211 protein-coding genes, 2 tRNA genes, 4 pseudogenes and 2 riboswitches (1 of these 219 cut by a window edge) are annotated in these 230686 nt (G+C 59.0%); of the genes and pseudogenes, 120 read left to right on the top strand and 97 right to left on the bottom strand.

Annotation, left to right across the window (positions count from 1 at the left end):
- The 7 genes from cydB to ASC96_RS01065 all read right to left on the bottom strand — a co-directional run.
- A protein-coding gene (gene cydB, locus ASC96_RS01095) for a cytochrome d ubiquinol oxidase subunit II (RefSeq protein ID WP_060500528.1) crosses the window boundary here: on the bottom strand, positions 1–625 show its 5' portion. It extends 380 nt beyond the left edge of the window; 625 of the gene's 1005 nt are visible here — the first part of the coding sequence; it begins with the start codon at positions 623–625; the stop codon falls past the left edge of the window.
- Positions 615–2033: a cytochrome ubiquinol oxidase subunit I gene (locus tag ASC96_RS01090; protein WP_060500523.1), complete on the bottom strand. Its 1419-nt coding sequence runs from the start codon at positions 2031–2033 to the stop codon at positions 615–617. Before ASC96_RS01090 ends, cydB begins: the two co-directional genes overlap by 11 nt.
- Before the next feature lie 540 nt (positions 2034–2573).
- A complete protein-coding gene (locus ASC96_RS01085) occupies positions 2574–3743 on the bottom strand; it encodes a M20 aminoacylase family protein (protein ID WP_060500521.1) in 1170 nt (389 codons plus the stop codon).
- 1 nt (position 3744) lies between these two features.
- The gene (locus ASC96_RS01080) at positions 3745–4584 is read right to left on the bottom strand and encodes an ABC transporter permease (protein ID WP_112834483.1); all 840 of its coding nucleotides are present in this window, start codon (positions 4582–4584) and stop codon (positions 3745–3747) included.
- A complete protein-coding gene (locus tag ASC96_RS01075; protein ID WP_060500520.1) occupies positions 4581–5309 on the bottom strand; it encodes an ABC transporter permease in 729 nt (242 codons plus the stop codon). Before ASC96_RS01075 ends, ASC96_RS01080 begins: the two co-directional genes overlap by 4 nt.
- Before the next feature lie 163 nt (positions 5310–5472).
- Entirely contained in the window at positions 5473–6255 is a 783-nt protein-coding gene (locus ASC96_RS01070; RefSeq protein WP_060500518.1) for a transporter substrate-binding domain-containing protein, read from the bottom strand.
- Between the two features lie 28 nt (positions 6256–6283).
- Positions 6284–7057 carry an ATP-binding cassette domain-containing protein gene (locus tag ASC96_RS01065; protein WP_060500517.1) on the bottom strand — a complete coding sequence of 258 codons (774 nt, stop codon included), beginning with the start codon at positions 7055–7057 and terminating at the stop codon, positions 6284–6286.
- A gap of 210 nt (positions 7058–7267) precedes the next feature.
- Here ASC96_RS01065 and ASC96_RS01060 point away from each other — a divergent pair, with 210 nt between their 5' ends.
- The 10 genes from ASC96_RS01060 to ASC96_RS01015 all read left to right on the top strand — a co-directional run bounded on the left by ASC96_RS01060 (position 7268) and on the right by ASC96_RS01015 (position 18747).
- Complete coding sequence (locus tag ASC96_RS01060; RefSeq protein ID WP_060500515.1) at positions 7268–8146, top strand: arginine deiminase family protein; 879 nt, start codon at positions 7268–7270, stop codon at positions 8144–8146.
- The gene (locus ASC96_RS01055) at positions 8143–8772 is read left to right on the top strand and encodes a TetR family transcriptional regulator C-terminal domain-containing protein (protein ID WP_060500513.1); all 630 of its coding nucleotides are present in this window, start codon (positions 8143–8145) and stop codon (positions 8770–8772) included. Before ASC96_RS01060 ends, ASC96_RS01055 begins: the two co-directional genes overlap by 4 nt.
- Before the next feature lie 19 nt (positions 8773–8791).
- Positions 8792–9982 carry a pyridoxal phosphate-dependent aminotransferase gene (locus tag ASC96_RS01050; protein WP_060500511.1) on the top strand — a complete coding sequence of 397 codons (1191 nt, stop codon included), beginning with the start codon at positions 8792–8794 and terminating at the stop codon, positions 9980–9982.
- Complete coding sequence (locus tag ASC96_RS01045) at positions 9979–11589, top strand: 5-guanidino-2-oxopentanoate decarboxylase (protein WP_060500509.1); 1611 nt, start codon at positions 9979–9981, stop codon at positions 11587–11589. The genes ASC96_RS01050 and ASC96_RS01045 overlap by 4 nt, the downstream gene beginning before the upstream one ends.
- 149 nt (positions 11590–11738) lie before the next feature.
- The gene (locus ASC96_RS01040) at positions 11739–12167 is read left to right on the top strand and encodes a hypothetical protein (RefSeq protein WP_060508760.1); all 429 of its coding nucleotides are present in this window, start codon (positions 11739–11741) and stop codon (positions 12165–12167) included.
- 110 nt (positions 12168–12277) lie between these two features.
- A complete protein-coding gene (gene secD / locus ASC96_RS01035; RefSeq protein WP_060500505.1) occupies positions 12278–14809 on the top strand; it encodes a protein translocase subunit SecD in 2532 nt (843 codons plus the stop codon).
- Positions 14810–15308: 499 nt separating this feature from the next.
- Complete coding sequence (locus ASC96_RS01030; RefSeq protein WP_060501359.1) at positions 15309–15539, top strand: hypothetical protein; 231 nt, start codon at positions 15309–15311, stop codon at positions 15537–15539.
- A 151-nt stretch (positions 15540–15690) separates the two neighbouring features.
- A complete protein-coding gene (locus ASC96_RS01025) occupies positions 15691–16155 on the top strand; it encodes an Rrf2 family transcriptional regulator (RefSeq protein WP_060500504.1) in 465 nt (154 codons plus the stop codon).
- Between the two features lie 162 nt (positions 16156–16317).
- Positions 16318–17307 carry a KpsF/GutQ family sugar-phosphate isomerase gene (locus tag ASC96_RS01020; RefSeq protein ID WP_060500500.1) on the top strand — a complete coding sequence of 330 codons (990 nt, stop codon included), beginning with the start codon at positions 16318–16320 and terminating at the stop codon, positions 17305–17307.
- A gap of 195 nt (positions 17308–17502) precedes the next feature.
- Positions 17503–18747 (top strand): capsular polysaccharide biosynthesis protein, encoded by a 1245-nt coding sequence (locus ASC96_RS01015; RefSeq protein ID WP_244481809.1) that lies wholly within the window; start codon positions 17503–17505, stop codon positions 18745–18747.
- Between the two features lie 134 nt (positions 18748–18881).
- Here the strand turns inward: ASC96_RS01015 and ASC96_RS01010 are convergent, their stop codons facing one another.
- The 5 genes from ASC96_RS01010 to ASC96_RS00990 all read right to left on the bottom strand — a co-directional run bounded on the left by ASC96_RS01010 (position 18882) and on the right by ASC96_RS00990 (position 24606).
- Positions 18882–19673: an ABC transporter permease gene (locus tag ASC96_RS01010; RefSeq protein ID WP_060500498.1), complete on the bottom strand. Its 792-nt coding sequence runs from the start codon at positions 19671–19673 to the stop codon at positions 18882–18884.
- A 30-nt stretch (positions 19674–19703) separates the two neighbouring features.
- Positions 19704–20999, bottom strand: a complete 1296-nt coding sequence (locus ASC96_RS01005; RefSeq protein WP_060500496.1) for a hypothetical protein — start codon at positions 20997–20999, stop codon at positions 19704–19706.
- A 160-nt stretch (positions 21000–21159) separates the two neighbouring features.
- Positions 21160–22356: a polysaccharide biosynthesis/export family protein gene (locus ASC96_RS01000; RefSeq protein WP_082511887.1), complete on the bottom strand. Its 1197-nt coding sequence runs from the start codon at positions 22354–22356 to the stop codon at positions 21160–21162.
- Positions 22357–22470: 114 nt separating this feature from the next.
- On the bottom strand, positions 22471–23514 hold the full coding sequence (locus tag ASC96_RS00995; protein WP_082511886.1) for a polysaccharide pyruvyl transferase family protein: 1044 nt from the start codon (positions 23512–23514) through the stop codon (positions 22471–22473).
- A gap of 15 nt (positions 23515–23529) precedes the next feature.
- Positions 23530–24606 carry a polysaccharide pyruvyl transferase family protein gene (locus tag ASC96_RS00990; RefSeq protein ID WP_060500489.1) on the bottom strand — a complete coding sequence of 359 codons (1077 nt, stop codon included), beginning with the start codon at positions 24604–24606 and terminating at the stop codon, positions 23530–23532.
- A gap of 194 nt (positions 24607–24800) precedes the next feature.
- Here ASC96_RS00990 and ASC96_RS00985 point away from each other — a divergent pair, with 194 nt between their 5' ends.
- The 4 genes from ASC96_RS00985 to ASC96_RS00970 all read left to right on the top strand — a co-directional run bounded on the left by ASC96_RS00985 (position 24801) and on the right by ASC96_RS00970 (position 29252).
- Positions 24801–25970, top strand: a complete 1170-nt coding sequence (locus ASC96_RS00985; RefSeq protein ID WP_060500487.1) for a glycosyltransferase family 1 protein — start codon at positions 24801–24803, stop codon at positions 25968–25970.
- A gap of 12 nt (positions 25971–25982) precedes the next feature.
- Positions 25983–26699: a hypothetical protein gene (locus tag ASC96_RS00980; RefSeq protein WP_060500486.1), complete on the top strand. Its 717-nt coding sequence runs from the start codon at positions 25983–25985 to the stop codon at positions 26697–26699.
- A 498-nt stretch (positions 26700–27197) separates the two neighbouring features.
- A complete protein-coding gene (locus ASC96_RS00975) occupies positions 27198–28526 on the top strand; it encodes a glycosyltransferase family 1 protein (protein WP_244481787.1) in 1329 nt (442 codons plus the stop codon).
- Between the two features lie 102 nt (positions 28527–28628).
- Positions 28629–29252, top strand: a complete 624-nt coding sequence (locus tag ASC96_RS00970) for a hypothetical protein (protein ID WP_156393804.1) — start codon at positions 28629–28631, stop codon at positions 29250–29252.
- Positions 29253–29282: 30 nt separating this feature from the next.
- On the opposite strand, the gene ASC96_RS00965 is transcribed toward ASC96_RS00970, so the two are convergent.
- The 12 genes from ASC96_RS00965 to ASC96_RS00910 form a co-directional block, all read right to left on the bottom strand.
- The gene (locus ASC96_RS00965; protein ID WP_060501354.1) at positions 29283–30581 is read right to left on the bottom strand and encodes a capsular biosynthesis protein; all 1299 of its coding nucleotides are present in this window, start codon (positions 30579–30581) and stop codon (positions 29283–29285) included.
- A gap of 31 nt (positions 30582–30612) precedes the next feature.
- Positions 30613–32193, bottom strand: coding sequence for an LTA synthase family protein (locus ASC96_RS00960; protein WP_060501352.1), 1581 nt, complete (start codon positions 32191–32193; stop codon positions 30613–30615).
- Between the two features lie 124 nt (positions 32194–32317).
- Positions 32318–33118, bottom strand: coding sequence for an SDR family oxidoreductase (locus tag ASC96_RS00955; RefSeq protein WP_060500482.1), 801 nt, complete (start codon positions 33116–33118; stop codon positions 32318–32320).
- Positions 33119–33171: 53 nt separating this feature from the next.
- Positions 33172–34587 (bottom strand): aminotransferase class I/II-fold pyridoxal phosphate-dependent enzyme, encoded by a 1416-nt coding sequence (locus ASC96_RS00950; protein ID WP_060500480.1) that lies wholly within the window; start codon positions 34585–34587, stop codon positions 33172–33174.
- Positions 34584–42167, bottom strand: coding sequence for a type I polyketide synthase (locus ASC96_RS00945; RefSeq protein ID WP_060500478.1), 7584 nt, complete (start codon positions 42165–42167; stop codon positions 34584–34586). The genes ASC96_RS00950 and ASC96_RS00945 overlap by 4 nt, the downstream gene beginning before the upstream one ends.
- 491 nt (positions 42168–42658) lie before the next feature.
- Positions 42659–43417: a FadR/GntR family transcriptional regulator gene (locus ASC96_RS00940; protein WP_060501350.1), complete on the bottom strand. Its 759-nt coding sequence runs from the start codon at positions 43415–43417 to the stop codon at positions 42659–42661.
- 8 nt (positions 43418–43425) lie between these two features.
- Positions 43426–44526, bottom strand: a complete 1101-nt coding sequence (locus ASC96_RS00935; RefSeq protein ID WP_060500476.1) for a four-carbon acid sugar kinase family protein — start codon at positions 44524–44526, stop codon at positions 43426–43428.
- On the bottom strand, positions 44523–45515 hold the full coding sequence (locus ASC96_RS00930) for an oligopeptide/dipeptide ABC transporter ATP-binding protein (RefSeq protein WP_060500474.1): 993 nt from the start codon (positions 45513–45515) through the stop codon (positions 44523–44525). The genes ASC96_RS00935 and ASC96_RS00930 overlap by 4 nt, the downstream gene beginning before the upstream one ends.
- Positions 45515–46549, bottom strand: a complete 1035-nt coding sequence (locus ASC96_RS00925; RefSeq protein ID WP_200954868.1) for an ABC transporter ATP-binding protein — start codon at positions 46547–46549, stop codon at positions 45515–45517. The genes ASC96_RS00930 and ASC96_RS00925 overlap by 1 nt, the downstream gene beginning before the upstream one ends.
- The gene (locus ASC96_RS00920) at positions 46549–47508 is read right to left on the bottom strand and encodes an ABC transporter permease (RefSeq protein WP_060500472.1); all 960 of its coding nucleotides are present in this window, start codon (positions 47506–47508) and stop codon (positions 46549–46551) included. The genes ASC96_RS00925 and ASC96_RS00920 overlap by 1 nt, the downstream gene beginning before the upstream one ends.
- A 2-nt stretch (positions 47509–47510) precedes the next feature.
- Positions 47511–48467 (bottom strand): ABC transporter permease, encoded by a 957-nt coding sequence (locus ASC96_RS00915; RefSeq protein WP_060500471.1) that lies wholly within the window; start codon positions 48465–48467, stop codon positions 47511–47513.
- 143 nt (positions 48468–48610) lie between these two features.
- Positions 48611–50266 (bottom strand): ABC transporter substrate-binding protein, encoded by a 1656-nt coding sequence (locus ASC96_RS00910; RefSeq protein ID WP_060500468.1) that lies wholly within the window; start codon positions 50264–50266, stop codon positions 48611–48613.
- 291 nt (positions 50267–50557) lie between these two features.
- Between ASC96_RS00910 and ASC96_RS00905 the strand changes: the two genes are divergently transcribed.
- The 4 genes from ASC96_RS00905 to pdxA all read left to right on the top strand — a co-directional run bounded on the left by ASC96_RS00905 (position 50558) and on the right by pdxA (position 55304).
- A complete protein-coding gene (locus tag ASC96_RS00905) occupies positions 50558–51463 on the top strand; it encodes a dihydrodipicolinate synthase family protein (protein WP_060500466.1) in 906 nt (301 codons plus the stop codon).
- A gap of 13 nt (positions 51464–51476) precedes the next feature.
- Positions 51477–52679 (top strand): exo-alpha-sialidase, encoded by a 1203-nt coding sequence (locus tag ASC96_RS00900; RefSeq protein ID WP_060500464.1) that lies wholly within the window; start codon positions 51477–51479, stop codon positions 52677–52679.
- A 439-nt stretch (positions 52680–53118) separates the two neighbouring features.
- Entirely contained in the window at positions 53119–54252 is a 1134-nt protein-coding gene (locus ASC96_RS00895) for an iron-containing alcohol dehydrogenase (protein WP_060501346.1), read from the top strand.
- 68 nt (positions 54253–54320) lie between these two features.
- The gene (gene pdxA, locus ASC96_RS00890; protein ID WP_060500462.1) at positions 54321–55304 is read left to right on the top strand and encodes a 4-hydroxythreonine-4-phosphate dehydrogenase PdxA; all 984 of its coding nucleotides are present in this window, start codon (positions 54321–54323) and stop codon (positions 55302–55304) included.
- 14 nt (positions 55305–55318) lie between these two features.
- Here pdxA and ASC96_RS00885 read toward each other — a convergent pair whose 3' ends face one another.
- Both ASC96_RS00885 and ASC96_RS00880 read right to left on the bottom strand, forming a co-directional pair.
- Positions 55319–55579 (bottom strand): hypothetical protein, encoded by a 261-nt coding sequence (locus tag ASC96_RS00885; protein ID WP_060500460.1) that lies wholly within the window; start codon positions 55577–55579, stop codon positions 55319–55321.
- Positions 55580–55682: 103 nt separating this feature from the next.
- Entirely contained in the window at positions 55683–55865 is a 183-nt protein-coding gene (locus ASC96_RS00880) for a hypothetical protein (protein ID WP_060500458.1), read from the bottom strand.
- Positions 55866–56128: 263 nt separating this feature from the next.
- Positions 56129–56362: riboswitch (cobalamin riboswitch) on the top strand.
- A 222-nt stretch (positions 56363–56584) separates the two neighbouring features.
- On the opposite strand from ASC96_RS00880, the gene ASC96_RS00875 reads away from it, so the two are divergent.
- The 5 genes from ASC96_RS00875 to ASC96_RS00855 all read left to right on the top strand — a co-directional run bounded on the left by ASC96_RS00875 (position 56585) and on the right by ASC96_RS00855 (position 62104).
- Positions 56585–57631, top strand: a complete 1047-nt coding sequence (locus ASC96_RS00875; RefSeq protein ID WP_082511884.1) for an ABC transporter substrate-binding protein — start codon at positions 56585–56587, stop codon at positions 57629–57631.
- A complete protein-coding gene (locus ASC96_RS00870) occupies positions 57628–58656 on the top strand; it encodes an iron ABC transporter permease (RefSeq protein ID WP_060500456.1) in 1029 nt (342 codons plus the stop codon). The genes ASC96_RS00875 and ASC96_RS00870 overlap by 4 nt, the downstream gene beginning before the upstream one ends.
- Complete coding sequence (locus tag ASC96_RS00865) at positions 58653–59456, top strand: ABC transporter ATP-binding protein (protein ID WP_060500454.1); 804 nt, start codon at positions 58653–58655, stop codon at positions 59454–59456. The genes ASC96_RS00870 and ASC96_RS00865 overlap by 4 nt, the downstream gene beginning before the upstream one ends.
- Positions 59453–59908, top strand: coding sequence for a pseudoazurin (locus ASC96_RS00860; RefSeq protein WP_060500452.1), 456 nt, complete (start codon positions 59453–59455; stop codon positions 59906–59908). Before ASC96_RS00865 ends, ASC96_RS00860 begins: the two co-directional genes overlap by 4 nt.
- A 642-nt stretch (positions 59909–60550) precedes the next feature.
- Positions 60551–62104: a hypothetical protein gene (locus ASC96_RS00855; RefSeq protein ID WP_060500450.1), complete on the top strand. Its 1554-nt coding sequence runs from the start codon at positions 60551–60553 to the stop codon at positions 62102–62104.
- 29 nt (positions 62105–62133) lie between these two features.
- On the opposite strand, the gene ASC96_RS00850 is transcribed toward ASC96_RS00855, so the two are convergent.
- The 8 genes from ASC96_RS00850 to ASC96_RS00820 form a co-directional block, all read right to left on the bottom strand.
- Positions 62134–62646 (bottom strand): hypothetical protein, encoded by a 513-nt coding sequence (locus ASC96_RS00850; RefSeq protein ID WP_156397342.1) that lies wholly within the window; start codon positions 62644–62646, stop codon positions 62134–62136.
- A gap of 29 nt (positions 62647–62675) precedes the next feature.
- Complete coding sequence (locus tag ASC96_RS00845; protein ID WP_060500447.1) at positions 62676–63953, bottom strand: hypothetical protein; 1278 nt, start codon at positions 63951–63953, stop codon at positions 62676–62678.
- On the bottom strand, positions 63953–64453 hold the full coding sequence (locus ASC96_RS00840) for a hypothetical protein (RefSeq protein ID WP_060500445.1): 501 nt from the start codon (positions 64451–64453) through the stop codon (positions 63953–63955). The genes ASC96_RS00845 and ASC96_RS00840 overlap by 1 nt, the downstream gene beginning before the upstream one ends.
- Positions 64450–64935, bottom strand: coding sequence for a hypothetical protein (locus ASC96_RS00835; protein WP_060500443.1), 486 nt, complete (start codon positions 64933–64935; stop codon positions 64450–64452). The genes ASC96_RS00840 and ASC96_RS00835 overlap by 4 nt, the downstream gene beginning before the upstream one ends.
- Positions 64928–65233, bottom strand: coding sequence for a hypothetical protein (locus tag ASC96_RS32385; protein ID WP_156397340.1), 306 nt, complete (start codon positions 65231–65233; stop codon positions 64928–64930). Before ASC96_RS32385 ends, ASC96_RS00835 begins: the two co-directional genes overlap by 8 nt.
- Entirely contained in the window at positions 65226–65669 is a 444-nt protein-coding gene (locus ASC96_RS00830) for a hypothetical protein (protein WP_060500441.1), read from the bottom strand. Before ASC96_RS00830 ends, ASC96_RS32385 begins: the two co-directional genes overlap by 8 nt.
- Positions 65662–66204, bottom strand: a complete 543-nt coding sequence (locus ASC96_RS00825) for a hypothetical protein (RefSeq protein ID WP_060500439.1) — start codon at positions 66202–66204, stop codon at positions 65662–65664. The genes ASC96_RS00830 and ASC96_RS00825 overlap by 8 nt, the downstream gene beginning before the upstream one ends.
- Positions 66205–66416: 212 nt before the next feature.
- Positions 66417–67742 (bottom strand): replication initiation protein, encoded by a 1326-nt coding sequence (locus ASC96_RS00820; RefSeq protein WP_060500437.1) that lies wholly within the window; start codon positions 67740–67742, stop codon positions 66417–66419.
- A 224-nt stretch (positions 67743–67966) separates the two neighbouring features.
- Between ASC96_RS00820 and ASC96_RS00815 the strand changes: the two genes are divergently transcribed.
- The 4 genes from ASC96_RS00815 to ASC96_RS00805 are packed head-to-tail and all read left to right on the top strand — an operon-like array spanning position 67967 to position 71480.
- Positions 67967–69184 (top strand): dsDNA nuclease domain-containing protein, encoded by a 1218-nt coding sequence (locus tag ASC96_RS00815; protein ID WP_162246308.1) that lies wholly within the window; start codon positions 67967–67969, stop codon positions 69182–69184.
- Positions 69181–69414: a hypothetical protein gene (locus tag ASC96_RS33150; protein WP_162246307.1), complete on the top strand. Its 234-nt coding sequence runs from the start codon at positions 69181–69183 to the stop codon at positions 69412–69414. The genes ASC96_RS00815 and ASC96_RS33150 overlap by 4 nt, the downstream gene beginning before the upstream one ends.
- Complete coding sequence (locus ASC96_RS00810) at positions 69368–70936, top strand: hypothetical protein (RefSeq protein WP_060500433.1); 1569 nt, start codon at positions 69368–69370, stop codon at positions 70934–70936. The genes ASC96_RS33150 and ASC96_RS00810 overlap by 47 nt, the downstream gene beginning before the upstream one ends.
- A gap of 4 nt (positions 70937–70940) precedes the next feature.
- Complete coding sequence (locus ASC96_RS00805; protein ID WP_244481785.1) at positions 70941–71480, top strand: hypothetical protein; 540 nt, start codon at positions 70941–70943, stop codon at positions 71478–71480.
- 1045 nt (positions 71481–72525) lie between these two features.
- Here the strand turns inward: ASC96_RS00805 and ASC96_RS31435 are convergent.
- Positions 72526–72983: pseudogene (locus ASC96_RS31435) on the bottom strand (molybdopterin cofactor-binding domain-containing protein); the annotation flags it as partial.
- A 251-nt stretch (positions 72984–73234) separates the two neighbouring features.
- Between ASC96_RS31435 and ASC96_RS00790 the strand changes: the two are divergent.
- The 8 genes from ASC96_RS00790 to ASC96_RS00755 all read left to right on the top strand — a co-directional run bounded on the left by ASC96_RS00790 (position 73235) and on the right by ASC96_RS00755 (position 79727).
- Entirely contained in the window at positions 73235–74098 is an 864-nt protein-coding gene (locus tag ASC96_RS00790) for a hypothetical protein (RefSeq protein ID WP_060500428.1), read from the top strand.
- Positions 74095–74610, top strand: a complete 516-nt coding sequence (locus ASC96_RS00785; RefSeq protein WP_060500426.1) for a hypothetical protein — start codon at positions 74095–74097, stop codon at positions 74608–74610. The genes ASC96_RS00790 and ASC96_RS00785 overlap by 4 nt, the downstream gene beginning before the upstream one ends.
- Before the next feature lie 283 nt (positions 74611–74893).
- Positions 74894–75805: a hypothetical protein gene (locus ASC96_RS00780; RefSeq protein WP_060500424.1), complete on the top strand. Its 912-nt coding sequence runs from the start codon at positions 74894–74896 to the stop codon at positions 75803–75805.
- A 150-nt stretch (positions 75806–75955) separates the two neighbouring features.
- Complete coding sequence (locus ASC96_RS33145) at positions 75956–76123, top strand: hypothetical protein (RefSeq protein ID WP_162246306.1); 168 nt, start codon at positions 75956–75958, stop codon at positions 76121–76123.
- Positions 76120–76524, top strand: a complete 405-nt coding sequence (locus tag ASC96_RS00775; RefSeq protein WP_060500422.1) for a hypothetical protein — start codon at positions 76120–76122, stop codon at positions 76522–76524. Before ASC96_RS33145 ends, ASC96_RS00775 begins: the two co-directional genes overlap by 4 nt.
- Complete coding sequence (locus tag ASC96_RS00770; RefSeq protein ID WP_060500421.1) at positions 76521–77609, top strand: hypothetical protein; 1089 nt, start codon at positions 76521–76523, stop codon at positions 77607–77609. Before ASC96_RS00775 ends, ASC96_RS00770 begins: the two co-directional genes overlap by 4 nt.
- A gap of 209 nt (positions 77610–77818) precedes the next feature.
- Positions 77819–78817, top strand: coding sequence for a hypothetical protein (locus ASC96_RS32380; protein ID WP_156397338.1), 999 nt, complete (start codon positions 77819–77821; stop codon positions 78815–78817).
- A 256-nt stretch (positions 78818–79073) separates the two neighbouring features.
- Positions 79074–79727, top strand: a complete 654-nt coding sequence (locus ASC96_RS00755) for a hypothetical protein (RefSeq protein WP_060500414.1) — start codon at positions 79074–79076, stop codon at positions 79725–79727.
- A gap of 165 nt (positions 79728–79892) precedes the next feature.
- Here ASC96_RS00755 and ASC96_RS00750 read toward each other — a convergent pair whose 3' ends face one another.
- Entirely contained in the window at positions 79893–80294 is a 402-nt protein-coding gene (locus ASC96_RS00750) for a retroviral-like aspartic protease family protein (RefSeq protein WP_060500412.1), read from the bottom strand.
- A gap of 149 nt (positions 80295–80443) precedes the next feature.
- Here ASC96_RS00750 and ASC96_RS00745 point away from each other — a divergent pair, with 149 nt between their 5' ends.
- The 4 genes from ASC96_RS00745 (at position 80444) to ASC96_RS00730 (ending at position 90655) form a co-directional block, all read left to right on the top strand.
- The gene (locus ASC96_RS00745) at positions 80444–83839 is read left to right on the top strand and encodes a TM0106 family RecB-like putative nuclease (RefSeq protein WP_060500410.1); all 3396 of its coding nucleotides are present in this window, start codon (positions 80444–80446) and stop codon (positions 83837–83839) included.
- Between the two features lie 679 nt (positions 83840–84518).
- Complete coding sequence (locus ASC96_RS00740) at positions 84519–85694, top strand: DUF6361 family protein (protein ID WP_060500408.1); 1176 nt, start codon at positions 84519–84521, stop codon at positions 85692–85694.
- Positions 85687–87537, top strand: coding sequence for a phospholipase D family protein (locus ASC96_RS00735; RefSeq protein ID WP_060500406.1), 1851 nt, complete (start codon positions 85687–85689; stop codon positions 87535–87537). The genes ASC96_RS00740 and ASC96_RS00735 overlap by 8 nt, the downstream gene beginning before the upstream one ends.
- Positions 87527–90655, top strand: coding sequence for a helicase-related protein (locus ASC96_RS00730; RefSeq protein ID WP_060500404.1), 3129 nt, complete (start codon positions 87527–87529; stop codon positions 90653–90655). Before ASC96_RS00735 ends, ASC96_RS00730 begins: the two co-directional genes overlap by 11 nt.
- Before the next feature lie 471 nt (positions 90656–91126).
- Here ASC96_RS00730 and ASC96_RS00725 read toward each other — a convergent pair whose 3' ends face one another.
- From ASC96_RS00725 to ASC96_RS00705, 5 genes are read right to left on the bottom strand one after another with little or no spacing between them, the layout of a single operon-like run.
- The gene (locus ASC96_RS00725; RefSeq protein WP_060500402.1) at positions 91127–92173 is read right to left on the bottom strand and encodes an OmpA family protein; all 1047 of its coding nucleotides are present in this window, start codon (positions 92171–92173) and stop codon (positions 91127–91129) included.
- Positions 92170–93702 (bottom strand): methyl-accepting chemotaxis protein, encoded by a 1533-nt coding sequence (locus ASC96_RS00720; RefSeq protein ID WP_244481783.1) that lies wholly within the window; start codon positions 93700–93702, stop codon positions 92170–92172. Before ASC96_RS00720 ends, ASC96_RS00725 begins: the two co-directional genes overlap by 4 nt.
- An 11-nt stretch (positions 93703–93713) precedes the next feature.
- Complete coding sequence (locus tag ASC96_RS00715; RefSeq protein WP_060500399.1) at positions 93714–94529, bottom strand: hypothetical protein; 816 nt, start codon at positions 94527–94529, stop codon at positions 93714–93716.
- Positions 94510–95961 carry a hypothetical protein gene (locus tag ASC96_RS00710; protein ID WP_060500397.1) on the bottom strand — a complete coding sequence of 484 codons (1452 nt, stop codon included), beginning with the start codon at positions 95959–95961 and terminating at the stop codon, positions 94510–94512. Before ASC96_RS00710 ends, ASC96_RS00715 begins: the two co-directional genes overlap by 20 nt.
- Positions 95962–96015: 54 nt before the next feature.
- Positions 96016–96684, bottom strand: coding sequence for a thermonuclease family protein (locus ASC96_RS00705; RefSeq protein ID WP_156397336.1), 669 nt, complete (start codon positions 96682–96684; stop codon positions 96016–96018).
- Positions 96685–97054: 370 nt separating this feature from the next.
- Between ASC96_RS00705 and ASC96_RS34330 the strand changes: the two are divergent.
- The 3 genes and pseudogenes from ASC96_RS34330 to ASC96_RS00685 form a co-directional block, all read left to right on the top strand.
- Positions 97055–97547 (top strand): annotated as a pseudogene (locus ASC96_RS34330) (tyrosine-type recombinase/integrase); the annotation flags it as partial.
- A gap of 406 nt (positions 97548–97953) precedes the next feature.
- Entirely contained in the window at positions 97954–98727 is a 774-nt protein-coding gene (locus ASC96_RS00690) for an RES family NAD+ phosphorylase (protein WP_156397334.1), read from the top strand.
- Between the two features lie 800 nt (positions 98728–99527).
- Complete coding sequence (locus ASC96_RS00685) at positions 99528–100028, top strand: hypothetical protein (protein WP_060500391.1); 501 nt, start codon at positions 99528–99530, stop codon at positions 100026–100028.
- A gap of 276 nt (positions 100029–100304) precedes the next feature.
- On the opposite strand, the pseudogene ASC96_RS00680 reads toward ASC96_RS00685, so the two are convergent.
- Positions 100305–100730 (bottom strand): annotated as a pseudogene (locus tag ASC96_RS00680) (substrate binding domain-containing protein); the annotation flags it as partial.
- A 76-nt stretch (positions 100731–100806) separates the two neighbouring features.
- On the opposite strand from ASC96_RS00680, the gene ASC96_RS00675 reads away from it, so the two are divergent.
- On the top strand, positions 100807–101109 hold the full coding sequence (locus ASC96_RS00675) for an antibiotic biosynthesis monooxygenase (RefSeq protein WP_060500389.1): 303 nt from the start codon (positions 100807–100809) through the stop codon (positions 101107–101109).
- A gap of 340 nt (positions 101110–101449) precedes the next feature.
- On the opposite strand, the gene ASC96_RS00670 is transcribed toward ASC96_RS00675, so the two are convergent.
- From ASC96_RS00670 to ASC96_RS00660, 3 genes are read right to left on the bottom strand one after another with little or no spacing between them, the layout of a single operon-like run.
- Positions 101450–101830 carry a DUF6883 domain-containing protein gene (locus tag ASC96_RS00670; RefSeq protein WP_060500387.1) on the bottom strand — a complete coding sequence of 127 codons (381 nt, stop codon included), beginning with the start codon at positions 101828–101830 and terminating at the stop codon, positions 101450–101452.
- Positions 101823–104789 carry a DEAD/DEAH box helicase family protein gene (locus ASC96_RS00665; protein WP_060500385.1) on the bottom strand — a complete coding sequence of 989 codons (2967 nt, stop codon included), beginning with the start codon at positions 104787–104789 and terminating at the stop codon, positions 101823–101825. The genes ASC96_RS00670 and ASC96_RS00665 overlap by 8 nt, the downstream gene beginning before the upstream one ends.
- A 4-nt stretch (positions 104790–104793) precedes the next feature.
- Entirely contained in the window at positions 104794–108033 is a 3240-nt protein-coding gene (locus tag ASC96_RS00660) for a site-specific DNA-methyltransferase (protein ID WP_060500383.1), read from the bottom strand.
- A 408-nt stretch (positions 108034–108441) separates the two neighbouring features.
- Here ASC96_RS00660 and ASC96_RS00655 point away from each other — a divergent pair, with 408 nt between their 5' ends.
- A complete protein-coding gene (locus ASC96_RS00655) occupies positions 108442–109020 on the top strand; it encodes a hypothetical protein (RefSeq protein WP_060500381.1) in 579 nt (192 codons plus the stop codon).
- 160 nt (positions 109021–109180) lie between these two features.
- Here the strand turns inward: ASC96_RS00655 and ASC96_RS00650 are convergent, their stop codons facing one another.
- From ASC96_RS00650 to ASC96_RS00575, 14 genes are all read right to left on the bottom strand, one after another.
- Complete coding sequence (locus tag ASC96_RS00650) at positions 109181–109501, bottom strand: hypothetical protein (protein ID WP_060500379.1); 321 nt, start codon at positions 109499–109501, stop codon at positions 109181–109183.
- Positions 109502–109917: 416 nt separating this feature from the next.
- On the bottom strand, positions 109918–110151 hold the full coding sequence (locus ASC96_RS00640) for a hypothetical protein (RefSeq protein WP_060500375.1): 234 nt from the start codon (positions 110149–110151) through the stop codon (positions 109918–109920).
- Positions 110152–110220: 69 nt separating this feature from the next.
- Positions 110221–110508, bottom strand: a complete 288-nt coding sequence (locus tag ASC96_RS00635) for a hypothetical protein (protein WP_060500373.1) — start codon at positions 110506–110508, stop codon at positions 110221–110223.
- Positions 110509–110762: 254 nt separating this feature from the next.
- Positions 110763–110978, bottom strand: coding sequence for a hypothetical protein (locus tag ASC96_RS00625; protein WP_060500371.1), 216 nt, complete (start codon positions 110976–110978; stop codon positions 110763–110765).
- Between the two features lie 259 nt (positions 110979–111237).
- Positions 111238–111313, bottom strand: a tRNA-Phe gene (locus ASC96_RS00620).
- A gap of 188 nt (positions 111314–111501) precedes the next feature.
- Positions 111502–111708, bottom strand: a complete 207-nt coding sequence (gene yacG, locus ASC96_RS00615; protein ID WP_060500369.1) for a DNA gyrase inhibitor YacG — start codon at positions 111706–111708, stop codon at positions 111502–111504.
- A gap of 4 nt (positions 111709–111712) precedes the next feature.
- The gene (locus ASC96_RS00610; protein ID WP_060500367.1) at positions 111713–112333 is read right to left on the bottom strand and encodes a Maf-like protein; all 621 of its coding nucleotides are present in this window, start codon (positions 112331–112333) and stop codon (positions 111713–111715) included.
- Positions 112334–112381: 48 nt separating this feature from the next.
- Positions 112382–112600, bottom strand: a complete 219-nt coding sequence (infA, locus tag ASC96_RS00605; protein WP_037105236.1) for a translation initiation factor IF-1 — start codon at positions 112598–112600, stop codon at positions 112382–112384.
- Positions 112601–112726: 126 nt separating this feature from the next.
- Positions 112727–113215 (bottom strand): low molecular weight phosphatase family protein, encoded by a 489-nt coding sequence (locus ASC96_RS00600; RefSeq protein ID WP_060500366.1) that lies wholly within the window; start codon positions 113213–113215, stop codon positions 112727–112729.
- Positions 113212–113682, bottom strand: coding sequence for a UPF0262 family protein (locus ASC96_RS00595; RefSeq protein WP_060500364.1), 471 nt, complete (start codon positions 113680–113682; stop codon positions 113212–113214). Before ASC96_RS00595 ends, ASC96_RS00600 begins: the two co-directional genes overlap by 4 nt.
- On the bottom strand, positions 113679–114983 hold the full coding sequence (gene hisD / locus ASC96_RS00590) for a histidinol dehydrogenase (RefSeq protein WP_060500362.1): 1305 nt from the start codon (positions 114981–114983) through the stop codon (positions 113679–113681). The genes ASC96_RS00595 and hisD overlap by 4 nt, the downstream gene beginning before the upstream one ends.
- A gap of 63 nt (positions 114984–115046) precedes the next feature.
- Positions 115047–115487 carry a DUF2948 family protein gene (locus tag ASC96_RS00585; RefSeq protein ID WP_060500360.1) on the bottom strand — a complete coding sequence of 147 codons (441 nt, stop codon included), beginning with the start codon at positions 115485–115487 and terminating at the stop codon, positions 115047–115049.
- A gap of 107 nt (positions 115488–115594) precedes the next feature.
- Positions 115595–116887 carry a UDP-N-acetylglucosamine 1-carboxyvinyltransferase gene (gene murA / locus ASC96_RS00580; protein WP_060500358.1) on the bottom strand — a complete coding sequence of 431 codons (1293 nt, stop codon included), beginning with the start codon at positions 116885–116887 and terminating at the stop codon, positions 115595–115597.
- Between the two features lie 267 nt (positions 116888–117154).
- Positions 117155–117403 (bottom strand): hypothetical protein, encoded by a 249-nt coding sequence (locus ASC96_RS00575; RefSeq protein ID WP_060500356.1) that lies wholly within the window; start codon positions 117401–117403, stop codon positions 117155–117157.
- A gap of 157 nt (positions 117404–117560) precedes the next feature.
- On the opposite strand from ASC96_RS00575, the gene ASC96_RS00570 reads away from it, so the two are divergent.
- Positions 117561–117635 (top strand) — tRNA-Thr (locus ASC96_RS00570).
- A 126-nt stretch (positions 117636–117761) separates the two neighbouring features.
- Here the strand turns inward: ASC96_RS00570 and ASC96_RS00565 are convergent.
- A complete protein-coding gene (locus ASC96_RS00565; RefSeq protein WP_112834482.1) occupies positions 117762–119054 on the bottom strand; it encodes a GSCFA domain-containing protein in 1293 nt (430 codons plus the stop codon).
- A gap of 187 nt (positions 119055–119241) precedes the next feature.
- Here ASC96_RS00565 and ASC96_RS00560 point away from each other — a divergent pair, with 187 nt between their 5' ends.
- The 3 genes from ASC96_RS00560 to ASC96_RS00550 all read left to right on the top strand — a co-directional run bounded on the left by ASC96_RS00560 (position 119242) and on the right by ASC96_RS00550 (position 122194).
- Positions 119242–120348, top strand: coding sequence for a polysaccharide pyruvyl transferase family protein (locus ASC96_RS00560; RefSeq protein ID WP_244481781.1), 1107 nt, complete (start codon positions 119242–119244; stop codon positions 120346–120348).
- 537 nt (positions 120349–120885) lie between these two features.
- Positions 120886–121215: a hypothetical protein gene (locus tag ASC96_RS00555; RefSeq protein WP_112834481.1), complete on the top strand. Its 330-nt coding sequence runs from the start codon at positions 120886–120888 to the stop codon at positions 121213–121215.
- Positions 121216–121660: 445 nt separating this feature from the next.
- Positions 121661–122194, top strand: coding sequence for a DUF992 domain-containing protein (locus tag ASC96_RS00550; protein WP_060501338.1), 534 nt, complete (start codon positions 121661–121663; stop codon positions 122192–122194).
- A gap of 77 nt (positions 122195–122271) precedes the next feature.
- On the opposite strand, the gene ASC96_RS00545 is transcribed toward ASC96_RS00550, so the two are convergent.
- From ASC96_RS00545 to thiC, 7 genes are all read right to left on the bottom strand, one after another.
- The gene (locus tag ASC96_RS00545) at positions 122272–124101 is read right to left on the bottom strand and encodes an ABC transporter ATP-binding protein/permease (RefSeq protein WP_244481780.1); all 1830 of its coding nucleotides are present in this window, start codon (positions 124099–124101) and stop codon (positions 122272–122274) included.
- 131 nt (positions 124102–124232) lie between these two features.
- Positions 124233–124976: a hydroxymethylpyrimidine/phosphomethylpyrimidine kinase gene (locus ASC96_RS00540; protein WP_060500351.1), complete on the bottom strand. Its 744-nt coding sequence runs from the start codon at positions 124974–124976 to the stop codon at positions 124233–124235.
- Between the two features lie 10 nt (positions 124977–124986).
- Positions 124987–125592 carry a thiamine phosphate synthase gene (locus tag ASC96_RS00535; RefSeq protein WP_060500349.1) on the bottom strand — a complete coding sequence of 202 codons (606 nt, stop codon included), beginning with the start codon at positions 125590–125592 and terminating at the stop codon, positions 124987–124989.
- Positions 125589–126362 (bottom strand): thiazole synthase, encoded by a 774-nt coding sequence (locus tag ASC96_RS00530; protein WP_060501334.1) that lies wholly within the window; start codon positions 126360–126362, stop codon positions 125589–125591. The genes ASC96_RS00535 and ASC96_RS00530 overlap by 4 nt, the downstream gene beginning before the upstream one ends.
- Positions 126363–126364: 2 nt before the next feature.
- Positions 126365–126562, bottom strand: a complete 198-nt coding sequence (gene thiS, locus ASC96_RS00525; protein WP_060500347.1) for a sulfur carrier protein ThiS — start codon at positions 126560–126562, stop codon at positions 126365–126367.
- Complete coding sequence (thiO, locus tag ASC96_RS00520) at positions 126559–127539, bottom strand: glycine oxidase ThiO (RefSeq protein WP_060500345.1); 981 nt, start codon at positions 127537–127539, stop codon at positions 126559–126561. The genes thiS and thiO overlap by 4 nt, the downstream gene beginning before the upstream one ends.
- 2 nt (positions 127540–127541) lie before the next feature.
- The gene (gene thiC, locus ASC96_RS00515; RefSeq protein ID WP_060500342.1) at positions 127542–129377 is read right to left on the bottom strand and encodes a phosphomethylpyrimidine synthase ThiC; all 1836 of its coding nucleotides are present in this window, start codon (positions 129375–129377) and stop codon (positions 127542–127544) included.
- 87 nt (positions 129378–129464) lie between these two features.
- Positions 129465–129604: riboswitch (TPP riboswitch) on the bottom strand.
- A gap of 152 nt (positions 129605–129756) precedes the next feature.
- On the opposite strand from thiC, the gene ASC96_RS00510 reads away from it, so the two are divergent.
- From ASC96_RS00510 to ASC96_RS00475, 8 genes are all read left to right on the top strand, one after another.
- Positions 129757–130425, top strand: coding sequence for a GntR family transcriptional regulator (locus ASC96_RS00510; RefSeq protein ID WP_060500341.1), 669 nt, complete (start codon positions 129757–129759; stop codon positions 130423–130425).
- A 217-nt stretch (positions 130426–130642) separates the two neighbouring features.
- Positions 130643–131635, top strand: a complete 993-nt coding sequence (bioB, locus tag ASC96_RS00505) for a biotin synthase BioB (protein ID WP_060501332.1) — start codon at positions 130643–130645, stop codon at positions 131633–131635.
- Positions 131632–132777 carry an 8-amino-7-oxononanoate synthase gene (locus tag ASC96_RS00500; RefSeq protein ID WP_060500338.1) on the top strand — a complete coding sequence of 382 codons (1146 nt, stop codon included), beginning with the start codon at positions 131632–131634 and terminating at the stop codon, positions 132775–132777. The genes bioB and ASC96_RS00500 overlap by 4 nt, the downstream gene beginning before the upstream one ends.
- Positions 132774–133409, top strand: a complete 636-nt coding sequence (gene bioD, locus ASC96_RS00495) for a dethiobiotin synthase (protein ID WP_060500336.1) — start codon at positions 132774–132776, stop codon at positions 133407–133409. The genes ASC96_RS00500 and bioD overlap by 4 nt, the downstream gene beginning before the upstream one ends.
- On the top strand, positions 133406–134671 hold the full coding sequence (locus ASC96_RS00490) for an adenosylmethionine--8-amino-7-oxononanoate transaminase (protein ID WP_060500334.1): 1266 nt from the start codon (positions 133406–133408) through the stop codon (positions 134669–134671). The genes bioD and ASC96_RS00490 overlap by 4 nt, the downstream gene beginning before the upstream one ends.
- A complete protein-coding gene (locus ASC96_RS00485; protein WP_060500333.1) occupies positions 134647–135657 on the top strand; it encodes a beta-ketoacyl-ACP synthase III in 1011 nt (336 codons plus the stop codon). Before ASC96_RS00490 ends, ASC96_RS00485 begins: the two co-directional genes overlap by 25 nt.
- A gap of 123 nt (positions 135658–135780) precedes the next feature.
- Positions 135781–136527 carry a 2OG-Fe(II) oxygenase gene (locus ASC96_RS00480; protein ID WP_060500331.1) on the top strand — a complete coding sequence of 249 codons (747 nt, stop codon included), beginning with the start codon at positions 135781–135783 and terminating at the stop codon, positions 136525–136527.
- A gap of 122 nt (positions 136528–136649) precedes the next feature.
- Positions 136650–136874 carry a hypothetical protein gene (locus tag ASC96_RS00475; protein WP_060500329.1) on the top strand — a complete coding sequence of 75 codons (225 nt, stop codon included), beginning with the start codon at positions 136650–136652 and terminating at the stop codon, positions 136872–136874.
- A 10-nt stretch (positions 136875–136884) separates the two neighbouring features.
- On the opposite strand, the gene ASC96_RS00470 is transcribed toward ASC96_RS00475, so the two are convergent.
- From ASC96_RS00470 to ASC96_RS00435, 8 genes are all read right to left on the bottom strand, one after another.
- Complete coding sequence (locus tag ASC96_RS00470; protein ID WP_060500327.1) at positions 136885–139227, bottom strand: polysaccharide biosynthesis tyrosine autokinase; 2343 nt, start codon at positions 139225–139227, stop codon at positions 136885–136887.
- A gap of 109 nt (positions 139228–139336) precedes the next feature.
- The gene (locus ASC96_RS00465) at positions 139337–140242 is read right to left on the bottom strand and encodes a UTP--glucose-1-phosphate uridylyltransferase (RefSeq protein WP_060500325.1); all 906 of its coding nucleotides are present in this window, start codon (positions 140240–140242) and stop codon (positions 139337–139339) included.
- A 4-nt stretch (positions 140243–140246) separates the two neighbouring features.
- A complete protein-coding gene (locus ASC96_RS00460; RefSeq protein ID WP_060500323.1) occupies positions 140247–141263 on the bottom strand; it encodes a glycosyltransferase family 2 protein in 1017 nt (338 codons plus the stop codon).
- Positions 141263–142198 carry a glycosyltransferase family 2 protein gene (locus ASC96_RS00455; protein ID WP_060500322.1) on the bottom strand — a complete coding sequence of 312 codons (936 nt, stop codon included), beginning with the start codon at positions 142196–142198 and terminating at the stop codon, positions 141263–141265. The genes ASC96_RS00460 and ASC96_RS00455 overlap by 1 nt, the downstream gene beginning before the upstream one ends.
- A complete protein-coding gene (locus ASC96_RS00450) occupies positions 142195–143193 on the bottom strand; it encodes a glycosyltransferase family 2 protein (RefSeq protein WP_060500320.1) in 999 nt (332 codons plus the stop codon). Before ASC96_RS00450 ends, ASC96_RS00455 begins: the two co-directional genes overlap by 4 nt.
- Positions 143190–144389 (bottom strand): hypothetical protein, encoded by a 1200-nt coding sequence (locus ASC96_RS00445; protein WP_060500318.1) that lies wholly within the window; start codon positions 144387–144389, stop codon positions 143190–143192. The genes ASC96_RS00450 and ASC96_RS00445 overlap by 4 nt, the downstream gene beginning before the upstream one ends.
- A gap of 89 nt (positions 144390–144478) precedes the next feature.
- Entirely contained in the window at positions 144479–145240 is a 762-nt protein-coding gene (locus ASC96_RS00440) for a glycoside hydrolase family 16 protein (protein WP_244481807.1), read from the bottom strand.
- Between the two features lie 17 nt (positions 145241–145257).
- Positions 145258–146370: an acyltransferase gene (locus tag ASC96_RS00435; protein ID WP_112834487.1), complete on the bottom strand. Its 1113-nt coding sequence runs from the start codon at positions 146368–146370 to the stop codon at positions 145258–145260.
- A 95-nt stretch (positions 146371–146465) separates the two neighbouring features.
- Here ASC96_RS00435 and ASC96_RS32375 point away from each other — a divergent pair, with 95 nt between their 5' ends.
- On the top strand, positions 146466–146735 hold the full coding sequence (locus tag ASC96_RS32375) for a hypothetical protein (RefSeq protein ID WP_156393803.1): 270 nt from the start codon (positions 146466–146468) through the stop codon (positions 146733–146735).
- A 48-nt stretch (positions 146736–146783) separates the two neighbouring features.
- Here ASC96_RS32375 and ASC96_RS00430 read toward each other — a convergent pair whose 3' ends face one another.
- The gene (locus ASC96_RS00430) at positions 146784–148241 is read right to left on the bottom strand and encodes a lipopolysaccharide biosynthesis protein (protein WP_060500312.1); all 1458 of its coding nucleotides are present in this window, start codon (positions 148239–148241) and stop codon (positions 146784–146786) included.
- A 121-nt stretch (positions 148242–148362) separates the two neighbouring features.
- Between ASC96_RS00430 and ASC96_RS00425 the strand changes: the two genes are divergently transcribed.
- A complete protein-coding gene (locus ASC96_RS00425) occupies positions 148363–149322 on the top strand; it encodes a glycosyltransferase family 2 protein (protein WP_060500310.1) in 960 nt (319 codons plus the stop codon).
- A gap of 103 nt (positions 149323–149425) precedes the next feature.
- The gene (locus tag ASC96_RS00420) at positions 149426–150376 is read left to right on the top strand and encodes a polysaccharide pyruvyl transferase family protein (protein ID WP_060500309.1); all 951 of its coding nucleotides are present in this window, start codon (positions 149426–149428) and stop codon (positions 150374–150376) included.
- A 34-nt stretch (positions 150377–150410) separates the two neighbouring features.
- On the opposite strand, the gene ASC96_RS00415 is transcribed toward ASC96_RS00420, so the two are convergent.
- Complete coding sequence (locus ASC96_RS00415; protein ID WP_060500307.1) at positions 150411–151424, bottom strand: glycosyltransferase family 2 protein; 1014 nt, start codon at positions 151422–151424, stop codon at positions 150411–150413.
- Between the two features lie 150 nt (positions 151425–151574).
- Positions 151575–151862: an exopolysaccharide production repressor protein gene (locus ASC96_RS00410; RefSeq protein ID WP_060500305.1), complete on the bottom strand. Its 288-nt coding sequence runs from the start codon at positions 151860–151862 to the stop codon at positions 151575–151577.
- Positions 151863–152668: 806 nt separating this feature from the next.
- On the opposite strand from ASC96_RS00410, the gene ASC96_RS00400 reads away from it, so the two are divergent.
- The 3 genes from ASC96_RS00400 (at position 152669) to ASC96_RS00390 (ending at position 156015) form a co-directional block, all read left to right on the top strand.
- Positions 152669–153349, top strand: coding sequence for a sugar transferase (locus ASC96_RS00400; RefSeq protein ID WP_060500302.1), 681 nt, complete (start codon positions 152669–152671; stop codon positions 153347–153349).
- 76 nt (positions 153350–153425) lie between these two features.
- The gene (locus ASC96_RS00395) at positions 153426–154700 is read left to right on the top strand and encodes a polysaccharide biosynthesis/export family protein (RefSeq protein ID WP_060500300.1); all 1275 of its coding nucleotides are present in this window, start codon (positions 153426–153428) and stop codon (positions 154698–154700) included.
- Positions 154701–154710: 10 nt separating this feature from the next.
- A complete protein-coding gene (locus ASC96_RS00390) occupies positions 154711–156015 on the top strand; it encodes an O-antigen ligase (RefSeq protein ID WP_082511880.1) in 1305 nt (434 codons plus the stop codon).
- An 11-nt stretch (positions 156016–156026) separates the two neighbouring features.
- Here the strand turns inward: ASC96_RS00390 and ASC96_RS00385 are convergent, their stop codons facing one another.
- Together ASC96_RS00385 and ASC96_RS00380 are read right to left on the bottom strand one after the other, a co-directional pair.
- Entirely contained in the window at positions 156027–157247 is a 1221-nt protein-coding gene (locus ASC96_RS00385) for an adenylate/guanylate cyclase domain-containing protein (protein ID WP_060500298.1), read from the bottom strand.
- A 220-nt stretch (positions 157248–157467) separates the two neighbouring features.
- The gene (locus ASC96_RS00380) at positions 157468–158508 is read right to left on the bottom strand and encodes a glutamine synthetase beta-grasp domain-containing protein (RefSeq protein ID WP_060500296.1); all 1041 of its coding nucleotides are present in this window, start codon (positions 158506–158508) and stop codon (positions 157468–157470) included.
- A 497-nt stretch (positions 158509–159005) separates the two neighbouring features.
- Here ASC96_RS00380 and ASC96_RS00375 point away from each other — a divergent pair, with 497 nt between their 5' ends.
- Positions 159006–159197 carry a DUF2735 domain-containing protein gene (locus ASC96_RS00375; protein ID WP_060500294.1) on the top strand — a complete coding sequence of 64 codons (192 nt, stop codon included), beginning with the start codon at positions 159006–159008 and terminating at the stop codon, positions 159195–159197.
- A gap of 552 nt (positions 159198–159749) precedes the next feature.
- Here ASC96_RS00375 and ASC96_RS00370 read toward each other — a convergent pair.
- From ASC96_RS00370 to ASC96_RS00345, 6 genes are all read right to left on the bottom strand, one after another.
- Entirely contained in the window at positions 159750–160139 is a 390-nt protein-coding gene (locus tag ASC96_RS00370; RefSeq protein WP_060500293.1) for a DUF930 domain-containing protein, read from the bottom strand.
- Positions 160140–160283: 144 nt separating this feature from the next.
- The gene (locus tag ASC96_RS00365; protein ID WP_060500290.1) at positions 160284–160745 is read right to left on the bottom strand and encodes a YbaK/EbsC family protein; all 462 of its coding nucleotides are present in this window, start codon (positions 160743–160745) and stop codon (positions 160284–160286) included.
- A 66-nt stretch (positions 160746–160811) separates the two neighbouring features.
- Positions 160812–161000, bottom strand: a complete 189-nt coding sequence (locus tag ASC96_RS00360) for a hypothetical protein (RefSeq protein WP_060500289.1) — start codon at positions 160998–161000, stop codon at positions 160812–160814.
- A gap of 63 nt (positions 161001–161063) precedes the next feature.
- Positions 161064–161318, bottom strand: a complete 255-nt coding sequence (locus tag ASC96_RS00355) for a GlsB/YeaQ/YmgE family stress response membrane protein (RefSeq protein WP_060500287.1) — start codon at positions 161316–161318, stop codon at positions 161064–161066.
- A 255-nt stretch (positions 161319–161573) separates the two neighbouring features.
- On the bottom strand, positions 161574–162866 hold the full coding sequence (gene rhaI / locus ASC96_RS00350; protein ID WP_060500285.1) for an L-rhamnose catabolism isomerase: 1293 nt from the start codon (positions 162864–162866) through the stop codon (positions 161574–161576).
- Positions 162867–162880: 14 nt separating this feature from the next.
- Positions 162881–164980 carry a bifunctional rhamnulose-1-phosphate aldolase/short-chain dehydrogenase gene (locus ASC96_RS00345; RefSeq protein ID WP_060500283.1) on the bottom strand — a complete coding sequence of 700 codons (2100 nt, stop codon included), beginning with the start codon at positions 164978–164980 and terminating at the stop codon, positions 162881–162883.
- A gap of 213 nt (positions 164981–165193) precedes the next feature.
- On the opposite strand from ASC96_RS00345, the gene ASC96_RS00340 reads away from it, so the two are divergent.
- The 7 genes from ASC96_RS00340 to ASC96_RS00310 all read left to right on the top strand — a co-directional run bounded on the left by ASC96_RS00340 (position 165194) and on the right by ASC96_RS00310 (position 172519).
- Complete coding sequence (locus tag ASC96_RS00340; RefSeq protein WP_037105479.1) at positions 165194–166006, top strand: DeoR/GlpR family DNA-binding transcription regulator; 813 nt, start codon at positions 165194–165196, stop codon at positions 166004–166006.
- Positions 166007–166128: 122 nt separating this feature from the next.
- A complete protein-coding gene (gene rhaS / locus ASC96_RS00335) occupies positions 166129–167118 on the top strand; it encodes a rhamnose ABC transporter substrate-binding protein (protein WP_060500282.1) in 990 nt (329 codons plus the stop codon).
- Positions 167119–167347: 229 nt separating this feature from the next.
- Positions 167348–168844 carry a sugar ABC transporter ATP-binding protein gene (locus ASC96_RS00330; RefSeq protein WP_060500280.1) on the top strand — a complete coding sequence of 499 codons (1497 nt, stop codon included), beginning with the start codon at positions 167348–167350 and terminating at the stop codon, positions 168842–168844.
- Positions 168841–169821, top strand: a complete 981-nt coding sequence (locus ASC96_RS00325; protein ID WP_060500278.1) for an ABC transporter permease — start codon at positions 168841–168843, stop codon at positions 169819–169821. The genes ASC96_RS00330 and ASC96_RS00325 overlap by 4 nt, the downstream gene beginning before the upstream one ends.
- Positions 169821–170825 (top strand): ABC transporter permease, encoded by a 1005-nt coding sequence (locus ASC96_RS00320; protein WP_060500276.1) that lies wholly within the window; start codon positions 169821–169823, stop codon positions 170823–170825. The genes ASC96_RS00325 and ASC96_RS00320 overlap by 1 nt, the downstream gene beginning before the upstream one ends.
- Before the next feature lie 7 nt (positions 170826–170832).
- Complete coding sequence (rhaM, locus tag ASC96_RS00315; RefSeq protein ID WP_060500274.1) at positions 170833–171147, top strand: L-rhamnose mutarotase; 315 nt, start codon at positions 170833–170835, stop codon at positions 171145–171147.
- A 4-nt stretch (positions 171148–171151) separates the two neighbouring features.
- A complete protein-coding gene (locus ASC96_RS00310; protein WP_060500272.1) occupies positions 171152–172519 on the top strand; it encodes an FGGY-family carbohydrate kinase in 1368 nt (455 codons plus the stop codon).
- Positions 172520–172544: 25 nt separating this feature from the next.
- On the opposite strand, the gene ASC96_RS00305 is transcribed toward ASC96_RS00310, so the two are convergent.
- Positions 172545–172859, bottom strand: coding sequence for a helix-turn-helix domain-containing protein (locus ASC96_RS00305; protein WP_200954867.1), 315 nt, complete (start codon positions 172857–172859; stop codon positions 172545–172547).
- A gap of 132 nt (positions 172860–172991) precedes the next feature.
- On the opposite strand from ASC96_RS00305, the gene ASC96_RS00300 reads away from it, so the two are divergent.
- The 13 genes from ASC96_RS00300 to ASC96_RS32370 all read left to right on the top strand — a co-directional run bounded on the left by ASC96_RS00300 (position 172992) and on the right by ASC96_RS32370 (position 186025).
- The gene (locus tag ASC96_RS00300; RefSeq protein ID WP_060501328.1) at positions 172992–174428 is read left to right on the top strand and encodes an MFS transporter; all 1437 of its coding nucleotides are present in this window, start codon (positions 172992–172994) and stop codon (positions 174426–174428) included.
- A gap of 918 nt (positions 174429–175346) precedes the next feature.
- Positions 175347–176981 (top strand): globin-coupled sensor protein, encoded by a 1635-nt coding sequence (locus ASC96_RS00295; protein WP_082511878.1) that lies wholly within the window; start codon positions 175347–175349, stop codon positions 176979–176981.
- Between the two features lie 133 nt (positions 176982–177114).
- Positions 177115–177408, top strand: a complete 294-nt coding sequence (locus tag ASC96_RS00290; RefSeq protein ID WP_037105515.1) for an STAS domain-containing protein — start codon at positions 177115–177117, stop codon at positions 177406–177408.
- Positions 177409–177411: 3 nt separating this feature from the next.
- Positions 177412–177777, top strand: coding sequence for a chemotaxis response regulator CheY1 (cheY1, locus tag ASC96_RS00285; RefSeq protein ID WP_037105517.1), 366 nt, complete (start codon positions 177412–177414; stop codon positions 177775–177777).
- A 16-nt stretch (positions 177778–177793) separates the two neighbouring features.
- Positions 177794–180070, top strand: a complete 2277-nt coding sequence (locus ASC96_RS00280) for a chemotaxis protein CheA (protein ID WP_060500270.1) — start codon at positions 177794–177796, stop codon at positions 180068–180070.
- A gap of 4 nt (positions 180071–180074) precedes the next feature.
- The gene (locus tag ASC96_RS00275) at positions 180075–180542 is read left to right on the top strand and encodes a chemotaxis protein CheW (protein ID WP_060500267.1); all 468 of its coding nucleotides are present in this window, start codon (positions 180075–180077) and stop codon (positions 180540–180542) included.
- A complete protein-coding gene (gene cheR, locus ASC96_RS00270; RefSeq protein WP_060500265.1) occupies positions 180539–181447 on the top strand; it encodes a protein-glutamate O-methyltransferase CheR in 909 nt (302 codons plus the stop codon). The genes ASC96_RS00275 and cheR overlap by 4 nt, the downstream gene beginning before the upstream one ends.
- Positions 181444–182499, top strand: a complete 1056-nt coding sequence (locus ASC96_RS00265; protein ID WP_060500263.1) for a chemotaxis response regulator protein-glutamate methylesterase — start codon at positions 181444–181446, stop codon at positions 182497–182499. The genes cheR and ASC96_RS00265 overlap by 4 nt, the downstream gene beginning before the upstream one ends.
- A complete protein-coding gene (locus ASC96_RS00260) occupies positions 182499–182888 on the top strand; it encodes a response regulator (protein WP_037105534.1) in 390 nt (129 codons plus the stop codon). The genes ASC96_RS00265 and ASC96_RS00260 overlap by 1 nt, the downstream gene beginning before the upstream one ends.
- On the top strand, positions 182885–183439 hold the full coding sequence (cheD, locus tag ASC96_RS00255) for a chemoreceptor glutamine deamidase CheD (protein WP_037105537.1): 555 nt from the start codon (positions 182885–182887) through the stop codon (positions 183437–183439). The genes ASC96_RS00260 and cheD overlap by 4 nt, the downstream gene beginning before the upstream one ends.
- Positions 183440–183549: 110 nt before the next feature.
- Positions 183550–183942, top strand: coding sequence for a hypothetical protein (locus tag ASC96_RS00250; protein WP_060500261.1), 393 nt, complete (start codon positions 183550–183552; stop codon positions 183940–183942).
- A 442-nt stretch (positions 183943–184384) separates the two neighbouring features.
- On the top strand, positions 184385–185800 hold the full coding sequence (locus ASC96_RS00245; RefSeq protein ID WP_060500258.1) for an LLM class flavin-dependent oxidoreductase: 1416 nt from the start codon (positions 184385–184387) through the stop codon (positions 185798–185800).
- A gap of 30 nt (positions 185801–185830) precedes the next feature.
- Positions 185831–186025: a hypothetical protein gene (locus ASC96_RS32370; RefSeq protein WP_156397332.1), complete on the top strand. Its 195-nt coding sequence runs from the start codon at positions 185831–185833 to the stop codon at positions 186023–186025.
- 34 nt (positions 186026–186059) lie between these two features.
- On the opposite strand, the gene ASC96_RS00240 is transcribed toward ASC96_RS32370, so the two are convergent.
- Entirely contained in the window at positions 186060–187082 is a 1023-nt protein-coding gene (locus ASC96_RS00240) for a LacI family DNA-binding transcriptional regulator (protein WP_060501324.1), read from the bottom strand.
- 277 nt (positions 187083–187359) lie between these two features.
- On the opposite strand from ASC96_RS00240, the gene ASC96_RS00235 reads away from it, so the two are divergent.
- The 8 genes from ASC96_RS00235 (at position 187360) to ASC96_RS00195 (ending at position 195635) form a co-directional block, all read left to right on the top strand.
- Positions 187360–188697: an extracellular solute-binding protein gene (locus tag ASC96_RS00235; protein WP_162246305.1), complete on the top strand. Its 1338-nt coding sequence runs from the start codon at positions 187360–187362 to the stop codon at positions 188695–188697.
- Between the two features lie 103 nt (positions 188698–188800).
- A complete protein-coding gene (locus tag ASC96_RS00230; protein ID WP_060500256.1) occupies positions 188801–189748 on the top strand; it encodes a sugar ABC transporter permease in 948 nt (315 codons plus the stop codon).
- Positions 189745–190686, top strand: coding sequence for a carbohydrate ABC transporter permease (locus ASC96_RS00225; RefSeq protein WP_060500254.1), 942 nt, complete (start codon positions 189745–189747; stop codon positions 190684–190686). Before ASC96_RS00230 ends, ASC96_RS00225 begins: the two co-directional genes overlap by 4 nt.
- Complete coding sequence (locus tag ASC96_RS00220) at positions 190683–190871, top strand: hypothetical protein (protein ID WP_060500252.1); 189 nt, start codon at positions 190683–190685, stop codon at positions 190869–190871. Before ASC96_RS00225 ends, ASC96_RS00220 begins: the two co-directional genes overlap by 4 nt.
- A gap of 2 nt (positions 190872–190873) precedes the next feature.
- Entirely contained in the window at positions 190874–191971 is a 1098-nt protein-coding gene (locus ASC96_RS00215; protein WP_060500249.1) for an ABC transporter ATP-binding protein, read from the top strand.
- Positions 191964–192959 (top strand): ABC transporter ATP-binding protein, encoded by a 996-nt coding sequence (locus tag ASC96_RS00210; RefSeq protein ID WP_060500247.1) that lies wholly within the window; start codon positions 191964–191966, stop codon positions 192957–192959. The genes ASC96_RS00215 and ASC96_RS00210 overlap by 8 nt, the downstream gene beginning before the upstream one ends.
- Positions 192960–192969: 10 nt before the next feature.
- Positions 192970–194589 (top strand): dihydroxyacetone kinase subunit DhaK, encoded by a 1620-nt coding sequence (locus ASC96_RS00205; RefSeq protein WP_060500245.1) that lies wholly within the window; start codon positions 192970–192972, stop codon positions 194587–194589.
- A gap of 731 nt (positions 194590–195320) precedes the next feature.
- Positions 195321–195635, top strand: coding sequence for an EthD family reductase (locus ASC96_RS00195; RefSeq protein WP_060500242.1), 315 nt, complete (start codon positions 195321–195323; stop codon positions 195633–195635).
- Between the two features lie 264 nt (positions 195636–195899).
- Here ASC96_RS00195 and ASC96_RS00190 read toward each other — a convergent pair whose 3' ends face one another.
- On the bottom strand, positions 195900–196931 hold the full coding sequence (locus tag ASC96_RS00190) for a proline racemase family protein (protein ID WP_060500239.1): 1032 nt from the start codon (positions 196929–196931) through the stop codon (positions 195900–195902).
- Positions 196932–197158: 227 nt separating this feature from the next.
- On the opposite strand from ASC96_RS00190, the gene ASC96_RS00185 reads away from it, so the two are divergent.
- The 3 genes from ASC96_RS00185 to ASC96_RS00175 all read left to right on the top strand — a co-directional run bounded on the left by ASC96_RS00185 (position 197159) and on the right by ASC96_RS00175 (position 199788).
- Positions 197159–197824, top strand: coding sequence for a GntR family transcriptional regulator (locus ASC96_RS00185; protein ID WP_060501320.1), 666 nt, complete (start codon positions 197159–197161; stop codon positions 197822–197824).
- Between the two features lie 177 nt (positions 197825–198001).
- On the top strand, positions 198002–198706 hold the full coding sequence (locus tag ASC96_RS00180; RefSeq protein ID WP_060500237.1) for a GntR family transcriptional regulator: 705 nt from the start codon (positions 198002–198004) through the stop codon (positions 198704–198706).
- 122 nt (positions 198707–198828) lie between these two features.
- On the top strand, positions 198829–199788 hold the full coding sequence (locus ASC96_RS00175; RefSeq protein ID WP_060500235.1) for a dihydrodipicolinate synthase family protein: 960 nt from the start codon (positions 198829–198831) through the stop codon (positions 199786–199788).
- Positions 199789–199888: 100 nt separating this feature from the next.
- On the opposite strand, the gene ASC96_RS00170 is transcribed toward ASC96_RS00175, so the two are convergent.
- On the bottom strand, positions 199889–200923 hold the full coding sequence (locus ASC96_RS00170; RefSeq protein ID WP_060500233.1) for an Ldh family oxidoreductase: 1035 nt from the start codon (positions 200921–200923) through the stop codon (positions 199889–199891).
- Between the two features lie 140 nt (positions 200924–201063).
- Here ASC96_RS00170 and ASC96_RS00165 point away from each other — a divergent pair, with 140 nt between their 5' ends.
- The 8 genes from ASC96_RS00165 to ASC96_RS00130 all read left to right on the top strand — a co-directional run bounded on the left by ASC96_RS00165 (position 201064) and on the right by ASC96_RS00130 (position 209616).
- A complete protein-coding gene (locus ASC96_RS00165) occupies positions 201064–202581 on the top strand; it encodes an aldehyde dehydrogenase (NADP(+)) (protein ID WP_060500232.1) in 1518 nt (505 codons plus the stop codon).
- Between the two features lie 171 nt (positions 202582–202752).
- Positions 202753–203559, top strand: coding sequence for a transporter substrate-binding domain-containing protein (locus ASC96_RS00160; RefSeq protein WP_060500230.1), 807 nt, complete (start codon positions 202753–202755; stop codon positions 203557–203559).
- Positions 203560–203627: 68 nt separating this feature from the next.
- Entirely contained in the window at positions 203628–204293 is a 666-nt protein-coding gene (locus ASC96_RS00155; protein WP_037109417.1) for an amino acid ABC transporter permease, read from the top strand.
- Between the two features lie 12 nt (positions 204294–204305).
- A complete protein-coding gene (locus ASC96_RS00150; RefSeq protein ID WP_060500229.1) occupies positions 204306–204959 on the top strand; it encodes an amino acid ABC transporter permease in 654 nt (217 codons plus the stop codon).
- Positions 204952–205674: an amino acid ABC transporter ATP-binding protein gene (locus ASC96_RS00145; protein ID WP_060500227.1), complete on the top strand. Its 723-nt coding sequence runs from the start codon at positions 204952–204954 to the stop codon at positions 205672–205674. The genes ASC96_RS00150 and ASC96_RS00145 overlap by 8 nt, the downstream gene beginning before the upstream one ends.
- Positions 205674–206915, top strand: coding sequence for an FAD-binding oxidoreductase (locus ASC96_RS00140; protein WP_060500225.1), 1242 nt, complete (start codon positions 205674–205676; stop codon positions 206913–206915). Before ASC96_RS00145 ends, ASC96_RS00140 begins: the two co-directional genes overlap by 1 nt.
- A 14-nt stretch (positions 206916–206929) precedes the next feature.
- Positions 206930–207931 (top strand): 4-hydroxyproline epimerase, encoded by a 1002-nt coding sequence (locus tag ASC96_RS00135; RefSeq protein ID WP_060500223.1) that lies wholly within the window; start codon positions 206930–206932, stop codon positions 207929–207931.
- A complete protein-coding gene (locus ASC96_RS00130) occupies positions 207928–209616 on the top strand; it encodes an aconitase X (RefSeq protein ID WP_060500221.1) in 1689 nt (562 codons plus the stop codon). The genes ASC96_RS00135 and ASC96_RS00130 overlap by 4 nt, the downstream gene beginning before the upstream one ends.
- 130 nt (positions 209617–209746) lie before the next feature.
- Here ASC96_RS00130 and ASC96_RS00125 read toward each other — a convergent pair whose 3' ends face one another.
- The gene (locus ASC96_RS00125) at positions 209747–210055 is read right to left on the bottom strand and encodes a hypothetical protein (protein WP_060500219.1); all 309 of its coding nucleotides are present in this window, start codon (positions 210053–210055) and stop codon (positions 209747–209749) included.
- Between the two features lie 198 nt (positions 210056–210253).
- Between ASC96_RS00125 and fliF the strand changes: the two genes are divergently transcribed.
- The 3 genes from fliF to ASC96_RS00110 all read left to right on the top strand — a co-directional run bounded on the left by fliF (position 210254) and on the right by ASC96_RS00110 (position 214364).
- On the top strand, positions 210254–211942 hold the full coding sequence (fliF, locus tag ASC96_RS00120) for a flagellar basal-body MS-ring/collar protein FliF (RefSeq protein ID WP_060500216.1): 1689 nt from the start codon (positions 210254–210256) through the stop codon (positions 211940–211942).
- A 925-nt stretch (positions 211943–212867) separates the two neighbouring features.
- Positions 212868–213608 carry a helix-turn-helix transcriptional regulator gene (locus ASC96_RS00115; protein WP_060501318.1) on the top strand — a complete coding sequence of 247 codons (741 nt, stop codon included), beginning with the start codon at positions 212868–212870 and terminating at the stop codon, positions 213606–213608.
- Between the two features lie 9 nt (positions 213609–213617).
- Positions 213618–214364: a helix-turn-helix transcriptional regulator gene (locus ASC96_RS00110; RefSeq protein ID WP_244481777.1), complete on the top strand. Its 747-nt coding sequence runs from the start codon at positions 213618–213620 to the stop codon at positions 214362–214364.
- A gap of 37 nt (positions 214365–214401) precedes the next feature.
- On the opposite strand, the gene ASC96_RS00105 is transcribed toward ASC96_RS00110, so the two are convergent.
- The 6 genes from ASC96_RS00105 to motA form a co-directional block, all read right to left on the bottom strand.
- Positions 214402–214842: a hypothetical protein gene (locus tag ASC96_RS00105; RefSeq protein WP_060500214.1), complete on the bottom strand. Its 441-nt coding sequence runs from the start codon at positions 214840–214842 to the stop codon at positions 214402–214404.
- A gap of 5 nt (positions 214843–214847) precedes the next feature.
- A complete protein-coding gene (gene flhB, locus ASC96_RS00100) occupies positions 214848–215924 on the bottom strand; it encodes a flagellar biosynthesis protein FlhB (protein WP_060500212.1) in 1077 nt (358 codons plus the stop codon).
- 207 nt (positions 215925–216131) lie between these two features.
- Positions 216132–217163 (bottom strand): flagellar motor switch protein FliG, encoded by a 1032-nt coding sequence (gene fliG, locus ASC96_RS00095; protein WP_060500211.1) that lies wholly within the window; start codon positions 217161–217163, stop codon positions 216132–216134.
- 28 nt (positions 217164–217191) lie between these two features.
- Entirely contained in the window at positions 217192–217815 is a 624-nt protein-coding gene (gene fliN / locus ASC96_RS00090) for a flagellar motor switch protein FliN (protein WP_060500208.1), read from the bottom strand.
- A gap of 60 nt (positions 217816–217875) precedes the next feature.
- Positions 217876–218823, bottom strand: coding sequence for a FliM/FliN family flagellar motor switch protein (locus ASC96_RS00085; RefSeq protein WP_060501314.1), 948 nt, complete (start codon positions 218821–218823; stop codon positions 217876–217878).
- Between the two features lie 4 nt (positions 218824–218827).
- Positions 218828–219706, bottom strand: a complete 879-nt coding sequence (gene motA / locus ASC96_RS00080) for a flagellar motor stator protein MotA (RefSeq protein ID WP_060500206.1) — start codon at positions 219704–219706, stop codon at positions 218828–218830.
- A 184-nt stretch (positions 219707–219890) separates the two neighbouring features.
- Here motA and ASC96_RS00075 point away from each other — a divergent pair, with 184 nt between their 5' ends.
- The 15 genes and pseudogenes from ASC96_RS00075 to ASC96_RS00005 all read left to right on the top strand — a co-directional run.
- A complete protein-coding gene (locus tag ASC96_RS00075) occupies positions 219891–220670 on the top strand; it encodes a DUF1217 domain-containing protein (RefSeq protein WP_060501312.1) in 780 nt (259 codons plus the stop codon).
- A 1-nt stretch (position 220671) separates the two neighbouring features.
- Entirely contained in the window at positions 220672–221397 is a 726-nt protein-coding gene (flgF, locus tag ASC96_RS00070; RefSeq protein WP_060500205.1) for a flagellar basal-body rod protein FlgF, read from the top strand.
- 75 nt (positions 221398–221472) lie between these two features.
- Positions 221473–222867: a flagellar protein export ATPase FliI gene (gene fliI, locus ASC96_RS00065; RefSeq protein ID WP_060500203.1), complete on the top strand. Its 1395-nt coding sequence runs from the start codon at positions 221473–221475 to the stop codon at positions 222865–222867.
- Positions 222868–222870: 3 nt separating this feature from the next.
- Complete coding sequence (locus ASC96_RS00060; protein ID WP_060500201.1) at positions 222871–223410, top strand: hypothetical protein; 540 nt, start codon at positions 222871–222873, stop codon at positions 223408–223410.
- 253 nt (positions 223411–223663) lie between these two features.
- Positions 223664–224044 carry a flagellar basal body rod protein FlgB gene (gene flgB, locus ASC96_RS00055; protein WP_060501310.1) on the top strand — a complete coding sequence of 127 codons (381 nt, stop codon included), beginning with the start codon at positions 223664–223666 and terminating at the stop codon, positions 224042–224044.
- A 5-nt stretch (positions 224045–224049) separates the two neighbouring features.
- Entirely contained in the window at positions 224050–224469 is a 420-nt protein-coding gene (gene flgC / locus ASC96_RS00050; RefSeq protein WP_060500199.1) for a flagellar basal body rod protein FlgC, read from the top strand.
- A complete protein-coding gene (locus ASC96_RS00045) occupies positions 224469–224804 on the top strand; it encodes a flagellar hook-basal body complex protein FliE (RefSeq protein ID WP_060500197.1) in 336 nt (111 codons plus the stop codon). Before flgC ends, ASC96_RS00045 begins: the two co-directional genes overlap by 1 nt.
- Before the next feature lie 12 nt (positions 224805–224816).
- Positions 224817–225605, top strand: coding sequence for a flagellar basal-body rod protein FlgG (gene flgG / locus ASC96_RS00040; protein WP_060500195.1), 789 nt, complete (start codon positions 224817–224819; stop codon positions 225603–225605).
- A gap of 110 nt (positions 225606–225715) precedes the next feature.
- Entirely contained in the window at positions 225716–226144 is a 429-nt protein-coding gene (gene flgA / locus ASC96_RS00035) for a flagellar basal body P-ring formation chaperone FlgA (protein WP_244481805.1), read from the top strand.
- 47 nt (positions 226145–226191) lie between these two features.
- The gene (locus ASC96_RS00030) at positions 226192–227256 is read left to right on the top strand and encodes a flagellar basal body P-ring protein FlgI (protein ID WP_244481803.1); all 1065 of its coding nucleotides are present in this window, start codon (positions 226192–226194) and stop codon (positions 227254–227256) included.
- 47 nt (positions 227257–227303) lie between these two features.
- Positions 227304–227798, top strand: a complete 495-nt coding sequence (locus ASC96_RS00025) for a MotE family protein (RefSeq protein WP_244481802.1) — start codon at positions 227304–227306, stop codon at positions 227796–227798.
- The gene (gene flgH / locus ASC96_RS00020) at positions 227795–228505 is read left to right on the top strand and encodes a flagellar basal body L-ring protein FlgH (protein ID WP_060500189.1); all 711 of its coding nucleotides are present in this window, start codon (positions 227795–227797) and stop codon (positions 228503–228505) included. The genes ASC96_RS00025 and flgH overlap by 4 nt, the downstream gene beginning before the upstream one ends.
- Before the next feature lie 46 nt (positions 228506–228551).
- A complete protein-coding gene (locus ASC96_RS00015; protein WP_060500187.1) occupies positions 228552–229097 on the top strand; it encodes a flagellar basal body-associated FliL family protein in 546 nt (181 codons plus the stop codon).
- A gap of 7 nt (positions 229098–229104) precedes the next feature.
- Positions 229105–229842: a flagellar type III secretion system pore protein FliP gene (gene fliP / locus ASC96_RS00010; RefSeq protein ID WP_060500185.1), complete on the top strand. Its 738-nt coding sequence runs from the start codon at positions 229105–229107 to the stop codon at positions 229840–229842.
- Positions 229843–230161: 319 nt separating this feature from the next.
- A pseudogene (locus ASC96_RS00005) lies at positions 230162–230686 on the top strand (flagellin); the annotation flags it as partial.

Raw genomic sequence — 230686 nt, 5'->3', positions numbered from 1 at the left:
TGACGATACCCATGGCGGCGACGGTGGCAAAGCATGTGCGCAACGCGATCCTGCGGGCTTTCTCGGCCAACTCGCCGGTGGTCTTCATCACCAGCCAGGTCGAGCCGAGAAGCGCGTAGCCAATCAGGATGGCAAAACCGGTGGCGATGGAAAACGGCGTCAGCCAATCCCACCAGGCGCCGGTATAGGCACGGTCGGCCACCGGGATACCCTGCACCAAGGCGCCGAGTGCCACGCCTTGCGCGAAGGCTGCAACCATCGACCCGCCGGCAAAGGCCCAGTTCCACAGGAACTCGCCGCGTTTGGTGCGCCAGCGATATTCGAAGGCGACACCGCGGAAGACGAGGCCCAGCACCATGGCGATGATCGGCGCGTAGAGAGCAGACAGGATGACGGAATAGGCCAGCGGAAACACCGCCATCAGCCCGCCGCCGCCGAGCACCAGCCAGGTCTCGTTGCCGTCCCAGACCGGGGCGACGGAATTCATCATCACGTCACGGTCGCGTTTTTCCGGAAAGAACGGGAAGAGGATGCCGATACCGAGGTCGAAGCCGTCGAGGATGACGTAGGCGAGCACCGCAAAGGCGATGATGGCAGCCCAGATGAAGGGAAGATCAATGGCCATGATGTGTGCTCCCATGGGTATGTCCGGTCGCGGGTCCTGGCATGATGCCCGAGGTCCTGATCGGCCCGTCGTCAAGATCGGGCATCGGATCGCGTGGCAGGCGCTTCATCAGCCGCAGGATATAGAAGGTGCCGGAGCCGAAGACGAAGAAATAGACGACGATGAAGGCGATCAGCGAGGCGGCGACGGCAGGCGCTGCGACCGGCGAGATCGAGTCCGCCGTCAGGAGCTGGCCATAGATCGTATAGGGCTGGCGGCCAACCTCGGTGGTGATCCAGCCGGCGAGCACGGCGACAAAACCGGCAGGCCCCATCAGGACGGCCGCCCGATGCAGCCAGTCGGCGCTGTCGAGCGTACCTCTGAACCGACACCACAGGCTCCACAGCCCGATGCCGAGCATGGCGAAACCGATGCCGACCATGACGCGGAAGGACCAGAAGACGACAGCGACCGGCGGCTCGAGATTGTCCGGGATAGTATCGAGACCGGCAAGCGGCGCGTTGAGGTCATGCTTGAGGATGAGGCTCGAAAATTTCGGGATCTCGATCGCGTAATCGATGCGCTTCTCCGCCGTGTTCGGGATACCGAACAGGATCAGCGGCGCGCCGTTGGGATGGCTGTCGAAATGCCCTTCCATCGCCATGACCTTGACCGGCTGGTGTTCCAGCGTGTTGAGGCCGTGGAAGTCGCCGGCCATGATCTGGATCGGTGCGACGATGGTCGCCATCCACATGGCCATCGAGAACATGGTGCGCGAGCGGCGCGGCGCGGTGTTCTTCAGGAGGTGCCAAGCGCCGACGCCGCCGACGACGAAGGCGGTGGTGAGGTAGGCGGCCAGCACCATGTGCACGAGCCGGTAGGGGAAGGATGGGTTGAAGACCACTTTCCACCAGTCGAGCGGAATGAACTGCCCCGCCTCGTTCATGCCGAAACCGGCTGGCGTCTGCATCCAGGAATTGACGGCAAGGATCCAGGTGGCCGAGATCAGCGTGCCGAAGGCGACCATGAAGGTGGCGAGGAAATGCAGCTTCGGTCCGACCCGGTGCAGGCCGAACAGCATGACGCCGAGGAAGCCAGCTTCGAGGAAGAACGCGGTCAGTACCTCATAACCCATCAACGGCCCGATGATCGGCCCGGCCTTGTCCGAAAAGACGCTCCAGTTGGTCCCGAACTGGTAGGACATGACGATACCCGAAACAACACCCATGCCGAAGGCGACGGCGAAGATCGTCTTCCAGAAGTTGAACAGGTCCATGTAGACCTGATCCTTTTTCCACAGCCACAGCGCCTCGAGCACGCAGAGGAAACTCGCAAGGCCGATGGAGAAGGCTGGGAAGATGATGTGAAACGACACCGTAAAGGCAAACTGGATACGGGCGAGCAATGTCGCGTCAAAACTCTCGAACACGGTACAATCCTTTCGAGGGTCTGGCCGCCGTCTCTTGGCCTGTCCGTTCGCCACGGTTTGTCCCCGGCCGTGGCGGATGAGCATGGCGCCGAACCCTTGCGATCATAGTCTGGCTCAATGCCGCAAAAAATCAATGACATCGTTGCAACCATGATGTCACACTGCGACAATCGCCCACCTGCGGCATAGTTGCATCGGCCAGATTCAGGCCGCAGATTCTTCATCCGTTGTCGGGGAGCTTGAGGGTGGTCGTCCTGAAATGCGACATCCGTAAAATTTTAACAGTCGTTTTAAGCGGCCTGAAAATCCTGGCGGCTATGGTCGGTGTATCGAAGAACGAAGCCTGCCGAACGGTCCCGTTGCACGATGCCAACTGTGTCTTTGCCGGGTTTCGATCCTGATGGCCTGCACCACCCGTCAAATCTTTGCGGTCGCGTGCAGGCCCGATCTTTCGACTGATCGTTTTTGGCGATCGACTGCTTACACTGTCCCGACTTGCCGCAGGAATGTCCCTTCCTGCGGCTTTTTCTTTTGGACCGGTTAGGGCCGGGCGAGATAGGCTTCCGCCAGCTCGGTCCAGAAGGCGGCGCCGATCGGAAGGAGATCGTCGTTGAAATTGTAGCCGGGGTGATGCAGCGATTTTTCAGTTCCGGTGACGCTGGAGCCGAGGAAAAAATAGGTGCCCGGCCGGTCCTTGATCATATAGGCGAAGTCTTCGCTGCCCATGAAGGCCCGTTCGAGATCGACAACCTTGTCTGCTCCGGCAAAGCGTATGGCGAGATCGCGGACGAAATCGGTTTCAGCCTTGTGGTTGATCGTGGCATCGTAGCTGCGGTTGTAGTCGACCGTTGCCGTCATCCCATAGCTTGCCGCCTGATTTTCGGCGATCAGCCGGATGCGGCGTTCCAGTTCGTCGCGCACCTTCGGATCGAACGAGCGGATACCGACGACGATTTCGGCTCGTTCCGGAATGATGTTGCTGGCCGAGCCGCTATGGAACGACCCGACGGTGATAACGGTCGGGTCCATCGGGTGGATGTTGCGCGACACGATCGATTGCAGCGCCATGACGATCGATGCGCCGCAGACGATCGGATCGGCGGTTTCCTGCGGTTCGGCACCGTGTCCGCCAAGGCCGTGAACGGTGATCTTCGCTTCATCGACGGCAGCCATGATCGGGCCTTCCCGCAAAGCGAACTGGCCGAAGGGCAGGCCGGGCTCGTTGTGGAGCGCAAAGACGGCGTCACAGGGGAATTTGTCGAACAGGCCTTCGTCGATCATGATCTTGGCGCCGCCGAAATTCTCTTCCGCCGGTTGGAAGATGAGGTGCACGGTGCCGTCGAAATTCTTGCGCTCGGCGATGGCGCGGGCAGCGCCCAGCAGCATGGTCGTGTGGCCGTCATGGCCGCAGGCATGCATCAGGCCGGGTGTCTTCGACGCGTAGTCGAGCCCGGTTTCCTCAAGGATCGGCAGCGCGTCCATGTCAGCGCGAATACCGATCGAACGGTTGCTGGTGCCGTTCTTCAGCGTTGCCACAAGGCCAGTCTTTGCGAGGCCCCGCGTCACGGTATAGCCAAGGCCTTCAAGGCACGTAGCGACGAAATTGGAGGTGCGGACCTCCTCGAGCCCCAGTTCGGGATGGGCATGCAGATCGTGGCGGATGGCCACCAGTTCCGGCATCGCGTTGGTCAGGTTCACATTCAAGGTCATGTCAGGCACCACGGGTTGGTATGCGATTTTCAAGATAACGGAAGGCGAAGACAAGAATGCCCGTCAGGCACATGTAGATCAATGCCAGCAGCAGAAGCGGTTCGTAGGTGATATAAGTATCCTGCCGCACCTTGGAAATGACGGCATAGACGTCGATGACGGTGATGGTCGCAACCAGCGGCGTTGCCTTCAACTGTAGCACCGTTTCACCGTTGAGTGTCGGCAGCGCCCGGTGGATGGCGCGCGGTAGCCAGATGCGGCGAAACAGTGTCCAGCGGCTCATGCCATAGGCGCGCGCCGCCTCGATTTCGCCCGCGGGAACCCCGGCAAAGGCACCGCGCATGACTTCACCTTCATAAGCCGCAAACGAGATCGTCAGTGCCGCGACACCGTAGGGCCAGGATTCGCGCAGGTATGGCCACAGGAACGACTGGCGGATCGCCGGAAACTGCGGAAACAGCGAACCAAGCCCGTAGTACAGAAGCCAGAGCTGCAGCAACAGCGGCGTGCCGCGAATGATCGTGCAGAAACCCTTCGCCAGTGCCTTCAGCGGCCAGGGGCCGGTGACCTGCACAAGGCCGAGCGGGACGGCGAGAAGAAAGCCGAGGATCGCCGTGCTGAACAGCATGGCAAGCGTCACCAGAATTCCGTTGGCGAGCCGCGGCAGATATTGCGGGATCCAGTCCCAGCGCATGAACCAGACGATACAGAAGACCAACCCGGCCGCGATAGCGAGCAGGACGATGCGATGCGGCTTGAAGAAGCTGTCTGCCGCCGGCAGGTCTTCCGGCGTGATCGCCATGGCATGGGTGGTGACGTCGGTGGTGGGCGTCTCGGTCATGACTGCTCCACGAAGCCGCGCCGTGCCCGGCGCTCGATGATCTTGATGAAGAAGTCGGAGACAAGCGTCAGGATCAGGTAGAGCACACCGGCCGCGCAGAAGAACAGCAGATAGGCCTTGGTCGACCCGGCCGCCTGACGGGTGACCAGCGTCAGTTCGGAGAAACCGACGACGGCAAGAAGAGCCGTATCCTTGGTGGCGATCAGCCAGAGGTTGGAAAGCCCTGGAATGGCGTAGGGCAGCATGGCAGGCAGGGTCACCCGCGTCATCACCTTGGTGGGTGACATGCCGTAGGCGCGCGCCGCCTCGATCTGGCCTGCTGGCACGGCCTTGATCGCGCCGCGCAACACCTCGGTCGTATAGGCGCCTTGCACCACACCGATGACGAAAATGCCGGCGACCAGCCCGCTGATATCGACCTCACCGATTCCGACGAGGCTCAACACATAATTGAGGGCGTCGGTGCCTGCGTAATAGAGAAGCAAGATCAGCACCAGTTCCGGCACGGCGCGCACGATCGTCGTGTAACATTCCATCAGGTCGCGGGTGATCGGGCCGCCATAAAGCTTGCCGCATGCACCGCCGATGCCGAGCAGCAGCCCGAACGCGTATCCGCCGATGGCGATCTGGATGGAATTCAGTAGGCCGCGCAACAGCACGCCACCCCAGCCGGGCGGTTCCAGTGCCAGAAGGCTCCAGTTTATGAAGGATACAGGATCGGCCATGAAACTTGGTCTTTGCCTCGGTGGTTGCCCCTCACCCTAACCCTCTCCCCGCAGGCGGGGAGAGGGGATGACGGAGTTGCCGCAAGTTCCTTCTCCCCGTACAAACGGGGAGAAGGTGGCCGATAGGCCGGATGAGGGGCGTTGAGCCGCTCTGTCGGCCGCATCACTGCCCGTAAACGTCGAAGTCGAAATACTTCTTGGAGAACGTGTCGTAGGTGCCGTTGGCGCGGATTGCCTTGATGGCGGCGTTCAGCTTGGCCTTCAGCTCGTCCTCACCCTTGCGGATGCCGATGCCGACACCGGCACCGAGAATGGCCGGATCATCCTTGACCATGCCCTTCAGGTCGCAGCATTCCTTGCCCTGATCGCTTTTCAGGAATGCGCCGAGCGCGATGCTGTCGGCCTGGACGGCGTCGAGACGGCCGGCGGCGAGGTCGTTGTTGGCTTCGTCCTGCGTCTGATATTCCTTCACGGTCGCGCCGTTTTCACCGAAATACTTGTTGGCATAGACCTGGTGGATGGTCGAAACCTGAACGCCGATCGTCTTGCCTTTCAGACCTTCAGGTGTGGCTTCGAAGCTCTCGCTCTTCGGGCCGATGACGCCGGTCGGAGTGTTGTAGTACTTGTCGGAGAAATCGATGGTCTTCAGGCGTTCCTCGGTGATCGACATCGAACCGATGATCATGTCGATCTTCTTCGAGGTCAGCGCCGGAATGATGCCATCCCAGGCGACCGGCGTGATCACGCATTCAAGCTTGGCTTCCGCGCAGATGGCCTTCTCGAATTCAACTTCCCAGCCTTCCCAGTTGCCCGAGGCATCCGGCGAGGTGAAGGGCGGGTAGGGCTCGGCCGCGAAGCCGACCTTGAGGGGTTCGGCGGCGACGGCGCCGGCGGCAACAATGCCCAGGGCGAGCGACAAGGCGATGGTTTTGAGCGTCTTTTTCATGCTGTTCCCTTTTTTGGTTTTCGTGGTTTCAGTGGATGGAGCTGATGAATTTCTTCAGGCGTTCGGACCTCGGATTTCCAAAGATTTCGTCCGGCGTTCCCTGTTCGTCGATGACGCCATCGGCGAGGAAGACGATGTGGTTGGCAACGTTGCGGGCAAACTTCATCTCGTGGGTGACCAGGATCATCGTGCGCTTTTCCTTGGCAAGATCACCGATGACCGTCAGCACCTCACCAACGAGCTGCGGATCAAGCGCTGAAGTCGGCTCGTCGAACAGCATAACCAGCGGCTGGATCGCCAAGGCCCGGGCGATCGCCGCCCGCTGCTGCTGGCCGCCGGAAAGGAAGGCCGGATAGGCATCGCGTTTCTCGAACAGGCCGACGCGCCGCAAAAGCGCTTCGCCGGTGGCCGTGGCCTCGTCCTTGGATTTGCCGAGCACATGGATCGGAACTTCGATGACGTTCTGGAGGATGGTCATGTGCTGCCAGAGATTGAAACTCTGGAACACCATGCCGAGCTGGGTGCGCAGGCGCTGCACCTGTTTGCGGTCCGCGGGCATCAGGCCGCCGTGACCGTCTTTCTTCATGGCGATGGTTTCGCCATGCACCGTGACCGAACCGGATGTCGGCAGTTCCAGCATGTTGATACAGCGCAGGAAGGTCGATTTGCCCGAACCGCTGCCGCCGATGATGGCGATGACGTCGCCTTCATTTGCAGTCAGTGAAACGCCCTTGAGCACTTCGAGCGGCCCGAAACGTTTGTGGAGGTTTGTGACCGCAATCGCCTGGGCTGGTTTCGTCATGAAAAGTCTGTCCTGTCGAGACAGGTCGCCAAATCTGAACGCATGAAAACAGTTCCCCTGTTTAGTCTGTCGTGCGGCATTTTTGCCTGTCACGCTGTTCCATGAAGCGCATCGTGGCACTTGTGCAGAAATTATTCAACCGTATAATAATTTCGACGCTGCTTTTTTGGCAGCCCCGCCAGATGAATGATTTTCCAACAGGAGTAGACGATGACGGCTTATGGTTCGCAGGAAATGTCGGCCAATCTGACACGCGTGCTGATGCGCCGGCCAGGCGCCAGCCTTGCCGCTGCCGATCCTGCGAAATGGCACTATGGCCCCACCTTTAACGGCGAGAAGGCCGTGCACCAGTATACGGAATTTGCGCGGCTGGTGGAAAAGTCCGGTGCAGAAATCCTCTGGCTGGAGGACAAGGGCGATGGTCTCGCCGATGCCATGTTCACACATGATCCGTCGCTGATGTCCGATCATGGCGCTATCCTCCTGCGCATGGGAAAGCCGCTGCGCGAAAAGGAAACAGCGCTGCACGAAGCGGCCTACAAGGCGGCCGGCATCCCGATCCTCGGCCGCATCGTTTCACCGGGAACCGTGGAGGGCGGCGACTGCATCTGGCTCGATGCCGAAACGCTTGTTGTCGGCCGCGGCGTACGCACCAACGAGGAGGGCATCTCCCAGCTGACGGAAATGCTCGCTCCGCACGGCATCACCGTGCTGGGTTACGACCTGCCGCTCTGGCATGGCGAGGAAGCCTGCCTGCACCTGATGTCGGTGATGAGCCCGCTGTCGCGCGATCTGGCGCTGGTGTTCGCGCCGCTGTTGCCGGCGTCGTTCTACCAACTCCTGAAAGAATGGGGCATCACCCTGATCGAGGCGCCGGCCGACGAGTTTCATGCCAGCAACGGTTTGAGCCTCAACGTGCTGCCGGTCCGGCCGAACGAAGTCATCATGGTCGCCGGTTTCCCCAAGACCAAGGCGGCGATGGAAGCGGCGGGCTGCAAGGTCGAGACCTTCGAGGCTGACGCGCTGTGTATCGCCTGCGAAGGCGGCCCGACCTGCCTGACCCGGCCGGTCCTGCGGCGAGCCGCATGAGCCGCCGGACGTTCCATCGCGCACCGGAGGGAGAGCGGCGGCAGGAGTTGATCGAGGCAACCCTCGATACGATTGCCGAGCTTGGCCTGCGCGGTGCGACCGTCCGCCAGATCGCCATCCGGGCCGGCGTCACCGCCGGTCTCGTACGGCATTATTTCGCGTCCAAGGACCAGATGGTGGAGGAGGCCTATCGCTCGGTGCTCGCCACATTTGCGGCCAAGGCATCCGATGTTTCGGGCGATCCGGGAACACGGCTGAAGCGTTTCATCACGCTCAACCTGACGGCGCCGGTTGCCAATGACCGCAGCCTGTCGCTCTGGGCGTCGTTCATCAGCCAGGTCCGGCTGGATCCGGAGCTTGCCGCCATCCACCGCGAAGGCTATCTCGGTTTCCGCAATGATTTGCAGGGCTTGATCGGCGATTTCCTGAAGGCGAAAGGTCGGCCGTCGGAGGAGGCAGATTGCCGCCGCCATGCGATTGCCATCAATGGCATGATAGACGGGTTGTGGCTGGAAGCCTGCCTTGCCGGCGAGCTTTTCGAAGAGGCCGAGCTTGTGGCAATCGCATTGTCGTCGAGCGAGGCCCTGTTGGGATTGCCGTTTGGCAGGGATGCCGCAATATTTTGACTGAGGGCAGGAGGCTCCTATGCGCTATTCATCGATCACCGACCGTCTGGCCGATCTCGGATCGGAAAAATGGGCGCTGCACATCCGCGCACGGCAGATGCAGGCAAGCGGCACGGAGGTCATCCAGCTGACGATTGGTGAACCCGACATGCCGCCGGATGCCTCGTTGCTGGCTGAAGCACAGCGGGCGATGAATGCTGGACGTTACCGCTATTCCAATGGTCGTGGAGAGCCCTCGGTGGTCAATGCGCTGACCGCCCGCTACGGCAAGCGCCGCGCGGATGTGACGGCGGAAAACGTGCTTTGCTTCCCGGGCACGCAGACCGCGTTGTTTGCGGTCATGCTCGGCCTGGTCGAGGCGGGTGACGGTGTGCTGGTCGGCGATCCGCTCTATGCCACCTATGACGGGGTCATCCAGTCGACCGGCGCTCATCGCGTCACCGTGCCATTGAAGCCCGAGCATGGCTTTCACATGCAGGCCGCCGACCTTGAAAAGGCGATCACCTCGAAATGCCGGGTGTTGCTGCTCAACACGCCGCACAATCCGACTGGTGCCGTGCTGACCGCGGATGAGATCAAGGCGATCGGCGATATCTGCCGCAAGCATGATCTCTGGATCGTCTGCGACGAGGTCTATGAGGAGCTGATCTTCAACGGCCCGTTCGCCTCACCCTTTGACGATCCGGACCTTGCCGAACGCACCATCGTCGTATCGTCGATTTCCAAGTCGCACGCCGCGCCCGGTTTCCGCAGCGGCTGGGCGATCGGCCCCGTTGAATTCGCCAGCCGTTTGCTCCCGGTATCCGAAACCATGCTTTTCGGCGTTCAGCCCTTCATCGCCGACATGACGGCCTATGCGCTGACCCATGAAATCGGCACGTCCGCTGCTATGCGCGCGTCCTACAAGACGCGGGCGGACCTGATCGTCGAGGGGCTGTCGAATGTGCCCGGTATCGTGCCGCTGCCGCCGGAAGCCGGTATGTTCACCCTGATCGACGTGGCAGGCACTGGCCTGACGGGTGAAGCCTTTGCCTGGATGCTTCTGGAGCAGGAGCATGTCGCAGTGATGCCGGGTGCTTCGTTCGGCAATGAGGCGACCTCATTCGTGCGCGTTAGCTTGACGGTGCCGGATACCGTCATTCAGGAAGCCTGCCAGCGCATCACCAAGCTGGCGATCCGGCTGCAGATGCCTAAGGAGCGCCGGGCATGAGCGAGGCACTGAAAACCGTCGGTGAAGTGCTGGTCGATCTGCTTGAGGCCAATGGCGTCGAAGTCGTGTTCGGCATTCCGGGTGTGCATACGGTCGAGCTCTATCGCGGCCTTGCGGCTTCAAAAATCCGCCATGTGACGCCGCGCCACGAACAGGGCGCTGGCTTCATGGCCGATGGTTACGCCCGGGTCAGCGGCAAGCCAGGTGTGGCGCTGGTCATCACCGGGCCGGGACTGACGAATACCATCACAGCGATGGCGCAGGCGCGGCAGGACTCGATCCCGATGCTGGTGATATCAGGCGTCAACCGCCGCGATTCCCTCGGCCATGGCCGTGGACTGCTGCATGAACTGCCTGACCAGCACGGCATGATCAAGACGCTGGCGCTCTATTCGCAGACCTTGCTCAACCCCGCTGATCTTGGTCCCGTGGTCGAGCGCGCCTTTGCCATCCTCACCTCCGGTAGGCCGGGGCCGGTGCATATCGAAATCCCGACCGACGTGATGACGGCGCGCATCAGCACGCCGCCACTCCGCAAAGCGGCGGCGACCCGTCCGCGAGCTGATGCTGAAACACTGCAGAAAGCCGCCATTTTCTGTGGCGATGCGCAACGCCCGGTCATTCTCTGTGGCGGCGGCGCAATCACGGCCGAAGCTGAAATTCGAGAGCTGGCTGAGCGCATCGGCGCGCCTGTTGTCATGACCGTCAATGCGCGTGGCATGCTCGCTGGTCATCCGCTCCGGGTTCCGGCAAGCCCCAGCCTTAAGGCCGTCCGCTCGCTGATTTCCGATGCCGACCTGGTGATCGCACTCGGAACCGAGATGGGACAGACCGACTACGATATGTATGCGGATGGCGGCTTCCCGATCCTCGGAAATCTGATCCGCACCGATATCGACGCAGCACAGCTCGCGCGCGGGCCACATGCAGCGCTTTCCATTTTGTCGGGCGCCAAGGCGGCGATATCCGGCATCCTTGTATTCCTTACCGCAAAACCCGCGGCACGGGCTGCAGAGCGTGCAGCGGCAACCCGCAAGGCAGCGATGGCCGAGCTGACCGCAAAGATGCGGGCGGAAATTGCCGTGATCGACACTATCTATCAAGCCTTGCCGGATGCGGTGATCGTTGGGGATAGCACTCAGGCCGTTTACGCCGGCAATCTCTATTGCGACGCGCCGCGGGCAAAGAGCTGGTTCAACTCAGCAACCGGTTTCGGTGCGCTGGGTTATGCGCCACCAGCAGCTGTCGGTGCGGCTGTGGCTGATCCGGAAAGCCCGGTCATCTGCCTTGTCGGCGATGGGGGAATCCAGTTCTCGCTGGCCGAACTTGGGTCGGCGGCAGATATCAACGCAAATGTGATCTTCACCGTCTGGAACAATGACGGATACCAGGAGATCGAGAGCTTCATGGTTGAATCCGGGATCACGCCGGAAGGCGTAAAGCCATCCGCCCCGGATTTCCTGCTCGCCGCCAGCGCCTATGGCGTACCGGCGGTGCGGCTGTCGAAGGCGGGCGATCTGGGCGCGGCACTGATGGACGCACGCAAACGCGGCGGTCCTTCGCTGATTGAAATCCACCAGACGCGAACCGCTGGGGTCACGGCCTGAGAGCGGCAGCCTCAAGGATGTTCAACGGACGTGACTGATGGTAAGATTTGACTTTGGCGCCGGGCGATGGTTTTTAGGCCCGCTTGCACGGTGAATCGGCGTGCAATTCGGCGACCTGCTGTGAAAATGGCACGCCAACGGGAAGGACAATGTCCTCGATGGGCATGAACGGCAACAGCATCGACAGGAGCCAGGCAGGCAAGCTTTTTGCCGTGCTGTGGATTCTGGCAGCTGCCATTGCCATGCAGTTCGTTGCTTCGGCGCAAGGTTTTTCGTCGCGGTTTGCCACGCAGCAAGGCGCCGGGAATTTCTCCATTCCGGAAAGCGGCACGTCCGATACCGCCCTTTCGCGTCACATCGTACGGGCTTTTCCCGTTGCAGATCTGCGCTTTACCGCTGACAGGGCCGATGGCAAAGCCTCGCCGGGTGGGCCGGGGCCATTGCTGCTTCCGGCACCGGTTTTGGTTGCTACTGTCCTTTACGGCAGCATGTCCCTTGCAGCTTTTTCGGAAGCTGTTCTCACCGCCGCGCCTGGCGGTATTGTTCGTGTACGTGGACCACCTGCGTCCAACGTCTGATAACTGTCCTTGCGGGCAGTCCTAGCGCGTCAGCGCAACATTTCCTTTACGCATCACATCCGCTGTCCTGGGCATTGCCTGAGGAACGCGGACTATAATGGAACCTCAACATGCGCACTTCGAAATGGGCCATTCTGGCCTATGTCGCGGTTACCCTTTTTGGGATACTCGCGGCGCTGCCCAACGTACTGCCGGCCTCGGTCCAGCAGCAATATGCTTCTTTCCTGCCGGTCAAGCCGGTTACGCTCGGCCTTGACCTGAAGGGCGGCTCCCATCTGGTTCTGGAGGTCGATGCGGCCGGCCTGCGGCAAGCGCGTCTTAACACGCTGCTCGACGATATCCGCGGTGCGCTTCGCACCGAACGGCTTCCAACATCCTCGGCTCGCATTGCCGGTGATTCCATCGCCGTCAAGATCCCCGATCAGGCCGATCGCGACAAGATCATGCCGAAGATCCAGGAACTTGCCGTTCCGGCGGGTACGCTCGGCTTCGGTACGGCAACCTCCGATATCGACGTCACGACGGCTGACGATACGATCACCATCAAGCTGACAGAGGCCGGTCTCAGCGAGCGTATGACGGCGGCTGTAGATCAGAGCCTTGAAATCATCCGCCGCCGCGTCGACCAAGTCGGCGTTGCCGAACCGCTGATCCAGCGTGTTGGTTCCGACCGTATTCTCGTCCAGTTGCCGGGCCTGCAGGACCCGACACGCTTGCGCCAGCTGCTTGGCTCGACCGCGCAGATGAGCTTCCATATGGTCGACACGTCGGTCGACCCGAACACCACGACACCGCCGCGCGGCGTTGACATCCTGCCGGGCACCAATGATGGCGCGAAATACGCTGTCGAAAGCCGGGTTGCGATTTCCGGCGAACGTCTCGCAGACGCCAAGGCCGGCTTTAACCAGCAGACCAACGAACCAATCGTTTCCTTCACGTTTGACAGCCAGGGTGCACGTCAGTTTGCCGAAATCACCCGCGATAATGTCGGCTTGCCTTTCGCCATCGTTCTCGACGGCAAGGTTCTGACAGCGCCGCGCATCAACGAACCGATCCCTGGCGGCCAGGGCCAGATCAGCGGTAACTTCACCGCACAGGAAGCAACTGTCCTTTCGGCACTGCTGCGCTCCGGCGCCCTGCCGGCCCCGTTGACCATCATCGAAGAACGCTCCGTCGGTCCAAATCTCGGTTCCGACTCCATCCGCATGGGTGTCTATACCGGTCTTGCCGGCTTTGCCGCCGTCGTCGTTATGATGCTGGTGCTCTACACATCCTGGGGTGTGATCGCCAATATCGGCCTCGTCCTGCACACCGTATTGACGATCGCCGTGCTCGGCATGCTGGGTTCGACGCTGACGCTTCCCGGTATTGCCGGTATCATTCTGGGTATCGGGATGGCCGTCGATGCCAATATTCTCATCAACGCCCGTATCCGTGAGGAGACGGCGGCTGGCGCGGGTGCGATGAAGGCCCTCGATGTCGGTTTCAACAAGGCATTTGCCACAATCGTTGACGGCAACGTGACGACGCTGGTTGGCACCATCCTGCTCTTCATGTTCGGCACTGGCCCGGTCCGCGGCTTCGCCATCACCATGATGATCGGTATCGTCATCTCGATGTTCACCTCGATCACCGTCGTACGCCTGATGATGTACCAGATGGTTGTGCGTCAGAAGCTAAAGAAGATCGAGATCCATTCGATCTTCGGCAAGGTTCCTGCGATCCCGACTTTCTCGTTCATGCGCGGCCGTTACGTTGCGATCGGCATGTCGGCGTTCCTGTCGACCAGCTCTGTCGTGCTGTTCTTCACGCCTGGCCTCAACTACGGCATCGACTTCGTCGGTGGTATTCAAGTCGAGGCAACCTCGCAGACGCAGCTCGACCTTGGCGCATTGCGGCCCAAGCTCGAGGAATTGAACATTGGTGAAGTGGCGCTGCAGGATTTCGATCAGGGCAAGTCGGTTCTGATCCGCGTCCAGCGTCAGCCGGGCGGTGAGGCGGAGCAGACGGTTGCTCTGAACGCCATCAAGGGTGCCGTCGCTGAGGCCATCCCGGGTGCTGCTTTCGAGCGTACCGAAGTGGTCGGGCCGACCATCAGTGCGGAATTGGCGCGTTCGGGCTTCCTCGCCGTCGGCCTCGCGATGGTGGCGATCCTGTTCTATATCTGGTGGCGCTTCGAGTGGCATTTCGCGGTGGGTGCAATCGTTACCCTTATCCTCGACATTACGAAGATGATCGGTTTCTTTGCGCTGACGCAGATCGACTTCAACCTGACGGCTATTGCGGCGGTGCTGACGCTGATTGGTTACTCGGTCAACGACAAGGTCGTCGTCTATGACCGTATGCGTGAGAACCTGCGTAAGTACAAGACGATGCCGTTTACCGACCTGATCGACCTGTCTATCAACCAGGTGGTGATGCGATGCATCTTTACCTCTGTCGCTATTCTCGCGTCGCTGTTGCCGATGGCGATCTGGGGTGGCGATCCGGTGAAGCCTTTCGCCTGGCCGATGGTGTTCGGCGTCGTCGTTGCGACAACTTCGTCGATCTATATCGGTGGCCCGATCCTTCTGTTCCTCAGCCGTTGGTGGAAGGACCGCGAGGCGACCCGCGCACCGGGAACCGAGCTCGCCAAGAGCTGATCGGTCTCTCAATGGAAAAAATCAAAAGGGCAGCTTCGGCTGCCCTTTTTTCGTCTCATGGAGAGCCTACATAATGGCGGTGAACGCGATTCGGATTTCTACGAAAACTAGATTTTCATTCTACGATGTCCCGGATCATGAACAAGCCTTGCTTCGTTTGGCTGGAATGACGAATGAAGTAGTATTATTTTTCGCAGGTAGACAAATTTAATTGACTAAATTTGTGGTCTACCATATTTTGTGGTTATTCGCTGATGGCAGGAGCCAGAGCGGAGACCTGTAACACGCCCGGGAGCATCCCGCCGGGCCTTTGCCGAAGGAGAGAGCCATGTCTGACAATGCCCGCATAGCCACTTTCCGCGGCAAACATTCCCATTGTCGCACAACGAAAGACCTTTGCATTCGCACCTTCTGGCGAATGTGAATTCTACGCAGTCTTTTCCTTGAATGTTGCACGATTTGAATGATCCGCGCCAAGGCGCGGCAGGAGCATTATCCCATGAGCAAGCAGGTTATAGAATTCGGCGGGGAAGCTGTCGGTGTCGTGGTTCCGGATGCGGGCCGGTTGAAGTTCGTCGCTGTCAAATACCATGTCTGGGATCTCGACTCACGGCATTTTCGTTCGGCCGACGAGGCGAGGGCAGCCGTTCGCCAGTTGATGGTTTCGCAGCGTTCTCCGCTGCCGGTATCGGCATCTTTGGTCACACCCGCCGCCTACGCGGCGGCGTGAGGCATAAATATTCCGCAGAAACCGCAGTTTGGCCATTTTTTCACTAAATCGGTATATTGGCACGGCTTCCCATGTGGTATGCCGGGTCATGTGATGGCAATCTGCAGACAGGCGCGGTTTCAGTGCCTGTTTGTTCAAAGAGCGAACTGCGATGCTGACCAAAAAGGGAAAATACGGATTGAAGGCGCTGGTCGATCTGGCGCGGCTTGATCCGGGCGAGACAGCCTTCATTACCGAGATCGCAAGCCGGAACAATATCCCGAAGAAGTTTCTCGATACTATTCTGTTGGAACTGCGAAACGCCGGCATCCTGCGCTCGAAAAAGGGGCCTGGTGGCGGTTATTCGCTGTCGCGGCCGGCATCCGAAATCCGCATCGGGCAGGTTGTGCGAACGCTGGACGGCCCACTGGCGCCGATCCGCTGTGCCAGCCGTACGGCTTACGAAGTTTGTGACGATTGCAACGATCCGGATACTTGTGAAGTTCGCCGGTCGATGACAACGGTGCGCGATGCCATCGCTGATATTCTCGATACGATGACGCTGGAAGCGTTTATCAGCAATCCGGGCCAGATGATCCTCGGGGAAGACGAAATCATAGCGCAGCGCGCAAGCTGATCCGCAGGTACCCTTCCACGCTTCCCAGGGTTGGTGGTTTTTCCTGTTTTGTCAATAACGAACGCAAATTGGCCGTTTTGGTTTGATCTGAGAGCGCTCTGGTTATAACCGGATGCCTCGTTGTGGTTTGGAGCGGTACTTATGGGTCTCAGGCAAGTCGATATGAACACTCCTCTGGAAGGTATTGTCATTGAATCGCTGAAGCGATCGATCGCGACGGCGGTTGACGGCATCAGCGCCTTTGCAACCCAGTTTTCCGCCGATCCGGCACTTTCGCGCAGTCTGGTTGATGCTGTTGAACTGATCGCAGGGGGCCGTGGCCGCGTGGTCGTTTCCGGGGTTGGCAAGAGTGGCCATATCGGCCGCAAGATCGCTGCAACCATGGCATCGACCGGGACATCCGCCTATTTCGTGCATCCGACAGAGGCCAGCCACGGCGACCTCGGCATGATCACGTCCGAGGATCTGCTTATCCTCTTGTCTTGGTCTGGCGAAACCGTCGAGCTTGGCAACATGCTGGCCTATGCCAAGCGTTTCAATGTTCCCGTCGTCTCGGTCACATCCAATGCCGAAAGCCTGCTGGCGCGCAACTCCAGCGTCGCCATCACGCTGCCGAAGGTGCAGGAAGCGTGTCCGCACGGACTGGCGCCAACCACTTCGGCGATGCTGCAGTTGGCCGTGGGCGACGCTCTGGCAATTGCTCTTCTTGAGCGGCGCGGGTTCTCCGCGCAGGACTTCAAGACATTCCACCCTGGTGGCAAGCTCGGTTCGCAGCTTCTTCTCGTTCAGGAGTTGGCGCATGATGGCGATGCGATCCCGCTGTTGCCGCTTGGCAGCGCGATGGGCGACGCGGTTATCCAGATGTCGTCGAAAGGTTTTGGGGTCGTTGGAATCACCGACGACACAGGTAAGCTCGTTGGCGTGATCACCGATGGTGACCTGCGCCGCCATATGTCACACGATCTGCTGCTTGAGACCGTTGATACGGTCATGTCACATAGTCCACGGGTTATCAAAGGTAGCTCGTTAGCAAGCGCTGCCATGGAAATCATGCAGGCACAGAAGGTAACCGTACTCTTCCTTGTGGACGATGCCGGGCTGCCGAGTGGAATACTCCATATCCACGATCTGTTGCGCGCTGGTGTCGCCTGAATTGAAGACGCAGGCTTGGTGAGCAGGGTTTCCAGCCGTTGGCTTTCGATGGTATTGATTCTGCTCCTTTGAAGAGATGGGTTCGGAAAATGGCCTTGCGAGCAGATGCCCTTGTCTGAGCAACACCAACCCGCGAATTTGCATTCTGAGCAACCGTTCGCTGGCGAGGTGCCTGCTGTGTCTCAACCGCCCAAGATGATTACGACCTATGCGTTTCATATCCACGGTTGGAAACAGGAGCTTTTCAAGCGCTATTTTCCCGATCGGGCATTTGTTTTCGTTCCGATGTATGCGCGTGAGTCCGATTTTGAGGGCTGGGCGGCTCGAATTCTTCGTGAGGCCGATCCTCAGATTTTCGTCTGGAGCTTGCGGGCGCCAAAGAGGCTCAAGTCCTTCGCGCTAGAGCATGATATCCCGGTCTTCTACATTGAAGACGGCTTCATCCGTTCGGTCGTGGCCAATGCCAGCCGCACCCCGCCTTTGTCCCTCGCACTTGACCAGGGTACGGCCTATTTCGATTGCCGCGAACCATCCGATCTGGAGCGGTTGCTTTGCTGCTATGATTTCGATGGCGCGCCGGAGCTTCTGGCGCGTGCATCGGCGGGCATCCGGTTCCTGCTCGACACCGGCGTCAGTAAATACAACAGCGGCGCCAGGGCCGATCTTGATCGCCTCTATGGTCCGAAATCTGGAAAGCGCGTCCTGGTGATTGGTCAGGTCGAGGACGACGCATCCATTCAATTTGGCTGCCTCTCCCCCGTGACGAACAACGATCTGGTGCGCTTGGCGGCCAGGGAGAACCCGGGCGCGCAGATTATCTACAAGCCGCATCCGGATATTCTCAACCGCGTTCGTCTTGCCCAATCCGATCCTCAGGATGTTCAGCATCTTTGCCAGATAATTAAGCAACCTCTCTCGCTAAGTCAGGCATTCGAAACAGTCGATCACGTCTATACAATCACCTCGCTCGCCGGCTTCGAGGCCCTGCTGCGAGGTTTGAAGGTGACCGTCTATGGCTGCCCGTTCTACGCTGGCTGGGGACTGACCGACGATCGCCAGCCAAATGATCGCCGCGGGCGCGCCCTTAGCATCGAAGCGTTGTTTGCCGGTGCCTACCTTCTCTATCCACGATACTTTGATCCTCAGAGCGGAAAGAGCCTCTCATTTGAGGAAACGGTGGAGGGGATATCTCGGTACTTCGCAACAAGAAGAGAGCCCGATCTGCCGCGGCACTCCCCTGGTCCCAAGTGGCGGGCGTGGGGCCCCTATGGCGTTCTTGGCTGGAGGCATTTGATAACACCGCTCTTGGCAATGATCGTCTCCAAAATTGGCAACAGTCATGACGCGGCGATATTCCGCCAGGATCCGATCCTGTTCTTCCGGGAGTTGTCCAATCCAAGGTTTCGGTTGATCGGCCGCATCATCTATCCGTTTGGATAGGTATCTCATCCGCGATATGAAGCCGGAACGGAGCGGGCTTCCTGAACCGCTTCAACGCAACGGGATGCCGGTCATGTTAATCGCATGTCGCTCTCGTGGAGGAGTCGCTGGATCATCTCAGTTTGGTTGAGCGTTCAATGGCCATGGGCTCGATGGTTTCGAAGCGTTCTCTCAAGTGCCAGACCCAGTATCATCACGACACAGGTCCAACCGAGCATGTAGTTCATCGATATCATATGCGTTGGGTATGTCGGGTAAAAAGCCGTACGGAACAAAGCCACAAAGTGCATGATCGGGTTGTAGGACAATATATTCTTAATCTGCGGTGGCATGTATTCCGGGATGTAAAATACCGCACTGAAGAAAATCTGAACGCGCGAAAACATGCCCCAAATGAATTTCCACAAAGGAAACAGGAAAATCAAAAACGAATTGATCAGGCCGATCCCGAAGGCAAAAAACGAAATCAGAACTATAAACTGAACGAGGGGTACCGGGTTGAAGGGTACTGCATAGCGCGACATGTCGAAGGCGGCGATCAGCGCGAAAAAGCCGATGAAAGCCAGCGTAAAGGACAAGAACTCCACAAATCCACGTGCAATTGCGTAATCGATGGCTTCAATAAACGGGATGCTAGTGACCGCTTTTGCCGACTCCAGCGCGGAAGATGTTCGTATACTTATGCTTCGGAAGAACAGAACGGGAAGAATGCCGGTGGTGATGAACAGCAGGAGGCTGTCTCCAATAAGGAGATGCCGTCCCAGAAACTTAAAAATGATAAAATGCGCGACGATGAAGACGACGGCCTCAAGCAGGTCGAACAACTGCGAGAAAGCGTGCTTGCTGTTACGCAGCCTGACCTCTCGGATCGTCAGCGCGCTGACAATCCGCATCTGCCGGGAAAGGCCGAGCGCGAGTGAATTCATGGATGCAATCCCAACTCAAGTCCACCCTGCTCAAGCATGGTCGCGGATGCTGTAATAGATCAGCGTCGATACTACCCAGATGCCGATGGCTGACAGGAACACAAGCAACGTATCGACAAAAACGCGGGGGTAAGACGCAATCTGCGCCAGGCTCGGCTGGACATAGGTTGCCAGATAGGTCTGGTTGTTGTTGGCGCGCATGCGCGCTTGTTCGTAATTCGTGAGAGACGATTCATACAGTTTCGTGGCGATTTCCACATCGGTCTGCAGCTGGTCATACTTTGTGACGCGCTGGGCATCGTCCAGGTTGCCGGATGTCGAGCCATCGCCACTTGATATCTGTGTCTTCAGATTTCCGATCTGCTCGCGGGCGGCTGCAATCTGGTTCTTGAGGACCGTCAGGCGCGGCGACGTCGGATCCATATAGCTCGACAGTGCCGAATACTGCCCTTCCAGATCGGCGAGGTCGCCGCGCAGTTTGTTGTTCAAAAGGATTTTTCCTTCAGCCTCTTTTCTGATGTCGATGCTTTTCTGACCGGAGCGCAACTCCGTTTCGCTTTGGCGAACCTCCTTCAGACGCGCTTCAGCGCGATCGAGCTCACCCTTGGAAAAGGCCATCTGGCTCTGTCGCGCCTTCTCGGAGATATCATTCACCAGCTGCTCACAGAGTGCTTGCAAAGCGGCGGAAATCTTATGAGCGTCCTCTGGCGAAAAAGCCGTGACTTCGATCACGTTGATGCCTGTCATGATATCGTAGCTCGTCGATACGCGTTTGCGCCAATAATCCACGAGCCGTTCGAGAGACGCTCCTTCGGAGAGGCGGGAAAAGCCATCAATGCTGGCTTTCGAATAAATTTCCTGCAGGCCGATTTTTTTCTCCAGGGCGTCGACTGCATCGCGGCTCAACGCGTAATCGGAGACGATATAACTGTTCGACATGGCAAGCGCCGCGTCTGCCGCGATCGTGGAAGAGGCGGCGGCTCCGTCGGTCGGGCGAACAGAGAAACGGAACTCGGACATATATTGGGGAGACGCGACAAAGGCAAAATAAAGAGCGCCGATGATCGTCGGCAGGACGACCATCAGGAAAAAGGAAATCGCGGTGGCGGAGAGGCCACCCTTGGCCTTGGCGACCATCCCGGTTATGCGCGCCGACTTGTACGTTACGGTCGTCTTGCGTGGAAATTGCTTCGGAAGAACAACGGGCGCTGCGCCGGGTTGCTGACGCATTGGCCTCACTTCGTCGAGCCTTAAAACCAACGCGCCGGTATCCTCCGAGCGTGCTTTCGATTTATCGAGCTTTGCCGCCCCGGACATGTCCTTCAAACTTCATCTCCTGAATTGAGCGCCTAGCCTGCTCCGAGCAGGCCTCATACCACGGATTCATAATTCGAAAAAGTGCATCAGACGAGGAGCCCCATCGGCACAGCCGATGGGGCTCTAAACACAACAACTAGGCAGCTTTAAGATGACGCCTTTTCAGGCGTTAGTCCCTCAGATCGGATAGCGTATTCGAGACAGATGCTGCCTGCGCAATCGGTGCCGCCGTCGAACTGACCAGAGTGGCAAATTTGCGCACTTCGGCAAGCGACGAATTCGCAATGTAAATCAGATCGCGGTTACGTAGGGTAAACCCTTTTAACAGGAAGAAACCGCTCGGATCGGTCAAATCGACCTGGTAGATAACGTTCGCTGTCGGGCCGTATGACGAAAAGTCCTTTCCCGGCATGAGGCGACGAAGCAGCTTTGTCGATTCCGTGCGATAGATAAAGATACCCTTTGCATTCGCCCGTTCGTCGTTCAGGCCGCCAACCTTTGCAAGTGCCTGGTTCAGGTAAAGCTGCGATTCGTCGAATTGCACCGAGGCATTGGCGGTCGAAGCTCCAAAGACCGTAAAGCTGCGAGGCTGGCGGATGAGTGCCACGACGTCGTCCGATTGGACATAGATATTCTCGCTGGGATCGGAAATGAGGCGTTCCATCGGAATGGTTTCTGTCCGTCTGCCTCGTGTGATCTGTACGGAAAGCTGATGGGATTCCATACGCGGCCCGCCAGCTATGGCGATGACGTCCAGTAGTTTCTCGCCGCGCGGGGAGAGGGGGACTCGCCCGCTGTTTGCGACTTCCCCAGTTACGGTGACCGTGTTGGAAACGTTCTTTATAACGCTGACGAGAACCTGCGGCTGAACGGCCATGCGAACGAGGGCCTGCTCGACCAGTTCCTTTACTTGGTCCGGCGTCTTGTTTGCTGCTTGGATGACACCTGCATATGGGACACTGATCGTCCCGGCTTCCGAGACCGGCTGCTCCGGAATCTGCGTTCCGCCGCCGCGACCTGCGCCGCTTGAGAACAGACCGTCAGGCGATGCTTCCCATATGGAAATCGCCACCGTGTCGCCAACGCCAATCAGCGCCGAGCTCCGCTTCTTGTTATTTCCCAGTGACGCCGCGAGTTGCTGGTCGGAGTTCTGATCCAGAGCCGCAACGACGTTGGAGTTCACATTGATTAGCGTGTATGGCGCATACTGTTCCTTGGCTTCCGCCGCGATCTTGTTCGCGCTCGGACCCGAACTTGGCATCGTACAGGACGACAATGCAATACAGAGCGCAATCAACGAAATTTTGGTGAATTTGTCCAAATGCCCCATGGTAACCCTGCACTGCCGGCTCTTATCCAAGCCCATTTTCAAACTCGATTTGCGTCTTGGATATCGCACCGTCAGCGTCCAGACAATGACATTGCCTGACGAAAGAACAGGTTTGAGTTAAAGGCGACACACAACATCAACGAAGACCGATCAATAACGGTTTTTTTGCAACACTTCTGATGGACACCGCCACACCTTGTCCTCGAAGCGGACCGCGCGAGGCAGGGGAAACGCATTGAAAAGTGCCTCTCCGGAGTAATCCAGTGGCTGCCAATGTGTATCGATGAATGCCATTGCCTTTTCCCAGTCCGTTTCCTCATGAAGCGGATGTAGATAGCTCAACACCGAATCCCGCTCTGCGCCGCCGTAGAAATCGATCATGCGATGATCGATTGCCCGTGATCCGTCGATCGGCAGAGAGCCGGACTCGCCCCGGTTGGTTGAGAACCAAGCGCACGGGATGTTGTACGTCTCAGCAATGACCAAACCATGAAGACTGGTGGAAAGAATGCGGCGGCAGGAGACTATTTCCTCAATCTTGTCGCGCATGCCGGTCAGGTTGGCGTCGGTATAAGTATTGATTATCCTAATATTTTCCGCGAGTTCGGGCGGGATATTATAACGCGTGAGATTTTTGCGAACAGTGGCTCGCGCTGTGGGTTCGTCCAGTTCGGAAATATGGACGATGACGCCCAGTTCATATTTTTTCTTGAGATCGGTAAAAGGAAAGAGACGTGGCAGGAACCAGACGGGGTCGCCGAAAATGTCGGGCACTTCCACGCCAAGCCTGCGCAATCCCATCGCCGTCTGCTTTCCCCGCACAGCGTGAACGACCAATGTGGTGTCTTCCGGTACCTGATACGCCCCAACGGCGCCGGTCGGCCCGCGGTTCAAATCAAAGCCAGTACCCCAGATATGCACTTTTCCACCGCTCTGTGCATGGCCTATGGTGCCGACTGCAGCCATTCTCTCTTCAGAATGATTGAAGGCTGCGGGCTTGATTTCCAACCCCGACATGGCGGACACCATCACGGCGCTCAGGGCGTCGCCGAGGTTCGCATCCGGATGCTGTTTGGTGGACCAGACCCAGGACAACCGGATCCTTTTTTGTCGACCTGATCGTTCCTTGGAGAACACTCCTGCCGCCGGAGGAATTTCCAAGCGCAACAAGCGTTTGACAGTTTTTAATCCCATGGAGACAAACACCCTCTATCGCAGCCGCCGGAAAAGCCGTGCAAGCGGGCCGCGTTTGGCGCGTTCGGCAAGGCTGGGTTCCCGGCCAACTGGTACGGCACGAATCAAGGGGTGATCAAATGCGCTGCCCGTCGGACCCTTTTCCAACATGGACGATGAAGGAAGTGGGAAGGATTCAATGAGCGGATCTTCGTCGAGGTATTTCTGTTCCCAGACGCGGTCAATTGTCCGGATCAGTGTCTCCCAGTCCGTTTGCTCATTGCGCGGCTGATACCATACATCAAGCTGGTTCAGCCCGAGGCCACGGTAGAGATCCACGAATCTGAGGTCAAGTCCTTCCTCAAGCGTCAGGTCGATCCGCCCCAATCCCGGTGTTCTGGACCTCGGGGAGAAATAAAGGCAGGGAATGCCATAGGATTCGGCGAACACCATGCCATGGAGGCTTGTCGAGACGATCCGCTTGCAAGCCAGAATCTCGTCGAGCCGTTCTCTCAGGCCCTCTATTGAGACGGGCGTTACCGTATTGATCAGCTTCACTGTTTGCCGGTCGGCGCTGTCAATGCCGTGACGAAGCGTATCCGCCTTCGGATGCGCTTCATGCTCCCGGTCCGCCAGTTCCGACAGGTGCAGAATCACACCCAGTTCGTAGGTCTTTTCCTTAGGAGCCTCGTGAAAGCGCGGCAGAAGCCACAAAGGGTCGCCATAAACTGCGGGGCCGGTTGCATCAGGCGTCAGAATCCGCCGGCTGAACGGCCCGCGTGTTGCATAGGTGTGAAACCGGGTATCGGCGGGCCGGGTGTAAGGAATCTTCGGTTGTTCCGACTGATTGGGATTGGCGCTTGGAGACGTTCCCGTTCCCCAGAAGGATACATTACCACCCGCAAACATATGGCCGATCGTGCCGACTGCCGCCAGTCTCACGGTGTTCGACTTCGTGGCTGTATGAGTGACCGGTAAACCCGACATCATGGAGACGATGACGGGAGAAAGGGCGTCGCCCAGGTTGAGGTAGTTCTGATCTTTGCGGGTGGTAACCCACGACAGGGGGATCGCTTTTTCGGAGCGAATGATATCAAGGAGTTCTTGCGACAAATTTCACCATACTGGCTTACGATAAAGGCTTCAGATACATTCCCCTGAAGATGCCATCGCCGTTTCAGTTACGGCGGCCTATACCACACGGCTTTAATGTGCGAAAGTGGCGCAGGTGCAACCCGATATAAAGTCCTGTTCGCCCATGAACAGCATTTGGCGCGGGTGAGAATAGTCGGGACCTGTAGGCATAAATGTATCGTCTTTCTATGCGGCCTCTTTCGATTGAAACGCCGCGTGTTCTTTTTGATATTTCGCGGCTTGTCCGCAGTTACGGAAAATCCTTCGGCACAGGCGTGGATCGTATCGACCTGGCAATCGGTCTGGACCTTTTCGAGCGATTTGGCGCCAAATGTCATTTTGTTTATGCCGGCCCCCATGGCGTCTGCATTCTGCCGCAGGATTTCGGAGAGGCCGTTCTTGAACACCTTCGGTATGGCTGGAACGATGATGCCGTGCTCAAAGAAAAAGAGAGCCCCCTTAGCAAGTTCCGGCTGAAGAACGAGCCTTTCGTTCGGAATTTCCTGCCCCTGAGTGGAAAGATAATATCCGAACAAACGACCTATGTGGTGGCTTCGCATTCGGGTGTTGGGAAGATCAAAGGAGCGATGCGGCGTCTCGATCCGCATCGCAAGATGCAACGCCTTATTTATATTCACGACCTCATTCCCATCGAATATCCGGAATACCAGCGGCCTGAAACGAAGCAGCAATTCCTCGATTTTCTGAAAGAACTGACGGATGCTCCGGTGATCGCCGTCAGCAATTCGTGGGATACGCATCGACGTGTCTTGGCATTCGCGTCGGCGAACGGCTGGACTTTGAAAGCGACGGACGTCGTCGTGCCGACACTGGATTTCCAGCGTGCACTAGAAAGACCCTTAGCGCCGCACGTGAAAGCGTTTCTGGAGAATAGGGGGCCGTTCTTCATTGTGCTCGGCACGATCGAGCCCAGAAAAAACCACCTTCTTCTGCTGCAGGTGTGGCGTGAATTGGCGCAGCGGGAAGGTTCGCCACGTCTGTGCATTATCGGAAAACTCGGCTGGGAAAATGAGAATGTAGTAGACATGCTGGAGCGCTGCGAGGCGATTAGGGACTCGGTCTTCGTGTTTTACGGCCTTTCGGATTTTGACGTTCAGACGATGTTGCAACAGGCAAGTGCTCTTCTGTTTCCGTCCTTTGCTGAGGGGCTCGGCATTCCCATGTTGGAGGCAGCGGCTCTTGGTGTCCCCTGCATAGCGTCCGATATTCCTGTGTTTCGGGAGGTTGGTCCACCTGGTACGACTTTTCTGAATCCCCTGGACGGGATCGGTTGGCTCGCAGAGATTGCCGCAAGAGCAGGCGGGCATAGAGATAGCCGATGAGAGGCGGATGCGATGATCGAGTTTATTAATGTTCACAAGACGCTGAGGCAGAAGTCCCACCGGACCAAGGTGCTGGAAGGGGCGAATGCTGAATTCAGACCGGATCGTCTGACCGGCATCCTTGCGCCGCCGCGCAGTGGAAAGACTGTTGTCGCTAATCTGATGACGGGAAAGCTGCGGCCCGATATTGGCAGAGTGCGGCGATCGTCGCTTGTCTCGTTTCCAGTGGCTTCTGGCGGCGTTTTCAACGGGGCACTGACCGGCCGCGAAAATCTGGCCTTTCTATGCCGTGTCTTCGGTTTCGACCCGGTTCCCATTATCCGGTTCGTGCTGGATTTCACGGGAATAGGGAAATCGATCGACAAGCCATTCAAGCATCTTAATCGGGATGAACGCACAAAGCTTCTGTTCACCTCCTGTTATGCCATCCCTTTTGAGACCTATATTGTCGATGAGAGCATCATCGGTGGACGTGGGGCATTCAGAGCCCAATGCGAACAACTTGTTTTGGACCGCATGCAGTCGGCGGGCTTTCTTATGGTGACTTCCTCACCGAGCTTGTTGAAGAAATATTGCAGTGATTTTTTTATCATTGACGATTTCATGCTTCGAGAAGTCGATTCTGCCGAAGAGGCGGAAAACTGGTTCGGAAAGGATAAACTCAAGGACGGTGCCGGAGAACTCGAGCATGTCGCGGATGGCGAAGACAACGATGTGATTCCGGTATAACTGCAAATGGCTGTCTTCAGCCGCCTTGCTGCTTGTATTTTTTTGTCAGAAAACCGAGAGACCGATCGGGTTGTTTCCGCCGGAACATCGCATTGCGCTTGAAGGTACAGGGCGATGTACGTCGCTTTGATGTAATCGCTGCCGATCCTTATGGGCGATGGAAATCCGGAGGTATTGCCAATTTTGGAGGTGGCTGGCTAAACCGAGTAGCCACTTGCGGCGTTCAGTGAACAATCACTCGGTCTCGGCCAAATCAAGAGCTTTTTTCAGCGTGCCGCCATTCTCTGGCGGTTCGGAACGACCGTCGAGAATGGCGCTGCATGCGGATTAGGAATGCATGAGGTTGCGTCCCATATGGCAATCCCCTAGATAGCAATCGACTGCTTAATCACACCCGGTGCCCGGCTTCCCCTGTCAAGCGCTTGCGCAAGGATCCAGGCTTGACGGAATGCATCATCCAGATCTGGTATAGCCAGCAACAACTAGGATTATTAATTCATGTCCAATGCCCGCATCATGGTTGATGGCTATAATCTTGCCCTGGAAAAGGGAACGGGGGTTGCGACCTATGCCCGGAATCTGAGCGAGCAACTGACGGCGCTTGGTCATCAGGTGGACTTGATGTACGGGGTCCGGTCATCGGCCGGAAAAAACGAACTTCTGGCAGAAGTCAGCTTTTTTGATCCCTCGATAAAGCGGATGAAGACCCAGGACATCGTCAAGCGCCTCATCACTTCGCCGCTGGGCGCTACGGCAAGGCAGGTTCCGATAACCGGTAAAGTTATCGCAAGAACCGCTGCGGGCGGGCTTCCTGTGCATGATAGAATCTTCAATGCGCGTGATCTCTACACGATCTCCCGCTGGCACTTCCGGACCTATGGCCAATTTTTGAACGTCGATTATCCCGGTGCGGCTGACATCGCGCATTGGACCTATCCGCTGCCCGTAACACTGAAGAACGCTGCTAATCTCTATACGATCCACGATCTCGTGCCACTGAGGTTGCCCTATACGACACTCGACAACAAGAGAGAGTTCTTGAAGAAGGTCCGGCGTATCAGCGAGAAAGCGGATCACATCGTTACGGTTTCGGAAGTTTCCAAGAGAGATATTATCGACTTGCTCGGCGTTGATGAAAGCCGCGTGACCAACACCTATCAGGCGGCCAGTCTGCCGAGCTATATTCTCAACCGTCCCGAGGATGAAGTTCGTCAAGAGGTCCAATCCATTTTCGGCCTCGAACACAAGGAGTATTTCCTGTTTTTCGGCGCGATCGAACCGAAAAAGAATGTCGCCCGTATCATCGAGGCCTATCTTGCGAGCCAGACGAATCGCCCGCTTGTTATCGTTGGCCAGCTGGTCTGGAAGAACGCAAATGAACTTCGTCTCCTCGGCGTTCCTCAGGACACGGACAAATCAGCGAAGAAACAGTTTAGCGATCCGACAGTCGGCCATGTCTCGAAAACGTCCTCTGTCATCCGGCTGGAGTATCTCCCTCTCAATTTGCTGACGTCCCTGATCCGCTGTGCGAGAGCCGTCGTGTTTCCCTCGTTGTACGAGGGTTTCGGGCTGCCAATCCTGGAGGCGATGCAATTGGGTACTGCCGTCATCACCGGCAGTGAAGGTGCTAACCCGGAGGTGGCGGGGGACAGTGCGTTGATCGTCGATCCCTACAATGTTAATGCAATCTCGCAGGCCATAAGAGATATGGCAAATGACGATGGACTGGTGGAGCACTATCAGGCCGTTGGTATGGAACGGGCGAAGCTGTTTTCCCCGGAGAAATACCGCGAGCGCCTGCAAGATCTTTATGCAAAGTTCAAATAAGATACTTTAATCGTCAGGCATAAATTTTATGACGCAGAAATCAGGCCGTCGATGACCGATCAAATATCGTCTCTGAATGACCTTCTCGCAAAGGCGAGAGAAGTGGCGTTGGCATCCCCGGATCAAAATGCATCGACGCTTCTTCTCGAAGTCTGTTCCGCCACTTCGGCGCTGATTGCGAAGCAGGACGAAATGCGTAAAGAGGCTTTTCGCGATGGTATCCGGGGCGCTGCAAAGGTTATTCGCAATCGCCAGGCAGCCCCGGGCTCCGCGCTTTCTGAGCTGTTTACGGAGGATGGCAGCAACCCGGATGTCTTTGCCGAGGAGCTGAACGGTATAGCGGACACCCTGACCGTCACTGTCGCCGACCTGCGCAAGCTCAGGCAGAAGATCAATACTGCATCTGAAGGCACCGACGACATCGATGACGATATCCGGCGTGTCTATTATTCGGTGATGAATGAGCGTAATCCGACGTCAGCTGACGTCCTGCCGCCAGGTTCACCCTCGCGCTCGCTTGACGTTGCAACCTTCGTGATCGAAAAGATTTTGCGCAACGGATGGTGGACGCTCGGCAATAGCGGCGTGGATGCTGATGATAAACCCGTTGGCAAGGTGGGCCTCAGCCCGAACGAAAGTTCCAAGCCCCAGAGCGCCGCGACCCCGCCTCTTACGTTACTTTCTACGCTTGTGCTCGCCCTGATCGAAAGCAGCAAGTCCCGCTGAGACGGCGTAAACACGTCGAGGCCGGGCCGGTCAATGAGAACGAGAGCCTCTTTTGTGCGGTTTCTTGCGCGGAGGCGGGTCGATGAAGGCGCCGGGTTGATTGATCGATCGGGCGTGTAGCCTTTCGGCGATCGCCTCTGCGCCGGCATCCGTGCCGGTGGCCGAGTAGAAATTGCCCCGAACCTGAATTGCCGCCGCAAGCAAGCGAAAAAAGGCTGATTGGACCGGCTCCTGCGGGATTGTTGGCGCCGCCCAGAATTGATCGAGCTCTTGCTGATCGCTAAGCTTGGCAATGTCGAAGACGGCCGTTCCCAGCACTTTAACGGGTGTACCCAGTTGCAAGGCATGAAGCCCGACTGTGGAGTTGATGGTGACAACGCCAGCGGTTTTTGCCAGCAGCGCATTCAGGTCGCCCCCATCCAGGAACTGCACTCGCCCGCCAACGCCAAGCCTGGTTGCCAGTTCTCCAGCATAGGCCCGCCAGTCGATAAGCCCGTTGTCGAGGGGATGTACTTTGACCACGAGCTGGGATGCGCGCGGGGCGTGAGCGGCAAAGGACGTGATCACCTCGGTGATTGCTTCGCGTTGATCATTATAGGGTGAATGCGCCCGTAACTGGAAATCAGTTTGCAATTGCAACGGGAAAACGAAAAACGAAATGTCGCCGGCAAGCATGTTCTCAACAAGCATTGTTGCGGCTACGGCTCTTTTTCTGCCGCTCGTCAGCCGTATTATCCAGCCGGCATATTCCGCCAGGGGATGAAACAGGGCGTGGCGGCGATAGTGCGGAAACAGAAACCACAGGAAAACATTCGGCAGATTGTATAGGAGGTCATAGGCGGCCTCGACTGTAAAGCTCTGGCTGTAACGTCTCGTCCAATCCGGTTCCGGAAGGGTATGGGCCGCTTCGACGATCTGCTGCGGATCGTTGGGGAAATGCGAATTGGATGACATCCCGTTGCGTTCAAGTGTCAGCCAGTCCGGCCGAAGGTAGCCCATCTCGACGACCGATACCGTTATGTCACGGTCCTTGGCTGCATCAATTGCAGTGAGATGGTAGGGACGTTCCTCTCCAAGGAGGACGAGGTCCGTGACCGCATGCCGGTCCATGAAAGAGGCAACATAGGTGCGCCAGTCGTTTCCGGCACGGCCACGGTAATTGTACCCGCCCTTGCGCCGCCAGAAAATCTGGTCACCCGGATTTAGATTGATCCGCAGGCAGGGATGGCCCTTGGCTTCCAGCCGGTCGGCGGTCTTGGCAAAGATCGGCGAGGATGGTCCTTGCAGAAACAGGAAGACACGCTGTTGCGGCGCATTTTGCAAAGTCATTGTCCCTGCACCTTCGAAAATAATGCCGGCACTATTGCAGATCATCCCTGTGCAGATTGGCATGTTTCAACATGGCTTCCAGCAGCTTCCAAGGTTCTACGCTACGCGGAGACGACGGAGCATTCTGCGATGTGCGCGCGGCGGCCAGTGGCACGATGAAGTAATCGGTGCGGGGATCGGGGAAGGGGTCGGCAAAGGATTTTAGCAGCGGCGCGTGGTCACCGTAGAAAACCAGCCAGACGGGGCGATCGAGCGTGTCTAGGTGATCGACGAGTTCACCCAGCGCCTTGTCGGATTGCTGCAGGATATCGAGATAGATCCCGACAGGATCGACGATTCCTTCAACGCGGTTGGGCTCCCAAGGTCCATGGTTGGCCATCGATGCGACGAAGAGAAAACTACCCTTGTCATCGGTCTGGCTTTCCACGTCAGCGATGACTTTGCGGGTCAGGGCACTATCCGAAACATAGGGGCCGTCGCGGAGGGGATCATGGTCGAAGTCGTCGAGCATGGTCATCTTTTCAAAGCCGAGTTGCGGCATGGCTTTGTGGCGAAGGAAGAACGTCCGGTCATAGGGGTGCATGAAATGCGTGCTCCAGCCCGCATTCTTCAGCTTCGTCGGCCAGACCACATTGGTATAGTGGCCCGCCCGCAGGTAGGGATAACTTGCATCAATATGCAGGTCGTCGGGAACAAGGCCGCTCAACACCGCGAATTCCGTGCGCAGCGTGTACCCGCCCTCAAACACCGTTGCGAGGCGCCCCCACTGCACGGCAAGTTTCTGCAGCCTGTCGATGGTCGGCAGCTTGATGCTGTCTACACCGCAATGGCGCATGTCGATGAAGGATTCTGACTGCCAGACAATGACCAGCGGTGCCTTGTTGTCGGCATCGTGACCGATCAGATCATGGACGGCTGCGAAGAAGCGTTCTTGCAATTCGGCCACGATCTTTTCACGGCGGCGGCCCAGCCAGAGGATGAAATGGAAAATAACGGATGCGAAGGTTCCGAAACGGATGGTGCTGACCTTGACGTTCGGCTTGCCGACAAGGTGTTGCACGAAATCGGCCACCGGCCTGTTCACCGGACCATAGAACAGCAGAATCCAGGGTAGATCGGCGATCAGGATCATCAGGATAATCCAGAGCAGCTTGTGGCTGGCAGGCAGGATGCTGGGCTCGAAATACATGTACAGCGCCGAGACGCCGAAGACATACAGGAAGGCGACAACCCAGAAAACGATGTTGAGCGAGTGGGCGTAGAAGATCGTCTTGTACTTGAAGACGTCGGCGACCAGGGCGATATCTGAAAAGACCAGCGGTTCGCGAATGAACCTGTATTTGGCCCGGGATATTCCGGTGAAGATGACGAAGAAGCTCATCGTTCCGGCGCTCGCATAGAGAGGGCGCCAGGAGATCGAGAAGAAGCCCGCAAACACGAGAGCAATGATTGGCAGCCGTGACAGGATATCGACGGTGGCGCGGCGGCGGCTGGATGGCGGCCGGTGTCTCCGGCGCTCGCGTGCGGGCAAGGCAAACTTGTCTGTATACAGGATGACAGCACAGGCCAGCGCGTAGCAGAGAAAGGTCAGCGTTACCGGATGGTAGTGCATATGGAGCGACGTGAACGCCAAACGAATACCTTTGATCTTTCATCGCCTACCGATGCGTCATGCACCGCCGCGGCTGAGCGACACTTAAAACCTATTCACGGCGGATACAAGCAGGCTCTACTGTTCAGCGCTGGTCGCTTATCCGTTGAATACCCCTGTCGAACCACCAGTTGAGAACCGGCTTCACCGTCGAGCCAAAACGTCCCAGCGCCCACAGCGTCCAGCCGAAAAACACCTCGAATTGGCCTCTGTCGATGGCCCGCACGATCTGCAGCGCAACGGTAGCGGAGGACCAGGGAGCAACCCGTCCCATGATAACCGTTGCTTCAAGCGGCCGATGTTCCAATTCGCGGGAAAACTGCGGCGTTTCTGTATCGGGCGGGAAACAGACAGAAACCTTGACCCCGTGCGGCTTTGCTTCCGAACGAAGAGCGTCGGCGAAACCATGCAGGGCAAATTTCGAGGCACAATAGGCCGTGTAGCCATAGATACCGATCAAACCCGCGCCGGACGATACCAGCATGATCCGGCCGGAGCGCCTTTGCTTCATGGTCGCATAAACCGCGCGCACCGCGTGGACGCTGCCGAACAGGTTTGTCTGAATCTGCCGATGGAAGGCAGCCGGAGATAGCGTATCGAAGCGTCCGGGTTCGACAATTCCGGCAGATGTGATCAGGATGTCACAGGGGCCGAAGGCATCTTCGCATTTGTGTATTGCCGCCAATGCCTGATCTTCGTCGGCAACGTCGGCACTTTCAATGCGGATCGATGCTTCGCCGTGATCTTTGATAAGTTCGGTTCTGGCCGCCTCAAGCGTGGGCAGGGAGCGTGCGAGCAGCGATATGCGTACGCCGCGGGCAGCATAGATACGCGCCAGTGCCAGTCCGATCCCGCTTGATCCGCCGGTAATGATCACATGAGTCATGCCGCAAGACCGGTTCGGTTCATGGACGTTCGCCTGGCTGTTTCGGGAGCGCGTTATCGGGTGGCGAGCATCTTCATCATCTGCTGGACATCGATCGATGCGAGACCGAAATTCCGCTCAGTCAGATCCTTGAGCTTTTCAGCCGTCATCGCCACAGTCTGGCGGATCTGTTCTTCCGTATGTTCGCTGGTGATGAAGAACCGCAGACGCGCCATTCCTTCCGGGACTGCCGGATGGATGATTGGCAATGCGTTGATGCCGGCGGCCAGAAGATCGTTTGACAGTTGCACTGCACGCAGAGAATCACCAACCAGAACCGGAACTACGGAGAAGCCGGCACTCAGACCCGTGTCCAGACCGGCTTCCTGGGCAAGCTTCAGGAAGAGTGTGCCGTTGCGCCTCAAGGCGGCGACACGTTCCGGCTCGCCTTCCAGAATATCCAGGCTGGCGATGGCCGATGCAGTCAGAACCGGTGCGAGGCCGACACTGTAGACGAACCCTCCAGCGGTTGCCTTCAGTACGGCTGCCAGAGCACCGCTGCCGGCGATATACCCGCCGCAGCTCGATGTCGTCTTGGAAAGTGTTCCCATCCAGATATCGACCTGGCGCGGATCGATGCCGAAATGTTCGAACGTACCTTTGCCACGTTTGCCGAGAATGCCGAGCGAATGGGCCTCATCGACCATCAGCCAGAAGCCGTACTCGGCCTTCAGTTTCATGATCGCGGGCAGATTGGCGATATCACCGTCCATGGAATAGACGCCTTCGACGATCACCAGAATGCGGCGATAATCGCCGGCAACCGTCCGCAGTACATGTTCCAGGTCGTTCGCATCATTGTGCTTGAACAGGCGGCGCGTAGCGCCAGATAGCTTGATGCCGGCGAGTGCACTGTTGTGAATGAACTCGTCGTGCACGACGAGATCCTTCGGACCCATCAGGCAGCTGATTGCCGCGACATTGGTCAGGTAGCCGCTGACAAAGCAGACGGCCGCTTCGACGCCGTAGAAAGCGGCGATACGCTCTTCGAGTTCGGCGTGCGCCGGGCGTTCGCCGGCCACAAGCCGGCTGGCTGATGCCGAGATACCGAAGGTGCTGATGGTGTCGCGGGCCTGTGCCAGAACATGTGCATGCCTGTTGAGGCCGAGATAATCGTAAGACGCGAAGTTGATCAGCTTGCGTCCGTCGATCACTGTCGTGGCACCGGCTGCCGTCTGATGCGCGCGGTAGAACGGATTGTCGATACCCAGCTGTTCGCTGGCGACTTTCTGGGTCTGGACCTGCTTGTACTCCGGCAAATCCTCGAATCGCGTCTGTTTGCGCCTGACGGGCGGAGGAACGTCGCGCTCTGAACGGGCCATACGATTGCGCTCTGAGGACTGATGCGCATTGCGCATCTGGTCCAGAAGGTTCTCTTTCAGGCTGCTGTTCATCTTCGCAGCGCTGTTGCGTTCCTCACTCTCGCTCATTGGCTCACTGCCTTTTCCGTACCGGTGCCGGTATGGCGCTGGGCGAGCTCGTTGACGATCTTGTTGTCCGTTGGCTCGCTGTCTTCGTCGCTGCCGTGATCCCGCTTGCTCACCTTGTCGTAGAGCTTACGTGCAACATCGCCAACGGTCGTATTGTCGGCAACGCCGCTCAACGGCATGTCAAAGCCGGTATTCTGCTGGAAGCTGATCCCCAATTCAACGGCCATCAAACTATCGAGACCGATTTCCTTCAGGATCTTGCTGCGCGAAATCGTATCCTTTGATACGCGCAGGATAGCTGCGATTTCGCTGGCAACCAGATCATAGAGGATATCTTCGGCCTCTTGCGCCGATTTTCCGTCGATCATTGCCACAAGATCCATGGTCTTACCGTCGCTGCCTGCAGTGTGCTGGTCGGCGGTTCGCAGGATGACCTCGAAGAGGGCATTGCGGACCACCGGCAGGTTACGCGCCGCGGCCCAATCGAGTTCGGAAACCATTGCAACGGCGGCATCGACGGTACCCGGATCGGACCGGATATAGCTCTCGACCTGATTGAGGGCGGTTTGCGCCTTCAGAGCCGTTTTGCCGATACGCTTGGAAAGCAGATCGTTGACGTCGGTATTCTGTGCCAGATAGCCCTTGTCGGCGATCGCACCGAAGCCGATGGCGAGCCCCGGCAGACCTTCAAGCCGGCGAGCGCGGGCAAGACCCTCAAGATAGCCGTTGGCAGCCACATAGTTGGCCTGGCCTGGATTGCCGACCAATGTGGTTGCCGACGAGAACATGATGAAATGTTCGAGCGTATCGGCGCGGGTCAACCGGTCAAGAACGGCTGCGCCCTGCGCCTTCACGTCGATGACCGGACGGTTACGCTCGCGGCTGAGATTGTTGATCAGCGCGTCGTCGAGGACCATTGCGGCGTGAACGACGGTCTTCAGGGGGGCGATCTGCCGAAGTGTTTTCAGCAGAGCGTCTGCAGCAGCTTCGTCCGTCACGTCGCAGGCGTGGATGGTCGCCGAGACGCCCATGTTTTCCCATCGCTTGATCGCTTCCAGGGTCTCGATATCGGCGATACCCCGGCGGGTGGCGAGCGCGATGTTGCGCGCACCCTTTTCAACCAGCCAGTTGGCAGCAGCAAGACCGAACCCGCCGATACCACCAACGACCAAATGCACGCCAAGACTATCGACAGACATGCGGCCGGCCGGCCGGTTGGCAACTTCATCGCGTCCGGCAACGGGTGGCAAAACGACGATCTTGCCGATATGGCCGGCATTCTGCATCAGGCGGAAAGCGTTGCCGATTTCGTCGAAACCGAAGGCGCGGTAGGGGAGAGGCACAAGTTTGCCTTCTTCGAACAGCGCGCCGATTTCTGTGAAAATCCGCTTCGTCAGGTCCGGCGCGTTGACCAGCAACTGGTCGGCATCGATACCAAAATAGCTGATATTGCGGCGGAAAGGCCGAAGGCCGATCTTGCTGTCACCGTAGTAGTCACGTTTGCCAAGTTCGAGGAAGCGGCCAAACGGCTTCACCAGCGACAGGCTCTGTTCCATGGCTTCGGCAAACAGCGAGTTCAGTACCAGATCGACACCTTCGCCGCCGGTAACGCCGAGGATCTCGTTGACGAAGGCCAGCGAACGCGAATCGAAGACGTGATCAGCACCGAGCATCTTCAGGAAACGGCGCTTTTCGCGCGTTCCCGCTGTGGCGATCACCTTGGCACCGGCAAGCTTGGCAACCTGCAGGGCTGCAAGGCCGACACCGCCGGCAGCGCCGTGGATCAGGATCGTTTCGCCAGGCCGAATACGGCCAAGCTCGATCATCGCGTAATAGGCGGTAAGGAAGGCAACTGGCACGGTTGCTGCTGCGACGGGGCTGACGGTTTCCGGCAGTCTGGCAACGCCGGACCGCGAAACGACCACATGGGTGGAAAAGGCTGCGGGCGCGATCGCCATTACGGCGTCGCCGACCGACAGGTCCTTGATGCCGCTGCCGATGGCAACGACATGGCCGGAAAGCTCCATGCCGATCGTCGCTCCGGCAAAACCGTCCTCCAGCGCTTCTTCCGGCAAAAGTCCCATCGCCCACATGACGTCGCGGAAGTTCAGGCCGGTTGCAGCGACCGCAACGACGACGTCGTCCGGGCCAGCCTGCGGGATGTCTGACTGTTCCCAGGCAATGCTGCCGACCTGCGAGCTGACACGCTGGCGGATGGTCGCGGCCTTGAAGCCCGTCGTCTTGCGCAAGCTTTGATCGACCGGGCCGGGTACGGCGCGGATTTCCGAAAGGATACCGTTCTGTCCGTCAAGCAGCCATTCGCGGTTTCCGCTTGTATCGCTCAGTAGCGAGATCGCCGCAGCGAGCTGGTTACCAGGTCCGGCCTTGGGTCCAGTGAAATCGAGCGAATGGATATCGAGGATATCATACTCGTTTTGAAGCACGCGGGCGAATGCCCACAGGCCACTGTTGACGCTTGATCCGGACACATCCTTGCCGCGCCCGTTCGATGTGACCGGCGCGCCACCGGGAGCAGCAATCACGAGACGCGGACGCTGATCGGCTGCAGGTTCCGCATGCGCATAATACTGTCGAAGCGACTCGGCAAAGGCACTGAGCGACAGGACGCGATTTTGCAGAGCAGCCGAATCCTGGCTGCGATCCGCCGCAGTGGTTGCCGACAGGTAGACGGCGCGGATCGGTTTTTCGTTCAATCCGGCGACGGCCTCAGTGATCTTGTCCTTGTCGATTTCGAAATCGCCAGTCAACTGAACCTGGATAAGAGGAGCCTGAATGGCATCCTTGCCTGAAGGAAGTGTGTTCTGCAGGCTAGAAACATTACCTTCGTGCAGCACAAGCACCGGCCTTGCGACCTCTGCGGGCTGGGCGTCGGCAGTTGGGGCGATCTCGGTAAACAGGCCGCCCTGCGCCTCGACCGTGATGATGTTTCCGTATGGCAATTCGCGATCTGCAACGGAGATGTTACGAAGGCCGAGATCGGTCAGGTCCTTTTGCCATTGCGTGATCGTAGCCAGCTTGCCGATCGGAAACTCGACGGCCTGGGTGCGGGCAAACCAGCTTTCGGTCAATCCGAAGGCGAAGTCGCTGAACACTGTCGGCGCATTGGTCGCAGCGACAAGAGCCCCATTTTCCCGCAGGCAGACACGCAGCGCATTGCGAATGGCGCCGTCTTCATCGATCAGGGTGAAAATCGTATCCGAAGCGCTGACAACGAGATCGAAAGCCGGAAGCGACGCGAATGCGTCCTTTTTCAGAACGCGGACATGTGCGTCTTCCTCGAAGGCGATCTCCAGATTGCGCTGGGCATTTTCGCGTGGTTCGACAACGATCAGGCTGGCGCCATATTTTGCCGCCAACGTCGCGAGCTTGCGGGTGAAGCCGGCAGAGACGGTGCCTGCTTCAACAATCCGCAGGTTGGTTTTGCCCTCTTTGCTGGTGAGCGCTTTTTCGGCCGCCGCCAGAATGAGATCCATGCGTTGACGGGTGGACTCGGAATGCACGGTCTGGTGATCGAGCGTTGCATCGCTGATGAAGCCCTGCGGCTTTATTGCTTCAACTTCGTTACCCGATAGCTCGGCGGCAAAGAGACTGTCGATGCGATCCAGCGCTTCAGCGTAGGAATTGTTGATCAACACAGCTTCCACGGCGCGCTCGGAGCGTTCGCCATAGAGTTCCTTGAGAATGTCGCCAACGGGAGGAAGCGAAAACTCGGCGGCGATCTTCCAGCTACCACCCTTGTGTTCGCACAAGCCGGCGTCTTCCAGGACATAGAGGCAATTGGCGAGGAAGCAGCGGAAGGCAAAATCGCCGGGAAGCGACCGCGTATCGACCTTGGCCGTGCCCTTGCCGAGCTTGAGCGCGATTTCGTGGCAGGCGCGGTAGATCGCTGCGTTGAACAGAAGCGTCGTATTGTCGATGCCACTCTCTTCCGTTGCGGCAAGCAACGGCAGCGGAAGCGCATGCGATTGCCCCAGCGTTGCAAGCGGTAGGGACCGATCGGAAGGGACAGCCTCATAGTGGAAGGACAGCATGTCCAGCGTCTTGTGCTGGCGCAAATAGGTCCGGCGGAAACGGCAATCGTCGAATGCCGCAATGACTTCGCCACCCTTGCCGAAGAAACGGAATTTTGCCTTGATCGAGTTGGCGCTAATGCGCTCGATCTCCACCACGGCGCGTTTCACCGTGAGGCCGGAGTTTGTCAGGCGCACGGAGCCGAAGCGCACCGGGATATAAGGCGCACCGCCGGCATCACCGGTAAAGCGATCAAACAGCGCTACCAGTCCATGGAAGGTTGCATCCACGGAAATCGGATTGAGGCTGTAGGAAACAAAGGGATTGCCCGTTTTCTCGGGCTCTTTCAATTCGACATCGATGAACCGGTCGCCATAGCAGACCGCCCTTGCCATCAGCTGGAAGCGAGGACCGTAATCCAGGCCGAACTGACGCGCAGTTTCATAGGCCTTCGCCGGTGTCACGGTCGCGGTCTTTTCCACACCGGCAAAGATGTTGCCGGAGGTGACCGGATCGGCGGGGATCGGTTTGCGGCTTCTTGCCACCGCATGTACAGCCCAGTCATCTTCCGAAAGGCGCTCGCGGGAGCGAATCTCGATATCGCCGGTTTCTGGAGACAGGATGGTCGAAAGTTCCATCATCCGATTGTCGGCAAGCTCCAGCGGCCGCACAATCTCCAGATTGGTGATATCGACCTCTGTGGTACCATAGTATTGCTGCGCGGCGGAAATGGCGATCTCGATGAAACCGCTGCCTGGCAGGATAGCCTTGCCGTCGACGATGTGTTCCGCCAGATCAGGGAACAGATGCGCGTCGACGTGGTTCTTCCAGCTGCCGCTATTGAGGTCGCTCCGCCAGCCAGCCAGCGTATAAGGTGTTTTTGCACCACGGCCGAACACGTCGGTGGCGTCGCTTGTCGATGCCGGACGCAGTTCGGCCAGTTCAAACGGCAGGCTTGGTAGGCTCACGAACGCATTGCGCTTGCCAAACAGGCGCGCTTCATCGAAGGCGGCACCATGCGCAATCGCACGCGCCATTGCACGCGAAATGGGATCCTGACCTTTTTCGCCGGCGTCACGCAACAGGGTCGCAACGACCGTGCCGGGGATCGACGCCTGCTTGACCGTTTCCTTGAGATAGGACGATAGAATCGGCCGCGGGGAGATTTCAATGAACAGGCTGCAGCCGAGTTCGATGGCAGCTTCGGTCGCTGCCTGGAAACGGACCGGTTCGCGGACGTTCTTCCACCAGTAATCCGGATCCAGTTGCGTACCATCCATCCGCTCGCCGGTGACGGTCGACAGATAGGCAAGTTCCGATTTGCGCGGCGCGATGTCCGGAATATCGGCGAGGAAGGCCTTCTTGGCGCGATCGATGATCGGGTGGTGGAACGGATAGTTGATATCGAGAATTTGAACGGGAATCTTCGCCTTGCGTGCGGCATCGCGGAAGGCGGAAACTTCGTGTGCCGGGCCGGAGATCGTTACCGAGTTGTGCGCGTTGATCGCAGCCACACAGATCTGCTCAAGTCCGCGGGACTTGGCGAAGGCATTTGCGGCCTCTTCGCCGAGCATGGCGGCGGCCATGGTGCCTTGGCCAGCCAGAAGGTCCTGGTGCAGCGAGCGCTTGGCAACGATCGAAACGGCGTCAACGAGCGAGAGAGCGCCGGCCGCGTAAGCTGCAGCGATTTCACCGACGGAATGACCAAATACCGCAGTCGGCTTGATGCCCATGGCAACAAGCGAATCCGACAATGCTGCCTGGACGGCGAACAATAGCGGCTGGGCGAATTTCGTGTCGGAAAGCTTCTTGTCCAGATCCGGGTCTGTCAGCAGGTCGGTTAGAACGATGTCCGAATGGAACTTGAACAGCGCGCTGACCGAGGTGAAACACTGGCGGAAATGCAGGTTTTCGCGGAAGGCCTCAACCCCCATGCCGGCCCACTGGGAACCGTTGCCGGAGAATACGAACGCAACCTTCGCATCCTTCGTTACGGCTTCACCGGTTTCACCGATATCGGAGGCTGGCTTTTCGAGATGGCTGGCAATGGCGCGGATGATGTCTTCCGGATGATCGCTGCGCGCCGCAAAACGGTGGCGCATCTGCGTGCGGTTGACACCGGACGCGGCGATTACAGTCCGAGCTTCATCCTTTGAGGTTTTGGCGAACGTCGACTTGTACGACTTCAGCAACTCCTCGAGGCTATGGGCGGTATGGGCGCTTGCCATGAAGACATGGCCAGCCGCGTTGTTGCGGCTGCGTTCTTCCTGGACGGGATCCGGATCGCTGATGACGACGTGAGCATTGGCGCCGCCAAAACCGAAGGAGTTGATCCCGGCAAGACGGGCGCGCTTGCCGCGCAGCAGTTCGATCGGGTTTGCGGTAACGCGCACGTTCAACCCGTCGAAATCGATGTTCTCGTTGGGGGTTTCGAAATGCAGCGATGCCGGCAGGTAGTTGTTCTCAAGTGCCATGACGGCCTTAAGCATGCCGAACAGGCCGGACGCCGGTTCCGTGTGGCCAATGTTTGACTTGATCGAACCGATCGGTACCGGCGCACGCCGGTTGGCGCCGATCACCGTGCCGATTGACCAGACTTCGGAGGGGTCGCCGACCTTGGTACCTGTCCCGTGGCCTTCGACGAAGGCAACCTGGTTGGAATCGATATTGTTGCCTTCATAGATGGAGCGCAACAAATTGGCCTGGGCCTCGCGCGATGGCAGGGAAATACCATTGGTGCGTCCGGCAGAATTGACGCCGGTCGCGACGATCTTGGCGTAGCTGCGGTCCTTTTCCTGCCGTGCCCTGTCGGACCGGCGCAGAACGAACACGACACCGCCTTCGGCGCGGACATAGCCGGCACCATCATTGTCATAGGCGCGGCAAAGCCCTTCCGGGGATAGCATGCGCGCCTGCGCAAACCCGACAAACGGCAGCGGGTGGGCAAGAATACTGACGCCGCCGACGATAGCAGTGTCGATTTCGCCTGCATTCAGTGCCCTCATCGCCTGATCGAGCGCGACCAGCGACGAGGAGCAGGCGGTATCGACCGTCATGCTCGGTCCGCTCAGACCGAAAATATGGGAAATACGGTTGGAAACGATCGAGAGCGTGTTTCCAGTCATGAAGTAGGGGCCGGCGGCGGCCGGATCCTCGACGGTGAGATTGGCGTGGTCGAGGTTCGACGCACCAATATAAACACCGACATTTTCACCGTGCAGCGAAGGGATCGAGATGTTGGCATCTTCGAGCGCGCGCCAAGCCAGTTGCAGCAAAACCCGCTGTTGCGGGTCCATGTGCATGGCTTCGCGCTGCGACATGCCGAAGACTGCCGGATCGAAATCATAAATGCTGTCGAGCACCCCGGCGGCGAAGGAATAGGTCTTGCCCGGATTGCCGATGACGGGATGCCAAAAGCGCGCAAGGTCCCAACGATCAGACGGAATGCGCGTGACCGTGCATTTGCCCTGGCGCAAAACTCGAAACAACGCCTGTGGCGAATTCGCTCCAGGGGCGAGACATGCGCGCCCTATGATTTCAACTGTCATATTTTCTCGAACGTTCTAGATTGCTGTAAGTTGTCTTGCTGATTGCACTTGATACGCGAAAAAGCAATTGGAACTTCTTCTCCGGGTCCGCAGATCATCTCGTCATTGCTTTGGTGTCAGCTATATTAGTGGCTTTTTAAATCATGTTCACGAGGTTTCAACCCCTCTCCTGGGAACATACACGGCGCATGGTGGGCCCCAAGACAATTATCAAGTCAGGCGGTAATCGTTTTGGAGGACCTGTTGCCAGAAAGGCGCATTGGGCATCATTGGTCGGATATGTCTATGAATTATGAGCAATGATTGTCGTTTTAAAAAGGTGATCACAATTTTGGCCGTTAGAATTCCCATGGAATACAATAGCCCAGGTCGAAATTCAAACGCCAAGTTTGGTGACGCGCGCGTCGTGTAGGATGTCCAGGTTGATCGCGACTGACAGTGTTTTTCTAAACACGAAAAGCCGAAGCGCCGGCCTCTTCCTTTCCGTCTGGTCAGAAGGATAGGTCCAGCACGCGGTCCTCGAACAGGCGGTTGCGGGAGCCTTCGAGGTGGAGGCGCATGGCCTTCTGCGCATCGTCTGCGCGCCCATCGGCGATCGCCTGATAGATGGCATTGTGCTCGTCGAAGACCTTTTCCAGTCCAAGACGGGGGCCCATCAGCGACAAGCCATGCAGATGCATGCCGACGGCGATGTGAGGCTTCAGAGCTTCGATGGAGGCAGTGTAATAATGATTGTTGGCGGCCTCCGTCACACTCCTGTGGAAAACGAAGTCGGCGTCGGTGCGATGCAACTGATGGCTTGTCGCTTCGCGCAAGTCGGCAAGGGCGGCGGCGATCTTCAGGATGGCGGCTTCGTCGCGCCGCTGGGCGGCGAAAAAGGCGGCGGCCGGTTCAATTGTCAGGCGGAACTCATAGCAGCGCTGGATGTCAGCAATTGTCTTGACTGGCGAATAGGCGAGGTGCGTGGCCGGGGATGCCTGGGCGCTGACGAAGGTGCCGGCTCCCTGGCGTGAATAGACCATGTCCTCTTCGCGCAATCGTCCCAGCGCATCGCGCACGATCGGCCGGGAAACGCCCATGATAGATGCCAGTTCATGTTCCCCGGGCAGGCGCGAGTCCGGCGGATAATTGCCGGAACGGATACGCTCACGCAATTGGTCAGCGACGCGATCAACCAGGCGCACGGATTTAGCACGCTCCGGTTTGGCGTTTGGGCCGGGCTCTTCGACTGCGGGGACATCCTGCGCCATTTTCTTCATCACGCCTGTTTTTCGATCCTTGTCAGAGAGGATGTTGTTTGACTTAACCGATTCTCGGGAATGAGTTTTAGCAAAGAATCGATCGTCCCGAAGCCCCCCGATTTGACCGCGCAATTGATTGTCCCGCCGTCGGTGCTTTCGATCTGAAACCAGGGAATGCCCGCTTCGATCTCGCCATTGGGGGTCAGCACACTGGCACCGAGCGCTTTCAGGATTGCCAGGGCGGTATCGCCGCCGCCCAGCATCAACATGTCAGGCCGTGTTTTCTCTACCACATGCCGGATGCCGTCGGCAAAGCGGGCAACGACCTGTTGGGGACTGGAGGTCTGTGCGCCGGAGCATCGTGCCACGGCTGGAAGTGCGAGGATATCATGTGCAGACAGCTCGCCTGCAGGCGCATCGGCGATCGCTGCGAGGTGGCGATGGTCGGCGAGATGGTTGATCTGCGCCGATGTAATCGGATCACGGGATCCGAAGGCGAACAACGTCTTTGATGACAGTGACAATGATGGAGCAGGGGTGTTTGCAATGGTCAGCCAACGGGCGAGGGCGCTCCCCAGGCCGCGCGCGCCGACGGCGATCACGGTTGACCAGTTGGCTTGCCGAACGAGATCATCCAGATCGGCATCGGTACGGGCATCATGAACATCAACCGCAAGCGCGCCGGTAGGGAACAAGAGGTGGATCGGCAGTGGTGTGTCGACGCCCCGGCCGGTGACGGCGCCATCAATAGTGAAGCGTTGCTGATCCGGAATGGCCGGCGCCACGACGATCCGGCTTCGGGCGGCAACTTCCGCAAGCGCCAGGCTTTCCGCCGCGACATTGCCCTTCAGCCGGGAATCGATCTTCTTGAACAAAATGGGTGGCATGACCGAGCCCAGCGCGGCAACAGCTGCCTGCACTTTGCGCGCCGCTTCGTCAGCCGAAAGCGCCCGTGATGCGGTGCTGATCACGACCACATCTGGATCGCGCGCCAGCGCTTCGGCCACGGCTTCGATGTCGATCGCCACCGCCACCTTCAGGCCTGCTTCGACAAAGGGTGTTCCGGTATCGAGCGCGCCTGTCAGGTCGTCGGCAATGATGGCGGCTTGCAGCGTCATCCGGGCAGGCCCTCGGTGACGGCGTGACAGGCGACCATATGGCCTGCGCGGGCCTCCCTCCATTCCGGCACCGCCTTGGCACAGATCTCCATAGCGATGGGGCAACGAGTGTGGAAGCGGCAGCCGGATGGCGGAGATAGCGGGCTTGGCACGTCGCCCTGCAGGATCTGCCGTTGGCGGCTGCGCTCATGCGCCGGATCGGCCTCCGGTACGGCTGAGAGAAGGGCCTTGGTATAGGGGTGTAATGGGTGCTCGAACAATTCCTCGCGGGTGGCCAGTTCGGCAAGACGCCCGAGATACATGACGCCGACGCGGTCGCTGATATGGCGGACGACGGCGAGATCATGGGCGATGAACAGATAGGTCAGTCCGTATTTCTGCTGCAGATCAAGCAGCAGGTTGATGATCTGCGCCTGCACGGAAACGTCGAGCGCCGAGATCGCCTCGTCGCAGACGATGAATTTCGGCTGGCAAGCGAGCGCCCGGGCGATCGCCACGCGCTGGCGCTGGCCACCGGACAGTTCGTGCGGATAGCGGGAGGCAAAGCGTGGCGGCAGGCCGACATCGGCAAGCAGTGTCGCGATCCGGTCCTTCAGCTCGGCCTTGGTGGCAAGCTTGTGAAACAGGATCGGTTCGCCGACGGCTTCGCCAATGGTCATGCGCGGGTTGAGCGTCGAATAGGGGTCCTGGAAGACGATCTGCAATTGGCGGCGATAGGGCCGCATGGCCTTTTCGCCGAGTTCGACGATATTCTTGCCCTGATAAATCACCTTGCCTTCGGTGGCCCGGTGCAGATTGAGCAGGGTGAAGCCGGTGGTGGACTTGCCGCAGCCGGATTCCCCGACAAGGCTCAAGGTCTCACCTTCCAGAATATCGAAGGTGATATCATCAAGCGCATGCACGGTGGCGGCCCGCTCCCCGAACGCGCCGAGCCGGACGTGGAAGTGTTTGACCAGATTTTCGATGCGCATCAGCGGCTGAGCACCCATCACGCGGCCTCCAATTTTCTTTGGGCGACGAAGCAGGCGACACGGTGCGCGCCGTTTTGGCCAAGGCCTTCCAGGGACGGAACGCGCTCATGACAGATCGCTTCCGCCAGCGGACAGCGCGGCGCGAACGGACAGCCTTTTGGGCGGCGGCCGGGTTCTGGCGGTGTGCCGCCGATGGAACTGAGACGCGTCGATCGCTCGTCGGACAGTTTCGGGATCGAGGCGAGCAGCCCTTGCGTATAGGGGTGGCTCGGATTGGCAAACAACGCATCGACCGGTGCGTCCTCGACCACCGTGCCGGCATAGAGCACGTTGATGCGGTCGACCAGACCGGCGATCAGCGCCAGATCATGGGTGATCCAGACAACCGACATGCCGAGCTTGTCGCGCAGGTCCTTCACCAGATCGACGATCTGCGCCTGGATCGTCACGTCCAGCGCGGTGGTCGGCTCGTCGGCGATCAAAAGCTGCGGATTGCAGGCAAGGCCGATGGCGATCATCACGCGCTGGCGCATACCGCCGGAGAGTTCATGCGGATAGGCGTCGAGACGATCTTCGGCGCCGGGAATACCGACAAGCTTCAAAAGTTCGCCTGCCCGCTTGCGTGCCTCCGCCTTCGACATGCCGCGGTGATAGATCAGCGGCTCGGCCAACTGCTGGCCGATGCGCATCACCGGATTGAGCGAGGTCATCGGATCCTGGAAGATGAAGCCGACATCGCCACCGCGCACCTTTCGCAGGTCCGAATTCGACATTTTCTGCAGGTCACGCCCGGCAAAATTGGCTTCGCCCTTGGTGACTTTGATCTTGTTGGGCAGAAGCCGCATCATGCTAAGCATGGTCAGGCTCTTGCCGCAGCCGGATTCGCCGACGATGCCAAGGGTCTCGCCCTTGTTCACGTGCAGGTCGATGCCATCGACGATGGTGGCAGGACCATTGCGGGTGTCGATCTCGATGGTCAAGCCCTTGACGTCGAGCAGGCGCTCGCCGGTCTTGGCCGATGGTTCTGGGCGGATATCGTTGGCCATCATCATCACTTCGCTCCGCGCGGATTGAGGGCATCGTTGAGGCCGTCGCCGAGGAAGGAGAAGGCGACGGAGGCAAGGCCGAGGACTGCGGCAGGTGCTGCCAGCAGATGCGGATAATGCTGCCACACGCGCAGGCCGTCGGAGATCATGTTGCCCCAGCTCGGAGTCGGCGGGTTGACGCCGACGCCGAGGAACGAGAAGGCGCTTTCCAGAACCATGGCGGTGCCGAGACCGGCGCTGACGGCGACGATCAGCGGACCCAGCGCATTCGGCACGACATAGCGCATCAGGATGATGCGGTTGGTCAGCCCCAGCGCCTGGGCTGCGGTGATATAAGGCCGCGAGCGGATCGACAGAACCTGGGCGCGGACGAGACGGGCATAGGGCGGCCAGGAGATCAACGCCATCGAGCCGAAAACCAGCAGGAAATCCACCCAGATGGTTTCGCGGTAGACCGGATTGAGCGTTGCGAGGTAGCGGCTTTCCATCCAGCTGGTGATTGGCGATTTCAGCGAGGCATTGATGACGACGACAAGCAGAAGGTTGGGGATCGACATGGTCATGTCGGTCAGCCACATGACGATCCGGTCCAGCCATCCGCCGAAGAAGCCCGCCAAGGCGCCGAGCGTTACGCCGATCACCACAGCAATGAAGGTGACGACGATGGCGACGAGGAACGCTGTGCGCGTACCGTAGACAACGCGGCTGAAGACATCGCGGCCGAGGTCGTCGGTGCCGAACAGATGCGACAAGGACGGGGCCAGGTTACGCGAATTCAGGTCCTGGCTGAGGAAGTCGTAGGGCGTCAGGTACGGCCCGAACAATGCGGTAAAAGCCAGGATGACCACGACGGCGAGACCGAAGACCGCGAGCTTGTTGCGGCGCAGCCGGTGCCAGGCATCGCGCCAGAGGCTGACGGGTGGTTCGATTTCGGCGGCGGTGCCGGGCATGGGAACGACGGACATGGTCAGCGGCTCCTTCTTGTATCGTTGGCGCGCGGGTCGAGTAACGGATAGAGCACATCGACAAGCAGGTTGGAGATCATCACCAGGAACGAGCCGATCAGCGTGATGGCGAGGATGACGGGATAATCGGTATTGGTCAGCGCCTGAACGGTGAGGCGGCCAAGACCGGGCAGGCCGAAGACCAGCTCGACGAAGATGGCGCCGTTGACGATGGTGATCATGATCAGGCCGAGCTGGGTGACAACGGGCGTCAGGACCGGCCGCAGGATGTGGCGCAGTGCCACCATCATTTCCGGCACGCCCTTGGCCCGGGCAGTACGGACGAAATCTTCCGACAGAACTTCAATCACGGCGGCGCGGGTCTGGCGCACGATCAGCGCGATCGGCTGGAAGGAAAGAACGAGCAGCGGCAGCAGGATGCGTACGTCGAAAACACCGCCCCAGCCATAGGGTACGGCGGAGCCCGGCAGGATCATGATCAGCATGACCATCAGCATCGGGCCTGCGACATAGGCCGGGATTGCCCAGAGAAACAGCGCCGAGCCGAGAATGGCATAGTCGGTGCGGGTGTTCTGGTTGAGCGCTGCGATCAGCCCGAGAGGAATGGCAACGACAGCGGTCAGGATGACGGAGCAGAGCGCCAGCTTGAAGGATACGGGAGCCGCGGCCGAAATCATCGCCCAGACGGACCGGCCGGAGCTCAGCGAATTGCCGAAATTGCCGTGCAGCAGGTTCCAGATATAGCTGCCGAACTGGATGAGGAACGGCCGGTTGAGGCCAGCGCTTTCGCGGATCGCCTCGATGCGCTCGGGATTATAGGCAACGTCGCCGGGCGCGCGCAGGAAGATCAACTTGATCGGGTCGCCGGCGCCGTAATAGGCCAGCGCGTAAACGCCGAGCATGACAAGAAGGACGGATGGTATCCAGACGACGAAACGGGTCGCGATGTAACGCAGCATGGCAGTCTCCCACCCTTGGTTTCAGAAGATGAAGCTTCGAGCTTTGCCCTGCGGGGTCAAGCGCCGCAATCATACTCCAGCATTCGCAATCTGTGCGGAAACGGTTTCCGCCTCCGCACAGAATAAGGTGTCAGCGCGGCGCCTTAGCCAGCGACCGAAATGTCCCAGGGGGCAACAACCTGCCAGTCGAGGTTCTTGTCCATGCCGGTGACCTTGTCGGTCGCCCAGCGCGACATCGCCTGCGCGTACCAGGGGATGAAGCTCCAGTCTTCGCGGAAGGCCTTCTGGGCTTCTAGCGCCAGAGCCACACGCTGCGGATCGTCCACTGACTTGGTGGCGGCTTCCGCCAGCAGGCTGTCGACCTTGTCGTTCTTGTAGCCGCCAAGCTTGTTCTGCGCGTTCGACGAAGTCGAGGCGATGGAACCGGCGAGATAGGACACCGCATCGGGAACACGGGTGCCGACGTCGTCGCGGAAGATCTGCACCGCATTCTGGTCAGGCCCTGCATAGGCATCCTGCTGCGGCTTCATATCGACGGCGGTGATGCCGAGGTTCTGGCGCCATTGCTCGGCGATGAACTGGGCGGCAGCCTCGATGGCGGGACCGGAAACGCCGACGAAGAGCAGCTTGGGAAGACGTTCCGGGCCACCATAGCTGGATTCGGCCAGCAGCTTCTTGGCGCCTTCCGGGTCGTAGGGATAAGGCTCGAAGCCGGAATTGTCGGCGCCGGGAACGGAGTTGATGACCTGGTCGGTTTTCTTGTGCGGGCCATCCGGGAAGGACGCCTTCATCAGGCCATCGCGGTCGACGGCCATAATCAGCGCCTGGCGGACTTTCGGATCGTCCATCGGCGCGCGCGCCGAGTTGAACCAGAAATGCTGGCTGGTCGGGATCAGCGGGCCTTCGGCAAAGCTCGCGCCGAGGTCCTGGATGATGGTCGAGGTGACCAGTTCCGTATGGGCATTGTATTCGCCGGACTTCAGGAGCGATGTCGCGGTGACGTTGTCTTCGATCGAGTCGATCTCGATACGGGCGAGCTTCGGCTTCGGACCGAAGAAGTTTTCGTTGGGCTCGAACACCAGTTTGCCGGCATCGAGATCGATGCTGGTCAGCTTGAAGGGACCGGAATAGACGGCGCTGCTATCAGGCATGTACCAGTCGGTGATTTCCTCGCCATCTTCGCCTCGAGATTGCGAGGCCTTGGTGATCGGCGCGATATGGTTGCCGAGACGCATGAAGAAGATCGGGTCGGATTCCGACAGGGTGACGACGACTGTACCTTCGTCCGGCGTTGCGATACCGGAAATTTCCTTGGCCTTGCCGGCGCTGACATCGGCATAGCCTGCAACCTTGCTCAAGACCTGGTCGGCGCGCTGGTTCTTGGTGTTCGGCATGGCTGAGACATTCCAGGAACCCTTGACGTCTTCAGCGGTGATCTTGCTGCCATCCGAGAAAACGGCCTTCGGATCGATCTTGAAGGTCCATGTCTTGCTGTCGGCATCCGGCTCCCAGCTTGTAAAGACGTAAGGGTGCAGTTCGCCCTTCGAGTCGAAATACATCGGCGACGCCCACCAGGCGGAATTCCAGCGATACGGCACGCCACCGCCGCGCAATGGTGACCAATCCTGGTTGAAGGCCGGGTTTGCGACCTTGAGTACCTGGCCTTCCTGGGCCATGACGATCCGGGCATTCAGGCCGAACAGGCCAAGCGCCACACTGGTGCCGAGGCCGAGTTTCAAGGCGTTGCGGCGCGTCATCTGCGGCTGCGACGAGCCGCCTTCCTTGTTCTGATTAGACATCTGATCCTCCAATAGATGCTGTCATCGCGCCCTCCTTCTGCCGGTTCCGGACAGTCTGCCGCGCCATGATGAGGCCGGACATTGGATTTTTATTGTAAATATGTCAACATTAATTCCGAGTCATATTCGATTGATGTAAGGAATCAAAAATAAAATACATATTTTTCAATATGATAATTTTGCGTTGAAATTTTTAACCCGGATTTTTTCTTGACAAGTTGTCATGGTTGAGGAAAAAGCGGGAGGGCTGCAGTCACGGGATGGCGCGGCGCCGCGGAGGAATTTGCAAAAATGACGATTCACAGGATTACCGGCGTCTACAGCGCCGCCACGACGCCGCTCAATGCTGACGACACGCCGGATCTTGGTCTTTTCACGGCCCATTGCCAGCGGCTCTTGAGTGAAGGGTGTCACGGTGTGGCCTTGCTGGGTACGACCGGTGAAGCCAATTCGTTTTCGTCCGCCGAGCGCCGCGATATCCTGGAAGCGGCGCTGAAGGTCGGGATATCCGGCGATCAGTTGATGCCGGGTACCGGCGTTGCCGCCATTCCCGAGACTGTTGAACTGACGCGGCATGCGCTGTCCGTTGGCGTCACCCGCGTCGTCATGCTGCCGCCCTTCTATTACAAGGGTGTTTCGGACGAGGGCCTTTTTGCCGCCTATGCGCGGATCATCGAAGCGATCGCCGATGACCGGCTGCAGGTCGTGCTCTACCACATTCCCCAGGTATCCGGCGTTCCGCTCAGCTTGCCGCTGATCGGCCGGCTGATCGAAGCCTTCCCGGATACGGTGGTCGGCATCAAGGATTCCGCTGGTGATTTCGCCAATATGGAAGCGCTTCTTGCCGCATTCCCGGGTTTTTCCGTGCTTGCAGGTGCTGATCCACTGCTCTTGCCGCTGATCAAGGCCGGCGGGGCGGGGTGCATCACTGCAACGTCCAACCTGGTCGCAAACTCCCTGCGTACCGTTTACGACCATGCCAAGGATCCGGCACGCGCAGCCGATGTCGAGGCAGCGCAGGCGCGCATTAATGCCTATCGCTCACTGTCCAATTCTTATGTCCAGATCCCGACAATCAAGGCGATGGTCGGACTGAAGAACGGCAACTCCGCTTGGGCACGCCCGCGTCCGCCGCTGATGGCTTTGAGTGCTGCAGATCAGGCTGATCTCGCGGTCAAGTTTGCGCAGCTGCCGTAAAGAGGATTGTGTCATGACAGCCGGTTCGGGTTTGAAGCATGAGGAAATTCCGCCGCTTATGAACGGCCTTGTTGGTCCGCATGGCGCCCGGCAGCATCGTTTTGACGCCTTCCTGCCGTCGCCCTGTGTGCAGAACCACGCCGCCAATCTGGCCTATCTCGCCGATGGTACTCTGACCTGCGTCTGGTTCGGTGGCACCATGGAGGGCATGGGCGATATCTCGATCTACATGTCGCGGCTGAAGCCAGGTTCTAACGCCTGGTCGCAACCTGAAAAAATGTCGGATGATCCGCAGAAGTCCGAGCAGAACCCGCTGATTTTCACGGCTCCGGATGGCGATATCTGGCTGATCTTCACGTCGCAGACCTCCGGAAACCAGGATGGTGCTGTCGTCAAACGGCGGGTCTCCACTGATGGCGGGCGCACATTCGGTCCCGTCGAGATTCTCTGCGATCATCCCGGCACATTCGTGCGCCAGCCGATTATCGTCACCGCGAGGGGCGATTGGTTGTTGCCTGTTTTCCGTTGCATTGGCGAGCCCGGCCAGCGCTGGACCGGTGATGCCGATACCGCCGCCGTTCTGATCTCCCGTGATGCTGGAGCCAGCTGGGATATGATCGACCTGCCTGACAGTGTCGGGGCTGTCCACATGAATATCGTCCCGCGCGGTGATGGACGAATGGTCGCCTTTTTCCGCAACCGGTTTGCCGCGCAGATCCTGTGTAGCCATTCCGATGACGATGGCATCACCTGGAGCGCACCGGCGGAAACCGGGCTGCCCAACAACAATTCATCGATCCAGGCGGCGGCCCTCAAGGATGGCCGAATCGCGCTGATCTATAATCATTCCAATGCTTTGACATCGAGTGACCGGCGCCATTCTCTGTATGACGAGATCGAGGCGGAGGAGGGGGCGCAGGCCGTGCCAGCTGAGACGGTATCTGCCGCCGATGGCCGGCCGAGGGCGATCTGGGGTGTGCCTCGTGCGCCGATGAGCCTTGTTTTTTCTGGTGATGGTGGAGAGACCTTTGGTATCCCGGATTATCTGGAAACCGGCGATGGTTATTGTCTCACCAACAATTCCAAGGATGCCCTCAACCGCGAATATTCCTATCCATCGATTGTCGAGGGGCCGGATGGCGCGCTCCATATCGCCTACACCTATTATCGCCGGGCGATCAAATATGTGCGGCTGGAGCCCGGATACGGTTTTTGAGGCCCTGTTGCAGTGGTTAACGCGCGGCGCATCCGGGTTGCAGACGAAAAAGAGGTTTTTACAACTGTGAAAAATCGGGCACCACCCAGGTAGAATTTTGACAAGTATGTATCTGTTTGACGAATTCCGCGGCGGTTGACACGGAATTCGTACGTCTGTTTACAAGATCTCTCATCCGTTTTGACATGCTCCCCTCCCGCTACAAGATTTGTCGCGCTTGGCGAAGAATCTTATGAGTTAAACGATAATATCCCAATAAAAACAGCAGTTTTTTCTCTGTCGTGCACCATCCTGAATTCGGAAAATGCATATGGATGGAGATAAAATGCGGTCTCGCTGCAGCTTGGTGCTTGCCATGTATAGCGGTTATATGTAACAAATTTACATGTTGGTTGCGGTCCTCGATGGATCTGGCGACGAAAACAACGAGGACATGTCCATGACCAGCTTGAGTGCTCCCATCACGATTATCCGGCCGGAGATCATAGAGTTTGGCGTCGGTGTGGCTGCAAAGCTTGGAAGCTGGGCCAGAAGTCAGGGCTTCGCGCGCATTCTCGTCATATCCGATGCGTTCAACGCATCCCGTGTCGATTTGCTTGAGTTGCCGGGAGATGTCACTGTTTTCTCACAGGTGAAGCCTGAGCCGGATGCGGACAATCTCGATCTGGTGCTTGCGGCAGCCAATGCTGCGCAGGCCGATCTGATCGTCGGTTTCGGCGGCGGTAGCGCCATGGACCTCGCCAAGCTTGTGTCAGTGCTGTCGGGCTCTACCCAGACGCTGCGCGACGTCGTTGGTGCGGGCAAGGTGGCTGCGCGCCGCCGTGCCGGGTTGGCGCAGGTGCCGACCACATCCGGAACCGGCAGCGAAGCGGGTATTCGCGCCCTGGTCACCGATCCGGCAACGCAGGCCAAGCTTGCCGTCGAGAGCATCCATATGCTCGCCGACATTGCAGTCATCGATCCCGGTCTGACCTTCACGGTGCCTGCTGCGACGACTGCTGCAACCGGCGTCGATGCCATGGCCCATTGTGTCGAGGCTTTTACCAATCGCAAGGCGCATCCGATGATCGACCTTTATGCGATAGAGGGCGTGCGTCTCGTCGGCCGTTATCTCGCTCGCGCCGTTGCTGATGGTTCTGACGCCGAGGCGCGGGCGGGCCTGTCGCTTGCGTCGCTCTATGGCGGTTTCTGTCTGGGCCCGGTCAATACTGCCGGTGGCCATGCGCTTGCCTATCCGCTCGGCACGCGCTGGCATGTGGCGCATGGCGCCGCCAATGCCCTGATCTTCCCGCACGTGCTGGCTTTCAACGCTCCGGCCGTCGTGGACAAGACGGCGCAGGTGATTGCGGCACTCAATCTCAAGGCTGGTGCGGATCAGGCTTCTGTTTTTGACGCCACATCCGGTTTCTGCGCGGGACTCGGTATCGAGATGCGGCTCTCGGCCTTGGGCGTACCGGAAACGGATCTCGGTGTCATGGCTGATGATGCCTTTGCCATCCGCCGCCTGCTGGACAACAATCCGCGCGATCTTGAGCGCGCCGACATTCTTTCGATCTATCAAGCCGCCTATTGACTGGAACAGGCCTGCCGCGGCCAAGCCGGAGCGCAGGAACGGCCGCTGCGCCGCACGGAGGACTGAACATGAGCACATCGCGCGTAGCCGTTACGCTGGGAGATCCGGCCGGCGTCGGGCCTGAAGTCATCGTTAAGGCGCTGGCCGCGCTGCCCGAAGCCGACAGGGCGAATTTCGTCATCGTCGGTAATGTCGAGGCGCTGGAACGGGCCAACAGGGTAACGGGAACGGAATTGCATTTTTCCGCCACGCCCGCCGCAGGCACGATCGCCGTCGATGAAGTTGCGATTGATGGCAGCCTGCCTGCGATCGGCAAGGTGAGCCCGGTCGCTGGGGATGCGTCCGTACGTTACATCAAGCGCGCGGTTGAGCTGGCCATGTCCGGCGCAGTCGATTGCATCGTCACCGCGCCGATCAACAAGGAAGCAATGAACCTCGCCGGCCATCATTTCGACGGCCATACCGGCCTTTTGGCGCATCTGACCGGATCGAAAAGCTCCTTCATGCTTCTGGCATCCGAGCGCCTGAACACCATCCACGTCTCGACACACGTTTCGCTGCGCACCGCCATCGAACGGGCGACTGTCGAGCGTGTGCTGGCGACGATCGAGGCGGGGCACCGCCATTTTCTGCGTCTTGGCAAAAAGGCGCGTATCGCCGTCGCCGGCATCAATCCGCATTGCGGCGAGGGCGGCTTGTTCGGCGATGAGGACACGAAATTCCTGGCGCCTGCAGTTGAACTGGCGCAGGCCAAGGGCATCGATGTGGTCGGCCCGATTTCCGCCGATACAGTCTATGCCCGCGCCTATGGCGGCGCCTTCGATCTCGTCGTCGCGCAATACCACGACCAGGGACATATCCCGATCAAGCTGGTTGCCTTCGAGACCGCCGTCAACGTCTCGCTCGGCCTGCCGATCGACCGGGTGTCGGTCGACCACGGCACGGCCTTCGACATCGCGGGTACGGGAAAGGCCAATCACGTCAATATGCTATCGGCAATCGACTATGCGCGGTTGGTGGCGCGGTCGCCAAGAGCTGCACCCGCGGCTTGAAGCGGCGCCGGAGCTCAATTCTGATCGAAAAAGTCGCTGCGGATTTCGCGGCGGATCAGCTTCAGCGAGCGATCCGGCTGGATGATATAGGTTTCGTAGGCAACGCCGGTCACGGTGCGGAACGAATTGTGCACGACACTGCCGACCGGTGATTTCGTCAGCTTCGTGCGCGGCTGGCCGCCATAAGTGATACTGCCCGGGATCGGCTCGACATCCGGCGCGGTGCACGAGGCCAGCATCAGCGCGGCTACACTCAGGAAAATGAGAGGTTTCATCGGGTCTACTCCGCGAGGGCATTCATCGAAAGAATGTAGCGGTATTGGCGGCACATTCAAGCGTGGCCGTTCGCGGCGGAAGGTCTGGCGCTGAGTTGGTTTCCTAGTGCTTGGGTCTGTCCTGGTTTGACGCGGGAAAGACGAAATGAAGCTGGCCCGACTTGATCGAGGCGCGCTCGATCAGAGCCTTGTGCTCTTCCCGCATCGCCTGCGAACGCTCCCGGAATGCCCTCGACCGCGCCAGAACCGCCTGTGTCCGCGCCGTAATTTCATCAACATGGCTCATGTCTTACCTCAACGGTTATCCGGTGGAGTGATCCTGCCAAGCAAGGATACGATGCCTGCCGGCCTGCATTGCCTCATTTGTTCACTTTATGTTCCATTTTCAAGCAAGAGTCAATGGACTGATAAACTCGGCCTGAGGCGCTTGGTTTTGGGGAAGAAGCTTCGTCGGCCAAGCTTCAGTCAGCCGGTTTTGAGAGCAAATCGAGAATCAACCGTAAAGCGCAAGACGCCATCTGTTTCGCCTTGACGCGCCTTGATGCCTGATGCTAACTCGCCGCCGACGGTTCCCCGAGCGATGACTCCGAGGGGATTAATAGGGAACACGGTGAGGACGACCCAGCAGGGACCTAGACCGTGGCTGCCCCCGCAACTGTAAGCGGATTGCCGCTCATCCTCGTGACGCGAAAATGCGTCATGCCACTGGGAGAACTCCCGGGAAGGCAGATGAGATGCAGATATCCGTAAGCCAGGAGACCTGCCGTCAAAAGATCGATCCAACGTCACGGGCGGGGATGCCCTGAACAGGAGAATTTGATGACGGTTTCCTGCCGGCCTAACAGCGTATTCATACGTATTCTCCCGGATTTCCCACCACGCGGCATCTGTTTCATCGCGGGCTGAAAGGCTTCGGCAGCGAACATGCCGTGTTTGGTGTTGTTCGCCACGACGTCTTTGCCCTCACAGAATCCGTCCAGAGGCGTGATTCATCCGGAGGACTAAATGTTCATTTCCAAAACATCCCGGCATATCGGCAAATCGCTGGTCGTGCTGGCCAATGCCGCAGTTCTTGCGGCCCTTGCATCGACGCAGGCCTTTGCCGAGAAGACCCAGTATCCGCTGACATTCCACAATTGCGGCCGTGAGGTTACCGTCAATCAGGCTCCAGAACGCGCTGTTTCAATCGGACAAGGCACCACCGAAATCCTTTACTTGCTCGGCGTTCACGAAAAAATGGTCGGCACGGCGCTGTGGATCGGCCCTGTTCTGAAAGGGTACGAGGAGATCAATGCCAAGGTCGAACGGTTGGCGGATAATGATCCAAGCTTCGAGAGCGTCATCGGCAAGAAACCCGATCTGGTGACAGCCCAGTTCGAGTGGATGATTGGCCCAGAAGGCGTCGTTGGTACGCCGCAGCAGTTTGAGGAATTGGCCATCCCCGTCTATGTCTCGCCATCGGATTGTGTCGGCAAGGACAATTCGAGCGGTGGCGACGGTGTCCGCAAAGGTGTCTTCACCATGGACCTGATCTATCAGGAAATCGCCGAACTCGCGAAAATCTACGACGTTCAGGACCAGGGCGCGAAGGTCATCGCCGATCTCAAGGCGCGCGAAGAGGCGGCTCGCAAAAAGATCACCACCGCCAACGACAAGCTCTCTGCCGTGTTCTGGTTCTCAAGCGCCGAGAAGGACATCGACCCTTATGTCGCGGGCAGGAATGGTGCGCCGGGCTATATTCTCCGCACACTCGGTATCAAGAACGTCATCGACAGCGAAGAGGAATGGCCGACGGTCGGCTGGGAAACGATTGCCAAGTCAAACCCGACCATCATCGTGGCGGGCGCGTTGGACCGCCGCCGCTTTCCGGCCGATGACATCGCGGTCAAGCAGGAATTCCTGACGACCGATCCCGTTGCCAGCCTGATGCCTGCCGTCAAGGAGGGGCACGTGGTGGTCATGGACGCCCAGGCGATGAACCCGACGATCCGCACTATCGAGGGCATCGAGGTGCTCGCTGACGCGATCGCCGCATCCGGCCTCAACAAGTGATCGCCATCACCTCTTCCCTCTCAAAGACAAGCGCCATCCTGCTGGCGCTTGTCGTTCTGGTCGCAGCGCTCTGGCTGGGCGCGGCGATCGGCGAGACTGCCATTCCCATGGACATCGTCGCCAAGACCGTGGCCAATCGGCTCTGGAACGCGGGCTATCCGCTCGATCCGCTCGATCAGGGTATTGTCTGGAACTACCGGATGAGCCGCGCCGTTGTCGCCGCTTGCTGCGGTTCGGCCTTGGCGGTTTCCGGTGTCGTGTTGCAGGCGCTGCTCCGGAACCCATTGGCTGATCCCTATATTCTCGGCATTTCCGCCGGGGCTTCGACCGGCGCGGTCGGCGTGGCAATTCTCGGCTTCGGAGCGGGTTTTCTGACGATGCCTGCAGGCGCATTCGCCGGAGCTCTGATCGCCTTTGGCCTCGTCAGCCTGCTCGCCTTGCGCGCCGGACGGGGCACCAGCGCGATCATTCTGGCCGGTGTTGCCGGTTCGCAGCTCTTCAATGCGCTGACGTCCTTCATTGTCACGAAGGCGGCCAATGCGGAGCAGGCCCGCGGTATCATGTTCTGGCTGCTTGGAAACCTTTCCGGTGTCCGCTGGACTGACGTCTCGCTTGCGCTTCCCGTCGCCGTGATCGGCCTTGCGGTCTGCCTCTGGCAGGCGCGCGCGCTTGACGCCTTCACCTTCGGCTCGGAATCGGCCGCCTCTTTGGGCATTCATGTCCGCCGCGTCTACGCCATCCTGATCGGCGTGTCGGCACTGATGACGGCGGTCATGGTCAGCATTGTCGGCTCGATCGGTTTCATAGGGCTGGTGATCCCGCATGCTGCCCGGATGGTCGTTGGCGTGCGGCATGGATTGCTTATCCCTGCATCTGCCCTCATCGGCGCCGTCTTCATGATCGCTGCCGATATCATATCGCGGGTCATCATACCGGGGCAGGTCCTGCCGATCGGCGTCATCACCGCGCTCTTTGGCGCCCCAGCCTTCGCCTTGATCCTCAGCCGCAGGAGGGCGCCGGCGTGAACCTTTCCGCGCAAAACGTTTCGTGGTCGGCCGGTGGTGCCACCATTCTTCATGACGTGTCTTTGGATGTCGTCCCCGGCGAGTTTCTCGGTATTGTCGGCCCCAACGGTTCGGGCAAGACCAGCCTGATGTCTTTGCTGTCGGGGATCCGCAAGCCCCACTCGGGCACCGTCTTGCTGGACGGTCAGCCAATCCATTCGATTGGCCGCCGGGAGATCGCCAAGCGGATAGCACTTGTCGAGCAGCAGGCCGAAACCGCTGAGCGCATCACTGCGCGCCAGGCCGTCGAGCTTGGCCGGACCCCGCATCTCGGCCCGCTATCACCCTGGTCGAAGAGTGATGATGCAATCGTCGACGAGGCGATCCGCAATGTCGATATGGAAGGCTTTGCCGGGCGATGGTGGCATACGCTTTCGGGCGGTGAACGTCAAAGATTGCACATTGCCAGGGCGCTCGCCCAGCAGCCCTCCATCCTGCTGCTCGACGAGCCGACAAACCACCTCGATATAGGCCATCAGATCGGCCTGCTGCATCTCGTGCGCGAGCAGAACCTTACCGTGGTCGCGGCCCTGCATGATCTCAACCATGCGGCCATGTTCTGTGATCGCATCGCCGTCATGGAGAGGGGCAGTCTGGCGGCACTCGGCAGCCCGCGCGAGGTTCTGGATGCACACTGTATCAAGCGCGTGTTCGGCGTGGATGCCGACATCGAACATGAGGGGGAAACCGGGTGCCATATCCGCTATCGCGCGCCGGGCACGTCCGTTCCTGTCCAGCAGTCCATCCGGAGAATATCATGATCTCAATCACAAGAACCCTTATTGCGGCAACTCTCCTGTTCTCGACCTCGCTCCCCGCTTTGGCCGAGACGTTCGAGGTCAAGATGCGCAATCGCGGAGAGAAGGGGTCGATGGTTTTCGAGCCCGACTACATCGAGTTGAAGCCCGGTGATCGGGTCAAGTTCATTGCCACCAACAAGAGCCATAATGCCGCGTCGATCGATGGCATGGTTCCGGAGGGTTATGCCGGCTTCAAGGGCAAGATCAACGAGGAGATCGAGGTTACCTTCGACCAAGCAGGTTTTTACGGCATCAAGTGCTCACCGCATTTCGCCATGGGCATGATCATGCTGATCAAGGTGGGTGAAGCCGAACTCACCAGCGCTATCCGGGCATTGGAGGTCCCAGCCCGCGCCCGGTCACGATTCGATGCCATATTCGCGGAGATCGACGCGAAGGCGGCTTTGAGGTGAGTATCGCTCCCGGTCAAACTCGGGCCTCAAGGTGGAGACCAGGACTATTGGCGCGCGCGCTTGAAAACCTTCGATGATGATCTCTGGCGTTGCATACCTGCAGAGCCGAGTTTGACGCATGTCCGGCGCAATCCGCACCCGGCCTGCGAAAATCCGCTGACGATATAGTAGGATCTGCTGTGGCATCGGATAGATGTCACAGTTCTCCTGTCAGTCGGGTACAGACAGACGAGGCTCGATTTTTCCGAAGCAAGGCCTTGAAGGAAAAACGCAGTTTTGCAGAGGTATTTTGGACGTTCATTAACGTGTTGCCAGCGTAAGCGGGATCAACGGGTTTCCAAAGACTTGGCGTTTTCAGCAAGTGAATGGTGCCCGGAGGCGGATTTGAACCACCGACACGCGGATTTTCAATCCTAATGTCTCATCCATAGCCCATTTCCAAGTTTGTTGACAAGTGTCGAGACCGCGTTGCCTCTCCTATATAAAGATTAATAAAATCAGACATTTGTCAACAATTGCATTCCTTTGAAGCGTCCAGCGCCCCAAGTTGGACTAGGCCGCTCCTATTCTTGTCAACGGATTTGCCAGCGGTATAGAAACGGTATAGGTTTTGACAACGGTATAGAGTGAGGCGTGGACGGCATGGCGACTGAGAAGCTGATCATCGGTGACGCGGAGGTTAACCGGGCAATCGAGATGGCCATGTCGGGCAAGACCCCAGATGGCAAGATCTTCGTCTTCACAGATGCAAAGACGACAGGCCTCCGATTGATGGTGCAGGGCAAGCGGGCTTCATGGGTTGCCCGCTGGCAAGATAAGTCTCCAACTATCGGTTACGCCCACGCAAAGAGTGAGCGGATCATGACTGCCATGAAGACAGTCCGCGCTCTTGCCGAAACCGTCATCAAACTGCTCAAAGACGATCCAGATAAGGTCGGTCCCTTCCTGGACGCGCACTGGTCAGGACAGACTAAGACGCAAGCGTTGAAGGCCGTCCACAAAACGGCTGACACTTGGACGCTTCGCGAGTGCGTCGAGCAGACGATTGCCGGAAAGACCGCCTCTGACGCAAAGAACAGGATCACAGCCAACACGGTAAAAGACTACCGCGGAACGTTCGGACGGGAATGCTTTCAGAAGATCTTGGACAAGCCGGCTGTGCTGGTCACCCGCGGCGATATTGAGTCTGTTCGGGACTGGGTTAAAAAAAATGTTGGCGCGTCCCCTGCGACGAAGGTGATCACCTATACGCGTGCAGTCTATACCTACTGCGCTCGAAACCACGCGGGGCAGAGCGGTCTCGAAAAGGTGGATTCGTGGTGGATGTTCTTGAGCGCACCTTATGAAATCAAGCCGCGCACCCGCCGCCCCGATGTCGAGGCTGTCGTGAAGACGATGATCATTGCTGAGGAGTACCTCGATAAACGACTGCCAGGCCGTGCGGTTGATAAGTCAGGAGTGAACCCTGGAACACTGGCAGGTCTCTGGTGGCTAGTCCTGACGTGTCAGCGCGCTGATGCAGGTATGTCATTGCTCGCTCATGATGTAGTCACGGACCCAGAATCGAACGAGTTCCTTCTCGCGGTTTGGGCAGAGGACATCATGAAGGCCGGAATGGCGCACGTTTTGCCGATCCCGGACCGCGCATGGTCGCATGTTAGTGCGCTTATCAAGCAAGGCAAGTATGCCGACGCTGAGGGGCATGACTGGGCCTTTCCTTCTGAACAAGCACAAGGAGTGCATGCTACAGCGTCGGGAGTTTACCATATCCTTTACAGGCTGGCTGGTCGCGACAAGCCACACAAGCCGCGCGGTGAGCTGAAGGGCAAAAAGGTACCCAAGCCGCTAGAGCCTAAGCGTGATATGCTCGCCGAGGCTGGAATCTCGTGGTGGAGCCTGCACGATCTCCGGAGAACGATCACCAAGGTTCTTGATGAACACGGTCTGCCCGGCGGAGCGACTGTGATCTTGGCGCACGACATCCACGAAAAGGGGGCCCTCGCGGTGACGGCATCCGAGCGCGAGCGAGAAGATTTCCAACGCCTTCGCACCGCCCGGATCACCAAGATGGCCTATGGCGGCAGCCAGTATATCAAGCTGAAAAAGGAAGCGATGAAGATCTGGACCGACGTCGTTCTCGACGAATACGATCGCCAGAAGGTCGCGAAATCAGCCATCCGCGAAGCCGCCGAGTGATTCCTGCCCTATCCCAGTGCCCGACGGATTCATCTCCGCAGACACTGGGTGTCAGTTTCAGTCCGCTCGTCGTCATCACCGTTCCGGGCCATCTCCTGCATCGCATCCAAGCCGTCGCCGAAGTCGCTCAAGAAGTGCGCCATCGCCTCTTCATCGCTTTCGAACATCGCTCCCTCGGGCGGCTGCCACCCCATCGCATCGACAACATCCTCATGCGCCGCGCACCGCACCGTCACGTCGGGACCGGCACCGATCATCGCTCCTGCCCGACCACAGCACTCACACGTCTGAATCGATTTCTGGCGGGCGCTCTCCCGGATCCGCATCATTGCGCGGAACGGATGCGGCAGCTTCCTGTCGGCAGGCAAGTGGTCGTCGAGCGGAACATCGCCCGAAACATAAGTAGCCGAGAGCTTTAGCACGCCGTCGACAGTCTTCGCCGATGCGATCTCGAAGCACCATTCGGGCGGCAGCCGCGATGTTTCTGCAACGGCCTCGTCGAGGATATGCCGCCAGCCGATGGCGACGATAATTTCCGTCATTGTAGGCTCCTTTGTCGGGAATACCGACATCAATCGATTTCGCGGCCGGCTACTCGCTTCTTGATCCGCTCAGCCTCCGCATCGATCATCCGCCGGAGCCAGTGCCGCAGCCAGTCACGGTCGCTCTCGGACAGCTCTCCGACATCCGGCCACAGCGCGACCTCTTCACGGATGTATCCGTCGAGGGATTCGGCTTTGACTACCCGAGCCCGCGCCGAATCCGCAAGGTCACCGGCATACGCATTGAGCAGTTCGCGCTCCCGACCGACGACCGCGGCGGCTTCACCCGCGAGGCCGGGGTTGTCGTCGAGGAATCGCTGAAGAGATTCCTCCCCATCCCGCAGCCGATCCCGCCGTCCGCGTTCGTCGATCGCAAGGCTCCGCAGATATGGCAACAGAAATCCACGGTCGCCGTCCGAGAACGGTTGCGCGCTCTCCCATCGTCCGACTTCCGTCTGCATCCAAAAGTCCACGTCATCGTCGGCGACGGACATCGCGGCGACCACAGCGGTCTCCATTCGACCGACGAACTCGACGAGCAGATCGGCCTTGCGACCGTAGTTCTCCCGGATGTCGCCCGCGATCTGACGCGAGATAGCAGTCGTCGGCACGAGCTCGTCGAGGCCGATCGCCGACATCCCGGTCTCCTTCTCCTGCCAGCGCCACGGATCCGCCCACTGGCCGTCGTCTTCACGGAACCCTTCGAAGACCGCCGCGTGCTTGTCGCAGACGGTCTTCGCGTAGCCTCCCAAACGCAGCCGGCCGTTCTCTCCGCAGATGTCACAGGTGGCCAGAGACCGTAGCCGGAACTCCTCGCGCATGCGCTTGATCTCGGACGTCGCGCCGCGTTCCTTGATCGCGAAGGACACGTGCAAGACCAAGCAGCCGAACTTCTCCTTGCCGCCGTCGAGCCTGACTTTCCACGCTTCCGGATAGCTTGCCATGCGCTCGGCGGCATCGGACACAAGAGAAGCCCAGCCCGTGTCCATGTCGAATTCGGCGTTACGGACGATCACGGACGAGTTCTTTTCGATGAGGTATTCCCACATGTACTCGCGCGAACTCCTGGCCGCCGCCCGCAGACGCGGCCACAGATCTTCCATCACGAGTTCAATGAGAATCGGGATGTCGTGCTCGGTAAACGGCTTGTCTTCGAGTCTGTCGAGCATCGACTGAAACTCGATGTCGAAGACCGGCATCGCGAGATGATAGCCGTAATCTGCCATAGACATCTGCGCGAGCGTCACCGCCCTCCGGATTTCGAGACAGCACATTTTAGCCAGCTCTGCCTTGCGATCTTCCGTCATTAGATTCTCCTTCCTAGCCGAACCCAGCCGTCGTCCGTGAGCGCCCTTCCCCACGGCCTGTCGAGATACCGCAACCGGCTCCAGATGCGCGGCTCCCAGTACTTGTGATAGACGGAGCCGTTCACACGCCACTCCGCCGGAGTGCTGCCGCTTTGCCAGAGTTCAATGCGATACGGCGTGACAATCGGAGCCTGAAACATTTCAAGCTCCGTCGGCTCCGTCACCCGAGCCAACCGGAATTCCGGCGGAGGAATCAGATAGCCGTCCGGCGACAGGAGCTGGAGCAGCCTCCGCCCGATCCGGAAATCGGTGCCGGTCCTGCTCGCCAGATGCCATCCGATACGGCGGACGGTCTCGTCGTCGTCGAAGCCGTGGGGGTCGAGAGCCGTCTCTAGTTCGCGGCAGCGGATGAGACCGGCGATCACGAGGTCAGTGCGATCCAAGGATTCGACGTGAATCTGCGGCGGCGGTAGGCCGAACCGGCGTTGGGGTGGGGTCATCGGAATTCCGGAGTTTTGGTCTCGATCATCGCGTCAGCGGCCTCATCATATCGATACCACTGACCGCGCACCTGCATCATTCCACCGAGTGCGCCGTAATCTCGCCGCGGCCAGGACCGCTGGTCGTCGCTTGCATGCTCGTCACACCGGCAGCGCCACCATGCCATGCGGCCGGGCGGCGGGCGGCGCACATAGCCGGGTTCGCCGCAGACCTCGCAGACGAGCGCGGATTTGATCTCGACCTTGCCCCGAGCGAGCTTAGCTTCGAGAACGGGGGTGTCGGTCCAAAGCCGCATCTGGCCCCACTTTTCCTTAATTTCGTAGACGGCGAGGCTCGGGTCGTGCGGCAGCGCCTCCTCGACGAACGCGTGCACGAGGCCGAGCCATCCGACACCGACATCGGTGTAGAGCGCGGCATCAAAGACACCCGGATAGTCAGCCTGCAGGTCGTCCTTCTTGATGCGGGGGTATTCGTCATGCATCGCACCAGGTCTCCTTTTCACAGCCGTCACACGTCACCACGCGCCGTTCTCCGCGATCCCTACCGTGTCCAGACCCACATGACATGCAGGTCGATAGAGACTGGGTGACAAAACCTTGCACTAGGCGGCCACAAGCAGCCTGTTCGGCGGGGCCGAGCTGACTGTCGTCCAGGGCGACATGAAGCCAGCCGCGGCCGGCAGTCATGGCTGTGACGCGGGCTTCGGGGTGGTCGCGGTGGAGCGCATGACGGAGGTCGTGCACGAGATCGAACCAGCCGAAGGGAAGTCGGTCAGACATCACGATGGCTCCAGTCGTTGTAGCACTCGGCGCAGAGAAAGCGGTCGCCGAGCGCGGCATCCGGATCGTCGAGCAACGCTTCCATCCCGGTCTTCGCGACAATTTCTCCGGGACGCCCGCAATGTTCGCAAGATTCGGAAAGGTCACCGCGTACGCCTGCCAACGCGAACTCGAGCGCGGCACGGTCGATCTCTGGCAGACAATCCGCGAGCCGCGCATCAATGACTACGAAGCCCGCGTTCCGCGTGACAACACTCAGAATATTGACGTTGTCGATGAGACCGAGAGCGTGGAGTTTCTCAAACATGTCGCCGACGTGCACCTGCAGGCCGCAGCGGAACTGCAGAGCGTCGATATCGGGGACGGCATCGCCGTAGCGGCCGCGCATGGCAGCGTACCAGATGTCGTCGGGGCGGAGGGGGAAGCGGTCAGACATCGAGCATTCCTTTCGTGAGTTCACGGAACGTGCGCGGTGTGTAATCGACATCAGGCACATCGACACCGACATCGCGAGATCGGCCCAAGGATTCGAGCCGGCCGTGCGCGTGGCCGTAAAAGTGCCAGTGGCCTTTCAGGTGTCCTTGCCATGCTCGCTGTGCGTAATGCGCCAGCACGACGTGCTGGCCTTCGTCGCGAACGAACATCAGGGCTTCCGGCCGCGCAGCCCAATCGAGATCTAGGATCGTCGGATGGAGGTCACCGCCGCGGCGAACGTCGTGGTTGCCGAAGATGAGGAATTTGCGGCCATGGAGGCGGGAGAAGATGTTCCGGATGCGCTCGGGGTTGTTCAGGCCCATCGCGAAGTCGCCGAGGTGATAGACGACATCGTCATCGCCGACGATGGCGTTCCAGCGGTCGATCATCGCCTCGTCGTGTTCGGCGATCGACGAGAACGGCCGCGGCTGCATGGTCAAGATGTTGTCGTGGTTGAAGTGGGTGTCGGCGATATAGAACTTGTGGACGTACGGCATGGCGAGACTCCGATGATAGACATGAGCGAGCGGCTCCGCGCGGAGGCGGATCAGGCAGCTATGGCTATTCGGAGTACCTGCGTCATCGAGATGGTGTCCTTGTTCGGAATCCTAGGTATCAGGACCCGGAGGGAATGGGAGCCCCTGCCGGTCAGAAAAGGCGCCGGCAGGGTTAACTGAGCGCGATCGGTCTCGCTCAGAAATGAGTGCTATCAAGCAGCATCAAGGATCGATGCCAAATATTCGTTCAGATCGTCCACCCTTGGTTTCACCATGCCCTCAACGAACTTTTCCACGTCTTGCATCCACTTCATCGACCCGTCATTGATCCCGATCGCGGCAAGCGGGTCACACGGTTCGGGATCGGTGAGCCAAAGCTCGAATGCAGCTCCGACTCCACGAGATTTCAAGAGTTGCAAAATATCACCGTCTATCCCGTCTCCCTTGGAGCTGAAGGCAAGAGCCGGCACCTCGCGAGCACGCTCAAGCACCTCCGCCCAGCGTTGCGCGACCGCTATCGTCGAGGTTTCGAGGACGGTGGCAGCGCGCGCGAGCGTGTCGATTGCCGGAACCTCGGTCTGCATACTCAAGCCGCGCCGCTCCATCAACGCCTGAAGGATGCGCTTCTCCGCAGCGGTGGTGTGCATCTTTTGCCGCTGCTCGAGCGGTCGTTCAGCCTGCGAGACGGTGAACGAAATCTTGATGATGGGGCGGCCTCTCATAGAGCCGTGGATTGGTGTGTACCCGAGCACCCGGAACCGCTTGACATGATCCGCAATATCCTTGAGTGCCGGTAGTAGACAGCGTGATTCGAAGTGGGAATATTTGAGTTTGCCGGGCTCAAAATTCCAGCCGAGCTGAGAGGCCAGCTCCTCAGTGTTAATAATCAACGGTGCTGGTTTCTCGAAGCTCATGCCTGCGCGGTACGCCAGGATCGGATAGAGCCGCGGCGCATACTTGCATTGAAATTTCGAAAAGGGAGCAATCTCTTTCCAAGTATATGATTTGGCTGCCAGGATGACCGCCCGGACATCAGTATGCATCGAATAGCGGATGTGTCGCTTGCCATTTGCACCGACCTCTTCCGCGCACTGCAACAACGGAAACGCCCGATCGATCTTCTGTACGCCATCCTTATCCGTGAAATCGTACGAGACCCACGTATTTCCTATAGCGGTCATGTACTCGCGAATGCGATCCATCCTATCGACTTGGAGAAACTTCTTCACATCGGCAAAGGGAACGGCGAAGGTCGTTTGCCGGCCTAGATCCTTCCGGGCGAAAGCCATCAGGAATTCATACATGGCATGGGCTTTCGTGCCCATTCCCTGAGCCGGCGACTCTCCTCGCGATGCGCTCAAGTATTTGATGGTCTTGATCATCGCTCCCGGCATATCGACGGCCACGCAAGCTGCCCGGTCGGATCTCGGCTCCAGCAAGGATTTCAGATCGCCGTGAACTCCGCATCGCGTTGCTCCTGTCAGGGGTATAGACCTGTCGGCGCGGCGAATGAAGTTCTTGAACGTTGGTGCGGGCATGTCGGTCTCCTGTCTACATCTCAATGGTCAGAGCATCGGCGCAATGAATCAAGCGGAAGCTGACAAAAAGTGCCTCAGACCCGCCAATTATCTGACAAGACGTGGCTCAAAGAAGTTGACGAGAGTAGATGGGATCTGGATTGAACTTCGCTTTTCGCCGCGGATATTATAAGAGTACATGTGAGTTGTAACTCGTCTTCCAGTATCCGTCGATGGCGGCAACGGTGACCAAGCAGCGCGATCGTCGCCATCCGGGCGAGGTCACGACTTGCAATCATCGTATAGATTGCAACTTCCACTTCCATTTTCTGCATCAAGCAGTAAAAGATTCAAACCCTTCCGGAACGAGCTCCTTGCCAAAGCCCACACTAAAGACGGTCGCATCGAAACAGCCTCGCGAGACCGCGGGCTCGTCGGCTTTCAGGGCGTTTGATTACCAGGTGAACGTGTCGATGGCGCTGGTTCTCGACCTCTTCAGTCAGGGCAAGGAATTCGTCGCTTTGTTCGATCATCACGACGACCTCGTCGTATTCGTCGGGGAGGCCGAGGACTCCGAACTATCCTTCTACCAAGTGAAATCGAGCAGCGAACTCACATGGACGCCAAAGCGGCTCGCCAGGCGAAGCCCACAGGGCGAGCTGCCGAAATCCATCGTCGGCAAGGCCTACTACAATGTCGCGCAGTTCGGGCCGGAAATTCGACGGGCGTCAATTTTATCCAATCGGCCGCTGAGCGCTACCCTAGCGACGGCTACCAAGTCCGACTTGCACGATGGCGAACTTTCCGTTGCAGATCTCTGCTCCGCCGATCAGGACACCCTGATCAAGTCGCTTGAGGCGGACTTCCCCACCGGCTTCGACAAGACCGACACGACGCTCCTCACGTTCCAGCGCGTGCCGTTCGACCTCGAAAGCTATCGCTCCACGGTGCTCGGTAGGATCGTCACGATGCTGGAAGAACTCGACCCGGATTTCGTAGCGGTCTCCAGCCCCTTCTATACGGCCCTCCTTTCCGCGGCGGGCGAGTGCACCGGCAACAAGACGAAGTCGGCGACGGTCGAGGAACTGCGCAGGCGCGTCGCCCTCGATCGAGAGGCGATCAGCCGTCTGATCGTCCGGGTTCAAAGCAGGTCAAAAAATCTGGTCGAATGGTGGCCGGCCGTGAATGACGAACTTGCTGCCGCCGGGGTGCGCGCGATGCAGATCCAGCGCATCAAGATCAGGTGCATGTCCTACGTGGACGCTCGTCGGGCAGGCGACAGAACTGCTGCCAAGCTGAACAAGGCGATCGGCGACGCCATCAGCAAAACTGCGGTCAGCGGCATGGACAGCGTGCTCGAGGCGGCTGTAGCTTTGAAGGGCCACGGTCTCGTGGAGCCCGCGTCCGAGCTCTACGATCTCCAGTCCGCGATGATCGTCGAACTGATGGAAGCCATGACATGACAGAAGACGACACGACGAGACTGCGACGCGTCCTTCGAAAACTGAGCGAGAGCAGCAATGCCAACGGTAAAGTTCAAAAATCTCTTCCTGTTGTCGCAAGTCGAAAAGAGAGCGTTGCACGTACCATTGCACTCGCAAAAGCTGTTGATCCAAGGCGCAAACGGCTTTGGAAAGTCAGTCATAATGAAGAGCCTGTACGAGGCTCTGGGGGCGACGCCGAACAAGATTGACGACCGCTGGAAGAGCGCCAACGTCGCAAGCTGTCTCGAATTCGAATTCGCGGGCGAGACCTGGTTCTCGGTCAAGGCGCACGGAGTCCACTCGCTCTTCGACGACAAGGGCGTCAGGCGGTTCTGGGGCCAGCGCCTGGTCAAGGACTGGGGGCCGAAGCTAGCCGAGTTCTTCGGCTTCAAGCTGGAGATGGTGGACAAGGACGGAGAAACCCTGACGCCGCCGCCCGCGTATCTGTTCGCACCGTTCTACATCGACCAGGACGGAAGCTGGGACAACACCTGGGTTTCCTTCCGCAAGGACTTCTACCTGCCCGAAAGCGCGGCAACACTGGCCGATTATCATTCCGGCATACGACCGGACGGCTACTACGCCGCCAAGGCCGAACTGACCAAGGAGAAGATCGTACTCTCCAGCCTGGAGACCGCCGTCGAGACGCTCCGCCAGGCGATGACCCAGATCGAGGAAATCGAAGGCACTACGCCGACCTACGACCTGCAGGAATTCGCAAGCGAGTGCGACGACCTCGTCGCGGAGAGCGAACGGCTTCTCGTACTGCAGGCGGAACATCGCCGGACGGTATCCGACCTGCACGAGGAATCCCATCTCGTCAGGGCTGAGGCGGTGCTTCTTAAGAATGCTCTCAACGAAATGCGGGGCGAGTTCGAACTTGCGTCCTCGTTGCCGCGGCAGGTTGAGTGCCCGACCTGTGGTCACGAGTACCAGAATTCCCTTGCGGAAAGATTCGCGCTGATCGCGGACGAGGGGGTCCTGTCCAAGGCCCTGACCGACGCCCAGTCAAAGCTGGAGAGACTGGTCGAAAAGGAACGAGCCGAGCGCGGCAAGCTCGATGCGATCAGCACAAGCATTGCACGCGTCCAGAAGATCCTCGACACCCGGAAGCAGTCGCTTTCGCTCAACGACGTGCTCGTCGCGGCTGGCAAGACCGAGGCCGCCAAGCTCCTTCGGGTGTCGTTGAACGAGAAGATCGTCGCGGCCGACGGCTCCCGCACCAGGGCCGACGGCCTTCGCTCCTCGATGAACGAGTTCACGGACAGAACGCGCACGTCGGAGATCAGAAAGTTCTATCGCACCCGGCTTTCGATGTACTCGCAGGAACTGGACGTCCACCTCGACGATCCGGACAAGCAGTCCATCGTTTCTATCAACGTGGCGCGGGGAAGCGAGGGCCCACGAGCGCTTCTCGCGTATTACTACGCCTTCCTCCACACCAAGATGGCTTTCACGACGAACGTCAGGTTCCCCGTCGTGATCGACTCTCCGAACCAGCAAGGGCAGGACAAGGTCCATCTTCCCCAGATGGTGAAGTTCATTTTTGATCACGTTCCCGGCGAAGCCCAGACTATCGTGGCGACCGAAGACGCTTCGGGCCTCGAGTTCGAAGGTGTCACCATCGCCACCTACGGCGAAGCCAAGCGACAGGTCCTTCGCGAAAACGAATTCGACCGAGTGAAGGCCGTCTTCGATCCGTTCTTCCAGAAGATACTCGCGATGGATTGAAACCGTGCGATCACTCACAGACTTTCTCCGCTGCCTTCCTGGCGTGGCGCCGCGCAAAGCATACAAGCTCGTCCTTGCAGGCAATCTCCTGTCCGAGGAACTGAAGCGTGACCTCCATCCCCGCAGCGACAGCCTCTTCGATCTTGTCACGGTAGTCGGACCAGACGCCGCCGCTGCCATCCTGCAAGCATACAAAGACAGAATACTTCCAATGCAGAAGAGCAAGTCTCCTTCGAATGCCCCGGAAGCCGAAGCCTACGTCCACGGCGCCGAGCTGCTGCGCGAGGAGATCCGCGAACGTAAGCGCCGCAACGATTGCGTAGAGGACGTCAGCCTCGTGCGCGAAAGCGACTTCCACGATCAACACCTAACGAACCGGATATTCTACAAGAATGCCGGGCCCGGACCGGCAAAGCTGACGCTTGCCGGCATCGACGTTTGGAAAGACCTGCGGCGCTTCGCCAGCAACAGCGGCAAGTCGACCGGGTACGAATACTCCTTTACTTGGACGGGAACCGACGGCGTCCGCCGGAGATCAGGTTAAGGGCTACCGTCGGAGGCAGCTAATCGCAGGAACGACGAGAACCGGAACTGGGCCATGCATGAGTAGGCACACGCACCCCGAAGGAAATCAGCACCGCCTTTTAGCTGAAGGGGCGCTTACCTGAGCGCCTATAAGTGCATAGGTGAAAGCCACCTGTCGGAGCATCGGTGCCGTTTCGCCGATCGTTGCGAGACAGCGCTTTTGAAGTATCTGGTTTTGGTATTACGGGAGCTGGGGTCGAGGAAAGATACGCGGAAGTCATTCATGAAATGCTAATCGTTGAGAAATGCGCCGCCGGCAGAAACCATAAAGTCACGTTGTGAAGCACGAGGCTTCACGTAGTGACAGTGGAGGTAACAGTGCCGAGACCGCGAAACCCCGACAAAGAGGCGCACCGGGCAGCGCAAGAACGTTATCGTCGCAGATTGAAAGACGCACGCAAGCCCGAGGCACAGCCGGTAGACTGGGCAATCGCGGCAGCATTTTCCGTAGCCCTTGCTCGCCTCCGGGAAGGAGGTCGGTCCAGTTCCGTGCTGGAGGCCGTCGTCGCCGATTCCAAGTCCATCCTTCTTGGCGACGGATACTCTGCGAACGAGGCTGTTCGCAAACTTATGGCGCGACTTCTGTTTCGAGACGACCTCCCAACACTAAAGGGCGTGACCGCGAAACCTGCAGACGATGGCCGCTCTCCCCATTACTTCGCACTTCAGAAACGGGATTCTCGTCATTCACGTAGTGAGGAGAGATGCACGGCATGAAGTATTTTCCAGCATCGGTGCGAAAGAATGCGGGCGCCACCTGGGCAAATGTACGCGATGCTTTGATCGTCCTCGCGACTGTTGCTGCTGAGGATCCGGATCACGCTCGGCAAGTAAATGGCTTAGGCTTCAGCCGATCCGATTCATCGAAGGGGCATGCGTTGGCGCAACTTAGTGTTCAAACCGTCCTACGAAACGAGGCGACATTGGCGGAGGTGTTAAAAATGGCCGCTCGATACAGGAGGCAAGCAACTAGGATAATTTGAGTCAACGTGATTCAAGGCATCTCAAATTGCGGAAAATCGATTCAGAATACCGGTGGCATAAATGGCGTTTGCGATCTCCGCTGGGAAACCGCAAAGACCGAGCTCGTCGACGCCTTTCGCCGTGAATGGCGTGGAATACGGATCAGCGCCCTCGAGGAAAACTCCTCGGATGAGATATCCATGTGGACCGGAACTTGGTATCCGTCGAGATCATGGTTGACGAAGAAGCCGTGTCGCTTGTCGACCGCGAGTTCTTCCATGATCGCCGCGTCCGCGTCGACACCCATCATCATGGCGCCGATCATCTGGCTGCGTGCCGTCAAAGGGTTGAGAATCCGCCCGGCATCGCAAACCGCGAGCATTCCGCGAACCCATATTTCGCCGGTATAGGCGTGAACGGCAACTTCGGCAAAATGCGCGCCTAAGGCCGAGAGCGAATATTGCTTCGACTGGAATTCTCCTAACTCGATCTAATCTTTGACCCTCATCGCGCCCTGGGCCGCAACGTTGGTCAGACAGCACGCATCAAGGGGTTGATCTCGCTTTGATACAGAAACTTTTTTGACCTAATTTTAGTTATCGAATTCAACGGCTTGCATTGAAGTTAACCATGTTGTTGTGCCTCCCCACCCATTTTTCCTTGGGGTGGGGCTGATCTCATCGCTCCGAAAAGTCTCGTTATTTCTGCTGCGTCAACCAAGCCGAGCCACCGGCAAACGCAGGAGTATCTATGACCATGACCACCCTCCCTATCAAAGGACCCCACCGCAGTTTTCTGCAGGCTTTGGCGAGCTCCGTATTCTCTCACGGTCGCTACACCGATAAAGGCCGATTCGCTGACCGAGTATCGGATGCGGCCCCCGGTAACTCGCCAACGTCCAGTCAGTCCCTCAGGTCGCCGGCCTACGACCAGGTCGCGCGATCGATTACATGCCTTCCTCTCCTCGACACTGTGAATTTAGATGATCGCCAGCGCGCAGATCTGGTGATCGGCACCGCAGCAGTTGAAGCTGCCTGGAAAGCAGTGCAGGCAGATGCCCGCTGGGCCAACCATTCGCTTATGCGGAACTGCATCCTGCTTGCGTTGATCGTGAGGGACATTCTTCACGGGATGGGTCGGTTAGATGCAGTGGTCATGCCGGTCGGAGCACAGCTTCTCCGGTATTATAACGGCGAACCTTCAAACGTACTCACGATTGGAAGCCCGGATGCCCCGGTGCTTCCAAACGCCTGGAATGCCCATATGGTCGTCAAAATCGGAGATATCCTGTTCGATCCGACCTGTGGCCAGACGCAGCGGCATTGGAATGCTGCACCAGACACCGCGGCTCTGTTGCTCCGCCCCGAATGTGGGAAGGTCTCGCTTTTTGAACACGGGGAAGCCGATGCGATCGCCCAGTTTCGATATAATCGCGCCGGGTACGATTATGTCATGACTTACTTCCACCTGACACCTGCCTCGGCCAAACGCGCTGTGGGATGGGAGGCCTACAAGGACGCCCTGCCAAAACGTCGTGCACCGCTGGTTCAGTCAGCTCTACAGATGCTGCGAAACATCCAGCTACCGACGGCCCGAATGGGAGTTGCAGCATGAACAGCACCTGGATAAGCGAGCCGGTCTCGAAGTGGCTTCACTTGCAGAAATATCGCGGACATCTACCGGGCCTTCCGGATCTTTACGTCGGAAGATTGCCTGAATATATCGTTGGTCCTCGCGTCTATCCATGGAAGATCTGGTTTATCGAGACACCTGAAGAAGCAGACGCGCTGGAAAGGTCGCTTGATAAGCCTATCCTAATGAGGAGACGGTTTCTCGACTTCAAGTCAGGGCCTGATGCTACGTGCAGTCGCCCAAATCTGGAAAAAGATTACGGGCCGTTCACGATTGCCCTGTATGCTCCAGATGAAGCCGATACGGGCTGGCCATGGATCACGGTCACCAGATTCCCAACCGTCGAAATGGCTGGGGATATGGCTCATGAGCTCGGTCGCGGTGTGTATGGCTACGATATAGACATGGACGAGATAACGGCGATCAAGCGCGTTGAGGAGATGCAGAGAGCGGCAGCGGCAGCAGGTGCTCTCATCAGTATCTGCACGCCGTAGCTCCCGGCGATAGCCCATAGTGGGCTGTATTGCACACAACCCAGAATAGCCCCGTGAGATCCGCATGATCTCACGGGGCTGTTTTGCGTCGAGCCGCCACTTTTACCGTGGGTTCGGTGCCCTGTCGGTAGCAACAATTAGCGCCTGTGCTGGCTTTCTGACAATCGACCAAGCCGAGGCGCAAAGACAATCATGGCCGGTTTTCACCTCCATGGTGGATGGTATTTCCGATTTGTTCAGAGGAATTTTCTAGGGTCCGCCACGTTGCAGAAACGAGGAACATATGGACCGCATCTGGAATCAAGAGCCCACATCAAATTGGCCAATAGACTTCGGTCGCTACATATTTATCGGACGCGCAGTGCAGAAAGTAGGCAGAGCGCTGTTCGGACATGAGTGGACCGATGCGGCGCCGTCGCAATCGAACACCCCGGAATTCCGTCGCAAACAACGTATGACCGTTGATGACTTGTGGCACAACTGGCATATAATAGAAGCGCTGCTTTCTGAAGAAGAGCGCGCGCCGATCACGAAAATCCCGTATTTCAATCGGCCGCCGGCGATATCCGCAGAAGTATGGAGCATTGCAAACCGTCGCCTTGACGAACTTAAGCTGCCCTATCAACGATATAAAAGCGTACAGTCGCGAATGATGGAGTGGTTTCGCTCGGGCGCTGTAAGGACAGGTATACGGGCACTCCGTGGTGGCGACATCATCGAGGCGGCACCATCATTGTGGAATAGCGAAGAGCTTTCCTTCCGATTTGACTATGGCAAGCTCGATTCAAGCAAGCCTTTCGAGCCGGTCGAAAATCAGCCACCGGAATCGTTAAGTTGGATCTTTGTTGAGCAGGAAAGCTTGGACAAAAATATTCCGGACTTCTTCGCACCGAAACCACGGGCTGAAAAGGCCGCGCAGTCGGAGCTTCTCAGGTTCGCGATAAACTTTAATGAAGAATTCCCGTTGCACAGCTTCGAGGACAAACCCGGACTTATGCAAGCGATCGATCGCGCATGGCGTGACACTCATTATTGGGCGCCTGGAGATCCAGTAAGAGACACGAGTATATATTGGCGGAATATGCCTGACGTTATTGCAACGGTTCTGCTCGACATGGATGACCGGTATGGCAAGGCTAGTGCGCGGAAAAAGGGAACTCTATCCGCGCCCAAAAAAAATAAAAAGAACATATAATTTCAGCATCTTAACTCAAATTAACCATGTCGAACTTGGGGTCCCCCCCATAAAATCCAGCATAGGGACCCATCTCAACACGTCGCAATTGCTGCGAAACCTTCTCCGTCATCAACACCGGACGAACCGGCACGACAGAAGGAAGCGACTGTGAATACCAGTACCAGGAATACGAATGCCGAGGATTTTGAGGAGGGCATGCTTGCCGCTGTAAACAGCGTGCGTAAGATCATGCCCGACCACAACTCCATCTTAGACCTTTTCCATCGTGGCCTGCCGCTTTTGAAGCAGCATAGTCAGAAGGGAGAGGCTGTATGAGCAACGTCAGCAACTACCGCCTTCCGATGCCGCTCATCGATGTCGACCAGGCATTCTCGACTGTCGCCGAGCTTGAGGTCGTTTTGACGACGCTTCACAAGCGTGCCGTCTGGTTTTTGTCCACGCGCTCGACGGCCGAGGTCGATGAGGAGTATGAAGAAGTCGGGGCGTACGTCTGGACCGTTAAGACGGGCGACGAGTTCACGGCTCACTTCGAGCTTGCGGAACGCCGGCACGCGGTCTCCGCCATCCCGGAAGATGCGTTGTGCGTGCCCTTCGCAGGAACATGGAGTCTGCGTGATGTCGAGGCGGCGATTAAGACCGATAACTGGCAGGCTGCGTTCCTCGTTATCGGTACTGACCACTTCCTTAAAAAGTTCACGGGAGGAAGCCTCCATTGAGCGCCCTTGATGAGCTCCACGATCTGAACGGCATCGTGCTCTCCTGGCTTGAGGCACCTTCCGTGGAAGACTTCGATACATCAGCGGTCCTCAACGGCGCCGAAAGCTTTCAGCTATGGTTCGACGGCGAAGTCCGCAAATGGAATTTCGGCTTCGGACAGAATTGGAAGTCGGAACATCCGGACTCAACGACATTCACCTTCGACCTGACCAAATACCGTGTGAAAACGCACCAGGATGCGATCGAACTCTTGCGGTCGGAGGACTGGCTTGCAGTCTTGCATCGGCTCGCTGATACGCTTGCCGGCATGCATGCCGCGAATGACGAGTGCATCGAGTGGATGGAGAGCCGCGTCGGCTCTCCGGAGGAAGAAGCCGAGGAGATGTATCCGTTTCTTGCGATTGTCGTCAAACGTCAGGACGACGGTGGCTGGGATGTCTCATTCTCGTTCGATCTCGATAGGGACGTAGACGAAAGCGACGTAGCTTATGTCTCATGGCCACACTTGATGGGCGCCCGCACGCGAGCGGATGTTGTCGATCTCCTGAAGTCAGATACCTGGCGCTCGGAAATCAATGGCATGGCTCAACAGTATGCTTCGGCAGATCATAGCTTGGCTGGTTCCTTGGAGCGCTTGAAACCGGCCGACGAGGTGGAGCCATGTTTCGACGAGAACAACGCCGATACAACCGATGGCCATCGACGAATGCCTCTAGCCGATAGCAACGAGGAATTCTTCTCGGCCGCCGAACTCGACGACGCTTTGCGTGCAGCACATGAAGTCACGACCTGGCACCTGCAGTCGCATGCGTCAAGAGCAGGCGACAAGATCTACGATGACGATCTTGGGGTTTACGTCTGGACAGCCAAGATGAGTGGCGGTTTCGCCGTTCACGTTCAGGTCGCCGACCGCAACCACGCCTTGTCACACATCCCCGATGACGCGAAATGGATGGCTTTCGAGGGCCCTTGGACACTGCGAGAGGTCGATTTTGATTTCAAGTCAGAAGAGTGGAAACAGGCCATTCTGGCAGCAGGTGCCGAACATTTTCATGAGAGCTTCATGGACAGGAGCGTCCACTAATGCCCGGCTATTCGTTGCGCACGATTTCTCAAAAGCTGCTTTTGGCAACGTGACGCCACTAGCAATGGCGTAGGCCCTGCCGCCAACACTTCGGCAGCAGCGCCCGTATAGCTCCACTCCTCCCATTATCAAACCCAATCACGCGCCCGACCATATCGGCAAGGCGTTGCTGCGTTCACGCGACCCGCAGAATATCAATGGAGATCACTATGCTTACAGTTCTTGATCGTCTCGTTTCTTGCTTCCTCAAAGACCACCAACAGGACATTGAGAGCCTTTCTTCGGCAAAACGCATCCGCATTCGCCGTACAGCCCGTGGAACTCCAGTTGGTCGGCTGCAGGCCGACCTGCGTGACTCTCTTGCCAAGCCTCCGTTGAGACACGATAACCGCGACGTCACCGAGCAGGAAAGCTGGGACGACCTGCTTCGCCGGCTCGCGCCGTTTCTGCTTCCGGAGCTCTGCCACCTTCCGGTCGCTCTGGATATTAGCCGAGCCAAGATGAAGCGACGAGACGTCTTCGAACTCGCCCGCACCTGCGACAGCTTTTTTGAAGATCACGAGTGCCTCTATATCCACACCTCGGAGCACGTCGGAGCCAGCCGCCAGGCACATCTTGAGGCGATCTTCGTCAATCGAGAAGCGGATGGCGCAAGAACGTGGGGCGCTATTCTTTCAAATCGCGAGAATCGCTCCTTTTTCTTCCTTAAATGGGCAGAGGTCGGAGGACGCATCCATGTATTGAGTGGACATGCCGTCGGACCGCAGAGCTGGTTCCTCGGTGATGTCCAAAATCTCGTGTTTCATTGTTTCGTGGAAGGACTGCTGGCTGTCCACCATCACCTCAACCCGCAGGATTCTGATCAGATTGGCGAGCGGAAAGCGATCGGCAGCGAGCCTCACAAAGCCGTTGCGTGCAACACGGCCCCGTCGCTGCAGCGGATCACAGGAGTTGGAGGCTTTGGCCGCTTTCGCTTAATCGAAGTGTCGGCCAAGGGAGCACCATCACTGGCGGTATCGCACAACGCCGGGGAAGTGGAGGAGCGCCGGGGCCTCACGCATCAGGTAACTGTCCGTGCGCATGGCCGTTGGCAACCCTATGGGCCCCAGCGGGCGCTGCGTCGATGGATTACAGTTCAGCGACATACTAGAGGTCCGACAGGTGCCCCAGAAGACACCCGCATTCAAATGCAGAAGATCAAGAGCTAGCGAACATCTCCACAGCGTGTCCGAACCGGCGTCACATTGTCGGTTTCAGCCGTCGGGTACGATGATGCGTTCGATTTGCTTGGCTCCTGCGGCCGCTGGTCGCAAGACATCGCTCGTCTAGTTTACCTCTGCATTGGCCTGGCTCGCGACCTCGCGAGACAGCAGAACGGCATGCAAGAAGCTACCTGACCACTATCTCTACCACTGCATCTGAATTCGCCGCGTCAAACCGGCGCCCAACCCTTGTGAGGTTTTGATGCTGCACGAAATGAAACTTCCAATCGAATCCCTCGCCGACACGTTGGCTGAGGAGTTCCGTAAGACGCAGCTTTTCTGGCTGATGTGGAACGCGACCGATCCAACAAAGGTCCTTCCCTTTCCGACAATTGCTCTCTGGATCGACCTGAATGAACAGAATGAGCTTTCCGGCTTTGTTCGAACATATGATCGAACAAAGCCCGAATTCACACCGCCGCAGCACTCAATCGTCTACGAGCTTGACACGGCCGCACGCTACGGGTTTCGAAAACCATCGCTTGATCATCCAGACGTGGATCACATTTCCGACCTGTTGCTTCAGCCATTTTGGAAGCCTCTTCTCCAAAATGAGGTTTTTATCGGCCTTTTGCTCCGTCGATATCGGGCCCGACACATCGATGCCAACAAGCATAAGAACGACATGGTCGATTTTTATCTCCTTATCCTGATCGCCGAGCGTGAAGCGTCGGAAACACATGAAGCGCAGGCGGATGACGAGCCGGAATCAAAGAGACTCGAACGACTGCGACGTGCTTTCGATCGACGAGCTGTACTTCCCCAGCGATTTCTGAGCCTCAGCCGGGCATCGATCTTCTTCCTAAGCTCTCGAGTGTTCCGCGCGCTAAAGCGGGTCACGACAGATCCGACGTAGTCCAGTTCACCACCCTTACGCGCCTCCAGGAGCAGTCGCTCGATCCGGTCAAGTGCTGCCGTCGACATCTTGTAACCGATGATCATGGAGCCGTCGCTCGCGATGCACTTGATCAACGCCTTCCTCGAAAGGGTCGAAGTCGAGCTCGTAAGAAGGCATGTGGCGTCAGTCGAATGTCAACGTCGTCGTGCCGCCGCGGCGCAGCGAGACATCGCACCATTGAAGGAAGTCGCGCCCCATCAAGATATCGCAATTGATCGAGTCCAGTACGGCCACTTCATGGGAGTTCACCGTGATCTGGTGGCCGTTGTCCATGTGCATGCCAAGGCTGACCGTTGCGACTTGTGCTACCGACGACGCTGTAACTCCATGTATCGGCAGGTGGCGGCCGTTCGGCACCAGTCCGATCTGCTGGAGCGTTCTCGGATGGATGCATGTGTGGTCATTTCCTGTGTCCAGGTCCGCCAGGAACTGCTGGGCTGCGCCGGTCGCTGGATTGATGATCCACAGGGGCACTTTAATGAGGTCGGTGTCGGTCGGGCGTGTCAGGGTCAGGGTCTTCGGCATGCGCTCTCCTTCTGTCGCCTCCATTTCGGACGCAGAGGCCGCCGATGGCTAGCACCCTTATGCTGAGTGCAAGTTCGGATCCTACAAAGATGTCTAGCGCTCTGGAACAAGCAATAGCGCGTGTAAACCATTTGAGTTAAAACTATTTGATGCAGCTTCGTAACGACTCACTTCTGCTCAGCGCGTCCGACTTGGTCGGGCACCTGAACTGCCGCCATCTGACCGGCCTAGACATCGAAGTCGCGCGCGGCACACTTCCCAAACCCACTTTCTGGGACCCACTGTTGCAGATCCTCTGGGAGCGCGGCGCACGCCACGAACAGGGCTATGTCGAGCACCTGAAGGCGCAGGGCTTCGACGTCATCGTTATTGACGGCGTCGGGGTTGACGACGACGCTGTCGCGCAGACACGCACGGCGATGATCGAAGGCCACCCCATCATCGTGCAGGGTGCGTTTCGTCTTAACGCCTGGGTCGGCCGCACCGATATCCTTCGCCGCATCGATACGCCAAGCGATCTCGGCGCATGGTCTTATGAAGTGATCGACACCAAGCTCGCCCGCGAGACCAAGGGCGGTACCGTCCTGCAACTCTGCCTTTATGCCGAACTCGTCGCCTCGGTGCAGGGCCTGACGCCTGCATATTCCTATGTCGTCGCCCCCTGGTCCGACTACGAGCCGCAGATCTTCCGAATGGACGACTTTGCGGCCTATTATAGGCGGGTGCGGGCCGGGCTCGCGCGCGCGATCGACGAGGACAACGGGCCGGCGATCTATCCCGACCCTAAAACGCATTGTGATATATGCCGCTGGCAGAATCGTTGCGATCAGCGGCGGCGTGCCGATGATCATCTCGCTCTCGTCGCCGGTATCAGCAAAGTCCAGATTGACGAACTCAAGCGCCAGGGCATAGAGACTGCGGCCAACCTTGCGGTCATGCCGTTGCCGCTTGCTTGGAAGCCCACCCGTGGTGCGGCCTATTCCTATGAGCGCATTCGCGAACAGGCGCGCATCCAGGTCGAAGGCCGCGCTGCAGCCGCCATCCTTCACGAACTGCTGCCGGTGGTGCCAGGCTTTGGGCTTGCAAGCCTGCCTACCCCGTCCTCCGGCGATATCTTCTTTGACCTCGAAGGCGATCCCTTCGCAGGTGAAGGCGGGCTCGAATATCTGTTCGGTTACAGCTTCGCCGCCACGGATGGCACCGCCAGCTACACCTGCGACTGGGCTTTTTCCCGCGAGGACGAGAAGGCGAATTTCGAGCGCTTTATCGACTTCGTCATGGCGCGTCTCGAACAGCACCCCGATCTGCACATTTACCACTTCGCGCCCTACGAGCCGGCGGCGCTCAAGCGGCTGATGGGCCGTTACGCGAGCCGCGAGGAAGAGATCGACTTCCTGCTGCGCTCCAAGCGCTTCGTCGATCTGTACGGCGTTGTCCGGAACGCCTTGCGGGCGAGCGTCGAGAGCTATTCCATCAAAAAGCTCGAACCGTTGTACGGGTTCACGCGCGACACGAAGCTGTCCGACGCAAACATGGCGCTCGCAAAGGTGCAGGCCTGCCTAGAGCTTGGCGATCTGGAATTCATCGATGACGCCGACCGCACGGTAGTCGCCGGCTATAACAGGGACGACTGCGTTTCGACCTGGCAATTGCGCGACTGGCTTGAGACCCGCCGCGATGAGCTGGTCGCAGCAGGCACGGATGTGCCGCGCCCGGAGGCACCGGAAGGCGCGCCGAGTGAGAAGCTCAGCGAGTGGCAGGAGAAGATCAATGCGCTCATCGACCAGCTAACCGGCGACGTGCCGCTCGATCCAGCGGACCGGACACCGGAGCAGCACGCGCGCTGGCTGCTTGCCCATTCGCTCGACTGGCACCGGCGGGAGCAGAAGGCGCTGTGGTGGGAGTATTTTCGACTATCGGATCTCGCGGCGGAGGACCTGCTCGAAGAGCGAGCGGGCCTGTCCGGCCTTTCCTTCATCGGCGTAACTGGCGGCACCGCCAAGGCGCCGATCCACCGCTACAGCTTCCCGCCGCAGGAGACAGAACTGCGCGGCGGCGAAAGCCTGCGGAACATGGGCGGTGCCCATTTCGGCACGGTCGAGGAGATGGCGCTGGACGAACGCTGGGTCGATATCAAAAAGCGGGGCGACACAGCCGATGTCCACAGCGAGGCAGTTTTCGCTCATAAGGTAATTGATGCCGACGTGCTTGCGAAGGCGCTTGTTCGCATCGGTGAACATGTCGCCACGAACGGCATGGAGGGCGATGGCCGATACAGGGCGGCCCGCGATCTTCTCATGCGGATGCCGCCGCGGCTCGGCGAGCAGCCGATCCGGCAGGACGGCGAACCCACGCTTGATGCCGCGCTGCGCATCGCACCGCATTTGCAGCCCGGCGTGTTTCCCATTCAAGGGCCACCCGGTGCGGGCAAGACCCACACCGGCGCCCGCATGATCTGCGCCCTCGTTCAGGCTGGAAAAAAGGTCGGCGTCACCGCTAACAGCCACAAGGTGATCCGCAATCTTCTGGATGCCGTCGTGACGGCGGCCGACGCGATGGGCGTAGATGTCCAATGTATGCAGAAATCTGCCGAGAAAGAGGACGACGTCCACCGTTTGCGCTTCACGACCAAGGCACCTGAACTGCTCGGCGCTATCAGCCACGGCGTCCACGTCGGCGGCGGCACCGCGTGGCTCTGGGCGTCACCCGATGCCGCCGAAGCCGTCGATGTACTCTTTATCGATGAAGCGGCGCAGATGGCGCTTGCCAATGTGCTGGCCGTCTCTCAGGCGGCATCCACCATCGTGCTGCTCGGGGATCCGCAACAGCTTGACCAGCCCATGCAGGGTAGCCATCCAGAAGGCACCGACGTTTCATCGCTCCATCACATCCTCGGCGGTGATCAGACCATTGCCGAAAACCGCGGGCTGTTTCTGGCCGAGACGTGGCGGCTTCACCCGGACATCTGCGCCTATACCTCTGAGCTGTTCTACGGCGGCCGTCTTCACCCACGGCCAGGGCTGGAAGTGCAGGAGATAAGGTCGGGCGGCCGTGTCAGCGGCGCGGGCCTGCGTTACGTACCCGTGCCGACCGAAGGCAATCAGAGTTCGTCGCCTGAGGAAGCTGACTGCGTCCGCGACTTAGTGGATGAGATCCTTGGTGCGGGGACGACATGGATCGACAAGCACGGGGTCGAAGCGCCTGTTACGCTCAACGAAATCCTCATCATCGCGCCGTACAATGCTCAAGTCATCGAGTTGCAGGACCGGATCCCCGGCGGCCGCATCGGCACGGTCGACAAATTCCAAGGTCAGGAAGCGCCGATCGTCATCTACTCAATGACGACCTCAACCTATGCGGACGCGCCGCGCGGCATGGAGTTTCTCTACAGCCTCAACCGGCTCAACGTGGCCACTTCGCGAGCCAAATGCATCTGCGTGCTTGTCGCCTCGCCCTCCGTCTTCGAAGCGCAGTGCCGGACGCCGCGGCAGATGCGGCTTGCGAACGCCTTTTGCCGGTACCTAGAGCGAGCAAGCATGCTCTGAGCGGCGCGGCTGCCCTGGCTTTGAGCTGACGTCAACATAGCAGGAGAGCGGCAATAATTTCCGCTTTCGGACCTTAAGTTCACGTTCCCGCAGTCGCCGTGCGAATGGCCGCTTCGCGCACGCATTGCGGTCGCTGAGCATGCGCAGGCGATCTCCTAAAAGCTGCCATAGGCGGCAACCCACACCCACGAAAATACTGGCTCAAAGAAAGTCCCTCGACCCCGGCCACCACGCTTCAAGTTGCGTTCACGAGCAACCATCCTGTCAGTCGTAGGTGTCAAGTGGCCTGCCCGACCCAGACAGTTTGAGACATCCAGTCGCTACAGGGATCGCGCAGACAAAGCTTCCCTAGTTAATGCGCGACAACGGCATTGATCAATGCGGGCAGTCATTCCGGTTTCTCGGCTAGCGACATTACCGCCTAAGTTCGCCTGTCGCGGTCAAGATGAAGCAGGATGCCATGTTCGATATACTTTTTATCAAATAATGGGCCAAACAATGAAACGAGATTAAGCCTTCGACTGACTGACTCAGCTTCTTTGGGCTCGACAAATATACGAAGCTGGGTTGCTCAAGACTTTCGATTCAGGCACGTTCAGCGTTGCTGGTGAAGGGGGCGCACCAAAACGGTACATGCAAAACGATTTTGTCGAAGCCCCCCTAGGCGCGGGGTATCTAATTGTCATCAATCGGCTGGATCGACTTCGATGAACAGGAGCGCGAGCGGGCTCAGCGCCTGATGCAGCTCTTCACTGAACAGGAAGCTCGAGACGAACTGGGGCTGGGCGCGATACGCGATTCCATTGCCGACCACCTCTTCCCTGGCACCAGCACGGTGCAGACCCGTCTGCGCTACATGCTGTTCGTTCCGTACATCTTTTCGCGCCTTCCCCGAGAGCGGAGCAGCAAGGAGATTGCCGATCAGATAAGGAACGACCAGCTTCGCCTTCGCGATGCCTTGGTCGCCAATGAAGAAAAAAGCGGTGTGATCGGCGTCAACGCCGGTGCAAAATTGAAGAGGCTGCCAGCAAGCGTCTATTGGGCTGGGCTTGAGACATGGGGCATTCGTCGCTTCTCCGGCTCGATCGATGCATATGCGGCGTCGCTACCGTCCTGGCCAACGAATATCGGCAAGGATCATGACGATGACGACCATGGCGCGGGGCGAACCGTTCCGACTCCCTGGCATCCGCGCCTGCCTAAACCTCCCAAGGACATGCTCGAAAAGACGAGCTTCGCGCTGACCGACGAAGAGGCCGGTTTCGTGGTCGACCGTCTGGTGGACAGCAATCCGGACAGTCTGTTGGCTTTCCTCGCCAAGAACGGTCTCCAGGCTGATTCAGAGCATATCTGGTCGCACCCGCACCTCTCCATGTTCCCCGGACGGGCACGTGGGCTGGTGGAGCACGCGTCGATCTTCTCCGACGTGATGTACGGGGCCGCCCTGCAATACAATCTGCTGCTCAGCCAGTTGCGCGAAAATGAGCAGTGGATCGAGAACTATAGCAAAGCCATCAAGAAGTGGCAGCAGGACTTCGATCTTGCACGCCTCAAGTGCTGGCCGATCGAGGACTTTTGGGAAGAGATCCGCCACCCGGCCCACCGCGTGCAGGATCCGACTAGGCGCTTCGTCATCGAATGGATGGACTTGGTCCGAACCAGCGGCGCACTCAAGCGCGACGCCTCCAAGGCCCAGTCACTGGTGAAGGATCGTGAGCGCCGCCTGAAGAAGGCGCAATCGCGGTTCACCAACCGAGCTGCCCGCGATCGATGGCAGGGCTCCTCCGGCGCCTATCGACTGCAGTTCCGTTGGTCCCAGGCCAACCGGCACCTCCAGGATCTCGCCCGTGGCTAAGAGCACTCTCGATCCTGAAACCCGGCTCCTCTACGGTGACAGCCTCAAGGCCCCATTCGGCTACGAGTTCGATGGCGGCATCGCCACGACGTTCTCGATGGATTTCGAGACGGCCCTGGCCGTGCCGGTCAGTCTGGCGCTCTTCTCTTCCAAGAGCCGCGACGAGATCCTCGAAGATCCAGTGACGCTTCTCGAATCCGCGGAACGCACGGCCGAAAAGCTGGTCGTCTACGTGGACGCTGGTCAGATCCACGCCGACGTTCGTCAAGGCTCGCGGCTCGCCTCCCTGCTCGAGAAGGCGGTCCTCGAGGTGAAGGCGCCGAACGAGGGCAGCTTCCACCCCAAGCTGTGGGCGCTGCGCTTCAAGCCTCTCGACCGCGATCAGCCAATGCGCATGCGCCTGCTGATCCTGTCCCGCAATCTGACTCGCGACAGATCCTGGGATGCAGCCATGTGCCTCGATGGCGAACGTGGCACGAAGCCGTTCGCCTCCAACAAGCCGCTGCACGACCTCCTCGCGGCCTTGCCCGGAATGGCGGTCGGCAAAATCCAAGATACTCGCCGCGCCCTGACCTTGGCCATCGCCAACGACCTCCGTTACGTGAACTGGGATCGGCCGCCCGGTTGCGACGCCATAGAATTCCATGTCAACGGCGTCGGCTCGCATGGATGGAAGCCGACCCTCAGCAAGCGCATCGCGATCATGTCGCCATTCGTCGAGCCCGGAGCGCTCAAGTACCTGACGGATCTTGCCGATCAGGCTCCAAAGCTGATCAGTCGCTCCGACCAACTCGTCTGCTTGCCCGCAGACGTCCTTGACCGATTCAGGGAGGTGGCGGTGCTCGATGAAATGGCAGAGACCGAAGACGGCGAGGAGCCCTATCGCAACGAGCAGCAAGGCCTTCATGCCAAGATCTTCATTCAGGAGGACGGCAGGGACGTAAGGCTCACCCTGGGTTCGGGAAATGCGACGAATTCGGCACTTCTTCCCGGAGGCCGCGCGACGTCCAACGTCGAGGTCTTCGCCACGCTCCATGGTCTGCGCAGGCACCTTGGCGGGATCGACGAGATCCTGGGCGAAACCGGCTTTGGTCGGATGACGCGGACATTCCAACCTGACGAGGTGGAACCACCCGATCCGGCCGATGTATCGGCAGATCAGAACCTGTTGCAGGCACGCAGAGCGCTTGCGCGCGGCGCGCTGTCCCTTCGCTGCGAAGCCAAGGAGGAGGACGGTGCCCAGCGTTGGAAGCTGTGGCTCGTTCCGCCCGAAGGCGGTCTGCGACTCGACAAGCTCGGTCGGTTGCGTGCCTGGCCCATCACCTTGGGCGAAGGACACGCTCGAGGTGCCCTGGCCGGCATTCGCAGCGGGTCGCCGATCGATCTCGGCACGATGGCCCTAGTCGATCTGACCAGCTTCATTGCCATTGAGATCACCGATCAGGCCACTGGGCGCACCGAACTCTTCAGCACCGGTTTGACCGTGGAAGGCATGCCGGAGGAGAGAGATCTGGCGATCTTCAACCACGTGATTGACAGCAGGCAAAAGTTCATGGCGTACCTACGGCTCCTGCTGGCTTCCTTCATCGATCAACCATTGCCGCCGTTGGGCCAACACGGGAAGGGCAAAGGATTCTGGGGCAGTGGCGCCGCCGACGCTCCCCTGTTCGAAGACCTCGTCCGTGCGCTGTGCGCAGGTGATGGCCGTCTGGCGACAGTCGATCGGCTGATCAGGCGGCTCTCGCCCGAAACCGACGCCGTTGCGGAGGATCGCGTGCCGGCCGAATTCAAGGAGCTGTGGCAAGTGTTTCGTACCGTCCTGGAGGCTTCCGATGCGCGGTGAACCATTCGACGCGACGGCATCGCTCGCCCAGCTCAAGCGATTTCAGCGGCGCACGGTCGATTACGTCTTCGACCGCCTGCATGGACCAGATCCGGTCCGGCACTTCCTCGTGGCCGACGAGGTTGGCTTGGGCAAGACCATGATCGCCCGCGGCATCGTCGCAAAGACGATCGAGAAGCTGTGGCCTTCGGCCAAGCGAATCGACATTCTCTACATCTGCTCCAATCAGGCCATAGCCGCGCAGAACCTCAATCGGCTGAACGTGCTGGGCAAGGAGGCGATGGCTCTGCCAACGCGCATCACGCTTATGCCGCTGCGAATGCGCAGCAAGGACAAGGAGGACGTCATCGCCCGCAATGGCGTCAACTCTATCAGCCTGACGCCTGATACCACCTTCAACCTCCATTCGACGACCGGCGTAATGGAAGAGCGCGCGTTCCTTTTCAGACTGCTCGAGCCTTTTGCTCGCTTCACGCCGCTCAAGAATGCTTTGCAGGTCGGCGCCAGCGCCGACAAGTGGAAGGGCGAGATCGATCGGATGTCTGTCGATGGAATCGACAAGACCATCGTTCGCCGTTTCCGATCGATCGTTTCGAAAGACAAGGCATTGCGCGCCGAACTCGACGCGGTATGCGATTTGTTCGCCCGCCGCCGACCGAAATACCCGCACGAGACGCTTAGGGCCCGGAATGCTCTGGTCGGCAGGCTGAGGAAGGTGCTGTCGCAGGCCTGCATCGTCGCCTTGAAACCGGACCTGATCATCCTCGACGAGTTTCAACGCTTTCGAGAGCTGCTGTCCGGCGCAGGACATGCCGGGGAGCTTGCACGCGCGCTGTTCGAGTACGGCGACCAGGAAACCGGTGCGCGAACGCTTCTTCTTTCCGCCACTCCCTACAAGATGCTGACGTTGTCAGACGATGCTTCGGATGATGGCGACCATTACGAAGACTTCCTCAAGACGGTCGGCTTCCTTCATGGTCATGACCGTGCTGCGGCCGTAGCCAAAGAACTCGACGTCGAGATGAGGCAGTTTCGCCGTTACCTTCAGCAGTTCCCAGAGGGGACCAAACGGGCCAAGCAGGCGCGTGCCGGCATCGAGCGGCGCCTGAAAAGGGTGATGACCCGCACCGAAAGGGTGGACAGCACCAGCGAAAAGGATTCGATGCTCACCGAACCCGCCATGCAGGTGAAGATCGCACCCATCGATCTTCACCATGCGGCAGTCTCGGCAGAGGTGGCTCGCATCGCCGGCGCTCCGGAGATCGTCGAATATTGGAAGTCGGCGCCCTATTTGCTCAATTTCATGCGGGATTACGCTCTCAAAAAGCTGCTGAAGAAGGCAGTGGACGAGTCCGACCCAGCGCTGGTCGCAGCCGTTGCCAAAGCAGAAGCCCAATCCCTTAAGCCGGACGTCATCGACAAGTACCAGCCCATCGACCCCGGCAACGCTCGGCTTCGAGCGCTCATGTCGGACCTCTTCGACGACGGGCTCGATCAGCAGCTCTGGATTGCACCGTCATCGCCCTACTATGGGTCCGCGCCAAGCGGCCGGGCCTCGACCAAGGCCCTGGTCTTCTCGTCGTGGCAAATGGTGCCCGACGCCTTGGCGGCTCTCATCTCGTATGAAGTCGAGCGCCGAATGGGCGCTGCAGCGATGAACCTCGACTACAGCAGTGCCACCAAGCGGCGACCTCTGCAGTTCTCGGTGGAGAGTGGCAAACCCACCGCCCTGCGCTCGGTCAACCTCATCTACCCTTCGCCGCTACTGGCGGAAGCCGGGGATCCATTGCAGATCTTCGCCGCGAGCCCCGAACGCCTCGGCCTCGAGGAGATGCGCAATGCGGTGCGCGAACGGATCGCCTCGAAACTCACCGGCCACTCCCGAAGCGATGTCGGGGATACTTCGGCCACGCGAGACTGGGAATGGTCGGTAGCCGCCTGCGTGGATGCCTCCGCAGGCAATCGCGCTCTCGATTGGCTGCAAGGCGATCCCTTTGCCTGGACCAGTAACGAAGCCGGATTTCGCGAGCACGTCGCCGAATTGAGGCGCGCCGCGGAAGCTCCCCCTGGCCCTCTCCATGACGCTGCCGTCGAGCTCCTCGTGGATGTTGCGCTTGGAAGCCCGGCGGTTTGCGCTGTGCGCGCCCTGCGACGCATCGCTCCGGAACTCGCTTTCGACGACCCAGTCCTGCTCGAAGCCGCGGCTTATGTCGCCTGGGGTTTTCGCACGCTCTTCAACCAGCATGAGGCTGTGGCCCTCCTGCGTCAGGAGAGTGAGGAGCATTATTGGCGAAGCGTCCTCGCCCACTGCGCCGCGCACAACCTGCAAGCAGTCCTCGACGAGTACGCTCACTACCTACTGGAAGGCGAAGGCCTCCTCGGTTCGCCTCCGGCCCAACGAGCGACGCGCGTGGCGCAGGCGATGGTCAACGCGCTCTCCATTCGGCCGTCGCAGATCGAGGTCGACGACATCCGCGTGGAGAAGGGACGCATCGTTTTCCGCGATCCCATCAAGATGCGCGGCCGCTTCGCCATGCGGCTCGCCGAGGTGAAGGACGACGAGGGTGGTTCCGTCCGACTGTCCACCGTGCGAGAGGCGTTCAACTCGCCGTTCCGGCCGTTCGTACTGGCGACGACCTCCATCGGGCAGGAGGGCCTGGACTTCCACCCGTATTGCCACCGTGTATACCATTGGAATCTGCCTGGAAATCCAGTCGACCTCGAGCAGCGGGAGGGGCGCGTTCATCGCTTCAAGGGACACGCCGTGCGCTTGAACGTCGCCGCGGCCCATGCCGATGACCTTCGGCGCAGCAGAAAGCCGATCGAGGACCCGTGGGTCACGATGTTCGCTGCGGCGCGGCGCGCGACGAAGAGTCGGGACGAACTCATTCCATACTGGATCTATGAAGGAACCACAAAAGTCGAGCGACGGGTGCCAATGCTACCCTTCAGTCGGGAGGAGAAACGGCTGGAATGGCTCAAGCGGAGCTTGACGGTCTACCGCCTCGCATTCGGTCAACCAAGACAGGACGATCTCTTAGCGCACCTCGTAAGGCTAGTTGGCGAAGGGGTCGATGCGAGCGCTTTCGACGATCTTCAGATCCGGTTGCGGCCTTAATTTCTGACTCGAGATTGCGCCAAGTAGCTGCAAAGACATCACTTTTTCTGGCGGGGAATGCCGGATAGTAGGCGGACAAATATGTCCAAAAATGGCTTGCCTGGTGACCTTAGATTCTCACACCATTTCAACAGCTTAGCGGAGGAGCCTTGAAATTCCCTCTGTTTTCCCATCGCGAGCGACCAGTGGATACCACCTTTGTGCCCTGGCTTTGGGCATCAATCAACTGGACTGTCGACGGCAATAATTTCCGCTTTCGGACCTCAAGTTTGCGGTGAGGCGGCCATAAAGCGCCCGGCAGCTTTAAGCCGTCATCCCGGCCATAATCGCCGTTCTTGCAATTACCTAAAAGCAGACATCGATACCTTGGTGTCGACATCGAGGATTCACTGGAACTGGCTGAGCATATCAAAATTTGACACAGTGCGGTCCCCTATTCAGCGGGGCCGCACCTTCTTTTTCTGAGGAGTCCTATTGGACTGCTGAGTTATCCCTCCGTCGAATCCTAATTTCGATCCGCCGCCGAGATTCGACATTTCCAGATTGGCCGGTTGTGAGTTTGTCGCCGGGCATGATGAGTTGGGCCGCAGATAAAGGAAGGATCGTCATGCCTGCCAAGGCCTCATTGTTACGGAGCACGCTGGCAACTGAAATTGCACGAGCCAGACCAAGTCCGGCATTGTCCGCGGGCACAAGGTCTACGATGGGGGTGTTTGCTGACACAACGCCGATGGCAAGCTTGTCCATGTTTGAGCCGGATCGGGAGAGCGGCTGCTCGTCAGTGTGGCCAATAACTTCCACGATATCCACGCCGTAGCGTTTCAAGTTTTCTGCTATCTGCGTGGAAATTGAACCACTGAGATCGGCGGTGAACTTCTTGGTCAGTTCTGCGCTACCCGATGTGAAGAAGTACCCGCTCGCTTCGCTGAGACTGATGATCGGAGGCCATTCGTGTGGCTTCGACGCCTGCTGAACTTTCGAAAGCTCGTCCTCTTTTTCTGCCAAGCGTCTAGTTAGAGCTTCAAGTGCTACTTCGAGTGTCTGCTCGCGGTCCTGAGAGGCCTGGGCAGCCAGCAAGGCGTCGACTTTTTTCTGGAGAGCGACGGGATCCGAAACATCCAGAGACCGTTGCAGGAGCAGTGCGACGCTTTTCACAAGTTCGTCGAGATCCTCGGCGTCAATGCCTTGCTTCTTTAAAGCTTCGACAATCTCGCGGCCGACCACGAGTTCCCGCCACTCTTCCTCAGCCTTCCGCTTGTCCACCAAGGAGAGCTGCGTCGCAAGTTTGGCCTGAAGCTCCACGTTGTCGCGCTTTCGTTGCTCCAATTCGGTCTTGACCTTGGCTACCTCACTAAGCGCGTTGCTTGCTTTAAGGCGCTCATTTGAGATAATCGCCCCGGTCACGAGAAGCAGGCAGAATACCAGAAGAAGCATGGACTCCGCCATGGTGAAGCCGAGAATGAGGCCACGGTTATATCCCTTTGCCTCGACTTTCGTGGCAGTGTCGGCCGCGCTCATCGATTGAACCAGCCGCTTTTCCTGGGCTTGTCATCGCCGGATTCGGTGCCCGTGGGTCCACCAACCTCCGACGCAGCAATCGCGCTCGCTGGTAGAACGGTCGCTGAGCCGTCGGGGATCGGATTTGGTAGCGGAGCCAGAACGATCTGCGCACGTTCCTCGGAAAGGCGCCGCGCCGCCGCTTCGATGCCAGAACTGGCCTTCTCTACAGACGTGGCAGCACGTCCTATGACCTCTGTTGCGCTCTCCAGGCGTCTCTCATGTGCAGTCGTCGACAACGATATATCGGCAAGCCGGTCTGCGACCGACTTCATGCTTGTCGTGTTCGTCTTGAGTGATGATATCACCTCGGAAAGCTTCTCGGCATTCTTCAAATGAGCGCCCGTCGCCGCTTTTGTTGCGGCGAGGTTCTCCTGGAGATGGCTAATTAGTACGGAGGCAGCCATGTTCCCCGTTTCCGTCGCAGCGGCGATGGCTTCCCAGCGCTGAAGCGTAGCATCAATGGTTTGGGTGGAGTTTTCGGAAGCCAAGGTCGCGGCGTCGAGTTTCGTCGCGATCGCGCCGAGGGTCGTATTTGTTGCCTTGAACGGAGCAATGGCCGCAAGGATCTTCTTGACGGTCTCTTTCGTTACGGCGGCGTTGCCGTCGATCGCTTTGGCATGTTCGGTCACGATGGCCTGCAGGGATTCGACGACGGGCGTGACCTCGATCTTGAGAATCTCATCCGGCGATCGGGCATCTCTGAACTTCTGAATAACGCCATCGACTGCGTCGCCCAGCTTGTTGGTTCGCTCCTCGATCGTAGACACTGAGCCTTGTAGCTGCTCGCTCATTTCAGCGACCATGGCAGCATTGCGAGCGGCGTAATCGCAAATTTTTTTGTGCGTGCTGTCCAGCGTCGAGCTGAGTTTATCGGACGCTTCTTGGATCGATTTCGTCGCTTGCAGAGCCATGGATTCGATCGACGCGCGAACGGCTTCGCCGCTCTTTTCCGCCTGGCGCGCAATCTCCTCAAATCCTTCGACGAGCATCTGATGACTGGTGCGTCGGTAGCTCGAAAACTCCATGGCGGACGTGTCGAGTTCGGTTCGGACACGTCGTGTCATCTCAGCGAGATCGTACCGAACCGCCTTTTCTATATCGACCGGATCACGGCGCATCTGGTTGAAGAGAATGCGAAGCGAAATCCCCGCGATCGTCGATGAGATGGCAACCCCGAAGTTCCTAACGACGTCCTCGATCGAGGCTTCCCCGGTGAACTGATAAAGGGATACGCCGAGACTGGTCAGGGTGAACAGGAACCCCATGTAGTAGAGGTTGTCGCCCGCCTGCTCGTTGTGAAGGCTAAGGCCCGCCGCAAAGAACGAAATGACGAAGTAGATCGCCATCATACCGAGCGGGATCAGCGTGATGGTGACTGTGTCAACGCCGTAAAGCTTCCCAAACCAGATGATTGTGGAACCGACAAGCGTCATCAACGCAAACAGCATGATGGGGCCGTTGGTCCGGATCGAGCGTCTGATGTCCATGCCGGCACCCATTATTCCACTCCCGCCAATCTCTCGTAACCGATCCACTCGCCGCCATTTGCGGCCACCCATTTGAGCCAGAAATCGGGAAGCTCGTTCAGCGGCTTGGTATTCTCTCTTTGAAAGGCGAACACTTTGACGCCGACGCCATCGAGCGGACTTCTGAACTTGTCGCTTGCGCTGCTTTTCTCGAAGGCGGCGTAGTCCGTGCCGGACTTGTAGATGGAGAAGGCCGCAGTGTGCTCGACCATATCCGAGGCGACGATTAGGGTCTTAGGTTTGTCTTCGAGTTTGGCGTCGGAAAAGCTCTCCACCACGATGCGCTGAATGCCTGCCATGATCGGCGATTGCTTCCCCTCGGAGCCTTCGCCAAGTAGCTCGCCAATATTCTGGAGAGGCTTGTTAAAGCCTTCCTCCCACCGCATTTGAATCCGTTTGCGGTTAGATACCAGCTCGTCGGCGTCAGCACCGTCGCCTGGATTGCAGCCTCTATAGGTGCGGGTCAGGGCGCCTTCGCGGTCGGTGAGCGCATAGACCTCGATCAGTCCACCCCTTTCGACATCCGTAATCGTCTTCTGAAACTGCCGCTTCAAATCGACCTTGGTGATATCTGCGATTGGGTCCGTCGTATCTAGGAGAACGGCCGTGATGGAAGTCGGACCGGTCGTCGGGCAATATTCTGCATTCAGGGGCGGAAACTGCTCCGATCGATCGCGTAGATAGAAGTAGCCGACCACTGCTCCGATCATGATCAGAACAAGCAAGACCGCCCCCATTAGGCCACCGAACGATACGTCGGTCTGCTTTTTACGCCGCCTTCTGGCCATTGGTATTCTCCGAGAACAGATCGTCGAGCTGATGATAGGCGATGACGGCACTCTCGAACTCTTGTCCGATCTGCTGCATCTGCCCCGCAAGTTCGCTTTCAGCCGCCTTTATCTGTGCCGCCAGCTCCTTGTCGTTCCAATCGTCGCCGGTATCGATAACGGGTTTTCTGCGCTCGAGGACGAACTGCTGTGCGAAATATTTCGGCGCCGCCTTGGTCCTGGCCTGTCGATTGGCGTCACGATAGATGGTGAGAAGCTTTCTTGCGCAAGTTTCGAGACGATCCTGCTGTTCGCTGAACAGACGCACGATCCGGGCGCGGTTTTCGATGATGGACGCACATTCGCGGCGCCGGATAGTGAGGTCACGGATGATCGTCTCGACCTTAGTGTTGTGGTCGTCGCGGATTTCTTTCAGCTCTTCGATCAGCTCCATTTTGTGGTCGACATAGTTCTGCCGCGCCTTGACGTACCGGGTATGGACGCCACCGTAGCCAGGATAGATGTCGCGAATGCTTAGGACGTCGAACAGCGCGATTGCGGAGAACATGAAGCCGGTCGCGAACAGGATCCATGAATCAATATCCTTCAGGAACAACGGATCTGTCTTGAGACGTGTCATGACGGCAGCGCCGATTTGAGAGGCCGTGTCGGAAGACGCTTCTCGGTAGTGAGCCATGGCGAGATTGACGCCGAGCGCGAGGCAGAGCCAAGCGGTGATCCCCATCAATCCAACCAACTTACGAAACAGTGAGCGATGAACGATGTTGGGAACGAAGAGCCAGGCCAAGAGCACGGTGCCACAGACGTTCGCAACGGCGAACCCGAACGCCAGGCCGACGCCTCCCACGAGACCTTGGTCGCTGCCTTGGGCCAAATAGATGCCGTTGACAACGGTTTCGCCCACGAGCAGCGCCAACACCACAATCCACTTTATGATGGTCGCCATTTCGGATTTCGTCTGTGCGACCCGTTTGAGGCGGTTACCTTTCCTGAACTCCGCCAGTTCGTCATCAGCCTCTCTAAGGCTTCGGCGGAGCCCGAACAGTTCGTCGCGCCCGCCGGCAACTTCTGCTCTGAAGTCCGTAAGGCTCGAAATGTTGGCCTGACGGATCCTTCCAAAATGCCCATTGAAGTCGAGGTTCTGCATGCGCGTGGCGTACGTATGAAGCTGATCCTCAAGAACCTGATAGGAATCGTCGCGTTCGGTCTCCACGCGGCTGGCCACGGCTTTTTCAACTTCGTCAAGAGCCTGGGCAGATGATGCCGGTTTTTCCTCAGCTCCGTTTTCGGCGCCCTTTTTGACGAGCTCCATCGTTTTCGCGAGCTTCTCAGCGTCAAGTGGAGGAAAAGGGTCCGTGGTGATCCGGAAATCGTGGTTTGATTCACGAACGCTATCGATGAGGCGGTTCAGTGCTTCGAAGGGTTTGGCCATATCAATTCACAAGGGTTTCGTTGTTTCTAACATAAGGCAGGCAATGCGGTCTGATCATTCGTGACCCCATAGTGGAGCTCGCCAGCCGGCCGCAATGGCTTCTTCTTCGGTGCAGAACCATCGCTCGCCCTTTGCCACATCGATTCTTGTCTTTCCGTAGTCCTTGGACCAGGGGACATGGTAGATTCGCTCGTGTTTGCGGTTGATGTTTCCCTTTATGGGGCAGGCGCGATCAGGGGCGGCGGAGAGCGATGATTTCCATTTGTGCGCTCTGAAATCCCAAGCCGTTTCGGTGGGGGCCTGCCAGATGCCGACGCCCCGACGGCGGGCCGCGTCTTCGGCTTTGACGTAGTCTTGCGAATATTTGCGAAATGCCCACGCCATCCCTTGTTCAATCATCAGCGCATTGATTTCTACGCCGGCCGCAGTGCAGACAGCAATCGTCCGACCGTATGCGTCGTGGCCACGGTCATCGCATTCGACTGATTTTCCGCCGGTGAGTTCCTCCATCACCCGGATGGAATCCTGTCCACATTTCCATGAGCCACCGTCACGGCCCGCGCACACCTGCGCGGCTTCCGGTGCATCGATGCCATGCAGGCGATAACGGATTCCGCCAACGTCCAGGGTGTCTCCATCGACAACGTGAACCGGCGATCCGGCAAAAGCTTGAATCGACTGCGGCATAAGTATCGCCACGCAAAAAAATAGAATTTTCAACATTGCCCCCAACGTCCCGCGGGAGACGCTAGAGCAAGTTGGTTGTGATCTCAACAAGATAAACAATTTCAGGGTGATATCACCTGGAAGATTCCCCGCGCGGGCGCCGGGGTTCACGGGGCCATGAGTGGGCGGTCGGTATTAGCGACTGTTGGAGTACGTGCGGAATACGATTAGTCGCCAGCAACGACAGTTCTGCTCGTCGTCCAGCCGGTTCCGCCATCCTCAATCTGAACACGATTCAGCCTGCTCGTTGCTCGTTCACCTTGATTGGAAAATCGCTGGCAACGACCGAAAGGATCGGATGTTGAGTGCTTGGACAATCACAGCGGTTGACATTGGTGGCAGTGTACATCCGGGTTGAGGCGCGAGCATGAGAGTTCGCGTGCTATTCGATCTCGCAATCGACAGTAAGCTTCGAGGATGCAATCTCGTTAAAATTAAGATCGGCACCATTGTCTCGGCCATGAAATTCGAACCCGCGCTATGGTTGTTCAGCAAAAAACCGGTCGCCCGGTACAATTCGAGATCACGACAGAAGTTCGGGCAGGCCTACTCGCGTGGCTCCAACGGAGAGGCGGAACGATTGACGATTACGCCTTTCCCAGCCGAGTCGACCCAACCGATCATCCAAGCACCCGAGAGTATGCGCGATTGGTCGATGAATGGGTGACAGCGATCGGACTGGGGCGCGAAGACTACGGTACGCACTTCGGCGAACGAAGGCCGCGATGATTTACAAGGCAACGGGCAATCTTCCGGCGATCCAAATATTGTTAGGACATACCAAGATTGAAAATACGGTCAGATACCTTGGTATCAACATCGAGGATGCACTGGAACTGGCTGAGCATATCGAGATTTGACACAGTGCGGCCCCGTATTCAGCGGGGCCGCACCTTCTACGCCGGCGGCTTCGCGCCTTCTAAATCGTCGTTCAGACCGAATCCCGGATTCCCTAAACGCAGATGGTCTGCTCAAGTCGACTTGATGGCGATTCATGGGGGCTTGTGGACGGTCGCTCTTTCAATGAGAAGCCGACCTGACGAACATCCATCGAGAGACCGCACGCGCTGCGAACGCGACCTACGACGACTAGCCGCCGCCGGGTCAATCTCGAAATCCGAGCTCGCGCGGGTCATGTAAGTTTACGATGCGCTGTAAATTCGGCATGCCGGACGCCGGATATTGGGGAAAACTTTCTGGAGCATGTTCCCAGGCCAGTTTGAACGTCTAGTACTGATCTAGTGGTTGGATTTGGGGAGTTAAGACGTGACGGAAGAGAGTTTAGCTCCAACCTTCAAGTCGCACCGTGATTACTATCATTTCCGACGCGAGGTCGTGACGTCACGTCGTTTCATTCGGTCTCCGGAGACGGAAGCATTTCTGCAAGCCGTCGCGGCGACCTGTCATGCCCGAGAGAGTGTCGTCAACGTGGGCGCGGGATTAAAGCGCGCCCAAGTGGCACATGGCCTGAGTCCGATGTATCAAACCAGCGAAGACGGTGAAGACATCTACATCGACGATATCGAGTGCGCAGCCAACAAGGCCCGCATGATGCCTTTGCGTGACCGGGCCGGCGACGGGCGCGTGAACCCCCGCGGCATACCCTGTCTCTATATGGCGACAAGCGACGCCACGGCAGTATCGGAAGTCAGGCCTGCCATCGGCGCTTACGTGACCGTCGCCCGTTTGAAATGCTTGCGCGAATTGAAAGTGATCGACTGTAGCGTTCTCGCGGAAAAGCAGTTCATATACTTCAAAGAGCCAGAACGCGCGGAGATGGAGAAAGCCGTCTGGTCGGATATCGACAGGGCATTTTCAGCGCCGGCCGATAGGTCCGACGATGCAGCGGAGTACGCTCCCACACAGATCCTCGCGGAATTGTTCCGCTCCCTCGGTTACGACGGCGTGGCGTACAAAAGCGCGTTCGGCGAGGACGGCTACAATGTTGCAATTTTCAATATCGACGATTTCGAAGTCGGGAGGTGTCGATTGTTTCAAGTAAAAGACATTACGCACAAGATCACGCTGCAACCCGACTGATGTCGGCAAATGGGGCGCACAGGTGCCACCGCTCCGGGACGACCAATGGCAGTTTTCAGAGATCCATGCATCACCTCTTGACGACCAAAATGGGGTCGTGAGCTGCCGATCGGCAATGCGCCTTCCTTTCGGTCATAAAACTACTCTTGATGCGCACCTTAAAGCAGACATTGCCCATCGTGACGACATGGCACAGATGACCCATCAGCAGAGAATTCAGTCGGCTCTTCCCGCTAATGTCGAAGTCGTTGAAAGCCGTCGTTGTGCAGCCATCGGCGAATGGTGATCGACACCATGCAGTTTTCTAGGGCGCATCGTCGCGGCTGACGAAACATTCAAGATGAGGCATGTATTCGAGATAGTCTCCCTGGTGCTTGTCGCAAGGGTAATCAGCGACGAAGCAGCCATGGCCGCATAACTTAACGAAATGCCCTCCGGCAAACCTGGCGCGGTTCAATCCCTTAAGTGGGCGTAATTATAGGTGGCATTTCCTTTGTTGCCACAACCTCGCACTTCCTTCCTTCTCCTGAAGGGTGGGGTGATCGAAGGCGGCTCGGTTTTTCCCTTAAGTGCGTGGTAATTGATTTGAGCGTGTGAGTGTCCGTTTTTCGACGTCGGATATCGGTTGCAGTTCAGTTCTCAATATGCGGTTATGGCGCTGGGGTTACTAACCCTAAGATTTCGGAAAGCCAAATGACCGAAGGAGAAGACCAATTTCTGAAGCGATCGATCCAGAGTACGTAATCCACCGTCCGTGGCTTGGAGACCTCTACGAAAATGGCATCGAAGGCCGCCGCGTCATGATCGTCGGCAACTCCCACTGGCTTGGCGAGGATGAGCCAGACGACAGAGAAGTTACCGAGGAGGTTCTCGAAAAGGTCGTCTCAGGAGAATACAATATCCCATTCTTCAACCACATCCGCGATTACTTCGGCTTCACGAGCCACTCTGATTTTTGGAGTCGAGTCCTATTCATGAATTATGCTCCGTGGGCGATCGGCGAAGGGGAAAAGCGATACGCTCACCTGAGCGGGCCGATGGTGCCAGTCGCGAAGTCACGGCTTGAGGATGAGATTGCCAAACATACGCCCGACGTGGTCTTTGTATTCAGCAAGAAAATTCAGTGGGCGCTACCGGATATGACCTATGAGGAGATTGACGTCCCTCTCGCTGGTTCGCGACTGGGTGTATTGCCGACCACCCCCTCCACCCGCATCTTCCTTCTGAGGCATACGCAGGGCGCCCCAAAGCGAAAGATGATCGAGACGGTAGCGGCAGGACTCGACATGCCCTCTCCATAGACAAAGGAAAGCAGCTCCTTCTTGTCTCGTCCCCGCATTCTAACGCGGTCGATGTTGCGAGGTAGGTAAGCGCCGGTCTGATGTCGAAAGGCGAAGGAACCGGGGGACGAAGAAGGTAAGAACGCTATGTGAGACTGGAGCGCTTCGAGATGAAGGTCTGCGGTAGCCGCTGCCGTTTCGTGGCGTAGCGGCGTACCCTCGTGGTCTGCCGTAGCCGTGCCTTGAGGGCGTCGATGAACAGTGCCTCGCGGCCAGGCAGGTAGGAGGCGTTTCGGGCTAGAACAGCTCAATTAGATAGTCCAGTAATGCGCGAACGGCGGGGTTGGTGCGGCGTCTCTCGGGCCAGACTGCCGTGATGTTGTGCCGCTCCACGGCGAAGTCGGACAGGATAGCGACCAACTCTCTTCGCCTGAGCCAGGGAGCGGCCATGAAGGCCGTTGCCATTCCGATGCCAGCGCCTGCGGCGATCGTCGCTAAGCCAGCCTCGCTCGCATCCGCGATCACGCCGGAGGACGGCACGATTTCGATCTCACGATCGCCAATCCGGAAAGGCCAGCGAAACACCTGGCCGGTGTTTTGGTAACGCAGATTTACCGTCTCGTGCGCTTCCATGTCATCGGGGTGTTTTGGTGTGCCTTGCAAAGCCAGATACGCGGGCGAAGCGTAGCAACAGAGCCGATGGGGCGAGAGCCGTCGCGAGATAAAGCGCCACCGGATCACCCGAAGACCCGGATCGACTGAAGTCGGCGATCCGGGCCAAAGCCGAAAGAACGTCATCATGCTGATCGTGACGGGGCGCATGTACGTCGATCATCTTGAGCTCGCCCAGTTCCTCCGCGATCTGGAAGTGCTTGCGGCAGCAATGCGACACCGTCGCGGCCACATCGCGTATGACTCCGCGGTGGCCGACCCGCTGGCCGGACGATTGCTCGTTTCGGAGCGTTGGTCAGATCAATCCGCGCTCAGCGCTCACCTCGATGCCGTCGACACCGTGGCACTCGTCAGCCGATGGCAAGGTCGGATGCGCGGAGACGTTCGCAAGTACGATGCCTTGAACGAACGCGATGCCACGGAAACATAAGTTGGGTTGAATCTGCTATTGGCCGAACTTCGAAAACTGTAGCTCATGCCCATGTCTGCTTTCGCGTTTACGCAACCGACTTCAGACTGTCCGCTGTCGGCCCCATTGCGGTCCTTCGGGTGCCTGCTCCCTAATTCTAAGAGCCGCCGTTCGTTTCAGTAATCTCCGATTGTTTCTGTAGGCTCATTACGGCACACATGCTTCCGTCAGTGTGGATGCCACTTGTTTACTCAGATGGAACCCTTGAGGTCCCCCCTAGTCATTGCTCTCCTTTGCGCACGCATTCGAGTCCACCCAGCGTGGATGTTGATTTGATTCTTCGTTCCGAAATAGCGCGTACTTAGGCTAAATCGATTGGATGCGCGGTAATCAAAATAGGTGGTAGGCCGTCTCCGTGATCATTCCAAACCGTCCTAATGCAATAACTGCGGCCATTCGGCATCCCGACAAAGCAGTCAACGACCAGCTTTATTCCGAACGCATGTTTCTCTACTGAAGCGACAGGATTGCAAGCAGCGTGCTCTCGCATCGTTTCCTTAAATGACTCAATGTCTTCGCTTTTGTGGCCAACGCCTTCAAAAAATTTGGCCTTCGCCGCTCCTATTGGATGGTTGCTGTTGAGAAGGTAGTCAGCGACCTTATTATCGGCGATGCGAAGTTCTTGGGGGTTCCCAATCCACGATTGCTGGCCTAGTGGCTGCCGAGGCGGGGTGTCATGCATCGATCGGCTCCAGATCACTCCCGAACACCGTTACTGTCAGGGCCGGGGCAAGCGAAACCTCAACCTCGTATGCATCTCGCGACGGATAGCTATCGACGATGACTCCTTCGGTGCCTGCGGGAATATCCGTTCTCGCGGCCGTGAAGGCACGCCGCAGCCTGACTAGGGAATGTGCGGCAAACCGATGGCCCGCTCTCCTCCGGATAATGTCCTCAATTTGATGGGGAGCAAACGCTACGTCCCAATCCCAGCGACCGAAGCCACCTGAAGTATTGATTGCCCTGATCCACTCGTCGAGCGCGAGCCTCTTTGCCTTGTCCTGCGGGCTGTCAGTGCCCTTGACTTCCAGCGCCAGCATCGTCCCACCTGTGAGGCGGACGAGGAAATCCGGAACATACCGTCGCCGTGAACCGGCCCACATGTAGTAGATCTGGAAGCCGAGATGATCGTTCTTGGCATAGGCGATGACGTCGTCGCGCTTCTCGAAGATGTTCGCTGCATGTCCCTCCCAGGATGAGTCTCCGACCAGGTCGCTGATATGCGACTTGGTGGTAGGAAAGCACGGCTTGGTGGTGTACCAGGTCCGCATCTGGCCGGTGGCGCCGATCGGGTTTTCCTCGTCGAACACCGGCGTCAGACGTTCCGTGTTCTGCTCGGTCACGTTGCTCAGAACATGCTGAACGACAAGGTCGATGTTCAGTGCGATCAGAATCCGCCGCCGAAGCGGGTCGGAGTGGAACAGCGACGGAATGTCGAGGCGGTCGGAGTGGAGGAACGCCTCGACGATCCTGACCAACTGCGCCGCAAGATACTCATGGTTACCCGAAAAACCGTGGCTGAGTTCGGCGAAGGCCTTCCGCGCTGCCTGAAAGACGAGACGTTGCAGACGAAAGCCGTCAGGCAGTTTCTCGAGGTCGATGGCTGTCACCTTGCCCATGTCGGTCGCGCCGCCGAGCGCGGGGGCCAATTCCGCGCTGATTGGCGTGCTGGCAGGGTCGAGCACGAGCCGTGCTACCTTGCCCCAGTCCATGGCAAGCTGCGGCCTCACGACCGTTTCAACCCGCAGCACGTTCGGCCAGCGAAGTTCCAGGTGGGTCCGCTCGGGCAGGACTTCGATCTGAGTGGTTGGCTTCGGAGGCGGCGGAGCCTCCCCGCCTTCGCCTGTTTCCGAAATGGAAAGCGGCACACCGAAAACGTTGACGTATTCGGGCAGGAACAGACCATTCTCGTCCGTGTCATAGGACACCCGACGCAATCCGCGCCCGACGACCTGTTCGCAGAGCAACTGTGAGGTGAAGGCCCGGAGACCCATGATATGCGTGACGTTCTTGGCGTCCCATCCCTCCGACAGCATCGCAACCGATATGACGTTCTGCAGATCCTGTCCGGCCGCACCCCGCTTTCCGACGTTGTCCACGATCTCACGCAGCAGTTCTTCCTTCTTCAGGGCGCGGAGCTGCTGGCGGCGGGTCTCGGGGATGGTCGCAGCGTCGATGATTGCCTTCAGCCGCGCCTCGTAATCCTTGTCGGAGGTCGCGGTCTCGCCGATCTCAGCCTTCTCCAGCACCTTGGAATCGACCCGGAGCGTCCGGGTCGGCGCGTGCAATTCCGGCCAGTGCGCGTCGCCCTTGTTGAAATAGGTCTCGATGCGGGCTGCGGTTTCAGTGCGGTTGCAGACCGTCAGCATGACCGGCGGGGAATGATGCCCGGCCTCCTGCCATTGCGCCCGGGTTTCCCGCCAGTCGGCGCCGAGCAGCGTATAGGCGTCCTGGACCAGCTTCGGCAGCGCCTCATGCGCTTCGGCCTTGCGGTTAAGATCTTCGGAAACGGTCGGGTCGCGGTAAATGTGGTAGAGTTTCGAGCGCAGCGTCTTCGCATCCGGAACCGCATCGTCCCTGACCACCACGCGCGGAGTCTTCACCAGCCCGGCCTCGATCGCGTCGTTCAGGCCAAAATCCGAGATGATCCAGTCGAACAGCGCCGTATCTGTGCTCTTCTTACCCGTCGGCGCGAAGGGCGTGGCCGACAGGTCGAAGCAGCGCTGGATGCGCCGGGTCTTGTGGATGCGGTCGAGCCCCTCAATCCAGCGCGTTGCCTCGTCGAGGTCGATGCCATGCTCCTCGGCGTGCTTCTTACTAATCTTCACCTCGGGCGGCTTACGATAGGCGTGGTGCGCCTCGTCGTTGATGACGATGATGTCCTTGTGCGCCGCCAGCTTGCCCAGCACGCGCCGTGTGAAGGCCTCGTCGGATTCGCGCCCCTTCTTCACCACCGAGCGGTCCGCTTCCTTCAGCGGCATCAGCGTGTGCCAGTTCTCGATCATCACCTCCGCCTGGTTCAGCTTCTGGCGCAGGGCCTCGGACGGGCACAGATTGAATTCGTCGTAATAGCTGCCCTCGCTGGGCAATAGCACCCGCAGCCGTTCCTTCACCGTCAGGCCGGGCGCCACAATGAACACGGCGCGGCTAAAATCCTTGTTCCGCTTAGGATAGGTCAGGGCGTTCAGCACCTGCCAGGTGATGATCATCGCCATCACCGTGGTCTTGCCCGCGCCCGTCGCCATCTTGTTGCAGAGCCGCTCCCAGACGCCACCATCGCCTGGGATCGCGATGCCCTGTTTATAGGCCTCGGCGCCTTCGACCCACCAGATCAGCGTCTCGATGGCCTCAAGCTGGCAGAAATAGAACGGATGGTGTCGCGCTTCGCGGTCGTGCCAGTGCTCCAACAGTTTGCGGGTGACGATGGTCACACCGGGCCAGCCGTCCGCGCGCCACTGATCCACGCGGGTGCGGATCGTGTTCACCAGGTCCAGCACCTCGGTGCGCTTGGTGTTGTTGCGCGCGTCGAAGACCTCGTAGCTTGCTGGCCGCCGTTCAGACTTGATCTCCAGCTTGCCGCCCTTGGCCTCGACCCAATGTTGCGCCGGTGAGACGAAGGGCGAATTGATGATGAGGGACATGGGCTTATCCCTCCAGCGACATGATCTTGAGTGACTCGATCCCGCGGTCGTCCACGATCTTGACCGCAATGCGCCGGTTCTCGCCCGCCTCGAAGGGCAGCGAGACTGCGCCGTGGAACTGCTCCAGCAGGTCGTCGTCCAGTTCAGCCCGCACGGTCTTGCGCAGGCGGTTCCAGCCGCCCTTGGCATCTGCCATCGGGAAGAACACCTGATGCGGCATCAAGGATCGGTTGTCGTAATCCACGTCCAGCGACCACATGGCGATCTGCTTAGTGCCGCCCGAAACCAGATCGCCTTTGCGCGGATCGAAATAGTCGAAGCCGTTGACCTGAACCTCCCACAACCCGTCCTTGCGCTTGCGCAGTTCCACATCGGGCTGGCCCATCAACCAAAAGGACTGGTTGGAACTGCGGCCTTTCTTAAGATCCTCAGTCAAGAGGTCGGTGTTCATCTGCGCCTTGAGAAGCGTCACGCCAGGCCAGTTCACCTCGTCGATGTCCTTCGCGGCCTCCGGGTCGAAGGTGAAGGCGCAGAACAGGATGAATTTCGGCGACGGGCGCAGCGTCTCGGCCTCGGTCAGCGCCAGTTCCACCTGCCGCTGCTCCAGCGCCGCGTGTTCGGGGCCGAAGCTGACGACGACGCGTTCGCCGGTCTCGGCAAGCGATCCGCTGGCGTGGATGTGTTTCAGCCCTGGCAGCGTCTCGAACTCGGCGAAGCGGAGCATGGCGCCGCCCTTGCCGCGCACGCCGGTCTTCAGGAGTTCGTCGCGCCACAGCGCCTGGCGCGAGGTCTCGCCGGAGCGGGCGACGGTCTCATCAGCGTCTTGCGGCGGGATGCTGTCGTCGAGCGACAGGACGGTGGGCGCCGGCACCGCCTCGACCGAGAAGGGTCCGCAGATGCGCAGCTTGGATTTGTCGATGCGCGGTTTGTCGTAGAGCGTTTCCTGCTCGGCATGGTCGGCGATGGACTGGTCCATGCGGCGCTGCATCGCCTGCCGTGCGGTGTGGAAGGCATCGAATGCCGTGCGGGCAGCCTTGGGCCAATCGTCGGGCCAGCCGAAGGGCACCTCCCATTCGTGCAGGGTGTCGCCCTTGGCGAAGTCCACCGACTTGCCCTTGCGCGCGCCTTGAGCGGGCTTGATGGGCTTCGGCGGGGCAGCCGTCAGAGCAGCGTTCAGGTCTGCCAGCGCCGCCGCGATCTTCGGGTTATCCTCGCTGTAGATCGTGTCGATGTCGGGGTTGTTGGCGATGCTTTTGAGCGTGATGTGCGGCACGGTTTTATAGTCGAAGCCGCCCCCCAGCCCCTCATGCGGATAGCGCAGCGCATAGTAGTCGAAGCTGGCGGTCATCAGCCGCTGCTTAGCCAGCGTGATCGCCACGCGGGACGTGTCGCAGGTGATCCAGCGCCGCCCCCATTTCTCGGCGACAAAGGCGGTGGTGCCGGAGCCACAGGTGGGATCGAGCACCAGATCGCCGGGATCGGTGGTCATCAGGAGGCAGCGTTCGATGACCTTCTCTGATGACTGAACGACGTATACTTTGTCGGCCATGAAGCTCGGCATAACGTCCCCCCAATAGTCATTGTATGGGAAAACGGGGTAGTCATCCAAATAGCGCACGTAGCCAGCACTTTGAGCACCTGCCTCGATGCGCCCTGCTTTCATGAGCCTTGCCATGCCAGATTCGTTGGTTTTCCAGGTCGCATCCATGGATGGCGTCACTGAAAAACCATCGACCTCAATTGGAAACCAACAGGCAGCACCTTCGCCCTTTTGACGGCCGCCGCTTTGGCTTGTGATATTATCTCTGCAATAAATGCGCCCCTGATCAGCATTCGCGGCGGTAAGGCGTTCGCTGCTTCCGTTAGAGCGTTTGAGCTTATTATATCCGGAGCCCCCAACCTCGCCCGGACGTTTTTCTCGAAGTGGCGCCCGGTATTTTGCGCCTCCGGGTGACTTGGAATACCAAAGAATGTAGTCGTGAACACCAGCCAGCTTTTCGCCGGTTGTAGTCGACGTTTTCACAAATGTGATCAGTGAGACAAAGTTCTTGGTGGTGAATAGCTCATCGAGGATTTCCCGAACATGGTGCAAATTCTCATCCGAAATCTGCACGAACACCGACCCGCTCTCGGTCAGCAGTTCCCGCGCCAGCATCAGCCGGTCGCGCAGATAGGTGAGGTAGGAGTGGATGCCGAGTTCCCAGGTATCCCGGAACGCCTTGATCATTTCGGGTTCCTGGGTGAGGTCTGCATCCGAGCGGTCCTTCACGTCGCGCTTGTTGGTAAAGGGCTGGAAGTTCGACCCGTATTTGATGCCATAGGGCGGGTCGATGTAGATCATCTGCACCTTGCCCCCCATGCTCTCCTTGGTCAGGAGCGAGTTCATCACCAAGAGGCTGTCGCCCGCCACCAGCCGGTTCGACCAGCCTTTTTCGTGATGATAGAAATCGAGAGCCTGGCGCAGCGGCAGATTCTCGAATGGCGCAGCAAACAGGTCCGGCTGTCGCCATTTCGTCGCCGCGTCCTTGCCCTTCAGACGCTTTGCCGCCTTAGCGAGGATCGTCGCCGGGTCCACCCGTTCATGGACATGGAGCGAGACAGTATCGACCGCGACGCTGGTCCGCTCAGCCTTACCCGTCCAGTTGAGATAGGGCGCCTGCAGCCGCTTCAGTTCCTGCAGTGCGTCTCGCATTCGCTCCGGATCGTCGCTGGCCAGCGCATCGTCGATGAGCCGTTCGATCCCGGCCCGCGCCGAGTCAAAATTCAGCACTGGGTCGAGATGCGGATCATAGGCCCAGACCGTCTTGTCGCCATCCGGATCGGTGCCGGCATGGACCATGCCCACCTCGGGGTTGTTCACCCGCGTCTCGCCGTGGCGGTAGGACAGCACCTGCACCGGGCCGTCCGGCCGGCGCGCGACCTTCTTCCCAGCCTTAGCCCGTCGCTGACGCGAGGCGGCTTCTTCGGTATGGGTCAGTTCGAACCCGTCGTCCTCGTCGCTCTCATCCTCGTCCAGATCGCCATCCTCATCGTCCGGTTCACCTGTGACACGGAAGATCGACCCGCCACGTCCGTTGCCACGCCCCAGCACGCCCTCATCTATCAGCGCATCGCGCACGGCGATGTAGTCGTCTTCGGCAAGGTCCGACATATGCTCGCGCAGCAGCGCCAGCATGGCCCCGTCGCCAATCGTGGAACCATCTTCGGGTGTCAGGGACAGGATCAGGTTGGAAATATCAGACATGGGGGCCAGGAACTCACGAAACCGTCTTGTTTTCCATTACCTATCGCGATGGTTGTCAGTTTGCACCTAGGAATTTAATTTCCTCATGCCCGATCGAAGATCAGAAGGCGAGCGAGTATGCGAACGCCGGTTCGGCGAAGCTGCAGCGCAGTATCGAGGGTTGTCGCAAATGGCCGCTAAGGGCCATAAGTGACGCCGCTCCAGTCAACGCGGAACGTCTGCTTTGCCCGCTGCCCTCCAACAAATGGCCTGACCGGTTGCGGCCTTAAGCTGACGTGGGGGCTGGGCCGTTAACCGACTGCTTGCGTCCACACGTTTGTCCTTGAGTTTTGGACCGGCGACTTCATGTATTTGTTGGTTTCGGTTGCCCCCACGATCCTGGTCTCAATAAAGACAAGGAGGTGTCTCATGGAAAAGAAGAAGTCGCTGTGGAGCCTGTTGAATCCGATGACATGGCTTTCAGCCATTTTCGGGCCGATCCTGCGATTTTTCGGGATGCTCTCGCCACCTGCGACGGAGGGGTTCCAGAATATTCAAAGAGAAGACGTCGAAGAGGCAGCCGAGAACGCGAAGCGGACTGAGGAGGCGATCGACGCGATCATGCAACAGATGTCGCCTGCAGAAGTGGTTCGAGCGTACGGTCGCGCAAATGCCGAGACCCGTGCAACGATGGATCTGTCTGCGCTTGATCTCAAGGGTCAGGACTGGCTCCTCAGCCTTTCCGACGAAGATCTCGACCTGCTCGGCATGTCGACGACGGCTGCTTGCGCAAGGAGCTTGGAGGCCAAGGCTGTCCTGCCTGCCTATCGTTCTCCTCAGCCTGAGTCAGAAGCGCCCAAGATCTTGTCGATCCCGAGCGCGGAAGATGAGGACGATTGGAAGCACAAGTACGTCTCCGAAAAATTCAGGCAGGTACAGCGGGAGCTTTGGCTATCGCCCAGCGTTCCCAATCCGGAGCCGCGTCACCTCCCCAGCACACTGCATTGACACCCAGTCAGCCTTCATCTTGAAACCGCCCGAGGTCACAGCCGGGCGGTTTTCGATTTCGTACTTGCGGATAGCGTCCCAAAGCTCCGGGATCTCGTTGAGAATCCCCCCCCAGCGCACGGCCATAGCCTCGTCGGAGAGATTGTTGCGGGAATCCATCTCAGGCAGCTCCGCGATCACGGTTGCGTTCGATGTGCGCCTGACGCTGCGCCAGCGCGACCCGCAGACGGCGGACTTCGGCCTCCAGGCTTGCCACGTGACGTACGGCACGCATAGCAACGCGGCCCAGCTCGTCAGAGCGACCGCGAGCTTCGACGAGTTCCGTCGCATATTTGTATGCGGCGCGGCGCTCCTTGCGTTCCTCGGCTGCCTGACGGCCCGCGGCGGCGGCTTCAGCGAAGGTGGAGGCGATGCCCATCGTGATGAGCGTGAGCTCTGCGGCGGCGGCTCCGGCGGGGTTGCGGCTTGTGAACATCGACATACGCGGCACTCCTGATGAACTCGGGAGCATATCGATACACGGACCCGATTCGTTTGAGAGCCCGCAATCTCTTGGAAGAGTTAAGAGTTCACGATCGCACTCATGCAGAAGTCCGTGAGGTCAGCGAGGCAGCTTCCGGAGCGATGCCGAGTTGCTGCCGCGCTGTTTGCATCGCGTACACCGGAGGCATTCGGCGATCCGCGATAACAACGCCCGGATACCGAGCACTCGCCGGATGTCGCGGCGTGCGATCTGGCCAAAGCGACGGCAGCGCGGACACCAGCCGACGATGACGTACCATTCTGGCAGGCGATCGAGGGTATCGTACGCGGACATCGGCTCGCTTCGGCGACTGCCTTCTCCGACCGTGTATCCGACGTTGTTGGCACGCAGAAGATCGATGCCCTTCCTGTGCTTCACGACACCCGCTCATATTGCGGTTTCCACCCGCGCCCGATGCCCTTCGACATCAAGCTGCTCGCGATGTGGAGTTGGTCGCGCAGAAAATCGGCGTCAGCGAGCAATTCCCGGATCGCGGCGAGTGCATCGCCATCGAACGCCTTGAGTACAGATACGGCGAGATCCACGTCGGCAGCCGACTGGGTGCCAGTTTCTGCGTCCGGGATATCGAGAGCTAGCTGCTGAGCCATGAGAGCCTTCGTAGGAATGTTACCCACGTCAACGACTTTGTACCTGTTTTGTTCTAATTGCTTCAGAAGTCAAGCGGTGTCTTTCGGTCTGCCGTAGCGATCCGGATATCTCGTGACCTTGGCCTCGGTGATTCCAGGTTTACGGTCAACGGGATCTCGGTAGAGAGCGCGCGCGGTTTCGACTTGGATCCAGAATTCGGCGTCGTCCTCAAACATGTGACAATACCGAGCAGAGCGCTCTTCCGGCGGCAGCGCGAGCCAGTCGTCGTAGCAGACGATGTCGTCGCCGGATGGATCTCCGAGAATCCATCTCATGCGAAGCCAGTCGCGCAGAGTATCGTATTCGTCGTCGACCATGGTCAGGAGCCGTAGCCGGTGAGAATGATGGCGTCGAGGACCTTGCTTCTGGCTCCGCCGGCAGCAATCATAGTCATGCGTGCTTAGCTCAGTTGGTTAGAGCGGCCGATACGACGGTGTCGGAGGGTCTGCGGTTCGAATCCAAAACGCGCTTTTCGAAGACGTGACTGCTCAGCGAAATCGAGACGCCCTTGTGGCATAAGAGTAAGCAATCGGAAGGCGGCATGGAGAGATCCTGCCGCTTTTTCTGAGTCTTAGGGCTTGCCGTACCGAACCCGGGATTCCGACAAGTAGACGTGCAGCACGCGATCATCTGCATTCATCTCTCGTGTCAGGTCCATCTGCTCATCGACGTGCAAAGAAAGGAAGCGCTCGTACTCATCAGCGCGCGCCGAGTCGAACCCTTCGTCGAGCGGAAGCCACTTCAGCCTGAGCCTCGTTTTCAGTTCGCTTTCTTCTGCTTCGTTCATCACATACTCCGGATCAATCGGTGTCCGTGGTACCCGTTCGCCCTCGGCGTCGATCTCGAAACTTGCAGTAGGCCGTGTTCTGATGGCAGCGGTATAGAAAACGGTATGGCCTCGATCGGCAAGTTTGTGGACAAACGCTGATACCGCCTGATCAAATCGAAAACGGTATGAAAACGGTATAACTTGTACGAGAGGCTTGAAGTTACGGCGCCTTAGCTATCGCACCGCTTCGTAAACAACTGAATTCGCGAGGTTAAAATGGTGCCCGGAGGCGGATTTGAACCACCGACACGCGGATTTTCAATCCGCTGCTCTACCAACTGAGCTATCCGGGCATCCTGCCTTTGCGGGCAATGGTTCCGCTTTCAGAACCGTGGGGCGTTGGTTTCGCCCCGGAAGCGAGCGGGGTTATAACATCTTGTTCGGCGGTGTCCAGCACCAAATGACGTTTTTTCGACAGGAAAATGTCATTTGATGCAAATAATTGAAAAACAACGGATATCCCGCGAAAATCCGGGCGTTCTCAATCCTCGCCGTTGGCTTTTGATTCATCGTCGGCGACTGGAATCGCATAAGAGCCGGTCAACCATCTGTTCAAATCGACATTGCGGCAGCGGTCAGAGCAGAAGGGGTAGTGTTCGCGGTGCGACGGGCGCCCGCACTCGGGGCAGGGCACGGTCTTGCGCAGTGGCGCCACGTTGGAGGCGCCCTTGGTTTCGTCTGAGCTCATGGCCTTAGCCCTTCATCCAGCTGTCATGCACGTCGTAGCCTTCGCCTGAAAGCAGACTGACGGTCTCATAGAGCGGCAAGCCGACGACATTGGTGTAGGAGCCCACCAGCTTGACGACAAAGCTGCCAGCAATGCCCTGGATGCCATAAGCACCTGCCTTGCCGCGCCACTGGCCGGACGCCAGATAGCTGTCGATGTCGTGACTGGAAAGGCGCTTGAAACGAACCTTGGTGTCGATGACCTTCTGGCGCACCGTCTTGTCCGGCGTGATCAGGCAGACGCCGGTATAGACGCGGTGGCTGCGACCGGACAGAAGGTGCAGCGCGCTTGAGGCTTCGCTGACCAGTTCCGGCTTGCCAAGGATACGGCGGCCGACGGACACGACAGTATCGGCGGCGAGGATATAGCTCCCCTCCCAGCCGGGCTCGCCCTTGATGGCAGCGAGCGCAGCTTTGGCCTTTTCGGCAGACAGCCGCCAGGCGAGCGAGCGCGGATGCTCGGTGCGCTTCGGTGTCTCGTCGAGATCCATCGGCATCAGGCGCGCCGGCTCGATGCCTGCCTGCGCAAGCAGTTCGACGCGCCGCGGCGAGCCGGAAGCCAGGATCAGCTTATGTGTCAATGCCATCGCAACAGGGCCATCGATCTCGAGTTTGCGGCTGAGGCCGCACTGCGCTTACTTGAAGCGATAGGTGATACGGCCCTTGGTCAGGTCGTAAGGCGTCATTTCAACCAGGACCTTGTCGCCGGCGAGAACGCGGATGCGGTTCTTGCGCATGCGGCCAGCCGTATGGGCAATGATTTCATGCTGGTTTTCGAGCTGGACGCGGAACGTTGCATTGGGAAGCAATTCGGTAACGACGCCCGGGAATTCGAGGACTTCTTCTTTCGCCATGTAGGATATGTCTTTCTGTGCTTCGGTAGAGGCGCGTGCCGCGCCTTTTAAAAATTTGGCGGAAACTACACAATCGCCGCGGTTTTGTGAACAGCAGCGGCTTCATTTTCCGGTTTGGTCAGCGCCCTATGCCATCTTATCCGGCATTTGTCCAAGCAAACGATGCTTGAGCAGGCTGGCAATGTGATTTCGAACCTCGCGATAGGCCGAAACGATCTGCTCGCGGGTGCCGGTGGCCACCGTCGGATCCGGCGTTGGCCAGTAGACCACATCGATCGCCATCGACCGCGTCAGTTCCAGTGCCGCATGATGCGCTTCGGGCGCCAGCGTGACGATAAGATCGAAATAGTCGTCTTCCAGTTCGTCTAGCGTATGCGGCTGGTGCCGCCCTGCCGTCAGCCCGATCTCCTCCAGAACCACATCGACGAAAGGATCGCGCTCTCCGGGGCGAACCCCGGCCGACGCGACATAGGTGCCTTGTGGCAACATCGCCTTTGCCAGCACTTCCGCCATCGGTGAGCGGATCGCGTTCATGCCGCACATGAACAGCACCGATCCCGGCGATTTGACGCTCCGCTGCGGCTTGTTGGGGGAAGCAGCGACCGTCACCGTCATCCCCGCCAGTAGAGCACACACACCAGCGTGAACAGACGCCGCGCCGTATCGAAATCGAGTTTGATCTTGCCCGACAGCCTGTCCATCAGCGTCTGCGAGCCCTCATTGTGAATACCGCGCCGCCCCATGTCGATCGCTTCGATCTGGCTTGGCGTTGAGGAACGGATCGCCTCGTAATAGCTTTCGCAGATCATGAAATAATCCTTCACGATCCGCCGGAACGGTGTCAGCGACAGGATATGGGTGGCAACCCCCGCGTCGGTCTCGGTGGTAATCGCGAAAACCAGCTTGGAATCGACCAGAGACAGTTTGAGCCGGTAGGGGCCGCCGATGTGGCCGGCCGGCTCGAAGAAATTCTCCTCGATCAGATCGAAGATCGCAACCGCCCGTTCATGCTCGACATCGGGCGTCGAGCGGCCGATGGTTTCGTCGAGCAGGACATCGCAGAGACGGTGGCTGGATGTCATCCCTCGCCCCCGAGATTGAGGCGGATGGCAACCGAGCGCGCATGGGCTTCCAGGCCTTCTGAGCGGGCAAGCGCGATGGCGGCCGGTCCGAGATCGCGCAGCTGGTCGGCGCCGAGCCGCAGGATCGAGGTGCGCTTCATATAATCAAGCACGCCGAGGCCGGAGGAGAACCGGGCGGAGCGTGCGGTCGGCAGCACGTGATTGGAGCCGCCGACATAATCGCCGATCACTTCCGGCGTGTGGCGACCAACGAAGATCGCACCGGCATTGCGGATTTTCGGGATCATCGCATCGGCGTCGGCGAGGGCAAGTTCGAGATGTTCGGCGGCAATGCGGTTGGCGAGCGGCACGGCCACGTCAAAATCAGGCACCAGGATTACGGCACCAAAATCACGCCAGCTGGCGCTCGCCGTTTCCGCCCGGGGCAGGGTGCGCAGCTGGCGCTCGACCGCGGCCTCGACCGCGGCCGCAAAGGCTGCGTCGTCGGTAATCAGGATCGACTGGGCGCCAACATCGTGTTCGGCCTGGGCCAGAAGATCGGCGGCGATCCAGTCCGGATCATTGTCGCGGTCAGCGATCACAAGCACTTCCGAAGGGCCAGCGATCATGTCGATGCCGACAGCGCCAAACACCTGGCGCTTGGCGGCGGCGACATAGGCATTGCCCGGGCCCATGATCTTGGCGACCGGGGCGATGGTTGCCGTGCCATAGGCAAGGGCCGCAATCGCCTGGGCGCCGCCGATACGGTAGATTTCCGAGACCCCGGCCATGCGGGCGGCGGCGAGAACGGCCGGATTGATCACGCCACCATTGGCGGGAACGACCATCACGATGCGCTCGACACCCGCAACCTTTGCCGGCAGCGCATTCATTAGCACCGAGCTTGGATAGCTCGCCGTGCCGCCCGGCACATAGAGACCGACAGCATCGATCGCCGTCCAGCGCGAGCCGAGGCCGACGCCCATTGAATCCTCGTAAATATCGTCTTTGGGCCGCTGGCGGGCGTGATGCGCCTCGATGCGTACGGCGGCGACCTTAAGTGCGCCCAGCACTTCGGAGGGAACGGCGTTGATAGCGGCATCAATCTCGTCCGCCGTCACCGCCATGCCGGTAACAGCGAAATCGAGGCCGTCGAATTTCCTTGTGTATTCGGCCAGCGCCACGTCACCGCGCAGACGAACGTCATCGATGATCGTCTTGACCACGGCGTTGACGTCTTCGGACACTTCCCGCTTGGTCGTCAGAAAGGCTGCGAATTCGGCTTCGAAGCCCGGGGTCAGATAGTCGAGACGGATGGCCAATGGAAACGTCCTTATGCGCGGTCGGCAGAGATGCGCGGCCCTCTTGGGCCGGCGGTCAGGATATCAGGCGCCGGCGGGATGGCGCGGCTTGAAACCGGTTTCCCATGCACCGCCGGTATCTGCAAGCTGAACCTCGATACATTCCACATCGAGCATGATCGAGGCTTCACCGGACAGGATGAACTCGACGGTTCCGTCCGGCCCTTCGCCGTTCTGTTCGAACTGGATGGCCAGAAGCGACAGCACCTTCTCGTCGTCCTTGCGGCTGAAGCCGATTGATCGGACGGCCGTGACGCGCTTGAAGGCGAGCAGGCTGCGGCGGCGCTCGAACGACTTGCCGCGACCTTCGGCCGTTTCCCAGACGAAGCGATTGATGACCAAGGACAACTGTTTTAAGCGCGGCGCGTAATCGAGGCCGGAAACCTTGAAGACCGCGTCCTGCACATGGGCGGACACGATCTCCAGATCTTCCTGATCCAGCGCCATCAGCTTCAAACCGTCCATGCCAATCATCCCTTGCCTGGGCAGCCAGAGGCCACCGTCATCATGAGAAAGGACATAGGACGCCAGCGTCGAATCCGCAACCGTGGACGCGGATTCGAAAGGCCGGATCAGTCGCTGACGCGCTCGACCTGCGCACCACAATTGTTCAGCTTCTCTTCCAGTCGCTCAAAACCGCGATCGAGGTGATAGACGCGCGAAACCATGGTATCGCCCTCGGCCACCAGACCGGCGATGACAAGCGATACGGATGCACGCAAATCGGTCGCCATGACAGGGGCGCCCTTCAGGCGCTCGACACCCTCGATTTTCGCCGTCTGTCCGGACAGGGTGATCTTGGCGCCGAGACGGGCCAGTTCCTGTACGTGCATGAAACGATTTTCAAAGATCGTCTCTGTAATGTGCGAGGTGCCTGCAGCCTTGGTCATCAGGCCCATGAATTGGGCCTGCAGGTCGGTCGGGAAGCCCGGGAAGGGGTCAGTCACCACGTCCACAGGCTTGATGCCGCCACCGTTGCGCACGACGCGAAGGCCGCTTTCGGTCTCGGTGATTTCGGCACCGGCGCGGCGGATCGCTTCGATCGCCGTGTCGAGCAGTTTGGCATTGGTGCCTTCGAGCACGACATCGCCGCCGGTCATGGCGACAGCCATGGCATAGGTGCCGGTCTCGATCCGGTCAGGCAGGACGCGGTGGCGTGCGCCCGACAGCGAGGTGACGCCCTCGATGGTAATCGTCGATGTGCCAGCACCAGAAACCTTGGCGCCCATTGCGTTGAGGCAGTTGGCGAGATCGACAACTTCCGGCTCGCGTGCGGCATTGCCGATCACCGTCGTGCCGTTGGCAAGCGTCGCCGCCATCATCATCACGTGGGTAGCGCCGACCGAAACCTTCGGGAAGACATAGCGCGCGCCGACCAGGCCGCCTTTTGGGGCCGTTGCATTGATGTAGCCGCTGTCGATCTCGATATTGGCACCAAGCGCCGTCAGGCCCTCGATGAACAGGTCGACGGGCCGCGTGCCGATGGCGCAGCCGCCCGGCAGCGAGACGCGGGCCTTGCCTTCGCGAGCGAGAAGCGGGCCGATGACCCAGAAGCTGGCGCGCATCTTGGAGACCAGTTCATAAGGAGCGGTCGTATCGACAATGTTGCGCGACGTGAAATGAATGGTGCGCGAATAGCCTTCGCCCTGGCGTTCGCGGCGGCCATTGACGGAGATGTCGGCGCCATGATTGCCAAGGATGCGGATCAGCTGCTCGACATCGGCCAGATGTGGCACGTTTTCGAGCGTCAGCGTATCGTCGGTCAGAAGCGACGCGATCATGAGCGGCAGCGCGGCGTTCTTGGCGCCGGAAATCGGGATGATGCCGCGCAGCTCGTTGCCGCCGGTAATTCTGATGCGATCCATAGGGTACCTTACGGGCGCCGCCCGCCTTTCCTGATAGTCCGGACTTTTAAGAGATTGGCGTCTCCATAAAGGATGCACCGTGAAATGAGAAGCGAATTGAACAAAGGCGGTGTAGCCGCATTCGGAGATATGCAGATACAACACCACACAGTCTGGATGATCTAATCCGCAGGCCCCGTCGACATCGGCGTGGTCTTGGACGTAACAATGACTTCGCCAACCACCGGCGATCCGCCCCCGGATCCGGTCAATGGTGCTGGCGGGGGATTATTCAGCCGATTCGTCCGTTTTTGCGGCAGGCAGGCCGGATGTTTCGTCGGCCGCCCCGGCGCGGCGCGCCCGTCCTTGCTGCTTGCGCCGTAAAAGATTGTCGCGCAGCGTCTTTGCCGCCCGCTCGCGTCGTGCCTCGGCCTGCCGCTCGGCCTCATGCCCCGGTTCAAGCTTGCCCGCTTCGAGCTTGCTTGGCGCAGCAGGCGTTGCAGCGTGTTTGCGTGTCTGATCATTATTATCTTGCATGACCGCTCAGATACCGCAAAACCAAGCACTCCGGAAGAGCGGCGTGTTTTTCGAACACGCCATCCAGTGAAAACTTCGATTTGCTGCTTGCGCTCCGCAACAAGCTATGGCAATAGGCCCTCGCTCGCGCCGGACAAACACTGATCCAGCGCACGATGCTGCTATAGCTCAGGGGTAGAGCACTCCCTTGGTAAGGGAGAGGCCGAGAGTTCAAATCTCTCTAGCAGCACCATTATTCTTCGTGGATAAACCCTCTGGAACACAGCAATGCTGTTGCCACTGTCTAGCTTTCGGCAAGCGTAGTCTTGGATTGCGTGCGAAGTCCATCTTCGGTGCAGGGCGGCTGGAACAGGATTGTTCAGGTTACCAGCTCCACAACGCCTTGAAGTGCCAAGAGACCAATAGCGACCTTGGAAAGGATTCCTGCAACGCGTTTTATCTTGGATTGGGGTTTTCCTGGGGCGGCTGCCTCCCGTACAAGCATCCGCTTGGCGTCGGCTCTGGCCGACACTCTTTCCCTTATTCTCGCTTGACGGCGGGCTTCCCGCCTTTCCTCTATCTTCTGCCGCCTGATTTCGGAATAGGTCAAGCCATCGCTCTCTTGACCGTTCATCCCGATCTTCAAGTCTTCCTCTATGGCGGCTTTGAAAGTCTTCGTCAGTGAATCCTTGGAGAGTCCTGGGGTGCAGTAGAAGGACTCGAACATCTGCATGTTGAAATCCAGGATGTGGGGCTGGACGTGACGACGATCGACTTCCCACTGGTTATTGAAAAGGCGGGTCACTGCCTCGTAACTGGGCATATAGTGAAGCCGGTCATCATCCCCGTGTCCTCGCAGGAATTCATCCAATGCTCCCCGAATGACAGCCTTTGAGACGGCATCGGCTGTGAGGCAGGAGATCGGCCGGAAGGTCGCCGTCAGAGGAATCGGGGAAACTGAAAAAACGATATGAGCGTCCGGCCGGAATTGCCGGATTATCGAATGGATGGCCTTAAGATTGGCAAGGGTTTCGGCGTGGGTCGCCACCCTGAATTTGTGTCTGCCCGGGTCGTAGCGATCTTTCGGTACGGCTCTCCAAAAAACCTCTCCGGTAACCTCATCGTACCATATCTCCGATAGGCCAAGCGTGATGATGAACAGCCCTGCACTATCCAAGAGTGCCTTGGTGTCCAGCCTGACACTCTCCTCATAGCCAAACTCCTGGGCTTTGAAGCCGTGCCACAGATCTCCTTTGGGTATCTTGTTCAGCCAAGCCCATTCAAACTGCTGGAGGATGGCGGAGGTGTTGACGATGCCATCGCCCATCTGCGTAATGTACGCCTTGTTGTCCCCTTTGGTCAGAACGGTGTAGCCACGATTGTGCAGATAGTTACTGATGTTGGCGGCGAAGCACGAACCGAACGCGACGATGGGCGTGTCCTTGGTAACGAACTTTGATGACGGCTCCCAGCCCTTCATCACATACTCATCAATAAAGTCCGGCTGAGAAAAGGAGTTGTTGGTCGGGTGAAAGTTCGTATGCCCCCCTCTGAAGAAGCTCCCAGAAGCTTTCTTCACTTCACCATCCTGAACATACTCAAATAACGCCACAGCCATATCTCCGGTTGTGCCAAAATGTTTATTCACTGAACGGCGATAGTCAACTGACATCACACGAAATACTCTTGCGAGAAAGCATACTGACTCTGCCGCGCACGGTGAGTGCTGGACGACCCGGAGTTCGCTGCGTCGTCACGTGCGAATACGAATGAACTGTTCAATCGTCCCATTTTTGTATACTGGCTGACATCCGTATATTAGCTTCCATTTGCGAGGCCGTGTTGCAGAGGAATTCCTGGTGAGATCGATTTTCAATGCGCTGATGGATCGTGCATCCGGCAAGAAATCCAATAATCTTGCGCGTTACACCCGCCGTCATGGCAAGGTTCCTTTGTCCTGGGCCGGATCCACATCGACGATGGATTACCTCAATGTCGGCGATGCGCTCAGCGCTGTCATGGTGGCGCTTCTGTCCGGCCGGGACATCGAGCGCGTTCCGTCGAAATCACAATCGCTGCGCATGGCCTGCGTCGGAACGATTGGCCACGGCTTTGCCGGCGGCGAGGTCTGGTTCTGGGGTACCGGCGCTTCGGCTTGGGAAAATCCGAGCGCGCCGATGGAAGATCGCCGCCGCTTCAGTGTGGCCGGCGAGGCGGGCTTTCATGTTACGGCGACGCGCGGCCCGTATTCGGAAAAACTCCTCACAGGAAAACCGGAAGGGTCGGTGGGCGTTTATGGTGATCCTGTCTGGTTGCTTCCCCGCTTTTACAATCCTGCGCCGGTCAAGAAATGGAAGCTCGGCGTCATCGTCCATCTTTCGGAGCTTTCCGACCGCGACCCGGAAACCCACGTCAAGCCGGACCTTTTGCGCTACGGCATTCCCGAGCATCTGCACGACCATGTCCATCTCATCAACACCGTGACGCCGATCGGGATGAATGCCATCAAGGACAAGATCGACGAGATTCTTGCTTGCGACCGGATCGTCTCGACCAGCCTGCACGGCATGGTCTTCGCAGAAAGCTACGGTATCCCGTGCCTTCACTTTCCAACGCACGGTCCTCATAAGGGATTGAACGTGCGCAAGCTCGATGACAGCTGCGACCTCGATACGCGGGTGATCGATCTCTATCGGGGGCTCGGCATGTCCGAGTTGCCGGTCTATACGCAGTCCCATCGTGAACCGACCGACTGGGAAGACCTGATGGCCGCAATCGATCGGGCCTGGGTAGAAAGGGCCTTCGATGCGCAGAAGCTTATTGATGCCTTCCCGCTGGATGTCGAGCCCTTGCAGGCCCCGCAGGGCAAAACGATCTGGGATCATCCCGTGTTGCAGGCGCTCGTGCTGCAGCACGACGTCAACGAACTGAAACACGCCGACAAGCAGCGGGCTGCAGCCAGGTAGCGTCGTTCTCCACGGCGGCCGCTGTGCAACACGTCCACTCCGATGCGTTGAGCAGATCTCGATGGCCGCGGCATCGAGCGATGGATCGTGACACGGGATGGATCCTTGATATGATGTCCGGAGCTATCGGACCATGTCCGCTGTCCACCCAACTGGCGGTCTGTGGAGGCTATTCTGCTGCTTTGTGGGTGGCGCTGCACAGAATTGACTAATCGGGCTGCGCCATCTTTGGGGGTGTTTTGCATGTTCATGGGGCTGGAATCGTCATTGGCGGCTGGCTCAGCGTGACTTTCACAGGGAGAGCGCGTCCGGGAGATTGCTGGGAATGAGCATGAATTCTCAATAATTTCATGTGAAAACAATGAGTTGATTGGTTGTCAGTGCGTCGAGGCGCTTGCTCCTTCAGGGTGATTATTGTCAAAAATTAATCGCGATGCGCGCATTAGGGTGGGCCGAATTACACCTGCCTCATTCATGCCGCATTCACATTTGGAGCGCTTTAAAGCCTGCAGCCGATTGGGCTTTAGGGAGTAGAAAATGCAGAGAATGAAAATCGCCGTTGCCGCCGCTGCGGTGTTGTTGACAGCCAGTGCCTCTCATGCGGAAGACCTCGTCTTCACGCTGAAGAACGGCACGAAATCGGTGCTCAACAATTTCCACGCTTCGCCGGTCGGCGTCGACAAGTGGGAAGACGATATCTTCGGCAGCCAGGCGCTTGGCGCGGGCGAGACCATGGAAATCACCATCGCCGACGGCCGCGACGTCTGCAAGTACGATATGCGCTTCGAATTCCAGGGTGATGATCTCGACGTCACCACCGACACACAGGATCTCTGTGAGCTGGGCGAATACACGATCGAAGAATAAGCGTTTCGACGCTTGATTTGCCCCGTCATCGCTATCGTGGTGGCGGGGTTTTCATTTTGACCTGGCGTTGCGTTCGCAAAGCGTCAGTCAGCGGGGATAGAGCTCCCCAGAGCGCCAGATGCGGCATCAGTGTTGGCGTGCCAGAACGCATTCACCATCCCCTCCCATAGCAATCTCGTTTTTTCATAGGGAGCGGCCCGGTTCTGTGTGATTTTGGTGACGGGCAGCCAGCGTCTGTGGGCGTACCGCTCGGGCTGCCGGGACTGCCTTCGAAATGTCCTAATAACCGGTAAACAGTTGAAGGCCTGTCATCTGCAACCGATTCCAGCCTGTCTCGCCTTCATTGCGCCAGCTGGGATCGCTGCGAAACACTCGATGACGTGAATGAATCTATCGACTGAACGGCTGCGTGCCCTACCGGCCCCGGTTTGAGAAGGAAAGAATGATGAAAAAGACACTTGCTTTGGCGCTCACCACCGCGACCCTGGCCTTGACGGGCGGAATTGCCGTTCAGGCTGCCGATCTGGCAACTGGCGCACCGGCTCCCAGCTATCAAGAGAGCGACGTGCGTGGCGGCGTGAAGATCGGCTACCTCGAATGCGAGGTTGGCGGTGGCGCCGGCTATGTTCTGGGCTCGGCCAAGGAAATCGATTGCACGTTCCATTCCTCAGTCGGCAAGGAACGCACAGACCACTATACCGGCGCTGTCAGGAAGATGGGCGTTGACCTCGGCTTCACGACGCGCAGCAAGCTTGTCTGGGCGGTGCTTGCGCCGACGGCAGGCTACCATCAGGGTTCGCTCAGCGGTCTCTACCAGGGCGCAAGTGTTGAAGCCACGGTCGGTGCGGGCGTCGGCGCCAATGTCCTCGTGGGCGGCACGTCCGGCTCGATCCACCTCCAGACCATCAGCGTGACGGGCCAGCTCGGCCTCAACCTTGCTGCTGGCGGCACATCGGTGACGCTCACAGCCGTCAACTAAATCGTCCCGCTTTCCCCCTTCGTCTTCTTGAAGGGGGAAAGTTCAAAAGCTGGCTTGCGTTGGCGCACGCAGTCAGTTCAATCCGCCAGTTCAGGATTGTCCGCGCGAAGGCTTTTGGGTCTGAGCAAACGGATGGCCTTGCCTGCCGGGCTGCCCTGCAGTTGCAATACGCGTGTGAAGAAGCGGTTGCCGGATGCCACCCTGCCGATGTTCACGATAGCCGCATTGCCCAGCTCCTGCTCCATGAAGGTTAGGACTTGCTGGTAGGCATCGCGGTCCAGGGTATCGAGCGCCTCGTCAATGATGATCCAGCCCGGTTTGTGCAGTCCCAGCCGGGCAATGGCCAGAAGCCTGATTTCGACTTCGTTGAGTTTCAGCCTTGTCCGCATGTCCTGATCGAGGCTGTTTTGCAGCTTGCTCAAACCGACCTTGGACAGCACCGAGACCAGATCGGATTTTTTAAATTTTCCTGGATTTTCGGGATAGCTGAGGACTTCCTCCAGCGTCCCGGGTGAGAAATAGGGTGTTCGTGGCACAAAGGCGATGTTGTCACCGCCGGGTAGAGCAATGCGTCCGTGTCCCCATGGCCAGAGGCCGGCCAGCGACCGGAAGAATGGCGCTTTTTCCACATCCGAATCACTGGTCACGAGAACGCGTTCGCCGGGCCCGATTTCGATATGCTGGTCGGCGAGCTTGATGCAGCCGGACGGGAGGGCGATTTCCAGGCGGTCGATGGTCAGGCGGTCACCCTCAGCCTTGGCAAATTCGATGCGCTTGTCGTTTTCGTGCCGTTCGTCGGTCATCAGGATTGCGGAGCGGAAGGCGGCGACCCGAAGCAGCGTTGCCCGCCAGTCGGCGATGCTGTCGATATTGTCGACGAACCAGCGTAGCGACGTGTTCACCTGATTGAACGCGCCAACGGCCATCATCAGGCCGCCGAAACTGAGATCACCATTGAAATAGACGGGGGCTGCGATGACGATAGGGGCGACGACCGTAAGCCAGCCATAGCCTGACGTGACCCATGTCAGCCGTGTCAGGGCCATCATCAGCTTGTTGCTGATTTCCAGAACCGAGGCCAGATCACGCTGGAGACGGCGCTTTTCATTGGCCTCGCCGGAGGACAGTGACACCGCTTCTATATGTTCGTTGACCCGCATCAGTGAGAAGCGCAGGGCGGCTTCCCGCGCATAGTGGTCGCCATTGATCTTGACGAGCGGGCGTCCGACCACCCAGCTCACGGCCGCAGCGGTCCCGGCGTAAAGGAAGGCCGCCCAGACCATGTAGCCGGGAATATTGAGATCATAGCCGCCAATGTGAAAAATGAAGCCGGACGAAAGCGACCACAAAACGCCGACGAAACTGGCAAGCAGAATGCCCGACTGGAACAGGCCGATGGTAAGGCCCGCCGTCAGGTCGGCGAGATGACGGGCGTCCTCGTGCACGCGCTGATCGGGATTGATGCCGATGGCGCCTGCATTGGCAAGGCGGAAGGCCCGCGCCGGCTTCATCCATTCGCCGATCAGATCGAGCGTCAGCCCCTCACGCAATTTGATCCGGATCCACTGGTTGAGCCAGGTTTGCAGCACATTGAGGATCAGCAGCGTACCGGCAATCTGGCCGAAGGTGATGAACTGCATTAGAAACGCGGAGAGATCACGCCGCTCGAGCGTATCGTAGAATGGTTTGTACCATCGGTTCAGCAAGATCTGCCCGACCGCAGTCGCCAATATGACGGTAATGATCCCGATTGAGAGCCATATGATGGTCTTGCGGACGGGCGAGGCGACAAAGGCTCGCTGCATCATGCGGAGCTGATCGAAGAAGGGCTGCTCGTCGTCGGTTTCTACACGCTGGTTACTCTTACCATTCATGTCATGCGGCATCGGCGCGAATCTCTCCACCACGGTCTTCACCTCCGAAATATAGCGCGTCCGAAGCGCTATCCCTAAGAAAGATTAGCAAAAGAGGATGGAGCGATGCAGCCCAAGGTATTTCTTCGCCTGCGATCATCGCAGATCGGCGGGTAAATGGCTGTTCACGTTTCGCGGAACTTTCCATGCACGAAGGCCTTGGCCTGGGCGATTGCCGCCGCGAGCGGGTCTCCAAAGGCCAGGCGCGCGGCAATCGCGCTGGCGAGCATGCAGCCGGTGCCGCGCATCGCCGCAGCGAGGCGAGGGGACGCAAAGGATCGATCAATCTGGTCCGGTTGGAAGAGCAGATCGATGGCTTCCACGCCACCGGCATGTCCGCCCTTGACCAGAACCGCCTTTGCTCCAACCCTCAAGAGGCTCCGGGCCTGGTCACCCACACTGCCGGGCGATGTGGCAACCATCGATGCCGCCAGCACTGAAAGCTCCGGCAGGTTGGGCGTGATGAGCGTACATGCCGTGAAAAGATCGCGTAACGCGGCCGTCGCGGCCGGAGCAAGAAGGGTGCGGCCGGACGTCGAAACCAGAACCGGGTCGAGAACCACAGGAATGCCGGGGTTGTCCGCAAGCACCGTTGCAACAGCGGCAATCGTCTCTGCGGTTGCGAGCATGCCGATCTTGATGGCGGCAATTGGATTGGCCGATAGCGCGGCACGCATCTGCTGCGCCACGCGGTCGGGTGGAACGGCATCGATATGCTCGACGCCTTTATGTGTTTGAACCGTGACGGCGGTGATCGCCACCGAAGCCTTGACGCCAAAGGCGGCCAGCGTCTCGATATCGCGCACGATCCCGGCGCCGCCGGACGAATCCGAGCCGGCGACAACAAGCACGTGGGGCACGTGGTTCATCGAAACGCCCTCACCGGAAACGCGCCGTGCGTGCAATCCATTCACGGGTCCGCGCTTCCGGATCGGCATTGAGGATGATGTCGGTGACAACAGCGGCGCTATCAGCGCCATGGGCAAAGACGCCGTCGATCCGGTCGATATTGATGCCGCCGATCGCCACCAGCGGCAGCGCGCCGACGCGTGTCTTCCAGTCGCGCACTTTCTCCAGCCCCTGTGGCGCCCATTTCATCTTCTTCAGGATGGTCGGCCAGACCGGCCCGAGCGCCACATAGTCCGGCGCAGCCGCAAGCGCCGTCTCCAGTTCGGTCGCATCATGGGTGGAGAGCCCGAGCTTGAGCCCAGCGGCGCGAATGGCGGTGACATCGGCTTCGGCGAGATCCTCTTGACCGAGATGGACGAAATCGCAGCCTTCCTCGATTGCAACGCGCCAATAGTCGTTGATGATCAACTGGCAACCGTGGGCGCTACAGACCGTTTTGGCGCGTCGGATGGCCGTTCGCAGCTCAATATCGGTGCTGTCTTTCATCCGCAACTGCACGAGCTTGACGCCGAGCGGCACGAGGCGATCGATCCAGTCGGCGCTGTCGACGATCAGGTAAAAGGGATCAAGCTTCATGAAAACACCGCCTTGCCGATGATGGGCGTCGAGGGAACGGCCATGTCGCGCGGCTCCAGCATGCCGGCGTGAAATGCTATGCGGCCCGCATCAATCGCGCCGCTAAAGGCGGCGGCCATCGCAGCCGGATCGGCGGCTCCTGCAACGGCTGTGTTCAGCAGAACGGCGTCGAAACCGAGTTCCATGACGGTGGCGGCATGCGATGGCCGGCCGATACCGGCATCGACGATCAGCGGCACCTCGGGAAAGCTTGCCCGCATGCTACGCAGTGCCGGCAGGTTTACGGGACCCATGGCCGAGCCGATGGGAGCACACCAGGGCATCAGCACCTGGCAACCCGCATCGAGCAGCTTTTCCGCCACGACAAGATCGTCGGTGGTGTAGGGAAAGACCTTGAAGCCTTCACCGCTCAGAATGCGGGCCGCTTCGACCAGCGCGAAGACGTCTGGCTGCAACGTGTCATGATTGCCGATCACCTCGAGCTTGATCCAGTCGGTGGAAAACAAGTCGCGGGCCATCTTGGCGGTCAAAACTGCTTCGGAAACAGTATGGCAGCCCGCTGTATTCGGTAGAACCCGGACGCCGAGCGTGCGGATCAGCTCGAAGAAGGCGCCGCCGGTGCGGCTGCCCGCTGTTTCCCGGCGCAGCGACACCGTGACGATATCGGTTCTCGATGCCCGAACCGCTTCGGCGAGAACGGCGGGAGAGGGGTACCGGGCGGTGCCGAGCAGCAGGCGCGAAGATACCGAGGTTCCGTAGAGCGTCAACATCATTAGCCCCCCTGCATCGGCGACAGGATCTCGATCCGGTCGCGTTCACCGAGCGGAAATCCGCTACGCTCTTCGCGATGCACAAGCTCACCGTTAACGGCCGTCGCCAGCCATTCGCCTTCGTAATCGAGAGCAGCCAGCAGGTCGGCGAGTGTTGCCGCCGCGACCTGCTGTTCCTCGCCGTTGATGATGAAAATCATGAAGCCATCCTTTGTCTTTGTTCTCCAAGGAGACGCCGTGCCACCTCTCCAGCCATGGCGGGGGCGAGCAGGTAGCCATGGCGGTAAAGGCCATTCACATGCAGGGTGCGCCCCTCCTCGGTTACGCGCGGTAGGTTGTCGGAATAAGCAGGGCGCACGCCCGCGCCGGTTTCGATAAGCTTCGCCTCGCCAAAGGCGGGGTGGAGTGCATACGCGGTATTCAGCAATTCCATCAGCGAGCGGGCCGTGATGGGGCCGGCATCATCGCTTTCGATCATGGTCGCGCCGACCATGAAACGGTTCTTTCCGCGCGGCACGATATAGATCGGGTGACGTGGATGCAGCAGGCGGATGGGGCGGGAAAGGCTTATCTCGCCGGTTTCGAGTAGGAGCATCTCTCCACGCACGCCGCGAAGATCGGGAAGCAACCCGATCTGTGCCGGGCCGGTGCAATCGACGGTGCGGTCATAATGGGCTTCCGCTGGGACGCCCCGGGCGCCGAACAGGAAACGCATACGCGTTTCCTCCAGCGCTCCGGTCAGCGCGGACAATGCCTGCAGTGGATCAAGATGGGCTTCCTGTCGGAAAAACAGGGCCTTGCGGAAACGGCCGGCGAGGTCCGGTTCCAGTGCCGCAATCGCCGCTTCGTCCAGCCACTCCCAGCCGGTGGTGCGGCCGGCAAACCGGTCCAGTTCGCCAGTGTCACGGCTGCCCGCGACGACCAGCGTGCCGCAGCGCTGCACATGGCCGGGGAGTGCAGCCTCCCACCAGTCGGCGGCCACTCGGCCGAGTGTCAGCACGGGTTCATCCGCGCTTTCCCGCTCGCACCAGGGGGCCAGCATACCGCCGGCAAAGCCTGACGCGCCGGTGCCGATCCTTTCGGCGCGTTCGAGGATGGTGACCTCGAATCCGTGGCGGTAGAGTTGCCAGGCGACCGTGAGGCCGGCAACGCCGGCCCCTTTGACGAGGATACGCATGGTCACTCTCCGGCTGGCACAACGGTGCCATCCGGGCTAAGGGGCATATAGAGCGCGCCACCCGCCTGGAATTTCGCGGCCATCGCCTCAAGCCCCTCCTTCTGCGCCTCGGCGCGGATATCGTGGGAAATCCGCATGGAGCAGAATTTCGGCCCGCACATCGAGCAGAAATGCGCCACTTTGTGGGCTTCCTTCGGCAGGGTCTCATCGTGGAAGGAACGCGCCGTTTCCGGATCTAGCGACAGGTTGAACTGGTCTTCCCAGCGGAACTCGAAGCGGGCGCGCGACAAGGCGTCGTCACGCAATTGCGCGGCCGGATGCCCCTTGGCGAGATCGGCGGCGTGGGCGGCGATCTTGTAGGTGATGACGCCGACCTTGACGTCGTTGCGGTCGGGCAGGCCGAGATGCTCCTTCGGTGTGACATAGCAGAGCATCGCCGTACCGAACCAGCCGATCATCGCGGCACCAATGCCTGAGGTGATGTGGTCGTAGCCGGGGGCAATGTCGGTCGTCAGCGGTCCAAGCGTGTAGAATGGCGCTTCGCCGCAGACTTCCAACTGCTTGTCCATGTTCTCTTTGATCTTGTGCATCGGCACATGGCCAGGGCCTTCGATCATGACCTGGCAATCTTTCGCCCAGGCGATCTGGGTCAGTTCGCCAAGCGTTTCCAGTTCGGCAAATTGTGCGGCATCATTCGCATCGGCAATCGAGCCGGGACGCAGGCCGTCGCCGAGCGAGAAGGTCACGTCATAGGCGCGAGCAATGTCGCAAATCTCGTCGAAATGCTCGTAGAGGAAGCTTTCCTTGTGGTGATGAAGACACCACTTGGCCATGATCGAGCCCCCGCGCGAGACGATGCCGGTGACGCGGTTGACGGTGAGCGGGATATAGGCGAGCCGCACCCCGGCATGGATGGTGAAATAATCGACGCCCTGCTCGGCCTGCTCGATCAGCGTATCGCGATAAACCTCCCAATTCAGGTCCTCGGCGATGCCGTTGACCTTTTCCAGCGCCTGATAGAGCGGCACGGTGCCGATCGGGACCGGCGAGTTGCGGATGATCCACTCGCGGATATTGTGGATATTACGGCCGGTCGACAGGTCCATGACGGTATCCGCACCCCAGCGCGTCGCCCAGACCATCTTCTCGACTTCCTCGGCCATCGACGAGGTGACGGCGGAATTGCCGATATTGGCGTTGATCTTCACCAGAAAATTCCGGCCGATGATCATCGGCTCGGATTCCGGGTGGTTGATATTGGCCGGGATGACGGCCCGGCCGCGGGCGATTTCCTGGCGGACGAATTCGGCCGTGACGTGATCGGGAATGCTGGCGCCGAAATTCTCGCCGTCGCGCACCAGCGCACCCTCCGGCGGCTTGCGGCCAAGGTTTTCGCGGATGGCGATATATTCCATTTCCGGGGTGATGATGCCGGCGCGGGCATAGGCGATCTGGGTGACGGCCTTGCCGTTTCTGGCACGCAGGGGATGATTGCGGATCGGAAATTCCGGCGTCAGCCGTTCACCGGTGGCAAATCCGTTGTCTTCCGGTTTGATGTGCCGGCCGTCATAGGCCTCGACATCGCCGCGGGCGGTGACCCAGGCCTGGCGCTGCCGGGGAAGGCCGGCATCGATCGAGACGAGATGGGCCGGATCGGTGTAGGGGCCGGAGGGGTCGTAGACGGAGACGGGTGGTTCGCCAGAGGTCGGGTGCACGGCAATTTCGCGCATGGGAACGCGGATATCCGGGTAGAGTTCGCCCGGAATATGCACCTTGCGGGAGGCCGGCAACGGGCCGGTGGTAACGGTGGGAGTGAGGTTCTTGGCGGCAATAGTCATGGTTGAGGCTCCAAAGTTGGAGACCCAGTCATCAGAGCCGGAATGATGAAAAGACGCTGACGCGAATCCGCACACGGAATCCGAGTCGTCGCAGCGCTTGCACCGTCCCTACGCCAGTATGAACTGGATCAGGTTCAACGGGTCACTGCGCTGCTTGAGGGTGGCAAAAGCCACCGTTCGCGCCAGCAGAATCTCAGCCCCTTGTCGGGACCCCCCTGGTGAATGTGCCAATCTAGGCACAGTTTTGGACGAAGCGTCAAGGGCCGTTTGGTGCGCCGTCGTCCGGCCGCTGCTCTCTGCCCGTCGCAAGACTGTGAAGATGTTCAATGATTACAAGCGCGCCCTCGACAGCGCCGCCCCGGCAAATTATCTATAAAACATGACCTCAGCGAGCGAAGACACGATTGCCAGCCGCATCAGCCGCATCCTGGCCGACAGGATCGTCACCGGACAATTGGACCCGGGTACGAAGCTGCGCCAGGACCATATTGCCGAGGAGTTCGGGACCAGTCATGTGCCCGTGCGCGAGGCTTTCCGGCGGCTGGAGGCGCAGGGGCTTGCGGTCAGCGAGCCACGCCGGGGCGTGCGGGTCGCGTCCTTCGATCTGAAGGAAGTGCGCGAAGTTGCGCAGATGCGCGCTGCGCTTGAGGTTTTAGCCCTTCGCCACGCGGCACCGCATCTGACGCCTGCGATCCTCGATCAGGCTGAAGAAGCGACGGTCGCGGGTGACAATTCCCGCGATGTCCGCTCCTGGGAAGAGGCAAACCGGCGTTTTCACACGCTGATTCTCACGCCCTGCGGCATGCCGCGGCTGCTTGCAGCGATCAGCGATCTGCATGCGGCCAGTGCCCGGTTCCTGTTCGCCAGTTGGCGGTCGGAATGGGAAGTGCGCACCGATCATGATCACCGCGCCATCCTGACCTTTCTGCGTCAGGGCAATATCGAGAACGCCGCTCCTGTCCTCGAGCGTCACGTGCAATGGATAGGCCAGAAGCCCGTCCGTAACGCCTCCGGCGCCACGCGGGATGCCTTCGCCATCGTCGGCTGAGAATTATTTTCCACTTCCTTTTTTCCTGATTTTGACTGCTTTCGGTGCGTCTCTCCGGATCATGGAGGCGCGTACTGCGGGAATTTTTACGCCATACACCAAAAAGGCGGTTGCGATTCCATGGCTTTGGATAAATTATAGATAATTATTATTTTTAATCTATCATGCTAGGTGGATGATGCTGAGAAACGAAAGTTCTGCCGATTTCCCGATTGAAATGGGTCTTTTAAAGGAAAATTCGCACGATGAAAGCGCCGGAACGGAGCGGCATTCTCTCGTTGATGCAAAAATTATCTATAATTCCCCGTTCAATGATCTGCTGTTCCGGGCGCAATCGGTTCACAGAGAAAACTTCGATCCGAATGCCGTGCAGATCAGCCGGCTCCTGTCGATCAAGACGGGCGGATGCGCCGAGGATTGCGGGTACTGCAGCCAGTCGGCACGCTCTCCGACGGGGCTGAAGGCCTCCCGGCTGATGATGGTGGAAAAGGTGCTGGCGGAAGCGCGCAAGGCCAAGGCCGAAGGGGCCAGCCGCTATTGCATGGGAGCTGCCTGGCGCAGCCCGAAGGATCGCGACATGGAAACGCTGGTCGCGATGGTCGAGGGGGTCAAGGCGCTCGGGCTTGAGACTTGCATGACGCTCGGCATGCTGTCGCCGCAGCAGGCTGGGACGCTGGCCGAAGCCGGGCTCGACTATTACAACCACAACATTGACACGTCGGAAGAATTCTATCCGCAGGTCATCACCACCCGGACGTTTGCTGACCGGCTGGATACCCTTGCGAATGTCCGCGATGCCGGCATGAAGGTCTGCGCTGGGGGTATTCTCGGCATGGGAGAAACGACCGACGATCGCATTTCCATGCTGGTGACGCTCGCCAACCTGCCGGAACCACCGGAAAGCGTTCCAATCAACATGCTGATCCCGATCCCCGGCTCGCGGCTTGCCAATGCCGAGCCGGTCGATCCGATCGAATTCGTCCGCTCCATCGCGCTTGCCCGTATCCTGATGCCGCGTTCGCATGTGCGCCTCTCGGCCGGGCGCACGCAGATGAGCGACGAGATGCAGGCGCTCTGTTTCTTCGCCGGTGCCAACTCGATCTTTGCCGGCGATACGCTGCTGACGGCGGATAATCCGGGCGAGGATCACGACACGGCCCTGTTCCGCCGCCTTGGCCTGAAGCCGATGGACCTGGGGCCGGGCGAATGATGGATCAGGGCCTTGCCCGTTATGAAACCACTCTGGCGGGGCTGGAGCGGAAGGGCAGGCGGCGCATGTTGGTCCCGCAGGCCGGGGCTGATTTAAGTTCGAACGATTATCTGGCGCTTGCCGGATCGGCGCGGCTGGCGAAAGCGATTGCGTTTGCCCTTCAGCGCGGCGTTCCAACGGGGGCTGGCGGTTCCCGGCTGCTGCGCGGCAATCACCCGGAGCACGAAGCGCTGGAGGCTGAGGCGGCCTCCTTCTTCGGAGCAGAGCGTGTCCTCTATTTCGGCAGCGGTTATGCCGCGAACGTGGCACTTTTCTCGACGCTGCCGCAGCGAGGCGATCTCGTCGTCTATGACGCTCTGGTACATGCCAGCGCCCATGAAGGCATTTTGGCCGGCAAGGCGCAGACTGCGGCCGCTGCCCACAATGACGTTGGATCCTTTGCGCAGGCGATCGAACAGTGGCGCAGTCAGGGTGGAACCGGCCATCCGTGGATTGCCGTGGAAAGTCTTTATTCGATGGATGGCGATCGTGCGCCGCTGACGGAACTTGCGGCCCTTGCCGAAAAGCACGGCGGTTTTCTGGTGATCGATGAAGCCCATGCAACTGGCGTCTTCGGTCCCGATGGCCGCGGCTTTGCTGCCGAATTGAAAAACCGATCCAATGTCATCGTCCTTCACACCTGCGGCAAGGCGCTTGGCGTCTCCGGCGCGCTGCTCGGCGCAAGCGCAGTACTTTGCGATTACCTGGTCAACCGGGCGCGAGGTTTCATTTATTCGACCGCGCCGTCGCCGCTGATGGCGGCTGCGGTCCGCGAAGCCTTGCGGGCGCTGGTGGATGAACCGCAGCGCCGCACCGATTTCGACGAACTGCGCAATTTCGCCAATGCCGAACTGACCGCGAAACTCGGCGTCGCCGGCAGCGGATCGCAAATCCTGCCGGTTCTGATCGGCGACAATGGAAGCGCCGTCCGGGTTGCGGCGCGCATGCGGGCGGAAGGTTTTGATATCCGCGCCATCCGGCCGCCGACGGTGCCGGAAGGCACGGCAAGGCTGCGCATCGCCATCACGCTGAATGTCGACCGGCCAACGATAAGCCGCATGTTCACTCGGCTGGCGGCCATAATGACAGAGGAAAAACCATGAGGCGTTTCGTGGTGACAGGCACAGATACCGGCATCGGCAAGACGGTGTTTTCCGCCGCACTGGCGGCGGCACTTGGCGGTTATTATTGGAAACCGGTGCAATCGGGACTGGATGAGGAGACGGACAGTCAGGTCGTCCATCGGCTCGGCCGCCTGCCGCCGGACCGTATCCTGCCCGAGACTTACAGGTTGCAAACACCGGCCTCGCCTCATCTTGCGGCCCGGCTGGACGATGTCGAGATCGACCCGGAGCGGATCACGCCACCGGAGACAGCCGTGCCTCTGGTCATCGAGGGTGCGGGCGGCCTGCTGGTGCCGCTCACAGAAACGGTCGTCTTTGCCGATGTCTTCGCGCGTTGGCAGATCCCGGTCATCCTCTGCGCCCGTACGGGGCTCGGAACGATCAATCACACGCTCCTGTCGTTGGAAGCACTGCGCCACCGAGCCGTTCCCATTTTCGGCGTCGCCTTCATCGGTGATGAGCAGGCCGAAACCCAGCGGATCATCGCGGCGATGGGCAAGGTGCTTATTCTCGGACGCTTGCCGCGTCTCGATCCGTTGACGCCAGATGCGTTGCACCAGGTATTTCGCGACAACTTTCAACTCTCCGCGTTCCGGGAGAAAATGGCATGAGTTCTCCAGTCTGGCACCCTTTCACCCAGCACGCGCTGGAACCTGCGATGAAACGCATTGTCCAGACCGGCGGCGCGTACCTGACCGATGACAGCGGCGCGCGTATTCTCGACGCCATATCTTCCTGGTGGGTGATCACGCATGGTCACCGCCACCCGGCGATCACGGCGGCGATCCAGGCGGCATGCGAAACCTACGACCAGATCATATTCGCTGAATACACCCATGAACCAGCCGAAGAGCTGGCGCGCGGCCTGTTGCGGGTCGCACCGCGGGGGCTCTCGCACGCGTTCTATTCCGACAGCGGCTCGACCTGCGTCGAAGTCGCGTTGAAAATGGCCCTCGGCTTCTTCCACAATTCCGGCGCCCAGCGCCGCCGTATCTGCGTGTTGGAACATGGCTATCACGGCGACACGATCGGCACGATGTCGGCTGGCGAACGTGGTGTCTTCAATGCGGCCTACGAGCCGATGCTGTTCGGCGTCGATCGCCTGCCGTTCCCCAGGCCCGGCCGCGAACAAGAGACGCTGGATGCCTTCGAGCGGTTCTGTGCGACGGGAGATGTGGCCGCCTTGCTGATCGAGCCGCTCATCCTCGGGGCAGGCGGTATGCTCACCTATCCCGCCTCGGTTCTCAGCGAGTTGAAGCGGATCGCCGAACGCCACGGCACTTTGTTGATCGCCGATGAAGTGATGACCGGTTGGGGGCGCACCGGCACTGTCTTTGCCTGCGAACAGGCCGGTGTAGCACCGGATATCCTGTGCACCTCCAAGGGTTTGACTGGTGGCGCGCTGCCCTTGGCGGCAACTTTGTGCACGGCCGAGATTTTTGAGGCGCATCTTTCGGCCGACCGCCGGAAGACATTTTTCCATTCCAGCTCCTACACCGCCAACCCGATTGCCTGTGCCGCCGCGGTCGCCAATCTGGCTGTCTGGGAAAACGAGCCGGTTCGCGAGCGCATCCGGTCGCTGGAGGTCATGCAAACGGAGAGGTTGGCCCGCTTTGAGTCGGATCGGCGCTTTAGCAATGTCCGCCAGACCGGGACGATCACCGCGCTTGATCTCACAGTGCCAGCCGGAGGCTATCTGTCAGAGGTTGGCCCGAAGCTCAGGGCCTTCTTCCGTGTGCGCAAACTGCTGATCCGGCCGCTCGGCAACGTGATCTATCTGATGCCGCCCTATTGTGTCGCTGCCACCGACCTTGACCGGGCCTATGATGCGATTGACGAGGCAGCGGCATGGTTCGCAGCGGGCCGCCTGTGAGAGGCGCCCGCTCGTCCCGGCTTGCCGGTTTCGGTCACAGCGTGCCGGGGCGCTGTGTCGAAAACGCCGAAATAGAGGGCAGCCTCGGTCTTGAACCGGGCTGGATCGAGCGCCGGACCGGGATCAGGACGCGTTACTGGGCCGAACCCAGCGATACCCTGTCCGGGCTTGCGGCACGGGCAGGCGAGGCCGCAATCGAAGACGCTGGCATCTTGCGGGAAGACATCGCATTGACGCTACTCGCCACCTCGACGCCCGATCATCTGTTGCCGCCATCGGCACCGCTGCTCGCTCATCGCCTCGGGTTGGTGAATTCCGGCGCTATCGATCTCGCCGGGGCGTGCTCCGGTTTCCTCTATGCGTTGACGCTCGCCGATGGCTTTGTTCGCGCGCATGGCCGACCGGTGCTGGTGGTTGCCGCCAATATTCTCAGTCGCCGGATCAATCCTGCCGAGCGGGCGAGCTCCGTTCTGTTTGCCGACGCTGCCGGCGCGGTCGTTTTGATGCCCGCGCGTGATGAGGAAACGGGACTGCTCGGTGTCGATCTCGCCGCAGATGGGAGCCGCTACGATCTGATCTCCATTCCGGCCGGTGGCAGCAACCGTCCCTTCGCGGCGGATGTCGACGCACAGGATTGCCTGATGACGATGCGCGATGGGCGCGAAATGTTCACGCAGGCGGTCGGGATGATGAGCGGTTGCGCGCGCCGGGCGCTCGATGACGCCGGGATCGACGTGACGGATATCCACCGGTTCATTCCGCATCAGGCCAATGTCCGTATATTCGATGCCGTCTGTCACGATCTCGGTATCGCACTTGAAAGGACCGTCCGCACGATCGGCGAATACGGAAACTCCTCCGCTGCCACCATCCCGCTTTCCTTATCGCTCGCCCATCAAGTGGCGCCCGTTTTGCCCGGAGAGAAATTGCTCCTGACGGCGGCAGGAGCGGGATTGACAGGCGGAGCCTGTGTCGTCGGAATGTAAGCTAAATCTTACCGTTTCTCTGCGCAGCCGAAACGAAGCCGTGCAGGAAACGGGTGGCGGCCAGCCTGCCTAACCGTCATTCAAGAAGCTTCGCTGTCACACGAGAATCTTGGAGGCTCTGTCATGAATGTCTATTCGAAAACCCCGCCGGTTTCTTCAGCACTGTCCGCCGAGGCGCGTATCGCCGGGTATGACTGGAACCACCTCGACAAAGAACTCAACGGCTTCGGGTGCGTGGTCATTGAGAAGCTATTACTCCCCGAGGAATGCCGGCAGATTGCCGGGCTCTACCCGGAGGAACAACACTTCCGCAGCCATATCCACATGGCCCGTCACGGTTTTGGCAAGGGCGAGTATCGCTATTTCAAATATCCGTTGCCGGATCTCATTGGGGATTTGCGCAGTGCGCTTTATCCCCGCCTTTCCGACGTCGCCAATGCGTGGAACGAGCGCATGGGCATAGCTGAACGCTATCCTTCCGGGCATGCAGCGTTTCTCCAGCAGTGCCACGATGCAGGCCAAGCCCGGCCAACACCGCTTTTGCTGCAATATGTCCCGGGTGATTTCAATTGCCTGCATCAGGATCTCTATGGCGATCTTGCCTTCCCGATCCAGGTGGCGATCCTGCTCTCGGAGCCTGGCGAGGATTTCACCGGCGGCGAGTTTGTGTTGACGGAGCAGCGCCCGCGCATGCAGAGCCGCGCAGAGGTCGTGCCGTTGCGTCAGGGCGATGCAGTGGCATTCGCTGTTCACAATCGGCCGGTTCAGGGCTCAAGAGGCAATTACCGGGTCAATCTGCGCCACGGGGTCAGCCGCATTCGCTCAGGCATGCGCCACACCGCCGGCATTATTTTTCATGACGCCAGATAGGTTGCGATGCGACGCGAAACCTCACAAAGCGCAGGCTCCTATTGGATTTAAAGGCGGGTATCGGTTGCCTGGCTCCATCATCTTTGGTAAATTTTATCTTAAGATTAATGGAGCGATCAGCCATGTCGAGCGTCACGCATCGTTTCGAAAATTACATGAGAAACGGCATGGGTGGTTGGGCACGCTCGCAACCCGTCGCTGTCCGGGTGTTGCTTTTTCTGCCCTGCCTTCTGGAGTACCTGATCGTCTATGCTGTTTGCACCGCCGCGATTGCGATGGTGGTTGTTCTGATGGCGCTTGTGGCGGTCTTCGGGCTGGACGCGGAGCGCCAGCCCGGTCTGCGCTGAGGAAAATCCCTCAGCGCGCAGCCTTGAATGGCTGCTCGATATAGTAGCTCTCATAGCTCTTGCGGTATTTTTCCGCCGCGCCGAAATCGCTGTATTTTCCAAGCTCGTCCATATCCGTCTTGTTGAGTATGACGCCCAGGATCTTGGCGTTGAATTGCGGATCGGAATGCAGCACGTCCCGAACCAGACGGGCAGGCGTCTTGCCCCATTCGATGACCATCAGGAAACCGTCGGCAAAGGGCGAGAATGCCTTGGCGTCGATAACCGGAGCCAGCGGCGCCAGATCGACGATGACATAATCAAAACTCTTGCGGGCATTGGCAATCAGCGTCTCCATGCCCTGCGAGGCAAGCAGCTCGTTGGTATGGTAGAGATGGTCGCGCGGTGCGATCGGCAGGATCGCCAGCCGGGTCTGCGGGTCGACCCTGAGCGCCGACGTCCATTCTTCTTCGCCCAGGACAGCATCCACCAATCCAGTTTTCGGGGCTGGCGAAATCATCTTGCTGATCGCCGGGTTGCGGATGTCGGCGTCGATCAGAAGCGTCCGTTTACCGCTGGCCGCAAGCAGCCCGGCAAAATTCGCGGCGATCGTCGATTTGCCTTCACCCGGCAGCGCCGAGACGACACCGATAACGCGGTTGGGGCGGCCCTGCAGGATAACGTCGCTGGCAAGCTTGGCATTGCGGAGTGTTTCGGCAAACGCCGATCGCGGTGCGTCGACGGCAATCCGTGTCATGCGGTTCAGCGGCACGTCGGCGTCAGCCGGCTTGTCCGCCTTATCCTGTTCCGATTTGGAAAGACGCTCCCGTGTCTTGCTCCACATGCTGACGGTCTTCTTGCCGATCAGCGGCAGGTAGCCGAGTGACTTGTGTCCGAGAACCGATCTGATGTCTTCCTCCAGCCGGAAGAATCGCTCGCGGAATTCCTGCAGGCCGGCAATGACAGCGCCCAGCATGAAGCCCAGTACGATGGAGAGTGCAAGCACCATCGTCCGTTTCGGGCTGGATGGCGAGACTGGCACTCCGGCATCGGAGATAATGCGGGCCTTTGCAATCGGGAATGAGCGTTGCTGGGCTGCTTCCTCGAAGCGCCCGAGATAGGATTCGTAAAGTGTCTTCAGGGCCGTCGCACGCTGTTCGAGCCCGCGCAATTGCACCAGCGACCGGTTGGCCTCGGAATTGTTGCCGACCACACCTTTGATACTCTTGCGCAGGGAAGCCTCGCGAGATTGGGCGACTTCGAACTCGTTGCGGTAGCTGCTGGTTATCTGCTGCAATTCCCGGAAGATCTGACCGGCAAGTTCGGTCTTCTCCGCCCGCAGGCTGACGGCCTGGGGGTGATCGGCGCTGAAATTCTGCGTGACGGCCTGCTCGCGCTTGCTGATGGCCAGATAGCGCGTCCGCAGGTCTTGAATGACCGAATTGTCGGTCTGGTTTGACGAAATCGTCGCGTTGTTCACCGCGTTTTCGGCGCCCTGGTCGATGATAGACTTGAACTGGTTGTAGCGGGCGGAGGCGCTGGCGCTGTCGGCCTGCGCAACAATCAGCTGGCTGTTGAGGTCGGACAGTTGCTGCTCCGACATCAGCTCACCGCGTGTCGAGGTCAGGCCATTGTCAGCCTTGAACTTCTCGGCCTCGAGCGATGCTGCCTGCGCGCGCTGGCCAAGGTCGGTCAGGCGTTCCTGGAGCCAGACGGAAGCGCGCTCGGTAGCGTCGAAGTTCGCGTTCAGCTGGTCGGTCAGATAGGCATTGGCATAGGCGCGGGTAATGGTTGCTGCGAGTTTCGGATCGGTGGATTTGTAGGACACCGCCACGACGGAGCTTCGCGCTACCCGCTCGACCGTCAGGCCCTGCTGGATATATGCGGCGGCGGTTTCCCGCTTGCCGTTGCGTGCCGCCGCTTCGGAAATCTCCGGCCCTGAACTGAACATGCCAGTAAGGGATTTGACAGCTGCTTTCACCGTTGACATCAACGACCGCGGCGGGTTGAGAACGGTTTCGTTTTCACCGAGATTTTCCGCGTCGGTAACGCGAAGTGCCAATTCGCCCGATTTCAGGATTTCGACCGCGCTGGAAAGCTGGGTGTCGGCCTGTTGGGCGCTCTGGGGCGATGGCGCTTCCTCTGCATATTTAGACAGGTTTTCGTCGAGCAGGATTTGCGTCTGCGAGGTGTAGACCGGTGTCGCGAACACCAGATATGCCACGCCGAGCATGAAGCAGAGAACAACGCAGAGGGCCACGACCCTTGAACGGCGAAACGCGATTGCGGTCAGCCGGTTCAGATCGATGAACGTGTCGGACTCATCGCCTTTCAGCGATGGAACGGTGTTCAACGGAAGAGGTCTTTGATTCATGGGCCGTCTGGTCTCCGGGTACTTTTTCGTGGTTGGTTCTCACCCCAAAACGCGGCAGGGGTGAGACCAGGTCTTCCAGTTTCATCAAGTCACTGAATAATCATTGTTTTCACGCAGCCTGCATCGATTGTTCGTGCGACAGAACCATCTCGCGGACGGATTCGAACACCAGATTGCCAATGTCGGCGCGCGCCAGCGCGAAGGCGACGTTCGCCTCGATGAAGCCTTGCTTGGAACCGCAATCGAAGGTCCGGCCTTCGTAGGGATGGGCGTGGAACGATTGGTCTGCCGACAGGCGCAGCATGCCGTCGGTCAGCTGGATCTCGTTGCCGGCGCCGCGCTGCTGATGGGCGAGGATCGAGAAGATCTCCGGCTGGAGGATATAGCGGCCGTTCAGGTAGTAGGTTGACGGTGCCTCGGCGACGGGTGGCTTTTCGACCATCTGCGTCACTTCAAATCCATGCCGCGTTTGCTCGCCCATGCCGACGATGCCGTATTTCGAGGTTTCCTCGAGCGCGCACTGTTCGACGGCGACGACGTTGCCGCCGACATCGTTATACAGCTCCATCAGGCCGGCCATGCAGCCGCGGGCACCGTAGGAAATCATGTCCGGCAGCAGCAGGGCAAACGGCTCGTCGCCGATCAGGTCGCGGGCGCACCAGACTGCGTGGCCAAGGCCAAGCGGCGCCTGCTGGCGGGTGAAGCTGACGGAGCCGGCAGCCGGAAGCATGCGCGCCAATTCGGAAAGCTGGGCATCCTTGCCTGAACGCGTCAAGGACGAGATCAGCTCCGGTACATCGTCAAAATGGTCCTCGATCGCCTGCTTGTTGCGGCCGGTCACGAACACGATGTGCTCGATACCGGCCTGCATGGCTTCCTCGACGGCATATTGCACGACGGGTCTGTCGACGATGGTCAGCATTTCCTTCGGCATCGCCTTGGTTGCCGGCAGAAACCGGGTGCCGTTTCCGGCGACTGGAATTACGGCTTTGCGAACGGGTCTGATAGGAGCCATAGAACTATCCTTTGCTCTTGTGCGGGCTGTTGCCCGGAGTGGTTCTATTCATCGTTTCCGGCGGGGGACCGAAAGAGTGAATTGCAGTGAACGGCGCCGCCAGGCGCCGCAGTCTGACGGCAATGGGCATCCGCAGATGCCAGACTGCCGCCGGATTTTTCCACACGGTCTTGACCGCGCCGAAAAGAGAGCGTGCTTTGATCTGATCGACCAAGATGATGAAGGACCGGGCGTCCTCCATGCTGCGGTGACGCCGGGCTTGCGCTGCCATCGAAGCCGCATCCAGCCGGTTGCTTTCGAGAAACGCGGCATCGGCTGCCAGCATCGCGTCCACCTGGTGCAGCTTCAACACCCGGGAAATCGATCCGCTGCGGATATAGTAGGTATAGCCGGCTGTTGGCTCGACGGCGCAGCGGCCGCCCTTTGCAAGCGCCGATGCCAGAAGCAGATAATCCTCGCCGATCGGCAGGCTTTCGTCGAAACGCAAGCCATGCTCTTCAAGGAACCGGCGCTCGAAGGCTGGTTTCATGTAGCCGTAATTGTGCTCAGACTTAAACAGCACGTTCGAGCCGATGAAAGCCGGAAGCGTCAGCGTTTCCATTGCGGCCAGATCGGTCCCTTCGAACATCCGCTTCATCTGGCCGTCGAGCGGCACGACATCGACATTGTCGACGACGATCTGGGCGTTGGCGGCCTTGGCCCGCGCGATCATGCGCGCGGTGCGGTCCGGCGAAACCGCATCGTCTGAATCCAGAATGACGATCCACGTCCCCCGCGCGGCGGCAAGGCCTGCGTTGCGGGCGCCGCCGGGACCGCGGTTCTTTTCAAGCCGGATCAGCCGGACGCGCGGATCGGTATAGGCATCGACGATCTCGGCCGTGTCATCTGGCGAACAATCGTCGATGACGATGACTTCGACGCTGACACCGGTCTGGGCGAGCGCGCTGTCGATAGCGCGCTCGATCGTGTCCTGCGCCTTGAAGGCTGCAATGATGAATGTCGCCTGGAGTTGCTGGTCCATCAGGACGTCCTTGCTTCCGCTGCGCCGTACTGCTCGATCTCCCGGACACCGAGAAGCCCGACGGCGACCCCCGCATGCATGCAAGCGCGCAGGGCGTACCGGTTACGGCGAACGGAAGAGAAGAACAGAATGGCGCTGGCCAGCGCGCAGAAACCGGACTTTGCCGCCGCAAGCGCCAGTTGGCGGATTTTGCCCACAGCGCCTGTCCCGTCATCGATCAGCCGGCCATGCGTCTGGCCGAAGCGGAATTTTCGCTTGGCAAGCCAGGAAAAGGCCGCGCGTTTAGCCGGCACCGGTTCTTCAACCCAGGCCTCTGGCGCATAGGCGATTTTTCCGCCCATGCGGTGCATATGGGTAAAGAACTCTGTGTCCTCGCCCCCACTGCGGCCAAGCGCCAGGTTGAAGCGGCGTCCGGCAAGCGAAGGCGCGGCAAGGCGAAGTAGAACATTGCAGGTATAGCCGGTGATGATCCGGCCGCCGACCCACACCGGAAATGTCGAATGAAAGTCGCCGCGCTGCATCCAGCCCGGCGCATCCGTACCGTACGTGGCCTTTACCGGACCGAGCACAGCATCTGCATGGCCTGCCTGCGCCGTCTCGATCAACCGGGCAATCCAGTCCGAGCTCGCCGTCTCGTCATCGTCGATGAATGCCAGGAAATCTCCCCTGGCATTGTCGAGGCACGCATTGCGGGCGATCGAGATATTGGAAGCCGGGCAATGAACGTAGGCGATCTCGTGAGGAATGACGGCACGCAAGGCGTCTACCCGCGCTTTCGCACTCGGTGTGTCGTCATTATCAGCCACGATGATGCGGATCTGAGCGTTTTCAGGCACGGCAATGCCGCCCAGCGAGCGCAGCGTCTGTTCGAGTTCCGGGCGTCGATAGGTGCAGACGCCGATATCGATATGGATAAGGTCGCTACCTGTTTTCATGAGGCGACCCGGCGGTTACGGAAATCCAGAAGTTCGCGCCAGAAACCGGCCGACCAGGCAAAATGCATTACCATCGCGGAAACGGCGGCCAGTGGCCCGTATGGGTTTTTTTCGCCCAGCGCCATCCACACGCCGTAGCCAAGGCAGGCCACGGCCCAGAGGCCAAACGGAATGACGGCGGCCCAACTGATGACCGCCAGCAGGGCGCCGACGGCGACGGGAACGACGGCAAGCGGCAACATCTGCCGGATGCTCGGCATGGCGCGGTGCTTCAGGAAATTCTTCGCCCGGCCACGGCCATAGCCGAAATACTGGCGGAAAAGCGCTCTTGCTGTGCTGCGCGGGTGGTAGATCATGCTGGTCTTGTCGGTCATCCAGATCCGGTAGCCCGCCTTGTTCAGGCGATAGTCAAACTCGGCGTCCTCGTTATGGCTGAACATTTCGTCATAACCGCCAACCGCCTGGAACGCGGAAATCCGCATCAGTGCGTGGTGGCCATGATTGGCCCAATGCCCGATGGCGCCCGTACGGTGTTTGGAGCCGCCATTGCCGAGCTTGGAATTCTGGGCATAGGCGGTGGCTTTCTGGAAAGTGCTGAAGCCGACGGTCTGCATGGCAACGACGACGGAATCCGCGCCGGTTACAACGGCATCCTCCATCAGGCGCTGGCAATAGTCAGCCGGATACTCGCCATGCGCATCGATGCGGATCATGTATTCATAATCAGCACCGAGCGTCCCGACCGCGAGATTGACGGCAGCACTCTGGATCTTCTTTGGATTGTCCAGCAGCCGGACCTTCGGGTTGACGGTCGAAATTCGCTCCACGATCTCGCGTGTGCCATCGGTACTGCCACCATCGACAACGACCAGATCGGCGTTGAGGTCCTGCATCGCACTCGCGAGCTTGGCGATCAGGGCTTCGATATATCTGGCCTCGTTGAGGCAAGGAATAACAATCAGGCTGCGGCCATGCTTGAAATCATCGGCGCTCATAGCAGTCCACCCTTGTTGCTGTGCGTTTGGGAGAGCTCATGGAGTGATGCGGCGTGGGCATCGCTGGCCCGCAGCGCGGCAAGCCGGTTCACCAGCCGCTGGCAATCGGCCCGATCGAAGATCCACGCCGATGCCCCGGTGGCGGCAACCTTGCCGAATTCGGCGAAATAGCGTTCCCGCGTCATGCCGGAAAAGAGGTTGGCCAGTGCAGCACTGTCATCGCTGTCGAGAACGAGGCCGATATGCTTGGCGCTGATGAAGCGCGCCGTTTCCGTACCGCGCATGGCGATCGGGACAGCGTTGTAGCGGCATCCCTCGTACAGCCGGTTCGGCAGCAGCCAGCTGGAGTTCAAGCCTTCCTCGAAAAAATCGATACCCCAGAAGAACTGCACGTCGTCGTAAATCTGGGCAAGATCCTCGGGATTCTTGTAGGCTCCGTGGAAGTGCATGAAAGGTTCGTTTTCGACGAAGCCGTCAAAATCGTCGAATTCCGAATAGGCGGGGCGTCCGCGCAGCACCACTTCGAATTTCCCGTCCATGGCACGGGTGAATTCAGCGAGCAGCTTTAACGATTTGCGGCACCGCAAGGCGCCGAACCAGCCGATTTTCCAGGGTTCGCCGGCCTGTGGCGGGCGTGGGCGCGCTGTCTGCATGCCAACGCTTTCTGCGAGCTCGATCACCTGGTTTTCCAGCAGCAGTATCGGCGCCTTGAGACGCGAAACCGGCCGGAAGTAATTTTCGATGAAGGCGGGCGAACTGGTGATCAGGAGGCTGACGTTCCGCCCCAGATAATGTTCGGCAGTGCGCAAAGTGCGGCCGGCAAAATCCTTGCGCAGCAGGAGCCGGTGAATGTCCAGGCATTCGTAGACGATCGGAACGTTGCCGCCGAAAACCGCGTTCGCCCTGTTGGCGAGGGCAAGCATTTCGAGATTGCGGGCAATGATGATGCCGGGTCTCGCGGCCCCGCCGAGTTTGTGACGCAGAAGCATTGCAGCCTTGGCAACCGCGGCGATCCGCTGACCAAACCGTCCATCCCTGGTGACGCCGAGTTCGATGACGCCATTGGCGGCAGGTGTGTCTGCGCCACGCCGGAAGCCCGCCAGCGTCACTTTCGCACCACCCGCCTCAAGCATCAGGGTTCTACGCCTGATCGCAGGGTCTGCCACATCATGTGCCAGGTACAGTACATCCAGCATGAAAACTTCCCGTTCCCCGCTCAGCTTCCACCGAGCTTAGTTTAGTTTTTTGTGCATCGCAACATTCATGTTGCGCATGCTAATAAGCATCAATCGAGCGTGCAGGTGAGGGATTCGGGAAACAGGCATTTTTCGCCGGGGGCGGTGTAAGCCACCCGGTCGATCTGCATGTTTGCCGGGCCTTGATAGTCGAACTTGCCCATCCAGTCGCTCAAGGTATCCGTGCCCCAGAGACTGAAGAAAATCTTCTGGTCGTTTACCGGGATTTTCGAGGGGTCGGTAACGTCCTGCACCAGCTTGCCGTTCAGGTAGTAGCGCAGCCGGTCCTTTTCCCAGACGAAGGTGTAATCGTTGAAACCGACATTGGCACCGCCTTCAACGTCGACCAGCTTCTCGTTGCCCCCCTTGGCCGAAATATATTGGTTGACCTGCACCTTGTTGGAATCCTTGCCCAGCACTTCGAAGTCGATCTCGTCGTGCGGCTTCTTGTCGGTTGGTCCGATATACGTGAAGAAGGCCGAGTTCAGCCCGGAGCCTTCTGCCGTCTTGATCCGCGCTTCGTATGTGCCGTGGCCGAAGCGTTTGCGGGTCTGGATCTCGCCACAGGCATAGTCGCGCTTGCCGGCCTTGCGTTGCTCGAAGGTGAGTTCGAGCACACCATTTTCAACCGCGACCTGATCTTTCGACCAGGTGCAGTTCTGATGGGCGCCATTGTCCCAGCCGTCCGAAACGTACCAGAACTTGTTGTCAATCGTGTCGAAAGTCTCGACGAACGAAGTGCCGTTGATCGCGCTTTGCGCAAAGGCTGATGCCGGAACGGCGGCGGAGAATGCGGAAAGGGCGAGAAGCATTTTCGAGATCGATTGGGTCATCGTATCGCTTTTTCCTTTGGAGAAGAGGTATCGGACCAACTCGTCTGGTTTGGCCCGCTTTCTGCGATGCGCTTTGCCGAGGAGGTGGAGCGGCCTGCACGGCTACCGGTCAAAACGGCATGCAACTTGGGTGCCAGGCGCTTGGCCACACTGTGAGAGGCGACCAGAATGAGGAGGGCCAGAACGGGTGTTGCGAAGTAGAATAGTGGGTAGAGACCGGGATGCGCCGTGCGGTTCCACAGCATCCAGAATGCGATGAGCAAGGGGTAATGTGCGCAGAATATCCAGAAGCTCAGGCCTTCCGACCCGGAAAGCTGCTGGCCGAGCCGTGAGCGGATCAGGATCGCCGAGATTGCCCAGGAGCCGGCTATGCCGCAGATTGCCGTGAGGCTGCGCAGCATGTCGATCCACACAGGATAATCGGGGCCGGTCCAATAGAGTGCAGTCGCGAGCAGGATGGCTGCCGTCAGGAAAAGCGCGGAAATCATTGCGGCGTGCCGGTCAAGTGACCGGATATCGAGTTGGTGGAGGCTCGCATAGATGCCGCAGCTGAACCCGAAAAGGATCGACTTCTTCAGGAAGATGACACCCGGGACCGGCAAAACGGCATAGGCGAAAAAGAGTGCCAGCATCGTCAGCGGATAGCGTTTGATCAGGATGCCGAGAACGGGCGCAAGCAGGATGCACAGGAGGAGATCCCGCAGGAAATACAGCGGAACATTGATCGGCAAGCCCTCGGTTGCCAAGCTCAGAGTTGCCAGATCGCGGGGAGCCGCGTTGATTGCGTCGGGGAGATAACCAAAGCCGATGCCGCCCTTTTGGCCCAGCACCACCAGCGCCAGAAAGGATAGATTCCAGATCAGGAACGGCAGCAGAACCGTGCGCGCCTTTGAGCGGATGGTCTTGCCGTAATCGAAGGCATCAAGCCCGCGGCGAAACATGAGGTAGCCGGAAATCGCGCTCAGACACGGCACGCCAACCCTGAAAAGGCTGTCGCCGAGAAAGACCCTGACCCAGTCGATGAAGCCATTGGCGCCGAGAAATGGGCTGGTCTGCGGATCAAAAGGAACGTGTACAAAGACAATTCCCGAGATGAGCAAGATGCGCATCAGATTGATCCGCGATGATATATTCGCGTCGATAACCAAGACGACATCCCCTGTTGGGCCGCTTCCCCCGAAGCGGCGTTTCAACCAGAGCAGACTTGAACCTGCATCTCGAAGATAGGGCAGGGCGCCTCGAAAAATATGGCGCTGCAGCAGAAAAAATCACTTGGATGCTGCAATGCACGCGATTTCCGGATGAACAAATCCGCTGTGAAAATTGCCGGAAATTCGTCTGGGAGCCGGGAAAAATGCGTGGGGATAGGATGTTGCTGAATATCAGCATATTGTTATATATCCGCTGCCGCGAGATTCATCGGGCGCAAAAATTAGTTTCGGAAATGCGCAATTCCACACGTCATGGTTTGTAAAATCCTCGTGATGTTAAGGCGCCTGTTTCGAAATAAGGCGCCCTTGCCTCACCCCCGCCTGTTTTTGACGAGTTTATAGATTTTCGTCAAAAGCAGGCGTTCCGACAGAAGCACGGCCAAGACATAGATCAGGCTACCGACCGCTGCACCGGCGAGAATCTGCAGGATGGGGTTCGGCATCAGCGAACCGAACGTATCGAGCAGATAGCGAACCGCGAGCGCCATCGCCAGGGCCATCAGCATCGGGCGACTGCTGATGTACAGGCCTTTGAAGAACGGTGTTCCATCCGCCCTGAAGACCGCCCACGAGTAGCCGATCAGCGTGACGGCGTTGACGATGCAGAGCGAGATCATCGCATCGATCAGCGTCCCCGTGCTTGCACCATAGGCAACGGCAGCGCAGGTGACGATCGCCCGAATGATAGCCGACCAGAACAACGCCCGGCCATGCCCCACGCCCTTGAGGTAGGGAATGAAGGTGCTGCAAGGCGTGAGGATCCCCTTGGAGAGCGCCAGCAATCCCAGCACGGGCCAGGCATAAGCCCATTGCGGACCAAACAGCACGCGCATCGCCGGTTCAGCCAGCGCCCAAAGGCCGAACATCATCGGTGCCAGCAGCACCGTGGTCACTTGTGTCGAGAACATCAGTGCTTGCGAACGGCGCTCCTTGTCGTCCATCATGCCGCTGAAGGCCGGGAACAGGACACCCATCACAGCGGAAAGCACCACCTGGTTGGGAATGCTGGCAAACCGGTTGGCGGCCGAATAGGCGCCGGCATCGGCAAGGCCCAGATAGCGCGAGATGATCACCATCGGCGACTGGAAGGTGATGAAATTGGCGACTTCGGAGCCCATCATGCCCAGGCTGAAGCGGCTTAAGCCCAAAACCCGTTTGGGATGGAAAACGAAGCGCGGCATGTAGCGGGACACGGCATAGAGGCCGCAAAGCCGCACCAGTGCCGAGACGAAAAGCTGTGCCATCAAGGCCCAGACACCCCAGCCCAAAAGCGCCAGAACGACGGCGACGATGGCGCCGAGCGACTCGGAAATCATGCTCCAGACGGCGTCCTTGCTGAAATTCATCCGTCTTGCGAGCAGCGAATAGGCGACGTCGCCTCCAAGCTGGAGCGGGATGAGAAAGCTCATGATTTTCAGCAGATAGGCTGCTTCCGGCGCGCCGAGAAGGGTTGCAAAGAAGTCCGCCCAGATGAAAAGACCGAGCGCCATCAGGCAGGAAATCGCCAGATTAGCCCAGAAGACCGAGTGAACGGTTTCCATCTCTTCCTCACGCTGGATCACCAACGCCGAGGTCAATCCCGCCCCGCCGATCATGGCCAGAAACTGCACGACGGTCAGCGCCACCGCGACGGCGCCGAACTCTTCCGGCGTCAGAATGCGGGCCAAAATCGGCACCGTGACAAACTTAAGCCCGAATGTACTTGTCTTGGATAAAATACTCCAACCGACATTGCTCGTGACGGATTTGACGTTAACTGTAGGAGGCATGGCGTAAATCCTGTGTGGCGATGGGGAGGATCAAGGACAGAGGAGACGCGCTAGACACGCAGCCGCAACCTGATGGGAGGAACCAGGAAGCACCTTCTAGGAAAACCGCAGGGGCAAAAAGATGGCGAAGTTTACAGTTGTTATTCCGTACTATCAGAAACAGGCAGGAATTCTGAGCCGAGCCTTGGGCTCCGTCTTTGCGCAGACATTCCAGGATTTCGATGTCATCATTGTCGATGACCAGTCGCCTTTTCCGATCGAAACCGATCTTGAAACCCTGAGCGCCGAACAGCAGGCGCGCATCCGCGTCATCAAGCAGCCGAATGCCGGCCCGGGCGGCGCGCGCAACACGGGCTTGAACAACGTCGCGGCGCAAACCGATTTCGTTGCCTTTCTCGATTCCGACGATCTTTGGACACCGGACCATCTGCAGAATGCGCATGAGACGATGAGCCGCTTTTCGGCCGACTGCTATTGGGCATCCATTACTGGCGGTGATGCCTTCTACTATCATTTCGACATGGCCGAACTGGAAAAGACCGAAAAGGTAATGCGGCTTTCCGAGAAACCGCTGGTTCTGGAAGTGCCAGAGTTTTCCCAGGTCATGTTGCGTAACTGGAGCTTCCTGCACCTGTCCTGCATGGTGATCGGGCGAAAATTGTTCGAGACCGTCCGCTTTGAGGCCGAGCTGCGGTTGGCTGCGGAAGACGTGCTGTTCTTCTGCGATTGCGCCATTGCGGCTGACCGCATCATTCTGTGCAACGAGCCAGGTGCAGTGCGCGGCGAGGGTGTCAACATCTTCCACAGCATCGATAGCGATTCTCCGCAGTTCCTGTCACAGCAATTCAACACCTGGGTTGCGCTCGACACATTGGAAGGGCGCTTTTCCCGCAAACCGGCGGAAATCGCCTCCATCCATTCTTACAAGCATACCGCGCGCCGGCAGGCTCTTTGGAGCCAGGCCCGGCTGATCAAGCGGCGGAAGATGCCGCAGTTCAATCTGCTTGCCCGCTGGGCCTGGCGCGATCCCAAGCTGCTGCAAAGCGCGCTGCAGCTTGCCGTCGGCAAGTTATCACGGTAGCCTTCGCAGGTGCAGCATTTTTTGCTGCGCCCATCGACGTGCGTGACGGCCATCGCCTGTCTCGCGCTCGCAATTCCTTTCGCAACGCATGAAGGAGACAGTCATGGACCCGTATTATTGGGAATCCGCACACGGAAACTTCGGCGACGATCTCAATCTGTGGCTCTGGGATTTCCTGATCCCGGGATTTCGCGATGTTCGTCCAGACACTCTTCTCGTCGGGGTTGGCACGGTGCTGAACCGCGCGCTCTTGCCGGAAGGCCGGCACAAGCTGGTGCTTGGCAGTGGTTTTGGTTACGGCTCCTTGCCGGATATGAGCGACACCCGGGAATGGGACATCCGTTGCGTTCGCGGACCGTTGACCGCGCAGAAAGTCGGCGTTGATCCCAAGCTCGGCATCATCGATCCGGCGGTCATGGTCGCCGAAATGCCGGAGTTCAAAGGCCTGCCGAAGAAGTACAAAAAGAGCTTTGTGCCACATTGGGAGTCGGCGATTGCCGGCATGTGGCCAGCTATCTGCCAGACCGTCGGCCTGCATTACATCGATCCGCGTGGCGACGCGAAGGACGTTATTCGCGAGATCGCCCAGTCGGAAGTCATCATCGCGGAATCAATGCATGGCGCCATCCTTGCCGACGCTTTCCGTGTGCCGTGGGTGGCCGTGTCGACGTCCAGCAGCATCAACAGCTTCAAATGGAACGATTGGGCCCATACCGTTGGCGTCACCTATCGCCCGCGTCATGTTCCGGTTTCCAGCCGGGCGGAGGCCATCATCAAGGGTGCGAAGTTCTGGGGCGTCGATTTCGACGCGCACCAGCCGGTGCTCGATGATCCCAACAAGCGGCAGATCGATGAAAGCGTCATCGTCGCTGCCCGTGCCCCCAAGCAGACTTCCTTGCGGGTTGCCGCCAAACAAGTGCTGGCGGCTCCTTCGGCCCTGTCCCTCTGGCAAGCGGCGCGTGCTGCACCGCAGCTGAGTGCAGATCACGCCTTGACCGCGCGCAAGGAGCGCTTTCTCGACGTCATCGCCTCGGTGCGCCGCGACTATTTCTAAGCCGCAGCCATTCCTGCAGCCGCCATCAACTGCCCTACCGGGCAGTTGATGGCGGCTGCAGGAGGTAGCGCAAGCCCCCGGCTCCGCCGAGTGCCACCGGTGCCGCATCAGGTTGCCGGCGAAAACGTTCTGTCTTGTCGGCGAATATCCCGCAGGCGATGGCCGGAATGGCGGCGGGGTTGCCAAGCGCGTAAAACAGCGCGGTTTTCGAGCCAGATTGCTGCTTGATGTCGAGAAATTCCCGAAGCTCATATCGTCCGCGAATATGCTGTTCGTGCCTGGCAATGAGTGCCCTTGCCTGGGGGGATAGATCCGTCCGGGAAAGAATTGCCCTGTCCGCCTCGTAGAGCCGCTTCAGGTCCGTCGTCCGGTGGCTGCTGCTGAGGGAATCGCCGCGGACGACGGCGCCGTAGCCGCAGCTGTGGATGATCTTGTAGCGCGCCCCCTTGGTCAGGGCGCGGGCATAAAGATCGTAATCCTCCCCCAGCCGAAGGCTTTCCTGATAGCGGAGCTTGTGGGCGTCGAGAAAATCGCGCCGCATCAGCGGTTTGAGAAATCCGATCTCTCCGCGCCGGACACCGCGCTTGGAGATATTGCCTTCAATGAATTCGTCGAGGCTGAGAATACGCGGTGCTGCAGGGAAGCTCTCAAGCCGAAGATGCGCATCCGCAGCCGTCTCCTCATCGACGAAGGCAATGTTGTCGGCAATGAAATCCCACTCCGCCTGCGCCAGGAGACTGCTCAGCCTGCCGGGGAAAAAGAAGTCATCCGCATCAAGAATCGCCAGAACCGGCGCTGTGGAAATCGAAATGGCGTGGTTGCGGGCGGCAGCCGGCCCCTTATTGACCTCGAACCGGGCGATTGTCAGGCGTCCGGAGCCGTCATCGGCCTTTCGGGAGGCATCGCCGGTGCCGTCGCTCGATCCGTCATCGACGACAATGACCTCGGCGGTTTCAGGTTCTCTGAGTGCCGAGATGATCGCCCGTCCGATCGTTTCAGCCGCGTTCTTCGCGGCGATGATGACGCAGACGTCTGCATTCGGTTTCATGATCGCATTCCTTCATCGCTGTCGCGCCGAACCTAGGTCGGCTTTGGACAGGCGGCAAGGCGCGATGTTGCAGATGCGAAGAGATGACGATGTTACACGCGGGAAAAGGTGCCGGGTCGACTAAAAAACAAAGCCAGCTTCAGAAGCCTGTTAGGAATTAAAGTGGCCTTGATTGTTGGATACGCGAATTGCCTTCGGTTCCTTGTCCTCGCCGGGCAAGGGAGAGGCCGGCGACGGACGTTGCGCGGCGTTGCGGCGGTCCCGGCCTTCTTTGGCCACCAGAAATAGCACGGCAATGAAATATCCAGCCTGTACAAGCACCGCACAAACCAGCGTCTGCCAGGCTGTCGTCCAGGCGGAACCGGTCAGGATAAAGGTCACGATGGCAAAAACGGCCAGCGCGCCGATCATGCTGACGAAAACCCGTGGTGCAAACATCAGATTGTCCTCAATATTCTGTCTTGATTTGCAGACGTCATTGAAAAATCCACCTTGCCTTCTTAGGCAGTTATTAACATATCGAACATGCATTGCCGGTTCAATCGTGCAAAGGCACTCTGTTCCATTACATTTCGGTCATTTAACGCGTGAATTCTTAGCCCGCATTTAAAATCATCTATCGATTGCCCATCAACGGTACCATTTTCGGTGAAATACAGCGCTAATTTCGCCGCAGTGAGCGATTTTTCAATGTAAAAGTGGGTATCGGCAGGGCTCGGCCACATTTGGGGATGCATTGCCTTATGATCCACGCTCAGGGCGTGTATTTTCTAGGGCATCTATCCTCTGGTGGTGGATAAATCCCCCCTGACAATCAACTTTTGTTACAAAATTAGAAAATACGAATATATAAAAGTGCAGTGCAAAATTAATGCTGCAGTGCAATATTTTTACCGGAGGGAAAATAAAATACGTATTGTTTCCTATGGTGAAGAGTTTTTAAATATCTACATCAACTCTATGTCGTTTCGGAGAAGTCATATTTCGCAATATGACTGAAGATATCTAATGTAAAATCGATGGAGATTTTCTTTGGTGCTTTATGAGGCGGAGAATGATGCCTTCATCTAGGCATTGGAAAATGTGACTTTGATATTCATCTTGGCCGCATTTGCTTTGAACGGCGGCATCGGGGTGAAAGTTGCCTTTAAAAATCAAAATCTCCCTCTACACTCTCACATGTAATTGATCCCAGTACCCGCTGGGAACCCGACCAATCGCCAACCCGAATGGAGCTTTCTCCCATGAAGTCTGCGACTCGATCGGCAAGCTCGCCGTATTTTACGACCATCGAATCCGGGGGACACCGGCCGATAGGGGGAATATCAAAAAGAGGTTTCGATATCTTTGCTGCGTCCTTGGCGCTCATCGTCTTCAGCCCGCTCTTTCTGCTGCTGATGGCGCTCGTCAAGTTTTCCGATGGCGGCAAGGTATTTTATGGACACCGCCGCGTTGGTCACAATGGCCGCTTCTTCCATTGCCTCAAGTTCCGGACGATGGCGCCGGACGCCGACAGGATCCTGCAGGACCATCTGCACAAGAATCCCAAGGCCTACGAGGAATGGCAGGCAACACGTAAACTCCAGGACGATCCGCGCGTTACCGTCGTCGGTAGCGTTTTGCGTAAGCTGAGCCTGGATGAGTTGCCGCAGTTGCTCAACATCATCCGTGGAGAAATGAGTGTCGTTGGTCCGCGTCCTGTCGTGGAAGACGAGCTCGAGCTTTATGAACATTCAGCGGTCTTCTATCTGAAGTCACGCCCTGGTCTGACAGGGCTCTGGCAGGTGAGCGGCCGCAACGACGTTTCCTATGCCGCCCGTATCGCCTTCGATACGCATTATGTGACCAACTGGTCGCTCATCAACGATGTGGTCATCGTTGCGAAGACAATTCCTGCTGTCTGCCTGTCCCGGGGCAGTTACTGATCACAGTCATTCAGCGTGAATATGCCGCTTCCGTCATAACGCCGGGATCGGCTTTGTTGTTAAGTGAGGAAATTTCATGAAGAGAAGTCTTCACCAGGGACTTCCAGCCCTCGGCCGGAAAGTCCGGGGCGCTGCGCGTCTTTCCGCGCTCGCCATCGCCATCAGCGTGTCCGGCATCCATGGCGCTTTTGCTGGCGAGTATACGCTCGGAGCCATGGATAAACTGAGAATACGCGTCGCGGAATGGCAGACGGCGGAAGGGTCGGTCCGGGATTGGTCTGCTGTCAGCGGCGATTACACGGTCGGCGCCTCTGGCGCCATCTCCCTGCCTTTCCTTGGAACGGTGCCTGCCTCCGGCAAGACCACCTCTGAGATCGCCGACGAAGTCGGTCTGCAATTGCAAAAGCTGTTCGGCTTGCCCGATCGCCCATCAGCGTCCGTCGAGCTTGCTCAATACCGGCCGATTTACCTCGCAGGCGAAGTTCAAACGCCGGGCGAGTACCCGTTTGCACCCGATCTGACGGTTCTCAAGGCCGTCAGCTTGGGTGGTGGCTTGCGCCGCGGCGAAAACGGCCAGCGGTTTGCGCGTGATTTCATCAACGCGCAGGGGGATTCGTCGGTGCAGATCACCGAGCGAAACCGGCTTCTGGTTCGCCGCGCGCGGCTACAGGCGGAGATCGCCGAGAAGACCGAGATTACCCTGCCCGCCGAGTTGAAGGGCGTTGCAGCGGCGCCTGACCTTCTTGAAAGCGAAATGGCGCTGATGGTCTCTCGCGACAAACGGCAGAAGCTGCAGTTGACCGCGCTGGCCGAACTCAAATCGCTCCTGCAAAGCGAAATCGAAGCGCTTGGCAAAAAGTCTGTGACACAGACGCGGCAGCTGGAACTTGTGGTCGAAGACAAGGGGCGGGTCGATGTTTTGGCGGAAAAGGGGCTGGCGCTCAGTGCCCGAAAGCTTGCCGTCGAGCAGCGGGCCGCCGATCTTCAGGCCGCCTTGCTCGATATCGATACCGCTTCGCTGAAGGCCAAGCAGGCCGTCAGTCAGGCTAGCCAGGATGAGACCAACCTGCGCAACGACTGGGACGCACAGCTTGCCCAGGAACTGCAGAATACCGAGGCCGAGTTGGACACGCTGGCCCTGAAACTGATCACCAGCCGTGATTTGATGACGGAGGCGCTGGTTCAGTCGGCCGATGCCGCCCAGACGCCAAAGCCTGGCAGGACTATCGATATCAACTATTCCATCATCCGCCAGAAGGATGGAAAATCGACCAGGATCGCGGCTGACGAGGGAACACCCGTGCAGCCCGGCGATGTCGTGAAGGTCGAACCGGCCCTCAATACCCAGTAAGGCGATCGGAATGAAGATTGCGAAGGCCAGTCTTGTGAAGCCGGGCGAAAACTTCCTCTACGGGGTTTTCGCCCTCACCATTTCCTATTTCGTCTTCGCCTATTCCGGGCGCTTCGGCCAGATCTCGATCTTGGTCTATTACGCCGTCTGGCTGCCTCTGGTGCTTGTTGACTACCGACGGGCACTGGGAAATTACGTCAAATATATCTGGATCTTCGCCTTTGCAGTTTTCGCGCTGCTCTCCGTCTTCTGGTCGGCCGCACCTGGCACCACGACAAGAGCGGGGATTCAGTATCTATCCCATGTCATCTGCGCGCTGATTGCCATGCGGGCACTGGATGTAAAAACGCTGACGCTCGGCTCGGTCACGGGTGCCGGCTTGGTGCTGCTCTATTCACTGCTGTTCGGCGTTTATCATTTTGATCCGCTCGACGGGACAGTTAGTTTCGTCGGGGCGTTCGATTCCAAGAACCAGCTCGGCTTCTATGCGTCGCTTGCGGTCTTCTTCAGTTTCTCGGCGGTCGTGCTGCTGAAGCAGCGAGGGCTGTGGCTTCCGGTCTGTGGGGTGATCGGTCTTCTTGCGGCCTATTGTCTCTATGCATCGCAGTCCGCAACTTCGGTTCTGACAACGGTCGCAGTCCTTGGGATCACCGTCGGCATGCAGGTATTTTCGCTGCTGCCGCCGAAAAGCCGCAAGCTGCTGTTCGTTGCCGCCACCATCTTCGGTACGGCAGTTGTGATCGGGGCCATATATGGTGGCGCGATCGACAGTGTTCTCGGTGCTTTCGGCAAGGACTCGACCCTCACCGGCCGCACGTATCTATGGCAACAGGGAATTGAGGCGGCACGCGCATCGCCGGTGATCGGTATCGGCTATCAGGCCTATTGGGTACAGGGTTTTTCCGAACCGGAACGGTTGTGGGAGGAGTTCTTCATCGGTTCCCGCGGCGGTTTTCATTTCCACAATACCTATATCGAAACGATGGTCGAAACCGGCGCGATCGGGCTTCTTCTTTTGACCGCGCTGTTTCTTGCAGGTCTGTTCGGTCATCTCAAAAGAGTGTTGGCCGAGAGGCAGGGTTTTGAACCCTTGGTGCTGTTTGGCATTTCCACCCTGTTGTTCGTGCGCTCTTTTGCGGAAATCGATGTGATCTTCCCCTATCAGATCGGCTCGTTCCTGCTCTATATCGCCGCTGGAAAGCTGACCATGCCGGCGCCGGAAAGCGCGACGGTGCTAGCCCCGGCGTTGACCGGGGAAGCGGTACAGTCGATGATTCATCCGGGAGGTCCCGGTTCCACCTATCTGTACAGGTAGGCGGACGGTCATCAGAAAGCGAAGACCCCAATCGGCTCACTGAGACCCCTTAGCGTGTAGGAACCGAGATTCTCCAGGTCGGTCTGGCATTTGGCCATTTCGGCAAAAGCCTGCGACAGCAGGACTGGCCGCTTGAGTTCCTTCGTCAGGCTTTCGAGCCGCGAGGCGACATTGACCGTCGGGCCGATGACGGTGAAGTCGAGGCGGCTGCGCGAACCGATATTGCCATACATCACGTCACCGACATGCACGCCGATGCCATAACCAAGGGCTTGATGGCCCTTTTTGACGTTCTCCTCATTCAGCGTCGCCATCGCGGCCTGCGCTTCACGGATCGCCGCAAGAAGATCGCCGCACGCGCTGGTCTTGTCGAGCGGGAAAATGGCCAGCAGGCCGTCGCCCATGAATTTCAGGATCTCGCCGCCGTGCTTTTCGATTGGCTCGGCCATGGCGTCGAAATAGCCGTTGAGCAGCTCGATAACGTCGTCGCGCGGCCACATGTCGGAAATGCCGGTAAAGTCGCGCAGGTCGCAGATCAGGATCGCAGCGCGGACCGTAACCCCGCTGCCGCGCGTGGTGGCACCGGCAAGGATCTGCTCGCTTGCATGCGGCCCGACATAGGTTTCGAGCAGTGTCCGGGCGAGGCGGTTTTTCAGGCGGATTTCACTGACCAGCGCAAAGGCCGGCAGCAAGTCGGCCAGCGCCGCAACATCGTCATCGGTGAAGCCGCCCGGCCGGTCGCTGCCGAAGGTAATGATGTGGTGCTTGCCCAATGTATGCTCTAGCGGCCAGGCGATGTAATCCGTGTGACCTTCAGCGCGCAGTTCATCATAAAGAGGATAGGGTGGGGCGTTGGCGGAGGCTGCCGGTTCGAGGCGCTGGCGGACCACCTTTGCGCCGCTGTGGATGTCGTTGACGGGGCTGTGGCGATAGCGGTCACTATCTTCGATGCCGAAACCGAAGGTTTGGATATCAGCTTCCTGCATGCCTCTCTGCCACAGGATTCGCGCACCCAGCCATTGCGGGTGAAGGATGCGGAAGTGAAGCGTGCCGCGAGAGACCGGTATACCGGCCTGATTGAGCCTGGCGCACATCTCAACGAAGATATTGTCGATGAAACGCTCGTCGCGCGTCTCGGTCATCAGCCAGTCGATGATGCTGCTGCTGTCGCCCGGCAGCGTGTCAGCGCTCTCGCGAGGCAGGCTGGAAGCGGCGCTGGATGGAACTTGCATGAATACATCCTGTCGTGGTCTTCGGCACTTTGAACGACAAACTTAGTCACGGTGAAGCGCGAATACCAGTGTCGGAAGTTGCCTATCGTATTCGAAGCACGAGGAGGTGTCGGCCCTGGCGCGATGGCCGGTTCTGTCTGAGTTCTGCACAGTCGTAATAGAAATGGCGCCGCCCTGAACAGGCGACGCCATGAAAGTCCATCCGGTATTGCTGCCGAACTTAGGCTGCGGCCGAAATGCTGCCTGCGGTCGGAACTTCGGCAATCGTCTTCAGGATCTGCGAAGCGATCTGGTAGGGGCAGCCCTGCGAGTTCGGGCGGCGATCTTCCAGGTAACCCTTGTAGCCGTTGTTGACGAAGGAGTGCGGGATGCGGATCGACGCGCCACGGTCAGCAACGCCGTAGGAGAACTTGTTCCACGGAGCTGTTTCGTGCTTGCCGGTCAGGCGCTTGTCGTTGTCGGGGCCGTAGACGGCGATGTGATCCAGAAGGTTCTTTTCGAAGGCGGCCATCAGGGCTTCGAAATACTCCTTGCCGCCGACTTCGCGCATGTACTTGGTCGAGAAGTTGGCGTGCATGCCCGAGCCGTTCCAGTCGGTGTCGCCGAGCGGCTTGCAATGGTATTCGATGTCGATGCCGTATTTTTCGGTCAGACGCTGCAGGAGGTAGCGGGCCATCCAGATTTCATCGGCGGCGCGCTTGGAGCCCTTGCCGAAAATCTGGAATTCCCACTGGCCCTTGGCCACCTCGGCATTGATGCCTTCGTGGTTGATGCCGGCCGCGAGGCAGAGATCAAGATGCTCTTCAACGATCGTGCGGGCGATATCGCCAACATTCGAATAGCCAACGCCGGTGTAGTATGGACCCTGCGGAGCCGGATAGCCGGTTTCCGGGAAGCCGAGCGGGCGGCCGTTCTTGTAGAAGAAATATTCCTGCTCGAAGCCGAACCAGGTGCCTTCGTCGTCAATGACGGTGGCGCGGCTGTTGGAAGCATGCGGGGTGACGCCATCCGGCATCATCACTTCGCACATGACGAGCGCGCCGTTGGTGCGGGCCGGATCCGGATAGATCGCAACCGGCTTCAGTACGCAGTCCGACGAGCGGCCTTCAGCCTGCATCGTCGAGGAACCATCGAAGCCCCAGAGCGGCAGCTGCTCGAGCGCCGGAAATGCGTCAAATTCCTTGACCTGTGTCTTGCCGCGAAGGTTCGGGACCGGGGTATATCCGTCGAGCCAGATATACTCGAGCTTAAATTTCGTCATTTCTAACCTCTCATGGGTTGCTGATGCACAGCATCCGGATCGTTTAAGTCATGCTGCGCCGCCAACGGCTGACAACCTACATGCATGGCCCGTGCCAGTTTCGGGAGAGGGCGCCGTTTCACTCGATTTTCTTGCTGTTGAGGCAGAAGGGGATATGCGGGACGCATCAAAATCATAAAGCGGTTGGCTGCATTGAAGGCGCTGGCATGATTGAGCTTTTTGCACCGGTTTTCTTGATTTCGGCGTGTCTTTCTCTTCTTGTTTAAGGGAGAAGGGAGCGTCCTGAGTAAAAAATGCGCAGAGCTTGCGACAATTTGACTTGAGTGCATACGCCCAAAATTTATCTCGAAAATTCCCCGAAAAGCGCCATGCCTAAAAAATAGCCTATATTTTAGGCGGATTGATTTTTTTTTAATCAATCCGCGCAAATCGCGCGCGAGTCTGTTATGCTCGTTGCAAGCAGCCCCATTGAGGTCTGTGAAAAAGGAAAAGGCACTATGGCAATGATGTCTCCGGCCGATACGGCCAAGATTATCGAGTTCCCCGCCGGTGGGCGGAAGTTGGGTGGCCGCCGCTTCGAGCAGTCTGCCACGATCGCGGATATCCGGCCGAAGCAGGTCCTTACCGTCGATTACAGCAACTGGTATCACGACGAAGCCGTCCGTGAGGAACAGAAGCCGAAATCCTGAACGGCCATCAGGCTGAAAATTCCGATTGCCGCACTCGCGGGGATCGTGCGCCGTTGCGGTGCTGAGGTGGTGCGTTGACTGTTGTTCCGCATCTTGGAGGGGATGGCTGGCCGTCGTTGCCGGACTATCGTTCGAACCATCATTTACATCGTGCATTCATGATGGATGCTGCCGACAGAGCATCTGCGCTTTTGGCCTTACGAGCTTTGCAAGCCGGTCATGGTTAACAAATATTACCGACGCCGAAGGCGGGTGTGGCGAAATTTTAACCTTTGAGGCGCAAATTTGGGCGGAATCGTTCTTTGGGTGCACCTGAATCGTTCGCTGGTGCGTTACTTGAGAAGAGATTTGGCGCAATCGGCGGAATAATCCTGCCGAGGCGGGCAAAGATCACCGCAGGCCGGGAGCCATACGGTCTCACGCATTCCTGCGGGTCAAAGGATGTTCGACATGACCGACCATATCATGAAGACACTCTTGAACATCATGGCTGCGCTGTCTTTCGGCGCTATCATGGTCCTGTTCATCGCTCTATAGCAGCAAAAGCGCTGCTCACGGATAGAGATAATGCGCGTCCCACTGGTCATGCGGGATGAGGTCACCGATTTTGTAATTGAACGACAGAATCTCGATATGGTCGGGGCCGGTGCTGCACTTGTATTTCAGCTTGTACCATTCGCCTTTGCTGCGAAACACGGCGCCCGGCGCCTTCAGATTGTCGGCATCGACGATCGGGTCCGCAAACGTGTAGGCAATGACCTTGTCAGGCTTGAACGATGATTGGTCGGCGCTGATCTTCCACATTGCCTCCGTGTCGCATCGCTGTTCCAGGCGGGTCTGCGGGTCGAGTTTTTCGAATTGCTTGACCAGTGACTGATCCATGGCTGCTGCCGGCGCCGCAATCGCGGCGATCAGCAAGAGCGGGCAAACAAGCCTGTTCATTGCGTCGTCAACTCCTTCGTCATGTCAGAAAAGGGAAGCAGCAAGCGCGCTTCACGGGGCGATGTGTACCGCGACTGATATTAACTTCAAGGAAACATTTGTGTTCATTCCAAGGCAGGCGCACCCGAGCCGCGCGGGTAAGCCTCAGGTCTCTGAGACATCGATCCATTCTGCGGCGGCCAGGCGGGCCATCCGCTCCGGATTGATCCGCACTGCTGCATGCGGGGCGCCAGCGGCAGGTACCACCTCGTCATAGGCCTTCAGTGAAATGTCGCAAAAGACCTTGTGCGGCTTGGCAAGGCCGAAGGGACAGACGCCGCCAACGGGATGACCTGTTTCTTCCTCGACTTCTTCGAAACCGAGCATGCGGGCCTTGGTCGAAAATCGGGCCTTGTACTTCTTGTTGTCCAGCCGGGCATCGCCGCGCGTGACGATCAGGATCACTTCATCTGCCACCCGTAAGGCCAGCGTCTTGGCGATTTGCGCCGGCTCGACACCATGGCCCTCGGCCGCAAGCGCCACGGTGGCGGTGCTTTGCGCAAGCTCGATGACGGCAATATCGGGGGCGTGTTCGGCAAAGAAGGTCTTGACGGAAGAGATGCTCATTGGATGGTGTGGCTTTTCTGATGGGGGCCGCCCGGATGGCCCGGGCGATAGAGTGCGGGTAATCTTTCAGTCGTCGTTCGATGCGTCAAGATTTTCCGGACGTATGCCTTCCTGGTCGTGCGGCAGGTAGCCATGGCTGGTGAACCAGTTGATCAGGATCGCGGCGATTGCCTCGTCGCGTGTGTGCATGCCGGGATGATCGGAAATGAAGGATTGAATTGCTTGTTCGATCCGCGGATCGTAAACGTCAGACATGATATCTCCTGAAGAAAGGTCGTGGGCATGCCGGTGGCCAAACCGGCACGATGCCATGACGCCTCAAGCTTGCTTGATAACGCGGATCAGCACGAGAAGGATAACGGCGCCTATTGTCGAATGGATAATGGCTGCCAGGATACCGCTGCCGATGCTAACGCCGAGGTAGGGAAAGAGTGTGCCGGCGATGAACGCGCCGATAATGCCAATGACAATATTCCCGATCAGGCCGAAGCCGAAACCCGAAACGATCAAGCCTGCAAGCCAGCCGGCAATGGCGCCGACGATAAGAAAGACAACAATGCTCTCGATACCCATGGATGGTTCCTTTCCGTTGTATCTTTGAAAGAAACTAGTGCAGGAACCGGTTCGCGATAAGGGGAAGCTTTCAGAAATATAGGCGATTCCAACGCATAAGCAGCAAATTCATGGATTGCCCCTCACCTAGCCCTCTCCCCGCGGGCGGGGAGAGGGGATGACGGAGTTTACCGCTTGTCCCTTCTCCCCGCTTTAACGGGGAGAAGGGACCCGTTAGGGCGGATGAGGGGCGCTCTTGTTGGATCAACGGACGGTTTAGACGATCCCGCCACCGCCGCTCCTTGAGGCTGGCCGTTCGCCGGAAACCTTGGTGCGGTAACCGCTGGCCCGGTAGGCGGCAACCGGCGAGATGGCGCCGCCGGCCTCGTAGCGCGCCATGGCCAGGATCGGCTCGACATGGGTGCGGAACGCCGCCTTCAGCGTTTCCGTGGCCATCAGCGCGTCGTTGCCATCCTGATATTCTTCCAGCGCCTTGCGATCGACAAGCAGTGCCTGCGCATAGGCGCGGCTGACTTCGGTCGCCGAGTTCATCAGGCTTTCGATTGGGTCGGTGACATTATGGCTCTGGTCGAGCATGTGCATTGGCGCAAAGCCATCGGCCTTGCGCGTTTCCGCATCGACCAATTCGTTGAAGACAAGGAACAGGCGATAAGGATCGATCGAGCCCGTATCCAGATCGTCATCACCATATTTCGAATCGTTGAAATGGAAGCCGCCGAGCTTCTTGAACTGGATCAGCCGGGCAACGATCATCTCGATATTGACGTTCGGTGCATGGTGGCCAAGATCGACCAGGCAATGGGCCTTGGGGCCGAGTTCCTGGGCGATCAGATAGTTGGTGCCCCAGTCCTGCACCACGGTCGAATAGAAGGCCGGTTCGAACATCTTGTGCTCGGAAAAGATTTTCCAGTCCTCCGGAAGTCCCTTGTAGATCGCTTTCATCGCGTCGAGATAACGCTCGAAGCTCTTGGTGAAATTGCTCTGGCCGGGGAAGTTGGAGCCGTCGCCGATCCAGACGGTGAGTGCCTTGGAGCCGAGCGCCTTGCCGATGGCGATACATTCGAGATTGTGATCGACCGCCTGCTGGCGTGTCGCCGCATCGGAATGGCTGAGTGAACCGAACTTGTAGGAATGCGCCTGATCGGCCGCGTCGGAGAAGGTGTTGGAGTTCATCGCGTCGAAGCCGAGACCCAGCGCGTTGCCCTTTTCCTTGAGTTCCTTCAGGTCATCGACCTTGTCCCACGGGATATGCAGCGAGACCGTCGGCGTCGCCTTCGTCAGTTGCTGGATGACCGAGCAATCCTCGATCTTGTCGAAAATGTTGCGCGGCTCGCCGGTACCGGGAAAGCGGGCAAAGCGGGTGCCACCGGTGCCAACGCCCCAGGATGGAACGGCAACTCCGTAAGCAGATACTTTCGCTTTGATGGCACCGATATCGATGCCCCGACGCGCCAGTTGCGTCCCGAGGTGATCGTAATCGGCCTTCAGGTCGGCAAGGTGCGCAGCATTGTCGGCGTCGATGACGTCTTGTTTGATCATCCGTGTCATGGGGCTTCTCCGGCTCAGCGCGTGAACGACTGGGCATTGCCCGCATCGACATTGATGATGTTGCCAGTCGATTTGGCCGACATGTCGGAGGCGAGGAAGTAGATCGCTTCGGCAATGTCTTCCGGGAAGACGCTGAGTTTCAGCATCGATCGCTCACGGTACATCGCTTCCAGTCCTTCCATATCCGTCTTGTAGACGGCGGCGCGCTGTTCCTTCCACTCGCCGCTCCAGATCTTTGAACCGCGCAAAACGGCATCCGGATTGACGACGTTGACACGGATCTGGGCGGACGCGCCTTCGAGCGCCAGGCAGCGGGCGAGATGGATTTCGGCAGCCTTGGCCGTGCAATAGGCGGATGCGCCGGGAGAGGCGGCAAGGCCGTTCTTGGAGGCGACAAAGACAACGTTGCCGCCAGCCTTCTGGTTGCGGAAGATACGGAAGGCTTCGCGCGATACCAGGAAATACCCGGTCGCCAAAATATCCATATTCTTGTTCCACAGCGCCAACGTCGTGTCTTCGATCGGCGCAGAAGAGGCGAGACCGGCATTGGAAACGAGGATGTCGAGGCCGCCGAATTCGAGAAGCGTGTCGGCAAAGCTCTTTTCTACGGCGGCTTCATCGGTGACGTTCATGGTGACAGCGCGGACGAAATCCTTGCCGTAGCGGCCACCGAGTTCGCCCAAGGCGGAGGCAAGCGCCGCCTCATCGATATCGGCAAGCACGACGCACGCGCCTTCCTGCATCAGGCGGTGAGCTGTCGCCTTGCCGATGCCGCCGGCGCCGCCGGTGACCAGCGCGATCTTGCCGGCCAGCATTTTCGGCTTCGGCATGCGCTGCAGTTTGGCTTCTTCAAGCAGCCAGTATTCGATATCGAAGGCTTCCTGTTCCGGCAGGCCGACATAGGTCGAGACGCCGGATGCGCCGCGCATGACATTGATGGCGTTGACGTAGAATTCGCCGGAAATACGGGCCGTTGCCTTGTCCTTGGCAAAGGTGATCATGCCAACGCCGGGGATGAGATAGACGACCGCATTCGGGTCGCGCATGGCAGGGCTGTTGCTGCGCTTGCAGCGTTCGTAATAGGCGGCGTAACCGGCGCGGTATTCGGCGATCGCGGCTTCAAGGCCGGCCAGCGTCTTGTCGATGTCCGGATAGGCCGGATCGAAATCGATCACCAGTGGGCAAATCTTGGTGCGCAGGAAATGGTCAGGGCAGGACGTGCCGAGCGCTGCCAGTGGCTCTAGGTTTTTCGATGTGACGAAATCAAGCACGGCCTGGCTATCGTCGAAATGCCCAAGCTTGCGCTCGTCGGCACTGATCATGCCGCGAATGACCGGCATCAGTTTCAGCGCAATGGCGCGGCGCTCAGTGGCCGGCAGAACGAGTTTTACTGCGCCGCCAAAGGCGGGAGTGGTATTCTCGGTCTCGAACCAGGCAATCGCCTTGTTGATGATCTCGACGGTGGTCTCGTAGGCTTCCTTGGCTGTGTCGCCCCACGTAAAGAGCCCGTGGCTTTCTAGGATCAGGCCGCGTGCGTTCGGATTTTCAGCGCAGAATTTCGAAAGCCAAAGGCCAAGCTCGAAGCCGGGACGCTTCCAGGGCAGCCAGCCGATATCGGCGCCAAAGATTTTCTGGGTCAGTTCCCGGCTGTTCTTCGATGCTGCAATGGCGATGATCGCATCCGGATGCATGTGATCGACATGCTTCTTCGGCACATAGGCATGCAGCGGTGTATCGATCGAAGCGGCACGCGGATTGAGGTTGAAGGTGCAGTGTGGCAGATAGCCGACCATTTCGTCTTCATGCTCAAGGCCACGATAGAGGCCCTTCAGCGCTTCCAGCTTCTCCATATAGAGTGTCGAAAAGCCGTCCATCTTGATAGTGCCGACGTCACCGCCGGAGCCTTTGACCCAGAGAACCTCGACCGTGCCGCCGCCGAGCGGGTCTTTTTCCATGACCTTGGCGGAGGTGTTGCCGCCGCCGTAATTGGTGATGCGCTTGTCGGAACCGAGCAGGTTGGAACGATAGAGAAGCCGTTCCGGCTCGCTCATCGCGGCTGCCTTGGCGTCATCCCAGAGATTGGCAAGGCGCGAGCCTTGTTGCTTGTCGAGCATCGATCATTCCTCCCGGTCAATTTTGCGCTGGCCTGCTGGATTTTGCGGGGCAAAGGGCGCATTCGTTGCGATCAGATCACACAAAATTCGGCCGCATGTCAATCATAAACGATCAAAAACAATCATATTGCACTGCACAATGAAAAAATATGATTGTTTGTGATTGACAATGCGCGGTCATGATGGAAGCATAGACAATATTGGAGGAACCTAATGCACGAGAAAGAGCGACACAGGATCATTCTGTCAGCGGTCCAGGACAAGCCGGTCATCACCGTGCCTGAACTGGTCGATCTGACCGATAGTTCTGAAGCGACGATCCGCAGGGATATCGCGGCGCTGCATGTGCAAAAACGCCTGCGCCGGGTGCGCGGTGGTGCTGAAGCGATCAATCCACCGCAGTTCGTCGGCCTTGCCGGCCGCCCGTTCAGTGTCAACGAGGGCTTGCATGCCCGCCAGAAGCAGGCGATTGCCAAGGAGGCCGTGGCGCTCTGTCAGGATGGCGAGCCGATCATCATCAATGGCGGCACCACGACATTCCAGATGGTGCATTTCCTCGCCAATCGCCGCATGCAGGTGTTCACCAACTCCTTTCCGATTGCCGAGCACCTGCTCAAGCACTCAAAGAACACCGTGATGCTCTCCGGCGGCACGATCTACCGGGAGCAGAACATCATCCTCAGCCCGTTCGATAATGACGTGACGCGCAATTTTTATGCGCGCCGCATGTTCATGGGTGCGCAGGGGCTCGGCCCGCTCGGCCTGATGGAAGGCGATCCGCTGCTCATCCAGGCGGAGCAGAAGCTGATCGACCAGGCCGATGAACTCGTTGTCCTGATCGACTCGTCGAAATTTCACAAACGTTCCAGCCTCATTCTGTGTGGGCTGAAGCGCATCACCACGGTGATCACGGATTCGGGCATCGAGGACCGGCATGTCCAGATGCTCGAAGATGCAGGCGTCGGCTTGGTCATCGCCAATACGCGCTCGGGCATTGTTGAAGAGAATGCTTCCTCGTCGGCATAAGGTCGGCGGGAGGAGGGGAGTGGGAACCGCCGATGGCATCAAGCCGGCTGGCAAAGTTTTGAGAGCATACGGCCGAATGAACGCGATCATTGTGACCGCGCGGCTTCAGGGAGGAGAACGTCATGAAAATTTTCAAGGCATTGATGGTCACGACAGCGGTTTCGCTGGCACTGATGACAAGCGCGGCGCATGCGGAAAACAAGAAGATCGCCTTGGTCGTCAAGGCGCTCGGCATCGGCTTCTTTGAAGCGGCCAACAAGGGCGCCCAGGAAGCGGCCAAGGAACTCGGCGATGTCGAGGTGATCTACACCGGCCCGACGACGACGACGGCCGAAGGCCAGATCGAGGTCATCAACTCGCTGATCGCCCAGAAGGTCGATGCGATTGCAGTTTCGGCCAACGACACCGATGCCCTGGTTCCGGCGCTGAAGAAGGCCATGGACCGCGGCATCAAGGTCATTTCCTGGGATTCGGGTGTCGCCAAGGAAGGACGTTCGATGCACCTGAACCCGTCGTCCAGCCCGCTGATCGGCAATATGATCATCAAGCTTGCCGCCGACCAGCTGCCGGATGGCGGTGACGTCGCCGTTCTCTCTGCAACGGCCACCTCGACCAATCAGAATACCTGGATCGAGGAAATGAAGAAGGTTCAGGGCAACTACAAGGGCATCAATGTCGTTGCCACCGTTTACGGTGATGACCTTGCCGACAAGTCCTATCGCGAAACGCAGGGTCTCATTCAGTCCTACCCGAACCTCAAGGCGATCATCGCTCCGACCTCCGTCGGCATCGTTGCGGCAGCGCAGGCCGTTGAAGACGCGGGTAAGGTCGGCCAGATCAACGTCACCGGTCTCGGCCTTCCCTCGGAAATGGCGGGCCACGTCAAGGCCGGTTCGTCGAAGTCCTTCGCCATCTGGAACCCGATCGACCTCGGCTATTCCGCCACCATGATCGCCTATGACCTGATCGGCGGTGCGGAAGCAAAGCCGGGCGCCGAACTGAAGATGGGCCGCATGGGCACCGTCAAGCTCGACGACAACAACGAAGGCGCCATGGCCGACCCGTTCGTCTACGATGCCAAGAACGTCGAAGAGTTCGCCAAGATCTTCTGATTTTTGAAGGCCTACTCGCAGGCTGATGCCCCTCATCCGCCCTGTCGGGCACCTTCTCCCCGTAAACGGGGAGAAGGAACAAGCGGCGGCCTCGGTCATCCCCTCTCCCCGCCTGCGGGGAGAGGGCTAGGGTGAGGGGCAATCGCGCAAGCGATAGCCTGCCGATAATTTTCAATTTCAAATCACACCGGTGGATTGCCTCTTGCTGCAGGAAACGACCACATCGCGGATGAAACCCGCTGTCGCGCTTGAGGGCATTTCCAAGTCCTTTCCGGGCGTTAAAGCGCTGTCCGGCGTCTCGCTCGCCTTGTATCCCGGCTCCGTCACGGCGCTGATCGGCGAAAACGGCGCGGGTAAGTCGACGCTCGTGAAAATCCTCACCGGCATCTACCAGCCGGACGGCGGCACGATCCGGGTTAATGGGGAAGGAACCCATTTCCCGACGGCCATGGCCGCCGCACACGCCGGTGTCACGGCGATCCATCAGGAAACCGTGCTGTTCGATGAACTGTCGGTCGCTGAAAACATCTTCCTCGGCCATGCGCCGCGCGGCCGTTTCGGGCTGATCGACTGGACGACGCTCAATAACAATGCCCGTGACCTGCTGCGCCGTGTCGGTGCGGATATCGATCCGACCATCCGGCTGCGCGACCTCGGCATTGCCAACAAGCATATGGTGGCGATTGCCCGCGCCCTGTCGATCGACGCCAGCGTCGTGATCATGGACGAGCCGACGGCTGCCCTGTCGCACAAGGAAATCCATGAGCTTTATGAACTGATCGACCGGCTAAAAGCAGACGGCAAGGCGATCCTGTTCATCAGCCACAAGTTCGATGAAATCTTCCGCATTGCCGACCGCTACACCGTATTCCGTGATGGTGGCATGGTCGGCGAGGGGTTGATTGCCGACGTCACCCAGGATCAGCTGGTCAAAATGATGGTCGGCCGCGATGTCGGTCAGGTCTTCCCGAAGGTCGATGTCGATATCGGCGAACCGGTGCTGACGGTTTCGGGCTACCGTCATCCGACTGAATTCGAAGACATCAATTTCGAGCTGCGCCGCGGCGAAATCCTTGGTTTCTACGGTCTGATCGGTGCGGGCCGCTCCGAATTCATGCAGTCGCTGATCGGTATCACCCGGCCATCCGCGGGTGCGGTCAAACTTCACGGCGAAGTGCTGGTCATCCGATCTCCCGCCGAGGCGATCGAGGCCGGTATCGTTTACGTACCGGAGGAGCGCGGCCGTCAAGGCGCGATCATCGGCCTGCCGATCTTCCAGAACGTCACGCTGCCTTCGCTGCAGAAGACTTCACGGGCCGGTTTCCTGAAGCTCGCCAATGAGTTTGCCCTGGCGCGCGACTATACGCAGCGCCTCGATCTTCGCGCTGCCTCGCTCGATCAGGATGTCGGCACACTGTCAGGCGGTAACCAGCAGAAGGTGGTGATCGCCAAATGGCTGGCGACGCAGCCGAAAGTGATCATCCTCGATGAACCGACAAAGGGCATCGATATCGGCTCCAAGGCTGCGGTGCATGCCTTCATGAGCGAACTGGCAGGGCAGGGATTGAGTGTCATCATGGTCTCCTCGGAAATTCCCGAAATCATGGGCATGGCCGACCGGGTCATCGTCATGCGCGAAGGCCGCATTGCCGGGCGTTTTGAGCGTGCCGAACTGACGGCTGAAAAGCTGGTGCGGGCCGCCGCTGGCATCGGGGAGGCTGCGTGATGGCAAAATTGTTGAAGAACCGCGAAATCCTGCTGGTCGTCGCCATCGCTATATTGCTTGCGGCGATTACCCTGCGTTTCCCAGGCTTTATCGCGCCTGCCAATCTGGCGCGTGTCTATAATGACACGTCGATCCTGATCATTCTGGCGCTCGGCCAGATGGCCGTCATTCTGACGCGCTGCATCGATCTGTCGATGGCGGCCAATCTGGCGCTGTGCGGCATGGTCGCCGCCATGCTCAATGCGGCGTTTCCGGGCATTCCGATTCCGCTGGTCATTTTGGTGGTTGTGGCCCTTGGCGCTCTCCTCGGTTCGATCAATGGCCTGCTGGTCTGGAAGCTGGAAATCCCGCCGATTGTCGTGACGCTCGGAACGCTCACCATCTTTCGCGGGAGCATTTTCCTTCTGAGCAAGGGCGCGTGGATCAACGCCCATCAGATGAGCGATGCCTTCAAGGCGCTGCCACGCACATCACTGATCGGCTTTCCGGTTCTGTCCTGGCTCTCGGTTCTGGCAATCGCCGCCGTCTATATCCTGATGACGCGCACGGCGGTCGGCCGGGCTTTCTTCGCTGTCGGCGGCAATCCGCATGCGGCCGTCTATACCGGCATCGATGTCGGCCGCACGCGCTTCTTCGCCTATTGCCTGTCCGGCGGTCTCGCGGGTCTCGCCGGTTATCTCTGGGTATCGCGCTATGCCGTTGCTTACGTCGATATCGCCGCCGGTTTCGAACTCGATATCATCGCGGCCTGCGTCATTGGCGGCATTTCGATTGCCGGTGGCATCGGTTCGGTCGGCGGTGCCGTGCTCGGCGGCCTGTTCCTCGGCGTCATCAAGAATGCTCTGCCGGTCATCAATATCTCGCCCTTTGCCCAGCTGGCGATTTCCGGAACGGTGATCATCATCGCTGTTGCCGTCAACGCCCGCACCGAAAAGCGCAAGGGACGTGTCATTCTGAAGAAAGCGGAGGCGGTCTGATGGCGGAGGCGCATCTTTCACCCCGGATCATTCCGGACCGGCTGCAAAGTCGGGGCAGCCGGGCGCTAAAAAGCTGGGAGAGCCTGCTTCTGGTGGTGGCGATTGCGATTTTCGCGATCAATTCCTTCGCGTCGCCCTATTTCCTCGATCCGTGGAACCTGTCCGACGCGACGTTCAATTTCACCGAAAAGGCGTTGATTGCCTTCGCCATGGCTCTGGTCATCATTTCCGGCGAGATCGACCTCTCCGTCGCCTCGATCATCGCTTTGTCCTCGACCGCCATGGGGCTTGCCGTCACCATGGGCGCCGATATGCCGATGCTTGTCGTCGTCGGTCTCGGCACCGGTCTGCTTTGCGGTGCTATCAACGGCCTGCTGATCACCGGTCTGGGCCTGCCATCGATCGTGGTGACTATCGGCACTATGAGCCTGTTTCGCGGCCTGTCCTTCATCATATTGGGCGATCAGGCCTATACGGGCTATCCGGCCAGCTTCGCCTATTTCGGCCAAGGCTATGTTTGGTGGGTCTTCTCGTTCGAATTCGCGCTGTTCGTGTTCTTCGCAATTGTCTACAGCGTGCTGCTGCACAAGACCAATTTTGGCCGCGCCGTCTATGCCATCGGCAACAATCAGACGGCGGCGCTGTTTTCCGGCGTCCGCGTCGGCCGGGTCAAGTTCATCCTGTTCCTGCTCACGGGCCTGATGGCCGGCATTGCCTCGATCTGCCTGACCTCGCGCCTCGGCTCCACGCGTCCGTCGATCGCGCTCGGTGTCGAATTGGAAGTGGTGACAATGGTGGTGCTCGGTGGTGTCAGCATTCTCGGCGGCTCCGGTACCATTCCGGGCGTCGTGCTTGCCGCCTTCATCATGGGCATGGTCACCTTCGGCTTCGGGCTTCTCAATGTACCGGGTATCGTCATGTCGATCTTCATCGGCGTGTTGTTGATTTCCGTCATCGCATTGCCGATCCTGTGGTCACGCGCACGCCGCCGCAGGGCGCATTGAGGATATTATGGAAAAATACGCTTTTCGCATGCGGCTCAACCCAGGCATGACTGAAGAATACAAGGCGAGGCATGACGCGATCTGGCCGGAACTGTCCGCGTTGCTGGCGGAGGCCGGGGTGTCGGATTACTCGATCCATCTCGATGAAGAGACTAACCTGCTGTTCGGTGTTCTCTGGCGGCGGGATGATCACACCATGGCCGATCTGCCCAAACATCCGGTGATGCAGAAATGGTGGGCCTATATGGCTGACATCATGGAGACGAAGGCCGATAACGAACCGGTCGCCGTCCCGCTTGTTCCCGTCTTTCATATGAAGTGATCCCATGAAGACCATCGCCGTCATCGATATCGGCAAGACGAATGCCAAGGTCGCCTTGGTTGATCTCGACCGGTTCGAGGAAACGGCGGTGCGCAAGACCGCCAACGGCGTCGTGACCGAAGGTCTCTATCCGCATTTCGATGTCGAGCGCCTGTGGCGTTTCATCACCGAAAGTCTCGCCGCACTGAATGCCGAGACGCCGTTCGACGCGATCTCGGTGACCACCCATGGGGCAACAGCGGTGCTGCTCGACAAGAACGGCGATCTCGCCCTGCCACTACTGGATTATGAATTCACCGGCCCTGACACACTGTCCGGTGACTATGACAAAGTACGTCCGCTCTTTGCCGAGACCGGCGCGGCGCGGCTACCAATGGGATTGAACATCGGTGCGCAGATCTACTGGCAGGAACAGACATTCCCTGACCAGTTTGCCGATGTCGCCAGCATCCTGACCTATGCGCAATATTGGTCCTACCGGCTGACCGGTGTTCTTTCCACCGAACTGACGTCGCTCGGCTGCCATACCGATCTGTGGAATCCCTATTTTGCCGACTTCTCCACGATGGTCGACACTCGCGGCTGGCGGCCGCTGTTTGCACCCGTTCGGCGCGCCAGCGATGTTCTGGGTGGATTGACACCGCAGGCGGCGAGGGACACCGGCCTACCCATCGGTCTGCCGGTCTATTGCGGCATTCACGATTCCAATTCCTCGCTGCTTCCGCATGTGCTGACGCGGGCCGCCCCTTTCTCGGTTGTGTCCACCGGGACCTGGGTGGTGATGATGGCGATGGGCGCAAGGAAAGTGGCGCTGGACGAAGCGCGCGACACGCTGATCAACGTCAATGCGCTCGGCGATCCCGTCCCATCGGCGCGGTTCATGGGCGGACGGGCATTCTCGACGCTGATCACTGATCCGGCAGTCGCGGTTTCGGAGGATGTCGAGGCGCACGTGGCGGCTGCCCAATGGATGCTTCTGCCATCGGTGCCGGAAGGTTCGGGGCCTTTCCCGCATGCCAAGGCGCGCTGGACCTGCGACGAGGCCTCGTTGACAGGCCCGCAGCGGCTCGCCGTTGTTTCTTTCCATCTGGCGATGATGACGGCCAGTTCGCTCGAACTGATCGGCGCTCAAGGTGAGATCGTGGTCGAAGGGCCGTTTGCGGTCAATTCGAGTTATCTGCGGATGCTGAAGGCGGCGACCGGCCGGCCGGTGCTGATCGGCAGCCAGAGTGCCACCGGGACCAGCCTTGGCGCCGCCTGTCTTGCCGATGCCAGCCAGGCGCAGGCGCACACGGTGGAATTTAAAGGTTCCGTTCCTGAAACGTATGTTGCCTATGCGGCAAGCTGGATGAAACACATCCAGTCTTTATAGACGGCGCCGGGGACGCATGCGTCGCTTATGCCGATCCGGCCCTGTTGTCGGCGCAGAAGATTGCTGACAAGAGGCCCGGAAACCGCGCCTCCAGGTCATCCTGCCGCAAGGACATATAGATGACCCGGCCCTCCGGCCGTTGCCGGATGACCCCGGCCTCGCGCAGCACGCGCCAATGATGCGTCATCGTCGATTTCGAAACATCGGTCACGAAATCGCTGCAGATACACTCGCCGAGCGCAATCTGTTTGACCGCGGCCAGCCGGATGGGGTTTCCCAGAGCCAAAAGGATGTCGGGCAGGCGAAGGTCTTCACGCGTGGGATGATGGTCGTTCATCATGCGAAGATAATAAACAGTTCGCGTACAGTCAAACTTTTTGACTGCGTCACGTTGACAATTGTACGATTCTATCCGTACTATCAAATCATCAAGACTGCGCAGCCTTGCTCCCGCAACAAAGAGATATCCATCATGTCACCATCACCCGCAACCGGCGGTCACCGGCGGCTGGGCTGGACATTGTTCCTGCTCGCCTTTGCCCAGCTCGTCATCGCTGTCGACTATAATATCGTCTTCGTCGCATTGCCTGACATCGGCGCGCAACTTGGTTTCTCGCGCCAGACCCTGCAATGGGTAGTCAGCGCCTATGGTGTCGCCTTTGGCGGCTTCCTGCTTCTGGGCGGCCGCGCCGCCGACCTTCTCGGCCGCCGCCGTATCTTCATCTTTGCCCTCGCGCTGTACGGCGTATCCTCGCTGGTCGGTGGTTTGGCGGCAAGTCCAAGTGCCATGATCATCGCCCGGGCCATCCAGGGTGTCGGCGGCGCCTTGCTGTTTCCCGCAACCCTGTCTCTCGTCACCACATTGTTTGCCGAGGGGCGAGAACGCAACCGCGCCCTGGCGATCTGGGGCGGTGCCGGTGCTTCCGGCCTGACGGTCGGCGCTCTTCTCGGCGGCATCCTCACCAGTGCTTATGGCTGGCCTGCCGTGTTTTACGTCAACGTGCCACTCGTTGTCATCATCATCGCCGGTGCCCTGATCGTCATGCCGCGTGATGTCAGCCAGGGCTCGCATCGCAGCTTCGATCTTCCGGGTGCGCTGACCGCGACAATCGGCATTACGCTGCTGGTTTACGTCCTCGTTGAAGGGCCGGAAGTTGGCTGGGCGTCGTCTTCGATCCTGGTGGCTCTGGTTGCCGGTCTGATCCTGCTGGCAGCCTTCTTCGTCATCGAAGCCCGCAGCGATGATCCGCTGATGCCATTGCGGCTGTTGTCCAACCGCTACGCGCTGGCGGGCATGCTGCTGACGCTGTTCTTCGGCGCCACCTTGGGTGCGTTGCCCTACTTCGAGACCGTCCTTTTCCAGGGCATGCTCGGCTTTGACGCCCTGTGGACTGGCCTGGCCTTCCTCGTTCCAGCCATTGCCATCTTCGTGGGCACGCAACTGGGCGAGCGCATGGCGACGGGCTCGGGCGTTCGCACAAGCCTGGTGATCGGCCAGGTCCTCAGCGTCGCCGGCATGGTTGCGTTCGCCTACGGGATTTCGCCGGAATGGGGCTATGCGGGGCTTGTCCCGGGCATGGCTGTGCTCGGTGTCGGCCAGGGCATGGTGTGGACTGCCATGTGGATCGTCTCGGCAACTGGGGTTGCGCAGGAGGAACAGGGCGTGGCGTCGGGCATGGCATCGACCAGCCTGCAGGTTGGATTGGCCGTCGGCCTCGCCATTCTGGTTGCTGTCGCCAACGGCGTCGGCGAAGCGACCGGCCAAACGGCCGTGGCCGGGCTGATCGAAGGGACCCGGTTCGCCGTCTATCTGGCTGCTGTGGGAACCGTTTTGGGGCTGATCGTTGCCCTGACACTGCCGCGCCGTGCCGAAATCCCGGCAGGCGCGCAATACGCTCCAGCCGAATGACCCTGCGGCCCGCCCTTCGGGGCGGGTCTCACCGGCTGTAGCGTTGGCGCTCAAGGAACCGTGGGAAAACGAGGGGCAAACTGGCGGCTGCAGCCTTCAAGGTCTGCGGCACTTCGCGTGTCCAAGGACACGCAACAATACGGCATGTCCTGCAACACAAATATGCTGCCGGACCGACGTATGATTTGACTATATCCTAGAAGATCCGGGCGTTCACAGATTTGCTATCATCCTCGATAGTCAGGAGGATGGAGACTGCTGCCAGTGTCAGGGTGGCGATAAGCGTAGCGCTTAGTCCCAGAACAATCATTGCCCGTTCCTTCTACGTCATCATCATGATGCCGCTTCACCTTGGCCGGCTATGCTTGCGTATGGCTTGTGCCGGTCAGAATAGGCAGTAGTTAATGGCGGGGTGTCTCAAGTTCAACTGCCAAGTTTTACCATTGAAAACCTGTTGTTTCTCCAATGCCGCACAAACCCCCGTTTCACAGGCGGTTGCGCCCCGTGAAGGCAATATGCCGCCAATTTTAGTGAAAGAAGATACGGACTATCAACCGTTAACCTTCAAGCAAGGAATTAACCATAAACATGGTCGTACACGTTGGAGTGGGAAAATCTACTTCCCCGCAAGGCATGACGCCGTACCGACGAACCGGTTCTGACCCGGTATGCACTTTCACCGGATATTTCTTGGGAACGAAGCGGCCGATCGCCGTGGCCAGCCGGCAATAGCCGTCGCCACTTGGCGTCTTGCAAGACGGCATGCTTGGGCAAAGCCCCTTTCGAACATCCGGTGACGAGTGGATGCACTGTGCGCCGTTCACGGCATGCGGACATGCCGCAAGAGTTTGATTTTCTACAGGATACCTCTGAAAGCCATGCGGTTTGCAGAGATGAGATACCGGACCGGGGAAAAGCGTGAGGCAGGAAACATCGCCAGATCAGACGAGGAAAGCTCAGGCAGGCAGCCTGCTGGAGCGCTTGCGTTTTGCCGGGCTTGATGAAGACCAGACCGACGTTTTGCGAAAACACCGCCAGTCGCTTGGAACAGAGGTCGAGCTTGCGTTGCGCGACCTGTTCCAGCGTCTTCAGACCTTTCCGGATGCCGCGCGCCATTTCACCAGCGACCGCCAGATCGACCGGCTGCATGACCTCCAGTCGTCGCATTGGAGCGTGCTGACCGACGCCCGCTTCGACAGCCTCTATGCCGAGCGCGTCAAGGTATTGTCGGATACCGAAAGCAAGATGGGCCTTGACCCGCGCTGGCAGATTGCCGGCCATTCGGTTGTGCTCGAACGCCTGATCTGTTCGATGATCGAGCAGTTCTGGCCGAAATCGATGCTGTCGCTTGGCAAGGCGAGCAGGAAGGAATTGACGGATCTCGTCGCTGCCCTCGTCCGCACCGTGTTCGTCGATACCGAGATTTCCGTTTCCCTGCGCTTCAACGAACAGCGCCACAGCCACCAGCGCCAGCTGGCCGAACAGCGCAAGGCAGGCGAAGCCGAGGCACTGGCTCTGTTTGGCGATGTCACCCAGGCGCTTGGCCGCGGCGACCTTTCCGTCCGCACGTCCGAAGACGTGGCCACGGCATACCAGCCGTTGGCCCAGGGCCTGAATGGTGCGCTCGACGCCATCCAGAACGAATTCATCGGTCTTGCGGACCGCGCCGTCACGCTCGAAACATCGTCGCGCAATCTTGCCGGTCAGACTGGACACTTTGCCGAGGTTGCGCAACAGCAGTCGGACGTGCTCGGCGAGACCGTCCGGTCGCTCGGTGCTATCGTCGACCGGGTCAAGCACAATGCCACCCAGACGCGGGCGGCCGAAAAGAGCGTTGCCGTGACCCGCCAGTCGGCTGAACACAGCGGCGAGATTGCCGGACAGGCCATTTCGGCGATGGCCGATATCGAAGCGTCTGCGGAAAAAATCGGACAGATCATCGGTGTCATCGATGAGATCGCTTTCCAGACCAATCTGCTGGCGCTGAATGCCGGCATCGAGGCGGCGCGTGCTGGCGAAAGCGGCCGCGGTTTTGCGGTCGTTGCCCAGGAAGTGCGCGCCTTGGCGCAGCGTTCTGGTGATGCGGCCCGTGAAATCAAGCAGCTGGTATCGAGCACCAAGTCCCAGGTCGAGGCGGGGGTCGAGCGTGTTGGCCGCACCCAGGACGCCATCAGCAATATCGTCGAGCAGGTGCGCGGCATCAATGATGCGATCGCCGGTATCGCCGAAGAAACCGCCGAACAGGTCACCGGTCTTCAGGCCGCAACATCCGATCTCGGTCGCATCGGTGCCGAAATCGGCGCCAGTGCCCAGCAGGCGGCGGGCGCCAAGGAAACTTGCGACGACTTGCATACCGTCATTCTCGAGCTCGGCCAGACCATTCGCCAGTTCCATGTCCAGCGGCAGGCGCCGAAGACCGCCTTCACATCGTCCTATTCGACGCCTGCGGTGATTGCGCCAGCCGGACGGCCGGGCGAAATCGCGGGCGAAAACAATGACGGCTTCGATGACAGTTATGGTCTTCAGGGCCGTCTTGCCGGGTGGTCGCGCTGATGCAGAGCCGTTGCAAACACACATTGCCGAGACTGGCGATCGTTGAGGGACAGTATCTGCGTTCGCGTGGGCGCACTGAAAACCAGTTGAACCATCCGTGTAAATTACTCTCAGCCAGACAAGGAAAGTAGAGATGGCAGCCAAGAAAGCCGCTCGGAAAAGTTTGAGCCTCGCTCCGGTCCTCGACCTCAACGAGGCCAACGCGCTGCATGGCAAGCTGATGGCTCTACGCGGCAATCCGCTCGCGATCGATGCATCCGCGGTCGAGCGCGTCGGAGCCCTCTGCGTTCAGGTCCTGATGGCTGGGGCAAAAAGCTGGGAAGAGGATAATCAGTCTTTCACCTTCGCCAAGGTGTCGGACGCATTTACGAAAACGACACAGCTCATCGGGGTCAATATCGACCACCTGATGGCAAAGGAGATTTGAGACATGAAAAAGAAAGTTCTCACAGTCGACGATTCCAGAACCATCCGGAACATGCTTCTGGTGACATTGAACAATGCCGGTTTCGAAACGATCCAGGCCGAAGACGGCATCGAGGGCCTCGAAGTTCTTGAAGATGCCAATCCGGATGTGATCGTCACCGACATCAACATGCCGCGTCTCGATGGCTTCGGCTTCATCGAAGGCGTGCGCAAGAACGAGAAATTCCGGGCAATCCCGATCCTGGTTCTGACAACCGAAAGCGACGCGGAAAAGAAGAACCGCGCACGCCAGGCCGGCGCGACCGGTTGGATCGTCAAGCCGTTCGATCCGACCAAGCTGATCGATGCAATCGAGCGCGTAACCGCCTAACGCCAGGATTCCCGCCATGGATATGAACGAAATCAAAGAGATTTTCTTTCAGGAATGCGAGGAGCAGCTCGCCGAACTGGAATCCGGTCTCCTGAGGCTCAATGACGGCGATCGCGATCCGGAAACGGTGAACGCGGTTTTCCGTGCGGTCCACTCCATCAAGGGTGGCGCCGGAGCGTTCGGGCTGGATGATCTGGTCTCTTTCGCGCACGTGTTCGAGACCACGCTTGATTGCGTTCGTTCCAACAAGCTGGAACCAAACCAGGATGTCCTGAAGGTCATGCTGAAATCGGCAGATGTGCTGGCCGACCTCACCAATGTCGCCCGCGACGGCGGCAGTGTCGATCAGGCGCGTTCGGCGCAACTGATCCGTGAACTTGAGGCATTGGCCAAGGGCGAGGCGCCTCCGGCGGCCGCTCCCGTCGCGGCTGCCCCGAAAGCGGTTGCGGCGCCTGTCGCGCCGGCTCCAGTCAGCAACGATGAAGGCTTCGTTCCCGTCGCCTTCTCCTTTGACGATTTCGGCGATGAAGATGAGGCTGTAGCCGATCTTCCGTCCTATGAAATTGTCTTCAAGCCGAAGTCGGAACTCTATACCAAGGGCAATGAGGCGACGCTGCTCCTGCGCGATCTCTCGCGCCTCGGTGAAATGAGCATCCATTGCAATATGGATGGCCTGCCATCCCTTGACCAGATGGATCCGGAAGCGGCCTATTTCTCCTGGAAAGTTTCGATCAAAACCGACAAGGGCGAAGATGCCATCCGTTCGGTCTTCGAATTCGCCGAGTGGGATTGCGATCTCGAAGTAACGGCGCACGAAACGGGCGAGGCTTCGGAGGCTGTCGCTGACGACCTGCCAATGCAGCCGGTGCCGTTTGACCTCTCTGCGCTCGACGACGAGCCCGATGCGCCGCTTGGCGTGGTTGAAGAAGAAGAGCAGATCGCCGCCGTGCAGGAAGCCGTCGCGGCCGCCGAAGCTGCGTCCAATGTCGTTCAGATGGCGGCCAGCGCGTCGCGTGCTCCCGCCGCTGACAAGGGTGCAGCCGCTGCCGCTGCCCAGAACAATGCCCAGCAGGCTTCGTCTGCCGCCGCTCCGACCATCCGCGTCGATCTCGATCGAGTTGACCGGCTGATCAACCTCGTCGGCGAACTGGTCATCAACCAGGCCATGCTGTCGCAGAGCGTCATCGAGAACGATTCGAACGGTGTTTCCTCGATCAATATGGGTCTCGAAGAGCTGCAGCAACTCACCCGCGAGATCCAGGACTCGGTCATGGCGATCCGCGCGCAGCCGGTGAAGCCGGTCTTCCAGCGCATGGCTCGTACTGTCCGTGAAATTGCCGATATCACTGGCAAGTCGGTCCGCCTCGTCACCGAGGGTGAAAACACTGAAGTCGACAAGACCGTCATCGACAAGCTCGCTGAACCGCTGACCCACATGATCCGCAACGCGGTCGATCACGGTCTCGAAATGCCGGAAAAGCGTATTGCCGCCGGTAAAAATGCCGAAGGCACCGTTAAGCTGACCGCCAAGCACCGCTCTGGCCGTATCGTCATCGAACTCTCCGACGACGGCGCCGGCATCAACCGCGAGAAGGTGCGCCAGAAGGCGATTGACAACGATTTGATCGCCGCCGATGCCAATCTGTCGGACGAGGAAATCGACAACCTGATTTTCCACGCCGGCTTCTCAACCGCCGACAAGGTTTCCGACCTGTCCGGCCGGGGCGTCGGCATGGACGTGGTCAAGCGCTCCATCCAGGCGCTCGGCGGGCGTATCAACATCTCGTCGAAGCCTGGCCATGGCTCGGTCTTCACCATGAGCCTGCCGCTGACGCTGGCCGTTCTCGACGGCATGGTCGTCACCGTTGCCGGCCAGACGCTGGTCGTGCCGCTGACCGCGATTGTCGAAACCTTGCAGCCGGATGCCGCAGCGATTCATTCCTTCGGTGCGACGCAGCGGTTGATCTCGATCCGCAATTCGTTCTGCCCGCTGGTCGATGTCGGCCGTATTCTGAATTTCCGTGCAACCCAGGCCAATCCGGTCGAAGGCGTCGCCCTTCTGGTGGAATCCGAAGGCGGTGGCCAGCGTGCTCTGATGGTCGATGCCATCCAGGGGCAGCGTCAGGTCGTCATCAAGAGCCTCGAGGCCAACTACACCCACGTGCCCGGCATCGCCGCCGCCACTATTCTCGGCGACGGCCGTGTAGCCCTTATTCTGGACGTCGATGCTGTTGTTGCAGCCTCGCGCGGCCAGTCCTTGCAACACGAAACATCGCTGGCCGCCGCAGGGTAAGACTATGACGTATCTGGCAAAAAGTCTGGCGAATGGCGGGCGCGAATTGATCGCGTTCCGCATGGGCAATCAGGAATTCTGCGTCAACGTTATGTCTGTACGGGAAATCCGCGGCTGGACGCCGGCGACGCCGATGCCACATGCGCCACAGTATGTTCTGGGCGTCATCAACCTGCGCGGTGCAGTGTTGCCGATCATCGATCTGTCCGCCCGTCTCGGCATGGCGCCGGCCGAGCCGACGGTACGCCACGTCATCATCGTCACGCAAGTCAAGAACCGGCTCGTCGGCCTTCTGGTCGAGGCGGTCTCCGACATCCTGACGATCAAGGACGAAGATATCCAACCGACGCCGGATATGACCTCCGAGTTCGAGCGGACATTTGCCCGCGGCATCCTGGCGATCGAAGGGCGGATGATCTGCCTGATTGAGCTTGAGGCCGTCTTTCCTCATTACGAAAGTGAAGCTGCATGAGCATGCCGGCCGCCTTTGACAGCAAGCTGCCCCCGGACGAGTGCCTGGCGAGCGGAGAATATCCGCTGACCCGCCGCGACCTCGTGGAGATCGCTGCCATGATCTATGCCGATGCCGGCATCTATCTCAATGAATCGAAGGCTTCGCTCGTTTACTCGCGGCTTTCCAAGCATATCCGCAATATCGGCCTGAAGGGTTTTCGCGAATATTGCCAGCTGGTCTCATCGCCTGCCGGTGCCGCCGAGCGCCGCGACATGCTTTCGCACCTGACGACGAATTTTACCCGCTTTTTCCGTGAGAACCACCATTTCGAGCACCTGAAATCGGACGTCCTGCCGGAACTGATCGCCCGCGCGAAGAACGGTGGCCGGGTGCGTATCTGGTCGGCTGCCTGCTCGGACGGGCAGGAGCCCTATTCGATTGCGCTGACGGTTCTGTCGATGCTGCCGAATGCGGCCGACCTCGATTTCCGTATTCTTGCAACCGATATCGATCCGAAGATTCTGGCGCTGGCCCGGGCCGGAAGCTATGACGCAACGGCTCTTGAAACCGTCAGCCCGGCCATGCGCAAGCAGTGGTTCACGGAAACCAGTGTCAACGGCCGTCAGAAATGGCAGGTCGATGACCGGGTGAAGAAGCTGATCACCTTCAACGAACTCAACCTGATGGCACAGTGGCCGTTCAAGGGCCAGTTCGACGTGATCTTCTGCCGCAACGTCGTGATCTATTTCGATGAGCCCACCCAGATGAAGATCTGGTCGCGCTTTGCCGGCATGCTGAACCCCAAGGGTCATCTCTATATCGGCCATTCCGAACGCGTGTCCGGCGACGCGAAGTCGGTGTTCGACAATATCGGCATCACCACCTATCGCTACACCGGTAAACCACATGGAGGCCGCTCATGAGTGCTGCGCGCGTTCTTGTCGTTGACGATTCGGCCACCATGCGCGGGCTGATCACGGCTATTTTGAGCAGCGATCCCGACATCCAGGTCATTGGCCAGGCGGCCGACGCCATGCAGGCGCGCCAGGCGATCAAGGATCTCGACCCGGACGTCATCACGCTCGACATCGAGATGCCCAACATGAATGGGCTGGAATTCCTCGAAAAGATCATGCGTCTGCGTCCCATGCCGGTGATCATGGTTTCGACCTTGACGCACAAGGGCGCGGAAGCCTCGCTGGCGGCTCTCGAAATCGGGGCTTTCGATTGCGTCGGCAAACCGTTGCCGGGCGATCCGCATCCGTTTCGCGATCTTGCCGAAAAGGTGAAGGCTGCGGCGCGCTCGCAGCGCAAGTTCATCATTTCCGGCAACAAGGTCGCGGCTCCAAGCGCTGCCAGCACCAATGCGGCTTCCGACTACCGGGCCGGCCGCAAGATTGTCGCGATTGGATCGTCCACCGGAGGCGTCGAAGCCCTGATCACGGTTCTGCAGAAATTCCCGGCCAATTGCCCGCCGACGGTGATCACGCAGCATATGCCGCACACATTCACCAAGAGCTTTGCCGAGCGTCTCAACCGCATCTGCGCCCCAACGGTTGCGGAAGCAACGGATGGCGCTCGGCTAGAGATCGGCAAGATCTATCTGGCCCCAGGCGGTGAACGCCACCTCCAGGTCGTCAATCCAACATCACCCAGCTGCCGCCTGCTGGACCGCGAACCGGTCAACGGTCACCGCCCGTCCGTAGATGTCTTGTTCGATTCCGTTGCGGAACTTGCAGGCCGCAACGCAGTCGGTGTGATCTTGACCGGAATGGGCCGTGATGGCGCATCCGGTCTCTTGAAAATGCGCCACGCAGGTGCCCGCACATTCGGTCAGAATGAAAAAACCTGTGTTGTGTATGGAATGCCGAGGGTTGCCTACGAACTGGGTGCCGTCGAAACACAACTCCCCCTCGGCTCAATCGGGGAAGAAGTCCTGAAAAGTACTGCCGCCCGAAGAGAAGGAAGCGAATAATGTCCCTAGCGGAAAAAATCAAAGTTCTGATCGTTGATGATCAGGTCACCAGCCGCCTGCTGCTGGGCGATGCCTTGCAGCAGCTCGGTTTCAAGCAGATCACGGTTGCCGGCGACGGCGAGCAGGGTGCCAAGATCATGGCAGCGCAGCCGCATCACCTGGTGATTTCCGATTTCAACATGCCGAAGATGGACGGCCTTGGCCTGCTTGCTGCCGTGCGCAACAATCCGGCCACGAAGAAGGCCGCCTTCATCATGCTGACGGCGCAGGGCGACCGTGCATTGGTCACCAAGGCCGCAGCGCTCGGAGCCAACAATGTGCTCGCCAAGCCTTTCACCATTGAAAAGATGAAGGCCGCAATCGAAGCCGTATTTGGGGCATTGAAATGATCACTGAGGCTGCGACCAGGCGTGTGCATGTCATCCAGGGCGAATGGAAGGTGGTCAACGATCCAGATGTCGTGCTTTCGACCATCCTCGGCTCCTGCGTGGCAGCGTGCATGCGCGATCCGGTCGCAGGCGTCGGTGGCATGAACCATTTCCTTCTGCCGGGCTCGGCGGATGCCATTTCGTCGGGCGGCGATGCAACGCGTTACGGCGTGCATTTGATGGAGCTGCTGATCAACGGGCTCCTGAAGAAAGGAGCCCGCCGCGAACGGCTGGAGGCGAAAATCTTTGGTGGTGCGAAGACGATCGCCCGCTTCTCGAATGTCGGGGAGCAGAACGCGCTGTTCGCGCGCCAGTTCCTGATGGACGAGGGGATCCAGGTGGTCGGCGAGAGCACTGGTGGCGATCACGGCCGCAAGCTTGAATACTGGCCGCTGAGCGGCCGGGCCCGGCAATATGCGCTGACGGGCGTGGAAGCGCAGAAAGCCGTGGCGCAGGAGCAGCGCCCAAGGCCGGTGCCGAAGCCGGTCGACAATGCGATCGAGTTTTTCTAGCGCTTGGGTCACATTCCGGAAGCCCGGGATGTGCTTTGGCAAAGTGTTTAGCGTAGCCGTTCGGTGGGGGTAGTTCCGAACGGCATTGGTTGCCAGCGTGAGGGCGTGAAATGCTGACTGAAATGAAGAGCCATATGCCTCACGTCGATGAGGCACTCCCGGACGTGATGATGCGCATCGTTTCGGAACTCTACGATGTGGCTTATCTCATCGAGCGGATAGAGCCGATGCTCAGCGATATCCACGGCGAGGCGGTTCTGGAATCGCCTGATCGGATAAAGGTCTTGCAGGGGATCGATCTGGCCGTTCAGAAGACACGCGGGCTTGCGGAGTTCATCGACACCGTCACCGCGGCCATTCCGCAGTCGTGGCTTGTCGATGTGACCACCGCCCTCAATCTCGTCAAGCTTGCCGATATGCAGAAGTCGCTCGGCAACGGCATGCTGCGGCATGGCCATTCGCAGCCGCTGACCGAAGCTGCGGGAGATTTCGAGGCCTTTTAGCCGCGACCAACGTTTCTCTCGTGCGTTTACCGCCGCCTCGACAATCGTCTTGAGGCGGTGGTTTTGTTTTAAGCCACCTCGGACTGCCGGTGTTTTCAATCGGCGGCAAAGGTAGCACCTGTCCTAATGCTGAAGTGAATGAAGCAATCTATATCTCAGTTTTTCGCAACAATCCGTATCGCTACATACAGGTTGCGGACATATGGGCCGATCGCGCGGGGCCGCAGCGTTTCGCCGCTATCTTTCGCGCTGCGAATGCTTACCACATCGATCATCACTTAAGGCTTGCGGGGTCTCATCGGGAGGCGTCGCACTGGAATTCGATTCCCCCATTTAGAATATAAAAAACATAGATTATCTGTATTTGTGGCGATTTACGACTATTTTTGTCCGGGTTATGGCGGCATTTCCAATGCTGTCAGTCTGCAAACCGGAGATATCCATGGCCCGTCAAATCCGTTTCAATGCTTTCGACATGAACTGCGTTGGCCACCAGTCGCCGGGCTTGTGGTCGCATCCGCGCGACCTGTCGTGGAAATACAAGGATCTCGACTATTGGCAGGATCTGGCCCGTACTCTGGAGCGCGGCATCTTCGATGGTATCTTCATCGCCGACGTCATCGGCTATTACGACGTCTACAAGGGGTCGAATTATCATGCGATCCACCAGGCGGCGCAGATCCCCGTGAACGATCCGCTGCAGCTTGCCGCCCCGATCGCGCTCGCCACCGAGCATCTCGGCATCGGCATCACGGCATCAACCTCGTTCGAGCACCCCTACACCTTCGCTCGCCGGCTGGCGACGGCTGATCATCACACCAAAGGCCGGGTCGGATGGAACATCGTAACGTCTTACCTGGAGAGCGGAGCGAAGAATATCGGCCAAGGCGGTCTTCGCGGCCATGACAACCGTTACGAGGTCGCCAATGAATATGTCGAAGTGCTCTACAAGCTCTTCGAGGGCAGTTGGGAAGAGGGTGCGGTTCTGCGCGACCGCGAGAAGCGCATCTTCACCGACCCGGCCAAGGTTCACGAGATCGGCCACAAGGGCAAGTATTTCGATGTGCCGGGCTATCATCTGAGCGAGCCTTCGCCGCAGCGGACGCCGGTGCTCTATCAGGCCGGCGCGTCAGGCCCCGGCAAGTCTTTCGCCGCTGGCCATGCCGAGTGCATCTTTGTCGCCGCCCCGACCCGATCAGTGCTCAAGGGCTATGTCGCCGACATTCGGGAACGCATCGCCCAGGCGGGCCGCGATCCGGAAAAGGTGTTTATCTACACGCTGATCACCATCATCACCGGCGAAACCGAAGAGAAGGCGCAAAAGAAGTTCGAGGAGTACAAGAGCTACGTCTCCTATGACGGATCGCTGACCTTCATGTCTGGTTGGAGCGGTATCGACTTTGGCCAATATGCGCGGACTGACGTGGTGGAGAAGATCGAAACCAATGCGATCCACTCCTTCGTCGAGCACATTGCCGGCGGCGACAAATCGTGGACGATCGATGAACTCGCACAGTTCGGCGGCATCGGCGGCATGGGGCCTGTCTTCGTCGGCTCACCTGAGCGGATTGCCGACATCCTGCAGGAGTGGGTAGAGGATACCGGTGTCGACGGCTTCAACATAGCCTATGCGGTGACACCAGACAGTTTTGAGGATGTCGTCGGCCATATCGTGCCGGAATTGCAGAAGCGCGGCGCATACCCCACGGCCTACAAGCCGGGGACGCTCAGGGAAAAGCTGTTCGGTGACGGACCTTACTTGCCCAAGACCCATCCAGCTGACGGTTATCGTGACATCGAGGCGGTCAAACGGCGTGAATTGCAGGCCGAGCACAAGCTCAAGACGGTTGGCGCGTGATGGGCGACACGTTTTCTCGAACGTCACGCCATGCCTGCCGCTCGCGCCGACCATCAGCCGGAAACATGTGCAGAAACGGCTATGCAGACCGCGCTACGAAGCGCTGGCTGGAACGAAATCACTGCGAAGGTTGAGGTTTTGCTGGTGCGCGTTCGACCCTGTGCGCATGATCTCGGCCGGTTCTACCTCAACGGTATCCAGGCATCGCCGCATTTCTGGATTTAACGGAAGCCCGTTGCGGCCCGCCTGGATGTTTTGCTCACAGGTTCTCTTTCAGCAGAACTTCGATCCTGATTTTTTCCTGCGCGGCTATGGGGTCGCGCAGATCAGCGCGGGCGCGCATGATGCGGACAGCGCTGCGGACGGCGTGGCCGGGGTCTTGCGCGATGATGGCATCGATGCGGCCCGTGCGTAGGGCTTCCTCGCTGAACGGTGTGCGTTCGTGGACGACAACAGTCACTTTCTGCAGGTCGGCGTGCTGCGAGATCGCTGAAACCGGGATTCGGCTTTCCGGGCTGAGGACATAGGCCGCCCGGATATCGTGATGGCGTTCAACGACATTTTGTATGATTGCGGCTGCCCGGCTCTGGTCCCCATAGGTCTCAAGCGATGGCAATGCGCGCAGGTGCGGGAACTGTTCGTTGATGATGCTGTCGAAGCCGCGGCGGCGTTCGATACTGTCGCGCGCCACCATGGTTTCGGCGACAATCATGATCTTGCCGGGCTCGTTGCCGAGGAAGCGGCCGATGATCCTGCCGGCGGTTGCGCCAGCGGCGAAGTTGTCGACGCCGACAAAATCCGCGGTCTTCAATTTTTCCTGGCCGGATAGAAACTGGACAAGATGAATGCCGCGCGTCATCAGGCGGCCGAGTGCATCGCGCACCTGTGGCGATTCCGGCGCCATGACGGCAACGCCATCCACGTCTTCGGTTTCGATCGCCGCCAGATGCCGTGAGAGTTGATAGGGGTCGTCGGTCGCAATCTGATCAACGGTAATTTCCGTCAGGTCGGATTTGAGTGTCCGGCTTGCTTCGGCCACACGTTGAAGCAGTTCCTGCAGATATTGATCTCCCTTGCTCGGCAGGACGAAGCGGAACCGATAGATTTTGTTGCGGGCAAGAGCCACTGCGGCGAGATTGCGGACAAAGCCAATTTTTTCAATGGCCTCATGAACCCTCCGTGACGCCCGGGCGCTGACATTCGGCCTGTCGTTCAGTACCCGGTCGACCGTTGCCAAGCTGACGCCGGCGGCTTCGGCCAGATCCTTCGCGGTGGGTCGTATCATCTATAGTCTTCCGTTCTTACGCATTGGCCCGATCCTGTTTTCCATCAGTCTGCGCAAAAAAGCAAGAAATTGAAGTGCGCACCTCAAAATCATCTTGCACTGAGGTGCGCACCTCAGTTATACCATGCCAACGACGGCGGCGAAGGCGGTCGACAGACTGCGAAGCCGGGTGTTGGAGGGAGGGCTTGTCCGCTGGGCTGGCCTTAGTTGTGCTCGCCAAGAGCGTTCAGACACGTGCCGATGGAGGTCGGAGTGTCACTAGGGAGGAGATTTCATGCCACGTTCATATCTGAAATCGGCATTAGCGGCCGGCGTCGTGACCGGACTGATGTCGCTGGGAGCGGCAACATCGGCTCAGGCGGAAGACTTGACCTTGTGCTGGGCTGCCTGGGATCCGGCCAATGCGCTGGTAGCGCTCAGCAAGGATTTTGAGGCCAAGTCCGGCCATAAAATGAGCTTCGAATTCGTTCCCTGGCCAAACTTCGCAGACCGCATGCTCAACGAGCTGAATTCCGGCGGCAAGCTGTGCGATCTGATGATCGGTGACAGTCAGTGGATCGGCGGCGCGGCAGAAAATGGCCAGTATGTGAAGCTCAATGACTTCTTCGACAAAGAAGGCATCAAGATGAGCGACTTCATTCCGGCAACCGTCACGGGCTATTCCGAATGGCCCAAGGGAACGCCGAACTACTGGGCGCTTCCCGCTTTCGGCGATGTCGTCGGCTGGAGCTACCGTAAGGACTGGTTCTCGCGGCCCGAGCTGCAGGCCGAGTTCAAGCAGAAATATGGCCACGATCTTGCTGTTCCGAAAACCTTCGAAGAACTGAAGCACATCGCGGAATTCTTCCAGGGCCGCGTGATTGACGGAAAGACCGTGTATGGCGCCGCGATCTATACCGAACGCGGCTCCGAAGGCATCACCATGGGCGCAATGGACGTGCTCTACAGCTACGGCTTCGAATACCAGAACCCGGACAAGCCCTACGAACTCGACGGATATGTCAATTCCGACAAATCGGTAAAAGGACTGGAGTTCTACAAGGAGCTCTACAATTGCTGCGCTCCTCCCGGATCATCCGACGCCTATATGTCGGAGAACATCGACGCCTATAAATCCGGCCAGGTGGCGCTGCAGATGAACTTCGCCTTCACCTGGCCTGGCATCAATGCTGACCCCAATGTCGGTGGCGACAAGTCCGGCTACTTCCCCAACCCGGCGGGGCCGGATGGCAAGCAGTTCGCTCAGCTTGGCGGACAGGGCATCTCGGTGGTTGCTGTTTCCGAAAAGCAGGATGCAGCCCTTGAATACATCAAGTGGTTCGCCCAGCCTGACGTCCAGGCCAAGTGGTGGCAGCTGGGTGGGTATTCGGCGCTGCGCGCGGTGGTCGAGGATCCGGGTTTTGCCAAAAGCCAGCCCTATGCCCAGACCTTCCTTGATTCCATGGCAATCGTGAAGGATTTCTGGGCCGAGCCGTCCTATGCCTCGCTGCTGCAGGCGTCGCAGAAACGCTTCCACAACTACGTCATTGCCGGGCAGGGCACCGCCAAGGAAGCGCTTGATGGTCTTGTCGATGACTGGAAGACGATCTTCGAAGACGAAGGCAAGTACTAGACGCTGACCGCGTGACCTCCCCGCGGTTCCGGGTGTCTGTGCAGGACCGGTTGGTTGCCAGCCGGTCCTGCGAACTATGCTGCTTCTGATTTAGGGGAATACCATGCTCGATTCATCGGCCGACCGGGCCGTGGGCGAAACGTCGCCTGTCGTGTCCAAACGCAGCCAAGGGCTCTCCGATAGAGCGATCGCCTGGCTGTTCGTGGCGCCATCAATCTTCCTGCTGCTCGCCGTCAACATCTTTCCCTTGATATGGACAGTGCGGCTGAGCTTTACCAATTTCCGGGTCAACCGCCCCAATGCCGAGGTTCAGTTTGTCGGGCTGAAAAATTACATCAGCGTCCTCACGGACGGGGATATCTGGCAGACGATGCAGGCGACGGCGCATTTCCTGATCTGGACTATCGTCCTGCAGGTGCTGATCGGCTTCGCGCTGGCCTATCTGATCAACAAGAAATTTCGCGGCAACGACCTGTGGACGACGGTCATCGTCCTGCCGATGATGTTGAGCCCCGCGGTGGTCGGCAATTTCTGGACATTCCTCTACCAGCCGCAAATCGGCCTGTTCAATTACGCGGTCGGTTATCTCACTGGTACGGACCCTTCCGCCTTTTCGATGATCGGCGACGTCTCGCTCGCCCCTTGGGCGATTGTCATTGTCGATACCTGGATGTGGACGCCGTTCGTCATGCTGATCTGCCTGGCGGGCCTGCGTTCCATCCCCAGCAGCATCTACGAGGCGGCCGAGTGCGACCGCGCCAGCAAATGGCGGCAGTTCTGGACGATCACCATTCCGATGGTGCTGCCGTTCCTGATGCTTGCAGTTCTCTTCCGGGGCATCGAGAACTTCAAGATGTTCGACCTCGTGGTTCAGCTGACGGGGGGAGGGCCTGGGTCGATCACGGAACTGACGTCCATCAACCTTAAGCGGGAAGCCTTCGAAAAGTGGCGCACTGGATATGCGTCGGCCTACGCGGTCATCCTTTTCGTGACAGTCTTCGGCCTCGCGTCGATCTACGTCAAAGCCCTGAACAAGGTGAAGCAAAGATGAGCAGCTATTCCGTTACAGAACCTTCCGTTCGTCAGAAATGGGCTGCCGGAACGCTTGTCGTTATCTATGCCCTGATCACGATCCTGCCACTCCTATGGATCATCGCGACGAGCTTCAAGTCACCGTCAGATGCCATCGCCTATCCGCCCAAGACCGTCTTCCAGCCAACCCTTGAAGGTTATGTCAACCTGTTCACTACCCGCACCCGGGCGACGGAGCAGGATTTGAAGGAGCTCGGCGAACCCAACACCTGGTATGACCGTATCGTGCGCAAGGATGGTTTCGTGATTGCCGGGCCATCGCGCTTCCTGGAGCGGTTTTCGAATTCGATGATCATCGGTTTCGGCTCGACCGTTCTGTGCATCGTGCTGGGCACGGCAGCGGCCTATGCCTTCTCGCGCTTCAAGGTTCCGCTCAAGGATGATCTGCTGTTCTTCATCCTGTCGACGCGCATGATGCCGCCGATCGCCGTCGCCATCCCGATCTTCCTGATGTTCCGGTCTCTCGGGCTGAATGACACTCATGCCGGCATGATCCTGCTCTACACGGCCGTCAACCTGTCGCTGGCGGTGTGGCTCCTCAAGGGGTTTATCGACGAGATTCCGATCGAGTACGAAGAGGCGGCGCTGATCGACGGCTACACGCGCTTCCAGGCGTTTTACAAGGTCGTCCTGCCGCAGGCCATGACCGGCATCGCATCGACGGCAATCTTCTGCCTGATCTTTGCCTGGAACGAATATGCCTTCGCCGTTCTCCTGACCTCGGGCACGGCCCAGACCGCGCCACCTTTCATTCCAACCATCATCGGTGTCGGCGGTCAGGATTGGCCAGCAGTGGCCGCAGGCGCGACGCTGTTTCTCGTGCCCGTCATGATTTTCACGATTGTCCTTCGCAAGCACCTGCTGCGCGGCATTACATTTGGAGCTGTCCGCAAATGACGGAATTCATAAAGGGATTGCGCGGGTTCAGGCGCGGCGCCTGGGAGATGGTCGCATCGATCCTCATCGCGCTCGGTGTGTTCATGCTGATGCAACCATTCGCCCTGTCGCTGTACTCCGCGTCCTTCATCGTCACCCTGGTGGGCACCGTGATGTTCATCATCGTCAGTCATTTTCCGGAGTAACCATGGCACAGATCAGAATTCAGAATGTGCGCAAGGAGTTCGGAGCATTCACTGCTGTCCAGTCCTCCTCGTTCACCGTGGAGGACGGCGAGTTCTTCATGTTGCTTGGACCGTCGGGTTGCGGCAAGACCACAACGTTGCGCATGATGGCGGGCCTCGAACTGCCGACCAGCGGTGAAATCTATATCGATGGCGAGGAAGTCGGCATGAAGCCGGCAAGTCAACGCGATATTGCCTTCGTCTTCCAGATGTTCGCGCTCTATCCGCATATGAATGTACGCAAGAACATTTCCTATCCGCTGCTGAGCCAGGGAATGTCTCGCGCCGAGGCGAAAACGCGGGTGGAAGAGGTGGCGCGTATCCTCAAGATCGAGAATATTCTCGACCGGCCGGTCGGCGGGCTGTCGGGCGGTGACCGCCAGCGCGTTGCGCTTGGCCGTGCCATCGTGCGCCGGCCGAAGGCTTTTTTCATGGACGAACCCCTTGGTGCCCTCGATGCGGAATTTCGCGAACATATGGCCGAGGAGCTGCGCGCCCTTCACGATCGCATCGGCGCGACAACGGTTTACGTCACCCATGATCAGCTTGAAGCGATGCAGATGGGCGACAAGATCGTCGTCATGAACCACGGCGTCGTTGAACAGTTCGGCAAGCCGCAGGACATCTATGATTGGCCAGCCACCAAATTCGTGGCCAAGTTCATCGGCTCCCCGGCGATGAACTTCTTCGATTTTGACGGCATGATCGGTATCGGAAGCAATGTCATCGAGCTTTCCGGACACCGGGTTACGGTTCCCTTGTCGCGTCAGGGGGCCAGCGGAAAGTTGACGCTGGGGGTCAGGCCGGAGCACATCCGCTTTTCCGATGCCTCGGCCTACCGCGGACGGGTGCTCGCCACGGAATATCTCGGCACGACCCAGATCGTCACGATGGCCACACCCAACGGGGAGATCAAGGCACGCACGCCTGCGAAGCAGTCCGTAACGTCGGGCGAGATCATCGGTCTTGAATTCGATCCGCAAACGCTGACCATCTTCGACGATATGAAAGGGCAGGCGCTGCTGTCTGAAGCCAATGAGAGGGTCTTGCGTCATGGTTGATGTGGTTCTTGAAAATGTGACGAAGACATTTGCCGGCCACGCGGCGCTCGACAATCTGTCCCTGACGATCCCCGGCGGTTCCTTCGTCGTTCTCCTGGGGCCGACCGGCGCTGGGAAAACCACGGCGCTGCGCATGGTATCGGGTCTGGACAAGCCGGACAGTGGCGACATCTATTTTGCCGGCCGCTCCGTCAGGGACCTTACGCCCGCCGAGCGCAATGTCGCGATGGTGTTTCAGCAATATTCTCTCTATCCGCATTTGACCGTGCGCCAGAACCTCGAATTCCCGTTGAAATCACCTCTGTTGAGGACTTCGAAGGCAGATATCGACCGCAAGGTGAAATCGATCGCGGAGATGCTGCAGATTTCTCACAAGCTCGACAACAAGGCGACCAATCTTTCGGGCGGCGAGATGCAGCGCGTCTCGATCGGCCGGGCGCTGGTGCGCAATCCGCAAATCTATCTCATGGACGAACCGCTCAGCTCTCTCGACGCCAAGCTGCGGGCCGATCTGCGCATCGAACTCAAGAGTATCCAAGCCAATTCGGGTGCCACCTTGCTTTACGTCACCCACGACCAGATCGAGGCGATGACGATGGCGACCCATATCGGCGTTCTTCACGAAGGCAGGCTGGTGCAGTTTGGCTCGCCGCGCGAAATCTATGAGCGGCCGGTGAGCCTCTACACCGCGACAAGGCTCGGTCAGCCGCGGATCAATGTGCTTGCCGCCGATACGTTCCCCGGCTCGCCGCCGGGAGCGGTGAGCATCGGCTTGCGCCCTGAGCATATCACCCAGGGCGACGGTCAGGAGGCACTGGTCAAACGGGTCGAGCATCTCGGCGACCAGACGCGCCTTCATTTGGTATTCAAGAAAAACGACATCGTCACCGTGACCGACGCCGATACCAGGCTGAAGAGCGGAGACATCGTCAAAATCCAGCCGGACAAGCCGCTCTATTTCGACGCGGACGGCATGCGCTTAGGGTAAGGGAGCAGATATGGCACAGTTCATCAACAAGCGGGAAGACGTGGTCACCGAGGCGATCGATGGTCTGCTGGCCGTCAGCGGCGGCTCTTTGGTGCGTCTTGACGGCTATCCGCATATTCGCGTGGTTCTGCGCGGCGATTGGGACAAGTCGCAGGTGGCGCTGGTATCCGGCGGAGGCTCTGGACACGAGCCGGCGCATGCCGGTTTCGTCGGCAAGGGAATGCTGACCGCGGCCGTGTGTGGCGACGTCTTCGCCTCGCCGAGTGTCGATGCGGTTCTCGCCGGCATTCTGGCTGTCACAGGTCCGGCTGGATGTCTGTTGATCGTCAAGAACTATACCGGTGACCGGCTGAACTTCGGATTGGCGGCTGAGCGCGCGCGCGCTTTTGGCCTGAATGTCAACATGGTCATCGTTGGCGATGACGTTGCTCTGCCCGACCTGCCGCAGGCGCGCGGCGTGGCGGGAACGCTCTTCGTCCACAAGATCGCGGGCGCGCTTGCGCAGGCAGGCGCGGATCTCGAAACGGTAACGGCCGCTGCCCGGCGCGTGATCACTGGAGCAAAAAGTATCGGCATGTCGCTGGACACGTGCACGGTTCCTGGCTCGCCGAAGGAAGATCGTATTCCTGCCGGTATGGCCGAGCTGGGGCTCGGTATCCATGGGGAAGCCGGTGTGGAACAGATCGCATTTGTCGATGCAAGAACGGCGATGGGAGCAGTCGTCAGCAAACTGGCCGCGGCCATCGAGGATAGGCCGCATGTTGCGCTGATCAATAATCTTGGTGGCACCTCCGCCCTCGAAATGTCGGTGCTGACCCACGAACTGATCGCTTCGTCGATCGGCAACCGGATTTCCCATGTCGTCGGACCGGCGCCGATGATGACATCCCTCGACATGCAGGGCTTTTCCATCTCGCTCTATCCAGCCGACGAGGCGGACATAGAGGCATTGGGCGCACCGGTTACGATGGCGGCCTGGCCTGGCTTGTCGGCCGTCAAACCCATCCGGATCGAAATGCTGCCGGACGGACTGACACCGATCACACCCCAACCGTCCAACCATCAGGAGACGCGCGACTTCCTGATCAATTGCTGCAAGGTATTGATCTCGGCCGAAGAGGATCTGAACGCGCTGGATGCCAAATCCGGTGACGGCGACACAGGATCCACGCTCGCAGGCGCTGCGCGCGCGCTCATCAATGCCATCGACCGCATGCCGCTCTCGGATCACACCCAGCTTTATCGCGCCATCGGCCAGGAATTGAGCCAGACGATGGGCGGATCGTCCGGTGTTCTGCTCGCCATCTTCTTTGCGGCCGCCGGTGATGCCGCCTCAAGCGGTCTGCCGATGGCCGATTCACTAAAGGCGGGACTTGCCCGTATGCAGGAAATCGGCGGTGCCCACCTCGGCGACCGGACGATGGTGGACGCACTTTCACCGGCGCTCGATGCGCTTGAGAAGGGTTTCAAACCGGCGGCCGCGGCCGCACGCGCTGGCGCGAACCTCACGGCCACCATGCTCAAGGCCAAGGCCGGACGAGCCGCCTATATCAATGCGAAACAACTCGAAGGTCATATCGATCCTGGTGCGGAGGCGGTGGCACGGCTGTTTGAACATCTGGCGGCTTAAGTCTACCGGTGTGGAAGCGTTGTCCGGAAACGCTTCCACACCCTCCGCAGATGCGTTGCATTTCTTTGCGACGGCTTCTTTCTACACAATCGTTTTGCTTGGGGCCGGACCGGATGCGCAGCCTAACCCGGATTGTTGGATAAGCAGCGGCAGCGCGCCCCCGGCTTAACTGGAATGTTTCTTGCGTATTTGCTAATATACAAACGCAACGCGAGGAATTGTGTCATGAGTCCGGACAAGTCGCGCCATTTTCCTCCACTTTGGCTGCTCATGGGTGTTGGAGAGCGATACAAAATGGTCGAATCCGTCGATGATGCGGCGGCGATGCTGATTCACCAATGGCCATCGACCGCTGGCGGTGCCTACACAAATGCACTTGAGGCCTGCCTGGATGCTCTCCAGGGAGCCGGGCCGGCGGATGTGGTCCCTGACGCTTTGATGCGGGCCGCGGATGAGGCGTTCATTTGCTACATCCACGTTATCGAGGGTGAAAAGCGATCTCAACGCCCCAGAGCGCGCATGCCGCGCGAACAGCATGCCTTTCCGATAAGATCTGCGATTTTCGGCTTCCAATGCTAGAGGGCTTCCGTGCGGTCGCACCCGCTTCGGAAAGTACAATGAAAACTGCTTGCTCTGGTCAAGCTCGCTTCAGCCGGAATCTGGATGCGCTTTACACGTCGGTGAGCTAGAAAGGCCCCTCGAACGCTCGGCGTTCAGACAGGAGCCCGACCATGATCAAGATGAGCGTCTACTATCCGGCCGATGGTGGCTCGAAGTTCGATCACGACTACTACCGCACCCGCCATATGCCACTGCTCCAGGAACGGCTCGGCGATGCCTGCCTGCGCTACGAGATCGACAAGGGCCTTGCGGGTCGCGAACCAGGAAGCGCGCCGCAGTTTGTCGCGGCGTGCCACGTCTACTCGCCGAGTCTGGCGACATTTCAGGAGGCGTTGGGTCCCCACCGCGCGGAAATCTCCGCGGACGTCGCCCGCTATACGGACATCGCCCCCATCGTGCAGATCAGCGAAGTCGTTGAAGGGTAAGGCCTTCGGTGCGTCAGGCGTGGCGTTGAACTTTCCGGGACCGGCGTAGTGCTGGCGCATCTGATCCATGGTGATGTAGCCGGTGCCGACTCGGTCGACGATCGGGAACGTGCCGTTACCGTCAAAGCGAAAACTGCGTTACTCTCGTCAAACTCGCTTCGGCCAAAATCTGGATGCGCTTTATAGGTCGGTGACCCAGACAGCCCAGGCATCGCGTACGCCGAGGGCTCTGCAATATCCAGAGCCCTCGGCGTCGGCAGTTTCCTATTGCTTGCGTGGCCAGGTATCGGCGAGGCGGTAGCCGGCCGGCCATGGATCGGCTGGGTCGAGCATGACCTGATGCGTGCCGGTCACCCAGGCGCGGCCGGAGATTTCGGGCACGATCGCCTTCTGGCCGCCGACGGTCGTTTCGCCGACAATCTGGCAGTCGAAATGCGACCCGATGATCGATTCACCGCGGAACTTCTGTCCCGGCTTGATCTGGCCGCGGGCGTGCAACACAGCCAGGCGTGCCGAGCAACCGGTGCCCGTTGGCGAACGGTCGAGCTTGGCCGGTTGGATCACCACCGTATTGCGCCCATGCAGCATGCCGTCGCGCTCTTCGACCGGCAAGGTCAGCTGGCAGAAGGAAATATGGTTCCATTCCGGATTTTCGGGATGGGAGAACCCGAGTTGTTCGTTGGCGGCGCGCGTGATCTTGATTCCGGTTTCGGCCAGTTCGCGAGCTTCGTCGGGCGTGACCGAAAAGCCGAGAGAACGCGCGTCTGCAATGACAAAGCTGTCGCCGCCATAGGCGGTATCGACTGTCAGCGTGCCAAGACCTTCCACTTCGAGCCTGGCATTGAGCTTGGCCGCGAAGGAAGGCACGTTGGTAACAGTAATGCGCTCAGCCTTGCCATTGCGGCAGGCGGCAACCACGTTGACCAAGCCGCCCGGTGCTTCCAGCACCATTCTGGTTTCCGGCTCCTGCATCGGCACGATACCCGTATCAAGCAGAACGGTCGAGACACAGATGGAATTGGAGCCCGACATTGGCGGCGTGTCCTCCGGCTCCATGATGATGAAGCCCATCGTCGCCCGCGGGTCCTTCGGTGGTACCAGGAGATTGATATGCCGGAATACGCCGCCGCGCGGTTCGTTGAGCACGAAGTTGCGCAGCGTCTGGTCCTCGGCAATGAATTTCCGCTGTTCCCACAGGGTCTTGCCGGGTGGCGGCGCGACCCCGCCAACGATGACGTCGCCAACCTCGCCCTCGGCATGGCAGGAAACGATGTGGATTACCTTGCTGCTGCGCATAGTCTGCTCCCTGAAAAAATTGCGATCCGGCCGCCATCTGCCCAAGAAGATTGTAGCGGGTAGCAGAGCCTGTGTCCCACTGTTAGAAAAATTGGATCCAATATACAATATCAAAAATGGATCGGCTGAGAATATCCGCTCCGTTGCCTGAATCCCGAATTGCACCTATGACCCAAGGATGGGAACTGACACCGCGCGCCGCGCTTGAAACAACGGGATTTGAATTCATGAAACTTGCCGCCGTCGATGTCAGGCAGGCCGCATCCGCAGCCGATATTGTCTATGACGCGCTGCGCAAGGCGATCATCGAGGGTGACCTCGCCGAAGGCGAGAATCTCAGGCAGGATCAGATTGCGCAGATGTTCAATACCAGCCGGATTCCCGTGCGCGAGGCTCTGTCGCGGCTGGAGCAGCATGGGTTGATCACCACAGAGCGTTACAAGGGTGCAGTGGTCGCCGGGCTTTCGATCGAAGAGATCGACGAAATCTTCGAATTCCGCGCTTTTGTGGAAGCCGAGGTCATGCGGCTTGCCGTGCCAAATCTCGGTGAGGATGCCTTGGCTGCTGCGCGCAGATACTGCGAGGAATTCAGCCGGGAGACCGATTCCGCCCGGTGGGGCGAAATCAACCGGAGTTTTCACTACAGTCTTTATGCGGCATCCGGACGGCCTTACTACCTGCAGATCGTTCGTACATCGCTCGACAGGATCGATCGTTATTTGCGGGCGCAGTTGACGCTGACGAATGGGGTGATGCGGGCTGACCGTGAGCATAAAGCTATTCTCGAGGCTTGCCTGAACGGTGATGCCAGCCTTGCGTCCCGGCTGACGCGGGATCACGTTCTGGATGCCGGACGGTCCCTTGTTGCCTTTCTGAAAGATCAGCGGGCCTGACGGCGGGCAATGCCTGAGACGGGAACCCGGGGCGGGATGGCGCTCGCACGGACTGGTTGAAGTCGCAAAAACGCATCATCACCAAGTTTGTTGCCACCTTTGCCGATCGCGCTTGCGGAAACGGTTGATCCTGCAGACAGGGAAAAGTATTCCTTTTGTCGACACAGGATTGATGACATGACAGATATCGACACCAGCCCCATTCCCGAACGCAAGCGCGGCTCCGGCGTCAAGATGGTCTACGACCTCTTGCGCGACGAGATTCTTGATCTCGTGCTGCCGCCCGGCAGCCCGATCGATGAGGTGCAGCTGGCCGAACGCTTCAAGATGTCGCGAACCCCGATCCGCGAGGCTTTGGTGCGGCTCGCCGGCGAAGGGTTGATCGATACGCTGCCCAACCGTTCGACGATGGTTGCCAATATCGACTTTCTCAACATGCACACCTTCTTCGATGCGCTTGTGCTGATGTACCGCGTCACCACGAAGCTGGCAGCGCAATATCACAGGCCGGAAGACCTGAAGGTAATCCGCGCGCATCAGGCCGAATTCGCCGCTGCAGTGCAGGCGCAGGACGCGCTGGCGATGATCGCCACCAACGCCGCGTTCCACTCTGCCATCGCCGAAGCGGGTCGCAACGCGTATTTCACGGGATTGTTCAACCGGCTTCTGGACGAGGGGCGGCGGATGCTGAGGCTGTACTATCAGTCTTACGACGACCGGTTGCCGCAGCGTTTCGTCGAAGAGCACGATGATATTATCGCCGTCATTGCCAATCGCGACATCGAGGAAGCAGACCGTCTGGCGAAATTGCACGCTGAGCAGATCGTTCATCAGATCCAGAAATTGTTTGCCCGGGAAGACAGGCTCGACGTGGCGCTCTGATCGATAAAATTCTTGTCGACAAATAATATACAACGTGCAATATGGCTCCAGAGGCACAGGATCGGGGCTGCAAAGGTGCGCGCCATTCTCTGCCCGTCCGGCAAGGTCAAAAGGAGTTTGTTATGACGGCCAAAATCTTTTCTGGCGTGATCCCCGCGCTGATGACCCCTTGCAAAGAAGACCGTACCCCGGACTTCGACGCCCTCGTGCGCAAGGGAAAAGAGTTGATTGCCCAGGGAATGTCGGCCGTTGTCTATTGCGGCTCGATGGGTGATTGGCCGCTTTTGACAGACGCGCAGCGGATGGAAGGCGTTGAGCGCCTGGTGAAGGCCGGCATTCCGGTTATCGTCGGTACGGGCGCCGTCAACAGTGCGCTGGCCGTCAAGCATGCCGCGCATGCCCAGGCTGTTGGTGCCCAGGGCCTGATGGTCATTCCGCGGGTCTTGTCGCGCGGCTCTTCCGTCGTAGCACAGAAGGCCCATTTCAAGGCCATCCTCGCTGCAGCTCCGGACCTTCCGGCCGTTATCTACAACAGCCCCTATTACGGTTTTGCCACCCGCGCTGACCTGTTCTTCGCTCTGCGCGCCGAGCATCCGAACCTCATCGGCTTCAAGGAATTCGGTGGCGCGGCCGACATGCGTTACGCGGCCGAATACATCACCAGCCAGGACGGTGTTTCGCTGATGATCGGCGTTGATACTGCCGTGTTCCACGGTTTCGTCAATTGCGGTGCGACTGGTGCTATCACCGGTATCGGCAACGTTCTTCCGAAGGAAGTCCTGCACCTTTGCAACCTGTCGCAAGCAGCTGCCGAAGGTGACGCCGATGCGCGTCTGCGCGCTCTAGAGCTGGAACAGGCGCTTGCCGTCCTGTCCTCGTTCGATGAAGGTGCAGACCTCGTTCTCTACTTCAAGCACATGATGGTGCTGAAGGGCGACAAGGAATACACGTTGCACTTCAACGCGACCGATGCGCTGACCGAAAGCCAGCGCGGCTATGTCGAGGCTCAGTTCAAGCTGTTCAACGGCTGGTATGCCGAGTGGAGCAAGCTTCCCGGCGCCGTCCAGAAGTACAAGGGCTGAGCTGACGCTCTCCTGAATTAACGAAGGCCCTCTGAGTGATCAGAGGGCCTTCGCATTTGTGGGGCCTGCGGTGATTGCGCAGGCCGGTGACGGGATGCTGTTAGACAGCGTCCAATCCAAGCGCGTGCAGCCGGTCCAACTGCTCCATCTCGGAAGCGGTCAGGATGATGCCGCCGGTCTGCGATTTCGCGCGCGCTGCGTAGCGGCGCTGCGAGGGCAGGCGTGCGCCTTGGCCGACCATTGCCTCGAACAGAACCTCGGCCCGGGCAAACGGATTGCCTGGACGATCCCCACCAAAACCTTCGGGAGAAAACGCGATGATCAGCTCGCCATGGGCGGGCGCAAGGGCAGTCGAGCCAAGCGCATCCAGCACTTCCGGGCTGGTCAGGTCGCCGATCATGATGCCGGCCAGAAGCTCGATCATTGTGGAGATCGCCGAGCCCTTGTGTTCGCCGAACGGCAACATGGCACCGGCGAGCGCTGCTTCCGGGTCCGTGGTCGGCTGACCATCGGCATCGATCGCCCAGCCCTCCGGCAGAGCTTTTCCGGCTCGCCTGTGCAGCTCGATTTCGCCGCGCGCCGCAACCGATGTCGCGAAGTCGAAGACATAAGGGGATTTGCCCGGGCGTGGCCAACCGAAAGCCAGCGGGTTTGTGCCGAGCAGTGGCTTCGTTCCACCGCTTGGTGCGACTGTCGCATAGCTGGGGCACATGACGATACCGGCCAGCCCGAGCTCTGTCAGCGCCTCGGCTTCCGGCCAAAGGGCGGAGAAGTGGGTGCAGTCATTGATGGCGAGGGCTGCAATGCCGCTGGAGCGGGCGCGTTCGGCAAGAACCGGGAGGCCCAGTTCGAACGCCGCATTGGCAAAGCCGCCCTTCGCATCAACCTTGACGACAGCAGACCGCTGCTGTGGTAGAAGTTCGGGCTTGGCGGTCGGGTTGACCTTGCCGGCCTTGACGGTGCGCAGTGCGCCTTCGATCCGGTAGATGCCGTGCGATTTGCAGGCGTCCCGTTCGGCGGCAACGATAACGCGGGTAATGGCTGCGGCTTGCAACGCGCTCAGCCCGGCCTTGATGAAGACGGCTTTTACGCGCTCCTCCAGATCGGCGATCGTCAGGGTGTGGGTATCGCTCATAGTGTGCCCCTCCTTTTTAGGCGCAGTAACATCTAAATGAGTTGATATCCTGCATACAAAAAGTATACAAGTTTGCCAAACATAATCCGGCCCAGCATAGCCTGCCGCTTGCGCGCCAGTTTCGAAAAAAGGATCTGTCCATGCCCTTCATCCCCAGCGGAAAACACCTTGTCGCAGGCGAATGGCTCGATGGAGCCGGTACTTTTGCATCCTCGCCCGCCAAAGGGCCGGTGCATCAGTTCGCCATCGGAACCGCACAACTGGTCGATCGTGCCTGCGAAGCCGCTGAAGCTGCGTTCTGGAGTTTCAGCGCTGCCGACCGCAGCACCCGCGCTGCCTTCCTGCGCGCCATCGCCGACGAGATCGATGCGCGCGCCGACGAGATCACGGAAATCGGCAGCCAGGAAACCGGCCTGCCCGAAGCCCGCCTGATCGGCGAGCGCGGCCGCACGACCGGCCAGTTGCGGTTGTTTGCCAGCCATATCGAAAGCGGCGATTATCTCGACCGCCGCTTCGACGCGGCCTTGCCGGACCGCCAGCCAGCTCCACGTCCAGAGATTCGCCTGATGCAGCGCCCTGTCGGTCCGGTTGCGGTGTTCGGCGCGTCAAATTTCCCGTTGGCCTTCTCGACGGCGGGTGGCGATACGGCGGCGGCACTCGCAGCCGGTTGCCCTGTCGTGGTGAAGGGACATTCCGCCCATCCGGGTACGGGTGAAATCGTCGCACAGGCGGTTGAAGCGGCCATTCGTAGTACTGGTGTTCACCCGGGCGTGTTCTCGCTCATTCAGGGTGGTAACCGCGATGTCGGGCACGCGCTGGTGCAGCACCCGCTGATCAAGGCGGTCGGTTTTACCGGTTCGCAGGCCGGTGGCCGCGCTCTGTTCAATCTCTGCGCCGCACGGCCTGAACCGATTCCGTTCTTCGGCGAGCTCGGCTCGGTCAATCCGATGTTCCTGCTGCCTGCCGCGGTCGCGGAACGGGCGGAGGCGCTTGGTCAGGGCTGGGCAGGTTCGCTGGCCATGGGGGCAGGGCAGTTCTGCACCAATCCCGGTGTTGCCGTTGTGATCGATGGTGCCGATGCTGACCGCTTTGCCGCGGCCGCCGTCGAGGCGCTGGGCAAGGTTGCGCCGCAGACCATGCTGACCGATGGAATTGCCAAGGCTTATCATGACGGACAGGCAGGTTTTGCCGCCCGCAACACGGTCGAGCCGTTGCTGGTCACGGAATCAACCGGCCGTGCCGCGTCTCCCAACCTGTTCGAAACGACCGGCGACCGTTTTCTGGCCGATCATGCGCTGAGCGAAGAAGTCTTTGGCCCGCTTGGCCTACTGGTGCGGGTGAAATCGCAGGAGGAAATGGAAAGCGTCGCGCGGGCGATCGAGGGTCAGCTGACGGTGACGTTGCACATGGATGACGCCGACATTGACGCAGCGAAACGGCTGCTTCCGCTGCTGGAGCGGAAGGCTGGCCGCATCCTCGTCAACGGCTTCCCGACAGGTGTCGAGGTGGTCGATTCCATGGTCCATGGTGGTCCGTATCCGGCTTCTACCAACTTCGGGGCGACCAGCGTCGGCACCATGTCGATCCGCCGGTTCCTGCGGCCGGTGTCCTACCAGAATTTGCCGAAGGCGCTATTGCCTAAGGATTTGCTTAAATAATCGTGCGGCTGCGCCCGCCTTGTGTTTCCGAATGTTGCGTGCAAGTCAGTGAAGACGAATATTTGCGTACTTTTTGTATACGTTTTGTATTTTATCATTGATTTGCACGCAATGAATCGAAATAGTGCGCCTGCCGCAGATCGGCGCATCAATCTAGGGAGAGAGATTAAGATGAAATTTTCGGTCCTCGCGTTCAGCCTCCTGGCTACAACCGTTCTGACCAGCCAGGCCCACGCCGATAAGCTGGACGATATTATTTCCTCGGGCACATTGCGTTGCGCCGTCGTGCTGGATTTCCCGCCGATGGGATCGCGTGACGAAAGCAACAATCCGATCGGCTTCGACGTCGATTATTGCAACGATCTGGCCAAGGCCCTCGGCGTCACCGCCGAAATCGTTGAAACACCGTTCCCCGAGCGTATTCCTGCCCTGATGTCCGGCCGCGTCGATGTCGGCGTTGCCTCGACCTCCGACACGCTTGAGCGTGCCAAGACCGTCGGCATGACCGTTCCTTACTTCGCCTTTGAAATGGCCGTAACTGCCAACGAGAAGTCTGGCGTCAAGTCGTTTGAAGACATGAAGGGCAAGGTCGTCGGCGCCACTGCCGGCACCTATGAAGCCATTGCTCTGGAAAAACAGGTCAAGGCCTGGGGCGCCGGTGAGTTCCGTCCGTACCAGACGCAGGCTGACGTGTTCCTGGCGCTGAGCCAGGGCCAGCTCGATGCGACCGTTTCCACCTCGACGGTAGCACAGGCCAACGTCAAGACCGGCAAGTTCCCCGGCATCGCTGTCGTCGGCAAGGCGCCGTTCGATATCGACTACGTTGCGCTGTTCACCAACCGCGAGGAATACGGGCTGATCAACTACCTCAACCTCTTCATCAACCAGCAGGTTCGTACCGGCCGTTATGCCGAGCTGTATGGCAAGTGGGTTGGCGGCGAGGTTCCGTCCCTTTCGGTCAATGGCGTTTATCGCTAATCAAATCGTTTCGCTGGCGGCGCGGGTAACACTCGCGCCGCTGTCCTTTTCCAGGAGATGAAACGGCAATGTTGAATTACACCTTTCATTGGAACCAGGCATTCAAAGCGCTGCCGCAGATGCTGGACGGCGCTCTCGTCACGCTGCAGATCGCGCTCCTGTCGATGGTTATCGGGCTGGCACTTGCCTTGACCCTGACCGCGTTTCGCCTTTCAGGCAATCGCATCCTCAGCGGATTTGCGACCACCTGGGTCGAGATCGCGCGCAACACGCCCGCACTGTTCCAGATTTACATGGCCCATTTCGGCCTCGGCAATTTCGGCATCCATCTCAGCCCCTACACGGCACTTCTGGTCGGCATCGCGTTTAACAACGCGGGTTATTTGGCGGAAAATTTTCGCGGTGCGCTGAAAGCTATCCCAGACACCCAGACCCGCGCAGGCCGTTCCCTTGGTATGACGCCGGTTCAGGCCTTCCGGCTGATCGTCCTGCCGCAGATGTTGCGTATCGCCTTCCTGCCGGTCACCAACCAGATGGTCTGGGCAATCCTGATGACATCGCTGGGTGTCACCGTCGGCATGAACACCGATCTGGCTGGTATCACGCAGGAACTCAACGCGCGATCCTTCCGCACCTTCGAATTCTTCGCTCTTGCCGCGGTGATCTATTACATCATCGCCAAGCTTGTGACACTTGCCGCGCGCCTGCTTGCCGCGCGCATGTTCCGCTACTGAGAGAGGTGAGAGATGTTTGATACCACCCTCAGCTGGAATGACCTCGCCTTTCTGGCGCAAGGCGCGGCGATGACCCTTGCGGTCACCGCAGTGTCCGTGACCGCCGGTACCGTGCTCGGAATCATCTTCGGTGTTCTTCGTGTCCAGTTGGGTGCCGTCTGGGCCGCACCGCTGACATTCGTGCTGGATGTCTTCCGCTCGGTGCCGCTGTTGATCCAGCTCGTGCTTGGCAACGCGATCCAGGCCATTGCCAAGCTTGGCTGGGCGCCCTTCACCACATCCTGCGTGGTCCTGTCGCTCTATACGGCGGCCTATTGTTCGGAAATCATCCGCGGCGGCATTGAAGCCGTCCCGGCAACGACCCGCCGCGCGGCCCGTTCGCTCGGCATGACCTGGTGGCAGGACATGCGCTATATCGTGGCGCCTCTTGCCACCCGCGTTTCGCTTCCCGCGTGGATCGGCCTGACGCTCGGTGTCATGAAGGATTCTGCTCTGGTTCTCTGGCTTGGCCTTATCGAGCTTCTGCGCGCGTCGCAGATTCTGGTTACCCGCCTGCAGGAGCCGCTGTTCATCCTTCTGATCTGCGGCGTAATCTACTTCGTCATCAGCTTCCCCATCGCCCGGTTTGGCGGGTATCTCGAAAAACGGTGGTCCCCCAATGATTGAAATTAAAGACGTTCGCAAATCCTTCAGCACATTGGAGGTTTTGAAGGGGATTAACCTCACCGTGAACAAGGGCGAGGTTGTCACCATCATCGGCGGCTCCGGATCGGGCAAGTCGACGCTTCTGACCTGCATCAACGGCCTCGAGCCGATCAATGCCGGGCAGATCACCATCGATGGCACGGTTGTTCATGCTAAGGATACCGATCTCAACAAGCTGCGCCGCAAGGTCGGCATCGTCTTCCAGCAATGGAATGCTTTCCCGCACCTGACGGTGCTTGAAAACGTCATGCTGGCGCCGCGCAAGGTGCTCGGCCTTTCCAAGGAAAAGGCCGAAGAGATCGCGGTGAAGCAGCTGACCCATGTCGGCCTGCGCGAAAAGCTGACAGTCTATCCGAGCCGCATGTCGGGCGGCCAGCAGCAGCGCATGGCGATTGCCCGCGCACTGGCCATGTCGCCGGAATACATGCTGTTCGACGAAGTCACCTCGGCGCTCGACCCGATGCTGGTCGGCGAAGTCCTCGACACGCTGAAAATGCTTGCCGAAGAGGGCATGACGATGATCTGCGTCACCCATGAGATGGCCTTCGCCCGCGATGTTTCTGACCGGGTCGCCTTCTTTCATCAGGGGGTCATGGCGGAAATCGGCACGCCGGATCAGCTCTTCGGGGCGCCACAGCATCCCGATACTCAGGCGTTCCTGGCGAGCGTCCGCTAATGGCGCATCCAGACGTCATTGTTATCGGCGCCGGAGTGGTCGGGCTCTCGGCGGCGATTGCCGCCCAGGCACGCGGGATGACGGTTACGGTGCTGGACCGTGAAGGTCCGGCAGCCGGCGCCTCCGCCGGCAATGCCGGCGCCTTTGCCTTTACGGATATCCTGCCGCTTGCGTCGCCGGGAATCCTGAAAAAGGCACCGAAATGGCTGCTGGATCCACTTGGCCCGTTGTCCGTTCCACCGGCTTACGCGTTCAAGATTGCCCCATGGATGTTCCGCTTCTGGCGGGCGTGTTCGCCTGCGCAGGTGGAAAAGTCCACGACAGTGCAGACGGCATTGATGGACCTCTCGAGGGCCGAGCTTGAGCCTTTCCTGCAGCGCACCGGCACTTTGCCCATGCTGCGCAAGGACGGCAATCTGCAGGTCTACGAAAGTCAGGCGGAGCTGAATGCCTCGCTGCCCGGATGGAAAGTCCGTGAAGCACACGGTATCGAATTCTACCATGTCGACGCATCCCGCATGGCCGATATCCAGCCGGGGCTCGATGCGCGCTTTACCCACGGAACCTTCACACCTGGCTGGTTTTCGATTGCCGATCCCAAACTCTACACGCTTGCGCTGGCAGATTATTTCCGCGGCCAGGGTGGGGTGTTGGAGCGCGCCAATGTGACCGCGCTGCGGCCGGTCGAGGATGGTGTCGAGATCATCGCCGAAGGCGGTGAAATTCGCCGTGGATCGCAGGTCGTGCTGTCGGCAGGTGCCTTTTCCCACCGTATTGCCCGTAGCCTTGATGAGCGCATTCCGCTGGAAACCGAACGTGGCTACAACACCACGCTGCACGCCGATGCGTTCGATCTACGGACTCAGGTTACTTTTGGTGGTCACGGCTTTGTCGTCACGCGCCTGTCCACCGGCATCCGTGTCGGCGGCGCCGTCGAACTGGGTGGCTTGGAACTGCCGCCGAATTTCCGCCGTTCGGAAGCCATGCTGAAGAAGGCCAAGGATTTCCTGCCCGGCCTGAAGACTGAGGGCGGCAAACAGTGGTTCGGATTCCGTCCTTCGCTGCCCGACAGCCTGCCCGCCATCGGCCGCGCCCGGTCAACGCCCCGGGTCATCCACGCCTTCGGGCACGGTCATCTCGGCCTGACGCAATCGGCAGGCACCGCCCGTTTGGTCGCCGATCTTTTGACTGGTAAGACACCAGCCATCGACATTACATCCCTTTCGCCTCAACGCTTCTGATAAGGTCTTTCACCATGGCCACGTATACCTTTTCCTGCCTCGACGGTCATACTTGCGGAAACCCCGTCCGCCTCGTTTCCGGCGGTGGCCCGCGCCTTGAGGGCGCCAATATGCTGGAGAAGCGCGCCCACTTCCTGCGCGAATTCGACTGGATCCGCACGGGCCTGATGTTCGAACCGCGCGGCCATGACATGATGTCGGGATCGATCCTTTATCCGCCAACCCGTCCGGACTGCGACGTCGCGGTTCTGTTCATCGAGACATCCGGTTGCCTGCCGATGTGCGGCCACGGCACGATCGGCACTATCACCATGGCGATCGAGAACGGCCTGATCATGCCGCGCGAACCCGGCAAGCTGTCAATCGATGCGCCGGCCGGCAAGGTCGATATCACCTATCGCCAGGAAGGCCGCTTCGTCGAGGAAGTCCGCCTGACCAACGTTCCCGGCTTCCTCTATGCCGAAGGCCTGACGGCCGAGGTCGAAGGTCTGGGCGAAATCGTCGTCGACGTTGCCTATGGCGGCAACTTCTACGCCATCGTCGAGCCGCAGAAGAATTTCCGCGATATGGCCGATCATACGGCGGGCGGACTCATTGGCTGGAGCCCCAAGCTGCGCGCCGCGCTGAACGAAAAATACGAGTTCGTTCATCCCGAACATCCCGAAATCCGTGGCTTGAGCCACATCCAGTGGACCGGCAAGCCGACGGATGCAACCGCCCATGCCCGCAACGCCGTGTTCTACGGCGACAAGGCCATCGACCGGTCGCCTTGTGGCACCGGTACCTCGGCGCGCATGGCGCAGCTGGCCGCCAAGGGCAAGCTCGCTGTTGGCGACGAATTCATCCACGAGTCGATCATCGGTTCGCTGTTCAAGGGACGGGTCGAAGCGGCAACGAAGGTGGCCGATCGCGATGCGATCATCCCCTCGATCGCAGGCTGGGCCCGGATGACGGGTATCAACACGATCTTCATCGATGACCGCGATCCCTTTGCCCATGGTTTTGTCGTCAAGTGAGTGACCTGATGCACGCGAACAGCATCCTTGCCGGCACCGCTGATGGACCGGTTATCGCCTCATCGGAGCCCCTGAGCTTCTGGGGCGGTGTTTCCCCGGAAACCGGAAGCATTATCGACGTGCATCATCCCCTCCACGGGGTCTGTCTGACCGGCGGCATCCTGATGATGCCGTCGAGCCGTGGGTCCTGCACCGGATCGGGCGTGCTTCTCGATCTGATCCTCACCGGCCGGGCGCCAGCGGCTTTGGTATTCAGCGAAGCCGAGGACGTGCTGACACTGGGTGCGCTGATTGCCGCTGAAATGTTCGGCAAGCCGCTTCCTGTGTTGCGCCTCGCGCCTGAGAGTTTTGCGGCGCTGTCGCGGGCCAAAACCGCACGGATCACTGCCAACTCGATCGAGGCGGATGGCCTGTCGATTCCGGTTTTGCCGCCGCGCCTTGCGACGCTCGATCTCAGCGACAACGACCGTGCAATGTTTGAAGGTGTGCAGGGCCAGGCGATCCAGCAGGCCATGCGGATCATCTGCGCCATGGCTGCCCAGCAGGGCGCACGCTGTCTGACCGACGTGACACAAGGGCATATCGACGGCTGCATCTATGCCAGCCCGGCCAATCTCACTTTTGCCGAACGCATGGCGGATATGGGAGCCAGGGTTTGCGTGCCGACCACCATGAATGCCATCTCGGTCGATCATGCCAACTGGCAGGCGCAAGGTGTGTCCAGTTCCTTTGGCAATCCGGCAGCCCGCCTTGCCGATGCCTATGTCCGCATGGGTTGCCGTCCGACATTTACCTGTTCCCCCTATCTTCTGGACAGCGCGCCGCAGGCGGGTGAGGCGATTGCCTGGGCGGAATCCAACGCGGTGATCTTTGCTAACTCCGTGCTCGGAGCCCGCACGCCAAAACATCCGGATTTCCTCGACCTTTGCATCGCGCTCACCGGCCGTGCGCCACTTTCCGGCGTCTATCTGACGGAAAACCGCAAGGCCCGGACAGTCATTGACGTCGAGCTGCCCGAGAATGTCGATGACGCCTTCTGGCCGCTGATCGGTTATCTCGCCGGCCATGCAGCGCCCGATCGCATCCCGTTGCTGCGCGGTCTCGCCTCGGCACAACCCTCGACAGACGATCTCAAGGCGCTGTGCGCTGCCTTCGGCACGACGTCGGCCGCGCCGATGTTGCATGTCGAGGGCGTAACGCCCGAAGCCGAAGGTGCGGCAGCGCCGGGGGCAAGCCGCAAAACCATCACCCGCGCCGAGATGGCGCAGGCCTGGACACGGCTGAACGCAGGCCCGGAGCAGGTCGAGCTCGTTGCTATCGGTAGCCCGCATGCCTCGCTGAACGAATGCCGGGCGCTGGCTGCAGGGCTCGCCGGGCGCAAGCGCCACCCGGATGTCACCGTCATCGTCACCGCAGGCCGCCAGGTGATCACCGATGCGCGTGAGGACGGCACATTATCACGCCTCGAACAAAGTGGCGTGCGCATCGTGCCGGATCTCTGCTGGTGCTCGATCAGTGAACCTGTTTTCCCGGTGCACACTCGCACGCTCATTACCAACTCCGGCAAATATGCCCATTACGGCCCTGGCCTCAGCAACCGCACCGTCCGCTTCGGCAGTCTGGTCGATTGCGTCGAGGCCGCTGTGAACGGCCGCGTCGCGTCACGGCTTCCCGGTTGGCTTTGATAGCCAATGGACCTTTGGCATGATGGTCGAACGGGAACGGATGCGCCGATTGCCTCGATACCATTGAACCGATAGAAATTCATGAATTTGACGTTGCCAGTCAGCGTTGGATGCGCGGTCGTGAGCCATGTCAGGCCTGCTGGACGGAATCGTTTCCCGTGAGCGGTGGAAGTCGCAGAGCTCGCGTTGGATTGAGCAGTTGCCGGCGTTTCGAGGCCATTATGTCTGCTACCCGGGCAGGCGGCAGAATTCCCCTGCTTTCAAGATGATCATTGATGCATTCCGTTTTTAAGGCAAGATTTTGTAGCCAGCCGGCGGCTTGGCTCGATCCTGTCGGCTGTGCTTTTTTGTGCTGTTTGGCCAAAGGTGCCTCGTCTGCAATCGGCTCGAAACGGTCCGCGATAGAAGCCAGATCGTCCTGCAGTGAGGTGGTAAACAAGTCGGTTCAGGCGGGCCAAGACAAGTTCGCGCAAGTTTCGTTTTCTAGTGTGCCAATCGGGACTGGTAGATTTGCGCGTGATTTGACGAAGCCGCATGTGTCGAATCCATCAGCAACCCGAATGTTTGGATCTGCGCATGTTTACTCCCCAGGCGATGTTGTCTGAACGGAACATGCGCCACTGGGTGCGGAAACAGAATGAATCTGTTGGATCAACTTTCGACGGTCACGAAGAACCTGGCCAGTCTCGGGCAAGGCAAGCTCATCGCGCTGATTTCAGCCGGTGTTGTCGCGGTGGCGATCGTTCTTGCCGCGGGCCTTTACGTCAACAAGCCTTCCTATGAAACGCTGTATGTCGGGCTGGAAAGCAACGATCTCAATCAGGTCAGTGTTGCCCTCGCCGAAGCCAATATCAATTTCGAGGTTGGCTCTGATGGCGCGAGCATTCAGGTTCCGGTCGGCATGACGGGCAAGGCCCGCCTGTACCTGGCCGAACGTGGCCTGCCCAACAGCGCCAATGCCGGTTACGAGCTCTTCGACAACGTCGGTTCCCTCGGTCTCACCTCCTTCATGCAGGAAGTCACCCGCGTCCGCGCCCTTGAAGGTGAAATCGCCCGCACCATCCAGCAGATCTCCGGAATTTCCGCCGCCCGCGTCCACATCGTCATGGCCGACCGCGGCAGCTTCAGAAAAGCCGAACAGAACCCAACGGCTTCGGTGATGATCCGTGCCAGTGCCAACATTGGCCGCAATGCCGCCGCCTCGATCCGCCATCTGGTGGCTTCATCCGTTCCGGGCCTCGGTATTGACGACGTGACGATCCTCGATTCGACCGGCCAGCTCCTGGCATCGGGTGACGATCCTGCCAACAGCGCCATGAATCAGTCGCTTGGCATCATCCAGAATGTCCAGAAGGAAATAGAAAACAATATCGACAAAGCTTTGACGCCTTTCCTCGGCATGGACAATTTCCGCGCCAGCGTCACCGCCAAGCTGAATACCGATACGCAGCAGATCCAGGAAACGGTCTTCGATCCGGAATCGCGCGTCGAGCGCTCGACACGGGTAACCAAGGAACAGCAGAAGTCCAGTCAGCAGCAGGCAGACAATGCGGCGACGGTTCAGCAGAACGTACCGCAAGCCGCTCCGACCGGTGGCGCTACCGGACCTCAGTCGAACGACCAGACCGAGAAGAAGGAAGAGCAGACCAATTACGAGATCAACTCGAAGACCGTCGCCACCGTCAAGAGCAGCTATACACTCGAAAAGCTCTCGGTCGCCGTCGTGGTCAATCGCGGCCGGGTTGCCGCCATGGTCGGCGAGGGTGCCGACCAGGCAAAGATCGACGCCTATATCCAGGACATGCAGAAAATCGTTGCCTCGGCGGTTGGCCTCGACCCGGCGCGCGGTGACATGATCACGCTAACGGCCATGGATTTCGTCAACACGCAGTTGCTCGATGAAGCGGTTGCAGGCCCCGGCATCATGGAGACGTTGACCCGCAATCTCGGCGGCATCATCAACGCGCTTGCCTTCATCCTGGTGGCCTTCCTGGTGGTCTGGATGGGAATGCGCCCGCTGGCTCGCTCGATGGGCCTGACAGGTCCGGGTGTTGCACTCAACGATAACGAACCCGTTGGCCTGGAGTTGCCGGACTTCTCGCCCGCTGCGAACGGCGGCGCCGGAGGAGCGCTAATGGAAGGCTTCGGTTCGGACTTCGGCTTTGACAGCACCGATGACCTGCTCAGCCTCGGCGACGACAGCGAAGGTGGCTTCAACCGGCGCGTAAAGGAAGGCCCGGAACGGCGGCTCGCTCGCATGGTCGAAATCAGTGAAGAGCGCGCCGCCAAGATCCTGCGCAAGTGGGTCGCCGAAAAAGCAGCCTGAGACAGACGCCTTTTTCGTCTCGTATCAAGTACAACGAAAACCCGCCCTTGCCGGCGGGTTTTTCCGTAGAAAAATGCACGGTTCAACTTGAGACGTCAGATGAATGGGAGAGATTTGCCGGGATATGAGCCCGAAGTCGCTCAGGCTATCCGGATTCCTGTCTGCGGCCAGCAACAGGATTTTGCTCTGAAAAAACTAGATGCGGCCCTGTTTTCTGTATTGCCTTCTCACTAAGGGCGGGTTGCAAGAATCGAGTGTTGCTCGAACGATGTAACATGGCGCTCCCGGATTCGTTATATTTAACAAATCGTTAATTTTTCCCTGGGGAAAATCGGGTTTGTCTGCCGTTGTGCGTGGAGCAAGCCAGGTATTGATTCCCAGATTCAGTAATGTTCCGGTTTTAATGAAATATTATTCGGGGGTTATGGCCAGAATTTCTTTAGTTTACGTTTTGTTCTGTAATTTAAACACTCTATTTCGATGATGCAATTTCGCAACAACGCCAGAAACAAATAAAAAAATGAAAACTTGACAAAAGATGAAGATTCAATCGGCGGTGATTTGTTTTGCGATTTTTACACCTGCTCGGAGGTGTTGCGCCGTTTCTCAGGCGAGATTGGATGAGTTTCTGATTGAAGGTTTTTTGAAAATCATAATAATTACATAGATTAAAGAGAATTTTCCTCCGGTTGTTCGCTGAGAGCATTCCTTTTGTCGTTGCCGGAGCGCGAATCGATTCACGGTTCCTCGGAAATGTAAATCCCGATAAGGAGGCAGTAGTTTTTCGCAAGGGGCGATGTACATTTTATGTAGTGATTCGCGTACTGATTCGCTTGTGTCGAAGAATGCGGACGCTTCGATGCTATTGCCGGCGGCGGCGAAGGCGATTTTGAGCACGGACGAATCCATCACGGGGGTTAATGTCATGGATGCTCTACAGACAGAGGTTGCGGCTTGGCCATTGCCAGGGTCGGCGACGCGCGGTGTTGGGCGGGTTCTTTCCAAAGAACAGCTCATTCGCAGGCTTGGCGAATTCGCCGAGCGCGGCAATCTGAGCAAAGGGCTGGCGGCGCTGACGGATTATGTGGGAGCAACCCACTATCTCCTCGCGCGCTATGATTTGTCCCAGGATGACGGTCTGGATTTTGTCGTATGCTCAGACTGGCCGTTCGACGTCGTCAAGCGCCTCGGAAAGGTGATGTCGCAACTCCACTCCAAGACCAATGAGATGGAGAAATGCCTTTCGGTCATGCAGCCGGTGTTCATGGGCCTGCCGGATGACATCGACATCAGCCGTGGGATCAGCCGCGAATATTGCGCCATAACCTTTAATGTCGGCCGCGCGCGGTTATCGCTGATGCTGCTCTTTCCGCAGGACGTCATCCTTTCGCAGGAAAACCTGAGAGATGTCGGTCTGCTGACCGGTTACTTCGCCAGCTTCACGACCGAGCGCGGCGTGCGTTCCGATCGTGATTTCGAGCTGACGGAACGCGAACTCGAATGCCTGTTCTGGATCGCCGAGGGCAAGACCAGCGACGAGATTGCGGTGATCCTCGGTATCTCGCGCAACACGATCAACAACTACATCACCAGCGTTATGCGCAAGACGGCGACGAAGACCCGCTCCGAGGCCATCGCCTATGCCGTTCGCAACAATCTCGTCTAGGAGGCGGCCGTGACCTATTTCCTCCCCCATGCGAGAACGGGCGACGATGCCAAGGCTGGCCGGTTGCAGGCGAGGGCATCCAAGGCGGCGACGCTTGTTGCGCGGTTGCAAGCGATGCAGAAGCAGATCAATGCCAAGAATTTCGCAGTTCTGCGGCTGAATGGAAACGGCCTTCCGGCAACGCGCAAGCTGAGCTGCGTCCTCGACAATTGGGGCGTCGATAGCGAAGCGATGGCGCACGAACTGGTGGCTGCCTATGGTGGCGAGATGCTGGCGCATCTCGATGCGTCGCTTCTGCCGATCCTGTGGAACGGCATGGGCGAGCACCAGACGGCGGAGACGCCGGATTTCGCCCGCTTTACCCAGCGCCTTTCCGCTCGCGTCTTGCCCTATTCCGGGATTGCCTTGCCGGTCAGGCTTGGTGCGCAGGGCAATGGCTATGTGCTCTTCATGGGCAGCTATATCGACGTGTCGAGCGAGGCAATCATCGATCTGCACGGACGCAGCTGCCAGATTATGACCGATCTTCTCGCCGCCGACGAACGGCGCATGCTTCCGTCGGAATCGCTCAGCGACCGCGAAATCGGCTGCCTGCAGATGGCCGGAGACGGTTATATCAGCGAAGAAATCGCCGAGAAGATGGGATTGTCGGTTCACACGGTCAACGCATATCTCGGCGCCGCAACCACCAAGCTGGATTCGGTCAACAGAATCCAGGCGATCGCGAAGGCCATTCGTCTCGGTTATATCAGCTAAAGGGATTTTTCGGCCGTCATGGCCGGGTATCCGAAGATCAGCTCGCAAGAGCGGTCGGATAGGATTTGACGAATTTCGCCGCGTTCAGGCTCTGGGCCAGGAACGCCGTATTCTCGTCCGGATCGGTGGACGGGCTTTGAAAAGCGATATGGTTGATTTCGAGACCGGCTGTGTCCTTGCCCAGGGCAAGTTGTGCATAGACGGTGACGCCATCCGGCTTCAGTTCGAGATCAAGGGTGATCTCTGGCTCCGTGCCCCAGTCCAGGGAATAGTTGCCGCCGATACCGAAGTTGACGGTACCGGGCAGAAAATAGAGTTCTGCGGCCGATGACACCAGGTCCGCCAGGCTCCCATGCGATTCAAAACGCAGCATCGCGATAAAGTCGGCGGCATCGATCAGCCGCAGCTCCGTCGCGACAGGACGAATGGCGTCGGCTACTATTTTCTCGCGTTGTTCCGAATATTCGCATTTTTTCATTGGGATCACGTCATCCGTTTCGGCTGCGTTGCATAGATCCGGTGAATGAGTTCAGCGACTGCCTTGTAAAACACCGGTGGAATCACACTATCCACCGAGACTTGCGCAAACATTGAGCGTGCGAGAGGCGGGTCCTCGAAAACAGGGATGCCGTTTTGCTCGGCGATTTCGCGAATCTTCAGCGCGACGAGGTCCTGCCCCTTGGCAACGACGATCGGCGCATCGCCTTCCTCGCGGACATAACGCAGCGCAACGGCATAGTGCGTCGGGTTTGCGATGACGAGCGTGGCCCGCGGAACCGAGGTAATCATGCGCCTGCGGGCCCTGTCGCGGGCAATCGAGCGAAGCCGCGCACGGATGATCGGGTCACCCTGGGATTGCTTCAGCTCTTCCTTGACCTCCTGCTTAGTCATCATCAGTTCGGTGTACCAATGGTGCCGTGTCCAGAAGAAATCGGCGATGGCGATGACAGCGGTCGAGATCAGGATGACGATCATGATTTTGTTGAAGTCCTTCGACATCGTCGAAAAGATCGTCAACGGGTCCGAGAACATCGAATCGAGCGTGGCGTAGTAGTCGTTCCAGAGTGTCAGGACGATGATCAGCGAGACGACGGCCACCTTGGCAAAGGCCTTGGCGAATTCGACGATGCCCTGAATCCCGTAGATCCGCTTGAATCCGCCAATCGGAGAAATCCGGTTCATCTTGGGTGCGACGCGATCAAGAACCGGGCTCGGCAGGTTTTGCAAAATGGAAGAACCGATCCCGAACACGATCAGAAGCACGAAAAAGGGGATCAGCAAGGTGCCTGCCTTCGCGAAGAGGTGCATGATCAATGCAACCACATCGTTCGATGTGTTGAGACGCCAGGCTTCCGGTTGCTCGAAAATATCCTTCAGCGATTCCGCGACCGTGGCGAAGCCCTGCGGCAGGAAGAAAACGACAAAGATGTAGATGGCGACGACGGAGGCGAACATGGTGACCTCGCGCGAGAACGGGGTGTTCCCTTTCTCCATCGCGTCGGTGATTTTTTTCTCGGTCGGCGATTCTGTTTTACTGTCTTTGTCCTGATCGTCCGACATCGGATGAAGACCTCTTGCATGGGGATGCAGCAGTGTTTGCTGTCAAAGCTGTTGTGAGCCGGGGCAGGAGGGCATGCAAGGAAGATATGCGCGGGAAACCAATGCTTCACAGAAAGTAGACGGACACGGGCAGGCGCCCAGCAAAAAGCCCTCCAACCGCGCTTGGTTGAAGGGCTCCAGATATCCGTCCGGCGGTGAAGCGGCCGGTCAGGCGGCCACGGCTTCCTTTTCCTTCAGTTCGATCTGGCCGCTGGCTGCCAGGCGAATGGCTTCCTGGGTGATCGAGCGGCGGGCAATGGCGATATCGCGCGGGTTGATGCCGACGTCGCCGGCCGCTAGATCCGATTCGATCATGCGGCGCTGACGCGCACCAATCGAGGCGAGGACCGATTCGCGCAGTTCCATGCCGGAGCCGCGCAGGGCCATGGTGATGATGTCGCCCGATACGTCGTTGAACAGCTGGACGCGGCTGCGCTGCGGCATATAGAGAACGTCGTCGAACAGGAAGATCTTCGGACGAACCTTCTTGACCGATTCGGTGCTGATCGATTCCAGCGAGGCAAGCAGCGTATCGACCTGGGTCTTTTCCAGCTCGTTCATGACCTCGGCAATCTTGATCGACCCGATCGAGTTCTTTTCGGCGTCCATCTCGCGCATCATCTCGACCACGCGAGCCTCGATGATCTGGGCAGCCTTGGGGCTGACGCTCTTCATGTTGACGGCACGGTTGATGATGTCGGCACGGCCGCTCTCCGGCAGCTGCAGCAGGACCTTTGCGCCGAAGGTCGATGGCATCATCGACAGGACATAGGCGATGGTCTGCGCATGTTCCTTGCCCAGGCTCTGGGCGACGAAGGCCGGGTCGGAATCCTGCAGGCGGTCCCAGATATTGGCTTCATAGGCGGCAAATGCCGTGCGGCGGCCAAGCAGGCCGTCAACTTCGTCCGGTGACAGGCCTTCTTCGAGAATGCCTTCGATGGCCTTGGCATTGTCCATCAGGCCGGCACCTTCGGTGAACAGGTCCTCGAACTCGTTCACCAGGATCTCCAGTTCATGGGGCGGGATCGAGCGGAGCGACTGCGCGGAAGCGATGATGCCCTGCAATTCGCTCTGCGTGAAGAATTTCAACAACTTACCGGCAATGGGCTTGCCCATTGCAAGCAGAACCGCAGCGGCCTTGTCCATTTGGGTGAGTGGCCTTGTGGGCGCTGAAGCCTCGAAATTGTCGAAATCCATCATGGATTGATCCTCATGACCCTAACCGGGTTCAAACTTTACTGGTACCCTTGATTTCGATGAGCTTTACACCGAAACGCGTTTCGTCTTCATCGAGAACCGTGATTTCGCCGCGGCCGATGACCCGGCCATTGACAACGATTTCCACCGGTTCCCCGATCCTGCGGTCGAGTGCGATCGTCGCACCTTCCGTCAGGTTCATCAGGCCGGAGACCTGCATGCGGCTGGTGCCGAGAACAATCTGGACATCGATCGGGATATCCATGATCAGGTCGAGATTGGCCGTCATGCCGCTGCCGGGTTCGCCAGCGGGCTGGTCTTCGAACGTGCCGCCGCCGAATGTGGTTTCGCCGAACGAGCCGGCGTCGAAGCTTGGAGCGGCCGAAGTCTGGGTCAGGTCGGCGAAGCTGTTGCTGGCGCCGAAATCGCCGCCGAAGCTGCTGAGATCAGTTTCGGCCGAAAATGTGCTGCCGAAATCCGATGTCTCGCCAACCGTCGAGGTGGTTGCGAAATCCATGCCGAAATCCGAGGCCGGCGTGGTGCCGGTGGCATCGCTTTGCAGGACGCCACGCAGATCGTCGATGGCCTGATCGAGCTCGGCATCGCCGCCGCTCAGGATCGCCTGGTCTTCTATTGGTGCTTTCTTCGGTGCCATGTGCAAACTATTCCAGTTGAAACTTGCCCCAACCATGTTGCCGGGTAAGGCAGGGGGTTTTTAACTCATCAGGTGGTGGAGAATGTCGCTCTCCGAACCGTGGGTATCCTTGATCCGCACCGTGTATTTTGTGCCAGCGCGCCCGAATTCGCAGATATAGAGATCGCGGCCGTTGGCGTTGATCTCGACGCGCACATCCTTGGCATCTTGGAACGGAATGACGTCGCCGGGCTGAAGGCGGCTGATTGTATCCAGCGTCAGGCTCTGCAGCTTGATGCGCGCTTCCAGGCTTACCGTCGAACGGCGAACCTGCTGTTCAAGCTGTTCGCCCCAGGCGCCCTTGGCCTTGCGACCCTGACCAACACCTTTTGGGAAGACAACGGCCGTTTTCAACAGGGTCTGCTGCGGCACGATGATCGAGAAGGTCGAAAGAACGGGCCCAAGGCCCATCGTCACGTTGATGCAGGCGGCGTAGACATCGGCGACGTCTGGATCCGGAGCCGGCCGCTGGCTGGCATTGTAAGGGCGTCCGACGACGGGTTCGAAGCTGCCGGCAACCGCGACTGCCGATTTCAGCACATCGGCGACCTTTTCGAAGATCATCGTCGCAACATCGAGCTCGATGTTCGATAGCGACCTGGGCTTCGGTTCCTCGATGGCATTTGCCGGCGCGCCGAGCAGGATTTCCATCAGTGTAATGATGACCGGGCTATCGCAGCTGATGACGAAATCGGGGCACCAGTTACGCAACGAGGTGTCGCACAATGCAACGCCATTGCCGAGATTGGCGATCAGCTCGCTCTTCAGGCCCATATCGAAGCCAGCATAGCCGATCTCGATGTCGAGACCGGTCTCGTTGTGGAAAATATCGGGCAGGAACTCGGCAAAGACGTGGCCGAGATCGCTGCACAGTTTACTGATCGTCTTGGTATCGCCGAGCGCACCGGTCATCCGGGCGAGCAGTTTGCGGTCGAAGGTATAGACGTTGTTCTGGGTCGCTGAGGTCATCGGATCAGGCCGCCTTGCTTTCGCCGCCGCCACCAGGGTTCATCATTTCCTGCTCGACGGCATCGATCGACGGACGCTCGTAAGCCGAAATGGTCTTGCGGCCGTATTCGAGCGCAACCTGCGGAACCGAGCCGTTCATGTAGGCAAGCAGCGTCTGTTTGACGATGATGTAGAGGCGGTTCTGCTTGTCGCGAACAGCCTTGATGTTGGCGATGACCGGGCTGGCGACGCAGTAGGACAGGAAGATGCCAAGCATGGTGCCGACGAGTGCGGCGGCGATCTTGCCGCCCAGCACTTCCGGGGATTCGGAGATGGCGCCCATGGCCTTGATAACGCCGAGAACGGCGGCGACGATGCCGATGGCCGGGAAGGCGTCGCTCATGGTGGTCAGCGCGTGATAGGGTTTCATCTTGTCATGGGTGATGGTGTTGATTTCCTCGTCCATCAACGCCTCGATCTCGTGGCTGCGGGCATTGCCGATGATGATGAGACGGACATAATCGCAGATGAAGGCTGTCAGTTCCTTGTTCTTCAGGACAGTTGGAGCCGACTGGAAGATCGAGGATTCGTCCGGATTGTCGATGTGGCTTTCGATCTCGTTGCGCGACTTGGTGCGCAGGTCGCGCATCAGGCTGTAGAGCACGCCCAGCGTATCCAGATAATTGCGCTCCTTCGGCACCTTGTGGGCAAAAGCCTCGCCCAGCGCCTTGCCGGTATCCTTGAGCGTTTTCATGGAGTTGGCCATGATGTAGCCGCCAATGCCGGCACCGCCGATGATGACAAGCTCGAAGGGCTGATTCAGGACCTCCATATGGCCGCCCATGGCAATGAAGCCGCCGAGGATACAGCCCAATGTCAAGAGGAGCCCGATGATGATGTTCATTTCGATACCTGCCGCAATGGTGGATTTTCGACGGTATCGTTAGGCCGTCAGCCTTGCGTGAGGCTGGCTGTTGGCCACTTTTGCGCGGCCTTGCAGGGAATCAGGTTCGCGCAAGCAACAACCGTCAGGTTTCCGTTCAACCGGCGCGCAATGCGTCTTTAAAATGGATGAACGGGGAAACGTCGTGACGACGACTTACACCAGCTACCAGATGATCGCAGGCAATCTCAGCAAGTCGCTGGAGCGGGTGTCCGAGCAGCCGGATGTGGCGCGCGAGACCGAATATTACCTCGCCAATATCGGCAACGTCAAAACCGTCGACGACTTCTTCGCCGATACGCGGCTCTATAATTACGCGATCAAGGCGCACGGCCTTGAGGACATGGGGTACGCCAAGGCGTTCATGCGCAAGGTTCTGACGGAAGGCGTCGATAAGGATGATGCGTTTGCCAAGCAGCTCACCGACAGCCGCTATTCGAGCCTGGTGGAATCGCTGAACTTTGCCCGCAACGGCACGGCGGCAACCTCTTTCGAGAAGGCCCAAAAGGGCGTGGCGGACAAATACATGCGCCAGACCCTGGAACAGACCGCAGGCGAAGACAATGCCGGCGTCCGGCTGGCGCTCTATTTCGAGCGCACTGCGCCGACCATTACCAGCGCCTTCGGATTGCTGGCCGACGACGCGCTGGCGCAGGTCACGCGCACCCTGCTGCAGATGCCGGACGAGTTTGCCGCTGCCGATATCGACAAGCAGGCAGCCGCCATCGACAAGGCAATCGATATCAAGGATTTCAAGGACCCGGCCAAACTGTCGAAACTGCTCGAACGGTTTACCGCTCTTTGGGAACTCAACAATTCTTCGGACCCTTATGACCCGCTGGCCGTGTTTGGCTCATCCAGCGGTTATGGCATTTCCTCCGATCTCCTCCTTTCCATCAATACACTGAAACTCGGGGGACGCTGAAATGCAGACCGGTCTCTATGTTGCCGTCTCTTCGCAGATGGCGCTTGAAAAACGCATGAACACGCTGGCCGACAATGTCGCCAATTCCAGTACCGTCGGCTTCCGCTCGACGGAAGTGAAATTCAATCAGGTGCTCGGTGACACGCGCCCGACGAAGGTGTCGTTCGTGTCCGAGGGCAAGGAATTTCTCAATACCAACAATGGTGGTCTGAGTCAGACGGGCAATCAGCTGGATTTCGCCGTCAAGGGGGACGCCTGGTTCCAGATTGAAACGCCCGGCGGCTTGGCGCTGACACGCGATGGCCGCTTCACAATGACGGAAACGGGCGACCTGGTCACGCTGCGCGGATACCCGGTTCTTGATGCAGGCGGCGCGCCGATCCAGCTCAACTCGCAAGCCAGTGAAATCAAGGTTGGTGCCGATGGCGCCATTCAGCAGGATGGAACCCAGGTTGCAGTGCTCGGGCTCTACGAAGCCAATTTCGCCAATGGCTTTGCCCGCCATGACAACAGCGCCGTAATTCCAAACTCCGCACCGGAGCCGGTTGTCGATCGGTTCGATGTCGGCGTGATGCAGGGCTATGTCGAGGAATCCAACGTCAACCCGGTTCAGGAAATGTCGCAGCTGATCATGGTATCGCGCGCCTTCGAAAATATCTCGGCGTTGATGCGCGACAGCGAAACGTCGCTGAGCGAAGCGATCAAGACACTCGGCGGCAGCAAGTAGCATTTCAGATTTTCGACAGGACCAACGCCACGCCCCGGTGCTTTTCCGGCATTGCGGCAGACGGCAGGAACCGGCATGCAGAACGACAAGATCCAGATCAGCAATTCGTCGACATCGCTTGCAGCGCTTGGCGGCCTCGTCGGGCGCTATTCCAATCCGGAATTCTCGATCGCACCCGGCGGCCACGTCCAGTCGATTTCGGCGGGATATTATACCGTCACCGGGCTGTCCCGGCATGTCCGCCTTGGCGATTTTGTAGCCCACAAGAGTTCAACCGGCGTCCATCTTGGCGAAGTCGTCAAGGTCGAGCAGGAAACAGTGGTTGTCTGCCCGATCGAACCGGGCGATCCGATCGGCATTCATGACACGGTGATCCGCAAGGGTGCCTTCCGCATTGCGCCGACGGAAAGTTGGTGCGGACGCACGATCAATTCGCTCGGTGAACCCATTGATGGACGCGGCCCCCTGCTGCAGGGCGATGTCCGTCGGCCGATCTCCAGTACTGCGCCGCCGTCGATGACCCGCAAGCGGGTCGAGCACGGATTTCGTACCGGTGTGCGGGCGATCGACATCTTTTCTCCGCTCTGCCTTGGCCAGCGTCTGGGCGTCTTCGCCGGTTCCGGTGTCGGCAAGTCGACCTTGCTGTCGATGCTGGCGCGTGCCGATGCGTTCGACAAGGTTGTCATTGCGCTGGTCGGCGAACGTGGCCGTGAAGTCCGCGAATTCATCGAGGATACGCTCGGCGAAAACCTGTCCAAGTCGGTCGCCGTAGTCGCGACCAGCGATGAAAGCCCGATGCTGCGCAAGATGGCGCCGCTGACGGCCATCACCATTGCCGAGCACTACCGCGACCAGGGCGACAACGTGCTTCTGATCGTCGACAGCGTCACCCGTTTTGCCCATGCCATCCGCGAAGTCGCCACCGCATCGGGCGAGCCGCCGATTGCCCGCGGCTACCCTGCGTCGGTCTTTACCGAGCTGCCGCGGCTGCTGGAGCGGGCAGGTCCGGGTGCGGAAGGGGCGGGGACGATCACCGCGATCATCTCGATCCTCGTCGACGGTGACAATCACAACGATCCGATCGCAGACTCGACCCGCGGTATTCTCGACGGCCATATTGTCATGGACCGCAGCCTTGCCGAGGAAGGGCGCTACCCGCCGGTCAATCCGCTTGCTTCCGTCTCGCGCCTGGCGCGAAAAGCCTGGACGCCGGATCAGGAAAAGCTTGTCGGGCGGCTGAAGTCGCTTATTCACCGCTTCGAGGAAACGCGCGATCTACGCCTGATCGGCGGTTACCGGCCGGGCAGTGATCCGGATCTGGACATGGCGATCAAGCAGGTCCCCGTCATCTACGACATTTTGAAACAGACACCCGGCGAGCGCCCGGCCTTCGATGCGTTCACCGACCTCGCCAATGCGCTGAAGGCGGCAGCCAACGCCGGTCAGGTCGGAAACATGCGGAGGGGATAGGTCATGATTGATTATGACGCCGATGAAATCGTGCCGCAGCGCAAGCGTAGCGAACGCACGCCGCTGATCGACAAGGCTTTGGGTGTGACGGGTGTTGCGCTCGCCGCGGCTGCCACATTCTTTCCCTGGTATGCCTTCCTGCACCAGGACAAGTTCTCGATGCCGGCACTTTGGCAGGGCAATACGCGCGATGTGCCGGGTCGCGAAGGCCCGGGCGGTTCCGCATCTCCGACAGCCATGTTGGAGCGCGATGCGGCGACACAGTCTGCCATCGACCAGCTGACGACTGCCACGGTCCCGAATTCTGAGGGGCCTAAAAAGCCCGGCGTCCAGGATGACCTGGAACAGCCATTCCCTTCTGCGACCAGCTTCAAGCTGATGCACGTTGCCAACGGTCGCGCATTGATCGAAGACAGCAACGGTATGTACATTGTCCGTATTGGCTCCGCACTTCCCGACAACAGCCGGCTTGCCACACTGGAGCAGCGCGACGGGCGCTGGGTGATGATCACTTCCAAGGGGGATGTTTTTCAGGCGGATTGATCTGACGATCAGGCTGATCAAACCTGTGATTCTTGATCATCGAGTATGATCCATGCTTTCCGGTCCTTTGACCGGAAATGGGCAAGGCCGTTCGCACTGCCGCTCCCGCCTCTTGTGCCGGGCAGGCCAATGCAGTGCCAAAAAGCATCACCTTGCAAAGCCTGCCGCCGCCGCGCTTCCAATACGCCATCCAATTCAGTCCCACGCAAGATTGCGTACCTAGGTTCTCCAGCAACAAGCATGGAGTCGCATGATGCAACCTATACAGCTTTTCGATCTCGCGTCCCGGCAGGCGCAATGGCTGGCAGTCCGCCAGAACGTCGTCGCCGGCAATGTCGCCAATGCCAACACGCCGCATTACGCAGCCAAGGACGTCAAGCCGTTCGAAAGCGTGATGCAGCAAACCGGCTTTCAGATGGCAGCCACCAATCCCGCGCACTTTACCGATGGCAGCAGCGCCGCGCAGGTGACGGAAACCAGCATGCTTGACGATGTCGAGGTTCAGCAGTCGGGCAACAGCGTCCGGCTGGAGAAGGAACTGATGAAAACCGGTGAAATCAAGCGCGACTATGAGCTCAATGCGGGGCTCGTAAAGGCGTTTCACCGGATGATGCTCATGACGGTACGGAAATAACGGCGATGGATCCTCTCGTTTCAGCTCTCAAGGTTTCGGCCTCCGGTCTCGAAGCGGAATCGACGCGCCTGCGCATCGTTTCCGAAAACATTGCCAACGCGCGCTCCAGCGGTGATGCGCCGGGCACAGATCCCTATCGCCGCAAGACGGTCAGTTTCGCAGCGGAAATCGATCGCGCCAGCGGCGCCTCCACCGTTGAAGTTCAGCGCCTGGGAACGGACGATTCCGACTTCTCCGTCGAATTCGATCCGGGCAACCCGGCAGCCGATGACAAGGGCATGGTCAAGATGCCGAACGTCAACGTGCTGATCGAAATGGCCGACATGCGGGAAGCAAACCGCTCCTACGAGGCCAATCTTCAGACAACGAAGCAGGCACGTGACCTGATCTCCGCAACAATCGACCTTCTCAGGGCATCACAATAATGATCGACGCAATCAAGACCATCAACGCGGCAATTTCGACCGTCAAGGACGCGACGTCCACGTCGAGCGCTTCGTCGGCCCAGAGCATTCTCGGTGGCGCGGCCACTGCTGGCAAGTCGCAGAGCTTTGCCGAGGTGATGGGCAACATGGCGACCGAGATGACCAACGGCTTGAGGCAGTCGGAAGTCAACTCGATCCAGGGCATCCGCGGCGAAGCCAATACCCGCGAAGTCATCGATTCCGTGATGAACGCCGAGCAGTCGCTGCAAACCGCCATCGCCATCCGGGACAAGGTCGTCAGCGCCTATCTCGAAATCGCACGCATGCCGATCTAAAGGAAAAATGTAATGAAGGCTCTTTCGATCGCCGCGACAGGCATGAATGCCCAGCAGCTGAACTTGGAAGTGATCGCGAACAATATCGCGAACATCAACACGACTGGCTACAAGCGCGCACGGGCCGAGTTCTCCGACCTTCTATATCAGACCGAGCGCGCCCAGGGCGTGCCGAACCGCGCCAACCAGGCGATCGTTCCGGAAGGCGCCATGATCGGTCTCGGCGTGCAGACGTCCGCCGTCCGCAATCTGCATCTGCAGGGCAGCCTGATCAGCACGGGCAACAGCCTGGATATGGCGCTGATCGGCCGCGGCTGGTTCCAGATCGAGACGCCGGATGGCGAGACGGCCTATACCCGCGCCGGCGCTTTCAACACCAATGCGGATGGCCAGCTCGTCACCATCGATGGCTATACGGTCGTTCCGGAAATCACTGTGCCGCAGAACGCCAGCGAAATTACCGTCAGTGCGTCCGGTGAAGTTTCAGTCCGTGTGGGTAACGACACCACGCCGACCGTGCTTGGCCAGCTGACGATCGCAAACTTCGTCAACGAGGCGGGCCTCGAGCCACAGGGCGACAATCTCTTCAAGCAGACGCCGGCTTCGGGCGAGGCCGTGATCGGCACTCCGGCCGATCCGGGTTATGCCCAGATCAAGCAGAAATACCTCGAAGCGTCGAACGTCGATCCGGTCAAGGAAATCACCGACCTGATCTCCGCTCAGCGCGCCTATGAAATGAACTCCAAGATCATCCAGGCCGCCGACGAAATGGCCGCGACGGTCAGCAAGAACCTGAGATAAAAGAGGGAGTGGCAAACATGACGTTTCGCCGGACTGCCAATCTGCCGCGGCTTAAGGCTGTCGCTACCTGCGGGAATTTGATTTTGCGGGTGCTGGGCGTCACTGGCGTCATGTGTGCCGGACTGCTGTCTTCGCAACCGGTTCTGGCCGAAAGGCGCATGGCGGTCATTCCGACCCAGACGATCTATCCTGGTGAAGTCATTGATGCCCATCGTTTGGAAGAGGTCGAGGTCACTAACCCGGCTCTGACCGGCGACTATGCGGTCTCGGCCGACCAGGTGACTGGCAAGGTGACGAGCCGCACCCTGCTTCAGGGGCGCGTCATTCTCGTCTCTGCATTGCGCGAGCCTTATGCGGTCGAGCGCGGAAAGGCGGTCCGGATCGTCTTTTCCAACGGCCCCCTCACGATCACAGCCGGCGGTGCGCCGCTGGAAAATGCCGCAGTCGGCGATCTGATCCGGGTGCGCAATACCGATTCCGGCATCATCGTCTCCGGAACGGTGATGGACGACGGTACAATTCACGTGGTGGCAAAATGATCTTTCGTTTCGGCAAATGGTGCCTGGCAATCGCTGCGGTTCTTTCGATGACGATCGCGCCGGCACAGGCCGCATCGCGCATCAAGGATATCGCCTCGTTACAGGCTGGCCGCGAAAACCAGCTGATCGGTTATGGCCTGGTGGTCGGACTTCAGGGTACCGGCGACAGCCTGCGCTCCGCGCCGTTTACCGCGCAATCCTTGCGCGCCATGCTGCAGAATCTCGGTATTTCGACACAGGACAACGAATCCCGTTCGAAGAACATTGCGGCGGTCCTGGTTACTGCCAACCTACCGCCTTTTGCCAGCCCCGGAAGCCGCATCGACGTGACGGTTGGGTCGCTTGGTGATTCCACATCGCTTCGCGGTGGCACGCTGGTCATGACGTCCCTTTCCGGCGCTGACGGTCAGATTTATGCGGTGGCGCAAGGATCGGTCGTCGTGACCGGTTTCAGTGCGCAGGGCGATGCCGCGTCCATAACGCAGGGTATCACCACATCCGGCCGCGTTCCGAACGGTGCGATCATCGAGCGTGAACTCCCAGCCAAATTCAAGGATGGGTTCAATCTTGTTCTGCAGTTGAGAAATCCGGACTTTTCGACTGCGGTCGGCATGGCGGCTGCCATCAATCGTTACGGCAAGACCCAATTCGGCGGTAGCATTGCCGAGGCTCGTGATTCCCAGGCCGTCGTCATCGACAAGCCGAAGATGGCTGATCTGTCCCGCCTGATGGCCGATATTGAGAATCTCGTTGTCGAGACCGATGTGCCTGCGCGCGTGGTCATCAATGAGCGAACCGGCACAATTGTCATCGGCCAGGACGTGCGGATCAATCAGGTCGCGGTCAGTTATGGAACATTGACAGTCCAGGTAACCGAAACGCCGACCGTCGTGCAGCCGGAACCATTCTCGCGCGGCCGTACCGAGATTGAGCCGAACACGACAATTCAGGCCTCCGAGGACGGTGGCACGGTGGCTATCCTCAACGGCTCCAACCTGCGTTCGCTCGTCTCCGGCCTCAATAGTATCGGGGTGAAGCCGGACGGCATCATCTCAATTCTCCAGGGCATCAAGACAGCGGGTGCCCTTCAGGCGGAGCTTGTCTTGCAATGATGACCCATCGTCTACCCAGCGTTTCCAGTGGCCTGCGCCGCCGCCTGATGATGATCGCCGCCGGCTGCACCATGTTGGCCATTCCCGGCGCGTTCGCTCAGGAGGTTGCCGCACCGGCCGCAGCTATTCCGGCCAATGGCGACGAGATCCAGCGGTTCTGCACCAACATCGCCGACGCGGCACGTGACCAGCGGTATCTTTTGCAGAAGAAGGATCTTGAGAAGCTGCAGTTCGAGATTGATGAACGCATCGCGACGCTCGAGAAGCGCCGCTCCGAATACGAGGACTGGCTGAAGCGCCGTAACGATTTTCTCAAGCAGGCGCAGATCGGTCTCGTCGGAATCTACAAGACAATGAAGGCGGATGCGGCGGCGGCCAAGCTGGAGCTTGTCAATCCCGGTGTCGCTGCGGCGATCATCATGTCGCTTCCACCGCGCCAGTCGAGCCTGATCCTAAGCGAAATGAGCAATGAGAAGGCAGCGGTCGTCACCAATGTCATCTCGAGCGCCACAGACCCGGATACATCGAAGGAACCGTCATGAGATATCCGATTTCGGTTCTTCTTGCCGCCAGCATGCTGGCAGGTTGCCAGAACCAGACATTCAACGAGATCGGCAGGGCTCCGGCCATGAGCCCGATCGGTAGCGGACTGCAATATGCGCAGACGCCGCAGATGGCGATGTATCCGAAGGAGCCGCGCCAGGTCATGAACGGCTATTCGCTCTGGAGCGATAATCAGTCGGCCCTGTTCAAGGATGCCCGCGCGCTGAAGGTCGGCGATATCCTGACTGTGGATATCCGCATCGACGACAAGGCCTCGTTCGACAACAAGACGGATCGAAGCCGCACCAATGACAGCGGTTTCAAAATCGGCGCCAATGGTAAGTCCCAGACGAGCGACTTTGGCTGGAATGGCGGGCTCGACTATGGCTCGAACACCAAGTCGAAGGGCGAGGGCACGACGGAGCGCTCCGAAAAGCTTGTCCTCCTGGTCGCAGCTGTCGTCACGGGCGTTCTCGAAAACGGCAATCTCCTGATCAGCGGTTCCCAGGAGGTCCGCGTCAACCACGAAATTCGCATTCTCAATGTCGCCGGCATCGTACGGCCCTACGACGTCGATGCGAAGAACATGATTTCCTACGAGAAGATTGCCGAGGCACGCATCTCCTATGGTGGGCGCGGCCGGTTGACCGAGGTTCAGCAACCGCCATGGGGCCAGCAGGTCATGGACATCGTTTCGCCGATCTGACGGCAGGCAGTGCCGCGTAAGCGCCAACTCTTGATGGATTTTGAAGATGGAAGAAGCCGATCTCGCCACTGGCGGCCCGAAGAAGTCGTCGCCGGTCATCATGATCGCCGCGCTTGCGGTTCTGACAATGATCGCCGGTGGCGGCGGCTGGCTGATCGGTGGCATGCTGGCGCCCAAACCGCTGACCGCCGAAGAGGCCAAGATCGTCGAGGACGCCAAGGCAGCAGTCGCCCTGAAAAACGCCGGCCAGAAACCCGAGGGCGAAGCCGGCAAGAAGGACGAAGGGTTGCCGAAGATCGCAACCGAGGCCAACGGCGTCGTGCAGCTTGACGCGATCACCACCAATCTTGCCTATCCGACCGAAAACTGGATCCGGCTTGAAGTTGCTCTTCTTTTCAAAGGTGCGCCCGACGTGGCGATGGCGGAACAGATACATCAGGACATCGCTGCCTACCTCAAAACTGTGTCACTGCAGCAGATACAAGGGCCACGCGGATTCCAGTATCTCAAGGATGACATCGAAGAACGGGTTGACCTTCGCTCCGAAGGGCGCGTAACCAATGTCATCTTCAGGACATTCGTTATTCAATGATTCGCTCATGATCCGGACTATCGCATTCATAGCCGCCATGGTGGCGATGTCAGGTATCGCGGGAGCGCAAGGCTTTCCCGCCGATATCCTCAACACGCCTATCGACGGCTCGGTGGCGTCGTGGATCATCCGCACATTCGGCCTTTTGACCGTCCTGTCGGTCGCGCCTGGCATTCTCATCATGGTGACGAGCTTTCCGCGCTTCGTCATTGCGTTTGCGATCCTGCGCACCGGCATGGGGCTCGCTACCACGCCGTCCAACATGATCATGGTCAGCCTTGCGCTGTTCATGACTTTCTATGTCATGGCGCCAACCTTCGACCGGGCCTGGCAGAATGGCGTCAATCCGCTGCTGCAGAACCAGATCACGGAAACGGAGGCGATGACGCGCATCTCGGAACCGTTCCGCGAATTCATGCTCGCAAACACCCGCGACAAGGATCTGCAACTGTTCATCGATATCGCCCAAGAGAAGGGGCAGACTGTCGTCGTCGGAGACAAGGTCGATCTGCGTGCCGTGGTGCCGGCCTTCATGATTTCGGAAATCAGGCGCGGGTTTGAGATCGGCTTTCTGATCATGCTGCCGTTCCTGGTGATCGACCTGATCGTTGCCACCATCACCATGGCCATGGGCATGATGATGCTGCCACCGACGTCGATCTCGTTGCCTTTCAAGATCCTCTTCTTCGTGCTCATCGACGGCTGGAACCTCCTGGTCGGCAGTTTGGTCCGATCGTTCAGCTGATCTCGCCGTCGTGGTTAACGTTTCGTCTCTTTTTTGAGATGGAAACGTCTTGGCGGAAATTTCCAACTAATTGAATTGTAACAATAATTTTTGATTGTCTGCGATCTTGGCTGCATGCGCGGACAACCGGTGCAGCGCGCATGTCCGCAGGGCATTTAAACATATCGCAACGTTTGCCTGCGACATTGCCCTCACATAACGGATTTGGATTTCCTGACCAACAGGGACCGAGTGGCATGATGCCGAGCCGTTATCACCGGTAAGTATTTAGTCCGGTATGTCCCCAATCTTGTATTTTGTATCTAGAGGGACAACCCCAATGACAAGCATCCTGACAAACTCTTCTGCAATGGCAGCACTCTCGACGCTGCGCTCCATCAGCTCCGACATGGAAACGACCCAGGGTCGTATTTCGTCCGGCCTGAAGGTTGGCACCGCTGCCGACAACTCCGCTTACTGGTCGATCGCAACGACCATGAAGTCGGACAACAAGGCTCTCTCCACGGTTCAGGACGCTCTCGGTCTCGGCGCTGCCAAGACAGACACTGCCTATACCGGTTTGAACGCAGCCATCGACGTTGTTTCCGAAATCAAGGCCAAGCTGGTTGCTGCTCGCGAACCGGGCGTTGACAAGCTGAAGATCAACAAGGAACTGACGGAACTGAAGAACCAGCTGGTTTCGACGGCGCAGTCGGCTTCCTTCTCCGGTGAAAACTGGCTCTACAACGACTCGACYGCTGCCCTYGGTACCAAGGAAATGGTCGGCTCCTTCACACGTGACGCTTCTGGCAACGTTGCGGTTGGCGTTCTGAAATTCGATGCTTCGACATCGGTTCTGATCGAC

Source organism: Rhizobium sp. Root1204 (genome assembly GCF_001424965.1).
Classification (GTDB): Bacteria; Pseudomonadota; Alphaproteobacteria; order Rhizobiales; family Rhizobiaceae; genus Pararhizobium.
Note: the sequence above shows the minus strand (reverse complement) of the source record. Positions and strands in the feature narration are given on the sequence as shown.

Excerpts from the sequence above, each read along its gene's own strand:
- ASC96_RS01085 (WP_060500521.1), bottom strand. The coding sequence starts at position 3,743 with ATGACCTTGAATGTGAACCTGACCAACGCGATGCCGGAACTGGTGGCC.
- ASC96_RS01080 (WP_112834483.1), bottom strand. The coding sequence starts at position 4,584 with ATGACCGAGACGCCCACCACCGACGTCACCACCCATGCCATGGCGATC.
- ASC96_RS01075 (WP_060500520.1), bottom strand. The coding sequence starts at position 5,309 with ATGGCCGATCCTGTATCCTTCATAAACTGGAGCCTTCTGGCACTGGAA.
- ASC96_RS01070 (WP_060500518.1), bottom strand. The coding sequence starts at position 6,255 with ATGAAAAAGACGCTCAAAACCATCGCCTTGTCGCTCGCCCTGGGCATT.
- ASC96_RS01065 (WP_060500517.1), bottom strand. The coding sequence starts at position 7,057 with ATGACGAAACCAGCCCAGGCGATTGCGGTCACAAACCTCCACAAACGT.
- ASC96_RS01060 (WP_060500515.1), top strand. The coding sequence starts at position 7,268 with ATGACGGCTTATGGTTCGCAGGAAATGTCGGCCAATCTGACACGCGTG.
- ASC96_RS01055 (WP_060500513.1), top strand. The coding sequence starts at position 8,143 with ATGAGCCGCCGGACGTTCCATCGCGCACCGGAGGGAGAGCGGCGGCAG.
- ASC96_RS01050 (WP_060500511.1), top strand. The coding sequence starts at position 8,792 with ATGCGCTATTCATCGATCACCGACCGTCTGGCCGATCTCGGATCGGAA.
- ASC96_RS01045 (WP_060500509.1), top strand. The coding sequence starts at position 9,979 with ATGAGCGAGGCACTGAAAACCGTCGGTGAAGTGCTGGTCGATCTGCTT.
- ASC96_RS01040 (WP_060508760.1), top strand. The coding sequence starts at position 11,739 with ATGTCCTCGATGGGCATGAACGGCAACAGCATCGACAGGAGCCAGGCA.
- secD (WP_060500505.1), top strand. The coding sequence starts at position 12,278 with ATGCGCACTTCGAAATGGGCCATTCTGGCCTATGTCGCGGTTACCCTT.
- ASC96_RS01030 (WP_060501359.1), top strand. The coding sequence starts at position 15,309 with ATGAGCAAGCAGGTTATAGAATTCGGCGGGGAAGCTGTCGGTGTCGTG.
- ASC96_RS01025 (WP_060500504.1), top strand. The coding sequence starts at position 15,691 with ATGCTGACCAAAAAGGGAAAATACGGATTGAAGGCGCTGGTCGATCTG.
- ASC96_RS01020 (WP_060500500.1), top strand. The coding sequence starts at position 16,318 with ATGAACACTCCTCTGGAAGGTATTGTCATTGAATCGCTGAAGCGATCG.
- ASC96_RS01015 (WP_244481809.1), top strand. The coding sequence starts at position 17,503 with ATGATTACGACCTATGCGTTTCATATCCACGGTTGGAAACAGGAGCTT.
- ASC96_RS01010 (WP_060500498.1), bottom strand. The coding sequence starts at position 19,673 with ATGAATTCACTCGCGCTCGGCCTTTCCCGGCAGATGCGGATTGTCAGC.
- ASC96_RS01000 (WP_082511887.1), bottom strand. The coding sequence starts at position 22,356 with ATGGGCTTGGATAAGAGCCGGCAGTGCAGGGTTACCATGGGGCATTTG.
- ASC96_RS00995 (WP_082511886.1), bottom strand. The coding sequence starts at position 23,514 with ATGGGATTAAAAACTGTCAAACGCTTGTTGCGCTTGGAAATTCCTCCG.
- ASC96_RS00985 (WP_060500487.1), top strand. The coding sequence starts at position 24,801 with ATGTATCGTCTTTCTATGCGGCCTCTTTCGATTGAAACGCCGCGTGTT.
- ASC96_RS00980 (WP_060500486.1), top strand. The coding sequence starts at position 25,983 with ATGATCGAGTTTATTAATGTTCACAAGACGCTGAGGCAGAAGTCCCAC.
- ASC96_RS00975 (WP_244481787.1), top strand. The coding sequence starts at position 27,198 with ATGTCCAATGCCCGCATCATGGTTGATGGCTATAATCTTGCCCTGGAA.
- ASC96_RS00965 (WP_060501354.1), bottom strand. The coding sequence starts at position 30,581 with ATGACTTTGCAAAATGCGCCGCAACAGCGTGTCTTCCTGTTTCTGCAA.
- ASC96_RS00960 (WP_060501352.1), bottom strand. The coding sequence starts at position 32,193 with ATGCACTACCATCCGGTAACGCTGACCTTTCTCTGCTACGCGCTGGCC.
- ASC96_RS00955 (WP_060500482.1), bottom strand. The coding sequence starts at position 33,118 with ATGACTCATGTGATCATTACCGGCGGATCAAGCGGGATCGGACTGGCA.
- ASC96_RS00950 (WP_060500480.1), bottom strand. The coding sequence starts at position 34,587 with ATGAGCGAGAGTGAGGAACGCAACAGCGCTGCGAAGATGAACAGCAGC.
- ASC96_RS00945 (WP_060500478.1), bottom strand. The coding sequence starts at position 42,167 with ATGACAGTTGAAATCATAGGGCGCGCATGTCTCGCCCCTGGAGCGAAT.
- ASC96_RS00940 (WP_060501350.1), bottom strand. The coding sequence starts at position 43,417 with ATGGCGCAGGATGTCCCCGCAGTCGAAGAGCCCGGCCCAAACGCCAAA.
- ASC96_RS00935 (WP_060500476.1), bottom strand. The coding sequence starts at position 44,526 with ATGACGCTGCAAGCCGCCATCATTGCCGACGACCTGACAGGCGCGCTC.
- ASC96_RS00930 (WP_060500474.1), bottom strand. The coding sequence starts at position 45,515 with ATGGGTGCTCAGCCGCTGATGCGCATCGAAAATCTGGTCAAACACTTC.
- ASC96_RS00925 (WP_200954868.1), bottom strand. The coding sequence starts at position 46,549 with ATGATGATGGCCAACGATATCCGCCCAGAACCATCGGCCAAGACCGGC.
- ASC96_RS00920 (WP_060500472.1), bottom strand. The coding sequence starts at position 47,508 with ATGTCCGTCGTTCCCATGCCCGGCACCGCCGCCGAAATCGAACCACCC.
- ASC96_RS00915 (WP_060500471.1), bottom strand. The coding sequence starts at position 48,467 with ATGCTGCGTTACATCGCGACCCGTTTCGTCGTCTGGATACCATCCGTC.
- ASC96_RS00910 (WP_060500468.1), bottom strand. The coding sequence starts at position 50,266 with ATGTCTAATCAGAACAAGGAAGGCGGCTCGTCGCAGCCGCAGATGACG.
- ASC96_RS00905 (WP_060500466.1), top strand. The coding sequence starts at position 50,558 with ATGACGATTCACAGGATTACCGGCGTCTACAGCGCCGCCACGACGCCG.
- ASC96_RS00900 (WP_060500464.1), top strand. The coding sequence starts at position 51,477 with ATGACAGCCGGTTCGGGTTTGAAGCATGAGGAAATTCCGCCGCTTATG.
- ASC96_RS00895 (WP_060501346.1), top strand. The coding sequence starts at position 53,119 with ATGACCAGCTTGAGTGCTCCCATCACGATTATCCGGCCGGAGATCATA.
- pdxA (WP_060500462.1), top strand. The coding sequence starts at position 54,321 with ATGAGCACATCGCGCGTAGCCGTTACGCTGGGAGATCCGGCCGGCGTC.
- ASC96_RS00885 (WP_060500460.1), bottom strand. The coding sequence starts at position 55,579 with ATGAAACCTCTCATTTTCCTGAGTGTAGCCGCGCTGATGCTGGCCTCG.
- ASC96_RS00880 (WP_060500458.1), bottom strand. The coding sequence starts at position 55,865 with ATGAGCCATGTTGATGAAATTACGGCGCGGACACAGGCGGTTCTGGCG.
- ASC96_RS00875 (WP_082511884.1), top strand. The coding sequence starts at position 56,585 with ATGTTCATTTCCAAAACATCCCGGCATATCGGCAAATCGCTGGTCGTG.
- ASC96_RS00860 (WP_060500452.1), top strand. The coding sequence starts at position 59,453 with ATGATCTCAATCACAAGAACCCTTATTGCGGCAACTCTCCTGTTCTCG.
- ASC96_RS00855 (WP_060500450.1), top strand. The coding sequence starts at position 60,551 with ATGGCGACTGAGAAGCTGATCATCGGTGACGCGGAGGTTAACCGGGCA.
- ASC96_RS00850 (WP_156397342.1), bottom strand. The coding sequence starts at position 62,646 with ATGACGGAAATTATCGTCGCCATCGGCTGGCGGCATATCCTCGACGAG.
- ASC96_RS00845 (WP_060500447.1), bottom strand. The coding sequence starts at position 63,953 with ATGACGGAAGATCGCAAGGCAGAGCTGGCTAAAATGTGCTGTCTCGAA.
- ASC96_RS00840 (WP_060500445.1), bottom strand. The coding sequence starts at position 64,453 with ATGACCCCACCCCAACGCCGGTTCGGCCTACCGCCGCCGCAGATTCAC.
- ASC96_RS00835 (WP_060500443.1), bottom strand. The coding sequence starts at position 64,935 with ATGCATGACGAATACCCCCGCATCAAGAAGGACGACCTGCAGGCTGAC.
- ASC96_RS32385 (WP_156397340.1), bottom strand. The coding sequence starts at position 65,233 with ATGTCTGACCGACTTCCCTTCGGCTGGTTCGATCTCGTGCACGACCTC.
- ASC96_RS00830 (WP_060500441.1), bottom strand. The coding sequence starts at position 65,669 with ATGTCTGACCGCTTCCCCCTCCGCCCCGACGACATCTGGTACGCTGCC.
- ASC96_RS00825 (WP_060500439.1), bottom strand. The coding sequence starts at position 66,204 with ATGCCGTACGTCCACAAGTTCTATATCGCCGACACCCACTTCAACCAC.
- ASC96_RS00820 (WP_060500437.1), bottom strand. The coding sequence starts at position 67,742 with ATGCCCGCACCAACGTTCAAGAACTTCATTCGCCGCGCCGACAGGTCT.
- ASC96_RS33150 (WP_162246307.1), top strand. The coding sequence starts at position 69,181 with ATGACAGAAGACGACACGACGAGACTGCGACGCGTCCTTCGAAAACTG.
- ASC96_RS00810 (WP_060500433.1), top strand. The coding sequence starts at position 69,368 with ATGAAGAGCCTGTACGAGGCTCTGGGGGCGACGCCGAACAAGATTGAC.
- ASC96_RS00790 (WP_060500428.1), top strand. The coding sequence starts at position 73,235 with ATGACCATGACCACCCTCCCTATCAAAGGACCCCACCGCAGTTTTCTG.
- ASC96_RS00785 (WP_060500426.1), top strand. The coding sequence starts at position 74,095 with ATGAACAGCACCTGGATAAGCGAGCCGGTCTCGAAGTGGCTTCACTTG.
- ASC96_RS00780 (WP_060500424.1), top strand. The coding sequence starts at position 74,894 with ATGGACCGCATCTGGAATCAAGAGCCCACATCAAATTGGCCAATAGAC.
- ASC96_RS00775 (WP_060500422.1), top strand. The coding sequence starts at position 76,120 with ATGAGCAACGTCAGCAACTACCGCCTTCCGATGCCGCTCATCGATGTC.
- ASC96_RS32380 (WP_156397338.1), top strand. The coding sequence starts at position 77,819 with ATGCTTACAGTTCTTGATCGTCTCGTTTCTTGCTTCCTCAAAGACCAC.
- ASC96_RS00755 (WP_060500414.1), top strand. The coding sequence starts at position 79,074 with ATGCTGCACGAAATGAAACTTCCAATCGAATCCCTCGCCGACACGTTG.
- ASC96_RS00750 (WP_060500412.1), bottom strand. The coding sequence starts at position 80,294 with ATGCCGAAGACCCTGACCCTGACACGCCCGACCGACACCGACCTCATT.
- ASC96_RS00745 (WP_060500410.1), top strand. The coding sequence starts at position 80,444 with ATGCAGCTTCGTAACGACTCACTTCTGCTCAGCGCGTCCGACTTGGTC.
- ASC96_RS00730 (WP_060500404.1), top strand. The coding sequence starts at position 87,527 with ATGCGCGGTGAACCATTCGACGCGACGGCATCGCTCGCCCAGCTCAAG.
- ASC96_RS00725 (WP_060500402.1), bottom strand. The coding sequence starts at position 92,173 with ATGAGCGCGGCCGACACTGCCACGAAAGTCGAGGCAAAGGGATATAAC.
- ASC96_RS00720 (WP_244481783.1), bottom strand. The coding sequence starts at position 93,702 with ATGGACATCAGACGCTCGATCCGGACCAACGGCCCCATCATGCTGTTT.
- ASC96_RS00715 (WP_060500399.1), bottom strand. The coding sequence starts at position 94,529 with ATGGCCAGAAGGCGGCGTAAAAAGCAGACCGACGTATCGTTCGGTGGC.
- ASC96_RS00710 (WP_060500397.1), bottom strand. The coding sequence starts at position 95,961 with ATGGCCAAACCCTTCGAAGCACTGAACCGCCTCATCGATAGCGTTCGT.
- ASC96_RS00705 (WP_156397336.1), bottom strand. The coding sequence starts at position 96,684 with ATGTTGAAAATTCTATTTTTTTGCGTGGCGATACTTATGCCGCAGTCG.
- ASC96_RS00685 (WP_060500391.1), top strand. The coding sequence starts at position 99,528 with ATGATCGTCGGCAACTCCCACTGGCTTGGCGAGGATGAGCCAGACGAC.
- ASC96_RS00675 (WP_060500389.1), top strand. The coding sequence starts at position 100,807 with ATGCTGATCGTGACGGGGCGCATGTACGTCGATCATCTTGAGCTCGCC.
- ASC96_RS00670 (WP_060500387.1), bottom strand. The coding sequence starts at position 101,830 with ATGCATGACACCCCGCCTCGGCAGCCACTAGGCCAGCAATCGTGGATT.
- ASC96_RS00665 (WP_060500385.1), bottom strand. The coding sequence starts at position 104,789 with ATGTCCCTCATCATCAATTCGCCCTTCGTCTCACCGGCGCAACATTGG.
- ASC96_RS00660 (WP_060500383.1), bottom strand. The coding sequence starts at position 108,033 with ATGTCTGATATTTCCAACCTGATCCTGTCCCTGACACCCGAAGATGGT.
- ASC96_RS00655 (WP_060500381.1), top strand. The coding sequence starts at position 108,442 with ATGGAAAAGAAGAAGTCGCTGTGGAGCCTGTTGAATCCGATGACATGG.
- ASC96_RS00650 (WP_060500379.1), bottom strand. The coding sequence starts at position 109,501 with ATGTCGATGTTCACAAGCCGCAACCCCGCCGGAGCCGCCGCCGCAGAG.
- ASC96_RS00640 (WP_060500375.1), bottom strand. The coding sequence starts at position 110,151 with ATGGCTCAGCAGCTAGCTCTCGATATCCCGGACGCAGAAACTGGCACC.
- ASC96_RS00635 (WP_060500373.1), bottom strand. The coding sequence starts at position 110,508 with ATGGTCGACGACGAATACGATACTCTGCGCGACTGGCTTCGCATGAGA.
- ASC96_RS00625 (WP_060500371.1), bottom strand. The coding sequence starts at position 110,978 with ATGAACGAAGCAGAAGAAAGCGAACTGAAAACGAGGCTCAGGCTGAAG.
- yacG (WP_060500369.1), bottom strand. The coding sequence starts at position 111,708 with ATGAGCTCAGACGAAACCAAGGGCGCCTCCAACGTGGCGCCACTGCGC.
- ASC96_RS00610 (WP_060500367.1), bottom strand. The coding sequence starts at position 112,333 with ATGGCATTGACACATAAGCTGATCCTGGCTTCCGGCTCGCCGCGGCGC.
- infA (WP_037105236.1), bottom strand. The coding sequence starts at position 112,600 with ATGGCGAAAGAAGAAGTCCTCGAATTCCCGGGCGTCGTTACCGAATTG.
- ASC96_RS00600 (WP_060500366.1), bottom strand. The coding sequence starts at position 113,215 with ATGACGGTGACGGTCGCTGCTTCCCCCAACAAGCCGCAGCGGAGCGTC.
- ASC96_RS00595 (WP_060500364.1), bottom strand. The coding sequence starts at position 113,682 with ATGACATCCAGCCACCGTCTCTGCGATGTCCTGCTCGACGAAACCATC.
- ASC96_RS00585 (WP_060500360.1), bottom strand. The coding sequence starts at position 115,487 with ATGGACGGTTTGAAGCTGATGGCGCTGGATCAGGAAGATCTGGAGATC.
- murA (WP_060500358.1), bottom strand. The coding sequence starts at position 116,887 with ATGGATCGCATCAGAATTACCGGCGGCAACGAGCTGCGCGGCATCATC.
- ASC96_RS00575 (WP_060500356.1), bottom strand. The coding sequence starts at position 117,403 with ATGCAAGATAATAATGATCAGACACGCAAACACGCTGCAACGCCTGCT.
- ASC96_RS00565 (WP_112834482.1), bottom strand. The coding sequence starts at position 119,054 with ATGTCAGTTGACTATCGCCGTTCAGTGAATAAACATTTTGGCACAACC.
- ASC96_RS00555 (WP_112834481.1), top strand. The coding sequence starts at position 120,886 with ATGCAGAGAATGAAAATCGCCGTTGCCGCCGCTGCGGTGTTGTTGACA.
- ASC96_RS00550 (WP_060501338.1), top strand. The coding sequence starts at position 121,661 with ATGAAAAAGACACTTGCTTTGGCGCTCACCACCGCGACCCTGGCCTTG.
- ASC96_RS00540 (WP_060500351.1), bottom strand. The coding sequence starts at position 124,976 with ATGAACCACGTGCCCCACGTGCTTGTTGTCGCCGGCTCGGATTCGTCC.
- ASC96_RS00535 (WP_060500349.1), bottom strand. The coding sequence starts at position 125,592 with ATGAAGCTTGATCCCTTTTACCTGATCGTCGACAGCGCCGACTGGATC.
- ASC96_RS00530 (WP_060501334.1), bottom strand. The coding sequence starts at position 126,362 with ATGTTGACGCTCTACGGAACCTCGGTATCTTCGCGCCTGCTGCTCGGC.
- thiS (WP_060500347.1), bottom strand. The coding sequence starts at position 126,562 with ATGATTTTCATCATCAACGGCGAGGAACAGCAGGTCGCGGCGGCAACA.
- thiO (WP_060500345.1), bottom strand. The coding sequence starts at position 127,539 with ATGCGTATCCTCGTCAAAGGGGCCGGCGTTGCCGGCCTCACGGTCGCC.
- thiC (WP_060500342.1), bottom strand. The coding sequence starts at position 129,377 with ATGACTATTGCCGCCAAGAACCTCACTCCCACCGTTACCACCGGCCCG.
- ASC96_RS00510 (WP_060500341.1), top strand. The coding sequence starts at position 129,757 with ATGACCTCAGCGAGCGAAGACACGATTGCCAGCCGCATCAGCCGCATC.
- bioB (WP_060501332.1), top strand. The coding sequence starts at position 130,643 with ATGGGTCTTTTAAAGGAAAATTCGCACGATGAAAGCGCCGGAACGGAG.
- ASC96_RS00500 (WP_060500338.1), top strand. The coding sequence starts at position 131,632 with ATGATGGATCAGGGCCTTGCCCGTTATGAAACCACTCTGGCGGGGCTG.
- bioD (WP_060500336.1), top strand. The coding sequence starts at position 132,774 with ATGAGGCGTTTCGTGGTGACAGGCACAGATACCGGCATCGGCAAGACG.
- ASC96_RS00490 (WP_060500334.1), top strand. The coding sequence starts at position 133,406 with ATGAGTTCTCCAGTCTGGCACCCTTTCACCCAGCACGCGCTGGAACCT.
- ASC96_RS00485 (WP_060500333.1), top strand. The coding sequence starts at position 134,647 with ATGGTTCGCAGCGGGCCGCCTGTGAGAGGCGCCCGCTCGTCCCGGCTT.
- ASC96_RS00480 (WP_060500331.1), top strand. The coding sequence starts at position 135,781 with ATGAATGTCTATTCGAAAACCCCGCCGGTTTCTTCAGCACTGTCCGCC.
- ASC96_RS00475 (WP_060500329.1), top strand. The coding sequence starts at position 136,650 with ATGTCGAGCGTCACGCATCGTTTCGAAAATTACATGAGAAACGGCATG.
- ASC96_RS00470 (WP_060500327.1), bottom strand. The coding sequence starts at position 139,227 with ATGAATCAAAGACCTCTTCCGTTGAACACCGTTCCATCGCTGAAAGGC.
- ASC96_RS00465 (WP_060500325.1), bottom strand. The coding sequence starts at position 140,242 with ATGGCTCCTATCAGACCCGTTCGCAAAGCCGTAATTCCAGTCGCCGGA.
- ASC96_RS00460 (WP_060500323.1), bottom strand. The coding sequence starts at position 141,263 with ATGGACCAGCAACTCCAGGCGACATTCATCATTGCAGCCTTCAAGGCG.
- ASC96_RS00455 (WP_060500322.1), bottom strand. The coding sequence starts at position 142,198 with ATGAAAACAGGTAGCGACCTTATCCATATCGATATCGGCGTCTGCACC.
- ASC96_RS00450 (WP_060500320.1), bottom strand. The coding sequence starts at position 143,193 with ATGAGCGCCGATGATTTCAAGCATGGCCGCAGCCTGATTGTTATTCCT.
- ASC96_RS00445 (WP_060500318.1), bottom strand. The coding sequence starts at position 144,389 with ATGCTGGATGTACTGTACCTGGCACATGATGTGGCAGACCCTGCGATC.
- ASC96_RS00440 (WP_244481807.1), bottom strand. The coding sequence starts at position 145,240 with ATGCTTCTCGCCCTTTCCGCATTCTCCGCCGCCGTTCCGGCATCAGCC.
- ASC96_RS00435 (WP_112834487.1), bottom strand. The coding sequence starts at position 146,370 with ATGCGCATCTTGCTCATCTCGGGAATTGTCTTTGTACACGTTCCTTTT.
- ASC96_RS00430 (WP_060500312.1), bottom strand. The coding sequence starts at position 148,241 with ATGCCTCCTACAGTTAACGTCAAATCCGTCACGAGCAATGTCGGTTGG.
- ASC96_RS00425 (WP_060500310.1), top strand. The coding sequence starts at position 148,363 with ATGGCGAAGTTTACAGTTGTTATTCCGTACTATCAGAAACAGGCAGGA.
- ASC96_RS00420 (WP_060500309.1), top strand. The coding sequence starts at position 149,426 with ATGGACCCGTATTATTGGGAATCCGCACACGGAAACTTCGGCGACGAT.
- ASC96_RS00415 (WP_060500307.1), bottom strand. The coding sequence starts at position 151,424 with ATGAAACCGAATGCAGACGTCTGCGTCATCATCGCCGCGAAGAACGCG.
- ASC96_RS00410 (WP_060500305.1), bottom strand. The coding sequence starts at position 151,862 with ATGTTTGCACCACGGGTTTTCGTCAGCATGATCGGCGCGCTGGCCGTT.
- ASC96_RS00400 (WP_060500302.1), top strand. The coding sequence starts at position 152,669 with ATGAAGTCTGCGACTCGATCGGCAAGCTCGCCGTATTTTACGACCATC.
- ASC96_RS00395 (WP_060500300.1), top strand. The coding sequence starts at position 153,426 with ATGAAGAGAAGTCTTCACCAGGGACTTCCAGCCCTCGGCCGGAAAGTC.
- ASC96_RS00390 (WP_082511880.1), top strand. The coding sequence starts at position 154,711 with ATGAAGATTGCGAAGGCCAGTCTTGTGAAGCCGGGCGAAAACTTCCTC.
- ASC96_RS00385 (WP_060500298.1), bottom strand. The coding sequence starts at position 157,247 with ATGCAAGTTCCATCCAGCGCCGCTTCCAGCCTGCCTCGCGAGAGCGCT.
- ASC96_RS00380 (WP_060500296.1), bottom strand. The coding sequence starts at position 158,508 with ATGACGAAATTTAAGCTCGAGTATATCTGGCTCGACGGATATACCCCG.
- ASC96_RS00375 (WP_060500294.1), top strand. The coding sequence starts at position 159,006 with ATGGCAATGATGTCTCCGGCCGATACGGCCAAGATTATCGAGTTCCCC.
- ASC96_RS00370 (WP_060500293.1), bottom strand. The coding sequence starts at position 160,139 with ATGAACAGGCTTGTTTGCCCGCTCTTGCTGATCGCCGCGATTGCGGCG.
- ASC96_RS00365 (WP_060500290.1), bottom strand. The coding sequence starts at position 160,745 with ATGAGCATCTCTTCCGTCAAGACCTTCTTTGCCGAACACGCCCCCGAT.
- ASC96_RS00360 (WP_060500289.1), bottom strand. The coding sequence starts at position 161,000 with ATGTCTGACGTTTACGATCCGCGGATCGAACAAGCAATTCAATCCTTC.
- ASC96_RS00355 (WP_060500287.1), bottom strand. The coding sequence starts at position 161,318 with ATGGGTATCGAGAGCATTGTTGTCTTTCTTATCGTCGGCGCCATTGCC.
- rhaI (WP_060500285.1), bottom strand. The coding sequence starts at position 162,866 with ATGACACGGATGATCAAACAAGACGTCATCGACGCCGACAATGCTGCG.
- ASC96_RS00345 (WP_060500283.1), bottom strand. The coding sequence starts at position 164,980 with ATGCTCGACAAGCAACAAGGCTCGCGCCTTGCCAATCTCTGGGATGAC.
- ASC96_RS00340 (WP_037105479.1), top strand. The coding sequence starts at position 165,194 with ATGCACGAGAAAGAGCGACACAGGATCATTCTGTCAGCGGTCCAGGAC.
- rhaS (WP_060500282.1), top strand. The coding sequence starts at position 166,129 with ATGAAAATTTTCAAGGCATTGATGGTCACGACAGCGGTTTCGCTGGCA.
- ASC96_RS00330 (WP_060500280.1), top strand. The coding sequence starts at position 167,348 with ATGAAACCCGCTGTCGCGCTTGAGGGCATTTCCAAGTCCTTTCCGGGC.
- ASC96_RS00320 (WP_060500276.1), top strand. The coding sequence starts at position 169,821 with ATGGCGGAGGCGCATCTTTCACCCCGGATCATTCCGGACCGGCTGCAA.
- rhaM (WP_060500274.1), top strand. The coding sequence starts at position 170,833 with ATGGAAAAATACGCTTTTCGCATGCGGCTCAACCCAGGCATGACTGAA.
- ASC96_RS00310 (WP_060500272.1), top strand. The coding sequence starts at position 171,152 with ATGAAGACCATCGCCGTCATCGATATCGGCAAGACGAATGCCAAGGTC.
- ASC96_RS00305 (WP_200954867.1), bottom strand. The coding sequence starts at position 172,859 with ATGATGAACGACCATCATCCCACGCGTGAAGACCTTCGCCTGCCCGAC.
- ASC96_RS00300 (WP_060501328.1), top strand. The coding sequence starts at position 172,992 with ATGTCACCATCACCCGCAACCGGCGGTCACCGGCGGCTGGGCTGGACA.
- ASC96_RS00290 (WP_037105515.1), top strand. The coding sequence starts at position 177,115 with ATGGCAGCCAAGAAAGCCGCTCGGAAAAGTTTGAGCCTCGCTCCGGTC.
- cheY1 (WP_037105517.1), top strand. The coding sequence starts at position 177,412 with ATGAAAAAGAAAGTTCTCACAGTCGACGATTCCAGAACCATCCGGAAC.
- ASC96_RS00280 (WP_060500270.1), top strand. The coding sequence starts at position 177,794 with ATGGATATGAACGAAATCAAAGAGATTTTCTTTCAGGAATGCGAGGAG.
- ASC96_RS00275 (WP_060500267.1), top strand. The coding sequence starts at position 180,075 with ATGACGTATCTGGCAAAAAGTCTGGCGAATGGCGGGCGCGAATTGATC.
- cheR (WP_060500265.1), top strand. The coding sequence starts at position 180,539 with ATGAGCATGCCGGCCGCCTTTGACAGCAAGCTGCCCCCGGACGAGTGC.
- ASC96_RS00265 (WP_060500263.1), top strand. The coding sequence starts at position 181,444 with ATGAGTGCTGCGCGCGTTCTTGTCGTTGACGATTCGGCCACCATGCGC.
- ASC96_RS00260 (WP_037105534.1), top strand. The coding sequence starts at position 182,499 with ATGTCCCTAGCGGAAAAAATCAAAGTTCTGATCGTTGATGATCAGGTC.
- cheD (WP_037105537.1), top strand. The coding sequence starts at position 182,885 with ATGATCACTGAGGCTGCGACCAGGCGTGTGCATGTCATCCAGGGCGAA.
- ASC96_RS00250 (WP_060500261.1), top strand. The coding sequence starts at position 183,550 with ATGCTGACTGAAATGAAGAGCCATATGCCTCACGTCGATGAGGCACTC.
- ASC96_RS00245 (WP_060500258.1), top strand. The coding sequence starts at position 184,385 with ATGGCCCGTCAAATCCGTTTCAATGCTTTCGACATGAACTGCGTTGGC.
- ASC96_RS32370 (WP_156397332.1), top strand. The coding sequence starts at position 185,831 with ATGCCTGCCGCTCGCGCCGACCATCAGCCGGAAACATGTGCAGAAACG.
- ASC96_RS00235 (WP_162246305.1), top strand. The coding sequence starts at position 187,360 with ATGCCACGTTCATATCTGAAATCGGCATTAGCGGCCGGCGTCGTGACC.
- ASC96_RS00230 (WP_060500256.1), top strand. The coding sequence starts at position 188,801 with ATGCTCGATTCATCGGCCGACCGGGCCGTGGGCGAAACGTCGCCTGTC.
- ASC96_RS00225 (WP_060500254.1), top strand. The coding sequence starts at position 189,745 with ATGAGCAGCTATTCCGTTACAGAACCTTCCGTTCGTCAGAAATGGGCT.
- ASC96_RS00220 (WP_060500252.1), top strand. The coding sequence starts at position 190,683 with ATGACGGAATTCATAAAGGGATTGCGCGGGTTCAGGCGCGGCGCCTGG.
- ASC96_RS00215 (WP_060500249.1), top strand. The coding sequence starts at position 190,874 with ATGGCACAGATCAGAATTCAGAATGTGCGCAAGGAGTTCGGAGCATTC.
- ASC96_RS00210 (WP_060500247.1), top strand. The coding sequence starts at position 191,964 with ATGGTTGATGTGGTTCTTGAAAATGTGACGAAGACATTTGCCGGCCAC.
- ASC96_RS00205 (WP_060500245.1), top strand. The coding sequence starts at position 192,970 with ATGGCACAGTTCATCAACAAGCGGGAAGACGTGGTCACCGAGGCGATC.
- ASC96_RS00195 (WP_060500242.1), top strand. The coding sequence starts at position 195,321 with ATGATCAAGATGAGCGTCTACTATCCGGCCGATGGTGGCTCGAAGTTC.
- ASC96_RS00190 (WP_060500239.1), bottom strand. The coding sequence starts at position 196,931 with ATGCGCAGCAGCAAGGTAATCCACATCGTTTCCTGCCATGCCGAGGGC.
- ASC96_RS00185 (WP_060501320.1), top strand. The coding sequence starts at position 197,159 with ATGAAACTTGCCGCCGTCGATGTCAGGCAGGCCGCATCCGCAGCCGAT.
- ASC96_RS00180 (WP_060500237.1), top strand. The coding sequence starts at position 198,002 with ATGACAGATATCGACACCAGCCCCATTCCCGAACGCAAGCGCGGCTCC.
- ASC96_RS00175 (WP_060500235.1), top strand. The coding sequence starts at position 198,829 with ATGACGGCCAAAATCTTTTCTGGCGTGATCCCCGCGCTGATGACCCCT.
- ASC96_RS00170 (WP_060500233.1), bottom strand. The coding sequence starts at position 200,923 with ATGAGCGATACCCACACCCTGACGATCGCCGATCTGGAGGAGCGCGTA.
- ASC96_RS00165 (WP_060500232.1), top strand. The coding sequence starts at position 201,064 with ATGCCCTTCATCCCCAGCGGAAAACACCTTGTCGCAGGCGAATGGCTC.
- ASC96_RS00160 (WP_060500230.1), top strand. The coding sequence starts at position 202,753 with ATGAAATTTTCGGTCCTCGCGTTCAGCCTCCTGGCTACAACCGTTCTG.
- ASC96_RS00155 (WP_037109417.1), top strand. The coding sequence starts at position 203,628 with ATGTTGAATTACACCTTTCATTGGAACCAGGCATTCAAAGCGCTGCCG.
- ASC96_RS00150 (WP_060500229.1), top strand. The coding sequence starts at position 204,306 with ATGTTTGATACCACCCTCAGCTGGAATGACCTCGCCTTTCTGGCGCAA.
- ASC96_RS00145 (WP_060500227.1), top strand. The coding sequence starts at position 204,952 with ATGATTGAAATTAAAGACGTTCGCAAATCCTTCAGCACATTGGAGGTT.
- ASC96_RS00140 (WP_060500225.1), top strand. The coding sequence starts at position 205,674 with ATGGCGCATCCAGACGTCATTGTTATCGGCGCCGGAGTGGTCGGGCTC.
- ASC96_RS00135 (WP_060500223.1), top strand. The coding sequence starts at position 206,930 with ATGGCCACGTATACCTTTTCCTGCCTCGACGGTCATACTTGCGGAAAC.
- fliF (WP_060500216.1), top strand. The coding sequence starts at position 210,254 with ATGAATCTGTTGGATCAACTTTCGACGGTCACGAAGAACCTGGCCAGT.
- ASC96_RS00115 (WP_060501318.1), top strand. The coding sequence starts at position 212,868 with ATGGATGCTCTACAGACAGAGGTTGCGGCTTGGCCATTGCCAGGGTCG.
- ASC96_RS00105 (WP_060500214.1), bottom strand. The coding sequence starts at position 214,842 with ATGAAAAAATGCGAATATTCGGAACAACGCGAGAAAATAGTAGCCGAC.
- flhB (WP_060500212.1), bottom strand. The coding sequence starts at position 215,924 with ATGTCGGACGATCAGGACAAAGACAGTAAAACAGAATCGCCGACCGAG.
- fliG (WP_060500211.1), bottom strand. The coding sequence starts at position 217,163 with ATGATGGATTTCGACAATTTCGAGGCTTCAGCGCCCACAAGGCCACTC.
- fliN (WP_060500208.1), bottom strand. The coding sequence starts at position 217,815 with ATGGCACCGAAGAAAGCACCAATAGAAGACCAGGCGATCCTGAGCGGC.
- ASC96_RS00085 (WP_060501314.1), bottom strand. The coding sequence starts at position 218,823 with ATGACCTCAGCGACCCAGAACAACGTCTATACCTTCGACCGCAAACTG.
- motA (WP_060500206.1), bottom strand. The coding sequence starts at position 219,706 with ATGAACATCATCATCGGGCTCCTCTTGACATTGGGCTGTATCCTCGGC.
- flgF (WP_060500205.1), top strand. The coding sequence starts at position 220,672 with ATGCAGACCGGTCTCTATGTTGCCGTCTCTTCGCAGATGGCGCTTGAA.
- fliI (WP_060500203.1), top strand. The coding sequence starts at position 221,473 with ATGCAGAACGACAAGATCCAGATCAGCAATTCGTCGACATCGCTTGCA.
- ASC96_RS00060 (WP_060500201.1), top strand. The coding sequence starts at position 222,871 with ATGATTGATTATGACGCCGATGAAATCGTGCCGCAGCGCAAGCGTAGC.
- flgB (WP_060501310.1), top strand. The coding sequence starts at position 223,664 with ATGCAACCTATACAGCTTTTCGATCTCGCGTCCCGGCAGGCGCAATGG.
- flgC (WP_060500199.1), top strand. The coding sequence starts at position 224,050 with ATGGATCCTCTCGTTTCAGCTCTCAAGGTTTCGGCCTCCGGTCTCGAA.
- ASC96_RS00045 (WP_060500197.1), top strand. The coding sequence starts at position 224,469 with ATGATCGACGCAATCAAGACCATCAACGCGGCAATTTCGACCGTCAAG.
- flgG (WP_060500195.1), top strand. The coding sequence starts at position 224,817 with ATGAAGGCTCTTTCGATCGCCGCGACAGGCATGAATGCCCAGCAGCTG.
- flgA (WP_244481805.1), top strand. The coding sequence starts at position 225,716 with ATGTGTGCCGGACTGCTGTCTTCGCAACCGGTTCTGGCCGAAAGGCGC.
- ASC96_RS00030 (WP_244481803.1), top strand. The coding sequence starts at position 226,192 with ATGACGATCGCGCCGGCACAGGCCGCATCGCGCATCAAGGATATCGCC.
- ASC96_RS00025 (WP_244481802.1), top strand. The coding sequence starts at position 227,304 with ATGATGATCGCCGCCGGCTGCACCATGTTGGCCATTCCCGGCGCGTTC.
- flgH (WP_060500189.1), top strand. The coding sequence starts at position 227,795 with ATGAGATATCCGATTTCGGTTCTTCTTGCCGCCAGCATGCTGGCAGGT.
- ASC96_RS00015 (WP_060500187.1), top strand. The coding sequence starts at position 228,552 with ATGGAAGAAGCCGATCTCGCCACTGGCGGCCCGAAGAAGTCGTCGCCG.
- fliP (WP_060500185.1), top strand. The coding sequence starts at position 229,105 with ATGATCCGGACTATCGCATTCATAGCCGCCATGGTGGCGATGTCAGGT.